The 225,342-nt window shown below is 65.5% G+C and carries 219 protein-coding genes and 2 pseudogenes (1 of these 221 cut by a window edge); 123 read left to right on the top strand and 98 right to left on the bottom strand.

Annotated features, from left to right (window positions below; all coding sequences use genetic code 11):
• Positions 1-123: 123 nt before the first annotated feature.
• Positions 124-1,587, top strand: coding sequence for a sensor histidine kinase (locus AC1DC5_RS06900; RefSeq protein ID WP_441403981.1), 1,464 nt, complete (start codon positions 124-126; stop codon positions 1,585-1,587).
• On the opposite strand, the gene AC1DC5_RS06895 is transcribed toward AC1DC5_RS06900, so the two are convergent.
• Both AC1DC5_RS06895 and AC1DC5_RS06890 read right to left on the bottom strand, forming a co-directional pair.
• The gene (locus AC1DC5_RS06895) at positions 1,508-2,245 is read right to left on the bottom strand and encodes a response regulator transcription factor (RefSeq protein WP_476864655.1); all 738 of its coding nucleotides are present in this window, start codon (positions 2,243-2,245) and stop codon (positions 1,508-1,510) included. The two genes, AC1DC5_RS06900 and AC1DC5_RS06895, sit on opposite strands and share 80 nt — an antisense overlap.
• A gap of 78 nt (positions 2,246-2,323) precedes the next feature.
• A complete protein-coding gene (locus tag AC1DC5_RS06890; protein ID WP_476864654.1) occupies positions 2,324-2,590 on the bottom strand; it encodes a hypothetical protein in 267 nt (88 codons plus the stop codon).
• Positions 2,591-2,839: 249 nt separating this feature from the next.
• Between AC1DC5_RS06890 and AC1DC5_RS06885 the strand changes: the two genes are divergently transcribed.
• Together AC1DC5_RS06885 and AC1DC5_RS06880 are read left to right on the top strand one after the other, a co-directional pair.
• Positions 2,840-3,142 (top strand): DUF4193 domain-containing protein, encoded by a 303-nt coding sequence (locus AC1DC5_RS06885; protein WP_346926970.1) that lies wholly within the window; start codon positions 2,840-2,842, stop codon positions 3,140-3,142.
• Positions 3,143-3,201: 59 nt separating this feature from the next.
• Positions 3,202-3,399 carry a cupredoxin domain-containing protein gene (locus tag AC1DC5_RS06880; protein ID WP_476864653.1) on the top strand — a complete coding sequence of 66 codons (198 nt, stop codon included), beginning with the start codon at positions 3,202-3,204 and terminating at the stop codon, positions 3,397-3,399.
• Positions 3,400-3,421: 22 nt separating this feature from the next.
• Here the strand turns inward: AC1DC5_RS06880 and AC1DC5_RS06875 are convergent, their stop codons facing one another.
• Together AC1DC5_RS06875 and AC1DC5_RS06870 are read right to left on the bottom strand one after the other, a co-directional pair.
• Positions 3,422-3,769 (bottom strand): GNAT family N-acetyltransferase, encoded by a 348-nt coding sequence (locus tag AC1DC5_RS06875; RefSeq protein ID WP_476864652.1) that lies wholly within the window; start codon positions 3,767-3,769, stop codon positions 3,422-3,424.
• Positions 3,770-3,794: 25 nt separating this feature from the next.
• The gene (locus AC1DC5_RS06870) at positions 3,795-4,793 is read right to left on the bottom strand and encodes a pirin family protein (protein WP_476864651.1); all 999 of its coding nucleotides are present in this window, start codon (positions 4,791-4,793) and stop codon (positions 3,795-3,797) included.
• An 85-nt stretch (positions 4,794-4,878) separates the two neighbouring features.
• On the opposite strand from AC1DC5_RS06870, the gene AC1DC5_RS06865 reads away from it, so the two are divergent.
• On the top strand, positions 4,879-5,550 hold the full coding sequence (locus AC1DC5_RS06865) for an alpha/beta hydrolase family protein (RefSeq protein WP_441403975.1): 672 nt from the start codon (positions 4,879-4,881) through the stop codon (positions 5,548-5,550).
• A gap of 30 nt (positions 5,551-5,580) precedes the next feature.
• Here AC1DC5_RS06865 and AC1DC5_RS06860 read toward each other — a convergent pair whose 3' ends face one another.
• Complete coding sequence (locus tag AC1DC5_RS06860) at positions 5,581-6,864, bottom strand: class I SAM-dependent methyltransferase (RefSeq protein ID WP_476864650.1); 1,284 nt, start codon at positions 6,862-6,864, stop codon at positions 5,581-5,583.
• Between the two features lie 165 nt (positions 6,865-7,029).
• Here AC1DC5_RS06860 and AC1DC5_RS06855 point away from each other — a divergent pair, with 165 nt between their 5' ends.
• Both AC1DC5_RS06855 and AC1DC5_RS06850 read left to right on the top strand, forming a co-directional pair.
• Positions 7,030-7,386 carry a hypothetical protein gene (locus AC1DC5_RS06855; protein ID WP_476864649.1) on the top strand — a complete coding sequence of 119 codons (357 nt, stop codon included), beginning with the start codon at positions 7,030-7,032 and terminating at the stop codon, positions 7,384-7,386.
• A 41-nt stretch (positions 7,387-7,427) separates the two neighbouring features.
• Positions 7,428-8,315 (top strand): amidohydrolase family protein, encoded by an 888-nt coding sequence (locus AC1DC5_RS06850; RefSeq protein ID WP_476864988.1) that lies wholly within the window; start codon positions 7,428-7,430, stop codon positions 8,313-8,315.
• Positions 8,316-8,325: 10 nt separating this feature from the next.
• Here the strand turns inward: AC1DC5_RS06850 and ligD (AC1DC5_RS06845) are convergent, their stop codons facing one another.
• Positions 8,326-9,348, bottom strand: a complete 1,023-nt coding sequence (gene ligD, locus AC1DC5_RS06845) for a non-homologous end-joining DNA ligase (protein ID WP_476864648.1) — start codon at positions 9,346-9,348, stop codon at positions 8,326-8,328.
• 90 nt (positions 9,349-9,438) lie between these two features.
• On the opposite strand from ligD (AC1DC5_RS06845), the gene AC1DC5_RS06840 reads away from it, so the two are divergent.
• Positions 9,439-10,761, top strand: coding sequence for a nicotinate phosphoribosyltransferase (locus AC1DC5_RS06840; protein ID WP_476864647.1), 1,323 nt, complete (start codon positions 9,439-9,441; stop codon positions 10,759-10,761).
• Positions 10,762-11,044: 283 nt separating this feature from the next.
• Here the strand turns inward: AC1DC5_RS06840 and AC1DC5_RS06835 are convergent, their stop codons facing one another.
• Both AC1DC5_RS06835 and hrpB read right to left on the bottom strand, forming a co-directional pair.
• Entirely contained in the window at positions 11,045-11,317 is a 273-nt protein-coding gene (locus AC1DC5_RS06835; RefSeq protein WP_476864646.1) for a hypothetical protein, read from the bottom strand.
• 104 nt (positions 11,318-11,421) lie between these two features.
• Entirely contained in the window at positions 11,422-14,076 is a 2,655-nt protein-coding gene (gene hrpB, locus AC1DC5_RS06830; protein ID WP_476864645.1) for an ATP-dependent helicase HrpB, read from the bottom strand.
• A 101-nt stretch (positions 14,077-14,177) separates the two neighbouring features.
• Between hrpB and AC1DC5_RS06825 the strand changes: the two genes are divergently transcribed.
• Positions 14,178-15,692 carry a CYTH and CHAD domain-containing protein gene (locus tag AC1DC5_RS06825; protein ID WP_476864644.1) on the top strand — a complete coding sequence of 505 codons (1,515 nt, stop codon included), beginning with the start codon at positions 14,178-14,180 and terminating at the stop codon, positions 15,690-15,692.
• A gap of 68 nt (positions 15,693-15,760) precedes the next feature.
• On the opposite strand, the gene AC1DC5_RS06820 is transcribed toward AC1DC5_RS06825, so the two are convergent.
• Positions 15,761-16,240 carry a universal stress protein gene (locus tag AC1DC5_RS06820; RefSeq protein ID WP_476864643.1) on the bottom strand — a complete coding sequence of 160 codons (480 nt, stop codon included), beginning with the start codon at positions 16,238-16,240 and terminating at the stop codon, positions 15,761-15,763.
• A gap of 197 nt (positions 16,241-16,437) precedes the next feature.
• On the opposite strand from AC1DC5_RS06820, the gene AC1DC5_RS06815 reads away from it, so the two are divergent.
• Genes AC1DC5_RS06815 through AC1DC5_RS06805 form a run of 3 tightly spaced genes read left to right on the top strand, consistent with a single transcriptional unit; the run spans position 16,438 to position 17,887 of the window.
• A complete protein-coding gene (locus tag AC1DC5_RS06815) occupies positions 16,438-16,824 on the top strand; it encodes a hypothetical protein (protein WP_476864642.1) in 387 nt (128 codons plus the stop codon).
• A gap of 48 nt (positions 16,825-16,872) precedes the next feature.
• Positions 16,873-17,379, top strand: a complete 507-nt coding sequence (locus AC1DC5_RS06810) for a hypothetical protein (protein ID WP_476864641.1) — start codon at positions 16,873-16,875, stop codon at positions 17,377-17,379.
• Positions 17,372-17,887 carry a hypothetical protein gene (locus AC1DC5_RS06805; RefSeq protein ID WP_476864640.1) on the top strand — a complete coding sequence of 172 codons (516 nt, stop codon included), beginning with the start codon at positions 17,372-17,374 and terminating at the stop codon, positions 17,885-17,887. Before AC1DC5_RS06810 ends, AC1DC5_RS06805 begins: the two co-directional genes overlap by 8 nt.
• A gap of 97 nt (positions 17,888-17,984) precedes the next feature.
• Here the strand turns inward: AC1DC5_RS06805 and AC1DC5_RS06800 are convergent, their stop codons facing one another.
• From AC1DC5_RS06800 to AC1DC5_RS06785, 4 genes are all read right to left on the bottom strand, one after another.
• Positions 17,985-19,550 (bottom strand): HNH endonuclease, encoded by a 1,566-nt coding sequence (locus AC1DC5_RS06800; RefSeq protein ID WP_476864639.1) that lies wholly within the window; start codon positions 19,548-19,550, stop codon positions 17,985-17,987.
• 130 nt (positions 19,551-19,680) lie between these two features.
• Complete coding sequence (locus tag AC1DC5_RS06795) at positions 19,681-19,935, bottom strand: hypothetical protein (RefSeq protein ID WP_476864638.1); 255 nt, start codon at positions 19,933-19,935, stop codon at positions 19,681-19,683.
• Between the two features lie 122 nt (positions 19,936-20,057).
• Positions 20,058-21,071 (bottom strand): isopenicillin N synthase family dioxygenase, encoded by a 1,014-nt coding sequence (locus AC1DC5_RS06790; protein WP_476864637.1) that lies wholly within the window; start codon positions 21,069-21,071, stop codon positions 20,058-20,060.
• 117 nt (positions 21,072-21,188) lie between these two features.
• On the bottom strand, positions 21,189-21,899 hold the full coding sequence (locus AC1DC5_RS06785) for a DUF2306 domain-containing protein (protein WP_476864636.1): 711 nt from the start codon (positions 21,897-21,899) through the stop codon (positions 21,189-21,191).
• Between the two features lie 105 nt (positions 21,900-22,004).
• Here AC1DC5_RS06785 and AC1DC5_RS06780 point away from each other — a divergent pair, with 105 nt between their 5' ends.
• Together AC1DC5_RS06780 and AC1DC5_RS06775 are read left to right on the top strand one after the other, a co-directional pair.
• A complete protein-coding gene (locus AC1DC5_RS06780; RefSeq protein ID WP_476864635.1) occupies positions 22,005-22,772 on the top strand; it encodes a TetR/AcrR family transcriptional regulator in 768 nt (255 codons plus the stop codon).
• A 42-nt stretch (positions 22,773-22,814) separates the two neighbouring features.
• Entirely contained in the window at positions 22,815-23,792 is a 978-nt protein-coding gene (locus tag AC1DC5_RS06775; protein WP_476864634.1) for a dienelactone hydrolase family protein, read from the top strand.
• Positions 23,793-23,875: 83 nt separating this feature from the next.
• Here the strand turns inward: AC1DC5_RS06775 and AC1DC5_RS06770 are convergent, their stop codons facing one another.
• Positions 23,876-24,892, bottom strand: coding sequence for a hypothetical protein (locus tag AC1DC5_RS06770; RefSeq protein ID WP_476864633.1), 1,017 nt, complete (start codon positions 24,890-24,892; stop codon positions 23,876-23,878).
• Between the two features lie 61 nt (positions 24,893-24,953).
• Positions 24,954-25,256 (bottom strand): DUF4193 domain-containing protein, encoded by a 303-nt coding sequence (locus AC1DC5_RS06765; RefSeq protein WP_441403955.1) that lies wholly within the window; start codon positions 25,254-25,256, stop codon positions 24,954-24,956.
• A 460-nt stretch (positions 25,257-25,716) separates the two neighbouring features.
• Between AC1DC5_RS06765 and AC1DC5_RS06760 the strand changes: the two genes are divergently transcribed.
• Genes AC1DC5_RS06760 through AC1DC5_RS06750 form a run of 3 tightly spaced genes read left to right on the top strand, consistent with a single transcriptional unit; the run spans position 25,717 to position 27,487 of the window.
• Complete coding sequence (locus AC1DC5_RS06760) at positions 25,717-26,043, top strand: ArsR/SmtB family transcription factor (protein WP_476864632.1); 327 nt, start codon at positions 25,717-25,719, stop codon at positions 26,041-26,043.
• Positions 26,040-26,795 (top strand): cation efflux transmembrane domain-containing protein, encoded by a 756-nt coding sequence (locus tag AC1DC5_RS06755; protein ID WP_476864631.1) that lies wholly within the window; start codon positions 26,040-26,042, stop codon positions 26,793-26,795. The genes AC1DC5_RS06760 and AC1DC5_RS06755 overlap by 4 nt, the downstream gene beginning before the upstream one ends.
• Positions 26,792-27,487, top strand: a complete 696-nt coding sequence (locus AC1DC5_RS06750) for a DsbA family protein (RefSeq protein ID WP_476864630.1) — start codon at positions 26,792-26,794, stop codon at positions 27,485-27,487. Before AC1DC5_RS06755 ends, AC1DC5_RS06750 begins: the two co-directional genes overlap by 4 nt.
• A 6-nt stretch (positions 27,488-27,493) precedes the next feature.
• Here the strand turns inward: AC1DC5_RS06750 and ribA are convergent, their stop codons facing one another.
• The 4 genes from ribA to AC1DC5_RS06730 all read right to left on the bottom strand — a co-directional run bounded on the left by ribA (position 27,494) and on the right by AC1DC5_RS06730 (position 34,142).
• On the bottom strand, positions 27,494-29,407 hold the full coding sequence (gene ribA, locus AC1DC5_RS06745) for a GTP cyclohydrolase II RibA (RefSeq protein WP_476864629.1): 1,914 nt from the start codon (positions 29,405-29,407) through the stop codon (positions 27,494-27,496).
• 185 nt (positions 29,408-29,592) lie between these two features.
• Positions 29,593-31,059, bottom strand: coding sequence for a cardiolipin synthase (gene cls, locus AC1DC5_RS06740; RefSeq protein ID WP_441403950.1), 1,467 nt, complete (start codon positions 31,057-31,059; stop codon positions 29,593-29,595).
• A gap of 31 nt (positions 31,060-31,090) precedes the next feature.
• The gene (locus AC1DC5_RS06735; protein ID WP_441403949.1) at positions 31,091-31,477 is read right to left on the bottom strand and encodes an SHOCT domain-containing protein; all 387 of its coding nucleotides are present in this window, start codon (positions 31,475-31,477) and stop codon (positions 31,091-31,093) included.
• A gap of 136 nt (positions 31,478-31,613) precedes the next feature.
• The gene (locus AC1DC5_RS06730; protein WP_476864628.1) at positions 31,614-34,142 is read right to left on the bottom strand and encodes a helix-turn-helix transcriptional regulator; all 2,529 of its coding nucleotides are present in this window, start codon (positions 34,140-34,142) and stop codon (positions 31,614-31,616) included.
• Positions 34,143-34,390: 248 nt separating this feature from the next.
• Here AC1DC5_RS06730 and AC1DC5_RS06725 point away from each other — a divergent pair, with 248 nt between their 5' ends.
• The 4 genes from AC1DC5_RS06725 (at position 34,391) to AC1DC5_RS06710 (ending at position 37,517) form a co-directional block, all read left to right on the top strand.
• Positions 34,391-34,954, top strand: a complete 564-nt coding sequence (locus tag AC1DC5_RS06725) for a potassium channel family protein (RefSeq protein WP_441403947.1) — start codon at positions 34,391-34,393, stop codon at positions 34,952-34,954.
• 344 nt (positions 34,955-35,298) lie between these two features.
• Entirely contained in the window at positions 35,299-35,727 is a 429-nt protein-coding gene (locus AC1DC5_RS06720; RefSeq protein WP_441403946.1) for a DUF6325 family protein, read from the top strand.
• Between the two features lie 29 nt (positions 35,728-35,756).
• Complete coding sequence (locus AC1DC5_RS06715; protein ID WP_441403945.1) at positions 35,757-35,978, top strand: SHOCT domain-containing protein; 222 nt, start codon at positions 35,757-35,759, stop codon at positions 35,976-35,978.
• A 111-nt stretch (positions 35,979-36,089) separates the two neighbouring features.
• Entirely contained in the window at positions 36,090-37,517 is a 1,428-nt protein-coding gene (locus AC1DC5_RS06710; protein ID WP_476864627.1) for a hypothetical protein, read from the top strand.
• A gap of 90 nt (positions 37,518-37,607) precedes the next feature.
• Here the strand turns inward: AC1DC5_RS06710 and AC1DC5_RS06705 are convergent, their stop codons facing one another.
• The 4 genes from AC1DC5_RS06705 to AC1DC5_RS06690 form a co-directional block, all read right to left on the bottom strand.
• A complete protein-coding gene (locus tag AC1DC5_RS06705; RefSeq protein WP_156367563.1) occupies positions 37,608-37,763 on the bottom strand; it encodes a hypothetical protein in 156 nt (51 codons plus the stop codon).
• Between the two features lies 1 nt (position 37,764).
• Positions 37,765-38,244 (bottom strand): DUF6325 family protein, encoded by a 480-nt coding sequence (locus tag AC1DC5_RS06700; protein ID WP_476864626.1) that lies wholly within the window; start codon positions 38,242-38,244, stop codon positions 37,765-37,767.
• 195 nt (positions 38,245-38,439) lie between these two features.
• A complete protein-coding gene (locus AC1DC5_RS06695) occupies positions 38,440-39,270 on the bottom strand; it encodes a class II glutamine amidotransferase (RefSeq protein ID WP_476864625.1) in 831 nt (276 codons plus the stop codon).
• A gap of 98 nt (positions 39,271-39,368) precedes the next feature.
• A complete protein-coding gene (locus tag AC1DC5_RS06690) occupies positions 39,369-39,746 on the bottom strand; it encodes a PLDc N-terminal domain-containing protein (RefSeq protein ID WP_476864624.1) in 378 nt (125 codons plus the stop codon).
• 508 nt (positions 39,747-40,254) lie between these two features.
• Here AC1DC5_RS06690 and AC1DC5_RS06685 point away from each other — a divergent pair.
• From AC1DC5_RS06685 to AC1DC5_RS06670, 4 genes are all read left to right on the top strand, one after another.
• The gene (locus AC1DC5_RS06685) at positions 40,255-40,569 is read left to right on the top strand and encodes a hypothetical protein (RefSeq protein WP_476864623.1); all 315 of its coding nucleotides are present in this window, start codon (positions 40,255-40,257) and stop codon (positions 40,567-40,569) included.
• Between the two features lie 93 nt (positions 40,570-40,662).
• Complete coding sequence (locus tag AC1DC5_RS06680) at positions 40,663-41,049, top strand: SHOCT domain-containing protein (RefSeq protein WP_476864622.1); 387 nt, start codon at positions 40,663-40,665, stop codon at positions 41,047-41,049.
• An 84-nt stretch (positions 41,050-41,133) separates the two neighbouring features.
• Positions 41,134-42,288 (top strand): AI-2E family transporter, encoded by a 1,155-nt coding sequence (locus AC1DC5_RS06675; RefSeq protein WP_476864621.1) that lies wholly within the window; start codon positions 41,134-41,136, stop codon positions 42,286-42,288.
• Between the two features lie 39 nt (positions 42,289-42,327).
• Positions 42,328-42,993 carry a GAP family protein gene (locus AC1DC5_RS06670; RefSeq protein WP_476864620.1) on the top strand — a complete coding sequence of 222 codons (666 nt, stop codon included), beginning with the start codon at positions 42,328-42,330 and terminating at the stop codon, positions 42,991-42,993.
• 54 nt (positions 42,994-43,047) lie between these two features.
• Here AC1DC5_RS06670 and AC1DC5_RS06665 read toward each other — a convergent pair whose 3' ends face one another.
• From AC1DC5_RS06665 to AC1DC5_RS06645, 5 genes are all read right to left on the bottom strand, one after another.
• The gene (locus tag AC1DC5_RS06665) at positions 43,048-43,434 is read right to left on the bottom strand and encodes an SHOCT domain-containing protein (RefSeq protein WP_476864619.1); all 387 of its coding nucleotides are present in this window, start codon (positions 43,432-43,434) and stop codon (positions 43,048-43,050) included.
• Between the two features lie 172 nt (positions 43,435-43,606).
• On the bottom strand, positions 43,607-45,202 hold the full coding sequence (locus tag AC1DC5_RS06660) for an MFS transporter (protein ID WP_476864618.1): 1,596 nt from the start codon (positions 45,200-45,202) through the stop codon (positions 43,607-43,609).
• A gap of 102 nt (positions 45,203-45,304) precedes the next feature.
• On the bottom strand, positions 45,305-47,026 hold the full coding sequence (locus AC1DC5_RS06655; protein WP_476864617.1) for a SulP family inorganic anion transporter: 1,722 nt from the start codon (positions 47,024-47,026) through the stop codon (positions 45,305-45,307).
• Between the two features lie 29 nt (positions 47,027-47,055).
• Positions 47,056-48,189: a hypothetical protein gene (locus tag AC1DC5_RS06650; RefSeq protein WP_476864616.1), complete on the bottom strand. Its 1,134-nt coding sequence runs from the start codon at positions 48,187-48,189 to the stop codon at positions 47,056-47,058.
• Positions 48,190-48,636: 447 nt separating this feature from the next.
• Entirely contained in the window at positions 48,637-49,587 is a 951-nt protein-coding gene (locus tag AC1DC5_RS06645) for a LysR substrate-binding domain-containing protein (RefSeq protein WP_476864615.1), read from the bottom strand.
• Positions 49,588-49,747: 160 nt separating this feature from the next.
• On the opposite strand from AC1DC5_RS06645, the gene AC1DC5_RS06640 reads away from it, so the two are divergent.
• Both AC1DC5_RS06640 and AC1DC5_RS06635 read left to right on the top strand, forming a co-directional pair.
• Complete coding sequence (locus AC1DC5_RS06640; RefSeq protein WP_476864614.1) at positions 49,748-51,049, top strand: glucarate dehydratase family protein; 1,302 nt, start codon at positions 49,748-49,750, stop codon at positions 51,047-51,049.
• Positions 51,046-52,053, top strand: a complete 1,008-nt coding sequence (locus AC1DC5_RS06635; protein WP_476864613.1) for a 2-hydroxyacid dehydrogenase — start codon at positions 51,046-51,048, stop codon at positions 52,051-52,053. The genes AC1DC5_RS06640 and AC1DC5_RS06635 overlap by 4 nt, the downstream gene beginning before the upstream one ends.
• A gap of 51 nt (positions 52,054-52,104) precedes the next feature.
• Here the strand turns inward: AC1DC5_RS06635 and AC1DC5_RS06630 are convergent, their stop codons facing one another.
• From AC1DC5_RS06630 to AC1DC5_RS06605, 6 genes are read right to left on the bottom strand one after another with little or no spacing between them, the layout of a single operon-like run.
• On the bottom strand, positions 52,105-52,836 hold the full coding sequence (locus AC1DC5_RS06630; protein WP_441403929.1) for a sulfite exporter TauE/SafE family protein: 732 nt from the start codon (positions 52,834-52,836) through the stop codon (positions 52,105-52,107).
• A complete protein-coding gene (locus AC1DC5_RS06625) occupies positions 52,833-53,858 on the bottom strand; it encodes an ABC transporter ATP-binding protein (RefSeq protein ID WP_476864612.1) in 1,026 nt (341 codons plus the stop codon). The genes AC1DC5_RS06630 and AC1DC5_RS06625 overlap by 4 nt, the downstream gene beginning before the upstream one ends.
• Positions 53,851-54,978, bottom strand: a complete 1,128-nt coding sequence (locus AC1DC5_RS06620) for an ABC transporter ATP-binding protein (protein ID WP_476864611.1) — start codon at positions 54,976-54,978, stop codon at positions 53,851-53,853. The genes AC1DC5_RS06625 and AC1DC5_RS06620 overlap by 8 nt, the downstream gene beginning before the upstream one ends.
• Positions 54,975-55,973 carry an ABC transporter permease gene (locus AC1DC5_RS06615; protein WP_441403926.1) on the bottom strand — a complete coding sequence of 333 codons (999 nt, stop codon included), beginning with the start codon at positions 55,971-55,973 and terminating at the stop codon, positions 54,975-54,977. Before AC1DC5_RS06615 ends, AC1DC5_RS06620 begins: the two co-directional genes overlap by 4 nt.
• An 8-nt stretch (positions 55,974-55,981) precedes the next feature.
• A complete protein-coding gene (locus AC1DC5_RS06610) occupies positions 55,982-56,911 on the bottom strand; it encodes an ABC transporter permease (RefSeq protein ID WP_441403925.1) in 930 nt (309 codons plus the stop codon).
• A gap of 28 nt (positions 56,912-56,939) precedes the next feature.
• On the bottom strand, positions 56,940-58,502 hold the full coding sequence (locus AC1DC5_RS06605; RefSeq protein WP_476864610.1) for an ABC transporter substrate-binding protein: 1,563 nt from the start codon (positions 58,500-58,502) through the stop codon (positions 56,940-56,942).
• Positions 58,503-58,800: 298 nt separating this feature from the next.
• On the opposite strand from AC1DC5_RS06605, the gene AC1DC5_RS06600 reads away from it, so the two are divergent.
• From AC1DC5_RS06600 to AC1DC5_RS06590, 3 genes are all read left to right on the top strand, one after another.
• Positions 58,801-59,748: a 2-hydroxyacid dehydrogenase gene (locus AC1DC5_RS06600; protein ID WP_476864609.1), complete on the top strand. Its 948-nt coding sequence runs from the start codon at positions 58,801-58,803 to the stop codon at positions 59,746-59,748.
• Positions 59,749-59,836: 88 nt separating this feature from the next.
• Positions 59,837-60,232, top strand: coding sequence for a universal stress protein (locus AC1DC5_RS06595; RefSeq protein ID WP_441403922.1), 396 nt, complete (start codon positions 59,837-59,839; stop codon positions 60,230-60,232).
• Between the two features lie 75 nt (positions 60,233-60,307).
• Complete coding sequence (locus tag AC1DC5_RS06590) at positions 60,308-61,177, top strand: IclR family transcriptional regulator (protein WP_476864608.1); 870 nt, start codon at positions 60,308-60,310, stop codon at positions 61,175-61,177.
• Here AC1DC5_RS06590 and AC1DC5_RS06585 read toward each other — a convergent pair.
• Genes AC1DC5_RS06585 through AC1DC5_RS06570 form a run of 4 tightly spaced genes read right to left on the bottom strand, consistent with a single transcriptional unit; the run spans position 61,092 to position 64,627 of the window.
• Positions 61,092-61,496 (bottom strand): universal stress protein, encoded by a 405-nt coding sequence (locus AC1DC5_RS06585; RefSeq protein WP_441403920.1) that lies wholly within the window; start codon positions 61,494-61,496, stop codon positions 61,092-61,094. The two genes, AC1DC5_RS06590 and AC1DC5_RS06585, sit on opposite strands and share 86 nt — an antisense overlap.
• Entirely contained in the window at positions 61,493-63,025 is a 1,533-nt protein-coding gene (locus AC1DC5_RS06580; RefSeq protein ID WP_476864607.1) for a tripartite tricarboxylate transporter permease, read from the bottom strand. Before AC1DC5_RS06580 ends, AC1DC5_RS06585 begins: the two co-directional genes overlap by 4 nt.
• A 10-nt stretch (positions 63,026-63,035) precedes the next feature.
• The gene (locus AC1DC5_RS06575; RefSeq protein WP_441403918.1) at positions 63,036-63,620 is read right to left on the bottom strand and encodes a tripartite tricarboxylate transporter TctB family protein; all 585 of its coding nucleotides are present in this window, start codon (positions 63,618-63,620) and stop codon (positions 63,036-63,038) included.
• Positions 63,621-63,625: 5 nt separating this feature from the next.
• Complete coding sequence (locus tag AC1DC5_RS06570) at positions 63,626-64,627, bottom strand: Bug family tripartite tricarboxylate transporter substrate binding protein (RefSeq protein ID WP_476864606.1); 1,002 nt, start codon at positions 64,625-64,627, stop codon at positions 63,626-63,628.
• A 140-nt stretch (positions 64,628-64,767) separates the two neighbouring features.
• Here AC1DC5_RS06570 and AC1DC5_RS06565 point away from each other — a divergent pair, with 140 nt between their 5' ends.
• From AC1DC5_RS06565 to AC1DC5_RS06530, 8 genes are all read left to right on the top strand, one after another.
• The gene (locus AC1DC5_RS06565) at positions 64,768-65,652 is read left to right on the top strand and encodes a LysR family transcriptional regulator (RefSeq protein ID WP_476864605.1); all 885 of its coding nucleotides are present in this window, start codon (positions 64,768-64,770) and stop codon (positions 65,650-65,652) included.
• 131 nt (positions 65,653-65,783) lie between these two features.
• On the top strand, positions 65,784-66,698 hold the full coding sequence (gene kdgD, locus AC1DC5_RS06560; protein ID WP_441403915.1) for a 5-dehydro-4-deoxyglucarate dehydratase: 915 nt from the start codon (positions 65,784-65,786) through the stop codon (positions 66,696-66,698).
• A gap of 9 nt (positions 66,699-66,707) precedes the next feature.
• Positions 66,708-68,327, top strand: coding sequence for an aldehyde dehydrogenase (NADP(+)) (locus tag AC1DC5_RS06555; protein ID WP_476864604.1), 1,620 nt, complete (start codon positions 66,708-66,710; stop codon positions 68,325-68,327).
• Positions 68,324-69,652: an enolase C-terminal domain-like protein gene (locus AC1DC5_RS06550; protein ID WP_476864603.1), complete on the top strand. Its 1,329-nt coding sequence runs from the start codon at positions 68,324-68,326 to the stop codon at positions 69,650-69,652. Before AC1DC5_RS06555 ends, AC1DC5_RS06550 begins: the two co-directional genes overlap by 4 nt.
• Before the next feature lie 132 nt (positions 69,653-69,784).
• Entirely contained in the window at positions 69,785-70,705 is a 921-nt protein-coding gene (locus AC1DC5_RS06545; RefSeq protein WP_476864987.1) for an AEC family transporter, read from the top strand.
• Between the two features lie 97 nt (positions 70,706-70,802).
• A complete protein-coding gene (locus tag AC1DC5_RS06540) occupies positions 70,803-71,930 on the top strand; it encodes an L-talarate/galactarate dehydratase (protein WP_441403912.1) in 1,128 nt (375 codons plus the stop codon).
• A gap of 9 nt (positions 71,931-71,939) precedes the next feature.
• Entirely contained in the window at positions 71,940-72,653 is a 714-nt protein-coding gene (locus tag AC1DC5_RS06535) for a FadR/GntR family transcriptional regulator (protein ID WP_441403911.1), read from the top strand.
• A 12-nt stretch (positions 72,654-72,665) separates the two neighbouring features.
• Positions 72,666-74,018 (top strand): MFS transporter, encoded by a 1,353-nt coding sequence (locus AC1DC5_RS06530; protein WP_476864602.1) that lies wholly within the window; start codon positions 72,666-72,668, stop codon positions 74,016-74,018.
• Here AC1DC5_RS06530 and AC1DC5_RS06525 read toward each other — a convergent pair.
• Complete coding sequence (locus AC1DC5_RS06525) at positions 74,005-74,865, bottom strand: SDR family oxidoreductase (RefSeq protein ID WP_476864601.1); 861 nt, start codon at positions 74,863-74,865, stop codon at positions 74,005-74,007. The genes AC1DC5_RS06530 and AC1DC5_RS06525 overlap by 14 nt on opposite strands.
• A 103-nt stretch (positions 74,866-74,968) precedes the next feature.
• Here AC1DC5_RS06525 and AC1DC5_RS06520 point away from each other — a divergent pair, with 103 nt between their 5' ends.
• Both AC1DC5_RS06520 and AC1DC5_RS06515 read left to right on the top strand, forming a co-directional pair.
• Positions 74,969-75,379 carry a winged helix-turn-helix transcriptional regulator gene (locus AC1DC5_RS06520; protein ID WP_476864600.1) on the top strand — a complete coding sequence of 137 codons (411 nt, stop codon included), beginning with the start codon at positions 74,969-74,971 and terminating at the stop codon, positions 75,377-75,379.
• The gene (locus AC1DC5_RS06515) at positions 75,376-76,290 is read left to right on the top strand and encodes an MBL fold metallo-hydrolase (protein ID WP_476864599.1); all 915 of its coding nucleotides are present in this window, start codon (positions 75,376-75,378) and stop codon (positions 76,288-76,290) included. The genes AC1DC5_RS06520 and AC1DC5_RS06515 overlap by 4 nt, the downstream gene beginning before the upstream one ends.
• On the opposite strand, the gene AC1DC5_RS06510 is transcribed toward AC1DC5_RS06515, so the two are convergent.
• Positions 76,271-77,491, bottom strand: a complete 1,221-nt coding sequence (locus tag AC1DC5_RS06510) for an alanine racemase (RefSeq protein WP_441403906.1) — start codon at positions 77,489-77,491, stop codon at positions 76,271-76,273. The genes AC1DC5_RS06515 and AC1DC5_RS06510 overlap by 20 nt on opposite strands.
• A gap of 230 nt (positions 77,492-77,721) precedes the next feature.
• Here AC1DC5_RS06510 and AC1DC5_RS06505 point away from each other — a divergent pair, with 230 nt between their 5' ends.
• The 5 genes from AC1DC5_RS06505 to AC1DC5_RS06485 all read left to right on the top strand — a co-directional run bounded on the left by AC1DC5_RS06505 (position 77,722) and on the right by AC1DC5_RS06485 (position 80,728).
• Complete coding sequence (locus tag AC1DC5_RS06505; protein ID WP_476864598.1) at positions 77,722-78,363, top strand: hypothetical protein; 642 nt, start codon at positions 77,722-77,724, stop codon at positions 78,361-78,363.
• Entirely contained in the window at positions 78,360-78,839 is a 480-nt protein-coding gene (locus tag AC1DC5_RS06500; RefSeq protein WP_441403904.1) for an NUDIX hydrolase, read from the top strand. Before AC1DC5_RS06505 ends, AC1DC5_RS06500 begins: the two co-directional genes overlap by 4 nt.
• Positions 78,840-78,952: 113 nt before the next feature.
• The gene (locus AC1DC5_RS06495) at positions 78,953-79,279 is read left to right on the top strand and encodes a GYD domain-containing protein (protein WP_441403903.1); all 327 of its coding nucleotides are present in this window, start codon (positions 78,953-78,955) and stop codon (positions 79,277-79,279) included.
• A gap of 29 nt (positions 79,280-79,308) precedes the next feature.
• Positions 79,309-79,833, top strand: a complete 525-nt coding sequence (locus AC1DC5_RS06490; RefSeq protein ID WP_441403902.1) for a hypothetical protein — start codon at positions 79,309-79,311, stop codon at positions 79,831-79,833.
• 25 nt (positions 79,834-79,858) lie between these two features.
• A complete protein-coding gene (locus tag AC1DC5_RS06485; RefSeq protein WP_476864597.1) occupies positions 79,859-80,728 on the top strand; it encodes a dTMP kinase in 870 nt (289 codons plus the stop codon).
• Here the strand turns inward: AC1DC5_RS06485 and AC1DC5_RS06480 are convergent.
• From AC1DC5_RS06480 to AC1DC5_RS06470, 3 genes are all read right to left on the bottom strand, one after another.
• Positions 80,622-81,809 carry a TerC family protein gene (locus AC1DC5_RS06480; protein WP_476864596.1) on the bottom strand — a complete coding sequence of 396 codons (1,188 nt, stop codon included), beginning with the start codon at positions 81,807-81,809 and terminating at the stop codon, positions 80,622-80,624. The two genes, AC1DC5_RS06485 and AC1DC5_RS06480, sit on opposite strands and share 107 nt — an antisense overlap.
• 72 nt (positions 81,810-81,881) lie before the next feature.
• Positions 81,882-82,922, bottom strand: a complete 1,041-nt coding sequence (locus tag AC1DC5_RS06475) for a hemolysin family protein (protein ID WP_476864595.1) — start codon at positions 82,920-82,922, stop codon at positions 81,882-81,884.
• Positions 82,915-84,276 (bottom strand): hemolysin family protein, encoded by a 1,362-nt coding sequence (locus AC1DC5_RS06470; RefSeq protein WP_476864594.1) that lies wholly within the window; start codon positions 84,274-84,276, stop codon positions 82,915-82,917. Before AC1DC5_RS06470 ends, AC1DC5_RS06475 begins: the two co-directional genes overlap by 8 nt.
• Positions 84,277-84,726: 450 nt before the next feature.
• Between AC1DC5_RS06470 and AC1DC5_RS06465 the strand changes: the two genes are divergently transcribed.
• The 4 genes from AC1DC5_RS06465 to AC1DC5_RS06450 all read left to right on the top strand — a co-directional run bounded on the left by AC1DC5_RS06465 (position 84,727) and on the right by AC1DC5_RS06450 (position 89,135).
• Entirely contained in the window at positions 84,727-85,722 is a 996-nt protein-coding gene (locus AC1DC5_RS06465; protein ID WP_441403897.1) for a M20/M25/M40 family metallo-hydrolase, read from the top strand.
• 81 nt (positions 85,723-85,803) lie between these two features.
• Positions 85,804-86,097 carry a hypothetical protein gene (locus AC1DC5_RS06460; RefSeq protein ID WP_476864593.1) on the top strand — a complete coding sequence of 98 codons (294 nt, stop codon included), beginning with the start codon at positions 85,804-85,806 and terminating at the stop codon, positions 86,095-86,097.
• 64 nt (positions 86,098-86,161) lie between these two features.
• Positions 86,162-87,844, top strand: coding sequence for an alkaline phosphatase D family protein (locus tag AC1DC5_RS06455; RefSeq protein ID WP_476864592.1), 1,683 nt, complete (start codon positions 86,162-86,164; stop codon positions 87,842-87,844).
• A 13-nt stretch (positions 87,845-87,857) separates the two neighbouring features.
• Positions 87,858-89,135 carry an LssY C-terminal domain-containing protein gene (locus AC1DC5_RS06450; RefSeq protein WP_476864591.1) on the top strand — a complete coding sequence of 426 codons (1,278 nt, stop codon included), beginning with the start codon at positions 87,858-87,860 and terminating at the stop codon, positions 89,133-89,135.
• Positions 89,136-89,155: 20 nt separating this feature from the next.
• Here the strand turns inward: AC1DC5_RS06450 and AC1DC5_RS06445 are convergent, their stop codons facing one another.
• The 9 genes from AC1DC5_RS06445 to AC1DC5_RS06405 form a co-directional block, all read right to left on the bottom strand.
• The gene (locus AC1DC5_RS06445) at positions 89,156-90,691 is read right to left on the bottom strand and encodes a rhamnulokinase (RefSeq protein ID WP_441403893.1); all 1,536 of its coding nucleotides are present in this window, start codon (positions 90,689-90,691) and stop codon (positions 89,156-89,158) included.
• Positions 90,688-92,724, bottom strand: coding sequence for a bifunctional aldolase/short-chain dehydrogenase (locus AC1DC5_RS06440; RefSeq protein ID WP_476864590.1), 2,037 nt, complete (start codon positions 92,722-92,724; stop codon positions 90,688-90,690). The genes AC1DC5_RS06445 and AC1DC5_RS06440 overlap by 4 nt, the downstream gene beginning before the upstream one ends.
• A gap of 4 nt (positions 92,725-92,728) precedes the next feature.
• Positions 92,729-93,895: an L-rhamnose isomerase gene (gene rhaI / locus AC1DC5_RS06435; RefSeq protein ID WP_441403891.1), complete on the bottom strand. Its 1,167-nt coding sequence runs from the start codon at positions 93,893-93,895 to the stop codon at positions 92,729-92,731.
• 1 nt (position 93,896) lies between these two features.
• Positions 93,897-94,274, bottom strand: a complete 378-nt coding sequence (locus AC1DC5_RS06430) for an L-rhamnose mutarotase (protein ID WP_441403890.1) — start codon at positions 94,272-94,274, stop codon at positions 93,897-93,899.
• Positions 94,271-95,719: an arabinose isomerase gene (locus AC1DC5_RS06425; RefSeq protein ID WP_441403889.1), complete on the bottom strand. Its 1,449-nt coding sequence runs from the start codon at positions 95,717-95,719 to the stop codon at positions 94,271-94,273. Before AC1DC5_RS06425 ends, AC1DC5_RS06430 begins: the two co-directional genes overlap by 4 nt.
• A 152-nt stretch (positions 95,720-95,871) precedes the next feature.
• Complete coding sequence (gene rhaS / locus AC1DC5_RS06420) at positions 95,872-96,933, bottom strand: rhamnose ABC transporter substrate-binding protein (protein ID WP_476864589.1); 1,062 nt, start codon at positions 96,931-96,933, stop codon at positions 95,872-95,874.
• 77 nt (positions 96,934-97,010) lie between these two features.
• Positions 97,011-98,093 carry an ABC transporter permease gene (locus AC1DC5_RS06415; protein WP_476864588.1) on the bottom strand — a complete coding sequence of 361 codons (1,083 nt, stop codon included), beginning with the start codon at positions 98,091-98,093 and terminating at the stop codon, positions 97,011-97,013.
• Positions 98,086-99,132, bottom strand: coding sequence for an ABC transporter permease (locus AC1DC5_RS06410; RefSeq protein ID WP_476864587.1), 1,047 nt, complete (start codon positions 99,130-99,132; stop codon positions 98,086-98,088). The genes AC1DC5_RS06415 and AC1DC5_RS06410 overlap by 8 nt, the downstream gene beginning before the upstream one ends.
• On the bottom strand, positions 99,129-100,673 hold the full coding sequence (locus AC1DC5_RS06405) for a sugar ABC transporter ATP-binding protein (protein ID WP_476864586.1): 1,545 nt from the start codon (positions 100,671-100,673) through the stop codon (positions 99,129-99,131). Before AC1DC5_RS06405 ends, AC1DC5_RS06410 begins: the two co-directional genes overlap by 4 nt.
• Positions 100,674-100,916: 243 nt before the next feature.
• Here AC1DC5_RS06405 and AC1DC5_RS06400 point away from each other — a divergent pair, with 243 nt between their 5' ends.
• Complete coding sequence (locus AC1DC5_RS06400; protein ID WP_476864585.1) at positions 100,917-101,927, top strand: LacI family DNA-binding transcriptional regulator; 1,011 nt, start codon at positions 100,917-100,919, stop codon at positions 101,925-101,927.
• Positions 101,928-101,991: 64 nt separating this feature from the next.
• Here the strand turns inward: AC1DC5_RS06400 and AC1DC5_RS06395 are convergent, their stop codons facing one another.
• From AC1DC5_RS06395 to ggt, 4 genes are all read right to left on the bottom strand, one after another.
• The gene (locus tag AC1DC5_RS06395) at positions 101,992-102,729 is read right to left on the bottom strand and encodes a VOC family protein (protein ID WP_476864584.1); all 738 of its coding nucleotides are present in this window, start codon (positions 102,727-102,729) and stop codon (positions 101,992-101,994) included.
• A 95-nt stretch (positions 102,730-102,824) separates the two neighbouring features.
• Entirely contained in the window at positions 102,825-104,288 is a 1,464-nt protein-coding gene (locus AC1DC5_RS06390; RefSeq protein ID WP_476864583.1) for a protein adenylyltransferase SelO, read from the bottom strand.
• A 34-nt stretch (positions 104,289-104,322) separates the two neighbouring features.
• Entirely contained in the window at positions 104,323-104,625 is a 303-nt protein-coding gene (locus AC1DC5_RS06385) for a hypothetical protein (RefSeq protein ID WP_476864582.1), read from the bottom strand.
• A gap of 102 nt (positions 104,626-104,727) precedes the next feature.
• Entirely contained in the window at positions 104,728-106,569 is a 1,842-nt protein-coding gene (gene ggt / locus AC1DC5_RS06380) for a gamma-glutamyltransferase (RefSeq protein ID WP_476864581.1), read from the bottom strand.
• A 207-nt stretch (positions 106,570-106,776) separates the two neighbouring features.
• Between ggt and AC1DC5_RS06375 the strand changes: the two genes are divergently transcribed.
• Complete coding sequence (locus AC1DC5_RS06375) at positions 106,777-107,124, top strand: carboxymuconolactone decarboxylase (RefSeq protein WP_441403879.1); 348 nt, start codon at positions 106,777-106,779, stop codon at positions 107,122-107,124.
• Positions 107,125-107,214: 90 nt separating this feature from the next.
• Here AC1DC5_RS06375 and AC1DC5_RS06370 read toward each other — a convergent pair whose 3' ends face one another.
• From AC1DC5_RS06370 to AC1DC5_RS06335, 8 genes are all read right to left on the bottom strand, one after another.
• Positions 107,215-107,607, bottom strand: a complete 393-nt coding sequence (locus tag AC1DC5_RS06370) for a hypothetical protein (protein WP_476864580.1) — start codon at positions 107,605-107,607, stop codon at positions 107,215-107,217.
• A 47-nt stretch (positions 107,608-107,654) separates the two neighbouring features.
• Positions 107,655-108,068: a cupredoxin domain-containing protein gene (locus tag AC1DC5_RS06365; RefSeq protein ID WP_476864579.1), complete on the bottom strand. Its 414-nt coding sequence runs from the start codon at positions 108,066-108,068 to the stop codon at positions 107,655-107,657.
• A 407-nt stretch (positions 108,069-108,475) separates the two neighbouring features.
• The gene (locus tag AC1DC5_RS06360; protein ID WP_476864578.1) at positions 108,476-108,856 is read right to left on the bottom strand and encodes a VOC family protein; all 381 of its coding nucleotides are present in this window, start codon (positions 108,854-108,856) and stop codon (positions 108,476-108,478) included.
• A 92-nt stretch (positions 108,857-108,948) separates the two neighbouring features.
• Positions 108,949-110,214 (bottom strand): MFS transporter, encoded by a 1,266-nt coding sequence (locus AC1DC5_RS06355; protein ID WP_441404310.1) that lies wholly within the window; start codon positions 110,212-110,214, stop codon positions 108,949-108,951.
• Positions 110,215-110,320: 106 nt separating this feature from the next.
• Entirely contained in the window at positions 110,321-110,911 is a 591-nt protein-coding gene (locus AC1DC5_RS06350; protein WP_441403875.1) for a ferritin, read from the bottom strand.
• 206 nt (positions 110,912-111,117) lie between these two features.
• Positions 111,118-112,650: a leucyl aminopeptidase gene (locus AC1DC5_RS06345; RefSeq protein ID WP_476864577.1), complete on the bottom strand. Its 1,533-nt coding sequence runs from the start codon at positions 112,648-112,650 to the stop codon at positions 111,118-111,120.
• Between the two features lie 3 nt (positions 112,651-112,653).
• On the bottom strand, positions 112,654-114,351 hold the full coding sequence (locus AC1DC5_RS06340) for an MFS transporter (RefSeq protein WP_476864576.1): 1,698 nt from the start codon (positions 114,349-114,351) through the stop codon (positions 112,654-112,656).
• Between the two features lie 45 nt (positions 114,352-114,396).
• Positions 114,397-116,199, bottom strand: coding sequence for an SLC13 family permease (locus AC1DC5_RS06335; protein ID WP_476864575.1), 1,803 nt, complete (start codon positions 116,197-116,199; stop codon positions 114,397-114,399).
• Positions 116,200-116,387: 188 nt separating this feature from the next.
• Here AC1DC5_RS06335 and AC1DC5_RS06330 point away from each other — a divergent pair, with 188 nt between their 5' ends.
• From AC1DC5_RS06330 to AC1DC5_RS06300, 7 genes are all read left to right on the top strand, one after another.
• On the top strand, positions 116,388-117,557 hold the full coding sequence (locus AC1DC5_RS06330) for a serine hydrolase domain-containing protein (RefSeq protein WP_476864574.1): 1,170 nt from the start codon (positions 116,388-116,390) through the stop codon (positions 117,555-117,557).
• Between the two features lie 36 nt (positions 117,558-117,593).
• Positions 117,594-118,016, top strand: a complete 423-nt coding sequence (locus tag AC1DC5_RS06325) for a nuclear transport factor 2 family protein (protein WP_441403873.1) — start codon at positions 117,594-117,596, stop codon at positions 118,014-118,016.
• A 12-nt stretch (positions 118,017-118,028) separates the two neighbouring features.
• A complete protein-coding gene (locus AC1DC5_RS06320; RefSeq protein ID WP_476864573.1) occupies positions 118,029-119,159 on the top strand; it encodes a serine hydrolase domain-containing protein in 1,131 nt (376 codons plus the stop codon).
• A 158-nt stretch (positions 119,160-119,317) separates the two neighbouring features.
• A complete protein-coding gene (locus AC1DC5_RS06315) occupies positions 119,318-120,202 on the top strand; it encodes a LysR family transcriptional regulator (RefSeq protein WP_441403871.1) in 885 nt (294 codons plus the stop codon).
• Between the two features lie 199 nt (positions 120,203-120,401).
• Entirely contained in the window at positions 120,402-121,499 is a 1,098-nt protein-coding gene (locus AC1DC5_RS06310; RefSeq protein ID WP_476864572.1) for a tartrate dehydrogenase, read from the top strand.
• 145 nt (positions 121,500-121,644) lie between these two features.
• On the top strand, positions 121,645-123,153 hold the full coding sequence (gene dctA, locus AC1DC5_RS06305) for a C4-dicarboxylate transporter DctA (protein ID WP_476864571.1): 1,509 nt from the start codon (positions 121,645-121,647) through the stop codon (positions 123,151-123,153).
• 1 nt (position 123,154) lies between these two features.
• On the top strand, positions 123,155-124,315 hold the full coding sequence (locus AC1DC5_RS06300) for a glycerate kinase (RefSeq protein WP_476864570.1): 1,161 nt from the start codon (positions 123,155-123,157) through the stop codon (positions 124,313-124,315).
• Positions 124,316-124,387: 72 nt separating this feature from the next.
• Here AC1DC5_RS06300 and AC1DC5_RS06295 read toward each other — a convergent pair whose 3' ends face one another.
• Entirely contained in the window at positions 124,388-125,326 is a 939-nt protein-coding gene (locus tag AC1DC5_RS06295; protein WP_476864569.1) for a 5'-3' exonuclease, read from the bottom strand.
• A gap of 99 nt (positions 125,327-125,425) precedes the next feature.
• Positions 125,426-126,292, bottom strand: coding sequence for an MIP/aquaporin family protein (locus AC1DC5_RS06290; protein WP_476864568.1), 867 nt, complete (start codon positions 126,290-126,292; stop codon positions 125,426-125,428).
• 208 nt (positions 126,293-126,500) lie between these two features.
• On the opposite strand from AC1DC5_RS06290, the gene AC1DC5_RS06285 reads away from it, so the two are divergent.
• Both AC1DC5_RS06285 and AC1DC5_RS06280 read left to right on the top strand, forming a co-directional pair.
• A complete protein-coding gene (locus AC1DC5_RS06285) occupies positions 126,501-127,268 on the top strand; it encodes a potassium channel family protein (RefSeq protein ID WP_476864567.1) in 768 nt (255 codons plus the stop codon).
• Between the two features lie 235 nt (positions 127,269-127,503).
• Entirely contained in the window at positions 127,504-128,940 is a 1,437-nt protein-coding gene (locus AC1DC5_RS06280) for a DUF2252 domain-containing protein (RefSeq protein ID WP_476864566.1), read from the top strand.
• 12 nt (positions 128,941-128,952) lie between these two features.
• Here the strand turns inward: AC1DC5_RS06280 and AC1DC5_RS06275 are convergent, their stop codons facing one another.
• Positions 128,953-129,162: a hypothetical protein gene (locus tag AC1DC5_RS06275; protein ID WP_476864565.1), complete on the bottom strand. Its 210-nt coding sequence runs from the start codon at positions 129,160-129,162 to the stop codon at positions 128,953-128,955.
• A 306-nt stretch (positions 129,163-129,468) separates the two neighbouring features.
• Positions 129,469-130,122 carry a TetR/AcrR family transcriptional regulator gene (locus tag AC1DC5_RS06270; RefSeq protein WP_476864564.1) on the bottom strand — a complete coding sequence of 218 codons (654 nt, stop codon included), beginning with the start codon at positions 130,120-130,122 and terminating at the stop codon, positions 129,469-129,471.
• A 113-nt stretch (positions 130,123-130,235) separates the two neighbouring features.
• On the opposite strand from AC1DC5_RS06270, the gene AC1DC5_RS06265 reads away from it, so the two are divergent.
• The 9 genes from AC1DC5_RS06265 to AC1DC5_RS06225 all read left to right on the top strand — a co-directional run bounded on the left by AC1DC5_RS06265 (position 130,236) and on the right by AC1DC5_RS06225 (position 137,517).
• A complete protein-coding gene (locus tag AC1DC5_RS06265) occupies positions 130,236-130,661 on the top strand; it encodes a carboxymuconolactone decarboxylase family protein (RefSeq protein WP_476864563.1) in 426 nt (141 codons plus the stop codon).
• Positions 130,662-130,747: 86 nt separating this feature from the next.
• On the top strand, positions 130,748-131,539 hold the full coding sequence (locus AC1DC5_RS06260; protein WP_476864562.1) for an NAD(P)-binding domain-containing protein: 792 nt from the start codon (positions 130,748-130,750) through the stop codon (positions 131,537-131,539).
• 174 nt (positions 131,540-131,713) lie between these two features.
• Positions 131,714-132,406, top strand: a complete 693-nt coding sequence (locus tag AC1DC5_RS06255) for an alpha/beta hydrolase (RefSeq protein WP_476864561.1) — start codon at positions 131,714-131,716, stop codon at positions 132,404-132,406.
• Between the two features lie 163 nt (positions 132,407-132,569).
• Positions 132,570-133,211: an NADPH-dependent F420 reductase gene (locus tag AC1DC5_RS06250; RefSeq protein WP_441403857.1), complete on the top strand. Its 642-nt coding sequence runs from the start codon at positions 132,570-132,572 to the stop codon at positions 133,209-133,211.
• Positions 133,212-133,468: 257 nt separating this feature from the next.
• A complete protein-coding gene (locus AC1DC5_RS06245; protein WP_476864560.1) occupies positions 133,469-134,635 on the top strand; it encodes a cytochrome P450 in 1,167 nt (388 codons plus the stop codon).
• Entirely contained in the window at positions 134,636-135,880 is a 1,245-nt protein-coding gene (ligD, locus tag AC1DC5_RS06240) for a non-homologous end-joining DNA ligase (RefSeq protein ID WP_476864559.1), read from the top strand.
• A gap of 28 nt (positions 135,881-135,908) precedes the next feature.
• Entirely contained in the window at positions 135,909-136,457 is a 549-nt protein-coding gene (locus AC1DC5_RS06235) for a TOPRIM nucleotidyl transferase/hydrolase domain-containing protein (RefSeq protein WP_476864558.1), read from the top strand.
• 123 nt (positions 136,458-136,580) lie between these two features.
• On the top strand, positions 136,581-136,907 hold the full coding sequence (locus AC1DC5_RS06230) for a DUF1905 domain-containing protein (RefSeq protein ID WP_476864557.1): 327 nt from the start codon (positions 136,581-136,583) through the stop codon (positions 136,905-136,907).
• Positions 136,908-136,989: 82 nt separating this feature from the next.
• On the top strand, positions 136,990-137,517 hold the full coding sequence (locus AC1DC5_RS06225) for a DUF427 domain-containing protein (protein WP_476864556.1): 528 nt from the start codon (positions 136,990-136,992) through the stop codon (positions 137,515-137,517).
• A gap of 94 nt (positions 137,518-137,611) precedes the next feature.
• Here AC1DC5_RS06225 and AC1DC5_RS06220 read toward each other — a convergent pair whose 3' ends face one another.
• On the bottom strand, positions 137,612-138,388 hold the full coding sequence (locus AC1DC5_RS06220; RefSeq protein WP_476864555.1) for a type 1 glutamine amidotransferase domain-containing protein: 777 nt from the start codon (positions 138,386-138,388) through the stop codon (positions 137,612-137,614).
• Between the two features lie 157 nt (positions 138,389-138,545).
• On the opposite strand from AC1DC5_RS06220, the gene AC1DC5_RS06215 reads away from it, so the two are divergent.
• From AC1DC5_RS06215 to AC1DC5_RS06205, 3 genes are all read left to right on the top strand, one after another.
• Entirely contained in the window at positions 138,546-138,944 is a 399-nt protein-coding gene (locus AC1DC5_RS06215; RefSeq protein WP_476864554.1) for a hypothetical protein, read from the top strand.
• A 259-nt stretch (positions 138,945-139,203) separates the two neighbouring features.
• On the top strand, positions 139,204-139,908 hold the full coding sequence (locus AC1DC5_RS06210) for a GAF domain-containing protein (protein ID WP_476864553.1): 705 nt from the start codon (positions 139,204-139,206) through the stop codon (positions 139,906-139,908).
• 9 nt (positions 139,909-139,917) lie between these two features.
• The gene (locus AC1DC5_RS06205) at positions 139,918-140,631 is read left to right on the top strand and encodes an ANTAR domain-containing protein (protein ID WP_476864552.1); all 714 of its coding nucleotides are present in this window, start codon (positions 139,918-139,920) and stop codon (positions 140,629-140,631) included.
• Positions 140,632-140,659: 28 nt separating this feature from the next.
• On the opposite strand, the gene AC1DC5_RS06200 is transcribed toward AC1DC5_RS06205, so the two are convergent.
• Both AC1DC5_RS06200 and AC1DC5_RS06195 read right to left on the bottom strand, forming a co-directional pair.
• The gene (locus AC1DC5_RS06200; RefSeq protein ID WP_476864551.1) at positions 140,660-141,139 is read right to left on the bottom strand and encodes a GNAT family N-acetyltransferase; all 480 of its coding nucleotides are present in this window, start codon (positions 141,137-141,139) and stop codon (positions 140,660-140,662) included.
• 122 nt (positions 141,140-141,261) lie between these two features.
• The gene (locus tag AC1DC5_RS06195) at positions 141,262-141,690 is read right to left on the bottom strand and encodes a DUF7144 family membrane protein (protein WP_476864550.1); all 429 of its coding nucleotides are present in this window, start codon (positions 141,688-141,690) and stop codon (positions 141,262-141,264) included.
• Between the two features lie 346 nt (positions 141,691-142,036).
• On the opposite strand from AC1DC5_RS06195, the gene AC1DC5_RS06190 reads away from it, so the two are divergent.
• A complete protein-coding gene (locus AC1DC5_RS06190) occupies positions 142,037-142,720 on the top strand; it encodes a DedA family protein (protein WP_476864549.1) in 684 nt (227 codons plus the stop codon).
• A gap of 135 nt (positions 142,721-142,855) precedes the next feature.
• On the opposite strand, the gene AC1DC5_RS06185 is transcribed toward AC1DC5_RS06190, so the two are convergent.
• A complete protein-coding gene (locus AC1DC5_RS06185) occupies positions 142,856-143,737 on the bottom strand; it encodes a helix-turn-helix transcriptional regulator (protein ID WP_476864548.1) in 882 nt (293 codons plus the stop codon).
• Between the two features lie 102 nt (positions 143,738-143,839).
• Between AC1DC5_RS06185 and AC1DC5_RS06180 the strand changes: the two genes are divergently transcribed.
• From AC1DC5_RS06180 to AC1DC5_RS06155, 6 genes are all read left to right on the top strand, one after another.
• On the top strand, positions 143,840-145,291 hold the full coding sequence (locus tag AC1DC5_RS06180; protein WP_476864547.1) for an MFS transporter: 1,452 nt from the start codon (positions 143,840-143,842) through the stop codon (positions 145,289-145,291).
• Positions 145,292-145,535: 244 nt separating this feature from the next.
• Complete coding sequence (locus AC1DC5_RS06175; protein WP_476864546.1) at positions 145,536-146,417, top strand: aldo/keto reductase; 882 nt, start codon at positions 145,536-145,538, stop codon at positions 146,415-146,417.
• A gap of 20 nt (positions 146,418-146,437) precedes the next feature.
• A complete protein-coding gene (locus tag AC1DC5_RS06170; RefSeq protein WP_476864545.1) occupies positions 146,438-147,463 on the top strand; it encodes an aldo/keto reductase in 1,026 nt (341 codons plus the stop codon).
• Complete coding sequence (locus AC1DC5_RS06165; RefSeq protein WP_476864544.1) at positions 147,460-147,822, top strand: nuclear transport factor 2 family protein; 363 nt, start codon at positions 147,460-147,462, stop codon at positions 147,820-147,822. Before AC1DC5_RS06170 ends, AC1DC5_RS06165 begins: the two co-directional genes overlap by 4 nt.
• 37 nt (positions 147,823-147,859) lie before the next feature.
• Positions 147,860-148,192 (top strand): carboxymuconolactone decarboxylase family protein, encoded by a 333-nt coding sequence (locus tag AC1DC5_RS06160; RefSeq protein WP_476864543.1) that lies wholly within the window; start codon positions 147,860-147,862, stop codon positions 148,190-148,192.
• An 8-nt stretch (positions 148,193-148,200) separates the two neighbouring features.
• Positions 148,201-148,602, top strand: coding sequence for a (R)-mandelonitrile lyase (locus tag AC1DC5_RS06155; protein ID WP_476864542.1), 402 nt, complete (start codon positions 148,201-148,203; stop codon positions 148,600-148,602).
• 53 nt (positions 148,603-148,655) lie between these two features.
• Here AC1DC5_RS06155 and AC1DC5_RS06150 read toward each other — a convergent pair whose 3' ends face one another.
• Both AC1DC5_RS06150 and AC1DC5_RS06145 read right to left on the bottom strand, forming a co-directional pair.
• A complete protein-coding gene (locus tag AC1DC5_RS06150) occupies positions 148,656-149,120 on the bottom strand; it encodes a phage tail protein (protein WP_476864541.1) in 465 nt (154 codons plus the stop codon).
• Between the two features lie 187 nt (positions 149,121-149,307).
• Positions 149,308-149,916 (bottom strand): lytic transglycosylase domain-containing protein, encoded by a 609-nt coding sequence (locus tag AC1DC5_RS06145; protein ID WP_476864540.1) that lies wholly within the window; start codon positions 149,914-149,916, stop codon positions 149,308-149,310.
• A 468-nt stretch (positions 149,917-150,384) separates the two neighbouring features.
• On the opposite strand from AC1DC5_RS06145, the gene AC1DC5_RS06140 reads away from it, so the two are divergent.
• A complete protein-coding gene (locus AC1DC5_RS06140; RefSeq protein WP_476864539.1) occupies positions 150,385-150,795 on the top strand; it encodes a hypothetical protein in 411 nt (136 codons plus the stop codon).
• Positions 150,796-150,847: 52 nt separating this feature from the next.
• Here the strand turns inward: AC1DC5_RS06140 and AC1DC5_RS06135 are convergent, their stop codons facing one another.
• Both AC1DC5_RS06135 and AC1DC5_RS06130 read right to left on the bottom strand, forming a co-directional pair.
• A complete protein-coding gene (locus AC1DC5_RS06135) occupies positions 150,848-151,153 on the bottom strand; it encodes a hypothetical protein (protein ID WP_476864538.1) in 306 nt (101 codons plus the stop codon).
• A gap of 231 nt (positions 151,154-151,384) precedes the next feature.
• Positions 151,385-151,723, bottom strand: coding sequence for a YnfA family protein (locus AC1DC5_RS06130; RefSeq protein WP_441403821.1), 339 nt, complete (start codon positions 151,721-151,723; stop codon positions 151,385-151,387).
• A gap of 330 nt (positions 151,724-152,053) precedes the next feature.
• On the opposite strand from AC1DC5_RS06130, the gene AC1DC5_RS06125 reads away from it, so the two are divergent.
• The gene (locus AC1DC5_RS06125; protein ID WP_476864537.1) at positions 152,054-152,434 is read left to right on the top strand and encodes a DUF7793 family protein; all 381 of its coding nucleotides are present in this window, start codon (positions 152,054-152,056) and stop codon (positions 152,432-152,434) included.
• A 269-nt stretch (positions 152,435-152,703) separates the two neighbouring features.
• On the opposite strand, the gene AC1DC5_RS06120 is transcribed toward AC1DC5_RS06125, so the two are convergent.
• A complete protein-coding gene (locus AC1DC5_RS06120) occupies positions 152,704-152,955 on the bottom strand; it encodes a DUF1272 domain-containing protein (RefSeq protein WP_441403819.1) in 252 nt (83 codons plus the stop codon).
• Positions 152,956-153,241: 286 nt separating this feature from the next.
• Between AC1DC5_RS06120 and AC1DC5_RS06115 the strand changes: the two genes are divergently transcribed.
• The 8 genes and pseudogenes from AC1DC5_RS06115 (at position 153,242) to AC1DC5_RS06080 (ending at position 160,057) form a co-directional block, all read left to right on the top strand.
• On the top strand, positions 153,242-153,805 hold the full coding sequence (locus tag AC1DC5_RS06115) for a dihydrofolate reductase family protein (RefSeq protein ID WP_476864536.1): 564 nt from the start codon (positions 153,242-153,244) through the stop codon (positions 153,803-153,805).
• 218 nt (positions 153,806-154,023) lie between these two features.
• Entirely contained in the window at positions 154,024-154,716 is a 693-nt protein-coding gene (locus AC1DC5_RS06110) for a histidine phosphatase family protein (protein ID WP_476864535.1), read from the top strand.
• 24 nt (positions 154,717-154,740) lie between these two features.
• Positions 154,741-155,295 carry a DUF3090 domain-containing protein gene (locus AC1DC5_RS06105; protein ID WP_476864534.1) on the top strand — a complete coding sequence of 185 codons (555 nt, stop codon included), beginning with the start codon at positions 154,741-154,743 and terminating at the stop codon, positions 155,293-155,295.
• Positions 155,295-156,058, top strand: a pseudogene (locus AC1DC5_RS06100) (SCO1664 family protein). Before AC1DC5_RS06105 ends, AC1DC5_RS06100 begins: the two are co-directional and overlap by 1 nt.
• Before the next feature lie 158 nt (positions 156,059-156,216).
• On the top strand, positions 156,217-158,028 hold the full coding sequence (locus AC1DC5_RS06095; protein ID WP_441403814.1) for a putative bifunctional diguanylate cyclase/phosphodiesterase: 1,812 nt from the start codon (positions 156,217-156,219) through the stop codon (positions 158,026-158,028).
• A gap of 395 nt (positions 158,029-158,423) precedes the next feature.
• Complete coding sequence (locus AC1DC5_RS06090; protein WP_441403813.1) at positions 158,424-158,642, top strand: three-helix bundle dimerization domain-containing protein; 219 nt, start codon at positions 158,424-158,426, stop codon at positions 158,640-158,642.
• Between the two features lie 335 nt (positions 158,643-158,977).
• Positions 158,978-159,295 carry a hypothetical protein gene (locus tag AC1DC5_RS06085; RefSeq protein WP_441403812.1) on the top strand — a complete coding sequence of 106 codons (318 nt, stop codon included), beginning with the start codon at positions 158,978-158,980 and terminating at the stop codon, positions 159,293-159,295.
• A 99-nt stretch (positions 159,296-159,394) separates the two neighbouring features.
• Complete coding sequence (locus AC1DC5_RS06080; RefSeq protein WP_476864533.1) at positions 159,395-160,057, top strand: Type 1 glutamine amidotransferase-like domain-containing protein; 663 nt, start codon at positions 159,395-159,397, stop codon at positions 160,055-160,057.
• A gap of 96 nt (positions 160,058-160,153) precedes the next feature.
• On the opposite strand, the gene AC1DC5_RS06075 is transcribed toward AC1DC5_RS06080, so the two are convergent.
• Positions 160,154-161,185, bottom strand: a complete 1,032-nt coding sequence (locus AC1DC5_RS06075; protein WP_476864532.1) for an NADPH:quinone reductase — start codon at positions 161,183-161,185, stop codon at positions 160,154-160,156.
• Between the two features lie 63 nt (positions 161,186-161,248).
• On the opposite strand from AC1DC5_RS06075, the gene AC1DC5_RS06070 reads away from it, so the two are divergent.
• The 9 genes from AC1DC5_RS06070 to AC1DC5_RS06030 all read left to right on the top strand — a co-directional run bounded on the left by AC1DC5_RS06070 (position 161,249) and on the right by AC1DC5_RS06030 (position 170,603).
• Positions 161,249-162,064, top strand: a complete 816-nt coding sequence (locus tag AC1DC5_RS06070) for a hypothetical protein (protein WP_476864531.1) — start codon at positions 161,249-161,251, stop codon at positions 162,062-162,064.
• Positions 162,065-162,088: 24 nt separating this feature from the next.
• Positions 162,089-162,475, top strand: coding sequence for a VOC family protein (locus AC1DC5_RS06065; protein WP_441403809.1), 387 nt, complete (start codon positions 162,089-162,091; stop codon positions 162,473-162,475).
• 244 nt (positions 162,476-162,719) lie between these two features.
• Positions 162,720-163,319, top strand: coding sequence for a M20/M25/M40 family metallo-hydrolase (locus AC1DC5_RS06060; protein ID WP_476864986.1), 600 nt, complete (start codon positions 162,720-162,722; stop codon positions 163,317-163,319).
• Positions 163,320-163,624: 305 nt separating this feature from the next.
• On the top strand, positions 163,625-164,890 hold the full coding sequence (locus AC1DC5_RS06055; protein ID WP_476864530.1) for an alkaline phosphatase family protein: 1,266 nt from the start codon (positions 163,625-163,627) through the stop codon (positions 164,888-164,890).
• Positions 164,891-165,316: 426 nt separating this feature from the next.
• Positions 165,317-166,084 (top strand): EAL domain-containing protein, encoded by a 768-nt coding sequence (locus AC1DC5_RS06050; RefSeq protein ID WP_476864529.1) that lies wholly within the window; start codon positions 165,317-165,319, stop codon positions 166,082-166,084.
• A 125-nt stretch (positions 166,085-166,209) separates the two neighbouring features.
• Positions 166,210-166,584 (top strand): DUF7793 family protein, encoded by a 375-nt coding sequence (locus tag AC1DC5_RS06045; RefSeq protein ID WP_441403795.1) that lies wholly within the window; start codon positions 166,210-166,212, stop codon positions 166,582-166,584.
• Entirely contained in the window at positions 166,577-168,169 is a 1,593-nt protein-coding gene (locus tag AC1DC5_RS06040; RefSeq protein ID WP_476864528.1) for a putative bifunctional diguanylate cyclase/phosphodiesterase, read from the top strand. Before AC1DC5_RS06045 ends, AC1DC5_RS06040 begins: the two co-directional genes overlap by 8 nt.
• Positions 168,170-168,178: 9 nt before the next feature.
• A complete protein-coding gene (locus AC1DC5_RS06035; protein WP_476864527.1) occupies positions 168,179-168,985 on the top strand; it encodes a class I SAM-dependent methyltransferase in 807 nt (268 codons plus the stop codon).
• A gap of 661 nt (positions 168,986-169,646) precedes the next feature.
• The gene (locus AC1DC5_RS06030) at positions 169,647-170,603 is read left to right on the top strand and encodes an aminoglycoside phosphotransferase family protein (RefSeq protein ID WP_441403792.1); all 957 of its coding nucleotides are present in this window, start codon (positions 169,647-169,649) and stop codon (positions 170,601-170,603) included.
• Positions 170,604-170,622: 19 nt separating this feature from the next.
• Here AC1DC5_RS06030 and AC1DC5_RS06025 read toward each other — a convergent pair whose 3' ends face one another.
• A complete protein-coding gene (locus tag AC1DC5_RS06025) occupies positions 170,623-171,642 on the bottom strand; it encodes a hypothetical protein (RefSeq protein ID WP_441403791.1) in 1,020 nt (339 codons plus the stop codon).
• Positions 171,643-172,092: 450 nt separating this feature from the next.
• Here AC1DC5_RS06025 and AC1DC5_RS06020 point away from each other — a divergent pair, with 450 nt between their 5' ends.
• From AC1DC5_RS06020 to AC1DC5_RS06005, 4 genes are all read left to right on the top strand, one after another.
• Positions 172,093-172,422 carry a hypothetical protein gene (locus AC1DC5_RS06020; RefSeq protein ID WP_476864526.1) on the top strand — a complete coding sequence of 110 codons (330 nt, stop codon included), beginning with the start codon at positions 172,093-172,095 and terminating at the stop codon, positions 172,420-172,422.
• A gap of 421 nt (positions 172,423-172,843) precedes the next feature.
• Positions 172,844-173,620, top strand: a complete 777-nt coding sequence (locus tag AC1DC5_RS06015; RefSeq protein ID WP_441403789.1) for a hypothetical protein — start codon at positions 172,844-172,846, stop codon at positions 173,618-173,620.
• Positions 173,621-173,644: 24 nt separating this feature from the next.
• Positions 173,645-174,328, top strand: a complete 684-nt coding sequence (locus AC1DC5_RS06010; RefSeq protein ID WP_441403788.1) for a sortase domain-containing protein — start codon at positions 173,645-173,647, stop codon at positions 174,326-174,328.
• A gap of 53 nt (positions 174,329-174,381) precedes the next feature.
• Complete coding sequence (locus AC1DC5_RS06005) at positions 174,382-175,014, top strand: hypothetical protein (protein ID WP_476864525.1); 633 nt, start codon at positions 174,382-174,384, stop codon at positions 175,012-175,014.
• Between the two features lie 74 nt (positions 175,015-175,088).
• Here AC1DC5_RS06005 and AC1DC5_RS06000 read toward each other — a convergent pair whose 3' ends face one another.
• From AC1DC5_RS06000 to AC1DC5_RS05985, 4 genes are read right to left on the bottom strand one after another with little or no spacing between them, the layout of a single operon-like run.
• Complete coding sequence (locus AC1DC5_RS06000) at positions 175,089-177,011, bottom strand: DUF2264 domain-containing protein (RefSeq protein WP_476864524.1); 1,923 nt, start codon at positions 177,009-177,011, stop codon at positions 175,089-175,091.
• Positions 177,012-177,017: 6 nt separating this feature from the next.
• On the bottom strand, positions 177,018-177,749 hold the full coding sequence (locus AC1DC5_RS05995; protein WP_476864523.1) for a ThuA domain-containing protein: 732 nt from the start codon (positions 177,747-177,749) through the stop codon (positions 177,018-177,020).
• The gene (locus AC1DC5_RS05990) at positions 177,746-178,897 is read right to left on the bottom strand and encodes a LacI family DNA-binding transcriptional regulator (RefSeq protein ID WP_476864522.1); all 1,152 of its coding nucleotides are present in this window, start codon (positions 178,895-178,897) and stop codon (positions 177,746-177,748) included. The genes AC1DC5_RS05995 and AC1DC5_RS05990 overlap by 4 nt, the downstream gene beginning before the upstream one ends.
• Positions 178,894-180,930, bottom strand: coding sequence for a heparinase II/III family protein (locus AC1DC5_RS05985; protein WP_476864521.1), 2,037 nt, complete (start codon positions 180,928-180,930; stop codon positions 178,894-178,896). The genes AC1DC5_RS05990 and AC1DC5_RS05985 overlap by 4 nt, the downstream gene beginning before the upstream one ends.
• 163 nt (positions 180,931-181,093) lie before the next feature.
• On the opposite strand from AC1DC5_RS05985, the gene AC1DC5_RS05980 reads away from it, so the two are divergent.
• From AC1DC5_RS05980 to AC1DC5_RS05955, 6 genes are all read left to right on the top strand, one after another.
• Positions 181,094-182,107, top strand: coding sequence for a hydroxyacid dehydrogenase (locus AC1DC5_RS05980; protein ID WP_476864520.1), 1,014 nt, complete (start codon positions 181,094-181,096; stop codon positions 182,105-182,107).
• Positions 182,108-182,163: 56 nt separating this feature from the next.
• Entirely contained in the window at positions 182,164-183,444 is a 1,281-nt protein-coding gene (locus AC1DC5_RS05975; RefSeq protein WP_476864519.1) for an ABC transporter substrate-binding protein, read from the top strand.
• Positions 183,445-183,573: 129 nt separating this feature from the next.
• Positions 183,574-184,500, top strand: a complete 927-nt coding sequence (locus AC1DC5_RS05970; RefSeq protein ID WP_353918977.1) for a carbohydrate ABC transporter permease — start codon at positions 183,574-183,576, stop codon at positions 184,498-184,500.
• Positions 184,500-185,429, top strand: a complete 930-nt coding sequence (locus AC1DC5_RS05965) for a carbohydrate ABC transporter permease (RefSeq protein WP_476864518.1) — start codon at positions 184,500-184,502, stop codon at positions 185,427-185,429. Before AC1DC5_RS05970 ends, AC1DC5_RS05965 begins: the two co-directional genes overlap by 1 nt.
• Entirely contained in the window at positions 185,426-186,124 is a 699-nt protein-coding gene (locus AC1DC5_RS05960) for a hypothetical protein (RefSeq protein WP_441403778.1), read from the top strand. Before AC1DC5_RS05965 ends, AC1DC5_RS05960 begins: the two co-directional genes overlap by 4 nt.
• Before the next feature lie 56 nt (positions 186,125-186,180).
• Positions 186,181-187,932 (top strand): glycoside hydrolase family 35 protein, encoded by a 1,752-nt coding sequence (locus tag AC1DC5_RS05955; RefSeq protein ID WP_476864517.1) that lies wholly within the window; start codon positions 186,181-186,183, stop codon positions 187,930-187,932.
• On the opposite strand, the gene AC1DC5_RS05950 is transcribed toward AC1DC5_RS05955, so the two are convergent.
• From AC1DC5_RS05950 to AC1DC5_RS05940, 3 genes are all read right to left on the bottom strand, one after another.
• Positions 187,877-188,428 (bottom strand): hypothetical protein, encoded by a 552-nt coding sequence (locus AC1DC5_RS05950; protein ID WP_476864516.1) that lies wholly within the window; start codon positions 188,426-188,428, stop codon positions 187,877-187,879. The two genes, AC1DC5_RS05955 and AC1DC5_RS05950, sit on opposite strands and share 56 nt — an antisense overlap.
• A gap of 655 nt (positions 188,429-189,083) precedes the next feature.
• Positions 189,084-191,633, bottom strand: a complete 2,550-nt coding sequence (locus AC1DC5_RS05945; RefSeq protein WP_476864515.1) for an Ig-like domain-containing domain — start codon at positions 191,631-191,633, stop codon at positions 189,084-189,086.
• A 378-nt stretch (positions 191,634-192,011) separates the two neighbouring features.
• Positions 192,012-192,305 carry a glycosyltransferase gene (locus AC1DC5_RS05940; RefSeq protein WP_476864985.1) on the bottom strand — a complete coding sequence of 98 codons (294 nt, stop codon included), beginning with the start codon at positions 192,303-192,305 and terminating at the stop codon, positions 192,012-192,014.
• A 749-nt stretch (positions 192,306-193,054) separates the two neighbouring features.
• On the opposite strand from AC1DC5_RS05940, the pseudogene AC1DC5_RS05935 reads away from it, so the two are divergent.
• The 3 genes and pseudogenes from AC1DC5_RS05935 (at position 193,055) to AC1DC5_RS05925 (ending at position 196,402) form a co-directional block, all read left to right on the top strand.
• Positions 193,055-193,329, top strand: a pseudogene (locus tag AC1DC5_RS05935) (copper chaperone).
• A 325-nt stretch (positions 193,330-193,654) separates the two neighbouring features.
• Positions 193,655-194,887, top strand: a complete 1,233-nt coding sequence (locus AC1DC5_RS05930) for an amidohydrolase (RefSeq protein ID WP_476864514.1) — start codon at positions 193,655-193,657, stop codon at positions 194,885-194,887.
• 3 nt (positions 194,888-194,890) lie between these two features.
• Positions 194,891-196,402, top strand: a complete 1,512-nt coding sequence (locus AC1DC5_RS05925) for an MFS transporter (RefSeq protein WP_476864513.1) — start codon at positions 194,891-194,893, stop codon at positions 196,400-196,402.
• A 255-nt stretch (positions 196,403-196,657) separates the two neighbouring features.
• Here AC1DC5_RS05925 and AC1DC5_RS05920 read toward each other — a convergent pair whose 3' ends face one another.
• The 6 genes from AC1DC5_RS05920 to AC1DC5_RS05895 form a co-directional block, all read right to left on the bottom strand.
• Complete coding sequence (locus AC1DC5_RS05920; RefSeq protein ID WP_476864512.1) at positions 196,658-197,560, bottom strand: metallophosphoesterase family protein; 903 nt, start codon at positions 197,558-197,560, stop codon at positions 196,658-196,660.
• A 3,235-nt stretch (positions 197,561-200,795) separates the two neighbouring features.
• Complete coding sequence (locus tag AC1DC5_RS05915; RefSeq protein WP_476864511.1) at positions 200,796-201,584, bottom strand: TM2 domain-containing protein; 789 nt, start codon at positions 201,582-201,584, stop codon at positions 200,796-200,798.
• Between the two features lie 81 nt (positions 201,585-201,665).
• Positions 201,666-202,265 (bottom strand): SRPBCC family protein, encoded by a 600-nt coding sequence (locus tag AC1DC5_RS05910; RefSeq protein WP_476864984.1) that lies wholly within the window; start codon positions 202,263-202,265, stop codon positions 201,666-201,668.
• Positions 202,266-202,272: 7 nt separating this feature from the next.
• Positions 202,273-202,659: an SHOCT domain-containing protein gene (locus AC1DC5_RS05905; RefSeq protein ID WP_441403772.1), complete on the bottom strand. Its 387-nt coding sequence runs from the start codon at positions 202,657-202,659 to the stop codon at positions 202,273-202,275.
• 94 nt (positions 202,660-202,753) lie between these two features.
• The gene (locus AC1DC5_RS05900; RefSeq protein ID WP_476864510.1) at positions 202,754-203,200 is read right to left on the bottom strand and encodes a hypothetical protein; all 447 of its coding nucleotides are present in this window, start codon (positions 203,198-203,200) and stop codon (positions 202,754-202,756) included.
• Positions 203,201-204,157: 957 nt separating this feature from the next.
• Entirely contained in the window at positions 204,158-204,991 is an 834-nt protein-coding gene (locus tag AC1DC5_RS05895; RefSeq protein WP_476864509.1) for a response regulator, read from the bottom strand.
• Positions 204,992-205,393: 402 nt separating this feature from the next.
• Between AC1DC5_RS05895 and AC1DC5_RS05890 the strand changes: the two genes are divergently transcribed.
• The 7 genes from AC1DC5_RS05890 to AC1DC5_RS05860 all read left to right on the top strand — a co-directional run bounded on the left by AC1DC5_RS05890 (position 205,394) and on the right by AC1DC5_RS05860 (position 212,509).
• Positions 205,394-205,939 carry a hypothetical protein gene (locus tag AC1DC5_RS05890; protein ID WP_476864508.1) on the top strand — a complete coding sequence of 182 codons (546 nt, stop codon included), beginning with the start codon at positions 205,394-205,396 and terminating at the stop codon, positions 205,937-205,939.
• A gap of 5 nt (positions 205,940-205,944) precedes the next feature.
• Positions 205,945-207,084, top strand: coding sequence for a DUF4331 family protein (locus AC1DC5_RS05885; protein ID WP_441407052.1), 1,140 nt, complete (start codon positions 205,945-205,947; stop codon positions 207,082-207,084).
• A 2-nt stretch (positions 207,085-207,086) separates the two neighbouring features.
• On the top strand, positions 207,087-208,427 hold the full coding sequence (locus AC1DC5_RS05880; RefSeq protein ID WP_441407051.1) for a Dyp-type peroxidase: 1,341 nt from the start codon (positions 207,087-207,089) through the stop codon (positions 208,425-208,427).
• A 26-nt stretch (positions 208,428-208,453) separates the two neighbouring features.
• Positions 208,454-209,320, top strand: a complete 867-nt coding sequence (locus AC1DC5_RS05875; protein WP_476864507.1) for an enoyl-CoA hydratase/isomerase family protein — start codon at positions 208,454-208,456, stop codon at positions 209,318-209,320.
• Positions 209,321-209,345: 25 nt separating this feature from the next.
• Entirely contained in the window at positions 209,346-210,425 is a 1,080-nt protein-coding gene (locus AC1DC5_RS05870; RefSeq protein ID WP_441407049.1) for a sulfite oxidase, read from the top strand.
• A 141-nt stretch (positions 210,426-210,566) separates the two neighbouring features.
• The gene (locus tag AC1DC5_RS05865; RefSeq protein ID WP_441407048.1) at positions 210,567-211,238 is read left to right on the top strand and encodes a GAP family protein; all 672 of its coding nucleotides are present in this window, start codon (positions 210,567-210,569) and stop codon (positions 211,236-211,238) included.
• The gene (locus AC1DC5_RS05860; RefSeq protein WP_441407047.1) at positions 211,235-212,509 is read left to right on the top strand and encodes a DUF2254 family protein; all 1,275 of its coding nucleotides are present in this window, start codon (positions 211,235-211,237) and stop codon (positions 212,507-212,509) included. The genes AC1DC5_RS05865 and AC1DC5_RS05860 overlap by 4 nt, the downstream gene beginning before the upstream one ends.
• 670 nt (positions 212,510-213,179) lie before the next feature.
• On the opposite strand, the gene AC1DC5_RS05855 is transcribed toward AC1DC5_RS05860, so the two are convergent.
• Positions 213,180-213,383, bottom strand: a complete 204-nt coding sequence (locus AC1DC5_RS05855) for a hypothetical protein (protein WP_441407046.1) — start codon at positions 213,381-213,383, stop codon at positions 213,180-213,182.
• A 303-nt stretch (positions 213,384-213,686) separates the two neighbouring features.
• Here AC1DC5_RS05855 and AC1DC5_RS05850 point away from each other — a divergent pair, with 303 nt between their 5' ends.
• From AC1DC5_RS05850 to AC1DC5_RS05830, 5 genes are all read left to right on the top strand, one after another.
• Positions 213,687-216,284 (top strand): winged helix-turn-helix domain-containing protein, encoded by a 2,598-nt coding sequence (locus tag AC1DC5_RS05850; RefSeq protein WP_476864983.1) that lies wholly within the window; start codon positions 213,687-213,689, stop codon positions 216,282-216,284.
• Between the two features lie 122 nt (positions 216,285-216,406).
• A complete protein-coding gene (locus tag AC1DC5_RS05845) occupies positions 216,407-217,096 on the top strand; it encodes a hypothetical protein (protein WP_441407045.1) in 690 nt (229 codons plus the stop codon).
• A gap of 153 nt (positions 217,097-217,249) precedes the next feature.
• Entirely contained in the window at positions 217,250-217,435 is a 186-nt protein-coding gene (locus AC1DC5_RS05840; RefSeq protein WP_441407044.1) for a hypothetical protein, read from the top strand.
• Positions 217,432-217,731, top strand: a complete 300-nt coding sequence (locus tag AC1DC5_RS05835; protein WP_441407043.1) for a hypothetical protein — start codon at positions 217,432-217,434, stop codon at positions 217,729-217,731. The genes AC1DC5_RS05840 and AC1DC5_RS05835 overlap by 4 nt, the downstream gene beginning before the upstream one ends.
• A gap of 362 nt (positions 217,732-218,093) precedes the next feature.
• On the top strand, positions 218,094-218,732 hold the full coding sequence (locus AC1DC5_RS05830) for a hypothetical protein (RefSeq protein ID WP_441407042.1): 639 nt from the start codon (positions 218,094-218,096) through the stop codon (positions 218,730-218,732).
• 104 nt (positions 218,733-218,836) lie between these two features.
• On the opposite strand, the gene AC1DC5_RS05825 is transcribed toward AC1DC5_RS05830, so the two are convergent.
• Positions 218,837-219,517, bottom strand: coding sequence for a hypothetical protein (locus tag AC1DC5_RS05825; protein WP_476864506.1), 681 nt, complete (start codon positions 219,515-219,517; stop codon positions 218,837-218,839).
• A gap of 484 nt (positions 219,518-220,001) precedes the next feature.
• The gene (locus tag AC1DC5_RS05820) at positions 220,002-222,491 is read right to left on the bottom strand and encodes an ATP-dependent Clp protease ATP-binding subunit (RefSeq protein ID WP_441407040.1); all 2,490 of its coding nucleotides are present in this window, start codon (positions 222,489-222,491) and stop codon (positions 220,002-220,004) included.
• A gap of 487 nt (positions 222,492-222,978) precedes the next feature.
• On the opposite strand from AC1DC5_RS05820, the gene AC1DC5_RS05815 reads away from it, so the two are divergent.
• The gene (locus AC1DC5_RS05815; protein ID WP_476864505.1) at positions 222,979-223,902 is read left to right on the top strand and encodes an alpha/beta fold hydrolase; all 924 of its coding nucleotides are present in this window, start codon (positions 222,979-222,981) and stop codon (positions 223,900-223,902) included.
• Between the two features lie 421 nt (positions 223,903-224,323).
• Here the strand turns inward: AC1DC5_RS05815 and AC1DC5_RS05810 are convergent, their stop codons facing one another.
• From AC1DC5_RS05810 to AC1DC5_RS05800, 3 genes are all read right to left on the bottom strand, one after another.
• On the bottom strand, positions 224,324-224,518 hold the full coding sequence (locus AC1DC5_RS05810; RefSeq protein WP_441407038.1) for a hypothetical protein: 195 nt from the start codon (positions 224,516-224,518) through the stop codon (positions 224,324-224,326).
• A 258-nt stretch (positions 224,519-224,776) separates the two neighbouring features.
• Entirely contained in the window at positions 224,777-225,046 is a 270-nt protein-coding gene (locus AC1DC5_RS05805; protein ID WP_441407037.1) for a CDGSH iron-sulfur domain-containing protein, read from the bottom strand.
• A gap of 286 nt (positions 225,047-225,332) precedes the next feature.
• Positions 225,333-225,342, bottom strand: partial view of an iron-containing redox enzyme family protein gene (locus tag AC1DC5_RS05800; protein WP_476864504.1) — the 3' end only. Its footprint extends 1,040 nt past the window's final position; the window shows 10 of its 1,050 coding nt (coding positions 1,041-1,050); the start codon falls outside the window, past its right edge; the stop codon is at positions 225,333-225,335.

Here is a 225,342-nt window from a genome sequence, read left to right as displayed (position 1 = left end):
GTCTTGGTCCAACTGTGCCTTAAAGCACCTGAGAGGACGCTGAGAAGGCCTCCGCCGGATCCTGCAACCTAAAAGTGTTCTGTGGCGGTTGTCCGGGGACCGCGGGTGCCGCATTCTTGAAACATGGACAAGCTCACGTCCACTACCCCGTCCGGCCGGTACCGCGGCCGGGCCAGCTGGGGATTGCGCAAGCGATCGACGGCGGCCGCGGTCGCCGTCGTGGCCGTTGCCCTGCTGGTCGGCGGCGTCATCTGGATCGCGCTGCTGCAGAGCACCCTTACGGCCGCGATCGACACGTCTTCCCTTCGGAGGGCACAAAACGTGATCGTTGAGCTGGCTGACCATGAACTGGACGATGCGGCCGAATATATCCGGCTGACGGGCTACGCCGGCCAGTACGTCCAAATCATCGACTCTTCCGGGCAGGTGGCTGCCGCCTCCGATCCCAAGGCCGCCCAAGTGCCCCTGACCGGGCTGCGTCCCCCGCCGGGGCAGACCCAGGCACAGGATGTCTCCAGCCTTCCGAACATCGGCAACAACGATGACTTCCATGTGGTCGCAGCCGGTGTAGTGGTCGCTAAAGCGCCCTATACAGTGGTGGTGGCCTCCTCGGTGCAGGTCCAGTCCGACACTGTGGTCACCGTGGCCTGGTTTTTGCTGGCGGCTACGCCTCTCTTGCTGGCCATCGTTGCCGTATCCGTGTGGCTGCTGGTGGGCCGTTCGCTGAAGCAGGTCGAAAGGATCCGGGGCCAGGTTGCCCGGATCAACGCCGACCACCTCGACGGCCGCGTCGACGTTCCGCGCACCGACGACGAACTCGAGGCACTGGCCCTGACCATGAACATGATGCTGGAGAGGCTGCAGGCATCGGACCGCGAACAGCGCCGCTTCGTCTCTGACGCCAGCCACGAGCTGCGCAGCCCGCTGGCCACCTTGAGTGCCGGCGTCGAGATCGCCGCAGCGGATCCGTCCGGCGCGATGTGGACCGAAATGAAGGACGTTCTTGCCGGCGAGACCGACCGCATGCGCTATCTGGTGGAAGACCTGCTCACCCTCGCCAAGGCGAACGACGGGGGGCTGGCGATAGAGGATGCCGAGGTGGACCTGGATGACGTTGTTGACCAGGAAATCCGGAGGCTGCGCGCGGAGAGCCGGCATCAGGTTTCCGCCGACCTCACCCCGGTCCGGATCCGGGGCGACGCCCGGCGCATCGGCCAGGTCCTGCGGAACGTCCTCGACAACGCCGAGCGGCACGCGCTGTCCCGGATCCGCGTCGTCCTGCGCACCACGGACGCCGGCGCCGTCATCACGGTCGACAACGACGGCGTCCCGGTACCCGAGGCGGAGCGCACCCGGATTTTTGAGCGCTTCGTCCGGCTCGACGAGAGCAGGTCCCGTGAAGGCGGTGGAAGCGGCCTGGGCCTGGCGATCGCTGCCGGGATCATGACCGCCCACCAGGGCACCATCCGGGCAGCCGAAGGCCCCGACGGTGAATGCCGTTTCGAAATTACTTTTTCCGTGCTCGAGCGGGAGGCTCCGGAGGCGGGGGCGGAACTTGCACCGGCTCAGGAAGCTGGTCGGAGCTGAGCTGGTAACCCATCCCCCGCACGGTAGCCAGGCTGCGGACACCGAAGGGGGCGTCGATTTTGCGCCGCAGGTAACCGATGTAGACCTCAACGACGTTGTCCCCGCCCTCGAAGGCCGAATCCCAGACGTTGTCGAGGATCTCCGCCTTCGACACAACCTCGTCGTGCCGGCGCATCAGATAGTGGAGCAGCCCAAACTCCCGGGCAGTCAGCGGGATATCCGATGCGCCGCGCCGGACGCGCCGGGTGACCGGGTCGATCGACAGGGTCCCCAGAGTCAGCACCACGGGCCGCTCCGGCGCCCCGCGTCGGATCAGGGCGCGGATCCGGGCCACGAGCACCAGGAAACTGAAGGGTTTGGTCAGGTAGTCGTCGGCACCCAGGTCAAAGGCGTCCGTCTGGTCGTATTCGCCGTCCTTCGCCGTGAGCATCAGCACCGGGGTCCAGATTCCGCGGCGGCGGAGCTCCTTGAGCACGTCGTAACCGTTCATGAGCGGCAACATCAGGTCCAGCAGGATGGCATCGTAGGCGGATTCGCTGGCGGACGACAGGCCGGTGACGCCGTCGTGGGCCACGTCCACCACGAAGCCTTCATTCACGAGTCCGCGGCGGACGGTGTCGGCGAGGTGCCGTTCATCCTCCACCATCAAAATCCTCATCGCAGGACTCCTCTCCTCAGACACAGTATGCGCCTCCGGCGCCTCGGGGCGCCGGGAGGAGAGCGCGGCGGGAGGGTCCTAAACGTCCCCGGTGCGCCGCGAAACCTGGGCAGGAGGACCGAACAACCAGCCGGAGACGTCGCTGCGTAGGACAAAGTGTGGTCCCCCGGTGGAACTCACGCTGCCGGTGGGAACGTAGTACCCGCGTCCCGCCCCCGGGCCGCCGGCCGCGCGGTCCAGGGCCTCCGTCAGGTGCCTGGGCAGATGCCCCGCGGGGCCGAGGGCCCGCAGGCCGTCCATTTCTTCCGGCGTGAGCCGTCCGAGCACTGCAGCGATATCGGCCATGATGGATCCCTTCCGGCGGACGGTGACTAAGGGTCCAGCTTAGGATCACGCCGTGAACGGCACATTAACTCCGCGCGACGATTATCGAACACGTTCCGGGGCGGGGCCCGGCCGTGGCATTTCCCTCCAACCGCGCCGGTGTCATGAGGGTCACTTCCCACAGTCCCCTTACACCCAGCAAATTAACGGGTGGATGCTGTACCGTTCAATCCCGGGAAACCCAGACCAACGGAATCGAGAATCAACCAGGTGGCAACCGACTATGACGAAGTCCGATCCGACGTTGCGGAATCACGCAACGCCTCGCTAGAGGCCCTTCGCTCCGCGAACGCGCCGGACGCCCGCAGCGTCACCCGTGAGCTTGACGAGGCTGACACGTCCGAAGGCGTGGAACTGCCGGGCGCCGACCTGTCCGGCGAGGAACTGACGGTCACCGTCATTCCGCAGAAGGAAGACGAGTTCACGTGCTACTCGTGCTTCCTGGTCCGGCACCGCTCTCAGCTGGCGCGTGAGAAGGCCGGCCACGCGTACTGCGCCGACTGCATGAGCTAGCAGCCGGCCGGCTGAACATTTACAACTCCTCATCGACGGCCCCGGTACCGGCAGGACCGGTGCCGGGGCCGTCGGCGTCGTGGGACGAACCCGGCAGCGCCCGCCACACCGTGAGCGCCGACGACGGCTCGGCCTTCAACGTGGACGTCAAGGGCAACGGCGGTTCAGCTACTTTTACGGCACCAACCCAGCCCGGAACTTACACCTTCCACTGCATCTACCACCCGCAAATGCACGGCACACTGACGGTGAAATAAGCGTCAGAGTCCTGCTGCAGGCTCAGCGCCGGGCGCGTTGCGCCAACGCGCTGTTGAGAACACCGAGCAATGCCGGCGTGACGGCCTGGACACTGGCCGCGTACTGCGTGTGGCTTTCGAGGTACTTCTTGATGTAAGGGCACACGGGGACAATCTTCAGGCCGGCGGCGGCTGTGTCCTCGAGTGCGTGCTCCGCGAGCCGGCCGGCGAACCCTTGGCCGCCGAACGCCTCGTCAATGACCGTGTGGTAGAAAATCCGGTGGGTGCCGCCGTCGTCGATGTAGGCCGCCTGGCCGATGACCGTGTCGCCGTCAAGAACCTCGTAGCGCAGCCGGTCGGGGTTGTTGCGGATGGTGATGGTGGTTAACACATTTCTCGTTTCTTAGTGGGAGGGATCATTCGCGGGGGCGAAGCCGGGCGTTCGGGAGCGCAGGCGCCGGCAGCGGCGCCGGTTCCCCAGGCGGGAACTCACCGAAGCGCGGCCGCGCGTTGTCCGTCCCGGCGGCTGGCAGCACATCCTCGGCGCCGATTTCCGCCTGCCATTGGGCCCGGTAGTCGACGATTTCCTCATGGCTGCGTCCCACGAAGTTCCACCACATGACGATCTTCTCGCCCAGGGGTTCGCCTCCGATCAGGAGTAGGCGCACGGGCTCGACGCCGGCCGCCAGGGCAACTGACGTGCGCCCCGCCGGCAGATAGGCCAGGTGGTCCCGCGCCACCGGGCGGCCATCGACTTCGAGGGTTCCCGTGTCAACCAGCAGTCCGTGCTCAAAGGTCGGATCCGTGACCAGGTCCAGCGTGGCGCCCGCTTCGAGCAAGGCCTCGGCGCCGAGCAGCGGCGTGTGGGTGGTGACCGGCGAGGAGGCGCCGGCCAGGGATCCCAGGAAAACGCGCAGGGTCCAGCCCGGCCCCGTCAGCGGCTCGGGGCGGTAGTGCTCAAAGGTCGGCTCCATGTGGCGTGCCCGGTCCGGCAGCGCCACCCATAGCTGCGCACCGTGCAGCACGTCGGTCTCCGGAGTGGAAAATTCGGAGTGGCTGATGCCGCGCCCGGCAGTCATCAGGTTGACTTCGCCGGGCCGCACGGCCGCGTGGAAGCCGGCCGAGTCCCGGTGCTCGATCTCCCCGGTAAAGAGCCAGCTGACCGTCTGCAGTCCGGTGTGCGGGTGCCGCGGCACGTGCATGCCTCCGGACTCGCCGATCCGGTCCGGGCCATAGTGGTCCAGGAAACACCAGGCGCCGATGAGGCTCCGCCGGCGCTGCGGCAGGGTCCTTCTGACGTCCATCGCCCGCGGCCCGCCCAGCGGGACCTGGCGGGGAACCAGGATTTCGACGCCGGAGCCGTCGTCCTCCGTTTCGCAAAGGATCTCCTGAGGGGCCACCTCGGTATTGCTCATGGCACCAGCCTAGCTGTATCGCCCGCGGCCGCGGGTGACCGATTCCCGCAGCATCCGCACGCACTGCAAGCGTCATGATGGACTCATGAGCATCCCCGAGTCGCCCGTCACGATCGCCGTCGGCGAATCCACCGTATCGGGCGTCTATGCCCGCCCCGAGAAGCCGTCCGCCACGCTGGTGGTCGCCCACGGTGCCGGAGCCGGGATGGAACACCCGTTCCTGGCCGGATTCACCCGCGCCGTCAACGAACTGGGCGTCGCAACGCTCCGCTTCAACTTCCCCTACCGGGAGGCGGGCCGGAAATTCCCCGACAGACCCCCCGCCGCCATAGCGGCGTGGCGCGCGGCCATGGCGGAGGCCACGGCCCGGTCCGGGGGCGAGCCGCTGTGGGCCGCGGGCAAATCCTTTGGCGGACGCATGGCCTCCATGGCGGTCGTCGAGGGGATGCCCGCGGCAGGACTCATCTACCTCGGCTACCCGCTCCATCCCCCGGGCAAGCCGGAGAAGCTCCGCGACGAACACCTCTACGGGCTGACGCTGCCCATGCTCTTCCTGCAGGGCACACGCGATCCGTTCGCCACGCCCGAGCTGCTGGAGTCCGTGGTGGCCCGGATCGGCCCCACGGCAACGCTGGAGTGGCGCGACGGCGGCGGCCACACTTTCGATGTCGCCGGAACCAAGCGCACCGCGGACGAAGTTGGCGCCTCGCTGGCCGGGTCCGCAGCCGCCTTCATCGCAGCGCACGGTCCCGGCTGAGGCCTCCGCGGAGTCAGTCCCCGCACCGCCTCAGGTCCAGCTGGTCCGGCGCAGCGGCGGTTCGGCCCCGCCGGGCCGCTGCACCAGGATCTGGTTGACACCGGTCATGCCGGACTCGAAGCCCAGGGCGCTGGCGGCCATGTAGAGCCGCCAGACCCGGGCCCGCCCTTCCCCGGCCAGTTCCACTGCTCCGCTCCAGTGTTCCTCGAGGTTCCGCACCCAGGCCCGGAGGGTGAGTGCGTAGTGCCGGCGCAGGGCCTCGACGTCGAGCACTTCCAGCCCGCCGGCCTCGAGCGCACCGACCATCTCCGCGAGGCCGAGCATCTCGCCGTCGGGGAACACATAGCGCGGAATGAACGAGTCCGGATCCGGCGCGGTGGGTCCCGCGTTCCAGGAAATGGCGTGGTTGAGCAGCCGGCCGCCTGGCCGGAGCAGCCCGTACAGCTTGGCAACGTAGGCGGGCATCTGTTCCCGGCCCACATGCTCGGACATGCCGATGGAACTGATCGCATTGAACGGCCCGTCGTCGACGTCGCGGTAGTCCTGGACGCGGATGGACACCCGATCCGTCAGGCCCGCGTCTGCCACCCGCTTTCCCGCCAGGGCCGCCTGTTCACCGGAGAGCGTCACGCCCACAACCTCGACCCCGTAGTTGTTGGCCGCGTGCAGGGCGAAGCTCCCCCAGCCGCATCCGACGTCAAGCACCCGCATGCCCGGCTGAAGGCCCAGCTTCCGGCAGACCAGATCGATTTTGGCGTCCTGCGCCGCTTCCAGCCCGGCCTGTTCGTCCTCCCACACAGCACAGGAGTAGACCATGGACGGGCCAAGCACCAGCGCGTAGAAATCGTTGCCGACGTCGTAGTGGTGGGAGATGGCCGCGGCGTCCCGCTTCCGTGTGTGCCGCCGGCCCGCGCGGACGAGCTTTGCCTCCTCCGGCGGCGGTGCCGGGTTGGGTCCCAGGGCGCCCAGCAGGGCGGCGTTCCTGAGTATTGTGGCGAGTTCACGCGCGGTGGGCCGGCGGAACGGTCCAGGTTCGGCGAACTTTCCGGCGGAACTGAGGGCGGCGAAGCTGGCGAAGACATCGCCCGGAGCATCGATGTCCCCGGCAACGTAGGCGCGGCTGAGGCCCAGCTGGCCGGGCGACCACAACATCCGGCGCAATGCCCGACGCGACCGGAACTCGATCACCGGCGCGTCTGCAGGGCCGGCCTCCGTGCCGTCCCAGGCCCTAATCCGGAGCGGGACGCCATCAGTGCCCAGCACGATGGCGAGCACTTCAGCCAGCTGCGGCGCCGCCCCAGTCTGTTTCGTCATGATCATGGCCTCTCTTCCGGTGCGATAGTCCGGTTCCCAATCTATTTCGACGTCCGGCGGGAAAATAGGGGCCGTATGGCCCTGACGTAGCTCCGTTCCCGGTTCCGGGCGTCCGGGGCCGACGACTCTGGCGCTGCCCCGTACCGCACGCCTATCGTCGTAGCCATGACTGAAACACTTTCGTCTCTCGCGGAGACGTTCAAAAACGTGGGTGTATCCCGGGCCTATGGACCGGCCGTCACAGTGGACGGGGAGGAACTGATTCCGGTGGCCCTGGTGTCCTTTGGGTTTGGCGGAGGTGGAAACTCCGACGCCGGAGGCGCCGTAGTCGTCGGCGGCCAGGACACCGCGGCCGGCGGCGGGGGCGGGGGCTTCGTGCTCCCGCTGGGTGTCTACTGCCGCAACCCCGGCGGGCACGTGACGTTCCGGCCCAACACCATCGCGCTGCTGGCAGGACTGGCACCACTGGTTTGCGCCGTCGGGTACACCGTGCGGGGAATCCTCCGCGCCCAGCGGCGGTAGGATTCTCTGACGACGACGTCGAAGGAGGCCAGGTGGAAACGATGCGGGACACTGACGTGCCGCAGTGGTGGGCAGGGCTTGGGCTTCCAGGGCTGATCGACATCCACACTCATTTCCTTCCGGAACGGATGCTGCAGCGGGTGTGGGCGCACTTCGATGAGTCCGGTCCGCTGATCGGCCGGCCGTGGCCAATCACCTACCGCTCGGACGAGGCCAGCCGGCTGGCCCAGCTGCGCCGGCTGGGGTTGCGGCATTTCACGGCACTGACCTACGCGCACCGCCCGGGCATGGCGGCGGACCTCACCGACTTCGCCCTCGGTCTGGCTGCCGCAGAACCGGACTGCGTCCCGAGCGCGACGTTTTACCCCGAAGAGGGTGTCCTGGACCAGGTGCGGTCGGCTTTGGACCGCGGCGCGCGGGTGTTCAAGATCCACGCGCAGGTCGGCGGATTCGATCTGCGCGAGCCGATCCTCGACCCGGTCTGGGGGCTGCTGGCCGAAACCGGCGTTCCGGTTGTGGTCCATGTCGGCAGCGGCCCCGTGCCGCGGCCCGGCTTCACCGGCCCGGACAAACTCGAGGGCGTGATGCGCCGCCATCCTCAGCTGACCGCCGTCGTCGCCCATCTGGGAGCACCGGAGTACGGCGAGTTCCTGGACCTGGCGGAACGGTACCCGCGCGTCCACCTGGACACCACCATGGTCTTCACGGATTTCTTCGAGGCGGCCGCCCCCTTCCCGCGCGAGCTCCTGGCACGGCTGGCCGGGATGCCGGAACGCATCGTGCTCGGCAGCGACTTCCCGAACATCCCCTACCCCTACGCCCATCAACTGGAGGCTCTGGAGCGCCTGAGGGACAAGGAGCCACGCCTCGACGACGACTGGCTGCGCACGGTCTGCTGGTTCAACGGCCAGCGACTCCTGGACGTTTAGTCCCGGGGAGCTAGTCCTTGTTCTTTGCCCGGCTGGGCTGCACGCGCATCGGTTCGCCTGGCATCTTTGGGAAGTCCGGCGGGAAGGGCATTTCCCCCAGCCCGGCTGCCTGATCCCGCTCCCACCACCCGAGCAGGACGTCGATCGTGCCCGGAGTGGCATGCATGGCGGCCCACGGGTCGCCTGTGTCCCGGAGCCGCTTGGGCACCGAGACGATCGTGAAGTCCTTTGGGGTGACGTGCTCCAGTTCCTCCCAGCCGATCGGGCAGGACACAGTGGCACCGGGCAGGGCGCGCGGGCTGTAGGCCCCGGCTATAGTGCGGTCGCGGTTCGCCTGGTTGAAGTCGACGAAGATCCTGGCACCCCGTTCCTCCTTCCACCAGGCGGTGGTGACTTTCTCCGGCATCCGCCGCTCGAGTTCGCGGGCGGCGGCGATCACGGCATGCCGCACGTCGAGGAACTCGCGGGTGGGTTCGATCGGCGAGTACACATGCAGCCCCCGGTTGCCGGAGGTCTTGATGAAGGACTCCAGCCCGGCCTCGGACAGCACGGACCGCAGTTCCTGCGCCGCCGGGATCGCGTCCTCGAACCCGGTGCCGGGCTGCGGGTCCAGGTCGATCCGGAGCTGGTCGGGGTTGTCCGGGTTGCCGGCCCGCGACGCCCAGGGATGGAAGACCACGGTGTTCATCTGCACCGCCCAGACCGCCGCGGCGACGTCGTCGATCACGAGCTGGGGATGTGAGCGGCCGCTGGGGTAGACCACCGTGACCGAGCGCACAAAGTCCGGGGCGCCCTTGGGCGGGTTCTTCGAGAAGAACTGCTCCCCGTCGACGTCGCCGCCGAACCGCTGGAGCGTCACGGGACGGTCGCCGTTCGCCGCCAGGAAAGCGTCCCCGACGTCGACGAGGTACCGGGCAAGGTCCAGCTTGGTGAGCCCCAGCTGCGGCCACAGGACCCTGCCGGGGCTGGAGATCCTCATTTCCCGGTCTCCGCTGGGGCTGCTGACAGTGACAGTCGCTTCTTCCTTGGCCATGGGGACAAGTTACTCCCAGTCCCGAGGCAAACTGAATAGGCAGGCGGGCGGCATCGCGCCCACCGGTCGCCACGGAGCCTAGGGTTAATCATGGACACCACGCCGCTCTGGGACGGCCCCGTTACGTCCCTCTACACCGACCACTATGAACTGACCATGCTGCAGGCGGCCCTGCATTCCGGGGCTTCCGGGCGGAAAACAGTGTTCGAGGCGTTCGCCCGCGGACTGCCGGAAGGACGGCGTTACGGGATCGTGGCCGGAACCGGCCGGCTGCTGGAAGGCATTGCCTCGTTCCGTTTCGGACCGCCGGAGCTCGAGTTCCTGGACCGGACCGGCGTCGTAAATGGCGAGACGCTGGCCCGCCTCGCGGACTTCCGGTTCTCCGGCGACGTCTGGGGCTATCCGGAGGGTGAGGCGTACTTCCCCTACTCCCCCGTCCTGATCGTGGAGTCCACCTTCGCCGAAGCCTGCATCCTGGAGACCTTTGTGCTGTCCGTCCTCAACCACGACAGTGCCATTGCCTCGGCCGCCTCCCGGATGGTCAGCGCGGCCGGCGGCCGGCCGTGCATTGAAATGGGTTCACGCCGGGCCCAGGAGGAGGCTGCCGCGGCGGCCGCCCGGGCCGCCGTCATTGCTGGCTTCGAAGCAACCTCGAACCTGGAAGCCGGCCGGCGTTTCGGACTCCGGACGGTGGGCACGGCGGCGCATTCCTTCACGCTCCTGCATGACACCGAACGCGATGCGTTCCGGGCGCAGCTGGACTCGCTGGGTCCCGGGACCACGTTGCTGGTGGACACCTACGACGTCGAGGCGGCTGTCCGGACCGCCGTCGGACTCGCCGGGGACAAGCTGGGCGCGGTGCGGCTCGATTCCGGTGACCTGGTGGCGCAGGCCCGGCGGGTCCGTGAGCTGCTGGACAGTCTGGGCAACGTCCACACGAAGATCGTCGTCACGTCCGACCTCGACGAATACTCCGTAGCTGCCCTCCGGGCCGCCCCGGCCGACGCATACGGAATCGGCACGGCGCTGGTCACGGGTTCCGGCGCCCCCACTGCAGGCATGGTCTACAAACTGGTCAGCCGCACTAACGACACCGGCGAGTTCGTCGCGGTAGCCAAGAGCTCCAAGGGCAAGATCAACATCGGCGGCCGGAAGCATGCGGTGCGCAGGCTCGACGGATCGGGCACAGCCACGCATGAAGTCCTGGGCGTTGGCCACCCGCCGGCGGAGGAACCCAACGGCAGGCCGCTGCTGCGGCAGTTCATCCGGGACGGAAAACTCCTGCCGGGCTGGACCGGGCCGGGGGCCGTGGCGAAGGCCCGTCGCCGGCACACTGAGACCATGGCCGAGCTGCCCGCCGTTGTGAACCGGCTGCAGCGGGGCGGCCCCGCCATCCCGACCGTCTATGCGTGAGGGAGCCGCCGCGCCCGCCGAAACCCCGCCGGCATGACTGCGGGACCCGGAGTGTCATTGCGGCGTTCCAGTTCGTCGGTGACGAGCTGCAACAGCCTTCCAGCCGACTCCGACAAGTCCCTACCTTTGTCCGGTGAGGCCAGTTCGACGCACTGCAGCAGCGCGGAGCGGAGCCGCACCAGCTGCGAGGAAGGCACCAGAGGCCAGCGGCGGAAGGAATCGAAAATCAGCTCCGCCCCGTGGCCATGTGCGAGGGAACCGTACCCGACAGCCACCTCGGGCCTCATGCCGCACGCACCCGGCCGGCCTTGCCGGCTCCGAGCAGATGGCTGCCCTGCCAGCCCGAAGCGCGGATCATGGCCACGGCTTCAGGGTCAGCGGCGGTCAGCTTCCGCAGATCCACGACTGTGTCGAGGCCGTACCCGAAGGAGCCGGCCCGGCGGGCGACTGCGATCAGGCTTGTGACGTTGCGAACGGTGAGTTTGCCTTGCGGTGACACGAGTGCAGATTCGGAACTGAGATCGACAGCGACGGTGATGTCGAGTTTGCTGGTCATAATAAATATCCCCTGTGAAGCATGAACGGCCGACTTCCTGACCGCCTCTAGGATACCCAAAACGCCGTGAGCCACGTCACAATCACGTAACAGCGGCCCCTGCCTCAGCCCCTGCTCTTGGTGCGGGCGGTCGCCGGCGCCGTCCAGGGATCCTCCGGCCAGGGATGCCGCGGATACCGGCCCCGCATCTCGGCGCGGACCTGGGAGTAGGGTCCGGACCAGAATGAGGCCAGGTCATCCGTCACGGCCAGGGGCCGCCGGGCGGGCGAGAGCAGGTGGAACAGCACCGGCACCCGGCCGCCCACCAGCCGCGGCGTCCGGTCCCAGCCGAAGCATTCCTGCAGCTTGACGGCCACTACCGGGCGCCCGCCGTCGTCGCCCACCCCGGGGTAGTCGATTTTCACCCAGGAGCCGCTCGGCACTTCAAGCCGTTCCGGCACCAGGTCCCCGAGCCGGGCGGCGTCGGGCCACGGCAGGAGGCGCCACAGAGGCTCGCCCAGGTCGATGCCGCTCGTGGCAGCGCCGCCGGCCAGCGCCTGAAGTTCAGGCTCCAGCCACTCGTCGAGCCGGGCCAGCAGCGCCGGCTCGGACACATCCGGCCATGGATCCCCGAGCTCCCGGCGCACCAGCGCAAGACGGCGGCGCAAGGCGTCCGCCGCCGTCGACCATCCAATGCTCTCCAGCCCCTCCTTCGCCAGGGCCCGGGCTACCGCCGCACGGCCCTCCGCGGCTGAGGGGCGCACCGGAGTGGAGGAAAGTACGATCGCGCCCAGCCGGCGTTCGTTCCGGGCAGTGACCCGGCCCTGGCTGAATTGGGCTTCCATGGTGTCGCCCAGGAGATGCCGCGCGGCGGCCTCGGCCGTGTCCGCCGTCAGCGGCGCGGCGGAACGAATGACGGCGCCGGTACCGGCCGCATCGCGCCCCTGGGCCCGGGTGACTTCGGCGACGGCAAGCCATTCGTACCCGGACAACGAACTTCCGGCAGGCAGCCCGGCCCGCGTCCCGGAGGTGAGCAGGTACCGTTCCGGCCCGTCGCCGGGGACCCTGCGCGCGACGCGGTCCGGGAAAGCGAGGGCGACGACGTAACCGACCGCTTCCGCGGCGCTCACGGCAGTCGCGGGAGGGGGCGCGACGCCGGACCGCTCCTGGCGCGAGATCGCCTCCATCCGCCGGACGTCCTCCGTCCAGCGCCGGGACGCCGGATCCTTGCCCGTGCGCAGGGCGGCCAGGAGGCGCGGAAGGTCGGCGCCGGGGGCTCGCTGGTCCCCGGCGACCAGGGCGACGGCTTCCGCGGCAGCGCGGTTCCCCACGGCGGCGGCTCCGTCCAGAAGTGCCCGGGCCAGCCGGGGATCGGCGGGAACCCTGGCCAGCGCCTTGCCGAGATGCGTGGCGGTACCGTCCGCACCTACCGCGCCGAGTTCCCGCAGCACTTCCACGGCCTCGTCCATCGCGGCCCGCGGCGGGGCGTCAGGCAGCGACAGCCCCCGGCCGCCGGGCGACCCCCAGCAGGCCAGGACCAGGGCGGCGCCGGTGAGGTCCGCGACGACGATCTCCGGGGTCTGGTGGGCCGGTGCGGCACCGTAGGTCTTCTGGTCGTAGCAGCGGACCACCCGGCCTGGCCCCTGGCGGGCAGCCCGCCCGGCGCGCTGCTCTGCGGACGCCCGGGAGCAGGACACGTTCACTAACCCTGACATTCCGCGGCTCGCGTCCCGCCGGGGCTCGCGGGACAGTCCGGAGTCGATGACCAGCCGTACTCCCGGGACGGTCAGGGAGGATTCGGCCAGCGACGTCGCCACGATGATCCGCGGGTTCCCGCCGGGCTCCCGCCCGGAGACGGCGCGGTCCTGCTCTGCGGGGCCAACCTGCCCGTGCAGCTCCAGGATCTCAGCGCGCGACCGGCCGCGGAGGCGGCCAGCGACATAGGACACTTCCCACGCCCCCGGGACGAACACCAGGGCATCCACGTCCCGGCCGGTCGCCAGCGCTTCGGCGTGCGAAGCAGCGGCCGTGTCCGCCACGTGGTCGAGGAAAGCACGCGTCACTCCGCGTTCATCCAGCCGGGGCACTGCCGCGGGCAGCCATTCGACCTCAAGCGGGTACAGCGCGGACGGACAGTCGACGACGGGCGCCGGCCCGCCGCCGTCGTGTCCCGCTGCGTCGCCGATCAGGGCGGCGAAGCGCGGCGCGTCCAGCGTGGCAGACATGGCGACGAGGGTGAGATCGCCGCGCAGCTGGCGGACCTCGTTGAGCATGCCTAGCAGCAGATCGGTCTCGAGGCCGCGTTCGTGCACCTCGTCGAGGATGACGGCGGTGGCTGTTTCCAGCCCCGGATCCGCGAGCAGGCGGTTGAGCAGGATGCCGGGGGTGACAAATTCGATCAGGGTGCCCGGCCCGGCCTGGCGTTCGCCGCGGACCGTGTACCCCACGCGGTCCCCCAGCCGGCTGCCGTCCAGCGCAGCGAGACGCCGGGCCGCCGACCGCGCGGCAACCCGTCGCGGTTGGGTGACGATGATGCGCGGTGCGCCCGTCCGCCCCGGCTGCGGGGCCGCGCCCAGGGCGAGGTTGGCGAGCACCGGCGGAACGAGAGTTGTCTTGCCCGTGCCCGGCGGCGCCTGGACCACGGCGGTTGCGGATGGTGCGCCGGCCCGGAGAGCGTCGGCCAGCTCGCCGAGCGAGTTCGCGAACGCCAGGCCGGCCCCGATGACCGCCAGATCGAAGGGCTGAGGAGCAGGGGGCAACGGAACGGCCGGAGAAGTCACGCTTCCATTGTGCCTACAAAGCCGGGGCCCCGGATCCTTCCGGGGCTGATGCGGGACTTTCGGCTCATGCGGCCCCAGCTCCGGGGGGCCTACGCTTGGCCATGACCGACTCCGAGATGCTCGAAGTGGAGCGAAAATACGACGTCGGCGAGGACGACAAGTTGCCGGTCCTGGAGTCGTTGCCGGGGGTGGACCGGGTGGGCTCGCCCGAGGAAGAGGCGCTCGACGCCTTCTACTTCGATACTGCCGGCCTGGCCCTGGCTACCCGCGGGATCACGTTGCGCCGGCGGACAGGTGGCCACGATGCCGGATGGCACCTGAAACTCCCCGTGGCGGTGGGGGAACGTCAGGAGTTCACGGGGCGGTTGGGCAAAGACCCGGACTCCGTACCCCGGAGGCTGCGGCAACTCGTCCAGGTCCATACGAGGGATCAGGATGTGATTCCGGTTGCGCGGCTGAAGACGCGGCGGACCACCCAGCGCCTCTTTGCGTCCGATGGAACAGCCCTGGCCGACTTCTGCGACGACCGGGTGGATTCCCAGACACTGCTGGACCCGGAGGCCCGCACCGCCTGGCGGGAATGGGAAATAGAACTCATCGACGGCCCCAGGAAGTTGCTCAAAGGCGCCGATACACTGCTCGCTGAAACTGGACACCACCCGTCGGCACTGCCGTCCAAACTCGCCCGAGGCTTGGGCGGACAGTATCCTCCGGGCGACAAACCGGCACCCGGGCCGGAGCCGGAGGGGCCGGCGTCGGCGGTGCTGCTTTCCTACCTGAACCAGCAGGTCTCAGCGCTGAAGAGGCATGACCCCGGGGTCCGGGAGGCTGCGCCGGATTCCGTCCATCAGCTCCGGGTGTCAGCGCGAAGGATCCGTTCCGCACTGGCCACCTTCCGGAAACTTGCCGACCCCGAGGTCACTCGGTCGCTGCGCTCGGAACTTCGATGGCTGGCCGGCGCCGTGGGTGAAGCCCGGGACAACGAGGTGATGCGGGCCCGGCTGCTGGACCTGATCGGCGCCGAACCGCCGGACCTGTTGATGGGTCCGGTAGTGCAGCAGATCGAGGAGCACTTCGAGGCTGCAGCCCACGGCGCCCGCGCAAAAGGCCTTGCTGCACTCAGGAGTGCCCGCTACTTCCGCCTTCTCGATGCGCTGGATGCCTTCCTCAGGGAACCGCCACTGACCGACACTGCCGGGAAGGACGCGCTGCAGACGGTGGGCCGGCTCCTGACGAAGGAGCGCAAACGCCTGAAAAAGGAAGTACATACCCTCGACGCCGGCTCCGCGAGTCCGGCCACGGATGCCGCACTCCATGAGGTCCGAAAGAGCGCCAAGCGACTGCGTTATGCGGCCGAAGCCGCGGTCCCGATTTTCGGGAAGCGGGCAACCACGCTCGCACGGTCCGCGGAAGAGATCCAGGAGAGCCTGGGCGATCACCATGACAGCGTGGTCACCCGGGACCGGCTGCGCGAACTGGCGGCCAATCATCGCGGAAAGGCTGCTTTCACCTACGGCCGGCTGCATGCCCTGGAACAAGTGGCCGGCGAGGAATCCCGCGAGCGATTCTTCCGGACATGGAGTACGTCACCGCCCGAGCCGTTCCACTGGAAATAAGCAGCCCCTGAGCGCCCGAATATCGATCACGACGCCGGACGGCGTCGTACCCGGCCCCGGGCTGGCGGTCACGGGTCCAGGGCGGGAATGACCAGGACTGGTCTGGATTGCAGGCTGGTCAGCTCCGCACTGACCGATCCCTCCAGCATCCGCTCCACGGCAGCGAGCCGGCCGGGGCGGTCTCCGCCGACGATCAGCACTGACGCGTCGGTGCTCTCCGCCAGCCGGCCCAGCGCCGGGGCAACCGCGCCGTTCAGCACCCTGAACGACCAGTCCTCCCCCGGCGGTCCCAGGATGGCCTGGAGTCCTTCGCGGACACGGCCGGAGGGGAAGTCCGTCTCGATGCTGACGGCCGGATCCAGGGACGAACTTGTCCTGGAGTCCACGGGTTCCCATTCTGTGAGATAGCTGGCAGGGTCCACGAACGCACAAATCAGGTGTGCGCCCAGCCGGGCAGCCAAACTGGCGCCGGCGCGGATCACGTGTCCGGACGGTTCCCACGCAACGCCCAGCACCACCGGGCCGGCCGGCCACTCGCCGCCGGCCACGGGCCGGCGATTGTAGCGGGAGGAACCCATCAGAGGAGGCCTGCGCCCCGGGTTGCCAGCACGTCCATGGGGTCAGGATAGCCAGCGACCGGAGTCGGCCGCAGCAGGTTCCCCGAAATTCGCGGGTGGTACTGCTATTTTTGCGGCATCGGCTGCGCCGCAGCAGCCCCGGCAGTTCCATGGAAGATGAGTTCCTGATGGCCTTAGACCAACTTTCCGCACTACTGGCATGCGCCATCCTGGCCGGCCTGGCGATTTTCCAGGCCGCCCTCGCGGCGGGGGCACCGCTGGGGAGGATGGCCTGGGGCGGAGGACACACAGTCCTTCCGAAGAAGCTGAGGGTTGCCAGCGCTGTGTCCATCGCCCTGTACGCTCTTTTCGCCTACACAGCACTGGCCAAGGCCGAGCTGGCGCCACCGCTCATCAACGGCACCGTCACCGGCGTCGCCGCGTGGGTCCTCACGGCATACTTCGGGCTCGGCATCGTCATGAACGGGATCTCCCGCAGCAAACCGGAGCGACTCGTTATGACGCCTACCGTCCTGGTACTTACGGCCCTTTATCTCATCCTCTCGCTCAATTGACGGGGCTATAACTCCGGCCAGGCTGCCCGGTGGTGGTAGTTTTTGCGCATGGATCATGGGGGAAATGTTCCGAAGCGACGCGCGGTCCTTGCCGCGGGTGTCGGCTCTGCGGTGCTGACCGCGTATTCGATAGCCGGCGCCTGCCAGAGCCTTGTGTGGAATCCGCTGGCGGCAGTCCCCGGCGCCACACTTGGCGAAATTTATGCAGCCATGGACGCCGCCGGCGAGACCCTGGGCACGCCGCGCGTGATCGCCTGGAGTGCCGTCGGGGTGGCCTTGGCGCTTGTCGGCCTGATCGGCACAATCCTTAAGCGAGCTCCACGCGCGCGCCACGTTGTCGCCGGTTATCTGGCATTGCTGGTCCTCGCGGCCCCGTCCCACATGTTCGTGGCGTTTACGGGCGGGATGGGAATTGCTGATGCGTTTGCCACGTCGGGCGGCGATCATGCCCCGTGGGGCGGAATGCTGTATCTGGCCAGCGGACTCGCGTTGTTGGCCCTCCTGGCGCTGGCACTCCTGCGATCTGCCGGGTGGCGGGAGAAGCTCCGTGCCTGAAGCTCTGGCGGCCGGTCCCGGGCACCCCGCCCGCCGCCGTCGCCTCCGGTTCCGGGAGGTCCTGCCGGTGTGCGGCATCCTGATGGCTTCCGGGGTGTCGGGCTGCGCATCCAGCACCTCCGGGGACGGGGCGCCGCCTTGTTTCCCGCCGGCATTCTCCGTGGCACCCTCGAGCGCGAAACCGGGCGACCGGGTGACGGTGACGGCGCAGGACGCCGCCTGCAACCCGCGCTATGGCAAGGACGCCCGGATCCAGGTGACCATGACCGACGCCGCCGGCATGGAAGTGCTGACCGCGACCGCCCCGATGAACGACGCCGGCAGCTTCAGCTACGGTTTTGACGTACCGGCCGGGACCGCCGCCGGCGAGGCAGCCATAACAGCGATGCCCTTCAACATCGACTGGTGCGATGACACCGGCAGGAACAACCGGGTTGCCGGTGCGGCAGTCACCCTTGAAAGGGTGTCCTGCGTGCTACCCACGAAGCCGCTGACCATCATCCGGTAGGTTCAGGCGGTCGGGGTGCGTGGAACTGACACCTGCCATCGCCGGGACGCTCGGGAGTGCCGCCTGGACGCAAGCTGGACAGTATCACCAGACGCCTCTACGCGGCCACGGGAAGTCGCAGGGCGGCACGCCTGAGGGTCTTGGCTTGGTGTCGCAGTGTGCGGCGGTGGTTGCTGGTTTCGGCGATGGGACCAACTGCCGGCCCGGCAGACGGCTGAGCAGTTCTGGCGCGGGGTGGACCGGTGCGCCGTGGAATGGCCAGTTTTGTTCCCGGTAGTGGTGGCGCAGTGGACTGATAGGTGTGGCCGGTGGGCGTCTGGATCTCGAGTGTGTGCCGGGGTCCCGGCCGGAGTCGGACCTTCCAGCCGGGGGTTTCTTTGGTGTGGTTGCAGGCTTCGCAGAGCCCGGCGCCGTTGCTGCTGGTTGTTGGTCCGCCTCGGTGCCAGGGGATGATGTGGTCCAGGTGCCGGATCGGAGCGTCGCAGTACGGGATCCTGCAGGTCGCGTCGCGGACTGTGAGGAAGCGTTTGAGTCCCGGCGGGAAGAGCCGCGCGCGGGAGTCCATTGCGGTGAGCTCGCCGGTGCCGGGAGCGGTGTAGAGCCGCCGCAGCCAGACGCTAAGGTCACAGCCGTCGTCGGCGGTATCCGGGACCTTAGCCGTTCCCGCAGCTCGTGCTCGGCCGGCGCCTGTTCCTGCCACGCCGCCGCCTGCTCCGGTTCCGTGCTTTGGGTGCTGGCCTGCGCCGGCCGCCTTTCCTCCACGTTTGAGCAGTTCCCGTGCCCAGCCGGCGGGCACGATCCCGTACCCGGGGAGCCGGGCGGGTTCGCTGTCGCCCTGGAACAGGGTGCGGTCGGTCATCACGAGCTGGACTTCGACGCCAGTGATCCCGCCGGGGGTGCCGGTGGTGCTTTCGACGAGGGTGTCGGCCATGAGCTGGCCGCGGGTCCGTGGGTCTCCGGCGGAACGCAGGGAGTCGGCGCGCTTTGTGAGGGCGGCGTGCATCGCGACGCCGGCGGCGACGGGGAGCAGGGCGGTGAGGTAGCACATGGTGTCAGGGGCCGGGCGGAGGCTGACGTGCCGTTCGGTGGCGGCGTGGCTGGCGCGCTGGGTGACGGTGCGGGGGTCCCGCCGGTAGGCTGCCGCTCTGGCCGCGGCGATGATGGCCCGGTCCCCGGCGCCGTCGAACGTCCCGGTGTCGGCGGCCAGCTCCTCGTCCACCCCGGCACGGTCGGCGGCGGACAGGCAGGCAGTCTCGCGCACCAGAATCGTCGCGCGCCATTCGTTGAGCTTTCCTTTTTCCAGCGCGGCAAGAGTGCGAGGCATCTCCGTAGTAAGGGCCTTGGCCAGGCCGAGCAGCCGGTTGCCCTTGGCAGGTGATTCCCGCCGGGCCTGGGCGATCTGCGCGCCCACCCCGGCCCCGAGCTCGGCCGCGGGCATCCCGGCGTCGGGCTGTTCACGGCGCTGGAGCAGGTCGAAGGCGACGGACAGGCGGGCCTGCGACGCGGCCGCGGCGGACTTCGCGTCCTCGAGTTCCCGGATTTGGTTGATCAGCCCGACACAGTCTCGTGCGGGCCGGACAGCGGCCAGCGCCCGGACCACGTCCGCGACCGTCGCCGTCCCAGCTGCTGCCGAAGCCCTGTCGGGCCCAAGATTGCCGTCCATGGAATCAGGCTATCGGTCACCTGCGACAATTTTCGGCCGTCCGCACGCCGTCAAATTTCCTGCTGGTCGCTGGCCGTTGGGACCATTGGGGCGCCGCTCCATGCGTCTTGAATCACTCACCTCAACGGGACTATGCGGCGGGCCTGGAGCGAAGCCGCCAAGCAAGGATCAGCAGCACCAGGCCAGCCGGGACAAGGCCCAACGACACGTAGAAGAACGTCCGTTCAAGGATTGTTGGAGCCACGATCTGGCTGAACAATTCCGGACCCACGGCAGGATCCACATCCAGGCCAAGGTCTTCGAGGTGCATGTACCGGGCAAAGGACACTGCACGCACGGCAAAAGCGACCGCAATGCCGATGGCAACCAGAACGATTCCCAGCACGAAACTTATCTGGCTGCGGTTGAACAAGCTTTCCCCCAGAGGACATCGACCAGCGCTGACACCCGGAGTCTAGCTGCCCTCGCCGACCGATCCCCCGCGCAGCGTACCCGCGGCCGGGCGACTCAACTGTTCTGCAGGTCCGAGTGGTGTTCCGCGACCACGTTGGGGTGGGCCCGGAGCCGGTAGCGGAGGGCATTGTCTCCATAGGTTTCAAGGATCGGGCTGTTCGTCGGATCGACGGAAAGCCCGCGGGCCTTGGCCTGGAACTCCGGGCTCACGGCAAGCTGCGGCATGGTCGCATCCAGCGCCGGGTTGAAGAAGAACGGAAGGGAAACCCGGTCAGTGCCGCGCAAAGGCGAGATCACCCGGTGCAGCGTCGCTTTGAGGTAGCCGTTCGTTGCCAGTTCAAGCATTTCGCCGATATTGACCACGAAAGTTCCCGGCACCTGGGGGGCATCGATCCATTGACCCTGGTACTCAACCTGGAGTCCGCCCTTCCCTGGCTCCACGAGCAGCAGTGTCAGGACCCCGCCGTCGCGGTGCGAGCCCACGCCCTGTTTGGGCTCCGGGTTGGACTCCCCCGGATACCGCACAATCTTGAGCAGTGGGAAGGCCCGTGCGGCGAAGGCCGCATCAAAGGTGTCTTCCGGCGCGCCCAGGGAGACCGCCAGTGCCCGCAGGAGCGTCAGCGAGATGGTACTCAGCCGTTCGGTCCATTCGGAGACAATCTCCCGCATTTCGGGCAGGGCGTCCGGCCACAGATTGGGTCCTTCCAGACGCCAGTAGTCAGCGACGCCGGAACCCGGCTCCACGGCCGAACGTTCGACGCCGATGTCGATCTGTTCGCGCCAGTCAACTGCGCCGTCCGTGAGCTCACCGCCGACCCTGGTGTAGCCACGGAACTGCGGGCTGTGGACGTTCTCCACCGCGAGCTTTTGCTCTTCGGGCAGCTCAAAGAAGCGTCGGGACACATCGAGCATGGAATCCGTCAGCTCCTGCGGGATCCCGTGACCGGACAGGTAGAGGAACCCCACCTCGTGCATGGCGTCGCGCAGGTCGTTCCGGAACCGCGTGGCTTCCTCCGGGCCGGCATTCAGGCGGGAGAAGTCCAGGACGGGCAATGATTCGAGTGGCAATCTAATAGTCCTTTTCAATGAACTTGGCAAGTCGGGGACCGTAATAGCTTCAATGTTACGGACCTGGCCGCGCCGGACGGCATTCTTATGTCGAATTAAGACATTCCACCCCTGTGTTCACCGCGCGATCCCGGCAACAGTCCGGACGGACCTCCCGGCCGGACGGTGCGTCCGGGCGGAGCGCCGGGCGCGTCGGCGAATGACATACTCGGCCACCGCGAGGTTGATCACCCAGGCTGCCGCCATCAGCAGGGCCCGGGCCACCTCGCCGGGCGTGCCCACGAGGAGCAGCCAGCCGGAGATCACGAGAGCCTGGGTTCCGGCGCCGACGCCGACGGCATAGCCGCGCGTCATCCACTCCCCGTGCCGGACGAAATCCCGACGCCCGATCGCGACGATCCCGAGGATGAGGCTGACGAGCATTGCCGAGCCGAAGAACAGCCGGATGGGGACGTCGGTGGTTCCATCCGGGAGCGCGTAGAACGCCGACATCCACAGACCGGAGAGCGCCGCGAGCAGGCCGGCGGGAATGAGGACACTTCCGGCGACGCGGTGCCAGCTGCTCCGGCCCCGCAGGCCGGGCAGGAACTGGAATGCGCCGAGCAGGCTGTAGATGGTGACGCTGACAATGTGGACCACCACGGGGACAGGCGAGGCAAAGAACCGTGCGTTCTGCGGCGTGATGGCAGCGCCCCCGGTCAACTCCGTCAGCCGCGCCGCCCCGGCAATCACGGGAATGAGGCTCAGGAGAATCAAGGCTGCCGGCACTGGCCACTGCGGCCCGGGACGCCTGACGGACTGGAGGGCGACACTGGGTTTTGTTGTCATGGCCGGGTCCTCAATTCAATGGGTGTACGGCGTACACTGATGGGAATCACGGTAGGTGTACGGGGTACACTTGTCAAGAGCGGACCGCTAGGGAAAGGTTGTCGGATGACTCAGCAGCTGGAGGCCACCCGCCGCACGCCCCTGAACCGGGACCGGGTGCTGCGGGCCGCCGTTGCACTCGCTGATGAAGTGGGCTTTGAGTCGCTCAGCATGCGCAGGCTCGCCGAAGAGCTGGGCGTGGTGCCGATGGCGCTCTACAAGCACGTAGCTAACAAGGAAGAACTTCTTGACGGGATGGTCGCCACCCTCATCGGCGAGATAGATCCCCCGGTGCCCGATGCGGATTGGAAGAGCGCCGTCCGGTTGCGGGTACTCTCGGCGAGGCGGGCGCTGCAGCGGCACCCGTGGGCCCGTCAGGCAGTTGAATCCCGCACCAACAAGACGCCTGCCGTCCTTGACTACATGGAATCATTCACGGGCATGTTCCTGGCCGGCGGCTTCTCGGCTGACCTTACGCACCATGTGATGCATGCCATCGGCGGCCGCATGTGGGGCTTCACCCAGGAACTGTTCGACGACCCGGCGGGAACGACGGCGGCGTCCCCGGCAGAGGTGTCGCCGGAAGCCCAGGCGGCGATGTTCCAGCAGATGGCCGCGCGGTATCCGAACATCGTGGCGATCGCCACCTCGACGCCCCACGACGAGGGTTCGGTCGTCGGGCACGGCTGCGACGACCAGTTTGAGTTCGAATTTGCCCTTGATCTGCTCTTGGACGGCTTTGAGCGGCTGCACGTGCAGGGCTGGTCCTCGATGCGGGCGAAGCGTGACCGCGTCAAGGCCGCGGACCAGCAAGGCGCGCCCTTGCCTGAATAGGGACTTCGGAGGAGGATGTGCGCACACTCCAGGAGGCCCCTCATGAACACGCTTGGCAAGTTCGAGAAGTACCTGATCGAGGAATTCTTCGACGATTACCGCGCCGGTGCCATGAGCCAGCGCACCTTCACGCGCCGGGTGGCCTTTATCACCGGCACCATGGCCTCCGCGTCGGCCGCGATGTTGCTGGTGGGCTGCACACCCGAGGAAGTCCCGCGCAGCACCGATCCCATGCCCACACCTGGCACCTCGTCGTCGGCCGCGGGAAACGGCGCCGCTTCCGCCGGCCCGGTGGCGGGGACCAAGAGCCCACTCTCTGTTCCCGAGGGCGCCCCCGGCATCGCGACGGAAACGGTGAGATTCCCGGCCGTCGGAACAGACATCAGTGCCTACCTCGCCCGGCCGGAATCGGGCACACCCGGCCCGGCAGTCCTGATCTGCCACGAGAACCGCGGGCTGACCCCGCACATCGAGGATGTGGCACGCCGCTTTGCCAAGGCCGGCTACGCGGCCCTGGCGCTGGACCTGCTGAGCAGGGAAGGTGGCACGGCCACGATGGACCGCGACGCCGTCCCCGGAGCACTGACGGCAGCCGGCGCCCAACGCCATGTCGCGGACTTCTCCACTGCTTTCGACTACCTGCAGTCCAAGGACTACGTCGACAGCGGCCGGATCGCCATGACCGGATACTGCTTCGGCGGGGGCATCACCTGGCAGGCCGCGACGGAGCTTTCCGGATTGAAGGCGACCGCGGCGTTTTACGGGCCCTCCCCCGATCTGGAAAAGGTTCCAGCGATCAAACCGGCGGTCTTCGGCGTCTACGCCGAACTGGATCAACGGATCACCGGTGCCCTGCCCGCGCTGCGGGATGCCCTGGCCGCCACGGACGTCCGCCACCGGCTCACGGTCTATCCCGGCGTCGACCATGCGTTCCACAACGACACCGGACCGCGTTATGTCGAGACCCAGGCCACCGCCGCCTGGAACGACACGCTGGCCTGGTTCTCCCGGTACGTCTGAGCATGCTCTGGCGGCACGTCGCCCGTCGACGGGGAGCCGAAGCGGCGGTTCCGGCACGGCACCGGACGCAACGGGCGTACTGGCTAAGGGTGCGCTCCGTTTCCGTACCACTGCAGGACCCGCAGCGCCCTCAGGGTGTTCCAGCGGCTCGGCTGGCCGTCACCGGATTCCAGCTCGAAGTGGATTTGCCCGGGATGCGTGTTTTCCAGCGGCCAGGCGCCGTACGGCTGTCGCTTGGACCGGAGCAGCTCGATTGCCTCGGCCAACCGCGGGTCGGGCGGACCACCTGCTGACCGGAAGTATTCCAGGGCGCGGAGCACGTCGTAGTGCCAGCGGGTGGGAAAGGTGAACTCCAGCCAGGCCGGGTCAATTACTTCACCCGTGCTCTTGCGCCGAAACAGCCCGCGTTCGAGCAGATACTCCTCGCCCCGCCGCCGGGCGGCGATGGATTCCGCGGAGCCGCCGGTTGCCTGCTCGTGCGCCAGCAGCCCCTCCAGCACGTTGATCGTCGTCGCGAGCGATGAAACCACTGCTCCATGCTCTGCCCAGCAGTTCCACCCGCCGTCGTCGAGCTGCTCACTGACAAGCCGGGCAACCACGCCGTCGACATCCTGGCCGAAGTAGGCTCCCAGCCCAACGGTCATGCCGTTGATGCAAGGCTCGACTTCGCCGCTGAAATAGGGCTGCCCGCCCTCCTCCCAACGACAGTTGTCGCGCACCAGCGCCACGGTCCGGCGCATCTGGCCGCTCGCCGGGTCGACGCCAAAGTCACGCAGCTGCAGGAGGCTGTACGTGGTGGCCGTCCAGGGCTGGCTCCCGTCGTCGGGCGCGTCGTGCCCGCCGGCTTCCGCCTGGCCGTCCGGGACGCCGGCCTCCGCTGAAGGTCCGGCGTCTGGATCGCCGCCTCGCCTAGGGAAATACGCGCCGTGCGCCCACTGACCGTCCTCACCGCGCAACGCCAGCAGGCGGGCGCCCCAACCTTCGGTGGCCACCCTCGCTCGCTCGGCGGTAACGACGTCGGCCGGGGCGCCGGCGAGGTCCCGCAGCACCTGCCATCGAACGGAAGGATCAGAATCCAGCAGCCAGTCCAGTACGGTCATGCCGCGATTGTAGTGCCCGCGGCGAACCGGTCACAGACCCAGTCCGGCCTGCGGGAACGAACTAGCCTTCGCAGTCAATACAGTAGGCGTGACCGTTCTTCTCGCGCGCTATCTGCGAGCGGTGCCGGACCAGGAAACAGGAGTAACAGGTAAATTCGTCGTTCGCTTGCGGGATGACCTGGACGGTCAGCTCCTCGGCAACAATTTCCCCGCCCGGGACCATCGCACCGTCCAGCGAATCCGCCTCATCCAACTCACGCACCACACTGCGGGCGTCGGGGGCGTTCGCAGACTGCAGGGCCTCGAGGGACCTCTCCTGCGATTCCTTGACGTCGGAACGAACTTCATCGTAATCGGTTGCCACGGGGGTGATTCTCTCTTCTTCGGATTGCTCGGATAGGTATTCAACAGACAGGACTGCTCCAGTATTCCCTCCCCGCGGTGAACTTCCGGTCAGGACCCTGCTTGGGACCGCCCTCCGGTCCACCGTGACACCCCATTTATTTGTACAATCGATAGAGTTAAGCTTCGATTGGCAGAGTTTCTTGGGGGAAATTATGAACAAAGCGCAAAGGCGCGCGCATGTGGAGCCGCCTTGCCGGGAGTGCGGCTCGAGGGTCATTCCGATCTGGAAGGACGAACGCCCAATTACTTCCAGCCAGCCCGACTGGCGTGTGACTGCCCGGCAATGCAGCCGCCAGGCGTGCGGCTTCAACAATTCTGGCAACCGGCCCGGACCCTGACACGCCGGCGGGCAGCGTCACCGCAAACTCCTCACTCGGCACACAATTGCCTGAATACATCCACGGCTGTACTTTTGGTGCATGGAATCCCTCACGCATGCGCCGGTGCTGGCGCGGTTCGGCTACGCCGTGTCCGACCCGACCCGGGCACGGATTCTGCTCGCCCTTGCCCAGGGCCCGGCCTATCCTTCAGACCTCGCCGGTTCCCTCGAAGTCTCCCGGCAGAGCATGTCCAACCATCTGACCTGCCTGCGGGGCTGCGGCCTGGTGGTTGCGGTTCCGGATGGCCGGCGGAACCGGTACGAGCTGGCCGACGCGCGGCTGGGCCACGCCATCGGCGACCTGCTCGGCGTCGTCCTCGCCGTTGACCCCGCCTGCTGCGCACCCGACGGGACGTGCCTGGCATGACGGCGCTTCGGCTGGAGCCGAAGCCGGCCCGGCACGCCGTCCTGAGCCGGCGCATCCGGCTGTTCGCCGCTGCGACCATCAGCTACAACGTCATTGAAGCCGCCGCCGCCCTCTGGGCCGGCGGAATCGCCGACTCCTCCGCACTCATCGGCTTCGGCCTGGATTCGGTGATCGAGGTGGCGTCCGCCGTTGCCCTGTCGTGGCAGTTCTCCGCCAAGGATCCGGAACACCGCGAACACCTCACCCTCCGGATCATCGCGATCTCCTTCTTCGCCCTCGCCGCCTTTGTCACCGTCGACTCTGTTACCTCACTGGTCGGCGGCGGTGAGGCCAGGCATTCGACGCCGGGCATCATCATTGCGGCGGTCAGCCTCGCCATTATGCCCGTGCTGTCCTGGCTGCAGCGGCGGGCCGGCCGGGAGCTCGGCTCACGGACGGCCGTGGCCGACTCCAAACAGACCCTGCTCTGCACTTACCTCTCCGGGGTGCTGCTGCTCGGCCTCGTGCTGAACAGCACGCTGGGCTGGTGGTGGGCGGACGCCGGCGCGGCGCTGGTCATTGCCGCGATCGCAGTCCGCGAAGGCATCAACGCATGGAAGGGCGATGCCTGCTGTGCCGTGCCCCATCCGTTGGATGCAGCGGAGCCGGACGACGACGGCGACTGCTGCGGCGACTGCGCTCCCCCTGCCGCACCCTCACTTCCGAACGAACCCGACACCCACCGCGACCACGAAAGCAGTCCGCAGAGATGACACAGACCACGCTAGAACCCAACCCGGCCCCGAGTGACCCAGCGAAAAAGGTGCGCCTGGTTCTCTGGATCCTGATGGGGGTAGTCGTCGCGGCCGGCCTTCTCTGGTACGCGGTCTTCTCCTTGAACAAGCCTGCCCCGGCGGCCCCGCAGCCGGCGGCCAATGCTCAGCTGGTCCGCGAGGACAGCCACCGGCTGACCTCACCCGCCGTCGAGAAGGCCCAGTTGGTCGAGTTCCTGGACTTCGAATGCGAATCCTGCCGCGCTGCCCATCCGCTCGTCGAGGAACTGAAGGAGGAGTACGGCGACCGCATCACCTTCGTGAACCGCTACTTCCCCCTCCCCGGCCACCGGAACTCGGGGACTGCCGCTTTGGCCGTTGAAGCGTCCGCGCAGCAGGGCAAGTACCGGGAGATGACAGCGAAGCTGTTCGAAACCCAGACCGAGTGGGGCGGAAAGCAGGATTCTCAGGCACCCGTGTTCCGCGGCTACGCGGAGGAACTGGGACTGGACCTGGCCAGGTATGACGCCGCAGTGGGAGATGAAAAGACCAGGGAACGTATCCGGAAGGATGTCGTGGACGGGACAGCACTGGGGGTCAAGGGCACGCCCACGTTCTTCCTGAACGGTAAGAAGCTGGTGCTGAACACGGAGGCTGAGTTCCGCCAGATGCTCACCGACGCCGCCCGGTAGGCGCTGTTAGAACGCGGGAACCGTGAACCCGACACCGAGCAGGCCGCGGCCCGCCTGTTCCAGGATCGGATCCCTGCTCAGGGTGGGATGGCTGAGCAAAACGTTCACGTCGCGCTGGATCCGCTGAAGGGGATGCGAAAGCCGCTGGGCACTCCCTCCTGATCCCGTCATCACAAGACGGACCGCCTCCGCGGACGCTTCCCCGCTGAGCGCGAGGGACAGCCGATACTGGGCGCGCTCCTCGTCCATCAGCATTGAAGGCCGACGTTTGTGCGAGGCAGAGACAACCCGGACAGCTTCTTCCCAGTGCAGCCTCGCGGTGACCACCAGCCCGTAAGCCTGCGCGAAGCGGGCCTGCGCGAGCGGCGAATCCGCCTGGCGGCCCTCCAACGTGTTCTTTACCTTGCGCACCCGCATCTGCTGCCGGAACAGATCGACGGCGTGTTCGGCAGCACCCAGGGCGGCGGAGGGTGCCACCAGGTTCAGCAGCGCGGCCATGGGTGTATGGACGATGGGATCCCGATGGATATGGCTGCCGGGATTGTCCGCCGCGCCGAGAAGGGCCCAGTCCAGCGTTCGGCGCTCCGGGACAAACAACTTCTCCGCCCGGATGTCATTACTGCCCGTCCCCCTCAGTCCGGCGGTGTGCCATACGTCCAGCACTTCGACGTCGGAAATCGGGACAAGGCACTGCAATCGCGTTTCGTTGTGCTGCGCAGCCAGCAGGGCCCACCCGGAATGCATCACGCCTGAGGCGAAGCTCCACGTACCCGAAATGGCGTAACCGCCCGGGATTATCTCCGCCACCCCCACCGGGGCCCCGGTGGCGGCCGCCAGGGGAATTGGCCCGTCCGCGAAGACTTCATCCTGGACCTCCTGCGGCCACCGTGCCAGCATCCAGACGTGCTCGATCAGGTGCCCAACGGTCCAGGCGGTGGAGGCGCAGCCCCGGGCAAGCCGGCGGACGACCTCCGCGTACGTTTCCACACCCATGCCATATCCGCCGACAGCCTTCGGAGAAAGCAGGTGGAAGGCCCCGGCGTCCCGCAGCTCCGCCATGGTGGATTCGGGAATTCGGCGTATGTGCTCCGCTTCCTCGGCCCGATCCCTCAGCCGGGCCGTGAGCGCGTCAATCCGGCCGAGAATGTCGTCGTGGGTGGGAACGGCGGCGGGCGCCGCGCTGCCCATGGCCGGTGCGCCGAGGGCCAGGGGCAGGCCGGTGCCGGCTTCGGGCCGGGACCCGACGGCGTCCGGGAGGTCGAGGGTGTGGCCGGTATGGTCGCGTTTCGCAGTCAGGTACCGGTGGTTGGCCTGGGACAAGTGCACTCCGGTGGGGAGCTGCTCAGTGACGTCGATGCCGAGGCCCGTGAGCTGGGCCGCCTTGTCCGGATTGTTGCTGAGCAGGCGGACTCGCGTGACGCCGAGGGCGCCAAGCATTTGTGCTGCGGCGGCGTATTCCCGCTCGTCCTCGCCATGGCCCAGGGCAAGGTTCGCCTCGTAGGTGTCCAGGCCGGCGTCCTGGAGGGCATAGGCGTCGAGTTTTGCGTAGAGGCCGATGCCGCGGCCTTCTTGGCGGAGGTAGAGCAGGAACCCTCCGGCGGCGGATATCTGCTCAACGGCCTCCCGCAACTGTGGCCCGCAATCGCAGCGCTCGCTGCCGAACACGTCGCCGGTAAGGCATTCACTGTGGAGGCGGACAAGCGGCGCCTGCCCCTCCGTGTCGTAATGCAACAGCGTTTGCTCCCATTCGCCCAATGCGAGCAATAGGTGTTCCTTGCCGTCGGCCAGGCCGCGGAAGGTCAGCACCTCGGCGGTGGCGGCATAGCCGTCCGGAAAGCGCAGCGGGACAGTCACCTGGCTGCGTACTGTTGCCGGGGCGGCGCCAAGCGCCGGCGCGATGGTCCCGGACCACACGGTCACGACAGGTCCAGCAGGGGCAAGGGCATGTTTCGTCCAATCGCAAAATTACTTGAAGATTCAAGTTCAGGGTAGTGGCGGGATGTGTCCGATGCAAGTGATGTGACGCGGTTAAAGCGGGTGCCGCGCGGCGGGTTGGCGGCATGGCAGGCGGCTTGCATGGCCTCGCCGTCGGGCTTGCCAATGCCCTATTGCAGGGATGCAGTCAGGCGTGCCAGGTTGTCGAACACTTTTTGGGACACTGGCCGGCGGAGCCAGTCCTCGAGTTGCAGCTCCAGGCTGTTGGCCCGGTACTGGTCTTCGACCTCACGAATCGAGTCCACAAAACCGCGCCCATGCACCAGTACGGAGACTTCCATGTTGAGGCTGAAGGACCGGACATCCATGTTGCTGGACCCAATCACCGCCACCTCCTCATCGATGGTGAAGTGCTTCGAGTGCAGTACCTGCGGGGCCCGGTACAAGTAGATCCTGACGCCGGCGCGGAGCAGCGCCTCGTAGTAGGAACGCTGCGCGTGGTACACCAAGCTCTGGTCACCGACCTCGGACACAAAGAGATCGACGCGGAGGCCCCGCGCTGCGGCCGTGACAATAGCCATCAGGATGGATTCGTCCGGCACAAAGTAGGGACTCGTGATGCTGACACGGCGTTCGGCTTTGTGGATGAGCGTGGTGTAAAGCTTCAGGTTGTTGTCGTTGTCAAAGCTGGGACCGCTGGGCAGGACCTGCGCATCTACGAGCACAGAACCCTGGCTGTGGACGATCGAACCGTACTCCAGCGGCAGGATGATGTCCGTTTCGCTGTACCAGTCCGTCGCGAACACCGCATCCAGCTCGCGGACAGCTGGCCCTTCGAGGCGCATCATCAGCTCGTGCCACCTGAGCCCGCGTTTCAGGTTGCTCTTCTTGTTGTAGCTGGCGTCGATCAGGTTCTGGGATCCGGTGAATCCAACGCGGCCATCGACGACGACGATCTTCCGGTGATTGCGCAGGTCCGGCCGCTGCCACTCGCCCCGCCACGGCCGCACGGGCAGCATCGGGTGGTATTCCGCCCCCACGTCCTGAAGGTACTTGATGGTTTCCTTCCGGGCCGGGAACATGAGGCCCGCCAAGTGATCAGAGAGCACCCGCACGTCAACGCCGCGTTCCCGCGCCCGGGCCAGCGCCTGTAAAAACGGTTCCGTGGTCGGATCGAGGGCAAGAATGTAGAACTCAACGTGTACATAGCTGACCGCCTCGTCGATCTCCGCGATCATGGCATCGAAGGTGCCGTTGTAGTCGGGCAGGAGCTCTGCGCTGTTGCCCGAAACCATGGGCAGCGCCCCCAGGTTGCTGTTCAACGTCACTGCCGAATGCAACCACGCCGGCCAGTCATGTCCGTTGCTGATGAGCGGGCTCCCCTTCGTCCGCGCCAGGACCAGTTCATTGACCTCACGTTGCTTGTCGCGGCGGACTTTGGGCAGTTTCGCGTACCCCACAAAGAAAAATGCGATGGCACCGAGTAACGGTATGAAAATAATGGCGAGCACCCAGGCGATTGCCGAGGAAGGGCGTCGATTCACCGACACAAGGACAGCCGCGACGGCCACGAGGAAGATATGGACCGCCAGCAGGAGTGCAGCGACAGCCTCGGGATCCTGGAAGAATCCGCGCACGGTTACCTAAGGCCCTTCGACGCTGCACACGTCAGACCAGCACCCGGCTCTTGATTCTTTCAAACTCGTCTGCGTTGATGGTTCCTGCGTCCAGGAGCGCCTTGGCCCGGGAAATCTCCTCGCTGGGGCTCGCGGCGGCCAGGGTGCGGATGTAGGGATCGGCGTCGTCCTGGTCCCGCCGGGCCCGCTTCACGGAACGCTCGGCCATCCCGTCACCGCGGGCAGCCAGATACACGAGCAGTGTCACGAAGGGCAGGAAGCAGAGGAACAAGATCCAGACGGCCTTCCACCAGCCGCTCAGGCCGTGATCGCGAAAGAGGTCGCCGATGATCGCGAATATCCCAAACAGGTAGGCAACGAAGACACTCGCGGTGAAGAACCACCAGAAGATGTCCCAAAAGTTCTCCCAGAAACTCATCTGGCTGCCCTGCTTTCCACTGTTGCGGCGCCGCTAGCGGACGCGGCTGCGGGTACGACCATTGTTGGCGTCAAACCAGGCCTGGTCCTCATCCGCTGCGGGTGAAATCCTGACGGTCCTCCCCGACCGGTCAAGTTCAGACGATTCCGCGTTCGGCGGCCGTCTTGAGGGCATCGCGCCGACCGGCTGCGCCGAGTTTGCGGTAGATGGACCGCTCATGCGTCTTGACCGTATTGACGGAAATGTACAAGGCATCGGCGATCTCGGCCGCGGTCATCACTGAGCGCATGTAGGCCAGGACTTCACGCTCGCGGTCTGTAAGGGTCCAATAGGAGCGGGTGCGCAGGTGCGGCTGACCTTCAGCGTGGCGTGCCATCCGGGCCGCGATGAACGATTCATGGCTGGTACCCCATACCGCGTGCCGAATCAGCAGGTCCGCCAGTTCGTCCCTCCTCTCGGTGAAGGGGCGCAGGACTGACTGGGGTTCGGCCCGAAAAACCGCGTGTTCTATCCGCTCATGGACTTGGGCCTCATCCCCGGCCTCTTGCGCCAGCAGGGCCTCGGTCAGACTCATACTGGTGTCCAGGTAACGGTTTCGGTGCCGATCAGTCAGCGCCTTAGCGCAGAGCTCGGCGACGCCGGCTTCCCCTCCACGACGCAGGAGTTCTGCCAGGAGCACGTCCACCAAGGGGGCATGCCCGCCCGCCCCCAAAGGGGCGACCATCGTCAACGCGCCATCCAGGTCCCCGTTGGCTTCAGCAATCTTTGCCCTGGCGATGGTGTGGAAATCCGCCCAGGACATTCCATAAAGTCCTTGGTCGTGGACCGCCTCCAAGGCCGCGCTGGATTCGGCAAGATGGGTTTGATCGCCAGTGGCGCAGTCGACCAGGACCTTGTAGACGATGCTGAGGGGGCCGATGGGGAATAACTTGCTGCCAAGGCGCTGGGCCTTTGCGAGATGGGTCCGGGCACCGTTCAACTCGTCTCTCCAGTAGCAGGCGATTCCCCATGCCAGCCAGGCTGCCGCCATTTGATCCTGCGCACCCGGCCCCAACCCGTCAGCCCGCTCAAACGCCTGCGTCGCCAAATCGACCGCCGTCTCAAGGTCGCCGCCTACCGCGAATGCCAGCGCGAGGTCTGCTGTGGAGCCAACTTCCAACCCCCCCCACTGGTTGGCCGCGCCTTCGGCCAGCTGGAGAAGTACTCCCGCTTGGTCCCCGATGCGGTGCATCCTGAACTCGGCTTGGGCCAGAAGGAACAGGCCTGACGAGGTGGCGGGACGCACCTCCACGGCCTCGTCGGCACGCGACCGGCCGTCGGCGGCCGGGGTGTGCACATCAGGCCTTGCGCTGGCAGGAAACGGCTGCAAGAGGGCCCGGCACTTGTCGAACTTCCGTCGGCGCACATCATCCAGGACCGAGGTGCGCGACAGCGCACGCTGGGCGAGTTCGGTGGCAGCACCCCCATCACCGTCAAGGGCCCGGCAGACGGAAAGGACAATGAGGATCTCGGGATCTTCGTTCCACGGGGCCGGCATGTCCCGGCACACTTGCTCGAGGGCGTGGGCGCCGCTGCACAGCAAGAACTGGAGCCAGTGCTCTCCGAGAGAAGCGACAGCCTGCTTTGGCGCATTGCCCTGCAGGGCATGGGTCACGCACTCACACACGTCGCTGTCCTGGAAATAGCGCGCCGCTGTCCGGTGGAGGCGTTCGGCGAGAAGCGGGTCCCTCCGCTCCAATATTCGACGGCACTGGGCTGCGAACAGGGGGTGCCAACGGTATGTGGATTCCCCGGCGTGGAGTTCGTACTCTTCAATAAAGAGCCCATCGCGCAGGCATGCCTCGAGCAACATGCCGCCGTCGGGCAGGCCATGAAGCTCGACGGCGAGCCGGCGGCCAAGCCAGTCGCAGGTGGTGGCGCGAAGGACGAAGTCCGCCAGTGGCGAATCCAGCTGGTCAAGGACTTCCTCCGCGATGTAATCAGAGAGTGGTACGTGCACGGGCACGATATCCGCCATCACGCCGGGCACATTGCCCCCTTGAGAGGGCGTGCTGAGACCGGCGTGGACAGCAACCGGCCATCCGCCAGTCAGTTGCCAGAGCGGCCCGGCGTCGAAGTCCGCCTCGTGTCCGAGCAGGGTGGCGAGATCGGCGATTTCGCCCCGTGTGAACGCGAGTTCGGCGGCACCTATCTCGCCAAGGCCTTCGCCGTACCGTAGCCGCTCCAACTGGATCGAGGGATGCCCCCGCCCGGCAAGGACAAGCCGCAGGGCGGGCGGGGCCGAGGAAGCGAGCACACCGACCACTCCGCTGGCCAGTTCCGGCCCGGCCAGATGGAGGTCGTCAATGACTAGGACAATCGGCTCCGTGAGTTGCTCCAGAGCCGTCAGCAGCAGGTCATAGGAAGCAGCGCGGTCCGGGGCGAGGCCCTGGTCAAGCGCCATCAGGACATCATTGCCGGGCAGGGAAACCTGTCCGGCAGCAGCCTGAACCGCCCCGACCACACCGTGAAAGAGCCGTGCCGGCTGGGTATCGAAACGGTCCAGAGACAGCCAGGCGCACTGGAGATCGCTTTTCCGGACCCAATCGCCCAAGAGGGTCGATTTGCCGTAGCCGGCCGGGGCTGCGACCAGCGTCAGCCGGTGAGCATCAGCTGCCGCCGTCAAAGCGTTTTCAAGACGCGGGCGCTCTAGTGGGCCCAAGCCGCGCAGAGGAGGCCGGAATTTGAATTGGGGACCAGAAGCCCACTCGGAATTTTGCGGCTCTCCCACGTAATTGATGGTAGGCAAGTGCAAGGGCGTGCAATAGGGTCCTATGGTCCTAGTCCTTGCACTCCTGCGCAAAACACTTTGGCCATTAGATACCGTTCCCGCAGCCCCCCGCCCGGGAGTTTCTGCGCGGGGTAACATCAGTCATGGCCACTAGGAAGGGCAGCCGCAAGCCTCCGGTTTTTGTCCGTCAACTGGACCGGACCACGAGGTGGCACGTCTTTTTGGTCGCAGCGCTCCGGCTCGCTGCGTTCCTCGCACTGCTCGTCCTCCTCTACACCACTGTCCCCATCGGTGGTTTCGACGAGGACAATCCTTCGGCGGCATGGATCCGCCTGCTGGCAATTCTGCTCGTATTCTTAAGCGCTTTGGCGCTGCAATTGCGAATGATCATTGCGGCAGAGGTACCCCAGGTCCGTGCGGCCGAAGCCGTCGTCGAGACGGTCCTGATGTTCCTGTTTCTCTTTGCATTCCTTTACACCTCGATGTCCACCACGGACCCTTTGGCGTTTACCGAGCCCCTGAGCAGGATGGACGCCCTCTACTTCACCACCGTCACGTTCGCCACCGTCGGATTTGGGGACATCACCCCCGTGAGCCAGCTCGCGCGGGCAGTCGTCACAGTACAGATGATTGCCGGCCTGGGTGCACTCGTCCTGGTCGCCAAGGTTGCCTTCTTCGCGGCGGGCCGGCGGCTGAGCCATCCCTGAACCGTGGCCTTGGCCGCGCGGCCCACAATGCACGCTCCCCCGTCTGCGCGGTCCTGCACTTTGGCCACGCGCGGACGCTCACCCGAAAGGGGTGATTATGCTTCGCCGGAACCCTCGGCGCGGACAACTTCCGTGGAAAGGCCCGGGGATGGACGTGCAGGCGCCCGCCACTCCCTCCAAAAACGTGCCTGCGGGCAGGCGCGCAGATCAATGCGCCGACCACCTGTAGTTCCTCCGCCGGACAACAGATCACCCCGGGCGGGTGGGGCCGGGCGGATGGGGCCAGAGAACAATAGGGATTGTCACGACTGAAGGACTGCACGACGCGCGGACAGGAGTTCCAGATGAAAATCGGCCCCTTGGAAGTGATCATCTGTGCGTTTCCGAAACCGGCCATCGACGCAAGCGTGGTCAAGGCGTTCAGCGAAACGGTCAAATCGGGAGCTATTGCACTCGCGGATCTGGTCCTGGTCAGCAGAGATCGGGCAGGCGTTGTGCACGTCCGCGACCTGCACGACGGTCTGCCCGCAGCCTGGTCCGGAATGATCCTTGATTCACGGCCCATGACGCTTCTTAGCGACGCCGACATCTCAATCGCGGCGGAGACAATCGGAAACAGCCAGATGGCGCTGGTCGCCGTCGTGGAACACCGCTGGGCGCACCGATTGTCAGAGGAAGTGCGGCGCTCGGGCGGTGTAACGGCCCTGCAGGCCAGGATCCCCGACGAAGAAGCAGTCCTGGCGCTTGAAGCCGACGGTGTGACAACAATTTGACCGGGACCCACCCACAGAAGGAACCTCTCATGCCATTTGCCAGAGCCGGGAGGCCAGGGCTGCTCGGAACCGTTGCCCGGGCGGCCGCGCGCCAAGGCACTCCGGCCAGGGATGCTCCACCACCGGCTGCTCCCACACCGGGAAGCGGAAGAGAACTCGCGGACCAGCTGTCGCGCCTCGCCGAGTTGCGCAGCGCCGGAATGCTCACCGAGGCCGAATTCACCGCGGCGAAATCCCGGCTACTGATGTGACGCCAGCCCTGCGGCGCCAGGCACCCTAAACCGAACCCAGACGTTGGAGGTGGTTACCGTGAAGCGATCGAGCAATCCAGCCGCTGTTCACACACTGAAGGCCGGACTGCCATGACACTCCACGATGGCGCCAACAGCGCCGGCAGCCCGGAGCAGGCAGAAATCCTCAGGCTGCGCGCCGAAGTTGCCCGCCTTCAGCTCGAAAAGGACCGTGCAAGCGAGGCTGCCCTGAAGCCGCCGGGCCGCGGATCGGGGTTAGCCCGCCGGATTATCGCCGTCGTCCTGGTGGTCCTGACCGCCATTCTGGCCTTCGCCACCGTGCCGGCCCTGTACCTGCGCAGCGAAGTGCTCGACACTGACCGCTACGTGGCCACCGTCGCGCCATTGGCCTCGGATCCTGCCATTCAGGCGGAGATCTCCAACAAGGTCACCACCCAGATCACCGAAGCAGTCGACATCGAAGGCATCACCCGCGACGCGATGACCGAACTGAGCAAAGTCGCACCCCGCGTCGCCGCCGTAATCTCCGGGCTGGCACCAGCCATTGCTGAGCAGACCAAGTCGCTGATCCACACTGCCGTGTCCAGATTCGTCGCCAGTCCGCAGTTCCAGGATCTCTGGACCCAGGTCAACCGGGTAGCGCATCAGGGAATCGTTAACTTGGCTACCGGAAACACGGGCGGAACCGTGACGATCGACGAGAGCGGCACAGTCTCAATCTCCACGAAGGAAATCATCGCCCGGGTGAAGACACTCCTTGTCGAGCAAGGCGTGGACATCGCGGCGAGAATTCCGGAAGTCAACGCACAGATCACGCTGCTCCAGTCCCCCGAACTCGTCAGGGCAACGGATGCCATCAGAACCCTGGACCGGACCGCCCCCATCCTGGCGTGGATGACGGTGCTGAGCGCCATCGGAGCCATCGCGGTGGCGCCACGTGGCTGGAGACGGCGTACGACGAGCCGTGTGGGGCTGGGGATAGCGGTAGCCATGGCTCTCCTGGCCCTCGCGCTCACCATCGGGCTGGACATCTTCCTCGGCTCAATCCCGTCTGCCACCGTCTCCCCCGCGGCGGCCCAAAGCCTCGTGGATACCCTCCTGGTGCCGCTCCGGACCGGCGTGCGGTTTGTCTTCGTTGTGGGTTTGCTGATGGCCATCGCCGCCTTCCTGACCGGGCATTCGCGCCCGGCCGAGTCCGTCCGGCAAGGACTGGCACGGGCCGGCGACTACGTAACCGGAAAGGTGGGCGCCGGGCAGCCCAGGCCTTGGCAGCACTGGTTGGCCCGTTACCGCCGGATCCTGGAGGCCGCCGTCATCGGCGTCGCGATTCTCGTCCTCATCCTCTGGCAGTACCCGACGGCGGCCGTCGCCATCTGGACGGCCGTCCTTGCCGGACTGGCGATCCTCGTGATCGAGTTGCTGTGCCGGCCTGCCGTCGCCGCTGAACATGCCGGAGCGCCTGTGCCGGGCAGCCCGCCCGGTGCGCCTGTGGCGGCGGCGCCCCCGGAGGTATCGAATCCGACGCTCCCCCTGCCATAAGCCGGAACAAGGCAAAGGTGCGCATGACCCCGTCAGGTCATGCGCACCTTTGCGTGCCGGATGCCGGTTCGGTGGGTTCAATAGGCGGGGTCAGTCGCGGCGATCGCGGCGGTCGTCGCGGCGGTCACCGCGGTCGTCCCTCCGGTCTTCACGGCGGTCGCCTCGACGGTTGATCCCGTGGGCGACGACAATGGCGCCGCCAACTGCGGCGGCGGTCCTGCGCCTGCGTCGTGCTGCCAGTGGCATGTCAGGCTCCTTCCTTCATTCCTTCAGGCGTTTGGGCTTCGGCTTCGGCGTCGGCCTGGAAGGCGGCGATGACAGCCTGGGTCGGGATCCGGCCGCTGGCCACGAGCTGCCCGCCGGCCTTGCGGACGGCTGAGCCGAACGGGGCAGCCCACTGGTTCTCCCAGACGAGGACCGCGGCGGAGTGGCCGGGCGCGATCGTCTCGGCAAGGTCCATGACGTCCTGCTCCGAGAGCACCATCGCCAGTTCCGCTTCGGCCATGCGCACCTCGCCGAGCTGGCTCTCGTCGAGGTCGGAGATCTCCGCTGTCTCGAGTGTGCCGTCCTCGGTCTTCCTCAGGAACACCATGTCGAGGACCCTGATGAGCTCACGCTTAACCAAGTCGTCCAGGAACGGGGCGATCTGGCCTTCACCGAAGTTGGGCCCGGGGAACTCCACAACGAGCCAGTCCACCGGCCCCAGTTCATCCAATGAATCAGCCATGCTGATGACCTCCGTTTCTGATTGGGTTCAGGACGATCCGACGGACCGCCGCAGTCCCATCCTGTGCTTCCACTGCGGCGTGGCGCCTCATCCGCGCCGAGTGACCTGATGCACCGTCCGGCATTTCATCGCTCCGGCATCGACAGGCATTCCGCGGGGGGCAGCCCTCAGGGGATGTCCTTTGCTGCCGCAGCGTCAGGGAGCCACGGGCGCAAACGGGTACAGCTCCTGGGTGCCCGCGTGCACAACGACGCACGTGGCTTCAGGTACCTCCTGCCATGCCCCGCGGAGGTCCCCCAATGGTTCGGACACCACCAGCCGCGCGTCGTCCGAGAGCTCGTGGAGCATGGGGTTGTCCGGGTACTGGTCACGGAGCGTTGCGATGTCGGCGCTGTGGAAAAGTGACCGGGAGTGGCGCTCGCTGGAGTAGCGGAACGCCCAGGTGGTGTCGCCGTCGGTAGTTGCTACGGTCATCTGGATTGGGTGCTCAATGCCGTGGCGCCGACCGGCGTCTTCGATGAATCCCACCGCCTCAGCGACCGCCGCGCGGGGGTCCCGTTCCAGGCCAAAAGTCAGTGCGAGGTAGAAGAACATTTCCGAGTCGGTTGATCCTTCGATCTCCGGGTAGAGGCTGGGCTCGACGGCCATGGCCAAATCGCGCTTCACTTTTGGAAATTCCGCTAGGACCCCGTTGTGCATCCAGAGCCACTGCCCGTGGCGGAACGGGTGGCAGTTCGTCTGCTGAACGGCTGTGCCGGTCGTGGCACGGATATGTGCGAACACGCGGCCGGACGAGGCATGCCCTGAGAGTTCGCGCAGGTTGCGGTCGTGCCAGGCAGGCTCCGTGCTGTGGAACACACCGGGAACCGGTGCGGCACCGTACCAGCCGACGCCGAATCCGTCACCATTGGTGGTCTCAACTCCCATGCGCGCGTGTTTGCTCTGCATGACCAGGGAGTTGGCGGGCTTGTAGAGGAGGTCATCCAATCGCACGGGCGAACCTGAATACGCTAGCCAACGGCACATGTCGTTTCCTTCAGATCGGGGGCGGATTTCCAGCACATTCCACCACCGGCACGAGGCTGGCGCATCATCTCCCGCGGGTGAATCGTCCGCGGCAGCCCTTACTGGCCAAGCACGCGTTGTTTCAGCGCGGCGAACTCCTGTGCCGTCAGGGCGCCGTCGTCCATCAAGGTCTTGGCCTGGGCGATCTGCTCGGCCGGGTTGGTTCCGGCCGTTCGACGGACATAACCGTCGAAATCCTCTTTCGCCACATCGTTCCGCGCGGCCTGCCGAAGCGACATGGACTGCCCGAAGGCAATCAAATACGCGAGGCCGCCGAGGACCGGGAGGATTAAGAGGACAAGCACCCAGACAGCCTTGCTCCACCCGGGGCGCGTGGAGTCAGAGAAAATGTCTTTGACGATGAGAAACAGCACCACCAGGTACGAAACATAAAGCAGAAACGAAATCATCAGCCAAAAGAATTCCCAGAATGTCATGCCGGTTCCTTTCAGCCGGAGTGGTTCACGGCCGACCCGCATCGTTATCGAGCGAACGTGGACACGCTATAAGTTTCGGGAATGCCACCGGTTTCAGCAGCTCCTTGGCGCGCATGCCCGCATCTTCCCACAAATGGCCGTGCTCCGGACAGCCCCCTGCGACGCGCTCAAGCCGGTCGCCGCGGCCTGCGCTGCGTCCCTCGCATAACGCCGTATCACCCCCGGCGGGTGAGGCGCACCCCTGGATCCGGGCCAACGATGGTCTTATCTGGCGGTGATTGGGCTGCCAGCCGAATGCCCATCCCGGAGGGGGCCTCCCATGTCGATGCCACGACGAGTCCTGGCTTGGTTGTTACCGCTCGGCGCAACCCTCGTGCTGCTGGCAGGCTGCACCACGGCCACGCCGCCGGCGAACACGTCCAGTCCAACCGCCAGCACATCCAGCCCAACAGCCAGCACACCAAGCCCAACCGCCAGCACACCCACCCCGCAGCCAAGCGTCTCGCCCGTGTGCGCAGCCGCCGACGCCTTTGCGGCGGCGCTGACAGGTTTCAAGGACACCCTCAAGCCTGGTGCCACGTTGGAGCAGATCAACTCGGCACTGGATCAGGTGGACAAGACCTACGACGATCTCCTCAGCACGGCAGGGTCCGCGGCCCAGGCACGGGTGGACGCCGTCAGGTCGGCTGAAGAACAGCTCGCTTCCGCCGTCAACGATATTCCCGACGACGCCACGCTCACCTCAGCCATCGACTCCTTGCGGGACGAGGTGGCAACCGTCCAGGCCGCTTTGAGTGACTTCGCCAGCGAGGTTCGGTGCTAGGTTGCACAATGCTCCAGACCGGCAGTTGACCTCAATCCGAACCGAGGCTGCGTTCACGGACAATGCCACATCAATGGAAAGTAGGGAAACCAAATGAGTTTCTGGGAGAACTTCTGGGACATTTTCTGGTGGTTTTTCGTCGTGTATGCCTTCTTCGCCTTCCTGTATGCGTTGTTCATCGTCATTGCCGACCTCTTCCGCGACAAGGATTTGAGCGGCTGGTGGAAGGCCGTCTGGATCGTCCTCCTGGCGTTCCTGCCCTTCCTGACACTGCTGGTCTACATGGTGGCCCGCGGCAAGGGCCTGGCCCAGCGGTCCATGGAACGGTCCCGCCGGGACCAGGAGGAAGCCGATTCCTATATCCGCAGCGTCGCCAGCGCGAGCCCCACCGAGGAAATCGGCAAAGCCAAGGCACTCATGGACGCGGGAACCATCACTCCTGAGGAGTTCCAACGGATCAAAGCCAGGGTCACAAGCTGACCCGGACCCGGGGGCGCCACCCGGCCCTACTCAGCGGGCCGCGGCGTCCCTAGACTGATTCCAAGGCGAACGAAGGAGGGCTCAATGGGTCCGGAACCGACGGAACCATCTCCACGTCCCGTCCTCCCCCGCTCAGCCATCATCCTGCTCACCTTGGCCTGTGCCGCCGTCGTGGCGTTCGGTCTCGCCGCCATGCGGGGAATCGTCACCCCCGTGTTCTTTGCGTTTATACTCACCCTCTGCGTCCATCCCCTGCGTCGCTGGATGCAAGGGCGCGGAGTGCCCCGGGGAATCGCCACCGGATCCACCATCGCGGCCGTCTTTGCGCTGCTGGCGGGCTTCGCCGCGGTATTCATAGCCTCGCTCGCGCAGTTCTCGGCCCTTTTGCCGCAGTACGGGCCGCAGCTCGCCCAGCTGGGCGCCAACCTCACCGCCCTGCTGGAATCCGTGGGCTTCGGGCCCGAGCAGACGCAGGCCGTTCTGCAAGGATTCACTCCCGGCCGCCTTATCAGCTTCCTTGGCGGACTCCTCGGCAACGTCGCGAGCATTGTGGCCAGCCTCGTGGTCATCCTGACGATGCTGATCCTCATGGCTGTGGATGGCTCGCGCATGCCGGCCCTGTTGACGCACCTGACCTACCACCGGCCGGACCTGGTCACCGCCTTCAACGACTTTGCGCGCGGCGTCCGCCGGTACATGGTGGCCACCACCGTCCTCGGGGTAGCCCAAGGCATCTTCAACTGGCTCCTCCTGGTCATCCTGCAGGTCCCGGGCGCCCTGCTGTGGGGGTTACTGTCGTTCATTTGCAGCTTCATTCCGAACATCGGCTACTTCATAGCGATCGTCCCGCCGCTGTTCTTCGGATTCCTCACCGGCGGGTGGCCCACCGTCCTCGCCGTGATTGTCATCTACGGCGGGATCAACACTGTCATCCAGTCCATCATCCAGCCCAAATACGTAGGTAATGCCGTAGCCCTCAGCGAGACGATTACGTTCGCCTCAGTGCTCTTCTGGGCCGTCATCCTCGGTCCTGTCGGAGCCATACTGGCAGTGCCGCTGACCCTTCTTACCCGCACGATCCTCCTCGACTCCGATCCGGCCCTCGCTTGGTGGCGGCCGCTGACAGGAGACAAGAAGGCCCTTGAAGTCATCCTCAAGCAGGAAGATGAGGCGATCCGCGCCCGCCGGGCCCGGCGTGGAGCGGCACATCCGGGCCCCGGCAGCACTCCGAAGGCCTGACATGCCCCCGGTCTATCGCCGTGGCCAGGTGAGTTCCCCATGTTGAGTGTCGTCACGAGCCTGGCGCTGTTCGCGCTCGCGGGGGCGATCAGCACCGTGCCCGTGAGCATCACCATCATGATCCTGCTTTCCCCCGATCCGCGGCGGGGTGCGCTGCCTTTCCTGATCGGCAGCGTCGCGGGTTCCGTGGTGGTCGTCGGCCTTTCGGCCGTCGGGCTGCAGCTCCTTCCGGGCCGGCCATCGCTGCGTCAGGACGATTGGCTGGCGTGGATTGGCCTGCTGGTCGGCGTCTTGCTCATTGGCTACGCCGTCTTCCTTTTCGGGCGCAGGGGCCAGACAGACAACGCCGTCGTCGGGAAACTCAGAACCCGGTTCCATTCCGCCCGCCCGTGGGAATTCGTCGTCCTCGGGCTCGGCCTGAATCTGCGTCCCAAGGCGATTCTCCTTGCCGTCGCGGCCGGGGCGGTGATCAGCGTCCGGGAACCGCCGCCGGTCCAAGGCGCCTTGCTGGTGCTGGCCTACGCCGTCGTCACCCAGTCAGCTGTAGTTGTGCCTATCGCCGTATGGCTGCGCTCCCCTGAGCGGGCCGAAGTGCCGCTGACGGCCATCTACGCCTGGATGGAGCGGAACGGGCGCATGCTTGCGGCGATCGCAACCCTGGCTATCGGGGTGTTCATCGTCGGCTACACGCTCCTGCAGCTTTGAACACGCCCGAAACGCCCCTGCGATCACAGTCGCCGGGGCGCTCCTGGCCGCGTGTCAGACCAGCACGCTGCTCTTGATTTTCTCGAACTCGTCGGGGCTGATGGTGCCGGAGTCCAGGAGAGCCTTGGCCTTGGCAATCTCCTCGGTTGGGCTCGCGGTAGCGACTTGTCGGATGTACGCGTCCGAGGCCTCCTGGTCTTTCCGGGCGCGTTCCCCGGTCCTCTCCACCATGCCCTTGCCGCGGGCAATCAGGTACACCAGCACGCCCAAGAAGGGTATGAACGCAAGAAATACGATCCAGACGGCTTTCAACCAACCGTTCAAGTGCCGGTCTCGAAATATGTCGCCGATGATGACGAATAGCGCGTAGAGGAAAGCAATGAGTGCGTACACATAAAGAAACCACCAGAAGATATTCCAAAAGTTTTCCCAGAAACTCATGTGGCTGCCCTGCTTTCAGTTGGTGCGTCGTGGGAATGGAACTTGCTGCAGGTCCGGGTTATCGCCTGGCTGCCTGACCAGTGGCAGATACGAACATTTTCGGTCCCGGGTCCGTGTGCTTTCCTCATCCGCTGCGGGTGAAATCCCGGACGGGAAATGACCGCTGCACCGTTCAACCCAGGATTGCGCCCTCGCCGGTGCCAGAGGATTTGGGATCGGGAAGCCTCATCATGCGGAAGGACGTGACCAGCCCGACGGCGCCCGCCAGTATCGGGACGAATAGTGCGATCTGGAGGGCCAGGGGCCGTGCGTCCGTGTTGATGCGGATAATTTCGTTCTGGATGTCCTCCGGCTGGCCGGAGAGCTGTTCCTGAAGTTGCGCGTCGCTCATCACCTGGGCGTCTTCTTCCAGTACCGTCGCGACCTGCTGCTGTTGGTCGGGTGCGAGGACCGTGCTGGAATTGGACATGCCGATGAAGATGGTCGAGAGCGATGCCAGCATGATCCCGCCGGCGAACGCGAGCCCGAAGGACAGGCCGAACGATCCTGCGGCCGAATTCACGCTGGCGGCCTCGCTGACCCGCTCGTCCGAAATCGGGGACAAGGTGTAGTTGTTGAGCTGGGATACCAGCAGCCCCAGGCCAAATCCTGAAATGATCAGCGGGATCAGGAGCCACCAGCCGGAGTCCGCGCGCGGCACGATCGGGACGAGCACCACCAATCCCACGATCAGGAACAGGAAACCCCACCGGATGAGGCTGGCCGGGCGGCGCCTGCCGGACCTTTTCCCGGCGATCATGGCGACCACAAACATGGTGAGCGAGAGCGGGGCGATCGACAACCCCGACTGCATCGCGTTGTATCCGAGCACCATCTGGAGGTAGATGGGCAGCACAATCATCGTGCCGCCCAAAGTGATCTGCTGAAGCATCTGTCCTGTGGCACCAAAGCGGAATGTTTTCGACTGGAACAGATCCGGGTCCAGCAATGTCGGCTTGTCACGACGCTTGCGCTGAACGAGCCAGTAGACCAGGCCACCCAGTCCGACGGCACCCACGGCCAGGAGTGCGCCCACCGCCTCGCCACCTTCCTGCCAGACCAGGATGCCGAGCACGACGCCGCCCATCCCCACGATGGACAGGAAGGATCCGAAGATATCAAGTTCCCGGGGTCCGGCGTACGGCACGTCTTTGACGAGCCTAATGCCGGACAGGACGACCGCGATGATGAGGGCCTCGAGCAGGAAGGCGACACGCCAGGACAGGAATGTGGTGAGGAAGCCGCCGAGTAAAGGCCCGACCGCGGCGGCGATCGCGGCAGAGGCGCCAACCAGGGCGTAGACCCGGTGCTGGGCATCCCCTTCGAAATTTCCGTGGATGAGGGACTGCATGGCGGGGAGGAGCAGCGAGGCACCCAGGCCGCCGATCAGGGCCCAGCAGATGATGATCGGGAGAAGACTCTGGGCCAGGGTCATGGAGATGGCCCCGATGGCGTAGCAGCACAGCCCGATCACGTAGGCGCGTTTGCGTCCGATCAGGTCGCCGATTTTGCCGCCGATCAGGATGAACGCGGCGGAGACCAGCGCCTCCAGGGCGATGGTCGACTGGAGTCCGCTGACGGTCGCGCCGATGTCTTTCACCACGGCGGAGATGGAGACGTTCATGATCGAGGTGTCGACGACGAGCACAAACATTGCCATCGCAAGCAGCAGTGCGAGCCTGCCGTTGAATGGCTCCGCCTGGGTGCCGCCGCCCTTGGGCGGGTTCATCGGTTATCGCCTCCGGGGTCAGTAGGGGCGTGCTAGCCCAAAGCTAGCCGTCCGTCGGGGCCGGGCAAATCATTCCCCGCGGGTGAGCTTGCGGCCGGGCCGCTAGCCCGGTTCATCGCCATGGCCCTTCCCGGCGGCGGCTTGTTCGGCCTGAACGGCGCGGAAGATGTTTCCGTGGATCTTGTGTTCCCCGATGCGCTCGATCACCCCATCCCGGGCCAGGATGGTCCGGACCGCGGGCTTCAGCCGGGCGAGGCGCAGGTTGACCCCTGCCTCCCGGGCGAGGTCAGCGACATCCACCATCTTCGCCGCCCCCTGGGAGTCGACGAAGTTGATTCCGGCGCAGTCCAGCACAATGCCGGTCAGGTCCGGTGTTGAGTGAATTGCCTCGCGCAGCCGGTCTTCCAGCGCGTCGGCGGTGGCGAAGAAGAGTCCGCCGTCGAACCTGATGACGGCGATGCCCGGAATGACCTCGTCGCCGGGGTGCTCATCGACTTCGCGGAAGACCTGTGTGCCGCGTTCCCTTCCCAGGGCCGGCATCTCCGGGTGGGTGGCCACACCGACGAGCCAGATCAGCGAGAGCCCGATTCCGATGATGACGCCCGCGAGGACACCGAAGATGAGGGTGCCAACGATGGCCGCGACGGCAATCCAGAAATCAAATTTTTGCACGCGGGCCAGCCGCCGCATCTCCGGCACGTTCATCATTCCCATAACAACCGCTTCGATGATCAGCGCCGCAAGCACCGGCTTGGGCAGATTGGAAAACAGCGGGGCCAGGAACAGCAGTGTCAGCAGGACAGTGGCGCCGGAAGTGAGGGAGGCCAGGCCGGTCTTCGCCCCGGAGTGGTCGTTGAGCGAGCTCGCTGACAGGCTGGTCGAGACCGGCATCCCCTGGAACAGGCCCGAACCCATGTTGGCGAACGACTGGGCAACAGACTCCTGGTTGATGTCAATCTGGTAGCGGTGCTTGGCGGCGAACGCCCGCGCATCGCCCGCTGTCTGGGAGAAGCCGATCAGGACCAGCGCCACCGCCGCGACCGCAACGGTCCCCACGTTGTCCCACATCAGCTGGCCGTCCGGGATTTCGGGCGAAGGCAGCCCGCTGGGCACGTTCCCCACCAAGGCCACGCCCTTGGCACCAAGATCGAACACGGCCGCCGCCAGCAGCCCGCCCACCACCAGGACCAGGGCGCCCGGAACGCCGGGCGCGACGGCCTTCAGCCCGAAGACAACCGCCAGCGCGATGACGCCCACCAGCACCGTGGTCGGCTGGGCCTCGCCCAGGGTCCCAAACCATGACCGCAGTTCCTGGAGAGGGTTGGAGCCGGTGACCTCGGTCCCGGTCAGTTTCGGGAGCTCCCCGATGACGACGTCGATCGCCGCGCCGAAGAGGAACCCCGTGACCACGGCCCGCGAGAGGAACTGGGCGATCCAGCCCATCTTCAGGACGGCGAGCAGCAGGAACAGGATCCCGGAGGCGAGGGTGATCCCCGCAACGAACGAGGCGACGTCCTGCTCGCTGGTGATACCGGCCGCGAGCACGGCGCTCGCCGCCACTGCCGCCAGGCCGGAACTGGGCCCCATCGAGATCTGCCGGCAGGAGCCGAGGACTCCGTACACGATCGCGCCGGCCGCCGCGGCATACAGGCCGTTCTGCAGCGGAATCCCGGCGATGCCGGCGTAGCCCAGGTTCTTCGGAACGATCAGGGCCGCGACAGTCACCCCGGCGATCAGGTCGCCTCGCAGCCAGGCGCGGTCGTAGGAGCGTATCTGGTCCGCGATGGGCACCATGGCCAGGTGGCTTCGTTGCGGTTTCTTCATGCCTCGTCCTAATAGTCGTGTCCGCCGCGTCAGGACTCGGTGGCCGACCTGTCCAGTCCTGGTGCGCGGGACCCGCTTGCGGTGTCGGTACGCTCGAATTGCGCGTGGCCCGGCGGGTCCGCGGCGAGCTGGTCGGCGTCGACGGCGGCAAGGTTGCGGATCAGGACGATCAGCCAGGCGAAGACCAGCGAGGCGGCAATGAGCTCCACCGCGGTGAGGTTGTAATAGGCGAACGGGAAGTACATCAGGACGGCGAAGGCGATGACCGCCAGGAACACCAGTCCCAGCACGTTGAAAGTTGTCGGGATCGAAGGGACCAGCGTGCGCATGCGGACGATCAGGGTCCCGAACACCACCACCATGCCGGACGCTGCCGCCGTGTGCAGCCAGAACTGCTCATCGACCGGGAACAGCCCCACACAGGCGAGGAGAACTCCGATGAGGATGATGCCCCATTCCAACTGGCGCACCCGGCGTCGCGCGGACGCGGTGCCCGCCGTCGCGTCGAGCGTCCTGGTCGAGTATCCGGCCAGGGTTGTCACTACGACGCCGGCGACGATCAGCGTGAGGTTGAACGCCACCCCGGAGACGTCGGAACTCATGCCCAGGGCGCTGAGGTTCTCCTGCCACCATTGCGGGTCTCCCGCGGTGAGCATGCTCGTCAGCACCCCGGTGACGAGGAAGACGGCGAGGAGCGCGGCGAGCCGGTAGGCGTTCATAGTGACTGCCGAGAGGTACGCGATGTATGCACTGACCGCTCCGGTGACCCCGACGAGGATCGCTGCTGCCAGCGGGTACAGGACTGCGCCCACGAAGGCCCGCTGGAAGATCGAGAACAGCGCCAGCCAGCCGAGCAGGAAGATGCAGGCATGCGCCAGTGCAAGTGCGGCGACGTCGATGATGTCGCGTGTCCGGCCGCCGCCGATGGCGTGCGGCGCTTCGGGCCCCCGGCCTTGCCGGGATCCGATCACCACCGCTGCAGCACCGAGGACCGCTGTCCCGAGCGCAGCGATGTCCCCCACGGAACCCCGTCCGGACAACGCAACAGGCTCGCGCCCCACCAGCAGGAACGCGATCGCTCCGAGGACGAGCAAGCCTGCACTGCCGATGACGAGCGCCCGCGATTCGGAGGTGACTGCAGCGCGTTTCTTCAGGGCCAACATCGCTCACTCGCTTCCCCGGGGCCGTCACGGCCATGGACTGCCGCCGGCACCGGCAACCTGCCTGCCAGCCACCCAGCGGCACAACAGCCGAGCATTTTCTCCGGTTCCGGCGTAACCCCACGCTATGACTTCCCTGTCCCTGTGCCGTCACCCGGAAAGGATGAACCCTCTGGATTAAACCGTCAGATATCTCTCCCCGTTCGTGCCTGAAAGGTGTTGAATAGTAGAAGGCTCGCGCCCCTGCCGAACGCTGCGAGGCGGTGGGCCGAACACGTTCACTTACCGGGCTTCTGGCCCGGTGTTAGACGGGGCCGGCGACGCTTGAGAGCCCTCTGAGACCGGGGTTCTCTCCCCCAGTCGTCGTCGGCCCCTTGGCCTTCCAGTTTCAGGCCACGGCCGGGCCAGGTATGGGACGTCGCCGAGGCGGCCAGGCCTACGTGGAGGCGTTCAGACCCGCTGGGCACTCACATGTGCGGCCGGGGCGTCCAGTCCTGTGGAGTCAATGAGTTCCAGCATCCGCCTTACTGCAGGATTCGCTGTTTGTTCGTTCCAGGCGAGTTCCAGGTCGACCCGGTTGAGCTCCCGTATCCCGTGGCTTCCACTGATCTCGTGAAACTCCACACCGGGGGGCGACGACGCCATAGCTGAGGCGGGGACGAGGGTCACACCCAGGCCCGCTTGAACGAACGCGAGAAGGGCCGGAATCTGGCTTGCATACTGCGTGATGTTGGCGTGGGCGCCCGCGCTGGCAAACAGCCGCAGCACCAGGTCATGAAAGTACCGGGCCTCCTTCGTCGAGTACATCAGCAGCGGCAGCCGGTCCAGCATGACCAGGGGCAGCGGCGCGTTCATGTCCGGCAGGCTCCCCAGAATCGAACTGCCCGACGGGATCGCGACAACCAGCCGGTCTGTCATGATGGGCCGGGAAACGATCCCTGGCCGGGCGACCACGGGACGGAGCAGCCCGACGTCGACGTTTCCCTTGACCAGCCCGTCCATCTGATCGGTCGATACGAGTTCCCTCAAAACGAACGAGACTCCGGGCATGATCTCCGCGGCTCGCTTGAGCAGTTGGGGCAGGGCGCTCTGGCCGGAGATGGCGGTGTACGCGACCGTTATGGAGCCGGCGTCGCCGGAGGAGACGCGCCGGACATCCAGATCAGTTTTGATGCACAGGTCAAGGATTTGCCTCGCCCTGGGCAGCAGCATCACGCCGGCAGGGGTCAGTTCAACCTTTCTGCTGGTGCGGCCGAAGAGTTGAGTGCCCAACTGCTTCTCCAGCATCTGGATCTGCCGGCTCAAGGGAGGCTGTGTCATGTTCAGTCGGACTGCGGCCGCACCGAAGTGCAGCTCTTCGGCGACGGCCACAAACGCTTCAAGCTGGGGCAAGGAAAACATCAATACCTTTCGTGGATTATTGAGTGCATTTTATGGCTTGGACTTGTATCGGTTGGAACTATTATGTTCGTTCCAGCAGCGGAAGCGGAAGCCACTAGTGGCGGTGACATCGCACGGCACCGGATCGGTCCGCTGACCTACGCCAAAGGAGCACACCGCAGTGAACCCCGTGAATGAGCAGGCAGAACACTTGGACCAGGTCACCATCACGAGCGCCACCATCACGCCCGTGGCCTTCAAGGACCCGCCGTTGCTGAACACCGTGGGGGTACACGAGCCCTACGCCCTCCGGGCCATCGTGGAGGTCCACACGGACTCCGGCATCAGCGGGATCGGCGAGACCTATGGCGACGCCGGCCATCTGGCACGCCTTGGAGCCGCGGCTGCCGCCCTGCCCGGCACGGACGTGTTCAATATCAACGAACTTCGAAGCCGCATCGCCGCGGCACTGCAGCACGACAGTGTGCAGGGCGGGCACGGCATGAGTGGCATGGTGACCGGGTCCAGCACTACCGACCGCGTCCTGTCAGCCTTCGACGTGGCTGCCCTTGACATCCAGGGCAAGCTTTTGGGCCGCCCCATCAGCGATCTTCTCGGCGGCGCTGTCCGCGACGCCGTGCAGTTCAGCGGATACCTGTTCTACAAGTGGGCCGGACACCCCGGCCAGGACGACGACCGCTGGGGTCCCGCGGTAGACCCCGCAGGAATCGTGCGGCAGGCCCGCAAGATGGTGGACGAGTACGGGTTCTCGGCCTTGAAGCTTAAAGGCGGCGTCTTCCCGCCCGAAGAAGAAGTGGCCGCCGTCAAGGCGCTGCGCGCCGAGTTCCCCGGAATGCCGCTCAGGATTGATCCCAACGGGGCCTGGACCGTGGAGACGTCCATCCGGGTGGGCAAAGAACTGAATGGCATCCTGGAGTACCTGGAAGATCCCACCCCGGGCATCGATGGGATGGCCGCGGTCCGTCGCGAAGTCGGGATGCCGCTGGCGACCAACATGTGTGTGGTGAGTTTCGCTGACGTGGCCCCCGCCGTCGCTGCGGGCGCGGTGGATGTCATCCTCTCGGACCACCATTTCTGGGGAGGCCTCCGGCGGTCACAGTCCCTGGCCGGCATCACCGGGACCTTCGGCCTGGGCCTGTCCATGCACTCGAACTCCCACCTCGGCATCAGCCTCGCCGCGATGGTCCACCTGGCCGCGGCAACGCCCAATCTGGACTATGCCTGCGACACCCACTGGCCGTGGAAGGACCCGGAAGAGGACGTCATCGCTACCGGGACCTTCGCCTTCAGCAACGGGGCCGTCCAGGTCCCCACGGGACCCGGCTTGGGAATCGAGCTGGACCGTGACGCGTTGGAGCGCCTCCACCGGCAGTATCTGGAATGCGGGCTCACCAGCAGGGACGACACCGGATACATGAAGCGTCTGCACCCGTCCTACGAGCTGCAGAGTCCACGGTGGTGAGCGCACCCGAGTCTTCACGCAAGAGCCTGAGAATCGTGGTCACCGATCCCATCATCAGCCGTTTCGAGGAGCAGCTGCGTCACGACGGCGCGGCGCACCACTGGGACATGGCGGCGGTGTGGCCGGCCGACCGCCAGCTGCAGGCACTGGCGAGTGCCGACGTCGTGGTCTGTTCGTCGTTGAGTCCGGATCAGGCGGCCGCCGCCGGCCGCGTGAAACTCGTGCACGTCACCGGCGCCGGCTACGACAAGATCCCGTTGCGGGACCTCGCACGGGAAGCCGTGGTGGCCAACACGTTCCACCACGCGCGGCCCATTGCCGAACACGTCCTGATGGTCACCTTGATGCTGTCCCGCAACGTCCTGGCCGCTGACCGTGCGGTCCGCGAAGGCAGCTGGCGGACCATCGCCACCGACCCCGCCGTGCCGTTCCATCCGACCCTGGGGGGCATGACCATGGGCCTGGTGGGCATGGGCTCCATCGGCTCCGAGGTGGCGCGGATCGCCGGCCTGCTGGGCATGGACGTGCGGGCTGTCCGCAAGAATCCTGAGGCGCGCGTCGCGGATGGGGTCGCCCTGAGTTGGGTGGGAGGCATCCACCAGCTCCAGGAGCTGCTGGCGGCCTCCGACGTCGTGGTGGTCACCGTGCCACTGGACGCTTCGACGAAGGGAATGATCGGGGCACCGGAACTCGCGGCGATGAAGTCATCTGCCCTCCTTATCAACGTTGCGCGGGGAGCAGTCGTCAATCAACAGGCGCTGTTCGATGCCCTGCAGTCACGGAGCATCGCCGGCGCAGGAATCGACGTGTGGTGGGGCACCCCCGCCGACGGTGTGGTGCCCCCGGCGAAACTCCCGTTTGCCGCCTTGGACAACACAGTCCTTACCCCGCACCACTCCGGTCATGCGCGGGTCACGTTCGAACGCCGGGCGGCGGACATCGCTGCCAACATCGGACGGCTGGCGGACGGCCGGCAGCTGCTGAATGCCGTGCCACGGACGTAAGTACCGGCCGGCCCGTCCGCCCTGTAGACGTCGGGGGCAGACGGGCGACGGTCAGCGCTGCAAGGCAGCCAGGGCCAGCTGGCAGATCAACAGGAGGCTGCCCAGCGCAGAGGCGCCCAGTGCCAGCATCTTCAGCCTTGCGGAGTCCAGGAAGCGGTTGACGAAGCGCGAAGCAACGTAGCCGCCGACCACGGCCGGCACCATCCACAGCGCGAACGTGAGAATCTCGGCTGTCACGGCGCCGGCCACTCCCAGTGAGGCCAGGGAGATTGCTGAACCCACCATAAAGAACGCGCTCATCGTCCCCCGCAAGCGGGGTCCCTGATGGCCCTGCCAAACCAAGGCCATGGGCGGTCCCCCGATGGACGTTGCCGTGCCCATGACGCCCGAGGCTGCGCCGGCTGCAACAAGGTTCCGTCGGGCCGGCCCGGGTGACCACCCCCTGACGGCCAGCACCAGGCCGCTGAGCACCACGACGACCACCGCCCATGCCAGTCCTTCCTTGGACAGCGTGGCCACGAGCCAGGCCCCCAGGAGACTTCCGGGGATCCTGCCCACCAGGGCCCACCCGGCACCCCGGAGATCCAGGTGGTGGCGCTCGCGGATCGTCACGAGGATCGTCACGAGCAGGGCCAGCAGAATGAGTGTGGCGGGCAACAGTGCAGGATCCACCATGGCCACCACCGGCGCCGCAAGCATGCCCATGCCAAAGCCCGTCGACGCCTGCAGGCAGGCGGCCAGGAAGATCACCGCGGCGATGACCGCATACTCCGTGCCTGTCACCCGGCGATGGCTGCCGCGCCTGTGAGGCCTCTGAGGGATTCCAGCGGAAAGTGGCATTCAGCGACGTGCAGCGCGCCGCCGGGGGCAGTCGTAAGCTGCGGCTCCGGTGCCACTTCGGCGCAGACGTCCTGGGCTTTCCAGCACCGGGTCCGGAAACGGCAGCCCGACGGCGGGTCCAGCGGGGACGGCAGCTCACCCTTGAGCACGATGCGGTCCCGCTTCGCCCCCGTGACATCGAGTTTCGGTGACGCCGACATCAACGCCGCCGTATACGGGTGCTGCGGATGGTCGAAGACTTCTTCGGTGTTACCTGTCTCGATGATTCTTCCCAGGTACATGACGGCGACGCGGTCGGCCACGTGCCGCACGACGGACAGGTCATGGGAAATGAAGATGTACGAGACTCCGAGTTCCTTCTGGAGGTCATTGAGCAGGTTGAGGACCTGCGCCTGGACGGAAAGATCCAGCGCGGAGACCGGCTCATCCAGGATGATGACGTCCGGGTTGAGGGCCAGCGCGCGGGCGATGCCGATCCGTTGCCGCTGGCCGCCGGAAAACTCCTGCGGGGATTTGCGGGCGTCCGATGGCCGCAGGCCCACAAGGTGCAGCAGCTCGCGTACGCGGGCTTCACGCTCCCGCGACGACGGGTAGAGGGTCCGGTGGGTGGCCCAAGGCTCCGAAATGATGTCCCCGGCACTCATCCGCGCGTTCAAGGAGGCAAACGGGTCTTGGAAGACCATCTGGACCCGCCGCCGCCAGCTCAACAGCTCCTTCCCGCGGAGTCCAAACGGGTTCGTTCCTTCGAACGTCACAGTCCCCTCATCCGGGGTTTCCAGCATCATGAGGGTTCGTGCCAGGGTGGATTTTCCGCAGCCAGACTCCCCCACCAGGCCCAGTGTCTCCCCGCGGCCGACCGTGAGGCTGATGCCGTCGAGGGCCTTGAGGCGGGTGTTGCCGCTGGCACTCTTGGCGACGTGGAACGTTTTGCACAAGCCATCGATCTTCAGAAGCGGCTCAGACATTGTTGATCTCCTTGCTGAAGTGGCATGCTGCAACCCGGCCCGGCCTCGGCCGCTGGGTCCCGGCGTCGTCGGCGGCTGCATCGGTGTCAGTGTCGTTGTCGGCGTTCGGGCCGACGGCGGGGCCGTCCAGCGGGCCGGCGGTGTCGCCATGCACCGGCAGCAGCCGGGGACGCTCGGACCGGCAGACGTCCTGCACAAGGGGACACCGCGACTGGTAGACGCAGCCGGACGGTATGTCATGCAGTTCAGGGGGGCTTCCGGGGATGGAGCTCAAGTGGGCGCCGCGTTCGACGTGTACCGGCACTGATTCGAGCAGCCCCTTGGTGTAAGGGTGCCGCGGGTCGCTGAAGACCTCGGACACCGGCCCGCTCTCCACCACGTTGCCCGCATACATCACGGCCACAGTGTCCGCTTCCTCCGCAACAACGGCCAGGTCGTGGGTGATCAGCACGACGGCCATCTGACCCTCCTCCCGGAGCTTGCGCAAGAGCTGCATGATCTGGGCCTGGACGGTGACGTCCAAGGCCGTGGTGGGCTCGTCCGCAATCAGCAGCCGCGGATTGAGGGCTACGGCCATAGCGATCAGGATGCGCTGCCGCATGCCGCCGGAGAACTGGTGCGGGTAGGAGTTGACCCGGGACTCGGGTTCGGGAATTCCCACCCGCTTCATCAGCTCGATCGCCTGGACTTTGGCCTCTTTGGCGCTGAGTCCCTGATGGATCCTGAAAGCCTCGCCGAGCTGTGTTCCCACGGTGTAGACAGGGTTGAGGGCGGTCAGCGCGTCCTGGAACACGATCCCCAGTTCGGGGCCGGCGAACTTGAGCCGTTCCTTCGGCGTCAGGGCCGCCAGGTCTGTGCCGTTGAGGACGATCTCTCCACCTGCCAGGTCACAGACCGGGTCCATGATTCCTGCCAGGGCCTTTGCCGTCATGGACTTTCCGCAGCCGGATTCTCCCAGCAGGGCGAGGGTTTCGCCGGCCCGGGCCTCGAATCCGACGCCGTTGACGGCCCGGACGGTTCCGCGGTGCGTCCGGATATCCACCGCGAGGTCCCGGACATTGAGGACAACATCGTGCGCCCGGGACTGTCCGGCGGGCACGGTTTGGGTAGCGGTCTTCACGGCGTTGCCTCCTTGACGGGAATGCGGACAATCAGGCGCTTGCGGGGAAGGGCCAGGCGCCAGCGCTGGGCCGGGTCGGTCGCGATCCGCAGCCACGCTGCCAGGATGTTGGCGGCGATGGTGGTGATCACAATCGCGACGCCGGGAAAGATCGAAAGCCACCATGCGGTCTGCAGGTACTGCCTGCCCTGGGACACCATGAGGCCCCAGCTGACGTCCGGCGGCTGGATCCCGATGCCGAGGAAGCTCAGGGACGATTCGGCCAGCATCACGTAGCAGAATTCGAGTGTGGCCAGCGTGAGGAGCGTCGGCAGCACGACCGGGATGACGTGGCGTCCGATGATTGCGTTCGGCCTGGCCCCAAACGTCCGCGCGGCGTCGACAAACGTCCTGCTCTGCAGTTCGGCCGATTCGGCCCGTGCCGTGCGCAGGTAGATGGGAATGCGGGTCAGTGCCAGGATCAGCACGATGTTTCCGGCGCTGGGGCTGAACACGTAAAGCACAACGACGGCCAGCAGCAGCGACGGGAAGCTCATGATGACGTCGGCTATCCGCATCGAGATGTTTTCACGCCTGCCGCGGTGATAACCGGCCCAGACGCCCCACAGGGAGCCGATCACCAGCGCCACGGCCACCGCGGGCAGTGCTACGGAGAGTGTGGTGCGGCTGGCCACGACGAGCCGCGCCAGCATGCTTCGGCCCAGCGAATCGCTGCCCAGGAAATACTCCCAGCCGTGGGCCAGGGAAAAAGGTGCCTTGTTGGCGAAGAGGAGGTTCTGCTTGGTCGCCAGGTCACCCATCAGCGCAGGGCCGATGAGGGCGGTCAGGCCAACGACGACCAGGACCAGCGCTGACACTGTGGCAAACCGGTCCTTCAACAGCAGCCGGAACAGGCTGAGGCTTCTGTCCTGCTTTCCGTCCTGTTTTCCGTCCTGCGGTGAATCCGCCGCCGGTAGCTGATCAGATGCCGCGGGCTCAGTCAATGAACTGTTCATGGCTACTCCTAGGCCTTTGCCGTCACTGGACGGACGCGTGCATCCAGCAGCGCGTAGCCCATGTCAATCAGGATGTTCAACGCAAAGATCGCCACAGCGGTCAGCAGCACTGCCGCCTGCAGCACCGCGAAGTCGCGTTGCAGGATGGAATCGATCATGAGCTTCCCGATGCCGGGCCAACCGAAGATGGTTTCGACCACCACCGCTCCGTTGACCAGGCCGACGGCCAGGTCGCCCGCCACCGTTAATGCCGGTGCCGCCGCGTTGCGCAGCGCGTGATGCGTGACCACCCTCAGCTCGCCGGCACCACGGCTGCGTGCCAGCTTGATGTACGGCTCCGACAGTGCCGAGACCATGGATCCCCGGACAATCTGGACCAGCACACCGAATGGCCTGAGCAGCAGCGTCGCGATTGGCAGGACCCAGGCGCCGGCCCCCGACACGCCGGATGTCGGGAGCCAGCCCAGGGTGATGGCGAAGATCCAGATACCCACGATGGCGAGCCAGAAGTCGGGTATCGAGGCGGCAGCCATGGAGACAAAACTTGAGATGCGGTCGGCCAGGCCGTTCGGCTTCAGGGCTGCCCAGCAACCCACCACCAGCGCCAGCAGAACAGCCAGCACCATGGTGGTGGCCGCCAGCTGCAGGGTGGCCGGGAATGCACGCAGCGCCATGGCGGCAGCGTCCTGGCCGGTCCTCAGGGACTGGCCGAAGTCCAGCTGGAGCACACCGCCGAAGTAGTCCGCCATCTGCACCAACAGGGGCTGGTCAAGGCCGTTGCGCGCCGTGAAGTCGTCCCTCATCTGCTGTGTTGCATTGAGCGGCAGATACAGGGCGGCCGGGTTGCCGGTCATTCTGGCGAGTGCGAAGACACCGACGATAACCACCACCAGCGGCAGCGCACTGGAGACTATCCTCTTTCTCAAGTAGATCAGCATGGCTGTCCTTCTTTCCTGGCGTGCCGGGCTACTTTGCCGGGGTCATTTCCGCGACCCGGAGCTCATCGCCGCTGGAAGAGTTGGGCGTGTAGTTCACGGACTTGGCCTTGCCGATGATGCCGGTCTGGTGCGAGATGTGGGCGAACTGCACCACCTTGTCGTTCTGGTAGCCAAAGATCTGTTCGAAGTCCTTGTTGCGCTCGTCGCCCGACGCCGCGTCCGCCTTCTTGATCATGGCGTCGAACTCGGGAGTGCCGAAGTAGCTTTGCGCGCCGTTGGAGAGCATGTACTGGTCAACGGTGAAGGCTGCGTCCCCTGCCTGGTTGCCGTGCTGCACCATGACTGCGGGCGCGCCTTCGTCGTTGGCGAACGGGCGGGTCTGGTAGGTCAGCTGCTGGCTGGTTTCAAGCATTTTCAGCTTCACGTTCAGGCCTGCCTGGCTCAGCTGCTCCTGCAGGACCTGGGCCAGTTCGGTGATCTTCGGGAACTGCGCGTTGCGCACGATGAGGGAGACCTGCGCGCCGGTGTCGACGCCGGCAGCCTTGGCCTCCGCTACCAGGGACTTGGCCTTGTCGAGGTCGAAGGGCCAGGCCTTGAGTGCAGAATCGTGCCCAACGATGCCTTCCGGAACCAACTGGGCCGCGACCTTGTGCTTGCCCTGGTAGAGGGAGTTCACGATTCCCTCCTTGTCGATGGCAAAGTTCACGGCCTGACGGACACGGATATCGTTCAGCGGCGCTTTGGTGCCGTCGAGCCGGAGGGCGACCGTTTCATTGTTCGGGTAGTCGACTGCCAGGTCCCCGATACTGTCATCGGGGCCCAAGCCCATCGCCAGGTCGGCTTCGCCGCTGGTGATCATCGCGGCGCGCACCGAGCTCTCGGAACGCCACTGGTATTCGGCTTTGGCGTAGGCGGGCTTCTTGCCCCAGTAGCCGTCCCAACTGCTCAGCGTGATCTTCTGGCCGGCGTCCCACTTCTCGATCTTGTAGGGGCCGGTACCAATGGGTTCCCGGACCTTCGCGGTGGTGCTCGTGGTGGTCGGGATGACTTCCAGGAACGAAAGGCGCAGGGGCAGAATCGGGTCAGGTTCGGCGGTGGTCACCGTCAGCGTCGTTGCGTCGACTGCCTGGACCTTCAGGTCGGCATCACCAAAAACGTAGCCTTCGACGTTGCAGCCGAGCTTCGAGTTGACGGCCCGGTCGATCGTGAAGGCCGCCGCTTCCGCGTTGAAGGGGGTACCGTCCTGGAATTTCACGCCTTCGCGGAGCTTGATCGTCCACTCCGTATCGGAGGTCGCTTTCCATTCCGTGGCCAGCAGAGGTTCCAGTTCGCCCGTTGTGGGATTCCGCTCGATGAGCGGCTCGGTGACATTCGAGCGCACCACGACGCCTGTGGAGGTGAGGTTGGATTCGCAGGCTTCCAAGGTGGGCGGCTCCTGGGCCAGGACCACCCGGAGGTTTCCGCCGGCCGCAGAAGAGCCGGAGTCAGAGTTGGCAACAGAGCAACCACTCAGCAGCAGCAAAGCGCCGGTGGCGACGGCCGGCCATTTCAGGGCCGCCGTCCGGGACTGGGGCATTGAAGAAGACATCATTGGATTCCTCGGGGTTCGGGGCGGATGGGCCTCAGGACATTCGATACGCGTCTACGTATGGAGCTCGGGTCTGTGGCTGAACTCAAAGTAATGGGCCGACCGGAAGGGAACAAGGGATGTGAACCCGGCCGGATCCACCCGCAACCGGGAAATGCCCAACCCTGACGGTGTGAGCGGCGCCACCGGCGGGTGTGATCCGCGTCATTCCGGCCCAAAAGACGGATCAATGCTTCGAGGGCATTGATCGATACAACTTCGAAGTTGGACGCGTATTGATAGGGAAACCTATGGTGCAGGTATGAACAACGTAGCCGTCCTCCAGGTAGGACCCCTGATGCCCTCTGTACAGGACGCGGTCGTCGTCGATTACGGCGCAGTCCGGCTCCCGGACGACCCGGCGGAGCAGACAGCCTTTCTCCGGCGCCGCGGTGGTGACTTCGACGTCGCGGTTACCTCTGGAAAAGTCGGCGTTGGCACGGAACTTATGCGGGCGCTGCCCGCACTGCGGGCTGTTGTGAACTTCGGCGTGGGGTATGACGCCACCGACGTCAACCAGGCGCGGGAACGCGGCATCGCCGTGAGCAACACTCCGGAGGTTCTCAACGACTGCGTAGCCGACACTGCCCTGGCTTTGTACCTGGACGTGCTGCGGCGCACCAGCGCCGCAGACCGTTACGTGCGCCGGGGGCAGTGGCCGGCAGCCGGAAACTTCCCGCTGGCCACAAAGGCCAGCGGAAAACGGGTCGGCATCCTCGGACTGGGCCGGATCGGCACGGTCATCGCCCGCCGGCTGGAGGGCTTTGACTGCACGATCAGCTATCACAACAGGCGGCCGGTGCCGGGGAGCCCCTATGAATACCGCGCCTCACCGGCAGATCTGGCACTCCATTCGGATGTCCTGATCATTGCGGCTGCCGGCGGTCCCGAGTCGGTCAAGCTTGTGGGACCGGAGGTCATCGAAGCACTCGGGCCGTCCGGCTATCTCATCAACGTCGCCCGGGGGTCCGTAGTGGACCAGGACGCTCTGGTAGCTGCCCTTCTGACCGGACGGTTGGCGGGCGCGGGCCTGGACGTCTTCACGGACGAACCCAAGGTACCGCAGGACTTGTTGGGCCTGGACAACGTTGTTCTCCTCCCCCACTTGGGCAGCGGAACGCACGAGACCCGCGCCGCAATGGCCGAGCTGACGCTGGCGAACCTGCTGCAGTTTGCCGAGTCCGGCACGCTGGTGACACCTGTATGCTGAGCGCCCCGCAGCACGCGGCACCCTTAGAAGCAGCCGCCATTGACCTATTCGCGAGCACGACATCCGAACTTTGGAAGGGGACCGAACAATGAGCATTGCGGTCGGCTATGTTTCGACGAAAGAGGGCCAAGCGGCGCTGGAGGAGGCAATCGCGGAGGCGGCACGCCGGCAGACCACCCTGGAGATCCTGTGGCCGGCGGCTGCCCATGAGAGCGAGACGTACCCCGCTGAGGTGTCCGCAGCCCTGGCCCTCGCCTCAGGCGAGGGTGTCTCAGCGCGCGTGCGGACCACGGGAAGTGAGGACGACCCTGCCGACGTCCTGATCGACGCCTCTTTCGAGGACGAGGTCGACCTGGTGGTCATCGGCGTCCGACGTCGTTCACCCTTGGGAAAATTGTTCCTGGGGAGCACGGCACAGAGGGTCATCCTCGAAGCCGGCTGTCCCGTGACGGCCGTCAAACCCGAGGTCGGGGCCCGCTCCTGATCCGCGCCGCCGGTTGACAGACTGCGGTGTGCACTGCCCGCTGCCGTGGCAGCGGGCAGTGCATACTAGGACGAATTGGACACTTCGACATCGGAGGCGTTGCGCGTGGACCCGGACCTTGTCATTCCACTTGCCCAGGGCGGCGGGGTCCGGGAAGTGAAGTCAGCGGCCCGCACGCTGGATGTGCTGGAGGCCCTGGCTTCCCGCGGCAACGCACCGGTCACAATCCGGGAACTCTGTGAGGCACTGAACGCCCCGCGCAGCAGCATGTACGCCCTGTTGCGAACCCTTACGGACATGGGGTGGGTTCGTACTGACGCCACCCGGTCGCAGTACAGCATCGGCATCCGTGCCCTGTTGGCAGGGACTACATATCTGGACACCGATCCCCTCCTGCGGGTCGTCCAACCCCATGTCGAGGAACTCAGCAGACGGATCGGAGAAACGGTCCATTACGGCCGACTGGACGGGGCAGACATCGTCTACCTCGCCACACACGAATCCACGACCCACGACAGGAAATACAGCCGCGTCGGCCGACGCCTGCCTGCGTACGCGACGTCCCTGGGCAAAGCCGTGCTGATGCACTGCCGGCCCGAGGACCTGGGCGGCCACGTGCCTGCCGTGTTGACTCCCCTGACTCCGACGACGATCGTCAGCCTGCAGGCGCTCCACGCCGAACTTGAGGCCAGCCGAAGGCGGGGCTTTTCCATTGACAATGAAGAAAACACGCCGGGCCTGCGGTGCTTCGGCATCGGCATCGAGACGGGCCGGCCCGTCACTGATGCGATGAGCATTTCAGTTCCCCTGAGGCAAAGCCTCCGCCCGGCTGCCCCCGACGCCCGCCTGCCCGTGCCTGTTAGAAGTGTGCTCCGTCCGGCTTCACAGCGAGCACGGGCCTGTCCGCCTGCATCAGGATGCGCTGCGCGTGGCTTCCGAGAATGAACTTGCCCACCTGCGAGCGGTGGCGCAGGCCGATCACGATCAGGGAGGCGTTGACTTCGCGGGCAAAATCGAGGAATTCGTCCGCCAAATCATTGTGGTAGGGAGGTTGCTTGATGGTGGCTGTGACGCCGGCGTTCGCGGCACGGCGGGCGGCCGCTTCGAGAGTGTCTTGCGGCGCCACCGACTTGTCCACCAAGGCACCTTCACGAGCGGAGTTGACGATCACCAGGTCCTCGTTCCGGAGCTGCGCCTCCGCTATGCCCGCGGTCAGGGCAGCCTCCCCCGCCGGCGTGGGGACGAAACCGACAATGATGCTCATACCTTCTCCTTGATGTTTTCAGGTGCGGGCACTCCGGAGATGGAGTGCTTGCGCTTGGCCAGGATCGTGCGGATGCCCGGAAGGACGGCCACCAGAACGAAAGCGATGAGAAGCGTTGCCGAGATCGGGCGGCTGAAGAACCCTGTCGGGTCCCCGCCGAAGACCAGCAGCGAACGGCGCAGGGAGCTTTCGAGCAGGGAGCCGAGGACGAAGGCCAGGACCAGTGGTCCCGGTTCGAACCCGAATTTCTTCATCAGGTAGCCGACGATGCCGAAGACCACGACCAGGGTGACGTCGAACATGCTGTTATTGATGGTGTACGCACCGAGCAGGGTGATCAGGGCGGTGACGGGTGCCAGGATCGCAGCGCGGACGCGGAGGATCTTCACGAAGAGCCCGACGAGCGGCAGGCTCATGATCAGCAGCAGGATGTTGCCGATGTACATGGAGTTCACCACGCCCCAGAACAGGTCCGGGTGCTCTTCGACGAGCTGTGGGCCCGGTGTCACGCCCTGGATCAGGAGTGCACCGAACATGAGCGCCATGGTGGCGTTTGCCGGAATCCCGAGCGTGAGCAGCGGGATGAACGACGACGTCGCCGCAGCGTTGTTGGCCGTTTCCGGCCCGGCGACGCCCTCGGGCGCACCCTTGCCGAACCGCTCCGGCTGCTTGGCCCGCTTCTTCTCCATGGCGTAGGAAGCCATCGAGGCGATCGTCGCCCCGCCGCCGGGGAGGATTCCGAGGAAGAAGCCAAGGACCGAGCCCCGGCCGATCGAACCGGAGGCCTGTTTCAGGTCCGTGCGGGAGGGCCAGACGTTGGTCACCTTGGACGGCGCCTTAGCGGCGCGGTGGCGTTCCTCGAGGTTGTACAGGATTTCGCCGAGGCCGAAGACGCCCATGGCGATCGGCACGAAGTCGATCCCGTCGGCCAGCTCGAGGCTGCCGAAGGTGAAGCGGCTCTCGCCGGTGAAAATGTCGCGGCCCACCGTGGCGAGCAACAGGCCGAGCGCCGCGGCGATCAAAGCCTTGGTCTTGGACCCGCTGCTGATGGTTGCCACGAGGAGGATCCCGAGCAGCGCCAGGGCCGAGTATTCGGCCGGGCCGAAGTCGAGTGCGAAGCTGGCCACGACCGGCGCAAGGAAGGTGAGGCCGATGATGGAAGCGGTTCCGCCGATGAACGATCCGATGGAGGCCAGGCCGAGCGCGGTGCCGGCCTTGCCTTGTTTGGCCATTTGGTAGCCGTCAAAGACGGTGACCACCGACGATGCCTCGCCGGGCAGTTTCAGCAGCACGGACGTGATGGTGCCGCCGTACTGTGCCCCGTAGAAGATGCCGGCCAGCATAATGATGGCGGTGACGGGTTCCACGTTGTAGGTAAGTGGGAGCAGGATGGCGATGGTTGCCGCGGGCCCCAGTCCGGGCAGCACACCGATCAACATGCCGATGACGACGCCGATCAGGCAGTACAGGAGGTTGGTCGGCTCCAGGACAACGGCAAATCCGTTGATCACGGGATTCAGAAAATCCACGGGGGTTCTCCTAGAAGAGGTGGGGAATGGAGGTGTTGAGCGCCAGCACGAAGATGCCGTAGAACGCCGCCACCACGAGGGTGCTGACCAGCAGCGTCGAGCGCCAGGTTTCACCGCCGAGGAACCGCATCCAGATGACGCACAGGACGAGGGCGGGCAGCTCGAAGCCGATGACCGGCATCAGCGCGACCATGGCGGCGAGGGTGACGAGACCGGTCACGGGGGCCATGGACAGGCGGGTGAATTTCTCCGCATCCCGGTTGTGGCGCCCGACGACGAGCTGGAAGAGTCCGAGGACCACCATGACGCAGCTGATCATGAAGGGCCACAGCCCGGGCTGCGGTGCTGCCGGAGTGCCCAGACCCATCACCACCGACAGCACGAGCGCGCCGATGCCGACGCCAAGGACCACCAGCGAGGAAGCCGCGTTGGCGAGGGGGCCGGCGGCAGGCGGTTTCTCGTCTTCCCATTGGGCGGCGAGTTGCTCGGGCGTGAAATCCTCCGAAGGGTCAACGGAGAGTACGGGGGCGTCCCCGCCGGAGGAAGCAGCTGATTGGCTGCCCCCTCCGGCGGACACTGGGTGGGTTGATGTCACTGGAATCACTTGGTTCCGTTGAGGCTGATGCTGTACTTCTCCACCAGGGACTTGTACTTCGCGGCGTAGTCCTTCCACTGCGTAACGACTTCCTCGCCGGAGATCTCCTTCGGGGTCAGGAGATTCTGCTCATTGAACGACTTGTAGGCATCGGACTTGAACGTCTCCTGCAACGCGGCGAGCAGCTTGTCCTTGACGTTCTGCGGAGTGCCCTTCGGTGCAGCGACCGCACGGTACTGGGCCACGGGAACGTCGTAGCCCGATTCCTTGGCGGTGGGCGTGTCCGGCAGGAAGGAGTTGCGCTCCTCGGAGAAGACCAGCAGCGGGGTCACTTTGCCGGCCTTGATCTGCGGCATCGCTTCCCCGAGCTGCACCGTTGCCAGTTCGACCTGGTTTCCCAGGACGGCCGTCAGGGCCGGCTTACCACTGTCGAAGGGCACGTCCGTTCCCTGCACGTTTGCCTGCTTGAACAGCACCTTCTGGGCCAGCTGGCTGCCGGTCCCCACGCCGGTGGTGCCGAAAGTGATGTTTCGGCCCGCCCCTGTCACATCCTTGATGAACTTGAACCCGGATTGCCCGCTGGCCACCAGCACGTAGTCGTCCTGCGACAACCCGGCGATGACGTCGAAGTCGTCAATGTTTACGGCCTCGTCCGCTGTGACGGCCAGCGGGGTGATGGTGATCAAGGAGGCGTTGAGCAAGACCAGGTTCTGGCCATCGGCCGGCTTGCCCGCCACTTCCTTGCTGGCCAGCGCACCGTTGGCGCCGGGCTTGTTCACCACGGGCATCGGCGCCCCGAGGGTCTTGGTGGCGCCTTCCGCGATCGCCCGGGCAATGAGGTCGGTGCTGCCACCCGGCGCCTGGCCAACGGTGAAGTTGACGGGCCCATTGGGGTATTTGGTGGAGTCGGTACTGCCGCCTGCGACGTTGCCGCAGGCAGTCATTGCCAGCAGCGCGACGGCGGATGCCGCACCGAGGACGGTACGGCGCGAAGGGAAGTGCATCATTGGAACTCCTCGTTGGTGGTCGGGGCCGGGCCCCGGAAAGCATGTGAACCGCATCACTCAGGTTCGCTGAATCGAGTGTAGGGAGCGCTATGATGCATGTCTAAGCCCAAATATGCATCGAGTGATACCCGGAAGGCATTATGTTTACCTTTGACCAGCTGGCCGGATTCATCGCAGTGGCTGAGGAGCTTCACTTCGGCCGCGCGGCGGAACGCCTGAACATGACCCAGCCGCCACTGAGCCGGCAGATCCAGAAGCTGGAGCGGAGCGTCGGTGCCGAACTCCTCGAACGCGACAACCGGAAGGTTCAGCTGACCCACGCCGGCGTGGCCTTCCTCGACGAGGCCAGGCGCCTGCTGGCGCTCGCCGAACGTGCCCCTTTGACCGCGCGGCGCATCGCCTCGGGCCGCTCGGGGCTGCTGCGCATCGGGTTCACCGCCGCCAGCGGCCTCAGCATCCTGGGCCCCCTGCTGGAGGAAATCTCCACCAGACTGCCCGACGTCGACATCGACCTCCAGGAACTGGTGTCCGGCGAGCAGGTCCAGGCACTGCAGACCGGGGAACTGGATCTGGGATTGGCCAGACCACCCTTCGACGGCGAAATCTTCGATTCCCACCTGTTGTACCGCGAGTCCCTTGTGCTCGCCGTCCCGTCCGGCCACCGGCTGGCGGGTCTGGGCCGGGAGATCGACAACGACGAACTCAAAGACGAGCCGCTCATCATGCACTCACCGCAGCAGGCCCGGTACTTCTACGACCTCGTGGTCCGTACTTTTCCCATCCAGCACGGCAACGTCGTCCATACCGTCAGCCAGATCCTCACCATGGTTGCGCTGGTTGCGGCCAAGCGCGGAGTCGCCTTCGTGCCGCACTCCGCCACGGCCTTGGGGATCCAGGCTGTTGAGTTCCTGCCGCTGAGCGGCAGCCAGGGGGATCCCGTGGAACTTCATGCGATCTGGAACCGCAAGGTGACGAACCCCGCTCTGGGTCGCCTGCTCACGGAACTTGAGTATCAAATGGACTAATCGCACAAGCGATGCACGCAGGGTATCAATACATACAAAAATGAACTTAGACAGGCATGGAAGCCGCGCCTACGCTGAAGGGGAACCACACCCACTTGCGCCGATCACGGCGCCCATCCGGAGGACACATCGTGGCAAAATACACACCCCAGGAACTGGCCAACGCCCTCAAGGAGGGCCTGCTCTCCTTCCCCGTCACGTCGTTCGATGCGCAGTTGCAGTTCGACGAGGAGAACTACCGCAAGCACCTGGCCTGGCAGGCCAGTTTCCCCGTTGCGGGACTGTTCGCAGCGGGCGGTACCGGCGAGGGCTTCTCCCTGACGCCGGCCGAATCCGAGCGCGTGGTCCGCGCCGCCGTCGACGAGGTCGGCGCGCTTGTTCCCGTGCTGGCCTCGGCGGGCGGCTCCACCGCCCAGGCCATCGAGAACGCGCAGGCCGCCGAAGCCGCGGGCGCGGACGGCCTCCTGCTCCTCCCGCCCTACCTGACGGAGGCAGACCAGGGTGGACTGATCGAGCACGTCAGCGCCATCTGCAGCGCCACCTCGCTGGGCGTCATCATCTACAACCGTGCCAACGCGATCTACAAGGACACCACGGTCGCCACCCTGGCCGACCGCCACGAAAACCTCATCGGTTTCAAGGACGGCGTGGGCGACCTGGAACACGACGCCCGCGTCTACGCCAAGCTCGGCGACCGCCTGTTCTACCTCGGCGGTCTCCCCACGGCGGAAACGTTCGCCCTCCCGCTCCTGCAGCTGGGCATGAGCACCTACTCCAGCGCGATGTACAACTTCGTCCCGCAGTTCGCCCTGGACTTCTACCAGGACGTCCGCAACAACGACCGGGTTGCGGTGAACAAGAAGCTCAACGACTTCGTTATCCCGTACCTAGACATCCGGGACCGGGTCAAGGGCTACTCCGTCTCCATCGTCAAGGGCGGGCTCGACGCGATCGGCCGCTCCGCCGGCGGCGTCCGGCCCCCGCTGCAGAACCTGGCCCCGCAGGATCTTGCGGACCTCACTGCCCTCATCGCAAAAGTTTCCTAGGAGGAACCCGTGACCCTTACCGGACACTCCCTGATCGCCGGCCGCCCCGTCCCCGGCGACGGCAAAACCACCTTCGGCCTCAACCCCGCGAGCAACGAGCGCCTCGAGCCGGAGTACACGCTGCTTACGGAGGAACAACTCGCGACGGCGACCTCGGCCGCCGCGGCCGCCTTTGAATCCTTCAGCACGCTCGATCCCGAGACGCATGCCGGGTTCCTGGATGCCATCGCCAGCAACATCGAGGCAATCGGCGACGAGCTGATCATTCGGGCAGGCCAGGAGACCGGCCTGCCCGCGGCCCGGCTACAGGGCGAGCGTGCGCGCACCACCGGCCAGTTGCGGCTTTTCGCGAACGTCGTGCGGCACGGCGATTTCCGCGGCGTCCGGATCGACCCGGCGCTGCCGGACCGCGCTCCCCTGCCCCGTGCCGACATCCGCCAGCGCCAGATCCCGCTGGGACCCGTCGCTGTCTTCGGCGCCAGCAACTTCCCGCTCGCCTTCTCGACGGCGGGCGGAGACACCGCCTCCGCGCTTGCCGCCGGCTGTCCCGTGGTCTTCAAGGCGCACAACGCCCACCCGGGCACAGGGGAACTCGTCGGGCAGGCAATCGCCAAGGCAGTGACGGACTTCGGCCTCCACCCCGGCGTGTTCTCGCTGGTCTACGGCCCCGGCAGCAGCATTGGCCAGGCCCTCGTGGCGGATCCGGCGATCAAAGCAGTGGGATTCACGGGCTCGCAGTCCGCCGGCATCGCCCTGATGCGCACCGCGGCCGCACGGCCGGAACCGATTCCGGTGTATGCGGAAATGTCCTCGCTCAACCCGGTGTTCGTCTTCCCCGGTGCCCTCGCCGGCAACGCCGAAGACATCAGCGCACTGGCACAGCAGTATGTTGCCGCCGTCACCGGCAGCTCCGGCCAGTTGTGCACCTCCCCCGGACTCCTCTTCGCCCCCGCTGGCGAGGCCGGAGACAAACTGGCTGCCGCCGTCGGTCGCGCAGTATCCGCCTGCGCCGGCCAGACCATGCTGACCGCAGGCATCGCCGGCTCCTGGAACGACGGCGCCGACGCACTCGGCTCTGCCGACAACGTGACCGTCGTCGGACGGGGTTCCGCCGGTGGCACCGAAAACGCGCCGGCACCGACGATTTTCGGCACCGGAATCGCCGACTTCATCAGCAACCACGTGCTGCATGCGGAAATCTTCGGTGCAGCGAGCCTCGTCATCCGGTATTCCACCGCCGAGGAGCTGATCGACGCGACCCGCAACATGGAGGGCCAGCTCACCGCCTCCCTGCAGCTGACCGAAGCGGACTACCCAACGGCGGCGCGGCTTCTTCCGGCACTGGAACAGAAGGTCGGCCGCATCATCGTCAACGGCTGGCCCACCGGCGTCGAGGTCGGGCATGCCATGGTCCACGGCGGCCCCTTCCCCGCCACGTCGGACACCCGCACCACCTCCGTCGGCACCCTGGCCATCAACCGCTTCCTGCGGCCCGTCGCGTACCAGAACCTGCCGCAGGAACTGCTCCCTGCGGCCCTTCAGGACGGCAATCCGTGGCGGCTGAACCGCAGGATCGACGGCGTCGTTGAAGATGCCGCGGCAACAGAGAAAGCAGAGGTCAACGCGTGACCACGCAGCCCACCATTGCCCATGTTGAAGTGGTCCCGGTCGCCGGGCACGACAGCATGCTGATGAACCTCAGCGGCGCGCACGGCCCGTTCTTTACCCGCAACATCGTGATCGTGACGGACTCGGACGGCCGCACAGGACTCGGTGAAGTACCCGGCGGGGAAAAGATCCGCAGCACCATCGAGGAAGCCGGCAAGCTGATCAACGGGCAGCCGGTGGCGCGGTACCGCTCCCTGCTGCGCGGGATTTCGGCAGAGTTCGCGGACCGCGACGCCGGCGGCCGGGGCCTCCAGACCTTCGACCTGCGCACCACCGTCCACGCCGTCACCGCCGTCGAATCGGCACTCCTGGACCTGCACGGCCAGTTCCTCGGCGCCCCCGTCGCGGAACTCCTGGGCGACGGGCAGCAGCGGAGTTCGGTGCCGATGCTCGGATACCTCTTCTTCGTTGGCGACCACGAGCGGACGGACCTTCCGTACCTCGTGGAGGCAGCGCCGTCGGACCGGTGGGAAGCGCTGCGCCGCCAGGAGGCCATGACCCCCGACGCCGTTGTGGCCCTGGCCGAAGCCGCGCAGGAGCGCTATGGCTTCAGCGACTTCAAGCTCAAGGGCGGCGTGCTCTCCGGCGACGCCGAAGTTGATGTCGTCACGGCTTTGGCCAAGCGCTTCCCGGAGGCCCGGATCACCCTCGACCCCAACGGCGGCTGGCTCCTGGAGGAGGCCATCCGGCTGGGCAAGCGGATGCAGGGTGTTGTGGCGTACGCCGAGGACCCCTGCGGCGCCGAGGGTCGGTTCTCCGGCCGCGAGGTGATGGCGGAGTTCCGCCGGGCCACCGGGCTCAGGACGGCGACCAACATGATTGCGACGGACTGGCGGGAAATGTCCCACGCGATCCGGAGCAACGCCGTCGACATTCCGCTGGCGGACCCGCATTTCTGGACCATGCACGGCTCCGTCCGCGTGGCGCAGATGTGCCACGAATTCGGCCTGACCTGGGGCTCGCACTCGAACAACCACTTCGATATTTCCCTCGCCATGTTCACCCACACCGGAGCGGCCGCTCCGGGTGAGATCACGGCACTGGACACGCACTGGATCTGGCAGGACGGCCAGGGACTGACCAAGCAACCGCTGCAGATCCGGGACGGCGCCATCGACGTGCCGGTTGCCGCCGGCCTTGGCATCGAGCTGGACCGCGACGCCCTCGCCAAGGCACACCAGCTGTACCTCGAACACGGGCTCGATGCCCGCGACGACAGCATCGGCATGCAGTACTACGTCGACGGCTGGGCCTTCGACCCGAAGCGGCCCTGCCTCGTCCGCTAGGCAGCGTCCGGTAGGCAGCATCCTTTCCCCATCCTTCCGCACGGCCCGCCCTCCCTCAATCATGGGGAGAGGGCCGTGCGGAATCCCACCCTGGCCGGGTCCCGGCCCGCAGCTACCTTTGAAGGGCCTATTTTGGGCGGCGTTGTCTCCGGAATCCTGATCGTCTCCGCCGTCATCGCCGTCGGCTATTTCGCCGCCCGGCTGCGGGTCCTGGGACCCGAGGTCCAGGGCGCCCTCACCCGCACAGCCTTCTACGTCACCAACCCGGCGCTGCTGTTCACCGTGGTTGCCGGCAGCGACATCCGCGCCGCGCTCGGTACGGACGCCCCACTGGCGCTGCTTTCCGCAGCGGCCGTGGGGCTTCTCTATTGCCTGCTCAGCTTCCTGTTCTTCCGGCGGCCCGTCGCTGAAACCGCCGTCGGCGCCATGGCCAGCAGCTACGCAAACGCCAACAACATCGGCATCCCCGTGTCGCTCTACGCCGTGGGGACGGCCCAGCACGTGGCCCCGGTGCTGCTGGTGCAGATCCTGGTCTTGGCCCCGTTCTACCTCACCGTCCTGGGACTGGCCGGAGGCGCCAGGATCTCGTGGAAAAAGCTGCTGATCCAGCCCATCGCGAATCCGATGATCATCGCCTCCGGACTGGGCGCCGCCGTGGCCCTGACCGGGTGGAGCCCTCCGGAGCTCCTGCAGAAACCCATCGACATGCTGGCCGGCGGGGCTGTTCCCATGGTCCTGCTCGCCTTTGGCCTCTCACTGGCCGGCAGGGCGCCGCTGCAAAAGGGGGACGACCGGACTGAGACGCTGGTCGCCACCGCCCTGAAGATTGCCGGAATGCCGCTCATCGTCTGGGCGCTGGGCCGCTTCGTGTTCGGGCTGGAGGGCCAGCACCTGCTCGCCAGCGTCATCATGGCGGCCCTGCCGACCGCCCAGAATGTGTTCCTCTTCGCCTCCCCCTACGGCCGCGGCGTCACGATGGCCCGCGACGTGATCCTCTGCACCACCGTCCTCAGTGTCGGCGCGCTGCTGGTTGTCGCGTGGCTGCTGGGCTGACTGCCCGTCAAGAGCCACTTGTTATACAAGCTTACAACTTGTACTATAAGTATCTGTCGGGCGTCGCAGCCCGGCAATCACTTTCCAGGGAGAATCCATGACCAGCGTTGATCTGATCCGCCACGTAAAGCTGTCCACCGCGAGGCTGCCGCTCGCCGTTCCCATCAGCGACGCGAAGGTGTTCACCGGGCGCCAGAAGCCCATGACCGAGGTGGTCTTCCTCTTCGCCGAAATCACCACCGAGCAGGGCCACAGCGGCATCGGCTTCAGCTACTCCAAGCGCGCCGGCGGCCCGGCCCAGTACGCCCATGCCCGGGAAGTCGCCGAAGGCATCATCGGCGAGGACCCGAACGACATCGGCAAGCTTTACACCAAACTGCTCTGGGCGGGCGCCTCCGTGGGCCGCTCCGGAGTCGCCACCCAGGCACTCGCCGCCATCGACATCGCCCTCTACGACCTCAAGTCCAAGCGCGCCGGACTGCCGCTGGCCAAATTCCTCGGCTCCTACCGGGACTCCGTGCAGACCTACAACACCTCCGGCGGTTTCCTGAACGCCTCCCTCGACGAGGTCAAGGCACGCGCCAGCGTCCTCCTGGACGAGGGAATCGGCGGCATCAAGATCAAGGTGGGCCTGCCGGACACGGCCGAGGACCTCCGCCGGGTTGCCGGCATCCGTGAACACATCGGCTGGGACGTCCCGCTTATGGTGGACGCCAACCAGCAGTGGGACCGCGCCACCGCCTTGCGGATGGGCCGCCAGCTGGAGGAATTCAACCTCGTCTGGATCGAAGAGCCCCTCGACGCCTACGACTTTGAAGGCCACGCGCACCTCGCCCAGATCCTCGACACCCCCATCGCCACGGGAGAAATGCTGGCGTCCGTCGCCGAACACAAGGGCCTCATCACTGCCAACGGCTGCGACATCATCCAGCCCGACGCGCCGCGCGTCGGCGGCATCACGCAGTTCCTCCGGCTCGCAGCCCTCGCGGACGAGCGCGGCCTCGGCCTGGCGCCGCACTTTGCCATGGAAATCCACCTCCACCTCGCCGCGGCCTACCCGCGCGAACCATGGGTGGAGCACTTCGACTGGCTGGACCCGCTCTTCAACGAACGCCTCGAAACCAAGAAAGGCCGCATGCTGGTCCCGGACCGCCCCGGCCTGGGCATTACGCTCAGCGACCAGGCGCGGGCCTGGACGACGGAGTCGGTGGCATTCGGCAAGTAACCTAGACCCATGAGCCGGAACCTGACCGCGGACCTCGCCGCCGATCTTCGCATGCGTATTGTTGACGGCGTCATCCAGCCGGGCGACAAACTCCCCAGCGAAAACACCCTGATCGGCGAATTCGGAGTCAGCCGGACAGTGGTCCGTTCCGCGCTCACCCGTCTGCAGGCGGAAGGACTCGTCGAAACTGAACGGGGGCGGGGCAGCTTCGCGCTGACTCCTCCCCCGTCGGACGCGCAGCCGGCCCCCGGGAGCCGGCCGGTGGCCAGTATGGAAGACCGCGAAAAGCTGCTTGAGTTCCGCATCGGCGTCGAATCCGAGGCTGCTGCCCTGGCGGCCCGGAACCACTCGGAACGCCAACTGCAGGCGGTCCGGACGGCGCTGGAAGAGTTCACCGCCAGCGGCGCCCACCCGGCGCACGCCATGAAATCGGACTACGAATTCCACCGGGCCATCGCCGCGGCCACCGGCAACCCGTTCTATTCCGACTGCCTGGCCTCGCTGGGACAGACGATGATCGCGATGCCCCGGACCCGCCTCATGACCGGCGGGGAGCACTATGTGCGGGAGCATTTCGAGCAGGTGGTGCTGGAACACGGGTCCATCTACGCCGCCATCGCGGAAGGCGACGGACCGTCGTCGTCGGCCGCCATGCGGAACCACCTGGCAAACTCCCGACGCCGGCTCCGCGCGCCCGCGTCCGGCCGCCGGGACGAAAACTAAGGACCCCTCCGCATGCAGTCTGTCGACACCGCCGTCACGGACGTGGCAACCGCCACGAAGAAGTTCTTTAAGCGCGTGCTGCCCATTCTGCTGGTCATGCTCGTCTGCAACCAGCTCAACCGGTCCAACATCGGCTACGCCCAGGCACAGCTGGAAGCCGACGTGGGCATCGGTGCCGCGGCCTACGGCCTCGGTGCCGGACTATTCTTCATCGCCTATGCCATCTTCGAGCTGCCCAGCAACGTCATGATGGAAAAGTACGGTGCAAAGATCTGGCTGTCCCGGATCATGGTCAGCTGGGGCATCGTCGCGTTCCTGATGGCATTCGTGCAGGACGAGGCGATGTTCTACGCACTCCGGTTCCTTCTGGGCGCCGCCGAGGCGGGCTTCTTCCCCGCCGTCATCTTCTACTTCGCCCGCTGGGTCCCGGCCGGCCAGCGCGGCAAGGCTACGGCAATCTTCATCGCCGGGTCCTCCGTCGCCGCGGCCATCTCGGGGCCGATCGCCGGGCTGCTGCTCAGTCTCCACAACGTCCTGGGCCTGCGTGGCTGGCAGTGGCTGTTCGGGTTTGAGGGTTTGCTCTCCGTGGTGGTCGGGGCCGTTGTGTTCTTCCTGCTCGACGCTAAGGTCCAGGACGCCAAGTGGCTCAGTGACGGTGAAAAGTCCGCCCTGGGCGCTGCCATCGCGGAAGAGGACGCCCGGCACGCCGGCGTGGAGCAAGGACGGCTGAACCGCTGGAAGATGCTCCTGAATCCGCAAATCCTGCTGCTGTGCGGCATCTACTTCGCCATCCAGCTCTCCGTCTACGCCAACACCTTCTGGCTCCCCAGCATCATCAGGCGGATCCCGGGAACCACTGACCTCAGTGTGGGATTCCTGTCCGCCGTTCCATGGGTCTGCGCCATAGTCGCCATGTACTTTGCCGCCCGGTGGCAGGACAAAGCGCAATCCAGGCGGCCGCTGCTGGCCGTTGCCCTGCTGGTCGCCGCGGCCGGAACGCTCGCTGCCGCCATCGCCACCCCGGCCCTCGCGCTGGTCTTCCTGTCCGTCGCAGCGATGGGCTTCAAAAGTGCGACTCCCCTGTTTTGGACCATCCCCCAGTCGGGCCTGCATCCGCTGGTCCTCGCGCCGGCCATCGCCATCATCAACTCGCTGGGAAACCTGGGCGGGTTCGTGGCCCCCTTCGGTTTCGGCATCATCAAGGAACAGACAGGAAGCGTGGTGCCCGGGCTCTTCGCCCTCGCGGCGGCGTCCACCCTTGCCGCCGGACTCGTCTGTTTCGTGAAGGAACGCCGGACCGAAAGGGGCCCGGGGGCCCAGCGCGGGGCCGGGCAAGTTCCTCAGGAAGCCGTCACCGTCCCGTAGCGGCCCGCACGGCCTCCCGCAGGGACGTTGTGGGCCGGCCGATGAGCCGGCTCAGGTCACCGCTGGTCACCAGCAGCTCGCCGCGGGCGATGCCACGGTCGCTGTCCGCGAGGATGGCCGCATATGCCTCCGGCAGCCCCACCTCCACCAGCACCTCGGTGTATTGCTCCACGGGCAGATCCTGGTATGTCACCGGCTGCCCGGCGGCGGAGCTGACTTCCTCAGCCAGCTCGCGCAGGGTGAACGGCACGTCGCCGCCCAGCTCGTACACCGTTCCGGCCTGGCCTTCCAGGAGCAGCACCGACGCGGCGGCGCGGGCGTAGTCGGCGCGGGTGGCGGCACTGACGCGTCCCTCACCGGCGCTCCCGAGCACGGCTCCGTGCTCGACGTAGCTGCCCAGCTGATCGGTGTAGTTCTCCAGGTACCAGCCGTTGCGGAGAAGTGTGAACGGCACGCCGGACTCCTCCAGAGCCAACTCGGTGGCCTCATGCTCAGCCGCCAGCTGCAGGCCAGTACTGCCGGCATTGGCGATGCTGGTGTAGGCGATGAGCCCAACGCCGGCATCCTTGGCGGCTGCGATGGCGTTCCGGTGCTGCTCCAGCCGCCGGCCGACCTCGCTGCCGGAGATCAGGAGCACCTTTTCGGCGCCGGCAAAGGCCTGGCGCAGCGAATCCGGGTCACTGTAGTCGACCTTCTTGACCTGGACGCCCCGGTCGGCGAGGTCCGCGATTTTGGCAGTATCCCGGCCTGCGGCAACGATGTGCCCCGCAGGAACGTTCTGATCGAGGAGGGCTTCAACAACAAGGCGTCCGAGCTGTCCGGTGGCGCCGGTGATAACAATGGTCATGATGGTCCTTTACACCAGGGGGAATGGCTGACATCCATAGCAACGGCACCGCATCGGCAAAGCTTCCCGGAAGAGAGTACGCACCTTAAAGTAAGGTACTGGTATGGAAGTAAGTACAGCGCCGGGCCCATCCGCCGTCGAGGGCGCAGACGGGATCTTTCCCGCCGGTTGTCCCAGCCGGACGGTCCTCGACCATGTCTCCAGCAAATGGGGCGTGCTGATCCTGGTCGCGCTGTGGAACGGCCCTCAGCGCTGGAGCGAACTGCGGCGCCGGGCTGAGGGCATCAGCGAGAAGATGCTCGCCCAAACGCTCAAGACGCTGGAGGGGGACGGCTTCCTCCGCCGCGATGCCCAGCCGGTCATTCCGCCCAGGGTCGTCTACAGCCTCACGGACCGCGGCCGCGGGCTTGTTGGCGTCCTGCTCCCGCTGGTGACCTGGATCGCCGATCACGCGGGCGAAATCGTCGATGGCCAAGGTGCCGCGGGCGCCGTGAACGGAGAACCAGCGCCGTGACCGGCCTCGATCTCGACGTGCGCTGGTACGCGGGGACGCGGTCCCGCGGGAGCAGTGCGGCGCCGCCGATCCAGGTGCACATGGCCGCGCCCCACACGGTGCTGCTCCGGCAGAGCTTCGCGAGCAATTTCGAGGCGCCTTTCCTCTACCTGCTGTTCGGCGAGGATCGCGCCTTCCTCCTTGATTCAGGCGCGACGCCGGAAGCCACCGAATTTCCGCTCCGGGCCACAGTCGACACGCTCATTGAGGACTGGCTGCGCGGCCACCCCAAGGACAGTTACGAACTCGTCGTCGCCCACTCGCACGCCCACGGGGACCATGTCGCCGCGGACGGACAGTTCACCGGCAGGCCCCACACGCGGGTCGTGGGACACTCAGCCGGCGAGGTCGCGGCGTTCTTCGGAATCGACAACTGGCCCCACGGCACGGCCCGAATGGACCTTGGCGGACGGGTGCTCGAGGTGATCGCGACGCCGGGGCACCATCCTTCCGCCGTCGCCGTCTACGACGAGGCCACAGGAATGCTGCTCACCGGCGACACGGTCTACCCTGGCCGGCTCTACGTGCAGGACTTTCCGGCGTTCCAGGATTCGCTGCGCAGGCTCTGCGATTTCAGCGCTTCGCACCCGGTCAGTGTGGTGCTCGGCGCCCACATCGAAATGCCGGCCCGGCCGTTCAGGGATTTTCCGCTCGGCTCGACCTGGCACCCCGGGGAAGCGCCGCTCCCCCTGACGGCCGGGGACCTGGAGTCGGTTCGGGATGCGGCCGCCCGGGTCGCCGGCCGCCCCGGGGCGCACCGGTTCGCCAACTTCATCATCTGGAACGGGCCTTGCCGGCAGGAGTCCGCGGTCCAGGCCGTCAGGCTCGTTCTGTTTAGAGCAATTGGCCTGTTCAGGGCCTTTGACCGGTAGCGCTCCCCGAGGCCAGGGACGAACGGTGGAAGTCCGTGTTCCACACATCAATGGGTCGCCCGCTGCCGTCGGTGACGACGTATTCGGGCCAGCGGTCGAAGGCCGAGCAGGGGTGGGAGATCCCGAAGTCGACCATATCCGTGACGTCCAGCCCGCTCGCCCCGGTGAGGACTGCGTGATGGTCGTAAAGATTGCGCACGACGGCGGCCGCCCCGGCCTTGGGGGCGCCGTCCGCGGTGCGGGCTGACAGGAAGAGCGGCAGTCCGGCGTCGTAGGGCAGGTCCCGCTTACCGGCACCGACCACGGCCATTCCCTCCTCCGGGACGGAGAGGACAACGGTCCGGACCGACAGTGCGGGAACGAGGCCCGGTACCGGACTGACGGCCGCGTAGGTGCCGTGATCGTGGGTGACGTAGCAGCCGGACCGGAGGATCCTCCGGGTCCCGGGGACCAGGCGGTCATCGGGAAGGTGTTCCACCATGCGGTCCGGGAACGCGGACCCGCCCATGGAGTAGATCGGGGCGGGAATCTCAAAGTATCGTGCGGCTGCCACGAACACGTCCCGCACCAGCCGGCAGTGCCGGTCGACGGCTTCAATCGTGGACTCCGCCCTGGTGTTGGGCACCACTCCCTCGTACCCGGCAACGCCGGCGAGCCGGAGGCCGGGCGTCCCGTGGACCAGCTCGGCCAGGCGAAGGGCGTCGCCCAGGCTCCGGGCTCCGGTGCGGCCGCCCGGTGTTCCGACGTCGACCAGTACCTCAAGGCTGACGGCAGCTCCAGCGAACACCCGGGCCGCCGCGTCAATGCCGGGAGCCGAATCGACGAAGCAGCGGATTTCCCGTCCGGAATCTTGTTCCAGCCATGAGCGGAGGCGCATCAGGCCGTGCCGATCGACCACTTCATTGGCGATGAGGACGTGCCGGTGTCCCCAGTCCAGTGCCAAACCGGCCTGGTCCACGGTGGCCACGGTGACGCCGACGGCGCCGGACGCCACCTGGCGCGCGATGATCGGTGCGGACATCGTTGTCTTGACGTGCGGGGCAAGGTCCACGCCCCGCTGCCGGCACCAGGACGCCATCACCCGGATGTTGTTGTCGAGGGCATCGATATCGAGCCTCAGCTGCGGGTATGCCGGGGCGGTGAGGCTCCCTGCCGCCGCGTCCCTATCAGGTCCGTTCTGGTGCTGGATCGGGCTGCTCACGAGGCTCCTTTTGTGGTGACGGGACTGGTCCGCCGGCCGAAGGATGCGGCAGCGGGAGTCCGATGCGGGCGTTGCGTTGATTGTGTCATGCGCCTTTCCGCGTCGAACCGGCGGGCACACCGCAGGGCGTCCGGATTCCGCCGCCCGGTGGATGGTTGCCCGGGTGGATAATGGCACCGTCGGATAGTGGCACTGGAACCAACGGCCGGCAGGGACGGGAGGGAGACCGGATGCAGTCTGCTCCGCGGATGACGGTGGAGGTGCCGGTGCTCGCCATCGGCTCCGGCCCCTCCGACTACCAGGAACTGGGTGGCCGCGTCGACGGGCTGCGCAGGCAACAGGGCCTCCACTTAACCCTGCTGCACGTCGGCGTCCTGGCAGACTTCGCCCAGGACGTCGCGGACTGGACCAAGGGCATCACGACTGCCGCGGAGGCGGCCAGCGCGACGGTTGCCTGGCTGGAGGGACTGCCGGCGCTGGGAGGTTTCACCGCGAGCTCCGGGAGGCTGGTCCTGCTCGGCGGCGGGCGCGTAAGCGGCCTGGAAGTGGATGTGCCGCAACATGTGCGTGACTACCAGGTCTCCCTGGTGACGGCGCTGCACGAGCTGTTGGACGAGCTGCTGGTGGACAATGTGGACGACTTCATCCTCGGCTCGCGGGCCCTCGGATTCCGGTATCCGCGCTGGACACCGCATATTGCCGTGGGCCGGCCCAAGACACGGGAGCGCGGACCGTGGGAGATTGAGCCGCTGGCTCTCCAGTTCGGGGAGTCTCGGATCAGGAACCGACAGTTCCTCCCGGCCGCCGGTGCCGGAGCCGGCGACGGAGGGGACCATGCCCCCGGGCCGCCCGGAGGCGGTGGCACGCAATGACGGTCAGGAGCGCAGGTATCCTGCTCTACCGCCGGGGCGCCGGAGCGGACGTGGAGGTGTGGATAGCCCATATGGGCGGGCCATTCTGGGCGCGCAAGGATGCCCGCGCCTGGTCGATTCCCAAAGGCGAATACCTCGACGACGAGGACCCCCTGGCCGCGGCGCGGCGCGAGTTCGCCGAAGAAATGGGAACCCCCGCACCGTCCGTCGAGTACCTCCAGCTGGGCGCCTTCCGGCAACCCTCGGGAAAGGTCATCACGGTCTTCACTGCAGAGGCCGGCTTCTATGCTCCCGAGCAGATCGTGAGCAACACCTTTGCCTTGGAGTGGCCGAAGGGATCCGGCGTGGTCCGGAACTACCCCGAGGTGGACGGCGCCAAGTGGGCCGGAGAGCCCGAGGCCCGCACCAAGCTGGTCAAGGGCCAACTGCCGATCCTCGACGCCCTTAAGGACTACTTGGCCGGCGCCGCTCAGTGACCGGCGCTGTTCCCGCCCGGCTCCCGGGTGGGCCCGCCGGGCATTGCTGGCCCGGCGGCTGACTGCCATCCTTGGGTAATCCGCACTCCCGGACGCGAACGAAGGGAAAGACGATGCCGCTCTACCTGTCGAAGTTCAGCTACACCCCTGAGACCTGGGCCAGGATGATCAGCAACCCGGAGGACCGCGGGAAGGCCGCCCAGGCCTACATCGAATCAGTGGGAGGAAAACTCCACGGCTTCTGGTACGCCTTCGGCAGCCACGACGGCTACAACCTCTGGGAGGCCCCCAACAACGTCTCCATGGCCGCGGTGGCGCTGGCAATCTGCGGTGGCGGTGCCCTGAGCTCAATGGAGACAACGGTGCTGTTGACCGTCGACGAAACGCTCGAAGCCCTGCGTATGGCCGGGGACGTCGGGTACCGGGCTCCCGGCGCCTGACGGCCCCGCCCAGCACAAGGAGGCCTTCGATGGATACGACCGAACCGACCGGGCGCCCGGAGCCGACCGCCAGCCAGCGCGCGGCAAGCCTCAAGGAGCGCGTCTACATCAGCTTCACCAGCCTGGCCGTGGTGCTGGCGCTGCGGAGCCACGCAGACGAGACGACACCCGCCGCGGCAGCCGCCACGCTGACGATCGTCGTCGTCGGTTCCCTGCTGGGCATCTTCGTCGCCGACCTGCTGAGCCACCTGACGGTCCATGCGCAGCTTCCCAGCGGCCCGGAGATGCAGCACATGGTCGCCGTCTGCACGGGGTCACTCACCGTCCTGGTGACTCCGCTCCTGCTCCTCACTGCGGCCGGCCTCGGCCTTTGGTCCACGGCCGTGGCCCTTCAATGGGCCATCGTGGTCCTCGTTGTCACGCTCTTCGTCATCGGCTACCTGGCGATCCGCCGGCTCGAGCTGCCGTTCCACCACAAAGCCGTGATTGTGTGCGCCGAAGTAGTGTTGAGCCTTTTGGTCATCGGTCTCGAGCTGCTGGCCCACAACCTCTGACGGGATCAACCGGCGTGTTCATTCGTTGGGTCAGGTAGCCCCCACCACGCAACACCTGAAGGAGCCTGCTTTTTTGCTGATCGTACTCACGGGAATTGACGGCTCGGGAAAGACGACGGCGGCCGAGGCCACCGTCGCGGCCGCCCGCCAGGCGGGGACCGAAGCCCGGCTCTTCCGCAACTACGCCGGCCGCCGCAGGATGTCCCTGCTCGGCGCCAGGCTCGGCGTGCAACTGCCACCACGGGCCGCGGATGTCATTGAAAGTGCAGTGCGCACCTTCAATGTCCTGAATTCCCACCGCCGGGCCCGGAAATTCCACACCCTGGTGGTCATGGACCGGCATCTCCACTGCCAGCTTGCGCTCCGCGGGATGCACGGACTTCCGCGGGGACGCTTCATTCCCTGGCTCATCCGGACGCTCCCTGCGCCGGACCTGGTCATCTACCTGGACATTGAACCCCGCGAGGCACACGCAAGAATCCTCGCACGGGCCACCGACGCGGAACGGCTTGAGGACCTGGTGTCGCTGCGCGACGCCTATCGATCCCTGCCAGAATTTTCCGGGTTCACCCACATCCCTGCGGGCGGGTCGACCGGCGAGGTCCTCTCCCTGGTGCAAGCCGCCATCTCGGGCGCCGGCAGACAGCGGAAGGAATGCGGCACGGCCGGCCCCGTGCCAGCCGTGCCCGCGTCCTCCGGATCGGCGCCGGGCTGGTCCGCGCCTGCCGATCCCGCATCCTGCGGGCCCGCATCCTGCGGGCCCGCATCCTCCGGCGCCGGGCCGGTGCCTAGCGGGCCAGATACTCCTCGTGCTGGCGGTGCGCTTCCGCGACCAGCTCCCGGATCTTGTCGATGTCCTTGGCCTTGTCCCGGTACTTCAGGTCCATGGTCATGATCTGGGCTTCCTCCGCGGTCAGCATCCGGTAGATGCGCTCGCGTTCAGCCGCGTCAGCGGTGTATTCGAGGTCGAGGTAGTTGACGGCGTGCCGCCGCGCATTGTTGATCGACGTCTGTGCCTTGCCGGCCTTGCTCAACAGCGAGGCCACGACGGTGATCACAAGCACTCCGATGATGACGGTGAGGGACAGCCCGGTGCTGATCTCGACGACGGGAACCGGCTCGCCGTCGTTAATGAATGGCAGGTTGTTCTCGTGCAGGGCGTGGAGCACCAGCTTGACGCCGATGAAGGCAAGGATGGCCGCCAGGCCGTACGCAAGGTAGATGAGGCGGTCCAGGAGCCCGTCGATCAGGAAGTAGAGCTGACGCAGGCCCATCAGGGAGAACGCCGTGGCGGTGAAGACGATATACACGTTCTGGGTCAGCCCGAAAATGGCCGGGATGGAGTCGAGGGCGAAGAGAATGTCGGTCCCGCCGATCGCCACCATCACCAGCAGCATCGGCGTGAGCGCCCGCTTGCCGTCCTGGATGGTGAAGAGCTTGTCCCCGTCGTAGCGATCCGTGGTGTGGAAGAGCTTCCTGGCAATCCTGATGATGAAGTTGTCGGCATGTTCGTCGCCGTGGGCATTCGGCCGGAGCAGGTTGCCCGCGGTGATCAGCAGGATCAGGCCGAAGATGTAGAACACCCACGCGAAGGAATTGATCAGCGCGGCTCCGAGGAAGATGAACCCGGTGCGGGCGATCAGCGAGAAGACGATGCCGAAGAGCAGCACCTTCTGCTGGTCCTCGCGGGGCACGCGGAAGCTCGCAATGATAATCAGGAAGACAAACAGGTTGTCGACGGAGAGAGCTTTCTCCGTGATGTAGCCCGCGAAATATTCCGACCCCATCGCGGTGCCACCGAAGATCCACACCAGGATGCCGAAGACCACGGCCAGGCCCACGTAGAGGCTGGACCACGCGGCAGCCTCCTTCAGCGTGGGCACATGTGCTTTGCGGATGTGGAAGAAGTAGTCGAAGGCCAGCAGGGCCAGGATGACGACGATGGTGGCTGCCCAGATGAGGGGTGAAACTGTCATGTCTGCTCAACTTCCGTAAAGGGACTGGCCCGTGGGCCCAGCGCTGTCCGGTGTTCAGATGGTCTTAGGTATCTAGGCACTGGTGGCATCCTGGACCTCACCCACGAGTTCCTCGATGATGTCCTCGAGGAACAGCACACCTGTGGTCACGCCGTGGGCATCGAAGACCCGGGCAACATGCGCCCCGGTGCGGCGCATCACGGCCAGGGCGTCTTCGAGTTCGCTGCCGCTGAATGCGGAGGCGAGCTTGCGGATCCGCTTGGCGGGAACCGCCTCGTTGAACGCCGCCGGCGTCGTTAGGTCCATAACGTCTTTCAGGTGCAGGTAGCCCGTGGGGGCGCCGTCGTCGTTGGTGAGGATGTACCGGGAGTAGCCATGTTCGGCGACTGCCCGCTGGATGTCGGCCGGGGTGGCAGCTGACGGCAGCAGGACCATGGAGCGAATCGGCACCGCCACATCGGCCACCGTCTTGGCGGTGAATTCGAAAGCCGCGGTCAGGGTACCGCTGGTGTCCGTCAGCATCCCGTCGCGGGTGGATTGCTCCACAATGTTTGCGACCTCGTCGAGGGTGTAGGCGCTCGTGGCCTCGTCCTTCGGCTCGACCTTGAAGAGGCGAAGGATCGAGTTGGCAATGCCGTTCAGCGTCCAGATGACGGGGTTGAAGACACGGGCCACCACCACCAGCGGCGGGGCCAGGATGAGCGCCGCCCGGGTCGGGACGGAGAAGGAGATGTTCTTCGGCACCATTTCGCCAAAGACCACGTGCAGGAACGTCACGAGGAGCAAGGCCACGATAAATGCAACGACACTGATCGTCTCGGCGGACAGCGAGGTCAGTCCCAAGGGGATTTCCAGCAGGTGGTGGATCGCCGGTTCCGAGACGTTGAGGATGACCAGGGAACAGACCGTGATGCCCAGTTGGCTGGTGGCCAGCATGAGGGTGGCGTGTTCCATCGCCCAGAGGGTGGTCTTGGCGGCCTTGCTGCCGGCCTCGGCTTTGGGTTCGATTTGCGAACGCCGGGCCGAGATGACGGCGAATTCGGCGCCGACGAAGAACGCATTCACTGCCAGCAGGACAACGAGCCAGAGGATTCCTGGCAGATATTCACTCATGGGTCAGCTCCTGCGTGAGGTTGTCGATGATCCGGTCATGCGCGCTCCGGGGCGGCTCCGTGGACTCGTCCGGCGTAAAGCGAAGACGCTCGACGTGCGTGCCCGCCACACGTTCCACCCGCAGCGTTCCGCCGTCGATGGCTACTGCATCACCGAGTTCGGGGATCCGGTCCAGCCGGTCGGTAACGAAACCGGCCATGGTGTCGTACTCCTCGCCGTCCGGGACGGCGATGCCTGTCCGGTCCAGGAGTTCGTCCGGCCGGAGGGCTGCATCGAACGTCACGGACCGGCCGGTCCGCACGACGCCGGTCCTGGCCCGGTCGTGCTCGTCTTCCAACTCCCCCACGATTTCCTCGACAAGATCCTCGAGCGTGACGATGCCGGCCGTGCCGCCATGCTCGTCCGAGACAATTGCCACCTGCAGGCCCTGCCTGCGGAGCAGCCCCAGGAGGGTGTCGACCCCCATGGACTCGGGCACCCGCAGCGGCTCGATCATAAGATCGGCTGCCTGCACGCCCGCCCGGTCGTTGAGGGCCACCGCAAAGGCCTGCTTGACGTGCAGCACACCAAGCACGTCGTCCCGGTCCCGCCCGATCACCGGGAACCGCGAGTAACCGGTGGCGGTTGCCAGGCTGACGATATGTTCCGCGGTCTCGTCGGCTCCGATCGTCGCCATCCGCACCCGCGGCGTCATTACATCCGCTGCGCTGTGGTCGGAGAACCGCAGGGTCCGGTGCAGCAGGGCGGCGTGGTCGAGGTCGAGGACGCCTTCCAGCGCCGAGCGGCGCACCAGGGAACTCAATTCCTCGGCGCTGCGCGCTCCGGAGAGTTCTTCCTTGGGTTCAATGCCGAATGACCTGATGATGGAATTGGCAGTGTTGTTGAACAGGACAATCACAGGCTTGAAGACCGTCGTGAACAGCGTCTGGAACGGGACGACGACTTTGGCGGTGGCCAGCGGAAGCGCGAGGGCGAAGTTCTTTGGAACCAGTTCGCCGATCACCATGGAGAAGACCGTGGCGATGAAGATACCCGCGACGGCGCCCACTCCGGGGACGAACGCTTCGGGGAGCCCTGCTGCCGTCAAGGGCCCGCTGAGCATCTTGCTGATGGCCGGCTCGAAGGTGTAGCCGGTGAGCAGCGTGGTCAACGTGATGCCGAGCTGCGCGCCGGAAAGGTGCGTCGACGTGATCTTGAGCGCCTTGATGGTGGGGGCGAGCCGTTTCTCCCCGCGCGCCTGGCGCGTTTCAAGATCGTTGCGGTCCAGGTTGACGAGGGCAAACTCGGAGGCAACGAACAAACCGGTGCCAACCGTAAGGAGGAGGCCGACGCCGATCAGAATCCATTCATACATTCGGGCGCCCCTCTCCTGCGTTGGCCGGGAATCCGGTCAGGAAGTCGAGGGGCGAGGGCATATGTGAAGGAGGGTCATCCATAGTGCACGCCAGTCTATCCGGACTGGCGGTGGCCCGGGGGGGTCCGTCCGCCGCAGGCGAACCTTTCGTCTGGTCTCCCTTGGCACCCGATTCGCACAGCACTTTCACAGCTAACCGCTATTGAAGATACAGCGGGATCCACGAGAATGAATGCAACTGATAGTGCGATCCGTGGACTCAATGACGGCCGCGGACCTGCTCAGCATCAGTCGCGAGCGTCCTGACCTTTCGGCCTGAAACCGACCAACGACGGGTTTCCCAGCATGTTGACTCTGCGCAGGCATGTACTTCCTTCGATCCTGGCCGTGTTGCTGCTGTCTGCGACGGCCTGCACTTCCGAGAACGCGGCCGGCTCCCCGCCTGACGTAGTGACCACCGGCCCGGGGACCTCCGCGGCCCCTCGATCCACGAGCCCCAGCGCCCAGGCTCCGCGGCTGGAGCCTGTGGGCGGGGTGGACGCGCGGTCGGTACTGGAAGATTTCAAGGGCCGGGGCATGATGGGTCACCTTGAGGCGCTGCAGCGGATTGCCGATGACAACGGCGGGAACCGCGCGGCGGGCACGTCCGGCTATGAGGCATCCGGCCGGTATGTCGAGGAGCAGCTGCGCGCCGCCGGATACTCCCCGGTCCGGCAGACGTTCACGTACCGCGGTGACCGCAAGAAGCAGGTGGAGACTTTCAACATCCTGGCCGAGACCGGCGGCAGTGCCGATCACACCGTGGTGGTGGGCGCGCATCTGGACTCCGTGCCAGAGGGGCCGGGAATCAACGACAACGGCAGCGGCGTCGCGGCCATCCTCGAGACGGCAAAGTGGATGAAGGAGAAAGGGATCACTCCGGTGAACCGGGTGGTGTTCGCGTTCTGGGGCGCCGAGGAGAATGACCTCGACGGATCCCGGCATTACGTTAACGAGTTGAGCAAGGCCGGGAAGGAGCAGACTGCGGCCTACCTGAACGTGGATATGGCCGCCTCGCCGAACGGTGTACGGTCCTTCCACGACGGCGACGGGTCCGATTCCGGACCTGCCGGGCCCAAAGGCTCCGACGGGATTGAGGCCGTCTACGAGCGCTACTTCAAGGAGAACTCGCTTCCGGCGGAAACAACGCCCTTTGTCGACGGCGACTCCGATTACGACCCGTTCCTCAGGGCAGGCATTCCCGGTGGCGGGCTGTTCACCGGCGAGGTGAAGAAAAAGACCCAAGCCCAGGTGCAGGCCTACGGCGGGGAGGCCGGCAAGGTCCTCGATTCGTGCTACCACAAGGCCTGCGACACCACAAGGAACATCAAAGCGGACCTATTCAAGGAAATGTCCGGCGCCATGGCCTACGCCACCGCCACCTACGCCCTGGCGGCCCCGGGCTGACCGCTGGACCCGCGGACCTGAAGTTCGCTGGAGACCAGATGCAGCCGCTGCGGCACGTCCGGACTGCCGAGACGTTCCAGAATGAATTTGCCGGCCTGGACGCCGGAGCCTGCCGATTTCATCCGGTCCCTGCAGGTGCTCGACGCGCCGGTGGCCCAGGGCAAGCAGGTGCGCCGTCGCGGCTCGCGGGCGCCGGCTTCGTCGTCGTTGACGACGACGTCGACCCCCGGCAGGGCGGGACCGCGGGTTCCTGCGAGGACGACGGGAACGGCGGCCGCCGCGGTTTCGATCCCGGCGGACTCCGTGGTGGTTCCGGCCGAAACGATCCATTACGGGGCAAGCCTCACCCCGGGCACTGTCGCTGAGCCGGTCTAAGCTGCAGCGGATCATTTCCGCAAGGCCATGGCCGGACCCGGGGCCGAGCAGGTACAACTGAGTCATGACGACCACTCCCCTGCTGCTCGGCCCCATGATGCGGTACGTGGATGAGACCTCGGCGAGTGTCTGGGTGGAGACCCGGTCTGCTGCCCGGGTCTCCATCCGTGCCGGCGGCAGGCAGTGGGAGGCCGGCACTTTCGCAGTTCACGGCCACCACTACGCGCTGGTGGAGCTGGACGGGCTGGAGCCTGGAACGGTGACGCCGTACCTCCTCGACATCAACGGAACCCACGCCTGGCCAGAACCCGGGCAGGGGTTTCCGCCGTCCATGGTCGCGACGCTGGCAACCGGCAAGCCGCTCCGGATGGCCTACGGCTCCTGCCGGACCAGCGTCCCGCACGATAAGTCCGGAAACCGGACCCACGGCGTCGACTCACTGCGCGCCTACGCACTGGAAATGGCCTCCGGCGGCGACCTGCCGTGGCCGGATCTGGTGGCCTTCCTCGGCGACCAGGTGTACGCCGACCTGACCAGCGACCAGATGCAGGAATTCATCCGTGCCCGGCGCGACATCGAGGCGCCTCCCGGCGAGGAGCTCAAGGACTACGAGGAATACGCCCACCTCTACTATCTGGCCTGGTCCGACCCCGCCAACCGGTGGCTGCTGTCCACCCTGCCCAGCGCCATGATCTTCGATGACCACGACATCCGCGATGACTGGAACACCTCGCTCAGCTGGAAGAAGGAGATGGAAGCCACCTCCTGGTGGCATGAACGGATTGTCGCGGGGCTCGCCTCGTACTGGGTGTACCAGCACCTGGGGAATCTTTCACCGCAAGAGCGCGACGAGGATGCCATCTGGCAGCAGATCGCCGCGCACGAGGGCCCGGACGAGATCGATGTCAGCGCAGCCCTGGACAGTTTCGCGGACCGGGCAGATCAGGACCCGGGATCGTACCGGTGGAGCTACTGCCGGGACTTCGGAGACACTCGGCTGATCGTGGTGGATTCCCGGGCGGCCCGGGACCTGACACCAGACCACCGCGCCCTCGTCGACAAGGCGGAAATGGCTTGGCTCGACGGCCGGATGCGCGGCGGATTCCGCCACCTGCTGGTGGCAACGTCGTTGCCTTTCCTGCTGCCGATGGGCCTGCATTACGTCGAGTCCTGGAACGAGGCAATTTCCCAAGGTGCATGGGGAACCCGTGCCGCCCGGGCCGGCGAAACGCTGCGCCAGGCGGTGGACCTGGAACACTGGGGGGCCTTCCAGAACAGTTTCCGGGAGGTCGCGGCCATGGTGACAGAGGTCGCCGACGGCCAGCGAGGCCCCGCCCCGGAAACCATCGCCTTCCTCTCCGGGGACGTCCACTACTCCTATGTTTCGGAGGTGGAGCGGACCTCCGGCAGCCGGATCGTGCAGGCCGTTTGCTCCCCCATCCGCAATCCGCTGCCGCGGCTGATGAGGTCCTTCGCAGCCGTTATGTCGTACGGCCTGGCCACGCCGGTCGGCGCCCTGGTGGCCCGCTCTGCCAAGGTCCCGGACCCTCCGTTCCGCTGGTCCGGCGTGAAGGGGCCATGGTTCGACAACAACCTGGCCTGCCTGGAGGTGGCTCCCGAGGGGCTGAAACTGTGGTGGCAGAGCGGCGTCGTGAACGGCGGAGACCAGCTGCATCCCGGGCTGAAACGCGTCGCCTCTGTCACCTTGGCGCCGCGGGGCACCGGGGCCGACGGCGGACACCTGTGAAAGATCCACACCCGTGAAAGAGCAGGGCAGCGGCCTACTGCCGGGCAACGCCGATACCGTGCTGGACCGGGCACTGTTTGTGTTCAGTGGTTTGGCCGCCGTCTGGCTCGCCACCTTGCTACTGGAAGAGAGCCTGCGGCCGGGCATGGCCTGGTTCGCGGTAGTGTTCTGGGCCGCCCTGGCGTACTTGGTGCTGCCACGTGTTCACCGGATCCTGACCAGGATTTATCTCCCGGATTACTTCATTGGCCGGGCCCGGACCAGCGACGGCCTGCTGGGTGACCCGGTCAACATCGCCTTGCTCGGCAGCGAGGATCAGGTCCACGCCGCCATGCGCCGGGCGGGCTGGACCCAGGCCGACGACGTCGATCTGGCGAGCAGCCGGCGGATCATCGTGTCTACCCTGACCCGGCGAAGCTACGAGGAGGCGCCGGTCAGTCCGCTGTTCATCTTTGGCCGCCAGCAGGACTTTGCCTATCAGCAGGAGGTCGACGGGAGCCCGGGCAAACGCCATCACGTCCGCTTCTGGCAATGCCCGCCCGGGTGGGTGCTGCCGGGCGGCGTCCGGGTCGACTGGCTTGCCGCCGGCACGTACGACCGTGCCGTAGGGTTGTCGCTGTTCACTCTGCAGATCACGCACAAGATCGGGGAGAACACCGACGACGAAAGAGACCACGTCCTGGCCGCCCTGAAGAAGGCCGCACCCGGGGCCGAGGTCACGGTCATCCGGGATTTTTCCACCGGATACCATGCACGTAATGGAGGCGGTGACACGATTTCCACCGACGGGGACCTGCCGGTGGTCGACCTCGCGTCCGTGGCCGCGCCGGCAGGGCCTCCCCGCGGGCCGGAGCGCAGCCGCGCCAGGCGGCCAGCCCCTACCTTGTTCGGCGGGGTTCTCGTCTTTTTTCGCGGAGTCGCCGCGCTAGTCCTCGCGGCCTCGCTGCTGGCCGGTGTCAATCCCGCCATCGAAGCAGGACAGGCCGGCCCGTCGACGGCCGGTGCAACCGCACTAGCGGTGTTCGGCATCGGAGAGATCCTCCTGGCCTGGGGCGTTTTGCGAGGCGGAAACCTCGCCAGGGTCGCGGCCATGCTTCTCAGCGCCGCCGCCATCATTGCCCAGGCCGCCAGCGTCCTCAACGGCGGCCCGGCAGTCGACTTCGGGACCAACCTTCTGGGCCTCTCGCTGGACATCCTCCTCATCATCGCCCTCTCCAGTCAGCATTCCCGCGCCTACGCCAGGAATTCCAGACAGGGCAGGGTCCCGCGCAGTCGAGTCACCGCCGCGTGAACGCCAGGTCAAACCACAGGTCACACCCGGGGACTCGGGTCTGTCGACCGTAGCGGCCCGTTTGTCGCCGCGGCCGGCTCGTATCGCTGCAGCGCCGTGCCTCCGGCCACGATCTTCCTCAGTTCGGCGAGCCCGCCTGACAGTTCGCCGGCGGCGCGGGCCTGAACCAGCACGTTCCCGAGGGCGGTCGCCTCAACCGGCCCGGCGATCACGGGCTTGCCGGTGGCGTTGGCGGTCAGCTGGGATAGGAGCCGGTTTTGCGAGCCGCCGCCCACCACGTGCACGACGTCGACGGCCCGGCCGGCGAGGCGTTCGGCGTCGCTGATGGTCCGGGCGTAGCCGTCGGCGAGGCTGTCCAGGATGCAGCGGACGATCGCCGCGGGCTCGTCCGGCAGGATGGCGCCCGACGAGCCCGCCGCGGCGCGGATCCTTGCGGGCATGTTGCCGGGCGCGGTGAAGGCCGGGTCATCGGCGTCGATCAGGGGTCCGCCGTCCGGCAGCGCCGCGGCTCCGTCGAGCAGTTCGGCAAGGGAAAACGTGGGGCCGTTCGCGGCCCAGGTGCGCTGGCATTCGCTGAGCAGCCAGAGCCCGCCGACGTTGCGCAGGTAGCGGATGGTGCCGTCGACGCCGCGTTCGTTGGTGAAGTTCGCCAGGCGGCTGGCCTCCGTGAGGACGGGATGCTGGAGCTCCACCCCCACCAGGGACCAGGTGCCGGACGAGATGTAGGCAAAGTCCTCGGTCTCCGCGGGGACCGCGGCGACGGCCGACGCGGTGTCGTGCGAGCCGACGGCGACCACACTGGTCCCTGCCGCAAGACCGGTCTGCCCGGCAATGGCAGGGAGCAGCGTGCCGACGGTTTCCCCGGGCTGGACCAGCGGCGGGAACAGATCCAGGGGCAGCCCCAGTGCGGTCAGGAATTCCGTGGCCCACTCCCCTGCCACGGCGTCGAACAGACCCGTGGTAGACGCGTTCGTTGCCTCGGTGCGGCGCCGGCCGGTCAGGAGGAAGGCGATCAGGTCCGGAATGAGCAGTGTCTGGACGCCGTCTAGGTCCGCTTCGCTCGCGAGCTGGTAGATGGTGTTGAATTCCAGGAACTGCAGCCCGGTTGTCGCGTACAGGCGTTGCGGGTCGAGACGCCCGTGGACTCCCGCCACCGCACCGCGGCTCCGGCCGTCCCGGTAGCTGAAGGGCTGCGCCACGAGCTCGCCGGCGGCGTTCACCCGTCCGTAGTCCACGGCCCAGGTGTCGATTCCGATGCTGGCGATCGTTTCCCCGTGCGCCGCCGCGCTGGCGGCCGCGGCCCCCAGCCCGGTGAGCACTTCGGCGAACAGCGCGGTGAAGTCCCAGCGCAGGCCGCCGTCAGAGTCCTGCACTCCGTTGGGGAACCGGTGGACAGTTTCCAGGCTCACCTCCGGGGTCCCGGCGTCACGGGAGATCCTGCCCAGAATCACCCGTCCGGAGGAGGCACCGATATCGACGGCGGCGAACACGCTGCCTCCAGCCACCGTCCCGGCCCCGGCCGGGACGGTGGCTGGAGGTGGTTCCTGCCCCGTCATCGAAGGAAGGCGGTGGCGACGCCGGCGTCCACCGGAATGTGCAGTCCGGTGGTGTGCGACAGTTCGCTGCCGGTGAGGACGGCGACGGCGTTGGCGACGTTTTCCGGGAGGACCTCCCGTTTGAGCAGGGTGCGCTGGGCGTAGTACTTCCCCAAGTCCTGCTCTTCGACGCCGTAAACGGCGGCGCGTTTGGCGCCCCAGCCGCCGGCGAAGATCCCGGAGCCGCGGACGACGCCGTCGGGGTTGATGCCGTTGACCCGGATGCCGTACTCGCCCAGTTCCGCCGCGAGCAGCCGGACCTGGTGGGCCTGGTCGGCCTTCGTGGCGGAGTAGGCGATGTTGTTCGGACCGGCGAACACGGAGTTCTTGGAGGAAATGTAGACGATGTCTCCGCCCATGCCCTGGTCGATCAGGACCTTCGCCGCGGCCTTGGACACCAGGAACGAGCCCTTGGCCATGACGTTGTGCTGAAGGTCCCAGTCCTGCTCCGTGGTTTCCAGCAGGGGTTTGGAGATGGAGAGCCCGGCGTTGTTGACCACCAGGTCCAGGCCGCCGAAGGCAAGGACGGCGGCGCTCACCGCGGCCACGACCTGGGCCTCGTCCGTGACATCGGCCTGGATCCCGACGGCGACGTCGGAACCGCCAAGCTCGGCCGCGACGGCTTGCGCGTTCTCAAGGTTCAGGTCCGCGATGACGACGCAGGCGCCTTCGGCCGCTAGGCGCGTGGCGATGGCCTTGCCGATGCCCGACGCTGCCCCGGTCACCAGGGCGATGCGGGTGGCATGGGTCTTGGGTTTGGGCATCCGGGCGAGCTTGGCTTCCTCCAGGGCCCAGTATTCGATCCGGAATTTCTCGTATTCCTCGATCGGGGCGTAGCTGGAGATGGCTTCGGCTCCGCGCATGACGTTGATCGCGTTGAGGTAGTACTCGCCGGCGACCCGGGCGGTCTGCTTGTCCTTGCCGTAGGAGAACATGCCCACCCCCGGGATCAGGACTATGGCGGGGTCCGCGCCGCGCAGGGCAGGTGAGTCTGCGTCGGCGTGCCGGTCGTAGTACGCCTGGTAGTCCTCGCGGTAGGCGGCATGGAGTTCCTTGAGCCGGGCGATGGAATCCTCGACGGACGCGTCCCCCGGCAGGTCCAGGACCAGGGGCTTGACCTTGGTGCGCAGGAAGTGGTCCGGGCAGGAGGTGCCCAGCCCGCCCAGGCGCGGATGTTCGGCGCCCTCGAGGAAGTCCAGCACCGAGGCGTCATCGCTGAAATGCCCGACAGCAGGCTTGTCGCTGGACGCCAGCCCGCGGATCACCGGCACCAGCGCAGCGGCCTTCGCCCGGCGTTCCGCCTCCGGCAGGGCGCTGTAGCCGGGCAGTTTCGGTCCGAAAGGTTCGGGCCGGCCGTGTTCGGCGATGTACTTTTCGGCCTGTTCGATGATCCACAGGGAGTTCGTTTCGGCTTCTTCGCTGGTGGCGCCCCAGGCGGTGGTGCCGTGGCCGCCCAGGATGGTGCCGACGGCCTGCGGGTTGGCGTCCTTAATTGCGGCGATGTCCAGGCCCAGCTGGAAACCGGGGCGGCGCCATGGAACCCAGGCCACCTTTTCGCCGAAGATCTGCTTGGTGAGGGCTTCGCCGTCGGCCGCCGTGGCGATTGCGATGCCCGCGTCCGGGTGGAGGTGGTCCACGTGGGCTGCGTCCACCAGCCCGTGCATCGCGGTGTCGATGGAGGGGGCTGCGCCGCCCTTGCCGAACAGGCAGTAATCGAACGCGGCCACCATCTCGTCTTCGTGCTCGACGCCGGGGTACACGTCTTTCAGGGCCTGCAGCCGGTCCAGTCGCAGCACGGCCAGGCCATCGGCCTTCAGTGTGCCGAGGTCCCCGCCGGAACCTTTGACCCACAGGAGCTGGACGTCTTCCCCGGTCACCGGGTCCTTGCCGGTGCCCTTGGCGGAGGTGTTTCCACCGGCGAAATTGGTGTTCCGCTTGTCGGCGCCGAGGCGGTTGGAGCGGGCAATCAGCTGGTCAACAGTTGGATTGGTCATGGTCTTAGGCTCCCCATCCGGCCTGGTGGCCGCCTTGGCGCCCGGCATTGATTTTCTCCTGGTATCCGCTGGCGGCGAAGGCCGCCATTGGATCGGCCGGCAGGCCCCGTGCTTCGCGCCATTGCGCCAGGCCGGGTCGGACATCGGTGTAGAAGGCGTCCATCAGCACCGCGTTGGCGGCGAGGACATCCCCCGCGTTCTGGGCCGCGTCAAGGGCGGCGGTGTCGACCAGGAGGGCCCGGGCCGTCATCTCCTGGACATTGAGCACGGAGCGGATCTGGCCGGGGATCTTGCCCTCGATGTTGTGGCACTGGTCCAGCATGAACGCCACCCCGGCGGCCGGTTCTAGACCGCCGCCGCGGACCACTTCCGTCATGATCCGGAACAGCTGGAACGGGTCCGCGGCTCCCACAATCAGGTCATCATCAGCATAGAAGCGTGAGTTGAAGTCGAAGGACCCGAGCTTCCCGAGGCGCAGGAGCTGCGCGACGATGAACTCGATGTTGGTCCCCGGCGCGTGGTGTCCGGTGTCGAGGCAGACCTTGGCCTTCTCGCCCAGTGCGGCGCAGTGCACGTAAGAGGTGCCCCAGTCCGGAACGTCGGTGTGGTAGAAAGCCGGTTCGAAGAATTTGTACTCCAGCACCATCCGCTGGTCGTCGCCGAGCCGGTCGTAGACCTTGCGCAGGGATTCGGCCAGCCAGTCCTGGCGGGAGCGCATATTGCCCTGCCCCGGGTAGTTGGTCCCGTCGGCCAGCCAGATTTTCAGGTCCTGCGAGCCGGTCATGTTCATGACTTCAAGGCACTCGTACATGTGGTCCACGGCCTTTTGGCGCACGGCCGGATCGCTGTGCGTGAGGCTGCCGAACTTGTAGTCGTCGTCCTGGAAGGTGTTGCTGTTGATCGTCCCGAGCCTGACGCCGAGACCGTCCGCGTATTTCGCGAGTGCCGCGTAGTCGTCTACCTTGTCCCACGGAATGTGCAGGGCCACCGAAGGGGCCAGCCCCGTCAGGGCGTTGACCTGGGCGGCGTCGGCAAGCTTTTCCTCGATGGTGCGGGGCGTTCCCGGGGTGGCGAACACTTTGAACCGGGTGCCGGAGTTGCCGAAGGCCCAGGAGGGCAATTCGATGCTTTGGTGTTCGAGCGTGGTCAGAACGGCGGTGGGGATAGACACGTCAGTCTCCTAGGGACTTGGACTGGGTGAGGGCGGACGTGGCGGCAGCCAGCTGGTCCTCGAGGTTGAATACTTCGGTCAATTGGAGGAATCCCGCATCCGGGGTTCCGTGCAGGTCTTCGAAGAAGCCGGACATTTCGGCCTGCCAGCGGGCGTTGACGTCCGTGGCTGCCATCCGGGCCTGGGCCCCCTCGAGGTTCTCGGTTTCGAAGTAGCCGATCAGCAGCCCGTCGGGGCGGAGGAAAAGGGAATAGTTGTTCCAGCCTGAAGCTTTCAGGGCCTGGAGCATGTCCGGCCACACGGCGGCGTGGCGGCGGGTGTATTCGGGGATAAGTCCGGGTTTCACCTGGAGCTGGAAGCAGACTCGTTGCATGCTCATGAGAGCACCACGTGCCGGTGTTCGATGCCGAGCAGCGAGGCGGCCGCCTTGATGTCCGCCGCGCGGTGTCCGACGCAGAGCGCCCAGTGGTGGCCGATGCCGGTCTGGCTCCAGTGGTCCACCCAGAGTCCCGGGTCACCGCCGAAATCCACCCGCGAGGTGGTGTTGCCGATCGCCAGGAGCGGGCCTGGCACCACTTCGCCCTCGGAGGTCACAAAGACGTAGCTGCCGTCCGGGTCCTGGCCGAGACCGAACGTGGTGACCGGGCCGGAACGGACGTCGAATTCCACCGAGACGCCCCAGCCGCGTTTGCCGTGGAAGACGCCGAGCCCGCGCAGCAGGGGTTCCTGCGCCGACACGGCCAGGTGGGCGGGGCCGTCGTGGCCCATTTCCACCACGTTGTCGAAGAAGTTCAGGGCCTGGATTTCGGTGAACGAACCGCCGGCACCGATCGCCTGCGCGGCGAGCATGGCGATGGAGGTCCGCAGTTCGAACTCGCCCGCCATCGGGATTCCCCGGGCCGTGAGGATGGAGGACCCCAGGATCATCCCTGCGCCGAGCCGTTCGTGCTGTTCGCCGGCGAGGCCGCGGTGGTAGTAGGCCACGGAGTCGAGATCGAAGTCCTCCACGAGCCGGTCGAGGCCGACGGAAACCTTGGCGCCCCAGGCGAAGTCGTCGTCGTTGACGGAGTCGTCGAGGACAAACAGGACCCGGGCCAGGTCGAGGCGCTCAGCGACCTCAGAGGAGGACACCTCGTTCACGCGCTCCCGGAGGTCGTCGAATTCCAGGACTTCCACGTGGGAGCCGAAGGTCGTGGAGACGCTGGTGAGGTCGGTGGCGACGTCGAGCATGCCCGGGTACAGGTGGCCCATGAGCCCGTGCCGGGCGTTGCGAAGCCTGGCGCGGACGCCGGCCGCGTGCACCCACCCGGTGATGCGGTCCCAGGCGGATTCCTGCTTGAGGTGTCCGGAGACGGAGCGGAACTCGATTCCGGCCCGGCGGAAGACGTTGGCGACCTCGGGGACCGGGCACTGCCCGCAGTAGGCGAGCCATTTGCCGGTGTCGAAGTTGGCGTGGTCCATGGCCTCGGTGGGCTGCAGGTCGATCACGAGGACCGGGGTCTTGGCGCGCTGGGCGATCGGCAGCACCATCGACGAGGTCAGGTAGGTGGTCAGGAAGATGACGATGAGGTCGCAGTCGGCGACCCGCAGCTTTTCGCCGGCCGCGGCGGCTTCCTGGGCGTCGGAGATGAAGCCGGTGTCAACGACGTCGGCGTCGAGCTCCTCGAAGCGGGCCGTGACGTAGCGGACGGATTCCTGCAGCTGCGGCAGCAGCTCCGGGAACTGGGGCCAGTAGGCGCCGAGGCCGCCGGAGACCAATCCGATGCGAGTGGGCCGGCGGCGGTGCGGTTTCAGCAGCCGGTCAGCCGGTTGTTTCTGGTTCATTGTGGGGCCTTCCGGCATGGAAAAGGAACTCGTGGGGCTCAGTGCGGTGGTGGCGCCGGGCAGGCTGTTGCCAGCCTGCCCGGCGGCCCAGCGCGGGTGACTCAGTGCGTTCGACTCAGTGCGGGCAGCTCAGGAGCAGCGGCCCGGACTGCTCAGAAGTTGTACTTGTCGATGTTCTCGGCATTGAAGACCGTCGGCGGCCCAACAATCACGAGGCCGCCCTTTTCGACCTTCCGTTCGCCCAGCTCGCCGGCGGTGAAGGTGTCCCCTTCGGCGCCGGTGATCTTGCCGTCCGCAAGCGCCTTGCCCGCGAAGGCCGCAACGTAGCCCAGCTGGGCCGGATCCCAGAGGGCAAATTCCTTCACGGTTCCGTCCTTGACGAAGGGGCGCATTTCATTGGGCAGGCCCAATCCGGTGAGTGCGACTTTGCCCTTGTACTCGGAGGTTGAGAGGTACCGGGCGGTGGCCGCGATGCCGACGGTGGTCGGCGAGATGATGCCCTTCAGGTTCGGATGGGCCTGCATGAGGCCCTGGGCTTCCTGGAAGGACTTGGTGTCGTTGTCGTCGCCGTAGACCTTGGCCACGAGTTTGATGTCCTTGTAGGCGGGATTGGAAGCCAGTTCCTCCTCCATGAACTTGATCCATTCGTTCTGGTTGGTGGCGTTGGCCGTGGCCGAGAGGATGGCGATTTCGCCGCTGCCGCCGATCTGCTGGGAAATCAGCTTGGTCTGGATCAGCGCCACCTCCTTGGCCACGACCTGGCTGATGAAGATGTCGCGGCAATCCGGGTTGGCGTCCGAGTCGAACGCTACGATTTTGGCGCCGGCGGTGCGGGCCTCGCCGAGGGCCGTGCAGACGGCGTCGGGGTCGTTCGCGGCGATCGCGATGACCTTGGTTCCGGCCTGCGTCTCGGCATTGATGAAGGACACCTGGCTGGAGGCGGACGCCTCGAGCGGTCCGACCACCTGGGAGGAGGCGAAGCCGGCTTCCGTGGCGCCCTTCTTGCCGCCGCCCAGGACAACGTCGGTGTAGGGGTTGTTGAGCTGCTTGGGGATGAAGGTGATCTTCAGGTCCCCGCCCGCGGCGGGGCTGGTGCCTCCGGCAGATCCCGAGCCGCTGTTGCAGGCGGTCAGGGCTAGCGCGGCGGCGGCAGCGATGGCCACCATGCCCGCCAAACGGCCGGTCTGGCCTGTGCTCTTGCGGTTCAACATCATTGTTCTTCCTTTTCCTTCGTGCGGTCGGAACAGCCGGTCCGGTCTGGACGCGGCAGCTTTGGTGCGGTGGGCAGGTTTCAGGTGGTGCTGCCGGTGAAACTTCGGCGGACGCGCCTGGTGTGGCGCCATTGTTTGATCGCGGAACCGACGCTTGGCGCCACCACGGAGACGATCAGCAGCAGCCCCGTCACGGTGATGAGGACGACGTCGGATACGCGGGCCAGGCGGAGGGCGTAGTTGAGGGATCCGATCAGCAGGACACCGGCAATGACGCCGGGGATGGTTCCCTTCCCGCCGAAGATCGAGACGCCGCCGAGGAGGACTGCGGCGATGACGGCCAGTTCCAGGCCGGACGCGTTGTCGCTGCGGGCGCTGGTGTAGCGCAGCGTCCAGTAGATTCCGGCCAGGGCCGAGACGGCACCGGATGCGACGTAGAGCCAGAACTTGCTGCGGGCCACCTTGATGCCCACAAAGCTGGCGGCCTCTTTGCTGTAGCCGATGGCGAACAGCCCGCGGCCGAAGGGCGTGAAGTGCAGGAGGACCCCGAAGAAGACAATGATGACCACGACGCCGATCATGACGGTGGGGATGCCCGTGCCGCCAAGCTTGGAGGTGAAGAAGGCCGTCAGCGCTTTCGGGAAGTTGGCCACTGCGTTGTCGCCGATGATGACGAGGGCCAGGCCGCGGAAGAGGGCCAGGGTACCGATCGTGACTGCCAGGGAGGGCAGTCCGAGGACCGCGATCAGGAAGCCGTTGAACATGCCGGCCGCGATGCCGGCCAGCAGGCTGATCGTCAGCACCAGCCAGATGTCCATACCGCCTGCCCAGAGCACGCCCATCAGGGCGCTGGTCAGCCCCGCAATGCTCGCGACGGACAGGTCGATCTCGCCGGTGATAATGATCAGGGTCATCGGCATGGCGATCAGCAACACCGGAATCACGTCCAGCAGCAGGAATCCGGTGGTGACCGGTGAGGCGAAACGCGGGATGGTGATGGCGGCGTAGATGAGGAACGCAATCAGGGCGTAGACGGTGATGGCGTCCCGGCCGGCGAGGATCCGCGCCGCTCCGGTTTTGCCCTTGGGCTCGGAGGCCAGCGGCTTGGTGTTGTCAGCCACGGTGGCCGGTGCCGTGCCGGGTTTCGACGTGGTTTCAGACATTGCGCGCCTCGCTTATCCGCAGTTTCTTGGCTGTGCGCAGGCTTGCCACGCGGTCGATGATGATGGCCGTGAGAATCAGCACGCCGACGATTGCCTGCTGCCAGAACTTGTCGACCCGCAGGGCGGTCAGGGAACTTGTGATCGTGGTCAGGAGCAGGGCGCCGAGCGCCGCTCCGGTGACCGATCCGCTGCCGCCGAAGATGGCCACTCCCCCGACGACGGCGGCGGCCACCACGGTCAGTTCCATGCCGGTGCCGGTGGTGGCGCCGACGGAGTTGAAGCGGCTGGCGTAGAGCACGCCGGCCAGTCCGGCCAGGGCTCCGTTCGCCAGAAAGGCGAGGAAAACCCGCTTTGACACCTTGATGCCGAAGGCGGTGGCCGCATCCGGATCTGAACCGATGGCGTACAGGTCCCGGCCCGGACGGGTGCCGGCCATGTAGACCGCCACCGCGGCGACCACCAGGATGGCCACCAGCGTGATGATGGGGAACCCCAGCACGGTGTCCACGGAGAGCGCACCGAAGGCGTCCGGCCGGTCACCGGCAAAATACTGCTTGCCGCCGGCCCACGCGTTGTTCAGGCCGCGGAACACGTAGAGCGTGCCGAGCGTAATGACGAGGGCCGGCACCTTGGCCGCTGTCACCAGGAGGCCGTTGATCGCCCCGAGCAGTGCGCCGAAGGCCATGCCGATCACGAACACCGCGAAAATCGGAATATCGGGCATCGCGGCGAAGATGGAGCCGGTGCCGAAGGCGACCAGCCCCAGCATGGAGCCGACGGACAGGTCGATGTTCCGGGTGATGATCAGCAGGGTCTGCCCGGCGGCCAGGATCATCACGATGGTGGCGTTCAGCAGGAGGTCCTTTACGCCCTGGGGCGTGAGGAACAGTGGGTTGATCAGGTAGGTGACGAGCACCAGCAGCGCCAGTGCGATGATGACGGGCAGTTCCCGCAGCCGCAGCACGGAGGCTACTACGCCCCGGGCACTGCCGGCGGGCGCCGTCGTCGCCGGTTTCTTGTGGTCCAGAGCTGAGCTCACGGGGTTCCTCCTGCGGACGACGTAGCGGCGTGCATAACTGACTCGGGGTTCGCGCCGGCGCGGTCGAGTTCGGCGGTGATGCGCCCCTCGCGCATCACCAGGACCCGGTCCGCCATCCCGAGGACTTCGGGCAGTTCGGAGGAGATCATGAGGATGGCGATCCCCCGCCCCGCAAGGTCGGAGATGAGCCGGTGGACCTCGCTTTTGGTGCCGACGTCGATCCCCCGGGTGGGTTCGTCGATGATCAGGAGCCGCGGGTCGGTGGCGAGCCACTTGGCCAGCACCACCTTCTGCTGGTTTCCGCCGGATAGGGTGGAGACCGCGTGTTCCTGCGACCCGGCTTTGACCTGGAGCCGCTTGCTCCACTCCTGGGCCGCACGGCGCTCCGCGGCGCCGTTGATCAGCCCCGCCGTCGCCAGCTTGTTGCGCAGCGTGAGTGTGACGTTGCGGGCCACGGAGAGGTTCATGACCAGTCCCTGCTTGCGGCGGTCCTCGGGGACGAACCCCATGCCCGCGGTGATGGCCGCCTGCGGATCGCGTGGTTTAAGTCTGCTTCCCTTGAAGCTGATCTCACCGGTGTCGTAGGGGTCGATGCCGAAGACGGCGCGTGCCACTTCCGTGCGGCCGGCGCCCACGAGGCCTGCCAGTGCCACGATCTCGCCGGCGCGGACTTCGAAGCTGATGTCGCGGAAGACCCCTGCCCGACTGAGTCCTTCGACTTTCAGGACGGTATCCCCGATTTCCGCAACCGTCTTGGGGAACAGCGCCTCGATGTCACGGCCCACCATCTCGCGGACGATCTCCGCGACGGTGACGTCGGCGGTCCGGTGGGTGGCAATGTACCGGCCGTCCCGCATGACGGTGATCCGGTTACACAGAGCGAAGACCTCGTCGAAGCGGTGCGAGATGAAGAGGATGCCGGTTCCCTTGTCCCGGAGGCTGCGGGCGACGGCGAAGAGACGCTCGACTTCAACACCGCTCAGGGCGGCAGTCGGCTCATCCATGACGAGCACTTTGGCGTCGAGCGAGATGGCCTTGGCGATTTCAATGATCTGCTGGTCCGCGATGGAGAGGCCCTCGGCAATCCGCGTCGGATCGATGGGGACGCCGAGCCGCTCGAAGAGCTTGGCCGCCTCCCTGACCATGGTTGCCTTGCTGATCAGGCCGAACCGGCCCTTGGGCTGGCGGCCGACGAAGATGTTCTCTGCGACGCTGAGGTCCGGAAAGAGGGTGGGCTCCTGGTAGATGACGGAGATTCCGGCGGCCTTGCTGTCGCCGACGTTGCGGAACTGGACGCTCTCGCCGCTGATTCTGAAGTCCCCCGAATCCGGGTGGTGCAGGCCGGCGAGGATCTTGACCAGGGTGGACTTGCCGGCGCCGTTTTCGCCGACCAGTGCGTGAATTTCGCCCGCCCGGATTTCAACGGTGCCGTCGGCCAGGGCGACCACCGGGCCGAAGGTTTTGGCCGCGTGGGAAAGGGAAAGTACTGGCCCCGTTCCGTCCTCCGTGGGACCGGACCGGGAACTGTCTGTCTGCTGCATCTAATAACCGCACCTTTGGGGCTGAGTGAATTTCATAATGAATCGTTTCAGAGCTGCTGTGATTTGAATCATAGGAGCACGGCGGGCCGCCCGTCAAGAGATGTCAGATTCTCACAGGAGGACTTTTTGATTCGTTTCATTGAAAGGGTTCAAAACGGGCCCCGGACGGGTATCCTGAGGGCACCAACAGGTACGTCACGCTCGCCCTCCCCAGCAGCGACGTCCGCATTCAGGAGCTCAGGAATGAATTCAGCCAGCGTCAAGGACGTCGCGGCACTGGCCGGCGTCTCCGTCGGGACGGTCTCCAATGTGCTCAACCGCCCGGAAAAGGTGTCCACGGAAGTCACAACCCGGGTGCAGGCAGCAATCGACAAGCTTGGCTTCGTGCGCAACGACGCCGCCCGCCAGCTCCGCGCCGGCATGAGCCACAGCGTCGGCCTGGTGGTGCTGGACGCTGCAAACCCCTTCTTCACGGAACTGGCCAGAGGAGCGGAGGACCGGGCCGCCGCCGAGCATTTCACCGTGCTGGTGGGGAACAGCAGTGAGGACGCGGGGCGAGAGGCGGCCTATCTTGACCTCTTTGAACAGCAGCGCGTCCGCGGCGTGCTGATCTCCCCCGTGGGCAACGTGATCCCCCGGCTCGAACAGCTGCGCCGGCGGGGCATCCCCACCGTTCTGGTGGACCGGCAGGCGGACAACGCAAGTTTCTCCTCCGTCGCCGTGGACGACCTGGCCGGCGGAGAGATGGCCGTCGAGCATCTGCTGTCCATGGGCCGGCGTCGGATCGCTTTCGTGGGCGGCCCGGAGAGTATCCGCCAGGTGGCCGACCGGCTGTCCGGGGCCCGGAAGGCCATGCAGACGGCACCCGATGCCAGCCTGGAAGTAGTAGAAACGGAGTCGCTGACAGTGCTGTCCGGCCGTGCCGCCGGTGAAGCCATCCGTCGGCGGCCCGCTGGAGAACGGCCCGATGCGATCTTCGCGGCCAACGATCTGCTCGCCGTGGGTGTCCTGCAGGGCCTGATGCTGATGGGCGGTGTGCAGGTGCCGCAGGAGATTGCGCTGATCGGCTACGACGATATCGAGTTTGCCGCGGCCGCTGTGGTCCCGCTGTCATCGATCCGTCAGCCCAGTGCCCTGATTGGTTCGACGGCCCTGGAGCTGCTGCTCCGGGAGGCCGGCCCGGAACCAGGTTTCGTCCCACGCCAGGTCGTTTTTCCGCCCGAACTGGTGGTCCGGGCGTCCACGCTGAGCTGACGTTGCGGGGCTGACCCTAAGGCCCGTACCGCCTGGAGGCTCGTCTACGGCCGGAGCCTCTGCGTCAGCGCGGGGCCAGGACGCAGAACTCGTTGTCTTCTGGGTCCGCGAGGCAGACCCATGGCACATCGCCCTGGCCGACGTCGGCATCAGTGGCACCCAGTGCGCGCAGCCGGGCCACCTCTGCCGCCTGGTAGTCGCCAGGGTAGGGCATCAGGTCGAGGTGGACGCGGCCCCACACGGACTTCGCAGCCGGCGTGCGAATGAACTCGAGATAGGGCCCCAGGCCCTTGGCCGACCGCAGCCTCGAATGGTCGTCGGTCACCTCGTGCAGGGTCCAGTCCATCGCCTCGCCCCAGAACCGGGCCATGGCCCGCGGATCCGCACAGTGGACCACTACCGCGGCGATCGGTCCGGTGTCCCGGTAGATTGAGCGGGGCTCCAGCACGCGGAACAGGTTCCCCTCCGGGTCGGCCAGTACCGTCCATGGTGTATCCCTCTGGCCCGTCCCTGCGGGTGTCGCACCGAGCTTTAGCAGGTGCGCGACCAGCTCCGCCTGATGGGCTGCAGAGGTGGTGGCGAGGTCGAGGTGCGCGCGGTACCTCACAGTCTCTGGGTCCGGGACAGTGACGACATCGACGCAGACGGCGACGGGGTCCGGCCACACGAAGCCCACGGGTTCAACATTGGTCACACCGGGTCCCTCGCTGGAGACACCCCAGCCGAGCGCCTCCGCCCAAAACCGGCCGAGCGTGGAGTCATCCCGAGCCTTGAAATTCACCTGAACAAGTCGCAGCGCCATACCGCCCGACCCTATACCCTTCCGACAGTGCGGCAGGCCTGCACCTCGTCCGGCGCCTCGGCATGCATGGGATGAAGCCTGACGCCGGCAGGCTTCTAGGTTCCGCAGAACGTCCGGTAAGGGCCTAAATCCTTCGGCGCGGCAGCGGCGTAGCGCTCCAGCCCCGGCCGCTCGTCGTAGGGGTTGGTCACGGCCTCGAGGAGACGCGTGAACGGATCCAGGTCGCCCGCCGTAGCGGCATCGAGGGCCTCTTCGACGAGGTGGTTCCGCGGGATGTAGGCGGGGTTGACCCGGTCCATGGCGTCGGCGTCGGGACCCAGGGCGCTCCAGCGCACGGCCCAAGCGTCGAAAGCGGCCGGGTCGGTAAACAGGCTCCGCACGCGGGCGGAGCGGCCGCGGGCCGCCTCGGCCAGGCTCCGGAAGAACGTTGTGTGGTCCGCTTGGCCCGCCTGCAGAAGGCTGAGCAGCTCGTCCACGAGGGACGAGGCGACGCCGTCGTCGACGTCGCCGGGCAGGCCGACTTTGGCCTGCAGCCCGGCCGACCAGGCCGCGCTGTACTGCCGGCGGAACGCCGCGAGCGAGTCCTGCGCCAGGGCGACCGCCTGCTCCTGCTCCTCGTGGAAGAGGGGCAGGAGCGCCTCGGCAAGGCGGGTGAGGTTCCATTCCGCCACCAGCGGCTGGTTGCGGTAGGCGTATCGCCCGGTCTCGTCTATCGAGCTGTAGACCGCGGCCGGGTCGAAGGCGTCCAGGAAGGCGCAGGGTCCATAGTCGATGGTTTCGCCGGAAATCGTCATGTTGTCGGTGTTCATGACCCCGTGGACGAAACCCACCAGCATCCACCGGGCCACCAGCGAGGCCTGGGCACCTATCACCGATTGGAGCAGCGCGACGTAAGGGTTGCCGGCCTCCGTTGCCCCGGGGAAGTGACGGTCGATGGCATGATCGGCAAGGCGGCGCAGGAGGCCGGCGTCGCCCGTGGCGCGGGCGTACTGGAAGCTGCCGACGCGCAAATGGCTGCTGGCGACGCGTGTAAGCACCGCTCCGGGCAGCATGGTCTCGCGGAGCACGGGACGCCCGGTTGCCACGACGGCAAGGGACCGGGTGGTGGGGATGCCCATGGCGTGCATCGCTTCGCTCACGATGAACTCGCGGAGCATCGGTCCGACGGCGGCGAGGCCGTCACCGCCGCGGGCGAAGGGCGTTCGCCCCGAGCCTTTGAGGTGGATATCGCGGAGATGGCCTTCCTCGTCGGTGATCTCACCGAGGAGAAGCGCCCGCCCGTCACCGAGGCGGGGGGCCAACCAGCCGAACTGGTGCCCGGCATAGGCCTGGGCCACGGGGGTGGCACCGCCGGGGACAAGGTTCCCCGTCAGCAGAAGCAAGCCGTCCGCACCCTGCAGGTAAGCGGGGTCAAGGCCCAGCTCGGCGGCCAGCGGCTCATTGAGCACCAGGAGCCGCGGTTCCGGAACCTGCTCCGCCTGCCAGGGAATGGCCATTTCGGCGAGGTCCCGGGCAAATAGTCCGTGCAGAGTGACGGTGGAGGGAGCCGCGGCAGTCATACCATCAGACTATCCCCCGGCGCCTTAGCCGGGGTCAGGGTGCGGGCACCTCCTCGACGGCGACCGTCTCGATGATTCTGGTTGACGGCTCGCCGACCAGCGCCGGCGCCGTCACCCCGGTTTTCCAGGTGTCGTTCTGCAGCCGGCCCAGGAAGTCCACGGCGGCCGCCTGCGTGTCGAAATCCATCTCCAGCATCACGTAGTCCTCCTGGTCCAGGGGGCGCGAAATCCGGTACGACCGCACCCCAGAGGCGGCGCGGTTCAGTGGGTCGCTGTCGAAGGCCCTCCTCCACATGTCGAAGTCCCGGACCTGGTGTTCGATCTGCAGGGTAATCATGTGGCCACTCCTGTCGACAGTGCTGGAAGCCCAACTGTAGGCCTGAAAGGGCCCTCTAGGTAAGGAGACGGGCCGGAGTGATTTGCAGGCGCCGCACCGGGCTCACCGCGACGGGTGAACTACCATTGCCGAGCCGCCTCCGCGCCGCACAGGTTCAGCCGCGGCGATCATGCGCCCGCCGGGCAAGAACTCGATTGCCGTCGCCGCGCCGATCTCTGCCGCCGAGGTAAACGCGTCACCCGACGGAGTGAGCTCATGACCGTACCGCGCAAGCTTCTTCCCATAGGCCGCGATGAACTCCGGCTCGGCCGTTACCTTCGCGGTGTTCCGTTGGGACGCACGCGGTGCGGCGATGGCGTCAGGAATGCTCATCCCCAGGTCCACCCGGTTCACGATCGTCTGCAGGACGGTGGTGATGATCGTCGAACCGCCGGGTGAGCCGAGCGCGACATACGGATCGCCGTCCTTCAGGATGATGGTGGGCGACATCGAAGACCGGGGGCGCTTCCCCGGCTCGATCCGGTTCGGGTCGGCCGGGTCGTACACGGTGGAGAAGTCGGTCAGTTCGTTGTTGAGCAGGAACCCGCGGCCGGGCACCACAATGCCGGATCCGCCGGTCTGCTCGATCGTGAGCGTGTATTCCACCACGTTCCCCCACCGGTCCGCCACCGTCAGGTTGGTGGTCGAAATATTCTCGGTGTCCTTCTCATCGGCGAGCGCGGCCGGCTTTGCCGGGCACGCGCCGTCGTACGTGGACACATCTCCCGGAGCCACCGGCTTCGTGGCCGCCTTCGCGGGATCGATCGCACACGCGCGTTCCTTCCCGAACAGCGGATCCGTGAGTTCACCGGTGGGGACATCGACGAACGCCGGGTCGCCCACGTACTTGGCGCGGTCCGCGAAGGCGAGGGCGCTCGCCTCCAGATAGTGGTGCAGGGCGCCCGGCGTGGACATCTCGGACAGGTTGACCGTGTCCAGTATGTTCAGCGACTCGCCGACGGTGGTGCCGCCGCTGCTCGACGGTGCCATCCCGTACACGTCCAGTCCGCGGTACTCAACATGCGTGGGTGCCTGGTCCAGGGCGCTGTAGGCGGCGAGGTCCTTCGTCGTCATATGGCCGGGCGGAACAGGCAGCGTCGTGGTGGTTGACTTGGGCGGAGCCTGGACTGCGGCCACGATCTCCTCCGCGAGCGGGCCGCGGTAGAAGCCCCGTGTGCCCTTCTCTGCGAGCAGCCGGTAGGTTTCGGCAAGATCGGAGTTCCGGAAGACACTGCCGACGGCTGGCGCGTCGCCGCCCGGGAGGAACAGGCTGCTCGTCGACGTGAAAGCCTCGAAGCGAAGCTTGTTGTCGAGGGTCTGCTGACGGAAGGTTTCGTCCACCACGAAGCCGCGGGTCGCGACGTCAATGGCGGGTTCGAGGGCCTCCCGGAGGTCCAGGGTCCCCCATCGGTCGAGGGCGCTGGCCCACGTGGCCGGCGTGCCCGGGACGCCCACCGAGACTCCGCTCGTGACGAGCTCGGGCGTGAAGGGGTAGGGCTTGCCGGTGCCGGGGTCAATGAAGGCGTCCTTCGGCATGGCCTTGGGGGCGGTTTCCCGGCCGTCGATGGTGCCGACCTTGCCGTTCCTTGCGTTGTAGAAGACAAAGTAGCCACCTCCGCCGATCCCGGCGCTGTAAGGCTCTGTCACTCCCAGCGTCGCGGCGGCGGCGACGGCGGCGTCCGCCGCGTTGCCTCCGTCCCGGAGGATCCTGATCGCCGCTGCCGACGCCTCCGGGTCCACAGTGCTCACCGCGCCGCCGTAGCCGGTGGCGATTGGGTTCTTGTCAATCTTCTGCGAATCTGCGACGGCGGGACTGGCGACGGCCGGGCTGGCGACGGCGCCGCCCGTCATGCTCATGGCAAGAACTGCCGTGAGGGCAGCCAGTTGGCGTTTCATGGATGGCATGGTCGCTCCCGAGTCAGGGTGGTGCGGGTTGTTGGCGGTGGGGCAACACTACTCCGCCCTGTTGGGCCACTCAATGGATGATCGGCATCATCCGCTCCGGATGATGCCGCCTGGCGCCCGGGCGCGCTACGTTGCAACCGGTGGCGGCGATGATCGTTCCTCGCGCCACTTTGCCCACACCCGCCGCGACCAGATGGAGACATAATCATGGCCGAAGAAGAAACCCCCGTCCTCGACGCCCTCGCCGAGATCACCGCCGTATCACTCGACCGCTGCAACCTCGAGGACCGCGAGATCATGTTGGCCCGGATCGCGGCGCTCGTGGCAGTCGACGCCCCGCCCGCCTCCTACCTGCTCAACGCCGGCACCGCGAGCGACGTCGGCATCACCCTGGAGGACGTCCAGGGCATCCTCATCGCGGTGGCTCCCGTCGTCGGCACACCCAGGGTCGTGGCGGCGGCCGGCAACCTCACACAGGCACTGGGCTTCGCAGTAGCAGTGATCGAGGCAGAACTCGACGCCGAACTTGAGGCCGAGTCCGAGACCACGGGCTGACCCGCCCTGGCGACCACGGACACCGGCAGGCGTGGGCCATCCCTTGCCGGTCTTTCAGGGTGTCCGAGAGGTCAGGGCGGACGCCGGGTCTTACGTCCGTTGCCGGGCCCTTCCGGCCCTGACGAAGCCGATGCCGGCGAGGATGGCGCCGGCGGCCTCGGCGACTGCGCTAAGAGACTTCTCGAAGAACCAGACCGGTTCGTACATGGCTGGGAACGGGCCAAATGCCGGGATGTTCACATAACGGTAAACAACAACGGCAGCAAAAGCGCTCAGGGAAACGATCAGCGCGGCGCCGTAAGCGGTCCGGCTTCCACGCAGAAGCACGTAGAGGGCTGCCAGGACCGCTGCGGCTGCCTCGATCAGGAACAGGTTCCCCTGGCCAATTCCGGCAGGATTCCCGGCCTGATAGCCGGGGGCGAGATGGATATGGACGCCGGCATCAATGAAAAGGGCGAGGGCGGTGCATACCCGCAGGGCCATATCGCTTCTTTGCACACCCGCGACAGCGCCCGAATGGCTTCGGACGCTCACTTGACCGTCAGCGTCCCGTGCATGTTCGGGTGGTAAGTGCAATGGAATGCATAGGTCCCGGGCTGGGAGGGGGCCGTAAAGGTGGCCGTGCCCCCGCCTTTGACCTCCACGTCAAACGCCTGGCCCTGGTCCGCGGTCACGGTATGTTCCGCAGTGTCCTGGTTAGTCACCGTCACCGTAGCGCCGGGGGACACCGTGAGCGGATTCCCAAAGGCAAAATCCTTGATGGTGATGGCTGCCGCTGCGGAACCTGGCATCCCCTGGTCCGTCGAGGGCGTTGTGGAGGATGATTCCATCGGCATACTTGCGGAAGCGGTGGCGGAGGCGGAGGCGGTGCCTGCCGACGTCGACGTCGGGGCAGGCGACCCGGCGGAGGCGCAACCAGCCAGCCCGGTCAAGAGCGCTGCCAAAAAGAGCGAAGTCCTTACTTTCCCAGTATTCATAGCGCGCCGTCCTAGGTCACGGGGGATAACGTTGGATGAAATTCCCCTGAGCACTATTTTGCTCCCGGCCGCTACGAAATGACACCCGGAAACCCTAAAGGGCCTTGGCCCGGAGCGAACATTATCCTTCTGCCGCCGGCCGTCGTGGCCCTCTGGCGACCGGGAACTTCGGCGCCCGGCTCTCCCTGCACTGGCAGCGGACCTGGCCGCATTGATCGTCAATGCCGACCGGTCTGTTGAGTTGGCTGATGACGTACATCATCCTTCCGGTGAACACCAGGCTGTTGGGACCATGGCTTCGCGGGAAGCGCTGACGCGGGCAGGAGCGCAACCCGGGGTCAGCTGACCGCGGGTCCGGGCTGGTACCAGGGCTGCTAGCGCTGGAAGATATTGAGGATGTTGCCCTCGGTGTCAAGGAACCAGGCGGCTTTGCCCACCGGGGTGGTCGCTATCCCGTTCTCAGTCTTCAGGCCCGGGAAGTCGTACTCCTCGAACACAACGCCGCGGCCGCGCAGGTCCGCCACCTCGGCGTCGATGTCGTCGGTTCCCCAGCCCAACTGGGTGTTTTTTGCGGTGCCCGCATTGTCGGTCGCGTAGAGCAGGAAGGAAGTTCCCTTTCCGCAGCGGTAGATGAGATTCTCCTCATCCATGGAGTCGTCGGCGGGCTCCAGGCCCAGGACGTCACGGTAGAAAGCCTTCGCCCGGGCGATGTCCTTGGCGGGGAGGACTGCGGTGATTTCGAGATCCTTCAACATGACTGTTTCTCCCTATGGATCAGCATTGATCAGGTTCCTGGATGCCACCCAGCTTCCATCCACACTAAATCGTAGGCTCGGGGCCGGGAGAGTCAAGACTGCGCGGAATCCGCCGCCGTCGAGGCGCTGGCCAGGTCCGCCCGGGGGTGCTGCCGCCGGCTCGCCAGCAGGAAGGGCACCGCGATCAGCTCGATGATGCCGCCAATCGCCACTGAGGCGGGGTACCCGTACACGTCGGCCGCCCGGCCGAGCACCGGCTGTACCACCACTCCGCCGCTTGATCCCATGAGCGAGTCGAAGCTGAGCACTGTTGCCCGCTGCTTCGAGGGGATCATGTCGTTCAGGTAAGCCTGCCGCACTGGTGTGCCCGCCGAGGCGACCAGTGCCCAGAGCGCCAGCAGCGCCAGCGCCACCCAAAATTCCCGTGTGAACCCCAGCACCACGAGCAGCAGTGCGCTCACCGCGCTGCTCAGGATCAACACGGTGGTGCGCTTGCGGACGAGGCTCCGCAGGCGGGGTGCCAGCCAGCCGCCAAGCACCTGGGCGCCGGCCACCAGGGCCGCCGCCAGGCCCGCCACGGAGTAGGCCCGGGGGTCGCCATAGAGTTCCAGCAAGTAGGGCTGGAGGGCGTAGAAGACATAGATCCCGACGCCGGAACTGAACGGCGCCGCCAGCATCACATACCGCACTGGCGGGTGCTTCAATCCGTTCTCGATCGAGGCATTGAGTACGGCACGGGTTGCCTGAAGGGGATGAGTTGAGCGCTCGGGGGTGAATCCGACGTCGCGCATCAGCCAGAAGGCGACGGCGAACATGACCAGCAGCACCCCAACCCGCAGCAGGAACGGCACGCCGAGGTTGGTGGCCTGCGCGATCACACCGCCGGCCACCGAGCCGGCGAGCATCGCCACACCGGAGACCATCAGACCCCGGCCGAGCACCGTCTCCAGCCCGCCCTCGTACCCCGAAAAGCGCAATGCGTCGACCAGCCACGCCTCCACCGCCCCCGAGAAGAACGTGAATCCCAGCCCCAGCAAGACCGACACCACCGCCCACGCCCAGAAGGGCGCGGAGAGCTGCCACAGCAGGTAGTAGAGGTAGGTCGCTGCGGCCAGTGTTGCGGTGCCGAGCAGGAACGAAACGCGGCGGCCCCACCCGTCGGCAACCACTCCGGTGGGCACCTCGAACAGGACCATACCGGCCGTGAAGAAGGCATTCGCGGCAAAAGCCTCAAGATTGCTGAGCCCGGCGTCGAGCAGGAACAGCGTGTTGATCCCCCAGATGAACGAGGCCGCAAGGGTATTGCCCAGCGTCAATGTCAGGTAGATGCGCTGGATCTTTCGGGCGGCGGCGTTCATCACTTCGCCGTCCCCGCCGGGGCGAGGAGGGAGCACCAGCCCATTCTCGTCTCCACCGCCCGCCCGCGCCAGAGCAGGAAGTCCTCACGCGGGAGCAGCGGCGGCCCTAGAGCGAACCGCCGGCCACCTCCGGCGTGCCGGTGTCCTCCGGAGGGCCGCCATGGGCGCCTCCGTGACCGTGGTGACCCCCGCGCCCCGCTCCCCCAGCCCGGCCGGCGTCGCCCACGCGCTCCCGGGCCAGGAAGGTCTCGACGTCGAACAGGTTGTCCGCCCGGCGGGCGACGTTGAGCAGCGTCGACATTGATGCCACCTCCTCGACCTGCTCCTTGAGGAACCAGAGCATGAACTGTTCTCCCAGGGGGTCGTTCTCCGCCCGGGCCGCGGCGAACAGTTCCTTGATGCGGTCCGTGACCTCAACCTCCTGGGCGAGGGCAAGGACCAGGGGTTCCTCCGCCGAAGAGAAGTCGTTCCGGACCGGATCGATGCCGGGGATGGTGATCTTAATGCCGCGGTCCAGGCTGTACCGGACCATCATCATGGCGTGGTTCCGTTCCTCCAGCGACTGGCGGTAGAAGTGCTTGGCGAGCTGGGGAAGGTCCTGCCCGTCGAACCAGGCGGCGATGGCGATGTACTGCTGCGACGCTGCGAACTCATTGCCGACCTGGCGGGTCAGCAGCTCGTTGAAGTTTGGGCTCATGGTGCTCTCCTCGAGTCGGTGTTCAAGGGTGCGGACCTGGGGCGCCAAGGTTATGCCGGGCCGGGGGCTGCCGGAGGCCCTGTAACGAGACTCCTCCGCTTCGGATCTCCGCGTCAAGAACGTGCTTTCACCCGAGACCTTCGCGCCGTGCCAGGCCGGCAATGGCATCGAAGGCCAGGGGCGGGCCGGCCCGGCGGCCGGGCCGCCTATCCGGCGGGGGCAGACACCTGTACCGGGGTAAACCCTCGGGCGAGTTCGATGAGGATGCGGGTACCGAACCCGGTGGCGCCCTTGGAGCGCCACACGTCATCGGTGTCCGACTGCATGGTGCCGGCGATGTCCAGGTGTGCCCACGGGGTGTCCCCGACAAAGTCGGCGAGGAACAGCGCAGCGGTGGTGGCCCCCGCGTACTTTCCGCCCAGATTGGAGATGTCCGCGATGTCCGAATCCAGCTGCTTGCGGTACTGGGGCTCCAGGGGCAGTTGCCAGATCTGTTCATCGGTGTGCGCCGCCGCCTCCCGGACCCTGTCCACCAGCGGCTGGTTGTTGCCGAAGAGGGCGGCGGTCAGTTGCCCCAAAGCCATGAGGGAGGCGCCCGTTAGCGTGGCGATGTCGACGATCGCGTCCGCGCCCTCCTCCACGGCCAACGTCAGGGCGTCGCACATGACCAGCCGGCCCTCGGCGTCGGTGTTCTTGACCTCGATGGTGGTTCCGTTGCGGGCGGTGAGGACGTCGCCGAGTTTGTACGCCGAGCCCGCCGGCATGTTGTCGGTGCACATCAGGAAGCCCGTGACCTTGGCGGTGGCCCTAAGCTCGCGCAACGCGGTGAAGGACGAGAGCACGGAGGCGGCACCGCCCATGTCCATCTTCATGAGCAGGTGCATCGGGTCGCTGGGCTTCAGGCTCACCCCACCGGAGTCGTACATGATGCCCTTGCCCACCATGCCCAGGTGCCCGCCGGGTTCGCCGTCGGGTGTGAACGTGAGCTTGAGCATGCGCGGTTCCTGGGCGCTGCCGGCGTTGACGCCGAGGAGCCCGCCGCAGCCAAGGTCAATCAGCTGCTGCTTGTCGAACTCCTCCACTGCGAACCCGAAACGGGCACCCAAATCCGTCGCGATCTCACCGAGGCCGGCGGCCGTGAGGTGGCTGGGCGGGGCATTGCAAAGGTCGCGGGCGATGTTGACGGCCCGCGCGGTGACCCGTCCCGTGGCCAGACCGGCCGTGGCCGCCTCCACATCGATGCCGGGGGTGCGCAGCTGCAGGAGCCCCAGCGGAACGTCCTTTGTTTTGCCCTTGAGCACATCGAAGCGGTAGCGGCCCAGCAGCGCGCCCTCCGCCAGCACCTGGCCGAGGGTCCCGGCGTCGACCCCGGCGACGGACGGCAGCTCGAATCCGATGCGTGCATGCCGTGCGGTGGCCCGCATCAGGACGGCGACGGCGTTGCGCAGTCTGCCGGCATCCAGGTCCTTGGCGGTGCCGGCGCCCACCGCCACCAGGAGGGTGGAGCCTGCGGCCGGTAGAAGCAGCGTGGTGCCGGCATCGGCGGTGAATCCGGCACGCACCAGCGCCTCGCGGTCCAGTCCGAGGACCTCGGGAACCTCGCCGTCGGTGGTCACCAGGATGCCCACTGCGTCGAGCTCACCGAACCCGCTAACCCATTCAATAGTGGCTTCGTCCCTTTCCGCCGACGGGATGGCAGTGAACCCCTTGGGGATGAGTTTGTACGAATCGTGGTTCATTGCTCAGGCCCTTTCCTGGGTGGTGGTGTCCGGGGAGTCCGGGGAGGCCAGATCCAGTGCGTCGGGATCATCCGGTTCGAGTTGCTCGGGCAGGTCCCCCTTCATCCGGCCGGGCATCCCTCCGGCGGGCACGATCGCCAGCAGGGCAAGCCCTGCCAGTCCCAGCAGCGAGTACTGCAGGGCGCGCAGGCGTGCCTCGGCGTTGACCTCGACGGCGGCGGCGAGTTCCGTGGGGCTGCCTGCCCGGTCTCCGATGGTGGCCTCGAGTTGTTCGTTCGTCATGAAGTTGGCATCGCTGATGTTCACTTTGGAGATCAGCTCATCGGAGACCTCCGGGTGGGCGGCGGCACCGCTGGCGATGAGCGAGGCGAGCATGCCGACGGCAAAGGCACTGGCCACGGCGATGCCAACGCTGCCGGAAAGGTTGTGCACCAGTCCACGCCAGGCACCGACGTCGCCGGCCAGGTTCTTGGGCACAGCGCTGAGCAGCGTGTTGAAGACCAGTGCCACGATCGCGCCCTGGCCAAGGCCCAGCAGGATCAGGCCGAGGACCACAACGGCCTGTCCCCAGTCGTTGCGGATGGTGAAGGCAATGAGGGTAAGCGCGCCCGCTACGACGACGAAGCCCACCTGCGCAATTGTCCGCGGCGGGAACTTGGAGTACAGGAAGGCTACGAACGTGCTGGCCAGGAAGATGGACAGGGTGTACGGAATGATCGAGAAGGACGTTTCGATGCCGGAGAGGCCCTGGACCATCTGCATGTAGAGCGGAATCAGGAAGTTCGCCGCGGTGCCCACGAACAGCATGAGGCCCATGCACGCGGTCACCGCCAACTCGGAACTGGAGGCGAGTACCCGCAGGTCGAAGATGCGCGACAGTTTGGCGTTCTGGCGCTGGCGGATCCACCGGAAGAACAGCTGCCCGGCGATCAGGCCCAGCAGAATCAGGAACGGCGCCGGGGAGAGGCCCACGATGTTGAAGGGCGCCTGGTCGGTGGCGAGCCACACGCCCCAGGTGGACAGCCCGCTGAAGCCGAAGCTGAGCAGGATGATGGCTACCGCGGCGGTGATGGCGCCGGTCCAGTCGATCTTGAGGTTGGGTTGGGCTGGAACGTTTTTGAGCCTGAAACTCAGCAGCAGGTTGATGGCGCCGAGGACCACCATCAGTCCGAACGAGTAGCGCCATCCGATGGTGGTGGCGAACCAGCCGGCGATCAGCAGGGCCAGGACGCCGGCGGCCGGGATGGCGGCCGCGAGCAGGCCGATGGCCTTGGCCTGCTGCTCGTCCTTGTAGTTGGTGGCAATGAAGACGGTCAGTGCGGGGGCGATCAGGGCGATCACGGCACCGGAGGAGGCCTGGGCGATGAACAGCATGGCGGGGCTCAGGCTGAGCGCCACGCAGGCCATCGCCGCGGCATGAATACCGACGGCGATTTGGAAAACTTTGCGGGTGCCGAAGCGCGCCCCAACCTTGGCGCCGAGGAGAATGAACGCCGCCATCGAGAAGGTTCCGGCGGTAATGGCAGTACCCACCGAGGTGGCCGGTGTGTCGAGATCGCTGGTGATTCCCTGCATCGAAACGGTCAAGGCGTTCACTGCAAACGATGCCTGGATTTGGGTCAGTACTACCACGATGAGCGGCAGCCACGAGGCCGTCTGGGCGGCAGTGGATGCCGGTGCTGCCGGGAGAGTATTGGACATTCCGTGCTCCTTAGTGGGGTTCAACCGTCAGGAACTGCCTCGGGATCAACTGCCATGTACGGGCCAGAACACCGGCACCAACAGAATCGCGACGGCTGCGTACAGTGCCATGACCGCCAGGCCAAACTTCCAATAGTCTCCGAACCGGTAGCCGGCAGGCTGCATGATCATCATGTTGGCCGGTGTGGATACGGGGGTCAAGAGTGCAGCCGACGATGCGACCGCGACGGACATCAGCACGGTGATGGGGTTGAGTGAAGCCTCAGCTGCAACCGACAGCGATATCGGAATGATAATCAACGCCGTGGCGGTGTTGCTGATCAGCTGGCCAAGGACCGCCGTGACCAAGAAAATGCCCGCGAGAAGCAGCAGGGGGCCGGAACCGCCGACGGCCGCGACCATGGCGTCCGCGATGATACCGGCTGTCCCTGTCCGGGTGATGGCTGCGGACAGCGGGATCATTGCCCCCACGAGGATCAGGGTCTGCCATGCCATCGAACGGTGCGCCTGCGCCGGCGTGACCACCTTGAGGACCACCATGGCCATGGCTGCCAGCAGGGCGGCAACCGGGGCGGGGACAATGCCCGTGGCCAGCAGGACGACCATCGCTGCCAGCACAATCAGGGCGGGCACGGCGCCCGGGCCCAACGGGACGGTCTGGCGTCGGATGGCATCAGGGGAATCGACAAGCAGCACGTTGTGGTCCACCGTGTGCTTGTCCAACGCGGACCAGGCTCCCTGCAGCAGGAGCATGTCGCCCGCATTGACGGTGGAGCGTCCCAGGGACAGGGGCTCCCCCGGGCGTTCATGGGCCAGCACCACCAGCGCGCCGCTGGCCGTGACCATTCCCGGGTACACCACCGTGCCGACGAGGTTTGACCGGGGCGCGACGACGACTTCCGCGACGCCGTAGGAACTGCTGATCAGCCCGCAGGTGGCATCGTCGTCCTGCTCGAGCCCGTGCTTCGCGGCGAAGCCGTCGATAAGCCGCTGGTCACCGCGCACGATGATTTGGTCCCCGGCCGACAGCTTGGCGGCGGTGACAGGCCTGCCGTCGGAGCGCTGCACGCTGATCAGGTGCAGCCCCGCAGGATGTTCGCCGAGGGGTTCCACGGTGGGGAGGCCGATGATGGCTGAGCCTGCCGGTATCCGCAGCCGGGTCAGCTGATCGTCTCCGAGGTAGTGATGCATCAGCGTTTCGCCATGGGAACTCAAGTCTTTGGGCAGCGCATCGGGGGTGCGCTCCGGCAGGAGTTTCGGGCCGAGCCAGACGGCCAGCCCCATCGTGCCAATGAGCAGGGGAAGGCCCACCAGGCCGAACTCGAAGAACCCGATTCCCCGGCCGGTTGAGTCCAAGGCGGCGTTGAGGATCAGAATGTTGACCGGCGAACCGGTGAGCACCAGCAAGGATCCGGCATGGGCAGCGAAGGCCATCGGCATCAGCAGCTGGGCAGGCCGGCGGCCCAGCCGGACGGCGAGGACCACAACCATCGGGAGCAGCGCGGCGACCGCCCCGTTGACGCTGATAAACGCCGTCAACAAGGCCGTGATGCCCATCATCAGCAGGACGAGCCGGACCCGGCTCGTCCCGGCGAACCGGATCAGCAGGCCCCCAAGCCAGGTGGTGATGCCGGCTGCGTCAATGGCCTCAGCCACCACGAAGAGGGCAGCAATCAGCACCACGGTTCCGCTGCCGAAGCCGGAGAACGCCTCGTCCAGGCTGATCACGCCGGTACCAAACAGGGCCAGGGCCACACCGAGGGCCACAATTTCGACCGGCAGCCGGTTCCACACGAACGCCGCAACAGAGACGACAAGGACAAGAACGGTAATGGCGACGTCCGTCATGAGGGACACGCTAAACCAGAACGGCCTCTGCGAGATATAGCCGGCCGCCGGCGGGTAGTTTGTCCCCTCGACCCGTGCGGCCGCCGCTCCTAGAATGAAGGGGCTGGGACTACGGCGCCGGACGGACTCTGGCCGGGGACGGCGCGGCTGCGGCCCGCTCCTTGTCCGCACCGACACACGGCGGTGTCATGCGATCCACAATCCGTCTCCTGGCTGGCGCAGCCGCGGCCCTTATGCTGACTCTCAGCGCGTGCACCGGAGAAATCCCGGCCCCGCCCCCTTCCTTTGGTGCAACGCCCGCACCCACCGATTCGCTCGACTTCACGATGCGCTCCTTCATGAATCAGGGCGCGCTCGCCGTCGTTGCCGAGGTGAGATGGCCGGGTGGCACGTGGTCCAGGGCCTACGGCGTCCGGGATCTGGAAACCGGGCAGCCCGCGACGACGGACGACCGGGTCTCGGTGGCCAGCGTTACCAAGTCCATGACCGCCGTCGCCGTTCTGAAACTTGTCGACGACGGCCTCATCGGGCTCGACGACCCGGTCAACGGCCTGTTGGACAGTTTCGCGACGGTACTCCGGCCACCCGGCTCCATCACCGTCCGGCAATTGCTCGCCCACACCTCGGGCATGCCATCGTTTCAGGAGGCGAACGAGAAGAGCATCGACGACGTAGCCCGGGCTTTCAGCGAAAACATGAGCACACAACGAGGGCTGGAGCTCACAGCGGCACTGCCCTGGGATGCGAAAGACGTGGGTTCGTTCCGCTACTCCGACTCGAACTACCTCGCGCTGGGGCAGCTGCTGGAGAAGCTCCGGGGGAAGCCCTTTGCGCAGGTGCTCCGCGACGACGTGATCAACCGGCTTGGCCTAGAGGACACGTCCATCGACCAGGCCGTGCGCGGGGAACCCGACATGATCCATGGCTACATCACTTTGCGCGGTGAACGCCTCGACGTCACGCAGCCGCCGGCCGACCTCGGCTCACCGGCGTTCGGCGCCATCTCCACCATGCACGACGTCAACGACTTCTTCGAAGCGCTCTTCCGGGGCGACCTGGTGTCGGACACCGCGGTCAAGGAAATGACCACGACCGGCAGCTTCCCCTACTACGGCCTGGGGCTCTGGAAATGGCACCAGGGCTGCACGGAAGATCACCGGTACGGCGGGCAGGGCGCCTTTCCGTCCTACCGCACAACCGCAATCAGCAGCACCGACGGGCAGCAGCAAGCCACCATGATGCTGGTCCCTCCTCCGATTCCCACATCCCTCGAGGACCCTGCGTCGGAGAACAAACTCAGGTTGTGGGACGGCCAAATGGCCTCCGCACTCCAGGAAACCCTGGACCGGCTCTGCTGATCTGGCAATGAGTACATCGACGAAGGGAGTAAAGAGATGAGTCATGTGGTGGACCGGCTTGTGTCCGCGATGAACGCCCATGATCTTGAAGCCGCAGCAGCGCTCTTCCATGAGGAATACCGCAGCGAACAACCCGCCCATCCCGGCAGGGCCTTCACGGGGAGGGCGCAAATGCACGCGAACTGGGCGGCGATGTTCGCCGGGATTCCCGACTTCCATGCGGAGACGGTCAGCACCATCGACGCGGGGAACACCACCTGGAGCGAATGGTCGTGGACCGGTCACCGCACCGATGGGAAGCCGTTCCACAACCGGGGAGTGACAATCTTCGAGATAGCTGACGGCCTGATTGTGGCCGGCAGGCTCTACATGGAAGATGTCGAACGAAATGGGGGCGGCATCGAGGACGCGGTGGAGGCCCGGTCGGGCCGCCGGCCCCGCCGTCCCGGAGAGAAGTGATGAGGACGACCCATGGTGGCTGACGGCACCACCCCGGGACCGCCGGGCGAACGTGCCGCTGCGGGCAGGCCACCCCGCGGCCTGGCGTCGGCCGTCACCACGATGATGGGCCGGGGCGGGGTCCCGGGCCTCTCCTTGGCCGTAACCGACCGCGGCGGCGTGCTTCTCGCCGCCGGTTACGGTTGCGCCGACCTGGCAACGAACACGACGGCGACCGCATCGACGTCGTACTTGTGGTTTTCGATGTCCAAGATCGTGACCGCGACGGCGGCGCTCCGGCTCGTTGACGAGGGCCGCCTCGACTTGGACGCCCCGGCCGGCAACTACGTCGATTATCTCCGGGCGCCAGGGGCAACGACGCCGAGCGTGGGACAGCTGCTCAACCACACCGCCGGTTTCGGCAACCCGCTGCCGATTCGCTGGGTCCACGCGGCCGACGCGGATCCGCCGGACCCCGGGGCCCTGCTCCGCCGCCTGATGGGCGGGCGCCGCGCCCACCGCTACCCGGCGGGGCAGGAAGCCAGGTACTCCAACGTCGGCTACCTTGCCGCCGGACAGGTGATTGCAGCCGCCTCGGGGATGCCCTTCGAGGACTACGTCAACACCTCAGTCCTGCGGGCTGCGGGCATGGAACACACCGGGTTCCGCTATCAGGCCGGCGCGGCCAAAGCGACCGGGTACATCAGGGCGCCCAGGATCGCGGACCCCCTGCTGCGCGGCCTGCTGCCCCGAGGGATCGCAGGAGAGCGCCGCGGGCCATACCTTTCGCTGAACCCTTTCTACGTGGACGGCCCCGCCTACGGCGGTCTGGTGGGCGACGTCCTGGATGCCGCCAGATTCCTTCGCATGCACCTTCGCGACGGCGAGATCGACGGCGTCCGGGTCCTCTCCCCCGAGTCGGCGCGCCGCATGCGCATCATTGACCAAGCGGGCAAGCCGTTCGACCACGGAACCGGCTGGTTTCGTCGGCCCACCCAGCACCCCGGGCAGTGGGTGGAGCATTTCGGCGCCGGCGCCGGCTTCTGGAACGTCATGCGCCTCTACCCGGAGCGGGGTCTCGGCGTCGTTGTTATGAGCAACAGCACGCGCATACTCGACTTCGAACCCCTCTTCGCTCTCCTGGCAGCCGCGTCCTGGCCGTAGCCGCCGTGGCCGCCTGGCCGGCGGTCCGGCCGGAAGCGCCGGCATCCCGCCCTGATAGGAATAAGCTATAAGCGCTCCAACGCAGCAGCTTCTGTTCCCGCAGGAATGGAACTTCGACCGCGCCGGAAGCACATGGACCGGACCGGCAAGGAGCAGGCATGGACACGCGAAAGCTGAAGTATTTCCTGGCCGTCGTTGATCACGACGGATTCAACCGCGCAGCAGAACATCTGCTAATTGCCCAGCCTTCCCTCTCCCAGACCATCGCGGGCCTGGAGAAGGATCTCGGCGTGCCGCTCTTCCACCGCATCGGCCGCCGTGCGGTGCTCAGCGAAGCCGGCAAGGAACTCATCGGACCGGCTCGACTGGTCATGCGCGACCTCGACGCGGCGCAGTCCGCGGTCCAGGCACTGAAGGGGGTGCGCAGCGGACGGCTGGACATCATCACCATGCCCTCCCCCGGAATCGAACCGCTGACATCGATGATCGCAGCCTTCACCAAACTGCATCCCTCGGTGCGCCTCAACGTCAGCGCCGCGTTCACTCCGGAGGAAGCCATCGAATCCGTGCGCACCGGCAGCACAGAGATTGGCGTTGCCGGATCACCCAACCCCATCCGGGTCCCGGGCGTCCAGGTCTTGGAACTGGAGCGCCAGCCGCTGATCCTCATCGTCAACCCCCACGCGGATGCGTTCGGCACAGCGACGGCCATCCAGCGCGAGGATCTGGGCGGGCACCGGCTGATCGCCAGCCAGCGCGGCTCCCTGATGCGTTGGCTGGTCGACGATGCCTTGGCCCGCGGCGTCAGCACCGAAATCGTCGTGGAGGTCGCGCACCGGACCTCGATCCTGCCGCTGGTTCTGGCCGGCGTCGGGCATGCGGTGATGCCGTCCTCCTGGGCGCCGTTGGCGCACAAATCCGGACTGCGGACCCTGCTCATCGAACCGGTCTCCAATCTGCATGTCGCCATCCTGAGCCGGAAGGAAGACCTGACGCCGGCAGCCCGCGCCTTCCTCGACGTCGCAGCCCTGCACGCCACGTAACCGAGTGTCGATTGCTCCCGTAACGCCCTTTTGAGTGTCCCAACGGGCACCGTCTCAGCAGTCGATGGAACGGGATCAATAGGCTGGGCCTATTTGCCGTATCGAATCTTGGTCTTGGACGGCACATGGCGCCGGATCGTCTACTTGAAGAGGACAAGCAGTGTGACGCTGCTAACACACTCAACGAGGAGGTAGGCACATGAGCGCCACCCAGAAATTCAGCATCGCATCCATCCCCGCAGACGGAGTCGGCAAGGAAGTAGTCTCGGCAGGCCGCCGCGTCTTGGACGCCCTCGCGGAAAACTCCGGCGGCAAGTTCGCCTTCGAATGGACCGAGTTCCCCTGGGGCTGCGGCTACTTCGAAAAGACCGGCCAGATGATGGACCCGGCAGGACTTGAGAAACTCAAGGACTTCGACGCCATCTACTTCGGCGCCGTCGGCTGGGAAAACGTCCCGGACCACATCAGCCTCTGGGGGCTGCGCCTGAACATCACGCAGAACTTCGACCAGTGGGCCAACATCCGCCCCGTGAAGTTCCTTCCCGGCATCCAGTCACCGCTGCGCAAGGCCGACCACACCGAACTCGATTGGATAGTTGTCCGGGAAAACAGCGAGGGCGAATACGCAGGTCTCGGCGGACGCAACCTCAGCGGCCGCGGCCCGGGCAACGAGGTCGCCCTGCAGACCGCGCTGTTCACGGAAAAGGGCTGCGAGCGCATCATGCGCTTCGCCTTCGATCTGGCCCGGACGCGCACGGTGAAGAAGGTCTCCTCGGTCACCAAGTCCAACGCGCAGCAGTACGGCATGGTGCTCTGGGACGAAACCTTCCAGCGCGTGGCCTTGGACTACCCGGACGTGGCCACCGAGAGCGTCCTGGTTGATGCGATGAGCGCCAAGTTCATCCTGCACCCCGAGGACCTCTCGGTAGTGGTCGCCTCGAACCTCAATGCCGACATCCTCTCGGACCTCGGCTCGGCCCTGGCCGGAAGCCTCGGCCTGGCCGCCAGCGCGAACCTGAACCCGGAGCGACGCTTCCCGTCCATGTTCGAACCGGTCCACGGCTCCGCCCCGGACATTGCCGGCAAGGGCATCAGCAACCCCATCGGCGCGATCGCCAGCGCCGCCCTGATGCTGGACCACTTCGGCCTGCACACCGAGGCCCGCCTCGTCGAAGCGGCCATCGAGGAGACCACAGCCGCCGGATACCTGACCCGCGACGTCGGCGGGGAAGCGAACACCGACGACGTCACCGAAGCCATCATCGCGGCGCTGGCCCGCAGCCTGGCCGCCGTCTAGCGCTAACACTCGACCGGCCGGCCGAGCCGGCGGTCAGTACAAAGCCCGGAGTGGACGGCGGTGCACCAAACCGCCGCCGTTCACTCCGTCACGCTCTCCTTCATCAAGCACCACTCCAGCGACATTCCACAACGAGGTAGGAATCATGGAACACATCACCACCGCCGGCCCGGCCAGCCCGGCCCAGCCGGGGCCAGCTAAGAAGCAGTCAGGCGGGAACGCAGCCCCCAAGACGCGCTGGTACCGGCAGCTGTACTTCTGGGTACTGACCGCCATAGTCTGCGGCATCCTGGTCGGCTGGCTCGCACCGGCCGTCGGCATTGCCATGGAACCCATCGGCACCACCTTCGTCAATTCGATGAAGATGCTCATCGGCCCGATCGTGTTCCTGACCATCGTCGGCGGCATTGCCAGCGTCGCGGACCTGAAGAAGGTCGGCATGACCGGCCTGAAAGCCTTGACCTACTTCCAGGTCGGCACCATCTTTGCCATGGTCTTCGGCCTGGTCGCGATCAACCTGTTCCGGCTGGGCGACGGAGTGAACGCCGACGCGGACTCGATCCAGACGTCCGCATCAGCCGCCAAGCTCATCGATGCCGGGCAGAACCAGGAATGGTGGCAGTTCCTCACCCACATCATCCCCAACAGCATCGCGGGACCCTTCGTTGAAGGAGACATCCTCCAGATCATCTTCATCGCGGTGGTCTTCGGCATCGCCCTGAACGCCATGGGCAAGGTCGGAGCCCCCGTCCTGGACGGCGTGCAGCGCCTGACCGGGGTCATGTTCAAGATCCTTGGCTTCATCATGAAGGCCGCCCCGATCGGCGCCTTCGGTGCGATGGCCTACGCAGTGGGCAAATTCGGCGTCTCCTCACTGACCAGCATGGGCGGACTGATTGCCCTCTTCTACGTCACCTCCATCCTTTTCGTCGTCATTGTTCTCGGCTCGGTTATGGCCTTCCTGAAGCTGAACATCTTCACGATGATTCGCCACCTCAAAGAGGAGTACATGCTCATCCTGGGCACCTCCACCGCAGAACCGGCCCTCCCTGGTCTCATGCGCAAGCTGGAGCACGCCGGCGTGAAGAAGGAAACCGTGGGACTCGTCGTCCCCACCGGCTACAGCTTCAACCTCGACGGCGCAGCTATCTACCTCTCCTTGGCCGCCCTCTATATCGCCCAGGCCACCAACACAGACCTGACCATCGGCCAGCAGCTCGGCCTGCTCGCCGTCATGCTGCTGACCTCCAAAGGCGCGGCGGGCGTCGCCGGCGGCGGCTTCATCGCCCTGACGGCCACCCTGACCACCCTTGGTACCATCCCGGCCGCGGGCATCATGCTCATCTTCGGAATCGACAAGTTCATGTCCGAGTGCCGGGCCCTGGTCAATTTCACCGGCAACGCTGTCGCCACGTTGTTCATCGCCTGGTGGGACCGCACCCTGGACGCGGACCGCGCCCGCCGCGTCTTCGCCGGCGAAACCGTTGAGCCCATGCCGGGCGCGGAGCAGACGCAGCCCGACGGCGCCACGGACCTCGACGATGAATTGAGCAAAATCAGCCGCAACGGGCCCGAGGAGGCCGGCCCCCGGCACGCGGGACCCGCTGATTCCCCCGCGAAGGACCGCACCCCTGCCTACTCGGAGACCGTCTGACATGCACAACGCCACCGCCCCGAGAACCGTCCGCGCCCTCATCGCACCCGACAAGTTCAAAGGCAGCCTCACCGCCGGCGAAGTAGCGGATGCCCTGGCCGCCGGGCTCCGCTCGGCAGCCGGCTCCACCGGCACGGCCGGAGCGGTCCACTGCGAACTGCTCCCTTTGGCGGACGGAGGCGACGGCAGTGTTGACGCCGCCGTCGCCTCCGGCTTCAGCAGGCGCAGCCACACCGTCGCCGGACCCACCGGCCAGCACGTCCCGGCCAGCATCGCATTCGACGGCGTCACCGCCGTCGTCGAGGTCGCCAACACCTGCGGTCTCGCGCTCCTGCCGGACGGTCAGCTGGCGCCGCTGGACGCCTCAAGCCGAGGTTTCGGCGAAGCAATCCTGTTCGCACTCAGCCTGAACCCGGCCCGGATAGTGCTGGCCCTGGGCGGCAGCGCCAGTACGGACGGCGGCATGGGGATGCTCGCCGCCCTCGGCTACGGGTTCCGCGCCGCCGACGGCCGGCACCTGTACGGCAGCGGCAGGGAACTTGCCCAAATCTGCACCGTCCACGGGTCCCCGCTTCCTGAACTGGCCGGCACTGACCTCATCGTCGCGAGCGATGTCCACAACCCGTTGCTCGGCCCCCAGGGCGCACCCGCGGTCTTTGGACCCCAAAAGGGCGCCGGACCCGGCGACATCGCAGCCCTGGACCAAGGCCTGGGACATTTCGTTGCCAAGATGACGGAGGCAGGGTTTCCCAACGCGGCGGCTCTCGCCGGACACCCAGGAGCCGGAAGCGCCGGAGGCATCGGCTACGCCTGCCTGCTGCTGGGCGCGCAGCAGGTCTCCGGCGCCGACTACTTCCTGGACCTGTTGGACTTCAACACCCGCAAGGACAACTGCGACGTCGTCATCACCGGCGAGGGCAGGATCGACGAACAGACGCTGGCCGGGAAGCTGCCCGCCGCCGTCGCACGCCGGTCCGGTCAACGCCCGATCATCGCCGTTGCGGGCCGCTCCCTGCTCCCCCCGGATCGGTGGTCCGATCTGGACCTGACGCGGGTCTACACCCTGGCCGATTACACCGACCAGGATTCCGCCAAGGACCCTGGGCTTTCCGCCGCCCTACTTCGCCGGATCGGACGCGACATCGGAACCAGCCTCCTGTAGCTTCACCGGAGGCAGAAGCGCCCGTCCGGGGGGGTAACACGGGCGGGCGCCTCAACAGTGGCGCCGGCGCGCTCATTGCAGCCGGTCGAGAGCCTCGAGGAGCCGTCCGACCGAGCCGCCAAGGTTCCACTCGGTCGCGAGCCGCTCCAGTTCGGCCCGCGCGTCGCCCGCGACAGGCCGCAGCTGCGCGCCCGCCTCCTCGAGCGTGGGCAGTTCGAGGTCGCGGACGACATTCACGACGGCGGGCGCCACCGCAAGGTAGTCGGCGGCCGCCGCGAGCTTCGACCGCACGGACGCGGACAGCCCGCTTCCGGGATCGGCCGCCGCCGCGAGCAGCCCGTCGAGGGTGCCGTACTCGCCAAGCAACGACGCGGCGGTCTTTTCGCCGACGCCGGCGACGCCCGGCAGCCCGTCGGAAGAGTCGCCGCGGAGGGTCGCGAAGTCGGCGTACTGCCCGGGCAGCACTCGGTACTTGCCCACGACCACCACGTCCGTGAGGACCTCGAGGTTTCTCATGCCGCGCGCGGTGTAGATCACCCGCACCTGCCTGGCGTCGTCGACGATCTGGAACAGGTCACGGTCCCCCGTCACGACGTCGACTGGAAGCCCGGCGTGGCTTGCGTAGGTGCCGACGACGTCGTCGGCCTCATGCTCGGCAGCCCCCACGACAGCGATGCCGGCGAGCCGAAGCACTCGCCGGATCAGCGGAATCTGCGCCTCAAGCGCGTCCGGCACCACCTCCACATCCGGGGCACCCGCGACGACCTCCGCTACGCGGTGCGACTTGTAGCTCGGAATCAGGTCCACCCGCCACTGCGGACGCCAGTCGTCGTCCCAGCACGCCACGAGGTGTGTCGCCTCGTAGTCGGTGGTGAGTCGGGCGATCATGTCGAGCAGCCCGCGGACGGCGTTCACGGGCGTGCCGTCGGCTCGGCGGATCGTGTCGGGAACGCCGTAGAAGGCACGGAAGTACAGCGCCGCGGTGTCGAGCAACATCAGACGTGGGGCCATGACTGATCCTGACACGGCTGTGCCTGTTCGCGCAGGACCGTCCGTTCCGTGTTGTCATCAACGGTCAAGGCGTGACGAACGCACCCGTCCAGCCGGCCGCTATGCGTCCTCTTCCTGGGCGGCCTCGGCAAACAGGGCTCCCTGCGCAGCTTCGGAACCCGACTTCCCGCCCCCTGCGCCGCGCAGAATGAAGGCGATTCCGACGGCGACCGCTGCCCCGGCCAGTGGCCCGGCAACATACACCCAGTAGTGGCTGAAATTTCCGCCGACAAGATCGGGCCCGAAAGTCCGTGCCGGATTCATCGATGTGCCGGAGATGGGACTCCCCCACAGCCCTGCCAGGGCGATGTAGCCGCCCACCGCGAACGCCCCGAGCAGTCCGATGTTCTGGGCCCCGGACGCGGTTCCGAGGATGACGCTTACCAGCGCCAGCGTCAGCAGCGCCTCCATCCAGAACGCGGCGACCGCAGGGTAGTCCGCGGCCGGGTAGTTCGAACCGAAGGTGGCGGAGACGCCGATGACGGCCTGCAGCAGCAGACAGGCGAGCGTCGCGCCGAGGAGCTGAACCGCGATGTAACCCGGCACCCGGCGCCACGGGAAGTCACCGCGGAGCGCGAAAGCGAGGCTGACCGCAGGGTTCAAATGGGCACCCGAGACCTTGCCCATGAACAGGATGATCCCCATCACCATTAGGCCGGGAGCCACCACGGCCGCCGTGCGGCTGATGACGCCGGGGAAGGCCTGGCTCATCATTCCGCCCCCGGCAGCCACAATGACGAGCAGAAAGGTGCCATACAGCTCCGAGAACAGGCGACGCCATTCCTGGCGTGGATCACCGAAATCTTGGATTCTTAGCAGGAGATTCTGCTCGACAGTTCCCAACTCGCTGGCGAGGTTTCGCTCATGCACGTTGGCATCACGCGCACCCTTGCTTACGTTTCCGTTGTTGCCCTGATCTTCCGCCATGGCCCTTCGCCTCCGCCGGTGCTGGCTTCGTGACCTGCCGTGCCCGGTGTGCGGACCGGCACCGCAGAACCCCAATGTACCGCCGCCAAGGTCCGGCTGTCATCGCAGTTCTCGTTGCATTCGGGGGAAGGCAGCACTGCCGTCCGCGAAAGGATCTGGCCGGCCAATTCCTGAGGACTTCCGGGGAACATAGTCCTACGATTCAGCCATGAAGCAAGAGACGTGGACAAAGTATTCCGAGTGGCCCCTCGTCGGCGCGGCCTTCCTATTTCTGGCGGCGTCTTCCATCCTGATCATTGCGGAACCGCCGGCCCCCTACGCGGACGCGCTGGTCATCGTCATCTGGTCAACATGGGCTGCCTTCGGCGTCGACTACATCGTGAAATTGCTCTTGGCGCCACAGCCGGTTCGATGGTTCATCCGCCATCCTTTGGATCTGCTGATGGTGGTACTCCCGGTGATGCGGCCATTGCGGCTCCTGAGGCCTTTCACCTTGCGTCAAGTCATGGACCGGGCCCCGGGAACGGCAATCAGAACGCGCCTCATGGCCTACGTCATTGCATCCGCCCTCATTCTCATCTACACCGTTGCCCTGAGCGTCCTCAGTTTCGAAAAGAGCGCCCAGAACGCGAATATCACCACGATGGGTGACTCCTTGTGGTGGGCCATGGTCACGATCACAACGATCGGTTACGGGGATTTTTATCCCGTTACCGTGCCGGGCCGCTGGGCTGCCGCCGCGCTGATGATCGGCGGGTTTGTCGTCTTGAGTATGGTTACCGCGACCGTGTCTTCCTGGCTGGTGGAGAGTGTCGCCGCCGCAACCAATGCGCGGACGAAAGTGGATGAATCCGCAAGGAACGAGGAGCTGGCCCGGCTCACGGCGCAGGTCGAGAGGCTCCATGACCGAACCCTGGGCCCGGTGGAAACCGGCAGTGGCCATACGGAAGTCAAGCCACGAAAGGAACCAGATTAGGGGGACAATGTTGCCGGTCGCCCGGCTGGCGCGTCAGCCACGAGCGGTGCGCCTGCAGCGCGTTGACGATTCAGCGCCGCAGGGCCACAATCGCATTGTGACGGCGGTCGGGTTACCGACTACGCAGCCATATTGATAAGCCCAAAACCAAGGCGCGTTTCCGCGCTCAGCCGGCACCGACGCCAGGCACGTGTTGCCAGTGGCGGTTCCTGACGTAAGTGGGAGGTCACCGATCATGGCCGGGACCAAAGTCAAGCACCCGAGCGTCGAAAAACGACGTGCCAAGGGTAAGGGATGCCGGGAGCAGACGCCCGTTTCCAGCCACGATGGCTGGACTCCCGCGCCGGACCGCCCGGATCCGGTGGCGCTCCTCGAGGAACAGAACAAGACCCGGGAACAGGACCTGGTGCCGGTGCGCCACGGCCGGATGCTGGTGTCACCGTTCACGTTTTACCGTGGTGCGGCCAAGATCATGGCCGCCGATCTGAAGGACACGCCCCGGGCCGGCCTGCGCGTCCAGCTATGCGGGGACGCCCACCTTTCCAACTTCGGCGTCTTCGCTTCGCCCGAGCGAAATCTGTTGTTCGACCTGAACGACTTCGATGAGACGCTCCCGGGACCGTTCGAGTATGACGTCAAGCGGATGGCCGCGAGTTTCACGATCGCGGCGCGGAACAATGCCTTCACCAAGGAAGAAACGCTGGAGGCCACTCTCTCTGGGGTTCGGGCGTACCGCGAAGCGATGGCCCAGTTCGCGCAAATGCGCACCCTTGACATTTGGTACGCGCGCCTTTCTGAGGAGCAACTGTTGGAAGCCATCAACCTGGCCGTGGCAAGCCAGAAGGGGAAGGCCCTCAAGAAGGCTGCCCAGGGCATGGAAAAGGAGGCGCGGCAGAACGTGGCAAAGGCACACACCAGGGACAGCCTGCAGGCATTGTCGAAGCTCGCCGAGCGCGTCGACGGGAAGTACCGCATTGTCAGTCAACCACCCATCGTCGTTCCCGTCCGGGAACTGGCAGATACGTACGGTATGTCCGGCGATGAGGTTGAGACCGCGGTTCGTGAACAGCTCCGTTCCTACCGGGCCACGCTTCCAGAGGACCGGCGACACCTGCTCGAGCAATTCGAAGTCATCGACGTTGCCCGCAAGGTGGTGGGCGTCGGCAGCGTCGGCACGCGGGCATTCATTGCGTTGCTCCAGGGACGCGATCAAGAGGATCCCTTGTTCCTCCAAGTGAAGGAGGCCACGAAATCGGTGCTTGAAGACCACTTGCCCAAGAGCAAGTTCAAGCAGCCGGGTGAGCGCGTGGTGCAGGGGCAGCGGATGATGCAGGCCGCGAGCGACATCTTCCTGGGGTGGACCAAGGGTGTGCAGGACAACCGGTACCTGTATTGGCGCCAACTGCGTGACATGAAGGGCTCAGCCGTTGTGGAAGGGATGAAGCCGCTCGGCATGAACTTCTATGCCGGCGCATGCGGCTGGACTCTGGCCCGCGCCCACGCCCGCTCCGGCGATCCGGTCGCGATCGCGTCCTACCTCGGCAAGAGCGACAAGTTCGACCGATCCATCACCGACTTCTCCGGGCGCTACGCCGACCAGAACGAAAAGGACTACGAGGCCTTCGCCGAGGCGGTTCGTACGGGCCGCCTGGAGGCAACCGACACCATTTAGGCCTCCACGAGGTCAGGGGCTGGGCGGGAGCGGCGGGGCGTGGTCATCCCTTTTGGCCACCTTTTCCGGGCACTGTGCGGCAATTGCGCGCCGCCCCCTGCCCAGGACGACGACGGCGGCCAGACCGGAGGCTGCGAGGATTGCCACGCCCCAAGCCGTCAGCATTGCGTCAGGGCGGGCGACCGACTGGCCGGCCAGTGCCTGCACCGTGAGCAGTGCCACGCAGCTGGGCAACCTCCTTGCCGGGTTCGCCCCGATGGTCGCTGCGATGCTCCTGACCACCGGACCAATGGGCTGGTTGCCGGTGGCGAATTTTGGGGGCCGCTGCCGCCGGCATCGCGGCCATTGCGGTGATCCGGATGCCCGAGACCGCGAAGATTCCGACGGAGTCGCTCGGTGGCCCGCGGGCGGTTGCCGTGACTAGCCGCCCCAATCCGGATGAACTCCTCCAGCCTGCCCACACACTGGCTGACTAGGGGAAAGCGGCTGACGGTACCGTTCGCAGGCAGCGGCCCGGAGCCGAGCCGCTCACTCCGGGCCGCCGCTCCGCTGGGCTGCAAAGCCGGGCAGCAGGGTGGTGACGAGCCTCTTGCCAAAACCGTCGTCCATGGGCGCGCCGCTCAGGAAGAACCGGTAGTAGATGGGGCCCAGCAGGAGATCGGTGACCATTTCCGGGTCGAGGTCGGCCCGGAGTTCGCCCCTGGCTACGCCGTGGGAAACCAGGGCGCCCACGTCAGCCAGCCGGTGGCTGACCACCCGCTCCCGGTAGACCCTCGCCAGCTCGGGATCGGCGGCTACCTCCGACACCAGGCCCTTCATGATCCGGCCCATCACGGTGGAGCTCATGAGCTCCACCGTCCGGTCCACAAGCTTCATCAGCTCAGTGCCCGCATCCTCAGCGTAGGGCCGCGTGCTGACGTCGCCGACCATATCCAGCAGGACAGCCAGGGCCAGATCATTCCTGGACCGGTACCGGCGATAGATCGTTGTCTTGGCTACTCCCGCCCGCGCGGCAACACCTTCCACCGTCAGGCTGCCGAAACCGGCCTCCCCCAGCAGCTCGCGCGTGGCATCGAGGATCAACCGCTCGGACCGGGCGCGGCGCCCAGCATGCCCGGACTCTGCAGGCTGCGCCGCTGCCACGTCCGCCGGTGACCCGCCGGCCCCCTTAGAGAAATTCATTTCCCAAACCTACCTTCCGTCGGCGTCTCTTTCGGTGCCAATATAGTTACGCAACGTAGCGTTTCGCAAATATCAGCGCGATGCGTGACGGACTAGCCCAAAGGAAGACCGAGATGACCACCGATCGCTACCAGCGCGGACTCGACCGCATGATGGAGCTCGTCTCCACCGAACACGCCAACACTTTCGACCACGCCAAACTCGTGGAGTCCTACCAAAGCCTGGACGCGGACCTGTCCGACTACATCGTCTCTTTCGCTTTTGGGGACATCTACTCCCGGGACAGCCTCACCCAGCAGGAACAGACGATGGTGACCATCTCCACGCTGGTCGCCCTGGGCACCGAGCCACAGCTGAAGCTGCACATCAACACCGGCTTCAACGTGGGCCTGACAAAAGAGAAGATCGTCGGCGCCCTGATCCACTGCATCCCCTACATCGGATTTCCGCGCGTGCTCAACGCCCTGACCCTCGTCAAGACCGTCATGGCCGAACGGGGCCTCATCCCGGAGTCATCCCCGGCGTCATCCACGGACTGAGACAGGTCCTGCACCCGCCGGCAGCACGCCTGCCCCGCTGGGGAATTCCCGGCCACACCCTCCCCGCTCACAGCTAAGGAAAGCTCATGCATTTAGTAATCGGACTCGGACCCATCGGCGGAAACATCGGCGCACGCCTCGCCGAGCTGGGTCAAGGGGTCTACGGCTACGACTCCAACCAGGACCGAATCCGCGAGTGGTCAGAGGAGAACAAGTCGGCCGCCGGCAGCGATCTGGCAGCTGTTGACTGGCCGTCAATCGACAGCGTGCACATTGCCGTGAGATTGGCGGACCAGGTCTCCTCAGTGCTCGAGGCCCTCCAGGCCCATACCGACAAGCCGCTGACAGTCTTCGTCCACACGACCCTCGCCCCGAAGGATGCCCGCAGGATCCTCTCCTCGGCCCCCGGCGCCTGGCGGGCGTTCGAGGCCCCAGTCTCGGGCGGCCCACACGGTGCACGCCATGGCTCGATGACCGTCTTCCTCGCCGGACCGGCCGGCACGCCGGCAGAAGACAAGCTGCTCACCGACATTGCCGGCAGCGTATTCCGGATGGCGTCCTACGGCCAGCCCGCGCTTGTGAAGCTTTTCAACAATGCTCTGGCCACCTACAACCTGGCAGCCACCGCCCGGATGCTCAATCTGGCGGCGGATCACGGAGTGCCGGCCGGCGACCTCCTGGAAGTTGTCGGCGTGTCCACCGGCCAGAGCTGGATGAGCGACAACCTGTCCGATGTCCAGTACGACCTGCTCCTCAAGGACGTGGGACTGCTCAGGGGCGAACTCGGCTCACTGCCCACCGCCGAGCTCGACGGCGACGTCGAACACGCGATCCTTCGCGCACGCTCCCTTCTGAGCCCTGGTTCCCCAAACCAATAACCGCTAAACGGACGCGGCGGCGACAGCGAAATCCAAGGAAGTACCATCCACCGGCGCCAGCGTGCTCCTTTCCCGGACGCAAGCTGCTGAACATTGTCGCGGGAATACCCCACCTCCCCTGATTGTTGAAGATTCAACAAAGCATGTTGTGCCTACTACCAATCAGGAGCATCCATGAGCATTCCCGAAGCACCCGGCGTCGCGGGCAATCCACCCGTCAGCCCGCCACCCGCAGTGGCTACGGCTGGGTCCTCCGACCCGGCGGCGCCACTCGTGGTCCTGCTGCACGGCCGCGGCTCCAGCGAACGCGGAATCATCGCCCTCGCCGACCACCTCCCGGCCGGCCCGGCCTACGCCGCAGTTCGGGCGCCGATAGCGGAGGGCGGAGGCTATGCCTGGTTCGCCAACCGCGGCATCGGCCGCCCGGTTGCGGAATCGCTGGCCGCCTCCATGGCCTGGTTCCGCACCTGGCTCGACACCGCCGCCCCCGCGGGCCGGCCCGTAATACTGGTCGGATTCAGCGGGGGTGCAGCATTCGCCGGCGGGCTGATACTTGACGATCCGCAGCGATACTCCGGAGCGGCCATTTTGTATGGCACCCTGCCGTTCGACGCCGGGGTCCCCGTCACGCCGGACCGGCTGTCCGGCCTTCCGGTCTTCGTCGCCCAGGGCGACCAGGACACAGTGATCCCCCCGGAACTGCTGGCCCGCACCTGGCAATACCTGCAGACGGAATCCGCCGCCCGCACGCACACCCGCCGCGATCCCGGAGGGCACCGCATTACGGAACAGACGCTGGGCGAACTCGGGGACTGGATCCACGGAACCTCGCCCTTCCCTGAAGCCGCCGGGACCCTCCACCCCTGAGCCCCTGGGCCAACGCCAACAGCTTCCGGAAGCCCTTCCGTCAAAATACTTGACGCTTCAACTTTTCAGGAGTACGTTAGTTGTAGCTTCAACTAACGCTCCCTCAGTAGAACAGAATCTGATGAAAACCCTCCTGGCCCGCATTTTCGGAAAGAAGACCCCCATGACGAACCTCACCATCATCGGCAACGGCAACATGGCCCGCGGCATCGCAACCCGTGCCCTCGCCGGCGGCCAGACCGTCGAGATCCTCGGACAGGACGCCGCCAAGGCGCAGGAACTGGCCGCCGAGCTCGGCGCCGGCGTCACCTTCGGCACCACGGTTGACGCTCCTCAGGGCGACATCGTGGTCCTGGCCGTCCCGTTCGACGCCGCGAAGTCCATTGTCAGGGCCTATGGCGATGCTTTGGCCGGCAAGACCGTCGTGGACATCACCAACCCGGTGAACTTCGAGACGTTCGATTCCTTGGTTGTTGAGCCCGGGAACTCCGCCGCCGAGGAAATTGCGCAGCTTGCCCCCGCCGGAGCCCACGTGGTCAAGGCCTTCAACACGACCTTCGCCGGCACCCTGGTGGCCGGCCAGTCAGGCGGACAGCCGCTGGACGTCTTCATCGCCGGTGACAATGCAGCAGCCAACGCTGCTGTCAGCACCTTCGTCGGCGCAGGCGGAATGCGCCCCCTGGTGGTCGGTCCGCTCAAGCGCGCTCGCGAGCTGGAAGGCTTCCAGTTCGTCCTCATGACCATGCAGGCCAACCCGGAGTTCGCCGACTTCAACTGGGACACAGGACTCCAGGTCACCAAGTAGCAGTATCCGGCTGCTGGCAGCAGCCGGAACCAAGAGCACGACGGCGGGAAGTTTCCCGCCGTCGTGCTCTTTCGTTTGCCGCTGGCGAGCCCCTCCCTCCGTGCGGGATGCCGCCAATGGAGGGCAAAGCCGCCGCACTTCCCTACTGACAGGCGAAGCAGACGTCGGATAAAATCGGGGTCCCACGGTCCATCAACCGGACGCCCCGACGGTACGGCCAGACAGACAGATCGCCGGGCTGAGCAGAGAGGCCAGCCATGGACTTCGTCCCCGCCACCGGGCAACCGCTGGATCCGTTTCCCCAGTACGAGCGGATGAGGGAATCCACACCAGTCTTTCTCGACGAGCAATCGGGAAGTTGGCATGTTTTCCGGTACGACGACGTGCAGCGGGTGCTGTCCGAGCACGCCAGGTTTTCCTCGCGAATGGGCGGCGACGAGTCGTCCGAGGCAGGTCACTTGTTCGCGTCGAGCCTGATCACGACAGACCCGCCGCGGCACCGGCAGCTACGCTCGCTGGTCACCCAGGCCTTCACGCCGAAAGCTGTGGACGCACTTGCTCCCCGCATCTCGGAGCTCACGGCCGCGCTTCTTGAGGAGATCACTTCCCGCGGAACCGCGGACCTGATCGGGGCGCTGGCGTACCCGCTGCCGGTCATCGTGATCTCGGAACTGATGGGGATTCCCGCGGAGGACCGTGACCGCTTCAAGCGGTGGTCCGATGTGATCGTGAGCCAGACGCGGACCGGCGCGGCGACTGAGGACCACCAGGCCGCGAACCAGGAGATGACCGGGTACTTCCTGGACCTCATCGAACAGCGGCGGAGACGGCCAGGCGATGATTTGATCAGCAGCTTGCTTGCCGCCGAGATTGACGGGCAGAAGCTGAACGTGGGTGAACTGCTGGGCTTCTGCGCCCTGCTGCTCGTCGCGGGCAATGAGACAACCACCAACCTGATCGGCAACGCGGTTCTTTGCTTCACCGAAGTGCCCGGCACCATTGATCGGTTGTTGCAGGAGCCGGCGTTGCTTCCCCAGGCCATAGAAGAAGTGCTCCGCTTTCGCTCCCCCGTCCAGTCCATGTACCGGGTGACCGTTGCTGACACCATCCTGGGCGACGTCCAGATCCCGGCCGGCGCCCCGGTGGTGGCCTGGATCGGCTCCGCGAACCGAGACGAGCGGCAGTTCGAGCGGCCCGCCCAGTTCGACGTCGACCGCGGCCAGATCCGGCATCTGGCGTTCGGCCACGGCATCCACTTCTGCCTTGGTGCCCCGCTGGCACGGCTCGAGGCACGGATCGCGCTGGAGGCCACCCTGACCCGGCTGCCCGGACTGGCCCTCGCCCCGGGTGCCCGGCTGGAACGGATGGACAGCACCATCGTCTACGGTGTGAAGTCGCTTCCGGTCAGCTGGAACGCGGCCTGAATGAACCCGTCGAAGACGCCGGCCGAGATCCTTAATATTGCCGGCGCCGAGGTGAGCATCTCGAGCCCGGACAAGGTGGTGTTCCCCGAGCCCGGGCTGACGAAGCTCGATGTGGTCCGCTACTACCTCACCGTCGCCGATGGTGCGCTGCGCGGCGCCGGCGGACGGCCCATGGTGCTCAAGCGCTTCCCGAAAGGGATCGGCGCCGAGCCGTTCTTCCAGAAGCGTGTCCCGGAAAACCATCCCGGCTTCGTCGACACGGCGACGCTGCACTATGCGTCGGGGACTTCAGCCGAGGAGGCCGTCATCCGGGATGCTGCGGGCTTGGCATGGGTCGTGAATCTGGGATGCCTGGACCTCAACCCGCACCCCGTGCGCGCCGAAGACCTCGAGCACCCGGACGAGCTCCGGGTCGACCTCGACCCGATGCCGGGGGTCGACTGGAAGCAAATCGTCGACGTCGCCTATGTCGCACGGGAGGTGCTCAACGACGTCGGACTGGTGGGGTGGCCCAAGACGAGCGGCTCACGGGGACTCCACATCCTGGTGCGCATCGCGCCCCGGTGGTCGTACCGCGATGTGCGGCTCGCCGCCGAGACCCTCGCCAGGGAGGTCGAAAACCGGGCTCCGGGCCTCGCCACCGCGCGGTGGTGGAAGGAGGAACGCGGGGAGAGTGTGTTCGTCGACTTCAACCAGAACGCCAAAGACCGCACCGTGGCATCGGCGTATTCGATCCGGCCCCTGCCCGACGCCCGGGTCTCGACTCCGCTCACCTGGGCCGAGGTCACCTCCACCCGGCCGGAACAATTCACCGTACTCACGGTTCCCGGGCGGTTCGCCGACGTCGGCGACCCCCACTCCGGCATTGACGACGCGGCCGGTTCCCTCGATGGCCTGCTCGGTTTGGCTGCCGAGCTCGGCCCCGCCGAGAAGCCGCCGCGCGGCGGCGACGGCGCGGGCCGCCGGCAGTCGGTGATGCCGCTGGTCGAGGTGGCACGCACCAAGACCAAGCCCGAGGCGATTGCGGCGCTCGACGAATGGAAGACCACGCATGCGGGCCTCGTCCCTGCCCTGCATCCGGCCGACATACTCGTCGACGGAATGCGCGGATCGAGTTCCCTCTGGTACCGGGTGCGGGTGAACCTGCAGCACGTCCCCGAAGATCAGCGTCCGGCCCAGGAGCAACTCATCGCTGACTACAACCCCTGGGCGGGCAAGGAGTGGCCGGGGCACACTGGATCCTGACACCACCGCGTCCGACATACTGGTTTACATGCAGGCGACTACTGTACTGGTCGAAGGCGAGAGTGACCGGCTGGCGATCGAGACGCTGGCTATTCGCCGTGGCCTTGACCTGACAGCCCTGCGGGTGTCGGTCGTGCCGATGGGAGGCGCGACCAGCATCGTCCGGTTCCTCGACCGCTACGGCCCGAACGGCGCAGGCCACCGGTTGCTCGGCCTGTGCGACGAGGGGGAATCCCGTGGCATCGCCCGCGCGCTGGGCCGTGCAGGTATCGGGCCCGGTCCGCTGGCTGAGCTGGGGTTCCATGTCTGCCGTGCCGACCTGGAGGACGAACTCATCCGCTGCCTGGGGATCGATGCCGTGCTCAACGTCATCGCGGCTCAAGGCGAACTCGCGTCGTTCCGGCTCCTGCAACGCCAGCCGTCACTGCGGGAGCGGCCCGCAACGGAGCAGTTGCAACGGTTCTTCGGAGGACGCAGCGGCAACAAGGTCCGGTACGCCCCGCTGCTGGTCGACGCATTGCCGGCCGGACATGCGCCGGCACCCCTCGCCCGGCTCGTTGCCTCAATGGTCATGTGAACGCCCGGATCGGCTCCGGGAAAATGGCCTGACGCTCCATCCTTGACCTACCCGAGGCCAGCGGCCGGCGCCCGCCGTCAGGGGCGTTGATAACGCGGCCTTCGACCACTACCGTTACGTGACGTGGACGTCACTTTCAGCGCAGATGTGTTCGAATGGCGTGGCCCCGCGCCGTTCTACTGGGTGTCGCCGCCGGCCGACGTCTGTGACTACCTGCGGGCGGAGGCAGCGGCCGTCACCTACGGGTGGGGAGCTATCCCGGTGTGCGTGCGGATCGGCGGCACCGTATGGGAGACCTCGCTGCTGCCGCGCAACGGTGGGTACGTGCTGCCGCTGAAAAAAGCGGTCCGAACACAGGAACATTTCGGCGGCGGCGACACGGTGACGGTCGCCATGAGCGTGGCTCCCCGCGGGGGCCGGGCCGCCAACGGCACCGGCCCAACAGTGTGAGGCGGCGGCCGAAAGCACGAAACTGGCACTTCCTCCCCCGCGTTCGCGGTGCCCGTCCAGCGGATGATGGCACCATGGGGACATGACTCCTTCTCCAGGCGTATCCAGCTTCTTCCGGCGTCCCCAGCCCATCAAGCCCAAGGCAGGTCAGGAATCGGTGTGGGACTACCCGCGGCCGCCGAGGGTCGAGCCGCGATCCGAACGGGTCATCGTGCGGCTGGGCGGGCAGGTAACTGCCGACACCACCGAGGCAGTGCGTGTCCTGGAAACGAGTCATCCGCCTGTCTACTACTTGCCGTTGAGCGCATTCCCTGCCGGTGCACTGGTCCCGGTCGACGGCACCAGCTTCTGCGAGTTCAAGGGAGAAGCGCATTACTTCGACGTCGTTGCCGGCGGAGTTGTGGTTCCCCGTGCCGGGTGGACCTACCCGAATCCGACGCCGGGGTTCGAGTCGCTCAGTTCCCGGGTGGCCCTCTACCCGCGCCATATGGACTCCTGCGAGGTCGACGGCGAGCTGGTGACCTTCCAGGACGGTGACTTCTACGGCGGTTGGATCACCAGGCAGATCGTTGGTCCGTTCAAGGGCGGCCCGGGCACGGCCGGGTGGTGAGCACACCGCCCTTGCGCCGCTAAGACTTGCGCGTCCTCCGGCTGGCGGCCGCCCCGTCATSGGGGCGGCCGCCAGGTTCAGTGCGCTGCTGGTGTTAGTGCTCCGCTTCTGCGGCCGCCTTCTTGGCGTTTTTCTCTGCGTCCTTCTCGGCCCGCAGAGCCTCCGTCTCGTGCTGTTCCTCGGCTTTTTCCTGGCGGATGACCGCGGCGAAGAGCTTCTCCATCTCCTTGGCCACGCCGGCGGCTGAGGCCGGGTTCTGGCCGGTCACCAGCCGGTCGTCGACCACGACCTTTTCCTCGAAGACACCAGCGGAGACGTGGGTGGCGCCCTGTTCCTCAAGCCGGTCTGCCAAAAAGAACGGGATGACCTTGTCCTTCCCCGCGGCAACCTCCTCGTCGTTCGTGAAGGCGGCGACCTTCCGGCCCTCGACGAGGCGAAGCCCGTTCTCCAGTTCCACGTTCAGCAGGCCGGCCGGGCCGTGGCAGACCGCGCCCACCAGGCCGCCGGCGTTGTAGACGCTGGCCACGAGATGCTGCAGGCCTTCGCTGTCCGGGAAGTCCCACATGGTGCCGTGCCCGCCCACGAGATAGACGGCGTCGTACTGGTCGGGATCAACGACGTCGACGCGGGCAGTGTTGTAGAGACCGGCGCGCGTCGTCTCGTCCTCGGTAAAGGCGACCTGTAGGGGATCTTCCGAGTCCACCTCGTCGCGCGGCGGCTGGCCGCCCTGGATGGACGCGAAGTCGACGAAATGCCCGGAATCCTTGAAGACCTTCCAGGGATGGGCAGCCTCGGCCACGTTGTAGCCGGTCTTCTCCCCCGTATCGCCGATCTCGGAAACGCTGGTCAGTACCATGAGGATTTTCTTCATGAATTGCTCCTTTCGTCCGACTTCCACACTACGCCCAGCCCAATTCCCGACTGGATGGATACCGCGAGCCTGTCCAGACGGTCGCCTCTGGGGTTAAAATATTGTTGATGCCCTGGACCCCGGCTTCCCCACCGACTCAGCGTCCAGGAGCACCAAAATGTCTACAAACCCACTGCCCGTCACCCCGGATCCATGGTCCGGAATCACCTACGCCCCGGAACAGGCGGCTGGCCCGATCGTGCGCCATGTCGGCCGGGACATGCCATCGAAGTGGCCTGCTGTTGACCTCAGCGATCCGCACTGGCTGCCTTCTTCCCCGCGTGGTCCGTCTATCGTGACGCAGGCCTGGGAAATATTTGACCACATCCTCAATGACCCCGATCCGCGACTTGCAGAGAACAGGCAACGGCTGCGCGCCTGGGTGGACACTTATCCCAGGTCTCCCGACCGGGCACTGCTTGAGCACTTGATCGAAACGCGCAGTCAGACCAATTCCCTACGCCAGCCGGACCACGCCGCCGCACCCGTCGTTGTGCACCGCGCCGTGGCGCACTGAGGATGCGGCCGTACGCCGGGCAAGGTGCAACGCGCAGCACTGGGGCTAGCTGCCCCTCCGCGGACGCACACCGAGCAGTTCGGCTCGAAATTCGGTCCAACCTGCGCGCCGGGCACGACGGGGGCTATTCTTAGCGGTGAGAAGCAGTTTTCCGGTGTACCCAATGCTGCCGGACCGGGATGATTCGGGGATCAGAGGCTCGCCATGGACGTTGCACCTGCCGCCCAGGCCCCTGTCCGATTTCTGCAAGGCATAACCCATGGTTGAGCCAGGTGAATCGGCGACTGCCCGGCCTTTCGACGGGGACCTGTGCGGACCCTACCTGAGGCAACTGCGAGTAACAGGCGCTGCCGTTTCCATGTTTGGCGGGACCGCCGCGGAGACCTTAGTGTGCGCGAGCGATCCACTGGCCGCCCGCATTGATGAACTCCAGTTCGATCTGGGGGAAGGACCTCGGTGGGAGGCTCTCAGTACACGGCTGCCCGTTTTGGTCCCGGATCTGCACGATACCGGCCCGCATTCCTGGCCGGTTTTCAGCAAAGCCGTTCAGGACATGGACATTGCTGCGCTGTTCGTTTTCCCACTAACCATCGGTGCCCTGGACCTGGGCGTCGTGGAACTCCACTCTACGAAGCCGGGCAACCTGAGCCATACCGACCATGCAGCAGCCGTGGTGCTTGCGGGCCAGACTGCCTGGCAGCTTCTTCGGCGGGTCCTCTCGGTGAACTCGCCGGATACTGACCCGGCCGTGGAGACTGCCCTGATGTCGAGGCGGGAAATCCATCAGGCAACAGGGATGGTATTGGCACAGTCCGGAGTTGGCGCCGCGGATGCCTTGCTTCTACTGCGCGCGCACGCCTTCGCCAATGCGCTGACCTTGCGGGAAACGGCTGATGAAGTTTTACTCGGACGTCTGAGTTTTGCGCCCCGAAATGACCCGCACGTTGACGGCGGGCTGGAGTAAAATGAGTACATGGTGACGACAAGCCGCGCCGAGCGCGTCAGCGCCGCCTTCGTGAGGATCACGGACACTCTGGTTGCTGACTACGATGTGCTGGATCTCCTCCATGCCCTCGTTGAGGTGTCCGTAGATCTGCTCGACGCCACTGCGGCCGGTTTGGTCCTTGCCGATCCACATGGCGAACTGCAGGTCCTGGCCTCCACCAGCGAACGAAGCCAGCTTGTTGAGATACTCCAACTCCAGGCCGGGGCCGGGCCCTGCGTTGAGTGTTACCAAACCGGGACGCCCGTTGCTGTGGAGGATATCCGCTCCATGAACGGGAAATGGCCCGAATTCCAGACGGCCGCGCTCTCCCAAGGTTTCCGGTCCGTGCACGCCGTCCCGATGCGGGTTCACGGCAAGACCATTGGCGCCATGGGCCTCTTCGGCGAGCAGCCCGGCGCAATGACACGGGAGGACTCCGCCATCGGCCAGGCCCTGGCCGACGTCGCAACGATCAGCATCCTGCAGGAACGCACTCTTCGTGAATCGGCTCTGGTCAACGAACAATTGCAGCGCGCATTGAACAGCAGGGTTCTCATCGAACAGGCCAAGGGCGTCATCGCCCACACGGCCGGAGTGGACATGGAAGAGGCCTTCCGACGGTTACGCGAATATGCCCGGGCGAACCATCAGACGCTGCACGACACGGCAACGCACGTCATCAACCGCACACTCAGCCTGTAGCCCGACGGCGCGCGCGAATGGCCCGCAGTCAAAGCTCTCGGTAGTAGTACAACATAGGGTCCGTCTGATTGGGTTCGGTGTTGGTGAAGCCACGTACTTCATAGAACCGGCGTGCGTCAGTGTCCTCGCCGTCGACGTTGATTTCCATGAGCTCGCCGCCCCGGTCTCGAACCACGTCGCACGCTGCATCCAAAAGTGCACTGCCCAGGCGGCGGCCGCGCAGACCCGGACGGACGTAGAGCTCGTCGAGGATCGCGACCGGACCTGGGTACCAGACATTGGGCCGGAAACTAAGAACGGCAAGACCGCTCGCCGGCTCGCCGATGAGCAGCACGACCACGTCGTCCCCCGCCAAGAGAAGTCCCAGCCGCGCCCGAAGATCGTGAAGATCCGGCGTCGGAGTCGAAAACTCGCTGTTGAAAGCGTGGAGCAACCGGGCAACCACGGCGGCGTCGGCCGTCGTCGCCCGCCGCGGCTTCTGGACGCTGGCCGAATCGTCGGGGGTCATGGCTTCATCATGAGTAGCAGGCGAGGCGAAGTCCACCCTGACCCGCTCACAATAGATGGACCCCCGTCGGCCGGCTTCCCGCTGACTCCGAGTTCGAGAGGGAACCCGTTTGCGTTTCCGGTTTAGGAGTTCGGCGGGGTTTCTCCGGTCCGGAGCTCGTCGCCGTGGGCGATGACTGCGTAGATGATCAGCACATCGATGGCGATGACGATCAGGGACCACCATGGCTGCGCCGGAATGAGCATCAGTTGAACGACCGCGCTGACGCCCGCAACGACGACGGCAACGACTCTAGCCCACGTTGCACCGGAGAAGAGCGCGACCGCGGTGAGGATTAAGAGCGCCCCAAGAGCCACATTCCACCAGCCCCACCCCTTGGCATCGAAGAGGAACAAAGCGTTCGAGGTGGACAAATAGTAGGTGTCGGGCCCTGTGAGCGCGACGAGGCCCTGGAGGCCGCTGAAAACGCCGTTGATGATTAGAATGACTCCGGCGAAACGGACCCAACCGGTCCAGCCAGTCGAAGCGACAGGATGATGGGCAGTACTCATTTGCCGACCGCTTTCCGTTGAATGCTTCTGCCGTCGGCCTCATGGTCGGCGCAGTCGTGTCATGTAGCTAGTACCGATTCCGATTATGTTTCTCGCAATCCGGGACGGTCAATCAAGATCCGAAGGACCGTCGCAGTTCCATCCTGTGCCCCCGATGAAGGGCAGCACCTCATCCGTGCCGGGTGACCTCACGCACGGGACAGCGTGCTCTTGACGCGGTCCGGGCCACAAGAGTAGACCGGGGCCATCCCGGTGTCGTCGCTGGGGCGCGACCGCAGAACAAGCGCGGGCGGCGCGGGGACCGTCATTTTGAACCTCGGCGGAGCAGCGAAGTGAGGTGTAAGCGATGACCGGACTAGCTGCCCTCCGTGTCGTGGCACTCGGCTGGGCTGGCTTCGTCGCCGCGGAAGCAGGTATTGCGGGCGAATGGGCCTACTACTTCGGCGTCTTCGTGATTGTGCTGGCCCAGTGCGCCGGTGTGCCGCTTCCCGCCGTGGCCGTACTGCTCGGGGCCTACGCCTCGGCACGCCACGGAGATCTGAACCTTCCTGCGGTTATCGCCGTCGGCAGCCTGGGCGCCATGCTGGGGAGCACCATTGGCTACGTACTTGGGCGGGTGGGAGGCCGTCCGTTGATGATGCGACTTGCACAGCGCTTCCACGCAGACGAGAACCGCATCGTCCAGCTGGAGTCGTTCTTCGACCGGCACGGCGGCACAGCCCTGTTCTTTGGCCGCTGGGTCATAGTCGTGCGGCTCTGGGGCGCCATTGCCGCGGGGGCTGCAAAGATGCCGTGGCCCAAATTCCTGCTGTGGACCGTCCCGGGGTGCATTGCCTGGGTCGCGAGCCTCAGCGTTCTGGCCTACCTGGCCGGAGCCGTAGCCCATGCGATCGGTGACGCTCTCGACATCGGCGGCTGGGTGCTGGTCCCCATCGTGGTGCTTGGGCTGGTGTTCGTCTGGCGCCGACGCAGGCGCCGGAAGCTTAAGTCAGCGGAAGGGGCAGGGGACGGCGTGCCCGACGCCGGCTGAAGGGCTTCATTGTCCCGCCAGGATCAGCGGCGGCCCCGCACTAAACGCTAGTCTTCCCGTTGCAGCGCCACGGCCCCGGCGTAGCGGCCGATACTTCCGGTGGCACCGACCATCAGAACAGTGTCGGGAGGGGGTTCATTTCTTCTCCTTGACGGCGGCCGTTGTTGTTTCACCCTGAGTGGCCGCCCAACTGGCCAGGACTTTCAGCGCGTCCTCGGAGGGTGTGCCGGGATCTGCGGTGTACACATTGATGCGCAGTCCCGGGTCTGCGGGGAGTTCCAGCGCTTCAAAGCTCAAGTCCAGGTCGCCGACGATCGGATGGTGGAGCCGTTTGCGGCCGGCGCGGTGGTATTTCACGTCGTGCCGGGCCCACCGGGCGCGGAACTCCTCGCTTCGGGTTGAGAGCTCACCGATCAGGTCGGTGAGGTCCTTGTCGTACGGGTTCTTCCCGGCCGTGGACCGCAGGACGGCGACGATGTCATCGGCCGCGCGTTCCCAATCGGCGAAGAACTCCCGCGCCTTCGGGTTCAGGAAAGTGAACCTTGCGCTGTTCGGCGGGGTGGTCTGTTCGGCCATCAAGTCCAGATAAAGGGCACGGCCCAGTTCGTTGGCAGCGAGGACATCCCCGCGGTCGTTGCGGACCCAGGCCGGCGCCGTCGTGATCGCCTCGATGACGCGTTGCACACTCGGCCGCACCGTCTGCGGACTGCGCTTGCGCCGCACCTGTGGGGAGGCTGTGGCCGCACGGGCCAGGTCAAAAAGGTGGGCCGTTTCGGCGTCGTCAAGTTTCAGGGCCCGCCCGAGGGCCTCGAGGACGCTGTCGGAGGCGCCGGAGAGGTTCCCGCGCTCCAACCGGATGTAGTAATCGATGCTCATTCCGGCGAGCATGGCGACTTCCTCGCGTCGCAGCCCCGCAACGCGCCGGTTGCCTCCATAGACCGGCAGGCCGGCTTCATCCGGGGTGATCCTTGCGCGGCGGGAGGTCAGGAACTTCCGCACGTCGTCGCTGTGTGTCATGGCGTCCACGCTACCCGCGGTTGCTGGGACGAGGGAGGCACTGCCGTTACCCGGAACGGCCGTGACTCCCGGCCCGTGCGGAATCCGGGTTGCATTGAAAGCATGAAACCTGAACCCGCAACCGCGCCGCACCCGGCAGCGATCCTGGCGATCATCCTCGCCAGCTACTTCATGATCCTGCTGGACAACTCGGTCATCTTCACCGCCCTGCCGAGCCTGCAGGCTGACCTGCGGCTGAGCACCGGTGAGCTGTCCTGGGTACAGGATGCGTACACGCTGGTCTTCGGCGGCCTGCTGCTGCTCGGCGCCCGGGCAGGAGACCTGCTCGGACGCCGTCGGGTCTTCGTCGTCGGGCTGGTGGTGTTCTCGATCGCGTCGCTGCTGATCGGGCTGGCACCGACTGGCTGGTGGGCGATAGCAGGCCGCGCCGTCCAGGGTATCGGGGCGGCTATCGTCGCACCCGCCTCGCTTTCCCTGCTCACAGCGAGCTTCCCGGAAGGCCGTGGGCGAAACCGGGCGGTGGCTTTGTACGGCGCCACCGCAGGGATCGGCGCCAGCCTGGGACTGGTCATCGGCGGGGCGCTGGCCCACTGGATCTCCTGGCGGGCCGGGTTCTTCGTCAACGTGCCCATCGGCGCCGCGATGATCGCACTCGCACCCCGGTTCCTCCCGGAAACAGGCCGGGCCAGCGGCCGCTTCGACGTATTCGGCGCGCTCAGCGCCACTCTGGGTGTCGGCGCCCTGGTGTTCGGGATCATCAACACCGTCGAGGTTGGGTGGACTTCCCCGGTGACGGTCACGGCCGTCGCCGCAGGCGTCGCGCTCCTGGCTGTGTTCGTGCTGATTGAGCGGCGCGTTGCCCAGCCGATCATGCCCTTGCGGCTATTCGCGAGCCGCCGCCGCACCGGCGCCTATATTGCGCGCTTCCTTTATCTGGGCGCGATGATCGCGTTCTTCTTCTTCACCACCCAGTTCCTGCAGGAAGTACTCGGCTTCGACCCCCTGCAGGCCGGCATGGGATTCCTGCCCATGACCGCAGTCAACTTCGCTGTTGCAATGAGTCTCCCCAAGCTCCTGGGGAAATTGCCGGATTCCGTTCTGCTCGTGGCCGGCATCCTGGTCACCCTCGCCGGGATGTTCTGGCTCAGCCGTGTCAGTGTCGACTCCGGCTATCTGGCCGGTGTGGCTCTGCCGATGGTCCTCATTGGCGCGGGCCAGGGCCTCGCGTTCGCGCCACTGACCTCGTTCGGCATCGCCGGCGCCCCTGCGGACGACGCCGGAGCGGCGTCTGGCCTGGTCAACACCTTCCACCAGGTCGGTACCTGCCTCGGGCTTGGCATTGCGGTCGCGGCGGCAGCGGCCGTCCCGACGGCGGGTTCCGCAGTCGCGCACCTGGCCGCGCAGGTGAGCGCCGCGCTCACCACGGGCAGCATCCTCCTGCTCCTGGCTCTGGCAGTCGCTGCGGCGCTCATCCTGCCCGCAGACTTGGCCGGGCGCCGGACCCGGACGGCACCCGCGGCGCGGCCCGCGGAACTGGCCGAGATCGCCAGCTGAACCACCAGCCCCGAAGGGGGCTCTGTCAGTACCCTGATCAGCCGTGACTCCCAGGAAGTGCGAGACCGGTGTTGACTGAAAACTGCCCGGCAAATTAATAACGAGTCTCAACATGCGAGCAACACTGAAATGGTGGCGCCGGCGACGTGCGCGTCGAAACCGTCCCGGCCGGATACGGCGCCATGGCCCGCCGCGAAGCGCTCAAAGTACTCTTCCGCCCGTAAGCAAAGGAACAGGACAAACCATGAACATCACACTCAACAACGGGGTCATCATGCCCGCTATCGGGCTTGGCGTCTTCCAAAGCGCCCCGGAACAGACAACCGCCGCCGTCGAGGCCGCGCTGGCCACCGGCTACCGGCACATCGACACCGCAGCCGCCTACGGCAACGAGCGGGAAGTCGGACAGGGTATCCGCACCTCCGGCCTTGAACGTGCGGAGGTGTTCATCGAGACCAAGGTCTGGGTCAGTGACTACGGCTACGACCAGACACTGCATGCCTGGGATAAGGCGACCGGTAAACTCGGCGTCGACTATCTGGACCTGCTTATCCTGCACCAGCCCGCACCCGACCGCCTCGAGAAAACCATCGCCGCCTATAAGGCGCTGGAAGTGCTGCTTGCTGACGGACGGGTGCGGGCGATCGGCGTCAGCAACTTCATGCCACACCACCTGAAGCAGCTGCTCGACGCGACCAACGTCGTCCCGGCCGTGAACCAGATCGAACTGCACCCTTACTTCACCCAGCCGGACGTACAGGCCGCCGATGCCGAGCATGGGATCCTTACCCAGGCCTGGTCACCGATCGGCGGGATCACCTTCTACCCAGGGTGGGGCGAGGAGCGGCTCAACGTCATGGAAGACCCCACAATTGCCACCATCGCACAGGCCCACGGCAAGAGTCCGGCGCAGGTCATGATCCGTTGGCACCTGCAGCACGGCCGCTCAGCCATCCCGAAATCCACGAACCCGGCACGCATCGCCGAAAACTTCGACGTGTTCAACTTCGAGCTCAGTGCCGGCGAACTCGCCGCCATCGACGCCCTCGACACCGGCATACGCAACGGCCCGGACCCGGACCAGGCCCGCGAAGACCGCTTCGCCATGGTCATCCCCGAAGCCTAAGACAGAGACAAGGAACCATCATGGAATACCGTCCCCTCGGCCGCACCGGTGTGCAGGTCAGTCCCTTGTGCCTGGGCGCGATGATGTTCGGCCCCTGGGGCAACACGGACACCGCCGATTCCATCCGCATCATCCACCACGCACTCGACGCGGGCATCAACTTCATCGACACCGCCGACGTCTACTCCGGCGGGGCATCCGAAGAAATCGTCGGGCAGGCACTGGAGGGCCGGCGTGATGACGTGTTCCTCGCTACGAAGTTCTTTATGCCCATGGGCGAAGACCCCACCCAGCGCGGAGGATCCCGCCGCTGGATCATCCGCGAAGTCGAAAACTCCCTCCGCCGCCTGAACACGGACTACATAGACCTCTACCAGGTCCACCGGCCCAGCCCCGATACCGACGTCGAGGAAACGCTCGGTGCCCTCACCGACCTCGTCCGCCAAGGCAAGGTCCGCTACATAGGCTCCTCGTCGTACTCGGGGGCCCAGATCGTGGAGGCCCAGTGGGCCGCCCGGGAACGCAACCTGGAGCGGTTCGTCACCGAGCAGCCGCCCTACTCGATCCTGGTCCGCGGCATCGAGGAAGACATCCTCCCGACGGTGCAACGCCACGGCATGGGAACGCTCACCTACAGCCCGCTCAGCGGCGGGTGGCTCTCCGGACGCTGGCGCAAAGACTCGGCGTCCACACCAACCTCGTCAGCCCGCCCGAGCGCCCGGTTCGATATGACAAGCCCGGCCAATCAGCGAAAACTCGACATCGTCGAAGACCTCGCCCAGCTCGCCGAACAAGCCGGGCTGACGCTCATCGAGCTGGCCATCGCATTCGTCATCAACCACCCGGGCGTCACAGCCGCGATCGTGGGACCGCGCACCATGGAACAACTCGAGTCGTACCTGCCGGCCGCGGACATCAGACTGGGTACCGACGTGCTGGACCGCATCGACCGGCTCGTCGCCCCCGGCGTGACCGTCAACCCCGACGACAACAGTTACGGCGCGCACGAGCTCACAGCCCACGCACGACGGCGGTCGCAGCCGTGAGCGCTGCCGTGTTGGAGGAGCTCCACAACGCGTTGTTCGAGGCGATGGTTGCCGGGGGCGTGCCCGCGCTGGACGCCATCCTCGCCGACGGCTTCACCCTGACGCACCTGACCGGGTACGTGCAGTCGAAGTCGGAATGGCTTGATGCAGTTCAAACCGGCGAGATGCAGTACCACCGGATGGAAACAGTCGAGGCCATCCTCAGCACGGACGGGACCGTGCCGGCACTGACCGCCAGAACCCTTACCGACGCCACGATCTGGGGATCCAGGGCCACCTGGCGCCTGACGTTGCGCTCATGGTTCGAACCCCGCGGAGACGGATGGGTCATAGCCCGCACCGTTGCATCCACCTGGTAAGTCCCACTTCGAAGTCCATATCAAAAGAAGGATCATCATGACTGACCAGCCCAAACAGCTCGGAGGCGGCCGAAAGATGTTCGGCGACTTCGCACCGAAACTCGCCGAGCTCACCGACGACGTGCTCTTCGAGGACGTCTGGAACCGGCCCGAACTCCCGGCAAGGGACCGCAGCCTCATTACCGTGGCCGTACTCACCGCAGGCGGGAACACCGACCAGCTGGGCTTCCACCTCGGCCGTGCCCTCGAAAACGGTGTAACCCAGGACGAGCTCATCGAAGCCATCACCCATGTCACGCTCTACGCCGGCTGGCCCAAGGGCATGTCGGCAATGGGCGTGGCCAAGCAGCTCTTCACAGACAACAAGTAAGGAAGACCATGAACATCGAACCTTCAGCCCCGACCACCAAGAACCCGGCGGCCCAATTCGCCGGCGACGTGTGGCTTGACCCGATTGCGTTGCCCCACGAGTCCGCCCAAACAATGGTCGTTGCGACGGTCCGCTTCGCGCCGGGAGCACGCACCGCCTGGCACTCCCACGAGCACGGCCAGTACCTGCGCGTCACACAAGGTGTAGGCCGATTCGGCACCCGCGACGGAGAGATCATCGAAGTCCACCCCGGCCAGACGCTTTACACTCCACCCGGTGAGGAACATTGGCACGCCGCCGCCCCAGGCTGCTTCATGGAGCACATTGCCATGCTCCAAAACGGCAAAGACCCGTCAAAGACCACCACCTGGGGTGAGCACATCACAGACGAGGAGTACAACGGCCGCTAAAGCCGGATCATATGCGGCCGTGACAGTCCGGGCAGGGGCGGAGCGTCAGCCGTTCAGTACTCGCCTTTGATCACGAAGTAGGAGCCGCGGATAACGCCTGCGAGCTTTGATTTCTGGCGGGCGAACTTGAATCGCGAAGCCAGTTCCTCTGGAATCTCCATGCCTTCGGCAAGTTTGAATCCGACGGCGCGTTTCCCGCCCTCTTCGATGCTGTACATAACGTTGATCGAAAGCCCTGACTCGTAGAACACGTAATCCATCTGTAAACCGTCGACTTCGAACGCGGTCGCTTCGAGCGGGCGGGAGCCGATGACAATGTCACGCTCCTCCCTTAGGATGCGGTTCACCCGGTCGACGACCTCCGGAACCTCGCTTGCAGGGCCAACAGTGAAGATGTGGTCGTACTTGTTGCGGTAGTAGCGCCCCTCGTTGGCGCGTAACCCAGCGAGCGACTCGGCGACAGGAGATGATTCCAGTCCGACAGTAGAAACGTTCTCGAAGTCAACTACGTACGGCATGCGTTCTCCTCAGCAGATGTGTTGGACCAACGATAACGCGTCGGCATGCTTTCACCGACGTCGAAGTTACGCACACGGACGAGACGTAACTCAACACCAACGATGGGAGAAACGAGGCGCAAGGGACGCGGAGCCGGGTAGCGGATGCCCCATCCATGCGGCGCTCATGGGCCTTCAGCCTGAGGACTCATTCGGCGGTGCCGGTCTTCACAGCGTAGGCGGTGGCTTGGGCCCGCACCTGGCTCAGGTAGGCATCGGACTGGTTGTAGGAGTAGATGGCGGAGGTCCATCCTTGCGCGGTTGAGAGGTCACGGCCGTGGGCGCACAGATAGGTCGCCGCACTAAGGGCGGCGTCGTCGATATTGAACGGGTCCGCGGTGCCGTCCCCGTTCCCGTCCCGGCCTGCAAGCTGCCAGGTGGTGGGAATGAACTGCATGGGCCCGACGGCGTGGTCCCAGTGGGCGTCGCCATCCAGAACCCCCGCATCCGTGTCTGCGATGGCGGCGAATCCGTTGCCATCGAGACTCGGGCCCACAATGGGGCCACTCGCCTGCCCCGCGGTGTCGAAGCTGCCGCCGCCGTAAGTTCCGTGCGCTGACTCGACAGAGCCGACAGCCGCCACGGTGTTCCAGCCAATCCCGCACATCGGAGCGGAATCGTTGGCCGTGGCTGCCGCAGCAACATAGGCCCGGAGCGCGCGGGCAGGGATTCCGGTCTGCGCGGCGGCCCGGATGAGCCACTGGGCATCCGGGCTCGGGGTTACGTTCACGGCGGTGGTGATGCCGGTGGACAACATTTCAAGTTCCGCCCCCGCTCGCGGGGGTGCAGAGAGGGCCCCGCGGGCGTCTGCGCCGGGCTGCCTGGTTACCCAGAACGAGAATGCGGTGATGACGCACACCGCGAACAGGCTGACAGCTATAAGGCGTTTTAGACGGAGCACTGACTAATCAAACCATCCACGCTCCCGGTCCGGGTGCCGAACCGGTCGACGCTGGATCAAGATGGCCGGATGACCCAGGCACCTATGAAGAAGTACCCCACTCCCCCGAGAACCTCCGCAATCCTGCCCGGTCCGGCCGGGATACGACCCGATCCGAAGCCTCGGGTGTGCGCATTGTGCACGGATCACCTTCCGCGGATGAGGTCCGGGTCCCCGGCACAGCCGGACAATGGTCGTACCTGCCCGTGGCAGGATCCCCTACCGCAAACCAACTTCGAAAAAGAGCCTCCGATGTCGAGACCTCGCCCAATCCTTGCAGGATCGATGGCACTCGCGGCAGCCGCTGCCCTGATGGGCTGCAGCCCTTCCAGCCCCGGCACGAGCGTCAGCAGCGCCAGAGCGCAGGAGAACGTTTCGCAGGTGTGTGGGGCTGCCAGTGCCTACGCCGCAGCCCTGACGAATTTCAAGCAGACACTCAAGCCCGGCGCCACAGTGCAGCAGGTCCAGACGGCGCGAGACCAGGTCGCCAAGACCTATGACGATCTTGTCAAGGCGAGTCAGGACGTCGCAAAAGACGCGGTGGACGCCGTTCAAGCGGCCGAAAACAAGTTCGATCGCGCCGTCAAGGACGTTCCTGACGATGCCACGCTGACTCAGGCGGTCAACTCCCTGCGGGACGAAGCAGCCAACGTCCAAGCGGCGGTCAGCGACCTGCGAACGGCGGCCAACTGCTAGGTTTCGGAAGTTGGTCCGTCATGGCTGGTGAGGCACGGGCGGCCGGGTGCTGCTAGCCGGACTGCGTTGCGTAGTGCTTCAGGAACAATGCCAGGGATTCGGCCACGGCGCTGATCTCACTGGGGTCCACGCTTTCGTTCGGTGCGTGAATGAGGGCGAGGGGTCCCTCGACCCCTAGCAGGATGATCTCCGCATCCGGGTAGGTGTCGGCGAACACGTTGCACAGCGGGATCGATCCGCCTTGTCCCAGGGTTGTCATTGGCCGTCCGAACGCCTCGGCCATCGCCGCGCTCATGGCTTCAAAGGCCCGGCCGCCGACGGCCGCCTGGAAGGGTGATCCGATGGCTTCCAGGTCCACCGCGACGTGGACTCCCCAGGGCGCATCGAGGCGCTGCTCAACGACCTTGTTCCGAGCTCATAAGAAAGATCCTCGTCTGCGCCGCCGCGAGCGAAGCCCGGTTCGGGCAGCTGTTCGAGGACGCGCGCTAGCATCGGCTCAGACAGAGCACGCGCTCCCTGGCATAAAGCGCAACGGTTGGCCGTGCCGGCCCATTCCAGTACGGCACGGCGGGGCGGCAGCTCCTCGAATTCAGCCGGCGTTCCGCGGCGCGAACATGATGATGGCGACTCCCGCAAGGCAAACGACGGAACCAGCGACATCCCACCGATCGGGGCGGAAACCGTCAAAAACCATGCCCCAGGCAAGAGACCCGGCCACAAACACTCCACCGTAAGCCGCGAGGATGCGGCCAAAATGCGCGTCAGGCTGAAGCGTGGCAACAAATCCATAAATACCCAGTGCGATGACCCCCAACCCTGCCCACCACCACGACTTGCCCTCCCGCACGGCCTGCCAGACCAGCCAGGCCCCACCAATCTCGGCAGCAGCGGCAAGTATAAAAAGTAGTACGGATTTTGCGATCGTCATGGATCCATCATCGCCTGCAGGTCCCTGCCTCAGCCGACCAGCAGCTTTATGTGGCGAGACTACCCGGCACGTGGAAGCGACGTAGTCAGTGTTGTCCGGGAACATCCCCGCGGAGTCGAACTGCAACCCACAAGCCACAGCACCCGCATATGTAGCAAGGTTCCGACCCTTGAGCGTGGCGCCAATGGTACCGTGCACAATCCCATGCGGACTGGTTCGGCCGAACATCGCCGACACGTCGGCAACTAATGGCCCGGATAGATCAATCAAGTCGCTGACCGCGGCGCGGGGCGACACGACTGCAGAAGTCCAGGGACTAGGATCTACGAAATGATTCAAGGCCGAATTGCTGCCGCCGGCGGGAAGAATTCTCTCTGCGTGGTCGCAGGGATAGTGGTAAGCGTCTGGCGGCCTGGTTCCTTTGTGGATGTCGACGACGCCCGGGACGCCATGCTTGCTGTGGAGCGCATCAGCGGTGGGACTCCGATGCCGATGCTCTCGCACATGACCGACGTTGAGTTCAGCGCAGCGGCTCGATATGCCTTCGCGCAAAGTACGGGTGTCCTGGCTATCGCCGTCCTTGGGTCCAGCGCTGTTGACCGGGTCATGGCCGCCGGCACCAGCCGTCAAACCACCTACCCACACCGATTTTTCCTGTCCGAGGAGGCCGCCAAAGCCTGGTTGACCGGGATGGCCAGAAGCGGCGAGTAGGCAGTCGGGCCACAGTGTTTCATCCGCGTCTTAGCGGGACAGCCAGCGAGGGGCGCCAGCCACCTAACGCATGACGGCGGCCCTCACCGTTCGGCGAGGGCCGCCGTCGTGGTTGAGTGCGGGTGGGGGTGGAAGCGTTAGCGGACGAGCGATCTGCGGAGGCCCCTCAGGAAGACCACAACCTTAATCAAGTTGTTCCTCACGAACAAGACCCTTTGAAACAGGGTATGAACGATTGCGCCAGCTTCCTCTTTCGAATTAGAAGGCCCCTAATACCCGACGACCTTTTTGAGGCAATCCGGAGATACAACCCTTTTAGTGCCGGCTGGGTTGTTGGCCAGGGCGGCAACAGGCCGGATGGGGCGACGCTGAAGATCTCCCCCGCAGTTTGGACAAGACCGATGCGGGAAGCGTTCGACGCAGGCCGGACACCAGGTGCACTCAAACGTGCAAATGTAGGCCTCGTCAGAGGGAGAAATATCGCGGTCGCAGCATTCGCAATTTGGGCGGATCTCAAGCATCCAGCAACTCTACCTCTGGGAAACCGCCTTGGATGAGGGCTCGGCTTTGAGCCCACGCAGCATCTTGAGGAATATCAACCACTGGTTTGCAGACGACCGTATTCGGCGTGGGGTCCGTTCGGGGGATCCTCCACCGGGAAGCTCGGTTGAAAAGCGGACCGAAGCTATGGCATCCAGATCCGGGGCAGTTAAGGTGGCTCCATGAGGGACAGGAAGCTGCCGATCGTATGCGGGACGACAGCGTTCAATGACGCCCTCCACCACCACGAGACGGAAGGCTGGCGCCGTGCGGAAACTGATCTACGGCATGAATCTGACCCTGGACGGCTACATCGCCGCGGCCGGCGACGACATCGGCTGGGGCGGGCCGAGCTCCGAATTGTTCCAGTGGTGGCTCGACCAGGAACGGGCTAGCAGCCTGTCGCTGTATGGCCGCAAGCTCTGGGAGACCATGAGCTCCTACTGGCCCACCGGCGACCAGCAGCCCAACGCCACCCCGGCGGAGATCGAGTTCGCGCGGAACTGGCGGGACACACCAAAGATTGTGTTCTCCTCGACGATCGACAAGGTCGACTGGAACACCCGTCTGGTCACCGGCGACGCGATCACCGAGATCACCCGGCTCAAGGCCGAGGACGGCGGCCCGATGAGCATCGGCGGCGCAACGCTCGCCGCGGCTGCCATGCGGGCCGGGCTGATCGACGAATACGCCCTGGCCACCCATCCGGTCCTGGTGGGCGGCGGCACCCCGTTCTTCACCTCGCTGGACAACTGGGTGAACCTGAACCTGGTGGAGACGCGGACGTTTCCCGACGGCGTTACCCTGACCAGGTACGAGACGAGGCACTGAGGACAATTCCTCCGCGCGGTCGGCCTTCCTCCTGAGCCGTTCGACGGCGGACGACAGACTCGTAGCTCTAGTTATAGGGGAACGTCCGCCCCCGCCGGATTGCCAGTTTCAGAAGTCGTCTACACCAAGGGTTCCGCCAGTACTTTCTCGGCCTGTTCGGTGCGTGGCCCTGTACGGTTCATACTGCCATCGACCCACCGGGTGGCTAGGCTGTGTGGATGGCGACAGTTATTCTCGTGCGGCACGGCCGCACCACAGCCAATGCCACTGGTCTCCTGGCCGGTCGGGCCGTCGGCGTCAGCCTGGACGAGGTCGGGCGCGACCAGGCGGCTGTGACCGGAGACCGGATCGCTGCCGTGCCCGTAGTCGGGGTGGTGTCGAGCCCTCTTGAGCGTTGTCAGCAGACCGCCCAGCTCATCCTCGATCGCCAGGCTGGCACGCCGTACGCGCCGGTCGATCCGGCTCTTACCGAATGCGATTACGGCCAATGGCAGGGCCGCACGCTCAGTGATCTCGCGACCGAGGATTTGTGGCCCGCTGTGCAGTCGCAACCGTCCGCCGTCGTCTTTCCCGGCGGTGAATCGATGGCAGCAATGCAGGCTCGGTCGGTCGCAGCGATTCGACGCCACGATGCAGCCTTCGAAGCCGAACACGGGCCAGGGGCAGTGTGGGTGGCGGTGAGCCACGGTGACATCATCAAGTCAATCCTGGCCGACGCGTTCGGCATGCACCTTGACCTGTTCCAGCGCATTAACGTGGGCCCCGCCTCCGTATCGATCGTGCGCTACGGCGCTAGCCGGCCGAGCGTTTACGCGACCAACACCGACGCGGGTGATCTGTCGTGGCTGTCGAACGGCCTCCACTCTGGCGATGCGCCGGTGGGCGGCGGTGCAGGGCAAAAGCTGCCATGAACCTCATGCGCCTAGAATATTGACATGCCTACACGTGTACACGAGTTTGCCTGGCCCGATCGGGTCGTCGTTGGCACCATTGGCCTTCCGGGGGCGCGTACGTTTTACCTGCAGGTGCGAGCAGGGACGCAGATCGTGAGTATCGCACTGGAAAAGCAGCAGTCCGCTCTGCTCGCCGAGAAGGTCGACGAAATTCTCGACCAACTCGGCACCGTCGAGGGCAACCCCTTCAGCGTTCCCACGAGTACTCCCATTGAACTAGTCGACAATGACCCGCTCGAGGCCGTCCAGGAGCAGTTCCGCACCGGCGCCATGACCCTGGGGTGGGACCCAACCACAGCCCAGGTCGTCATCGAGGCACACCCCATCACCGATGTCGATGCCGATGACAACGACGAATCGCTTGATGAGCACGGCGCTAACGAGCCCGAAATGCTGCTGGTGCGAATGCCGGTCGGCACCGCACGCGCATTCGCCAAGCGCACCCGTGAGATCGTGGGCGCAGGGCGTCCCACGTGCCCGGTCTGCGGTAACCCCATGGACGCCGACGGGCACATCTGCACCTTTCCCGAGGTCTGATGCCCGTGCCGGACCTCGTGACCGCCGAGCTGACGCTCACCGGCCGCATCACGACGGCGTCAAACGCTACATTTCTGGGCAGCATCGGCGACGTGGTGATCGTCTATAAACCGATAGCAGGCGAAAGCCCGCTGTGGGATTACTCCCGCGGCACCCTGGCTCACCGGGAGGTGGCCGCCTACCTGGTTTCGCAGGCCTTTGGCTGGGACGTTGTGCCGCGCACCTGGCTGCGCGGTGGTCCGTTGGGCGAAGGAATGGTGCAGCTCTGGCAAGAGCAAGACCCCGCCCAAAGCGCCGTGGACCTGGTCGCGACGGACCAGGTGCCGGAGACTGGGTGGAAACACGTTCTGGAGGGAAGAGATGAGGACGGATGGTCGCCCTCATTCACGAAGACTCGCCAGCGCTGAGACGAATGGCAGTGTTCGACATGGTCGTCAACAACGCCGACCGCAAAGGCGACCACATTCTTGCCATGACCGACGGACACCGGCACGGCGTAGACCACGGGCTCACTTTTCACCGTGACCACAAGCTGCGCACGGTGCTGTGGGGATGGCTGGGAGACGCTCTGACCGCCGAGGAACGCGACGGCATTGATCGTGTCAGTGAAGGACTGCACGGTGGGCTGGGCCGAGACTTGGCGGACCTGCTCAGCGCCGAAGAAATCGCATCGCTCGCCGCGCGCTGCGCCCGGTTGCGTCTGGCAGGGCGTTTTCCGGCTCCGAGCGGCGGGATGCCGGCGGTGCCCTGGCCGCTGTTCTAAGGGAATTGCGGCAAGGGCTTCGCAGGCTGCACGTACTCGCCCTGCCGGTGACGACGGGAACCACTTTTCCTTATCAGGAAAGTGCCTAATCGAGAGTTGACTTGCAATTTTTGTCCATTGTTCAGGTCTTGTTTGTCTGGATCACGTATCAAGGGTCGGTGAGCATTGATCCCGGTATTCCCGGTCGGGCGCCGCGCCCGTCATCCCGCACCCTAGCCGAGCTCGGTTCCATTGCAGTGGTTTTTTCCGGGGATTCGCCGTCCATTGAGATCGAGGCTCTTTTCCGTGCGGACCGGGGACTCCGCGCCGTCGTGATCGACGTGCACGGCACCCTCTGCCTGTTGACGCGTGATCAGGTCGATGACCGCATGACCGGTCGGCTGGGTTACGGGCGGGCTCTGAATACTCGGGTCAAGGCCGCCGCCCTGCTGCCGAAGAACCGTTTCATAGTCGAACCCTCCATGGATCTCCGGACCGCTGCGGCCGTCATCCTGGGCAGGCCTGAGGAAACGCGCTATGAAGATCTGTTGGTCCCGTCGGCGAGAGGACCTCGGATCGTGCCCGTCTCGGAAGTTTTCGAGGGCCTGTCAGAGGCTTTCGAGCAGGACGCGCTCCATGACCCGCTCACCGGGCTGGCGAACCGCCGGCTCCTGGACGAACACGGCCCCGCACTGGTCGGTGCCGCGGGATCGTCGTCGGTGGCTGTCCTTTATATTGATCTCGATGACTTCAAGATCATCAACGACACGTTTGGTCACCGTATCGGCGACGCGGTGCTCTCCGCCTTTGCGGCCAGACTCCAAACGTGCACGAGGCCCGCAGATCTTACCGCCAGGATTGGCGGCGATGAATTCGCCGTGCTGCTGGTCGACGTCGATGAATCCACTGCCCGCGCAATCGCCGCACGCTTCCTGGAAACGCTCGAAAATCCTTTCACCCATGATGGGCACGAGCTCCATCTCTCGGCGACGCTCGGCCTGGCCATGGCCGCGGACGTCGACGGCGAGAACCCAGCTGCGCGGCTGGAGTACCTGCTCCGCCACGCAGACACGGCCATGCTTCAAGCCAAACACGATGGCAAACGCCGCCTGGGCCGGATCGACCCCTGCCGTCCTCCCACCCGGTTCGCCCGCCAGGCGCTGATCCGCCGTCGCCTGCCCCACGCCCTCGCAACCTCAGGGCTAACGCTCGTCTATCAACCACTGATGGATATTGCTACCGGCGCTTGTGGGGGCGCTGAGGCCTTGCTGCGATGGGAAGACCCCGACCTGGGCCGCGTGGGTCCCGACGAATTCATCCATGTGGCCGAGCACACCGGCGAAATCCACGCGATCGGCCGCTGGGTAATCGATCAGGCCTGCGCCCAGGCCCGCCGGTGGTCGGACGCCGGCACCCCCAGGGCAATCTCGGTGAACATCTCCCCCGTCCAGCTAAGCTCCGGGACCCTGGTCCCGGATCTTCTCGCGGCTCTGCGGCGTTACGGGCTGCCGGCTTCCCTGTTAAACATTGAAATCACCGAGACCGCCGCCGTCGCGGACCTCCGATCGGCTGCTGCGCAGCTGCGCGAATTGACCGACGTCGGGATCGGTGTCGCCCTCGATGACTACGGAACGGCATATTCGTCCCTCGCCATGCTCCGCGACCTTCCGCTCACCTGCCTCAAGCTCGACAAATCCTTCATCGACACCATCGACTCCGACCCCGTCTCTGCCATCCTTGTCTCCGGCGTCATCGCCCCGGCCAAGGCCCTGGGCCTCACCACCACCGCCGAGGGCGTGGAACGACAAACCCAACTGGCCATCCTGCAGGAGCTCGGCTGCGACACCGCCCAGGGCTACCTCATCTCACGCCCGCTCCCGGCGGACCAACTCGACGCCGTCCTGCGGGCTATGCAAGCGAATGCTGCATGTAAGCCCACCTCCGAGCAGCCAGTTCCCATCCGCGCTGCATTCGCCAACAGCAGGGTTTAGCGCCTTCCTCGGACCGGAGAGGATCACGGCTGCCCGAACAGCCGTTCAGCCCGCGCACCCTCAGACCACGACCTCTCCAGCCACAACGGCGGGCGGACGCTTGGCGCCTACTGGGGTCGCCCATGGAATTTCTGCCTGGCACCGAGGCACGGGTACCCGGAGCGACTCTGGGAGACCGCGGTAGAGCCGGCCACCTCGCTGCACGTGGGGGCGCCGCCGACAATTCCACCGTGATATTCACCGAGCGATCAAACTTCCGTACCGAGATCCCGGGTGCGAGTGCCCCGTTCCGGCAGCGCACGTCGACGACTGGCCGGCGCGGGCCCGGCCAAGGCGACCTCGGACGGCAGCTGGTTTCGTTGACCGCAGCCCAGTCCGCGGCTGACACTGGACAGATGAGCGATGGAGAAAGCGAATCAACCATCCGCAAGGTTGTCGAGCGCCTGGCCGCAAGGTTTCCCGGTGCTCCCAACACTCGTATCGAGGGCGTCGTTCGGGAAGAATTTCAATCGCTGGCTTCAGGGCGGATCAGGATCTACATTCCGACCCTGGTCGAGAACGCCGCCAGGGACCGGCTTCATCGAGAGTTCGCCAGCGCGCCCAGCATTGATTGACCGTCCCCCGGAGCTCGTCCGGAACTGTCCCGGACGTTCTCCTGCGGAGCATCCAGCCTGACTTCGGCAAGAAGAACCGCGGGCCCCTCTCTACCGATCACCGCTCCAGGGCTGTCGCAGAGGTGGCTGGCGAACTCGTCAGAAGAGCCCGGTAAACACCCGGTTGGCGGCGGCAGCGCCCCGGAACGCAAGGTTCAAACTAGGCGCCGGTTATCCCGGATACCCACCCAGAGAGTTCGACAGATCCTCCCTGTAGCTGGCACCAAAAAGTCTCGTCCCGCAGCCCGGCTGGCCGAAACCACCCAAATGTCACGCACGTCTGAAAGGATTCGCCCATGACAACTCACCGCATCGAAGACTTCATCAGCTCACTCATCACGCCCGGACTCTCCGAAAAGATCCGTGGCCAGCTCGCCGCCGCAGAAATTGTCGTCGCCGGGGAGGCCAAAGCGTCCGAATTCCACAGCGTGCAGTCCTGGCCGTCCGGCGCCTCCCGGTACCACCTGGTGTATAACGATGCCTCGGCTGTTCTCTTCCGCGACGGCATCCTGTTCGGCGTCGCAAAGTTCGACCGGAAGCTGCTCTCGAAGAAGAACCCCGCCAAGAGGTTCCGTCTCCCACTGCCCGCCGGCGTTGCCGAAGACGGCCTATAGGCACGCAGTGTGCTTACCGGATCTGTCGGTGAGTTCCAGCCCGTTCCCGCCTCGTCAGGCACATCCACCATCCACGCGCGAACTTTTGGGGGCACATTTTTGAAGCTATTGCTTACATCAGGCGGCGTGACGAACCCGAGCATCCACTCGGCGCTCGTGCAGCTTCTCGGCAAGCCGATCGCCGAATGCCACGCCCTGGTCGTCCCAACCGCCCAGTGGGGTCACCCTATGTGCGGACCGGCATCGGTGCGGGGCCTCCTGGCCGCCGACCACGACTCCCGTCACTTGGCCGGCCTGGGCTGGGCGTCGCTCGGCGTTCTCGAGCTCACCGCGCTGCCCACCATCGGCACGGACCGCTGGGTCCCCTGGCTTCGGGAGGCCGACGTGCTCTTGGTCGACGGCGGCGACGCGACGTACCTGTCCCATTGGATGCGGGAGTCCGGGCTGGCCGAGCTGCTGCCGTCACTTCCCGACACAGTGTGGGTGGGGGTGAGTGCCGGAAGCATGGTGATGACGCCCCGGATCGGGGAATACTTCGTCGAGTGGCCGTCCGCTCCGGACGATCGCACCCTGGGGGTAGTGGACTTTTCGATCTTCCCGCACTTGGGCGCTTTCCCGGGGAACTCCCTGGCCCACGCAGAGCGGTGGGCCGCCGACATAGGCGTCCCTGCCTACGCCATCGACGAACAGACAGCCATCAAGGTCGTGGACGGCTCCGTCGAGGTGGTCTCGGAAGGACAATGGAGGAAGTTCGGGTCATAGCCGCCCGGCATTCGTGACGAAGCGTTGTTGAAAGTGGCCTCGACCGCCGCGGTTGAACGGCGTGACTGCCCCCGCGAGGCTCCCGAGCGTTATCGGCTAGCTCGCTGACACATCGATCAGCACCTTGCCGATGACGCTCTCTTCCACCGCCGCGTGGGCCGCAGACGTGGCAGCCAGGGCAAAGCGATGCAGCGGCAGACCTGCGGCTTCCCCGACCGGAAGGGCACCGTCGGCGATGGCCGCATTGATGTCCTCGGCGGCGTCATGCACCGCAGCCATGCCAACGGTGTAGAGCAGCACGAACTGGTAGCGGACGTTGAGGCTGAAGTGCCTTCGCACGTCCAGGGTCACCTGATCGCCGCCGTTGTTGGCGTAGACCGCGATGGAGCCGCGGTTGCGGATTACTGCCAGGTCGAGTTCCGCGTTCTGCGCGGGCGCCACCTCCACGATCTGGTCGACGCCTTCGGGTGCGATCCGACGGATCTCCGCGGCCGCGTGGCTTTCCCGGTAATTGATGACGTGATCGGCGCCGGCGGCCGTGGCCAGCGCAGCCTTCGCCGGTCCGCTCACGGTCGTGATCACGACGGCGCCGGCCCACTTGGCGAGCTGAATCGCCGCATGGCCCACGGCGCCGGCCCCTCCGGAAACAAGAACTACCTTGCCGTCCAAGGCTCCCGGGCGCAGCCGCCGCGGGCCGTCCTCGGCGATGGTCAGGGCCCTATGGGCGGTGATCGCGGGAACGCCCAGGCTTGCGCCGAGGTCGAACCCGGCATTCTCCGGCAATGGGAAGACCCGCTCGGCAGGCAGGACGGTGTACTCCTGGGCTGTCCCGCCGTCGGCGCGCTGGTAGGCCGCCAAGGCCACCCAGACCCTGTCACCGACGTGGAGATGCCCGACGCCGGGTCCGACGGCGTCCACGGTTCCGGCGCCGTCTTGGTTCGGCACGACCTCCGCGAAGGGCAAGGGCTCGCCCGGTCTGGCACCGCGGCGTGACTTCCAATCGGTGGGGTTTACCGCGGAGACCATGATCCGCACGCGGACCTCCCCGCGCCCAGGGTCGCGGCTCTCGCGGTCGACGAGTTCGAGAACAGACGGATCCCCCGTGGCACGGTACACGATTGCTTTCATACTCAGACCTAACGCCGGCCCGGACCGAAAATTCCCGCCGCGTCGCGATAAACTGGACCGATCATGATCGGTGCCCCGCTCCGTCTTCTGGTCTGGTTGGCCGTCCTAGCGACCCTCCTCTCGGCCTGCGTGCCGACGATCAGACTCGATGAGGCCGCCACGGATCCACCAATCCATTCCTCCTCGGCCCCGCCGGCTGCACGCGATGACGTCCCCGCTCCTCACGGGTCCCTGTCCCCCACCCCCACGCCCGTTCCCACGCAGCCTCCGGTGCCCCAGGCGTTCGCCCTCAACCTCTTCCAGGAGGGGGACTTCGTGCCGCAGTACACCTTTGAGTGGTGTGTGGCGGCGAGCATCCAGATAATGCACAACCTCATCGACGACACCGGGGCCGGCACGTGGACCGACCGCGTCCAGCAGGGGGAACTCTGGGAAATGGCCCGGGCACGGTCGTTCAACTCGTTCAACGGTGCAAACCCCCTGGGTTGGGCGGAAGTGCTGACCGCCGTCGGGATGGGGCCGTACGCCGTCGTGAGCGTCGCCGACTATGAGCAGGCGCTGCAGACCGCGGCGCGCGCCATGGCCGACACGGGCCGGCCGGTCGGGCTGGTCATGTGGCACGGCCGCCACGTATGGGTGATGAGCGGCTTCGAGTCACTCGGCGACCCCGGCCAGTTCCCGGAGTCCCCCGTCACCGGCATCCGTGTCCAGGATCCGCTCTACCCGTACGACGACGACAAGTGGGGACCGTCCCCCGCGCCCAACGCCCTGCTCACCCCCGAACAGCTGGCGACGCAGTTCGTCGTCCGCGAGCCGCGACGCTGGAGCAGCGATATGCCGGCCGGCTACATGCTGGTGCTGCCGATCGCCTACGCCTGATCAGCCCCACCCGAGGAGGTCACCATGACGGTCACTTTCAACCACACCATCGTCTACGCAACGGACAAGCGCCATTCGGCGGAGTTCCTCGCCAACGTGCTCGGACTGCCGACACCCCAGGCCATGTGGTCTTTCATGACCGTGCCCCTCGACCACGGAGTGGCCCTCGATTTCGCCACGGCAGGCCGGCCCATCTCACCGCAGCACTACGCATTCCTGGTCAGCGAGGAGGACTTTGACGGAATCTTCGCAAGGATTCAGGCCCAGGGCATCCCCTACTGGGCAGACCCGGGACGGTCTCGCCCGCAGCAGATCAACCACAACGACGGCGGACGCGGCGTCTATTTCGCGGATCCTGACGGACATTTTCTCGAAGCGATCACGCGTCCGTACGGATCGGGGGCTGCATGAAAGGAGGCACCGTGGACGCGACCGAAGCGCTGCAGCACTACGAGTCAATCCGCACGGATCAGGAGGACTTCTACAAGGACCTCCACCAAAACCCCGAGCTCTCACACCAGGAACACCGCACCGCCGCCAACGTGGTGCGCAGCATGAGTTCCTACGGCTTCCAACGGAGAACGGGATCGGGGGAACAGGAGTCGCTGTGGTGCTGCACAACGGCAGCGGGCCAACGGTCTTGCTTCGCGCGGACATGGACGCGCTGCCCCTGCAGGAACGGACCGGCGCAGACTACGCAAGCACGGTCATAGCGCAGGACCAGGGTGGGGACCATGTGCCCGTCATGCACGCCTGCGGACACGACATCCACGTCGCATGCCTGCTGGGTGCCTCCAGACTGCTTGCCGACCATCAGGACCAGTGGCGCGGCACGCTCCTGGCCCTATTCCAGCCGGCCGAGGAGGCCAGCGACGGGGCCCGCGGGATGCTCGCCGATGCTCTCCTGGACCGTATCCCGGCGCCCGACGTCGCCCTCCCCCAGCACGTGCTGCCCGACGTGGCGGGCCACGTCTCCACCCTGTCCGGCCCGGTCCAGCAGGACGACCCGATTCGAAGCCCAGGGTGGGCAAATTGCGCACACCCTCCTTATCCCTTGCAGGGACAACCGAATACGTCAGAAATGGCTGAGACATACGCCATCCGACGGGCGCCACCCGCGTCCGGTGTCAAACGCCGCTGGCTCTCCTTCCAGCCAGTTGCTGCCATGGATACATCCGGGAAGTTTTGCGACGATCAGCGGAAGCGTTTCTGCTTGCCATTCGGACTTATCAGTGAGGTTGTGCGGCACAGGTGAAATCCCCCCAGTCAACAGCACGCATAGGCAAGGACCTCACTTGGTCGCGCCCTTCACCGGATGACCGTTCCAGTTCCTTGGAACGATGACTTGGGCTTTGTCTTTTCGATCTCCCGCTGGCCCAGCACAGTCACAATGTCAGCCAGATCCGCCGTACTCCGGCCCAGCCTGGTGAGGTCGTAACCTGCATAAATAAGCAAACCAGAATTGCCGCGCGAGTCCTTTCGCTGAGCTTGGTCGGACGCGGATTCGCTGCCTCGCGGAGTATCCTGAACGTCTCCTCATGGGAAAGACAGGTTTGCGCCATGATCACCACCACCAGGCCCATCATCTTCGTGGTTTCGGCGCAGTCGAGGAGTTCTCGCTTCTCACGTTTAGTCCAGCGATTCTCAGGGCAATCCGGAGGGACACCGCGAAAGCCGGAACCGATGAGCCGGAATGTCGGAGCGTTCCCGGGCCTGACCCGCGCGGCACGACCCGCGGCGCTGCTTCTGGCTGGTGTCCTCGCCATGGCCGCCACAGGGTGTGAGCCCTCGCCGCCGGCGGGCGCAGCATCGGCGGGCGGAGCATCGGCGGGCCAGAGCAAGACAACGTCCCAGTCCCCACAGGCGTCGGGAAAGCCCGGTCACGTCTTCGTGATCAACCTGGAGAACAAGAATTACGACGAGGTCTGGGGCGCCGGCTCGACGGCCCCGTATTTGTCGAAGACCTTGCGCGCACAGGGCGTGCTGCTCTCCCGGTATTACGGGACAGACCACAACTCCCTCCCCAACTATCTGGCGCAGATTTCCGGACAAGGCTCGAACACAATGACACGCCTCGATTGCCCGGTATATGCCAGGTTCAAACAAACCGGAACATCCGAGCCGGGCCAGGTGATGGGAACTGGCTGCGTGTACCCGGCCTCGGTTCCCACCCTTGCAGGCCAACTCAGTTCCGCCAGCAAGACCTGGAAAGGCTACATGGAAGACATGGGCGCTCCCTGCCAGCATCCCGAACCCGGCTCCAAAGACGATCACCACAGAGCCAAGGCCGGCGACCAGTACGCCACGCGCCACAACCCGTTCGTGTATTTTGAGGAAGTCACATCGTCCCCGGACTGCCAGAACAACGTTGTGGACTACACCCATTTAGCTGATGACCTGAGGTCCGTGGACACGACACCGAACCTTTCCTACATCACACCCAACCTGTGCAACGACGGCCACGACACCCCCTGCGTCGACGGGAGCCCGGGCGGTCTCGAAAGTGCCGACAGTTGGCTGCAGCAGCAAGTCCCGGCCATCCTGGCCTCCCCGGCCTTCAAACAAGACGGGGTGCTGGTGATCACCTTCGACGAAACCGAAGCCAGAATCTCCGCTCCGTCGGGGGTCCCCGGAGGCACTGCGGGCGGCCGGATCGGAGCGCTGGTGATCTCGCCGTTTACCAAGGGGGCAACGACGTCGGACAAGATGTACAACCACTACAGCCTGCTCGCCAGCATCGAGGACATCTTTTCGTTACCCCGACTTGGATACGCAGGGGCTCCCGGCCTGAACACCTTCGGACCTGATGTCTTCAACGCGGGGTAACTGCCGGCGACGCCGAAACCCTCCCAGCACTTCCGTTCCCCATCCGGGGCCCTTCGACTTACAAACCTTCTCCCCTGGCGGGCCTGAGCTAGTCGTTTCGGAGAAGATACCCACTGATGAATACCACCTTGAAAGCCGGCCACGTACAGGCCGTTGGATTCCCACGATCGTCGCAACACCGGTGACGATCGTGTGTCAAACGGCCACGTACAGGCCGTTGGATTCCCACGATCGTCGCAACACCGGTGACGATCGTGTGTCAAAAAACCGTGCCAAGGTAACCGCGCCCTTCCTCAACGGCCCTGTAACGCCCCTGGCAGCTGAAATGACAAGAGGTGTGGGCCCGGAGTTTTCAACCCGGATTGGCCGAGATGTCGGCGGCAACCGTCGTACCATACTGTGGACGCAACCGGAGAGAGGACCCCCATGGCATGCGACGGCTGCACGACATCTTCAAAACTCGACTTCGATTTCAGCATGGCCTTCCAACCCATCTATGACGCCGTTGCCGATCGCGTATGGGGCTACGAGGCGCTGGTCCGAGGCTTGTCGGGCGAGAGTGCTTTTGAGGTCCTGTCAAAGGTCTCACCGGAACAGAAGTACCGCTTCGACCAGGACTGCCGCGTCAAGGCAATAGAGCTGGCAGCGCGCCTCTTTCCTGCAAGCGAGAATTTAAAGCTGTCGATCAACTTCATGCCGAACGCGGTCTACGAACCGGCCGCATGCCTCCGTGCAACACTGCTTGCAGCCGCGCGCTGCAGCTTTCCGACGTCGTCCATCATGTTCGAGTTCACGGAGAATGAGGAGGTCTCGGACACCGCTCACCTCACGAACATCATCACCGAATATCGCAGGCATGGCTTCACCACTGCTATAGACGACTTCGGTGCCGGTCATGCGGGGCTGGGGCTCCTCGTCGACTTTCAGCCGGATCTGATCAAGATCGACATGAAGCTCATCCGCGGAATCGACACCAGCCCGGCCCGTCAGGCCGTCGTTGCCGGAATCCTCGGCATCGCCAAGGAGCTCGACATCACGGTGCTCGCAGAAGGCATCGAGACTGAGGCTGAGTTCCTGGTTTTGAAGGCAAGCGGCATCCGCCTGTTCCAAGGATATTGGTTTGCTAAGCCAGCATTCGAGGAGCTTCCGAAGGTACATTCCGGTCCTGTCCTGGACATCACCGCGGTCGCTTAGCATTCAGCGAATTCCTCCGAAGGGGAACGTGAGCCCGCGTGGGTCCCCGGCAGCCTTTGGGAATCCGGGCGGTATCTTTGAAGAGTCGTCGAACGGTTCGGCGCGGGCTCTGGGAGGACGAATACGTGGCACCGCTAATCGCGGACGGCGGCAAGTCAAGCATTGAATTGCGCGAGGACGGTTTTGTGCATCTGAGCTGGCAGCCGGGCGCCCACATCCAGGTTGAGGACGCCCACGCGGCGATGGCGAAAGTAAATGAGGTCTGCCAGCAGCAGCAGCGTCCCATGCTCGTTGACATGGCGGCAGTCGCTTCCGTCAGCAGGGAGGCCAGGGGCGTATGGTCCATCCCCTGCAGCGCTTCGCGAATTGCCCTGCTGGGCAAGTCTCCTGTCGACCGGGTGCTTGCGAACTTTTTTCTTGGGGTGCACATTCCGCCATGCCCGACACGCTTCTTTACCTCCCGCAGCGAGGCCCTGGACTGGCTGAACGCTGATGGATGAATCCCCGGATTCCTCCCCTGAAGTGACTACGGGAGGGCCCTCCCTCGTCGAATCAGGCAGCCGCGCCGGGGACCCGCGCCTGCAACAGCTGGTTGACGGCATCGTCCGGCTGGCAGCCGGCGAACTGGATGCGCGGATTGAGCCCTCAGAGCGCAGGGATGAGATTGATGCGGTCATCACTGGCGTGAACCTGCTGGGGGAAGAGCTCGGGCATATTTACAGGGATCTCGAGGAAAGAGTCGCGGCCCGAACCGCGATGCTGCGGCGAACGCAGGTCGAGCTGGAGCAGATGGCCAAGACGGACGCCCTGACGGGCCTCGCGAACAGGACACTGCTGAAGGAGCGGATCCGGGAAGCGCTCCACGCTTGCACACCCGGGCCGACCGCTCCGGCCGTGGTGTTCCTGGATCTTGATTCGTTCAAGGTCATCAACGACACCTTGGGTCACAGCGCCGGCGATGCGGCACTGGTGGAAGTGGCCAGCCGTCTGCGTTCGGCCGTCAGGGAAACCGATACGGTGGCACGTCTGGGCGGTGATGAGTTCGCCATCCTCATCAGCGAGGCAACACACGAAGAGATCCTTCAAATTGCAAACCGCGCTTCAGAGTCCCTGCGGGACAGCGTGCGTATCGGGACAGAAACGGTGTGGGCCATGGCCAGCATGGGAGTGTGTATCGGTGCGCCCGGATATCCGGCCGAAGCACTGATGCGCGACGCCGACATTGCCATGTATCAAGCCAAGGCGCGGGGCCGCAACAACGTTCAGCTCTTCCACCCGGACATGCTCGAGGCCGTTCGTGAACGGTCGCGCACAACCGCTGAACTGGGTTACGCAGTAGCCCGTGGAGAGCTGGCACTGTTGTATCAGCCGGTGGTCGACATGGCTTCCGGCGAGGTCGTGGGCATGGAAGCGCTGCTGCGCTGGAACCATCCGGTCCGAGGGACCATTACGCCTGATAGCTTCATCGGGATCGCAGAGGAAACGGGTCTCATTTATGAGCTGGGCCGGTGGGTGCTGCATGAAGGCATCGGGCAACTCAGCCACTGGAGACAGGCCGCCCCCGACCTTACGGACTTTTGCCTGCACATCAATCTTTCTGCAACTGAACTGCTGCGGAGCGGGCTGCTGGAGGATGTCAGAAACACCTTGGCCGCCCACAAGATCGAACCGCAGCGCTTGGTGCTGGAGATCACCGAGACCGTCCTGATGACCATGGGCACCGGGGAGCAACAGGTCCTGATGAAGTTGCGTCAGCTCGGCGTCGGGCTGCAAATCGATGACTTCGGTACGGGTTATTCATCCATCAGCTACCTCGGATCGCTTCCCGCAGAGACAGTCAAGGTCGACCAGTCCTTGATCAGGAACATGGGCCCGGATGCCCAGCAGCAGAGATTCGTGTCCGCCGTACTGCAGTTGATTTCCGCTGCAGGGCTGAACGCCATCGTGGAGGGAATCGAAACCGCCGACCAAGCCGAACAGCTACGCGCCATGGGCTGCCTCTACGGGCAGGGCTACTACTTCGCCCGCCCGCTGCCGGCCGTGGAAGCAATGGCCTATCTGCGCAGCTCTGCGCCGCGTCGGTAAGGTTGGGATATGTCGACTCTTTGGGACCGGATGCAGCTTGTTCCCTCAGTGGTGCGCCTTGCTTCACGGGCGCCAAAGGACCCTGACGCAGCTTGGGAACGTTACTGGCGCGGAGTCCGCTCCACCGGACGCACCGGAGACGTGCTGTGGGACTCCGGTTCCCCGGCTGAGCGCGCACAGTACGCTGAGCAGCTCCTAGCCCACTTCGATCCCACTCTCCCGGTCGTGGATGTTGGCTGCGGCAATGGGACCCACACCCGTTGGCTTGCCGGGCTATTTCCGAGCCTGCTCGGCGTGGATGTGTCAGCCGGTGCAGTCGAGCGGGCCCGACAGGAGAGTGAAGACGTCCCCAACGCTGAATTTGCAGTTCTGGACGCTGCCGCCGCTGACGCTGGGGAGCTCCTCCTGGAGCGGCTGGGGCCGGCCAACGTCTTTGTCCGGGGAGTGTTCCACGTCCTGAAACCGAACAGACGGACAGCGTTGGCGGCGAACCTGCACACCGTCGTCGGGAACAGAGGCAGCCTCTTTCTGGCCGAGACCAACTTCCGCGGCAACAGCCTCGGATACTTGGCAGAACTCGGAGCCACCCGCGCAAACATGCCCAGCCAACTGCAGCGCGCCCTGGAAAACCTTCCACGGCCCGGGCATTTCGGGCCGCAAGAACGCGCCCGCGAATTCCCGGCCCCGAACTGGCGGTTGATCGTCGACGGCCCGGTAGAAATCGAAGTGGTCCCCATGAACCGTGCCGGTAACCCTCAACAGGTTCCCGGGTACTTTGCCATCCTGGCAGGCGGGGCCGCGCACCCGGCAGGCTGAGGCTACCCAGAGGAGCGGGGCATGAATCAAACACTCGCCCCTACTGCGCGGGGTTCGATATTTTTGCTCATCGCAGCTGTTCTGGGGGGCCGATCAAGCCTTCGCGCATGGGACCGAAGGCCTCGACGGCGATGAATGCAAACAGCTATGACCAGGGGACGCCTATGTAGTCACAAGCTGAAGCCGGATGAAACCAGGGTCCAGAGGGGAACAACCGCTGCGGCGATACCGAGCACGGCCATGAGGCATCGAAGAACGACTATTTTCCGCTCAGGACGAATCGTGGCACTCGCTGCTAGCAATGCAGCGAATAGCCCAATAATGACAACTGTTCCCCAAACTGCCGGACTCAAGCGGGCATCCGGAGCGCAGCTAGCCGGCGCAGGGTAGATTGCCGGGCAAATTGTCGGCAATTGCTGGGCGGTCCAAGTGAGCCACAGGGATGCACCGGACACGAATGCCGCGCCCACGGTTCTGTGCCAGACGGGACGGGACTCAGCGACGGCCGTAGGTGACATGAATTCACCGTACCCGCCTTGCGTGGGAGCTGGCAGGCTCGATGTCCGCCAAATCCGATGCGGCGAGGGAGAGCGGTTTGAAGCCTGGCCTGTTTGGGAAACCTCCACTGGGACAGTCGCGCAAAGCAGCTAACGTAACCAGCATGGCTATGCACGACGATGAGTTGCACATTGACGAGCAACTCGCTCGTCGGCTGATCATCGACCAGTTTCCGGAATGGCGCCTTGAGCGTTTCCGTCGCATGACAACAGACGGCACGGTGAACGCCATCTTTCGAATCGGCGCCGACCTTACGGCACGATTCCCGCTGCGCTCCGCCAATCCAACGGATATGAGGGCGGAGCTCGCCCGGGAAGCCGCGGCAATGCGCGAGTTGTCCGAATATTGTCCGGTCGCCACACCGTCGCCCGTGGCCTTGGGCGATCCCGGTTTCGGCTATCCCTTGCCGTGGACCCTTCAGACCTGGATCCACGGGACTGTAGCAACACCCCACCACTTAGCGCACTCCGAAATGTTTGCCCATGACCTCGTGGACCTCATACGCTCGCTCCGCGCCGCCGACACGAAGGGACGCCACTTCGCCGGCTCCGGGCGTGGTGGAGACCTTCATGATTCCGACGCATGGATGGAAGTCTGCTTCCGGGAAAGTGACGGACTACTTCCGGTCAATCGGCTCCGCGCACTCTGGGCGGAATTCCGGAGCTTGCCCAAGGTTGCCTCCGATGCGATGACGCACGGTGATTTGATTCCCGGCAATCTCCTTGTCGAGGACGACCGATTGGTTGGCGTGCTGGATGGCGGGGGTTTCGCTCCAGCTGACCCGTCACTCGATCTTGTCGCCGCATGGCACATGCTCGATGACGAGAGGAGGTCAGTCCTCCGCAGTGAGCTGGCATGCGGTGACGTTGAGTGGTGGCGCGGAGCCGCGTGGGCATTCCAGCAGGCGATGGGCCTGGTGTGGTACTACCGGGAGACGAACCCAGGAATGAGCACGCTCGGGCAGACCACCCTGACGCGCATCCTCAATGACCCAGCACTTTCGGCGCCTATTTCAGCTCGCCCAGGTGCCCGTCAGTCGGTCGCTCACGGGGACGACTGACCGTCTTGGGCTCCAAGGTCTAGTGGCGTCGATATTGAGCGGCGAACACATTCTCCATGAGGGCGCCGAACATCTCGGTTATGTAGACGGCGACACTGGCATGCTGCGCAATCAGATCAGCACCGTCGCCGAGTGCCGCACGGGCTGGGTCCAGCGCTGGTGTGGCTGGGTCAGCGGCGGCGGCACGCAATAACTCCAGCCGCTGCAGACCGGAGGTATAGCCGAGTTCGAATAGCGTCCAGTGGAAAAGGTGCATCAGGGCGGTATCACTGTCGAAGCCGTCGTGATCGGGCATCGATGCTTCTTCCTCCGCGGTGAGGTCAAATTCGCGGTGAAGTGCCAGGCCGAAGTCCGTGAAGAGTAGTCTGCCCTCTCGAACGAGGATGTTTCCCGGGTGCACGTCAAAGTGCTGGAATCCCTGGCTGTTCATCCATGCTGTGGCTTCAAGAAGTTGGTCGACCACATCGGGGAAGACGGTCGCCCCGGTGCCCTCAGCTACACTCCTGCGCACCCAGGCGCCCAGCGTCTCGGGTACGTACTCAAGGAAGAACACCATGCTTTTGGATGCGGACTTCATCGCGGCAAGTTTGCTCTGCATTTGAGGCCAATGCGGACCCCACTGGCTGGGAGAATCATCGCCGTCGAACTCGCTCAGGTCCGCCTCACACTTCAGGTCCAACACACGCCAGTTGAGCAGCAGCGGGAAGAAATCCACGGTTCCTGCCTTAACCCACGTGGAGGTTGCTTGATGTGCTGCCAACTCTCGCCCGACCGCGTGGGTAGGGCTTCCTATGCCGTAGTGGGAGACAAAGGGAAGCTGAAGCCGGCTTGTGGTGGCGGTCGGATCAGCTTCTTCGACGCCCGTCAGTGGGAGCTGCTTCAGGAACGCAGTCCGATCACCGATCCGGACCTTCTTGGTTGTTCCCCCGATACCAACGCCTACCGGCTCAGCAGCATCGAGAAGCATCTGCACGCCGGCATCATCGAGCCCGGCAAGCAAAGTGGAAATGCTATGGGCTTCCTCTAAACGCGCCGTCATCACTACACCCTACGGCCCGGTGCTTGCCGCGCAATCCCCCGGGTCAATCCTTCGGGCCGTGTCAGAGCAACAGCGAGGAACCCGGATAGCGCCGCCCGTAAGCCGGTTCCTGAGCGGGCAGCCTCGGGCCCGTAAGGGGAAGCTCGACCGTGCACAGCTGCCAGCTCGCTTCCGAACGAGACCGGCTAGAACGTTACCCGTCGACGGGTTTCTAGGGGCTGCAGGTGATAGGTCGTATCATCACAACCAGGACAGGATCGACCAACATCCCCGGCCCCGTTTGGGTGACTTGTTAGGAGCTCACATGCCAGGAGACCGTACAACTGGCAACCGGGCTTCGTGGCCGGCAGGGGCTCTGTTCTTCTGAGCGGATCTGGCTGCAGCCTGAACTTCGCTGAGGTTTACCCCTTTGGTTTATGGGTTCAGATGAGCGTCAGGTTTAAGGGCCCGTTGACACTTGAGCAGCAGCGGGTCATCGGTCGCCAGGTCGGCGCCTATCTGCGGAATTCTCCGGCCGAGGGCCCTCAGCTAGCTGTAGATCAACATAGCTCCGGGCGTTCGACGGCGGAAATTGTCACGCATGAGGGGCACAACAACTTCTGGACCATGTCATTTTGGGTTGATCACGACGTCGCCGCAGGAGTGTTGTCGGTGGTGTTCACCTGGCCGGATCAGGATATCGACAGGACGTTCTCAGTCACGGGCGACGACGTCGCTTCCGCCCTGGGTGATGCGACAGAGCTCTGGAAGACATCGTCGGTGGAGTACACCACCTTCTGAGCAAGGGGATTACGCCGCTAGGACTGCTGCGATGAGCCAGACAAGTCCCCGGTGTCCCTGCTCATTCGATGGAACTAGTGCAATCGAATACATGTGATCACCAGCCCCATCTTCCGCCCAGGTTTTGTCTTCCGACAAAGTCGCATCTGTTAGGTCGTAGATGCTGACCGAGTAGCGGGCCCAGGCTCCTCAAGAGAGTACACGCGGAAAGCGCCCTGGTGTTGCTGCCAACGGCTGTCCCGTTCGTCGGACTTTCCGACGTGCATGCAGGTGATCTTACGCATGCCGGACGGCGGCGCCCTGCCAAATATGTGTGCCCGGTCACGCATAAACCCATCCTTGTCCGGTCCTGTTCCGAAGTACCAGTGGCCCCGTTCCGGGGCGCCAGCATCCCACGCTCGTGTATGAGGAGATCTATTCAATGAAGAAGACACTTCGCGTTCTGGCTGTCCCCACCCTGGCTTTGGCCGCCCTGGCTGTTTCCGGCTCCCCTGCCATGGCCCATGACGGATCAAACCACTATCAGTCGACCCTGGGCCAGCTCAACGGCAGTGCCGGCTCCGGCACCGTCACCGTTGACGTCACCGGCAACCAGGCCCACGTTGTCCTGAAAGTCGCCGGCATGCCTGCGACCTTCATGGACGCACCTTACCCGCACGTCCAGCACATCCACGGCGGAGCCCAGGGCATCTGCCCGGCCCCATCTGCCGACAAGGACGGCGACCAGGTCATCTCGACCACCGAAGGCGGACCCTCCTACGGCGAAATCGTCACCACGCTGTCCACCAGCGGCGACACAAGCCCGGCGGCCGGCCTGGATCTGAAGGTCGGCGGCCAGGGGGCCGCGTACACCGTGGACCGGACGTTTGAACTGAACGCCGAAACGAAAGCAGCCCTGGAAGCCGGCACCGCAGTGGTCGTCGTCCACGGCCTTGATCCCGCGACCCTCAGCGCGGCAGGTCAGGCCGCCAAGAGCGACCTTGCCCCGACTCTCCCGCTGGCCGCGACCTCCCCCGCCCTTTGCGGGACCCTGAAGGTCGGGCAGATGAACATGCCGGTCGGCGGCGCCGACACCGGAGTCACGGAGGAAACCGGCACCGACACGGGCGCCCTCGCTGCCGGCGGCGGCCTCGCCCTGATCGCCCTCGCCGGCGGGGCCTACGTTGTCCGTCGTCGCACCGCCGGTGCAGCGGCCTAAGCACCCGCTGATCCGATCACTACCGTGAGAATCAAGAATCCAGGCCACCACGGCGGCGTCCTGGCCGCCGTGGTGGCCGGGATTCTGCTCTTGCTGCCCCTGGCCGGCTGCGCCAACGCTCCGAATGGGCCTGCTCCAACTGCTTCGGTCCCAGCTACGGGAGCATCGAGCGCCCCCGCGGCTCCGTCCCCGGCCACGGCCGCGCCACCATCCGGTCCCCCGGTGGCTCCGGCCACCGCGCAGCTTCCGGTGATGGCCGCGTCGGCGCCGGTCAGCTTGAGCATTCCCTCGATCGGGCTCCGGACGGACCTGCTCCATCAAGGGCTGCGCGAGAACGGTTCCCTGGATGTACCTCCCACCGCCGCCGGCGCGCCTGCCAGCTGGTACAACGGCTCCCCCGCCCCCGGGGAACGCGGGCCGGCGGTGATGCTTGGCCACGTGAACGCGCTCGGCGGCGCTAAGGGTGTCTTCGCGGACCTGCGCAAACTCACCCCGGGCTCCGAAATCAACGTTTCCCGAACCGACGGCAGCATCGCCGTGTTCACCGTTGACCGCGGCGCCGTCTACAGCAAGAACGAGTTCCCCACCCTCGAGGTCTACGGCAACACCGACGGCGCCGAACTCCGGCTCATCACGTGCGACGGCTACGACCCCGCCACCGGCCTGTTCGACGATAACTACGTCATCTACGCAAAACTCAAAGTTTGAACCACAGAATCCCGCTCCTCCTGGAAGCGGCAACTCGCGTGAACGGACTGGACATGACACACCGAAAGCAAGCCCTGGCTGCGCTGGCTGCCACGGCTCTACTCCTCTCCGGCTGCGCGGCAGCCTCCGGATCCGTGGGGCCGGGCAACTCCGCCGCCGTTTCCCCGCCGTCTTCAGCTGCCAACGAATCAGGGCACGCCGGCGGGCACGCTCACGGGTCCTCTTCATCCCCTGGCGCGCCCCAAGCCCAAGGTCCCAGCGACGCTGCCCTGATGGTGTGCGGCGACCAGCCGATGGACAGGCTCACCTCCATCCTGGATCTCGATTCAAAACCGCACACGGTCAATGACTGGGCCGACAGCACCTTCACCTGCACGTACCATCTCCAAGAGGGTTCCTTGGAAATCTCCGTCAGGGAGGCAAAGGATCAGGCGTCGGCACTGACGTACTTTGACGCAATGCAGGCCCTGGCAAAGGACGCCCAACCCATCAAAGGCCTCGCCAACCTCGGGTTCCCGGCCTACGAAACCGCCGCCGGGTCAGCCGTATTCCAGAAGGGCAGCTTCGTCCTTGAGGTGGATGCCACCGACCTGCCGGCCACCTTGGGACCGGAGAGCATCAGCCGCAGAGCCCTGGCCTACCAGCTTTCCACCACCATCCTGGCCTGCTGGATCGAACATCACTGACACACCCGTTCCGGCACACCAGCACGGGGCCGAGGTTAAAGTCTTTCGGTATCGAACCGATGCCTGCCGTGCCGTCAGCACTCCAACTGCAGGGCCGCCCATATCGAGGCAATATCCACGGCTGTCCCGTCGGCAAATTCAAACCTTCCTGACGTCAGGAAACTGGTGCCGTTCAGGTCCGCGCGCGCGTCCTCCCCGCCAAGTCCGACGAGGGCGGCGTAATCACCGTCCGCTGCAGCTCCGGAGGTGCCGATCCAGGGGATCGTCAGGTGCTCCCCCATCGGGTGCGGGGCTTTCCTGTCCCAGGTGCCGGCGTCGCCAAGGGTCCCGCCCCAAGGGAGGGCGCGGACTTCGCTGACGAGCCCCGACGCCGCATCCACTGGCCAGCCACCTATCCGCAGTACCGCGGGCCTGCCCGGGGAGGTGCCCCGGACCCGGACCAGCCTCAGTTCCACGGCACCGCGCGTCAGCGAGACCACGGTGACTTCCGGTCCCGGCGTCGGGGTCCCCTTGGCACCGCTGCCGTGGTCCGGGCCGCCATCGGGGTCTGGCTCGATCCAGTTGACGGTGGCCCGGGAGGCGCCCACCTGCACGCCCCCGAGGTCTTCCTGGCCCAAGGACTCAAAACCGGTGCGGTGCGTCAGCCGGCCCAGGGCGTTGACCATCACGACGGCGTTGTCCAGGGATTCCGGCTCAACGTCCGGGAATGTGTGCGTGGAGTATCCCAGCCGGGCGTAAAGCGGGGAATCGGCGATCGCGGCTCCGGCCTTGGCGTGGTCGGTGCCGTGGTTGCGGATCCGGACGACGCCGTCGGCCGCTGTTCCGTCCACCTGCCAGCCTGGGGCCGCGATAAGCCGTTGGGTGTCACCGGCTTCCACCGGCAACGGTTCCTCGACGGCGGTCCACACCCGGTGGTCTGCCGGCAGGGCCAGTCCCAGGAAGCCCTTGGCGGCCCAGTAGGGAGATCCCGCACCGGAGTAGGACTGTTTCATGCCGGCAAACTCGCCGTGCCAGCCGATGGAGAGCAGTCCGTCGTCGGTGACCGCTCCCTGCCGGACGAAATAGGCCAGCATGCCCGACGCCGCGCGCCGTCCCAGCCCCGGGGCCAACCGGGTGTGGCCCGAGAGTTCACCCGCCCAGAATGGCGCCGCGGCGGCGAAACGGTAGATCAGGCTGCGGCCCTGGATCAGCGGAGCCCCGTTCCCCCCGACAAGGTAGGCGGCGTCGTCAAGGAAGTCGGCGAGACGTTCGCCGTCGAGGGCTTTGCGGGCCTTGACCCGCGGATCCGTCGGGGCCATCAGCGCCCAGAGCTGCGGGTAGACCTGGAAGGCCCAGCCCACGTAGTGGTCGTAGGCGCGCTCGGGGCCGTCGGCGAACCAGCCGCGGCCGCGGTAGAGCGAATCGTGGATGGCCAGGCCGGCATCGATGTCCTCGTCCGAGGAACGCCCGCCGATACTCGCAAGGAAGGTCTCCACCACAATCTGGAACCAGACCCAGTTGATGGGCGGGTACTCCTCGCCGATCACGGTTTCGAACCACGCAATTAGCTGCTCTTGGACCCGCTGCGGGAGTTTGTCCCACAGCACGTCCCGGGTTAGCGCCAGCCCGACGGCGAGGGAAGCCGCTTCCACCTTTGCTTGGTCCAATTCGCCCGGCGTGGGCCAGCGGTCCGGGTTCGCCGGGTTGGTGCCGGCGTCGAGGCCCTGCGCGTACCACTCGGCGATCCAGCCCGTGCCCTGCGGGTCGCCGGCGATCCGGAAGGACGCCAGCAGGAAGGTCCTGGCAAAGGCCTCCAGCGAGTCGCTGCGCGGGCCGTACGCGCTGTTGGCGCCGGGCAGGTGGATGTTGGCGTGGTCCGCGGTGCCGTAGCGGTGGGCCGAGCGGAGCAGGTGGTCGGCGTAGCCGCTCCAGTGTTCCCGCGTCAGGCCGGTGTGCGGCGAGAGTCCGCGGTCCAGGGCCGGCAGGATCAAAGCAGAGGGAGTCGTTGTGGAAGACATTGTGTCCTAAGGGGTCAAGAGGCTTTCTGCTGCGAGCCAAGTGATGGCGCGCAGCAGAATTTCGCGGTGTTCGGGCGATTGGAAGGAGGCGGGGTCGTGGCCCAGCGCGTCGTAGAACGTCCGTCCCGGACGCCGGTCCTGGGACCACATGACGGGGTGCTCACGATCCCCGTGGGTGTGGGTCGCGTGGACGGTGATGGTGGGTGCTGTTTGCAGGTAGCTGTAACGCTCGTCCAGCAGCTCAAAGTCCACGATGCCTTCCATCAGGGCACCGCTCCCGGGAACGACGTGGATTGTCGCGGGTCCGTAGTCGGGATGCATGGATGTTCCGCGGACCCAGCGGCCGCCCAGAGCTTCCGCCCATGCAGGGGAATCGAGGAAGCTGGTGGAGCTGGCGTGGCTCGCGAGCAGCGGCCGGCCGTCCGCCAGCCAGCGCCGCAGCCCGGCGGCGGCCTCAGGGGTCCCGGGCGATGGGCGGTCATCGCGCGGAAGACCAATGTTCACCACCAAAAGGTCCGGCAGGCCCGCGTCGGCTGGTCCGTCCGGCGCCAGTCCCAGTGCTGCCATGCCTGCCAATGCGGCATCGACATCCTCGGCCAGCTCGACGCTGAACCCCGCCTCCTCCAGGAGGCCCGTCAGGGCCGCGGACGTCCCGGCGAACGGGTGCCAGGGGTCAGCGTACCGGCCCACGCCGCTCAGGAGCAGTGCCCGCGGAGCCGCCGGCTGGCCCGCCGTCACACGGATCCCTGGAGCACGCCCGACGCCGGGACCCGCGGCGCACCGATGGATGACTCCCGCAGGATCAGCTCCGGGTTCAGTTCGATCCGGTGCACCGGCCGCATGCGTCCCTCCGCGAGGCGCGCAGCCATGAGTTGGACGGCCACCTTGCCTACGTACTGCTTGGGCGGGCGGACGGCCGAGATGGCAGGCTCGGCAAGGTAGGCCACTTCGTCGTCGTATCCCACGATCGCCATGTCGCCCGGAACCTGGAGTCCCTTGTCCACGCAATGCTGCACAAAAGCCACCGCCTGGGTGTCCGAATGGACCAGCATGGCCGTGGTCCCCGTCTTTTTGCAGAGCTCCAGGACGTGGTCGAAGTGTGCGGCCCGGTCGCCGTTGGCCAGCTTGGCCGAGTCCTCCTGGACGGAGGCCTCCACCGGGATCCCAAGGGCGGCCATGGCCTGCCGCCAGCCGCGCACCACGTGCGGGCTTGTGGGGCTGGCGGAATCGGTCAGGCAGCCGATCTGCCGGTGGCCCTCCTGCCAGAGATGCCGGACCGCCATGCCGGCGCCGAACGCGTGGTCCGTGGCAACCCATTCGAGGCGGTGCGCCGGGTTTTCCACGGGCGAGCGCCGTTCGGCCAGCACCACCGGTATGGGCAGCGCGTTGAGCCAGCGGAGCAGCTCCTGCCCGTTTTCGCCGGTCATGTCCGGGGCGACGATCAGTCCGTCGATGTTCTGGGTGTCGAGCAGGGCCTGGACCTGCCGCCGGTTGTCGGCGGCGTCATATGCCGAGCCGCGGACCAGGATCCGCATGTTCTGCACCTCGGCCTCAGCCCTGGCGCCGCTGATGACCTGCGGCCAGTAATAGTCCAGGGACGGCACAACCATGCCGATGGAATAGCTGTGCTGCGGCGTCCGGCCCGCCGTCGCCGACCGGTCCAGCGGGCTGGGCAGCGTGGCGCCCCCATGGACCCGCGACACCAGGCCCTCATCGGCCAACAGGTTGACGTCCCGCCGGATGGTCAGCTCGCTGACACCAAGCTTCACGGCAATGCCGCGGACCGTGATGGCTCCATGGGCACGCAGTTCCTCCATCAGCCGCTCGCGGCGCTGGAGCGAGAACAGGGATCTCCCGGAACCTTCGGATGGTTGGTCGGGGCTCATGGTGTTGCCTCCAATTTCAGGGTAAAGGTGCCGGCTGGGCGGTGTTCTTCGGGCAGGCGGAAGCGCAGGCGGGTCAGCCTTGCGCCCCACACCTCGAACAGCAGGGGGTCATCCAGCAGCCATTCATCCACCAATACGACGGCGGCACCCGGCTCCCAGCGCAGGCGGACTCCCCTGCCGTTCCCGGCTGTGGGGATGCCGTCCGGCAGGACGATTGCTGAGCCGCCTTCACCGAGGTGGACGGTGCCGGCCGCGATGTATGTGATGTCGACGTCGGGCGTTGCCCTGTCCGGCACCTCCGGAAGATTCCAGCGGTCGGCGACGGCCACCCGCCGGGCTTTCCGGTCGAGCGAAGACGTCCGGATCCACTGCTCCGGCCGCAGTCCGTACGCTGCTCCGAGGGCCAGCTTGAGTGTTGGGTTGTCAGGTGTGGGCGTCTGCAGGACGTCCGCCGCGAAGTCCTCCCCGGTGCCCTGCTCCAGGCCGAACGGTGCGGGAACGCTGTGCCAGGCGCTTTGCATGGCACGGATCTCATACCGGTCCGGGCTGAAGGTCTTCGCCGTGTAGGTGGGCTGGCCGGCGTCGACCAGCAGCGGAACGCCGTCGACGGCAACCACCAGGGAGCCGACATCGCGGTGGTTGTGGTGCTCCCCGTTATGCCCGCCCTTCGCGGCGAGCAGCAGGCCCCGGTCCGTGCCGGCCGCTTCCCGGGCGACCATGATCTGCACCGACGGAAGGTAGGTGAACGGCACCAGCGGCGCGGGCCCGCCTTCCTCGGCTTCGCGCGTTTCCGTACCGCGTTCTTCGGTCCCGCGCAGGAGCGCGTGCAGCACCCGGCCCAGTCCCGCCGTCGCCTCAGGCTGACCGGAGACGAAAGACGCTGCGTGTCCTGCGGCGTCACGGTCATCCAGGCGCAGCGCCCATCGGTGCAGCATGTCCCACGGCAGACCGCGGGCCGCCCGGGCGGGACCGTCGGCAACGTTGAGGAACCAGTTTCCGCCCACATGCATCCGGTGCGGAAAAGCAACGAGCTGGCGGACTACGGGGAGATCGGCGCCGAGCGCACCGGCGGTTGCTTCCTCCAGCAGGGCGAGGCCCTCCAGCGCCCTGCCGGCCCCGTTCCACCAGTAGGCGAAGCCCTCATCAATGGCACCGTCCGCGGGCAGGGAAGCAAGGAAACGGTCCAGGCCCTCGATGCAGCGGGCAACGGTGGCTGCCTGGAGTCGGGGATCGTCCACCAGGAACAGCGCTGCCGCAATCAGGTTCGTATGGATCCACGGGTTCCAGTTGTGGACGTCCCCGTCCAGCCCGAGCCAGTGCCAGTCCATCCGTTCGAGGAAGGGAACGATGACGCGTTCCTGGGTTTCCTGCCGGATCCTCCGGCGCAGGCCGGGCGTCCGGGCATCCAGAGAGCCGCCCAGCACGAAATCCGTCCACGCCAGCTGGGCAGCGACTTCGCCGGCTCCGAGGTCCAGGTAGGGCCGGGACCTGTCCGGCACCACCTCGCCGCTGCGGCTGAAGACGTCGTCGTGCGCGGCCCAGCTCCAGGAGCTCTGTTCGCAGAGCAGGAACACGCCGTCGACGACCTCGTCCAGCCAGTCGACGGCGTCCGCGCCGCCGATGGAGGCGCTGCGGTGGCCCGCCCCACCGCCGCCCTCGGCACCTATTCCCCCGTCCCGTCCGGCGAGCAGGGCCATCGCTACCGCACGCGACAGGCGCTGCTGCCGCGCCCCCACCAGCCCTTCGTAGGCGGTGCGGTTGCCGTCCCGGAAGTAGCGGGCGTAGTGCGAAACCAGGGGCTGCGGCCAGGCTTCCCCACGCTCCGTCCGCGCCTCCGCGGCCAGGCCGGCGGAGGCAGCCTCGCTGACGCCAAGCCAGGCGGCATCGCCAATCGGACGGATGCGGAGCCCGGACAGCCCGCCTGCCAGCAGGTCTACGAGGCCGGAAGGAGATGCGTTCATTCCCCAGGCCGAGGCGAGCGGGCGGGCGCCCGGGGCCGGGGCCGACGTGCCGTCGGCAGGTAGTGCATTCATTGAAGACTCTTCTCGACTGTTCGAGTTGGATCGTTTTAGATCGATGCTGAACGAGGTGAATGATCTGTCTTGTTTATGAGTATCTACTGATTGTTAGATGTGATGCAAGACATGAAATCGCCCGCGAGGGCAACACCAAGAAACCGGAAAGGAGGATCCCCTGATGTCACCCAAACCCAAGGCGCTGCTGGTCATGAATAGCGGAACCTTTGCAGATCAATTTGATTCCACACGCCTGCAGCGGCTCGCCGGACTCGTTGACCTGGGTGGACAGTCGTGGACGGATTCGCTGGATTCCCCCGACCTCGACGCGCAGCTGGCAGACGTGGAAATCCTGCTCACCAGCTGGGGAGTTCCGCTGCTCACTTCCGAACGGCTCGAGCGGATGCCCAAACTGCGTGCGGTCTTCCACTGCGCCGGCACGGTCCGCAGCTTCGCCAGCGACGAGCTGTGGGAACGCGGCATCCTGGTCACCAACGGCGCGGACGCAAACGCCATCCCCGTGGCCGAGTTCACCTTCGCCTCCATCGTCCTTGCGGGCAAAAAGGCCCACGTCCTGGCTAACGATGCCCGCACGCACCGGGAAGACTGGAGCTACTCCACGCAGCGTGGCGAACTCGGCAACATCGGGCGGGTCATCGGCGTGATCGGTTTCTCCCGGATCGGCACCAGGGTGGTCCAGCTCGTCCAGCAACTTCAGGACGTCACCGTCCTCGTGAGCGATCCGCACGCAGACCCGCTCGCCGTCGAGGCAGCCGGCGGACGGCTCGTTCCGCTGGCGGAACTCCTTCCGGCCTCGGACATCGTGACGGTCCACGCACCCGCGCTGCCCGAAACCCGGCACTTGATCGGGGCTCCTGAGCTTCGGGCCATGAAGGACCACTCAACCCTCATCAATACGGCCCGCGGATCGCTGGTGGACACCCGGGCGCTTGAGGTTGAGTGCGCCACCGGCCGGATCCACGCCCTCCTCGATGTCACGGAACCCGAGCCGCTGCCGCGGGACTCCGTGCTCTATGACCTCCCCAACGTGGTCATTACCCCGCACATCGCCGGCTCCCTGGGAACGGAGACCCGGAGGATGTCCGACGCGGCGCTGGATGACCTTGAACGGTACCTGAGCGGTCAGGAACTCCTCGCCCAGGTGGTCCACGAAGACCTTTCACTCAGCGCCTGACCCCCATGAAAACGCCGCGCATGCGGCAGACTTAACACTCACCTAAGGAGAACGCAATGAAGCGCACAACCCTCGCCGCAATTGCCCTGGCCGTAACGGCAGGGCTTGGCATGACCGGTTGCGCAGGAGCCGCCGGACCGGCGGAGCCGCAGGCCCAAAACGGTAAGACCCGCCTGACAGTATCGGTGTGGAACTACCAAGGCACCCCGGAGTTCAAGGCCCTGTTCGATGCCTACGAAGCTGCCAACCCGAATGTTGACATCGAACCGGTGGACATCCTGGCCGATGACTACCCGCAGAAGGTCACCACCATGCTGGCCGGCGGCGACACCACCGACGTCCTCACCATGAAGAATGTGATCGACTACTCCCGCTACGCCAGCAACGGCCAGCTGCAGGAGATCAACAGCGTGGTGGACAAGGTGGGCAAGGACAACCTGGCCGGCATTGACGCGTTCGACATGGCCGGCAAGTACTTCGCCGCCCCGTACCGCCAGGACTTCTGGCTCCTGTACTACAACAAGGACCTCTTCAAGGCCGCCGGCATCGAAGAACCCAAGGACCTGACCTGGGAGAAGTACACCGAGATCGCCAAGAAGCTCACCACAGAAGCTGACGGCAAGAAGGTCTACGGCACCTACCACCACGTCTGGCGCTCAGTGGTCCAGGCCATCGCAGCTGCACAGAACGGGGCCGACCAGAACAGCGGTGACTACGGCTTCTTCGAGGACCAGTACAACACCGCGCTGGACCTGCAGAAGTCCGGCGCCACCTTGGGCTTCGGCACGGCCAAGAGCCAGAAGACCAGTTACCGCACCATGTTCGAGACCGGCCAGGCAGCCATGATGCCGATGGGCACCTGGTACACCGCCGGCATCCTGCAGGCCAAAAAGGATGGCAAGACCACCGTCAACTGGGGCCTGGCTCCGATGCCGCAGAAGGAATCCAACGGCAAGGTCACCACGTTCGGCTCCCCCACGGCTTTCGCCGTGAACAAGAACGCAACCCACTCCGATGAAGCCAAGAAGTTCATCGAATGGGCAGCCGGAGAAGAAGGCGCAAAGGCCATCTCCAAGATCGGTGTTGTCCCGGCACTGCAGAACGAGTCCGTCACGGCTGAGTACTTCAAGCTGGAAGGCCTGCCCACCGACGAGCTCTCCAAGAAGGCCTTCACGCCGGACGAGACCGCTCTGGAAATGCCCGTCAGCGACAAGTCTGCTGCCACGGACAAGATCCTCAACCAGGAGCACGACCTCATCATGGTCGGCGAGCGCTCCGTCACCGAGGGGATCGCCGAGATGGGCAAGCGCGTCACGAGCGAAGTCCTCGGCAAGTAGGGGTGCCAGCCAAGTAAGAGCGGCACTCTCCCGGTCCGGTGCTGCGTCCCCTGGACGCGGCACCGGAACCGGACCTGAACTCTCCTGATCCTGAAATGGAGGAACGCCCCCGCCCCGGGAGCGGTCATCATGACTACAGAAACAATCACCCAGGCGCCTGCCCCCGTGCACAGCCGCGGCAACAGGAAGCAAGCCAGGCGCAATACGCTGATCGGCTGGACGTTCATCCTTCCGAACTTCCTCGGCTTCCTGGCCTTCACGCTCATTCCAGTCGTGGCCGCTTTCGCGCTCTCCTTCATGGAATGGACCTCATTCAGCGCCCCCAAATGGGTTGGCCTGGCCAACTTTGAGCGCATGCTCGCCAGCGACTCCTTCTGGATCGCCCTGCGGAACACCGTTGTCTACGCGCTCGGCCACGTCCCACTCACCATGGCCCTCGCCCTCATCCTGGCGATGCTACTGAACCGCAAGCTCAAGGGCATCGGCTTTTTCCGGGTAGCCATTTTCTTCCCTTACATCACTTCCCTGGTGGCGGTCGCCGTCGTCTGGAACATGCTCTTCAGCCCTGACAGCGGCCCCATCAACCAGTTCCTGGGTGCCATCGGCATCGCCAACCCACCGGGCTGGACCTCCAGTTCTGATTGGGCCATGCCGGCCGTCATCATCACCAGTGTGTGGCGCGACATGGGCTACTACATGGTCCTGTACCTGGCCGGCCTGCAGGCCATCCCCACGGAATTGTACGAAGCCGCTGAAGTTGATGGCGCGAGTGCCTGGCAGCGCTTCTGGAATGTCACCATCCCGTCCCTGCGACCCACCACCTTCTTTGTAGTCGTGATGCTGACAGTATCCAGCTTCAAGGTGTTCGACCTGATCGTGGTCATGACCAACGGTGGCCCCGGCCGCTCCACCACGGTGCTGTCCCAGCTGATCTACCAGGAGGGCATCGGCGAGGGGAAGTTCGGCTACTCCTCGGCCATTTCGCTGGTCCTGTTCATGATCGTGCTGACGGTCACCGTCCTGCAGTTCAAGATCCAACAGCGGAGGGAACGCTGATGACCAACGTGGCCGAAGACCTCAAAGCAGAGGCACCCTTCTTGGGATCCAGCGCGCCAACCGCAGAAGACCGCCGTCGTACTGACCGCAAACGTTCCCCGCGCGAGCAGAAGAAGCGGACCGCGAACATCGTGATCTACGGCGTTCTGGTAGTGCTGGTGGTGGCGCTCCTGGTGCCCTTCATCTGGATGCTGTCCTCCTCGCTAAAAGTGAACAACCAGGTCCTCACGGTCCCCATCCAGTGGATCCCGAGCGAGTTCGTGTGGAGCAACTACACGGACATCTGGACCCGCATCCCGATGATGGGCTACCTGCAGAACTCCCTCTACCTTGCTGTGATCATCACCTGCCTGCAGGTCCTCACCGGGTCCCTCGCAGCCTACGGCTTTTCGAAGGTCCGGTTCCCGGGCAGGGACGTGCTGTTCCTGGCCTACATCGGCACCATTGCGGTTCCGTGGCAGGCGTACATGGTGCCGCAGTACATCATGATGCAGCAACTAGGGCTCACCAACAGCTTCAACGCCCTCATCCTGCTCCAGGCCTTCGGCGCGTTCGGTGTGTTCCTGATGCGCCAGTACTACATGACCATCCCGGACGAACTCTGCGAGGCCGCCCGCATCGACGGCCTCAGCGAATACGGCATTTGGGCCCGGGTGATCCTGCCCCTGTCCAAGCCCGCCCTTGCCAGTCTGGCGCTGCTGACCTTCGTCAACACGTGGAACGATTACATGGGCCCGTTCATCTACCTCACGTCCAACCGTCTCTGGACCGTTCAGCTGGGCCTTCGTTCCTTCGTGGGACAGTTCGACGCCGAATACGCCATGATCATGACCGGTTCCGTCATATCGGTGATCCCGATCCTGATCATCTTTTTGGTGGGCCAGCGCTACTTCATCCAGGGCATCGCGACGAGCGGCATGAAAGGGTGACCTCCTTGGCAGGGCAGAAACCGCGCCGCTGGGCCGGGCCGGGGTTCGAAACCTTCGGGAGCATCTTCGGGTTCGTCTACACGTTCCTCGCCGGGAACGTGATGCTGGCCCTGGCCAACGCCCCGCTGGCGTTATGCCTCTCCCTCGTGGCTGATCCCATCGGCGCGTGGCCGTTCTTCCTGGCGCTCTCGGTGACGGTGCCGCCGTCGCTCGCCGGCCTGTTCGCTGCCTTTAAGGCACTGGACGACGACGGCGGCGCGGTCAAGCCGTTTGCTTCCTTCCTCCGGGGTTATGTGCGCAGCTTCCGGCGCACGGCGCCGCTGGGGCTGGCAGCGGTCGCGCTGCTGCTCTTCCTCGGCGTTGACCTCGTCGCCGTCCAGTCGATGCCGGCGGCAGCGGCGCTTGTCCCGGTCATCGTGGTGGCCGCGGCTGCCACGGTGACCGTGGCCGTACTGGTCACTGCCGGCGTCGTACTTCTCCCCGGCGCCCGGCTCAAGAGCCTGGCGAAGGCATCGCTCTACCTGTGCGTCCAGCGCTGGTACCTGAGTCTCGCCATGCTGCTGCTGCTCGGCATCATTGCCTCGGCCGCGCTGCTCCAGCCGGTGCTGGGTATGGCTCTGGCGCCTGCGCCGCTCCTGTTTGTGGTCTGGAGCAACGCCGCCTTCGCGTTCCATGCCGTCCTGCGCCAGGACTGACAGCAGTCCCTGCCCAGGCCGCCCCCAAGTCCACCCTGCGAATTCCCAAGGAACCCATGGATACCTTTGCCATCGGCGATCACGACTACCTGCTGAACGACGAGCCTTTCCGGATCCTCTCCGGCGCCATCCACTATTTCCGGGTACATCCGGACCTGTGGGAGGACCGAATCATGAAGGCGCGGCTGATGGGACTAAACACCATCGAGACCTACGTGCCGTGGAACGAGCACTCCCCCACGCCGGGGACATTCAGCGCTGAGGGGCGGCTGGACCTGGGCCGCTTCCTGGACCTGGTGGACGCTGCGGGAATGCGGGCTATCGTCCGGCCGGGACCGTATATCTGCGCAGAATGGGATAACGGGGGGCTGCCGGCGTGGCTGTTCAGCGACCCCACCGTGGGCGTCCGCAGCAGCGAGCCGGGCTACCTCGCCGCCGTCGGCTCCTACTTCGGTTCCCTGCTGCCCATCGTGGTGGAGCGGCAGGTCACGCGCGGCGGGCCCGTCATCCTGCTGCAGATCGAAAACGAATACGGCGCGTATGGCAAGGACAAGGCATACCTGCAGTACTTGGTGGACCTGGTAAATCGGCACGGCGTGGACATCCCGCTGTTCACCTGCGACCAGCCCATCGGCACCATGATCGAGGACGGGTCCCTGCCCGAACTTCACAAAACCGGCACGTTTGGTTCACGTTCCCTTGAGCGCCTGGCCTTCCTGCGCGAGCGGCAACCGGCGGGCCCGCTGATGTGCGCCGAGTTCTGGAACGGCTGGTTCGACAACTGGGGCACCCACCACCACACCACCGACGCCGCCGCTTCCGCCGCCGAACTCGATGCGCTTCTGACTGCTGGGGCTTCGGTGAATATCTATATGTTCCACGGGGGCACGAACTTTGGCTTCACCAACGGCGCCAACGACAAAGGCATCTACGAACCCACCATCACGTCCTACGACTACGACGCGCCCCTGAGCGAGGACGGCCATCCCACGGAAAAGTACTTCGCCTTCCGGGACGTCATCGCCAAACACTTCCCCGTACCCGATGACCGGCCCGCACTCCGACCCCGGCGGGGAACCTCCAGCCTGACCCTTGAGACCTCCATACCGTTGCTGGAAGCCGTGGAAATGCTGGGGCACTCGGCCACGGTCCCCGGTACAGTGCCTTCCTTTGACAGCACCGGGCACTACCGCGGGTTCTGCATTTATGAGAAAACCATCGACCACGGCGGCGTGCTGACCGTCGCTGAAGTCCGGGACCGGGCGCAATTCTTCCTCAACGACGCCGCCGTAGGCGTACTCAGCCGTGAACTTGGAGAACGCGCTGTTACCATCCCGGGACCCGGCCGGCTTCGGATACTCGTGGAAGACCAGGGACGCGTCAACTATGGCCAGCGCATCGGGGAAGCCAAAGGGCTGGTCGGACCCGTCAGCCTGAACGGCAACGAACTCCTGCACTGGCAAATCACACCGCTGGATTTCGGGAACCTGGAGCTCCTCGCGGGACTTGCCAAACCACTATCACCGGAGGCAGGGGTCCCAGGGCCTTCGGTCTCTTTCGGAGGCTTCGAAGCCGACGGTCCTGAGGACAGGTACCTGCGGCTGGATGGCTGGACCAAGGGCAACGCCTTCATCAACGGGTTCAACCTTGGACGGTACTGGAGCCGCGGACCCCAGTACACGCTCTTCGTGCCCGGACCGCTGATCCGGAAAGGATACAACGAACTGGCAGTGTTGGAACTTCATGGCAGCATCAGTCCCGTGGCGCGATTTGTTGCCGCGCCCGACCTCGGCGCGGATGGAAAATAGATGAGCCAGTCCGGCCAAGGCAGGAGAGCACACCGGCCGTGAAAGGCAGCGCTTGCCGAGCCGGGGTCATGCTGCCATCGAACAGGCTCATCACCGCGATGACGGCCCCGATGGCTGTCCCCCAAACTGCCGCGGACTGCATTTTCCAGAAACTTTGCGAGACCGGCGTGCGGGTTGGGGTCCTCTTCGGAACCAGGCTGGAGAATCGCGTCCGAACAGGAATACGGGGCGCAAACGGCAACAGGAACGCTTCGCGACGGATGGCAGAGAGAACGGCGTCGGCGTGCACGCTGCCGTAAAGAGCTTCGGAAGCGTGCACGTTCGGCAGCTCGCGGCCCGCAAATTTGGCCTCGGCCACCACGACGATGAGGTATGTGGACGGACCCTGCACCGCTGGGTATGCGAACTGCCCGTTGGCCTTCCCCCTGGCGCCGGTAAACGCCGCGGTCACCCCACCGGACGGTACGCGGTACGCCGTCGTCAGCCACTCCCCCACAACCGAATTGGTCTACCCGGGACGCCACACACCCGGAACATCAGATCAGAGCCGAGAGTGTGGACACTTTCCACACGAAAGAAGACTGTAATGCCCCTGAACAGGGAAAACACGTGCCCGAGATCGGACTCGAAACGGGTTCCGGCCCTTGAATATCCGCCACTGCCCCGCAAACATCGCCAATCCGGCCCAGTCCTGCCGATATACGACCCGATCCGAAGCCCAGGGTGTGCACATTGTGCACACCCTCCTTCTTGCCCACTTCGCCACCCCCAACCACGCTGCTCAAACGGCCGTCCAGGCGGGGCAGTTGTGTCGTGCGCGCGATTTCGCTCCGATATGAAGAGTCGGACTCCGGAGCAGGACCGGCCCCCCGAACAAGCACCGCACAAGGGTGCGGCTCTCATGCTGGAAGTCGACGAACAGCATGGCGGCGGGTTCCTCCTTCCGAATATCTCATGGAGCGGCGAACAGCACCCTGCATGACCAACCAACAGGCCGACCCTTCACGAGGTGAGCCCGCAACAGCAACAGCGCAACGGAACAGACTGCAACGTCCGCTTTTCCCTAGCAAAGGGGTGCTCGACTGGCGGGCGGGCGGCAACTGATAGCGGACCTTGTGTCTGGGAGAGAACATGTGGGGTGTCGAGAGGTGTTAGGGCGTGCCGGCGGCCCTGTGGAGGAACGCGGCCATCGCATCCCGGTTCACGGGCTGCAGCGCCCGATAGGTGCGGGTCCCATTGGATTCGGTCCAGCCGGAACTGATGCCCTGCGCAGCCAGCCAGGACATCTCCTTGTAGAACAGCTGGTCCGTGCTCACATCCGCGAACGGCGACACCGCCGGCGGCGTGTACGTGGGAGATCCGGCGAACCGGTACAGGAACGCGGCCATCGCATCCCGGTTCACGGGCTGCAGCGCCCGATAGGTGCGGGTCCCATTGGATTCGGTCCAGCCGGAACTGATGCCCCGCGCAGCGAGCCAGGACATCTCCTTGTAGAACAGCTGGTCCGTGCTCACATCCGCGAACGGCGACACCGCCGGCGGCGTGTACGTGGGAGATCCGGCGAACCGGTACAGGAACGCGGCCATCGCATCCCGGTTCACGGGCTGCAGCGCCCGATAGGAGCGGGTCCCATTGGATTCGGTCCAGCCGGAACTGATGCCCCGCGCAGCGAGCCAGGACATCTCCTTGTAGAACAGCTGGTCCGTGCTCACATCCGCGAACGGCGACACCGCCGGCGGCGTATACGGCGCCGGGGTGATCTTGAAGGTGGTGGCCCATTCGGTGGTCGCACCAGCCTGCAGGACGTAGCCGTCGGTGGCGCGCGCGGTGACCGTGACGGTCCCGGTGCCCGGGTACGAGCCGGCGGCCTTGACCGTCCCGCCGACCAGGTATTCCACGCCCTCAGCTGTGGGGATCGTGTAGGTGTCGTCCTTCGTGCCGTCCATATCCGCGAACACCACAGCACCTGGAGTGACGCCCGCGGAAGCAGTGGTGAAGGTCCAGGTCCGGTCCGACGCCAACGGGTTACCGGCAGCATCCTTCACACCAGTGGAGCCGCCCTTGATCGTCGCCGTGTACGTCGTACCCGCCGCCAGATCCGCCGTCGGGTTCAACGACGCAGCGTTGTTGGCGCTGTTGTACGACACAGCGGCCGGCACCGCCGTCGACGCGGTCGTCAACGTGAATGTGCCCGACGTAACGGTCGACGCATCCATCGCCTCCGAAAAGGTCCCCGTCACATTCGCCGAAACCGCCACACCCGTTGCGCCAGCCGACGGCGACGTGGCCGTCACCGTCGGGGCCGTGGTATCGCCCCCACCACCGCCGGGGCCAGGCTCATAAAAGTTCCAGTACCGGTTTGTGGCGTTCACATCGGCGAGCAGCAACACACCGCTGTTGGCCGTGCCCCACGCCGTACTGTTGAGGTTCTGTTTCGTCGACGTCACGTTGTGCACATACTGGTCGGCGTCCACGATACGAGCCGTCTTCGTGGTCGTGAAGTTGATGTTGTCCAGCGGCGTGGACTTCTCGTAGATCGCACCCCCCGAGCTGGTGCAGACACCGGCATTCGTCGTGCCGCTCGGCTTCGGATAGGTGGCGAAGGTGCGCAGCCTCTGCGTACCCTCATCAATGAGGACGAGGACTCGGTTCGGGCACTCCGACACGGTCGCGATCGTGTTCACGGACCACGTCGAACCATTGAATGACAGCAGCTGGATCAGCGGCTCAGAGGCCGACGTAAACGACGTCTTAATAGCGGCGAAGACCCGGCCACCGGAGGAGTCCAGCCACTTCAAGTTCATGTGGTCATCACCGCTGCGCTGCCCCTGCACCGCCGCTTCCGGAGTGCTCCAGGAGGTGTTGGACGCTCCATCGACGTGGTAGCTCCAATACATGCCATCGGTGGCGTCACCGACCTGCCGGCTCCACAGCACACCCATCTTCCCGTCGAACGCGATCAAAGCCGAGGTGTCATCCACAGACACGTTGCTCAATGACGCAGGATGCTGGAACGGCGTCCCCCACGTCACGCCGGCCGCGTTGGTGACGTTCATAAAGATCTTGTTTCCCTGCTGCCACGTGGCCCATACCCGGCCAGTCGAGTCCTTGTCGATGGTAAGGGTCTCAACGCGCTGATTGTTGATCTGTTCTGAACTCAGCAGCGTGTACGTCTTGGAACTCGGGTTGTAGCTGTAGCGCCGCATGGTCGTCGGGAAGTTCGGCTCAGCCGGCAGACCGTCGTTGACGAACCGATAGCTCGCCACGTACAGCGTCGCGCCGTCCCACAGCACGTCATGATGAGTGTTCGCCCGCGTGTCCGTCGCCACGCCCGTATCAACCCACGACCCCGTTGCACCGTTGTAACGGAAGATATGAAAAACCGAGCTGGCAGCGTCCCACAAGTTCCCCCACCAGGCCCCGTCATTGAACCACAACGCACTCGTTGCCCGCTTTGAACCTGTCGGCGTCCCCGTCCCCGAATGCGACAGACCCTCGTCTCCCACGTCACCTGGAGCCGCCGACGCCGCAACCGGTACCACCAGACAACCCAGCGCAAGCAGGAGCGCTACCAGCAGTGCTGACAGCAGTGCTTGGAGCAGATTCCGCGACCCGCGTAGACGAGGACCAGCCGAGAGGGCACCTCCGCGCCTTACGCCAAGCCAGGACCGTCCAACCGCATGCGCATTATGGTTGCTCATGTCTTCATCCTTCCGACATCCAATCTGGGAAACCTTGATGGTGCCGATCCACCGCGCCCCTTGCCAGTCCAGCAGGTGATGGCTTTCCGTAGCCGGGACCACCTCAGGTCGTGAGCGGGCTGCGGCCCGCGCAAGTCGCTGGCGGGCGTGAACGCCGAGATCGGATCCTGCACGGCCCAGTCCTCGGGGGTTGCTCCTACTGCTCTAGTCGCGCCCCCCGGTGTTCGGGTACGCGGCGCCAGAGCCACTGGCTCACGCACGCCGTAACCCGGGGCACATATTTTGGAACTAATGCGGAGTTCGGGCTCTTCGCAGCCCACAGGTTTCAAGCATTGGGGGCCGAGCAACTGATTAAAGCCGCCCACCCGGCGGAGGACTTCACGCCGAAAGCACATGTTTGCGCCAATTACTTTCCTGACTTCGGACGCCGCCTTGGGCAGACCGCTGCGGCTGTAGCCCGATCCGGCCGAGCTCGCCACCGAAATGGGCCGGGCGGACATATGCCCACTCCGGTTCAACGCGCCCGCCCACGGCCGTCACATCGTGGTCCAGAAGAAATTCCATCCGCCGTTCGAGCCATGCCGGTGCAGCTTGGGCGCCGTCGTCCAGGAGCACTAAGACATCGGAACTTGCGTCGCCCGCCCCGGTGTTACGCGCTGCGGAAAGTCCCACTGTGCCCCCAATCTTTCCCTGCGTCACGCCATCCACCTAGGACGTCGCCCATACGGCACCTCATTATGGTCGGAACAACACTGACCTCTCGGGGGACCAGCCTTTGGGCTCGAACTGAATGAATCTTACTGACGCCCTCGGTGACGAGAAGCGTCAGCTCGGAGAAACAAATTGAAAGCTGGGTGAGATTAGACAAATGCATCCTTACTTCATGACATTACGGAAGATTAGACGCTGTCGCGCTTATCGAAGCGCGGTACTAGGGCTTGTCTGCCATAGTCTGATACATGGCCCCAGCTCTCTAAGCCATTCCCCGTGCCGTAGAGACTATGGTCGACCCCCAATTGGTGTCACGAGTAGGCCATACTTGCTTTCCCGGCTGGGTCCACTCGGTAAGTACCGGGTTATTGGATCCTTCGTCCCTATGCGTGGTTCTGGCCAGCTGAGTCGACGGTCGGGCTGTTGTCGGTGTATTAGCGATGGTGCGACATCGGGTCTCGTTGAATGGCAGCAACTAAACACCCATTCCCGATCTGCCATGTCTACTTTGGTTAGGCTGTTAGCGCGACCTCGGCATTCTCGCCCGTTCCATAAACGTTAGTGACGGGGTTACAGCGTTGCGGATCGCTTTCGAGTTTCGCAACTGCCTTGAATCGGATCGAACTTTGGTCGCAATTTCCGCGTTCTTTGGAACGTCTCTAAACCGGCGGCTGCCCATCAACTGTCATCTGCCAGGAATCGTCAGCCTGATGAAATGCCGTATTCCCATGGACTTCATCCTGCACCGCATGCGCTGCGGATACCGCGGTGCGCTGCGCGTGGGAGTTGAGCACGGGGCGTCGTGCGTCGCTGCTGTTGGGCGCTGATGGTGGCGTCGTTTGCGCCCGGTGGGATGAGCATCGGCTGGATGGCGGGTTGGGGTTTCATCGCCGGCGAGAAGACGCTCCCGTGGAAGCGAATTACCAACCGCTCAGTTGCGGTGGCCCTGACTGTTATCGCGCAAGAGACCCTTCTATGGTGGTAAGTCAAGCTATGAGTGTCTGAAGTTGGCGGAAGATCTGCCTGGCGATGAAGCACTTTAGTCAGCGGCGGATTTCCCGTGGGCTCCTGCCTTCTGCAGCGCGTCGCTCGATGTAGGCACGGGTGTCGGGTCTGTGAGGCTTCTGGTCCGGTCGATGACGTCCAGTGGCCGGGCCTCGCAGACGGCAAATCGCTCCATCTCGAGCAGGCGCGTCAGCCTTGTGGGCCAGACTCGCGGACTCCCGGGCGTTTCTTACCGGGTTTATGCTGGGTTTGCCGGTTGCGCCCGGATCCCTGAGGCGCCTGGAACCTACGAGAGCGTGATACGCATGAACAGTTCAGACACTGTCGTGGCGGGCCTTGATTCGGAGCTCGGCTGGGTCCGGGAAATGTACACCCACCTGCACCGGCATCCCGAACTAAGCCTCAAGGAACATCAGACCTCCCAGCTGGTCCAAGAGAAACTCACCGCTTTCGGCTACAAAGTCACACGCATCGGCGGTACCGGTGTCGTCGGCGTCCTAACGAACGGGACTGGCCAGACAGTCCTGGCACGGGCCGACATGGATGCCCTGCCCGTCACCGAGGCCACCGGCCTGCCCTACTCCTCGGAGGTGGACGGGGTCATGCACGCGTGCGGGCACGACGTCCACGTAACTACTTTGCTCGGCGCCGCCAAACTCATGGCGGACAACCGCGGGGCCTGGTCCGGGACCTACATCGCTCTGTTCCAGCCGGCGGAGGAGGTCGGCGCGGGGTCCAAGGCAATGGTCGACGACGGACTGATCACCAAAGTGCCCCGGCCCGACGTCGCCCTGGCCCAACACGTGATGCCCTTTGCTGCCGGGACCCTGGCCACCACGGCCGGGCCGGTCCTCTCCGCCGGAGATTCGCTCAAGATCACCGTGCACGGCATGGGCGCGCACGGCTCCATGCCCCACATGTCAGTGGACCCGGTGGTGCTGGCCTCTTCGATCGTTCTGCGGCTGCAGACAGTCGTCTCACGGGAGACCAAGCCGGGCGACTTCGCTGTGGTCACCGTCGGGGCCCTCAACGCCGGCACGACATCGAACATCATCCCTGACCGTGCCACGCTCCGGCTGAACATCCGCACCTACGACAACCAGGTCCGGTCCGCGGTGCTCGGCTCGATCGAGCGGATCGTGAAGGGCGAGTGCGTCGCCGCCGGATCACCGCAGGAACCCGAGTTCGAGTATTACGACCAGTTCCCGCTGACCAGCAACGATAAAGCCGTGACAGATCAGGTCACCGAAGCCTTCACCGCGCACTTCGGGGCCGACGCCGTAAGCCGTGCCACGCCGCAAACCGCGTCGGAAGACTTCAGCCGCATTCCGGACGCCTTCGGCGTGCCCTACACTTTCTGGCTCCTGGGCGGGGTGGACCCGGACACCTACCGGGCCGCCGTCGCCAAGGGGACCGTTTCACGGGACATTCCGGCGAACCACTCGCCCCTATTCGCCCCCGTGATCGAGCCGACGCTGTCCATGGGCATCCAGACACATGTCGTCGCCGCAATGACCTACCTCACCAAGGATGCCTAGATCATGGGCACTGTCCAGTTCTCAGCCAAAACCGAAACCCAATGGAAGCCCAACGATGCGTGGCTGATCGGCATTGTCCTCGCCGTCATCAACTTCTGGCTGTTCGCGCAGACCCTGCTCAACGTCATCCCCGGCATTCAAGGATCTCTCGGGATCGAACGGACACTGGGGAACCTCGCGGTCTCCATCACCTCGCTGTTCTCCGGGATCTTCATCGTCGTCGCTGGCGGACTTGCCGACCGTTTGGGCCGCGTGAAAATCATGAAAGTCGGGATCTACCTGAGCATCCTCGGATCGCTCCTGATCGCCCTGACCCCGGAGAACGCCGGCGGCCTGACGGCGGCTGCCCTGCTCGGCGGCCGCGTCGTGCAGGGGCTTTCCGCGGCCTGCATCATGCCCTCCACCATGGCCCTCGTGAAGACCTACTATGAGGGGAAGGAACGCCAGCGGGCCCTCTCATTCTGGTCGATCGGCTCGTGGGGCGGCTCGGGCTTCTGCGCCCTCTTCGGCGGCCTCATGGCGACGTCGGCCCTCGGCTGGAGGTCCATCTTCTGGATCTCGATCGTGCTATCGGTCGTCGCCCTGTTCCTGCTGCGGGGCACTCCTGAGTCCAAAGCGGCGGCGCGGGCAGGCGGAAGTTTCGACTGGGGCGGCCTGATCACCCTCGTCATCGCCCTCCTGGCACTAAACGTCTATATCTCCCAGGGTCCGCTGATCGGCTGGCTCAGCTGGGCCGGCATCGGACTCATCGCCGTCACGGTGGTCGCGGCCCTGGTGTTCTTCGGGATCGAGACGAGCCGGCACGACCCGGTCCTGAACGTGAAGCTGTTCCGCAACTCGACCTTCGCCGGCGCCACGATGTCGAATTTCCTGCTCAACGGCGCGGCCGGGACGCTGATCGTCTCCCTTGGCCTGGTCCAGGTCGCCGCCGGCATGTCCTCGCTGCAGTCCGGCCTGCTGACCCTCGGCTACCTGATTGCGATCCTTTCCACCATCCGGGTCGGGGAGAAACTGCTCCAGCGCTTCGGACCGAAGAGGCCGATGATCTGGGGCAGCGCGATCGCCGGCGTCGGAATCCTGTTGACATCGATGACTTTCACCCTGATCGGGCAATACATCGTCCTCACCGTCATCGGCTTCACCCTGTTCGGCGTCGGTCTCGGCTTCTATGCGACACCGTCCACCGATGCCGCGCTGTCCAACGTGCCGGACGATGAGGCCGGGGCCGCCGCCGGCATCTACAAGATGGCCTCGTCGCTGGGCAATGCGATGGGCGTGGCCATCTCGGCGGCCCTGTACGTTGCCGCGCAGTCCATGGACCCCGATACCATCCGGTCTTGGGGCCTCTTCGTCGGCAACCAGGAAAACGTGGCCCTGCGCTTCGGCGGTGCCGTGGGAATTTTGTTCAACCTATTTATGGTGGTGATCGCCATCATCGCCATCATGATCACGGTGCCGGACGATCGGGCCGTCAAGCGGGCCGACTACCCGGCGACACCATCGATCGGAAGCTAGAGAGCCACCGACTTTCGCGGACCGGACCGCCCCTCGAAAGTCGGTAGAACCCGCGTCGGGGATTTGGCCCGTTCCGAGCCTTCGTAGCCTGGGCAGGAACGCATCGGTGACCCGGCCCCGGTATCGGCGCCCGGGAAAAGCAGACGGGACCGGCACTGCCTGCCTGCACAGTGGTAACTACGCCTCTGAGGACGGTGGCCGCCCGGTCGCTTAATATGGTGCCCTTGGTCTGAGAGGGCTTGGCGGTGGCCATTCCTACGGTGCGGAACGCGTGCCTGCGTCCGTGCCCGACCCCGACGTGGGAACGAAGTTCCAGTCGAAAGACCCGTTGTCTCGGAGTGTCATCCGAAGGAACCCGTGGGTGTCGCTGAACCGCTTCACGATGTACGACGGACTGCTGGTGAAGGGGCGCAGATCGATACCGCCCGTGGAAACCTGGAACGCGGTCATCCCGTCACTGACGCACTCGTCGGCGTTGTTCACCGGACACGAGCGTTCGTAGTTGTGTTGTGACCCTGACAGGGTCAGACGGACCCGGTGCTTCCACATCACGTCGATCCACGGCTTGTGGTCAGAGGCCCGGTCATGTTCCCTCGTGTTCGACGTGAAGTACGGTTCGTGGTGCACGACTGCCAGGTGCTTACCCGCCGCTTTAGCAGCAGCGAGGTCGTTGTCCAGCCACGTCGTCAACGCCCGAGCCTGCGAGGGGTCGTACCGCCAGTGCGCGGACGACAGGAACGCGAAGTGCCAGTTCCCGAAGTCCTTCGAGTACGGTTCCCCGTCCCTGATGAACCCACGCTGCTGGTTGATCGCAGCCTTCGCCGTAGATCCCGGGCATTGGCCATTCATGAAGTTGCCGAGGTCTTCGTTGCGGCCGGGTTTCCAGTCGTGGTTGGGTGCGGACACCCAGTACAACTTGGGCTTCGTGCCACCCCACAGCGGCGTCCAGTAATTCACGTAGTCAGCGCAGGACGCGGTGTCGTATTGGAAGTCCCCGAGCCCTAGGAACGCGTCAATCTCGTTGTTCTGCACGAGCCGGGTGATCGCCGCACCGTTCCGACCGGACGGGCTATCAGGCGCGTAGTTCCTGACGCCGTTCATGTCACCGACAGCAGCGATCCGAACATCAGTGATCCGACCGCCGATGGAGAGGGACACGGCCCAAAGGCAAGTGACGCCTAAGAGGAACGCGGAAACCCCAGCGATAACACGGTTGCGGCGCATGGGGGCCTCCCTTCGTTGGGGGTGCGGTGTGTACCACTTCGGGCATATCGGGGGGTCCGCCCTGTATGTCCGTTTTTCGAGTGTAGAACAACCCCGGACGCTGTTTACCTCGCCATGCCTCCGGCCCGGTAACCGAATCACTTGGTAAGGACCACGGCGATGACGTCATCAAGGCAGCGATTGCGGCTGGCCGGCCTCCGGAATCCACTTGAATGCGGAGTGTTCGCTTTGTACGGCCGCCGTTCTTCCGCCATACGGCACCGAAATCAACAAAAGAATGGCTTTTGTTCTCTACATGGACCTGGGTTTGCGGCTGGTCCAAAGTTTTCGCTCCGACCCCTGTTCATGCAGGACTACTGGGGCAAGGCAGCAAGTCATGTTGTACGCGGCCCTAGCCACCATGAACTGGTGAACGCGAAAACCCAACTGAAGGACGAACAAGGATGAACACCCAGCAGAGGCCGCACAAGGCGGTACGCGGTCCGCCGCAGTCGGCCACTCCCCCAGCCGTCCCTCGTCATTCCGGTAGGGCCGGAAGGGTTCCCTGATCCCTTACCGCAGCCACCCAAAGATATCGGAGGATGTCCTCGATTGCATGTCGGGTGTTCAACCGTCCGAGGCACTGAAGTTGGCTGATTTCGGCGAGCTGTTCTGCTCATTTGGACGAAATCTGCTGTGGGCCGCCATCCTCGGCTTTGCCGATGTGCCGGGTCTCATGGTCGCTTCGGTTTGGCTAGGTCACCGGCGGCTGCAGCGCAAGAAACAGCAGGGAACAACAACGACGGGACAACGAGGACTGGGCCAAGCGCCGTCAGGGAGGTGTGTCGCCAAATACGACAGCTTCCCTCTCCGTGCACACCCGGGGACCTCTAACCGTTCCGCACAGAAATTCCTCAGGCGATCCACACGGAGGACACAGTCGGCGAGCCCACCATTGTTCCAACGGGAGTAGCTGCGAACGCGACGGCGACCGCGACTTACCGGAGCGTCGGTGGCGAGCGGCAAGACCTTTAGCCGAAAGAGGACCGGCACTTATGCCGACTATAGATGTGAGGCTCAATGATCACTTTGCGCAAGCACCTACTCCCTCCAGTCCTCCAGACAGGTTGCTGTCGACGGAAGCCTGTACCACTGAAATCGCGGCCTCCACGTCCGGCGGCATGACCAGTAGATCCGCCGGTTCAAGCCCCGAACAGTGAGGTGCCCCCGATGTCACCAAAACGCGAACCACGCTTCTGGAACCGTGAACACGCTCCCTTAATCATGCTCGGCGTCGGATGAAATGTTCCATCCCTGACAATTCATGAAGTACCTGCAAGAGAGGAACAATGGAAATGAATACTTCGAATCAGTGTCCCGTTGCTGGCTGCGGTGAGACAGGCGTGAAGTTGTCGCCTGATCACGACCCGTTTGAACTAATTACCTTTGACCGGCTAGCGGCTCGAACGATGGAACTTGCCTGTTCGCTTCATAGTGAAATCCTGTGGGAGCGATATAGGAAGGAAGTAAGTGCAGCCATGATGAGTGCCTCCCGACGTCGAACTGCTGCTGCGCCTGCTGATTCCGTGGCAACGGTTTCCTGGCGTCTGAACTCCCACAATGACCCCACATCAAAAGCAATCGCGTCCCTACTGGCACTGGGAGAGAGCGATGAATACTCGTTACCACTGGAGCAGTGAAACTGAGACACACGGCCGGCGGAGAAGTGTGGGGACAACCAAATTCCAAGGGTCCCGGCGTAGACCAAGCTGGACACATCGCCAGCCTTTAGTCGCCGGGATACTGCTTTTGCCGATGCCGACCGCACGGGCGGAGGGTTTGAGACCATCTCCTTGCTTGATCGAGGCCAGAAAACGGATACCTGCTGGAGACGTCGAACTCAAATACATATCGAATCACCTTGAAATAGGTGTTGCTTAGATCGACAGAATCCCCGGGGCTAAACAGCACATCCAAGTCCATGACCGGGCCCCCATCGGATACGCCCTCGTATCCTCGTACGACCAAGACCTTACCGCCCGGAAGAATGCCCCTGGTTGCTCTTGGAGTGTCGTCGGAGCAGACGTTCACGGACCAGGGACTCGCCGCTGCCGACCGGGCACACCTCGGGCTCAAGGAAGCGCTAGCCGCTTGACCGTCAACAAGACGTATCAAGTCATGCGCTTACCTGGCAACGTCGCCATGAACAGTCATGACATCAAGAAATGCAAACCAGCAAAGGCAGCACCGCTCCCCCAGCCAGCGTCCAGTCATGCAGCTGGCGGCACCCCGGGCCATGAACGAGTAAACAGCGCCACCGCTGCCCGAACCACGAGAAAAAGCCACCGGCCACAGCAACGGCACACCAACAAAAATAGGCCCCGGAGGGGCCCATAAGTGAACAGTTTGTGCACACTCAGAGGCCCTCAGGCCCCCTGAACAGAGAAAACACGTGCCCGAGGTGGGACTCGAACCGGGTTCCGACCCTTGAATATCCGCCACTCCCCCGCAAACCTTGCCAATCCGGCCCAGTCCGGCCGATATACGACCCGATCCGAAGCCCAGGGTGTGCACAATGTGCACACCCTCTTTTCTGCCACGTCGGCGATCCCAACCGGGCTGTCAATACGGCCGCCCGGACGGGATGCGATTTCGCTCCAACATGCCTAGTGTGGTTCCGGAACCGGACCAGCCCCCAATGAGCACCGCAATACGGGGCGGCCCCATGCTGGAAATCGACGAACAGCATGGCGGCGGGTCCCTCCTCTCCGATCGTCTCATGGGGACACGGACAGCGACCTCCACGACCAACCGACGGGTCGGCCTCCAGGAAGTGAGCACACACCACGAACGACGTAGCGGAGCCCTCCGCCACGCCTGGCGACCCCAACTCACATTGCGGAACCCCGCCCCACATGCCGTCGGCATGGTCAACGTCCTTTCACGAGCACTCGCTCGTTATGTCAAATAGTCAACAAAACCGAGGGCAGTTCCAGTACCCGATGCAGGAGCCGCTGAAGGGGGTTGTCACGTTCCAGCGCCTCTTCGCACCCCCTTGGGTGATATTCCCGGGCGGCCCGTGGCGTTGTTGGACCAACTGCCGGCCGTCGCCGCGGAAGCCGCGCGGGTGAGCCGTGCAAGGCAAGTCGTCTGCCCCCGTGTCAAGATCAACGCGGCACAGGCCGTGCCGCTACCCAGGGAGCCGGTACTCCTCGGCCGTGAGGTGCCAAATGGTGCCGGTAGTGCTGACTATCAGCGTGTAGGTTCCCGGCTGCAGGGCGATGCCGGTCGCCCCGGCTCCGGCCTTGATCCGGGCAAGAATGGTGATGGCCGGTCCTTTCGCAGGCTGGAGGTAGGCCACGGCCGGGCCGGTGAAGGTGTACTCGATGTGAAGTTTGCCGGTGACGGTCACGACCGGCCCCGGGGGCTTGGTGCCGGAGGCCTCCGCGACGGTGACCCACTCTTTGACCGGTGGCGGCGGGGCCGGGTTCAGCAGCTCGTTCACCGCGGTGACGGTAGCGGTGATTGTCCCGGCGACAGGTTCCCCGGTGATGTAGGTCACCGCAGCCACGAGGGCGGCGGCCACGGCGGTCGATGCCAGCCGCAGGCCGCGGCGCTGGGAATTGGTCCCGGCCAATGGCCTGGATGCACCGTCGGCGGCGTATTCTTTGGTGATCCGGAACAGGTCAATGATCCACCAAATGCCGGCACCGCCAAGTGTCAGCAGCTTCAGGGTGCCGGTGGCGGGCCGGCGGAGGTAGAACCGGTCCGCGCCGGTGAAGCCAAGGAACAACGCCAGCAGCCACGCGGTGTGGAGGGAACGAAGCGGCGGGACGTCGCCTTCGAAGAACAGCCCGTTCTGCCCGGGCAGGGGCACATTCTGATTTCCGGGCAGCTCGAATGGGATGTCCACGGTCTTTCGGGCCGGCCTGCGCAGGGCTGACGGGTGTCCCTGCTCGGGGTTCAGGGTGGGGTCCATGCTTCCCTACGGTTTTCGCACACAGAGCCGGGCGTTCGACGTCGGGCTGCTTTGCGACGTCATGATGCATATGAAGCAGTCCTACATCGACCCGGAGGATTTTGACCGGTCCGGTTGCGGACGCAGAGGTTGAGGCAGACGCTGGTCGTGGGGTAAGAACGTACTCGACCAAGGCTGAGTGTCGCGGGCACTCGGCGGGTCTGAGCGTACGCCCGATACGTCCCGTGTTCGGCCGGATGAAGCGTGGATCCTGGTTTCGTGTCTGCTGAGGAGTTCGGCGCGTTTCTTGACGGCGTTGACGTACTCAGCGAAAGCCGGCTCAATATCGGGCAGGGTCTTCCAAAGCGGGCCCAGGAGTGGGCCGGCAAAATCCTGTCTGACGTGCAAAAGCGTTTTTTCACCGTGGGACGTGAGCGTGAACGTGCACACGCCCTTGAGCAGGCCCAGGGCCAGGCGTCCGGTCCAGGTCATCGCTTCGCCCGGTATTTGCCGGACGCGTAGACGGTATGTACGGTTCCCGCCGGGCCGGCTCCGGACTCGAATCGTGGCCCCGTTGCGCAGTCCGCCGGAGATGTGGGTAATGCCGGAGTCCCAGACGGTATAGTTGCCGCCGTCGGTGATGATCTCCCATACCGTGGATTTCCGGGCACTGATCAGTGTCTTGGCCTCACAGGATCTCATGGCGCGCTCAGACCAGTACTTTGCCCTTGATCCTGTCAAACTCATCAGCACTGATAGTTCCAGAGTCCAGAAGAGCCCTGGCTTTGGCGATCTCCTCGCTTGGACTCGCTGCAGCGACCCCGCGGATGTACGCATCCGAGGCCTCCCGATGCTTTAGCGCCCGTTCCATGGACCTCTCAGTCATGCCTTTACCGCGGGCAATCAAGTACACCAGCAGGCTCAGAAAGGGCACGAATGCCAGGAAGATAACCCAGATGGCCTTCCACCAGCCGCTGAGCTTGTCGTCACGGAACAGGTCCCCAACGACGGCGAACAACGCCCAGAGCAAGGCGAAGAACGCATACACACAAAAAAACCACCAGAAAATGTTCCAAAAGTTTTCCCAGAAACTCATGTTGACTTCCCTGCTTTCAATTGGAGCGGCATTCGGCGCCAAGGCAGCCGGGCGCGTGAAATGGGCCTACCGCAGGTGAACAAAATCGCGGAACCTAGCACTTGGCCACGGTCCGCAAATCGCTGACCGCGGCCTGGACGTTGGCTGCTTCATCCCGCAGTGAGCCGACCGCCTGGGCCAGAGTGGCATCATCAGGAACATCCTTGACGGCCCGATCGAAGTTCTTTTCAGCCGCTTGAACGGCGTCCACTTCGTCTCTCGAGACGTCCTGACTGGCCTTGATCAGATCGTCGTAGGTCTTCGCGACCTGGTCTCGCGCCGAACGGATCTGCTCCACCGTTGCACCGGGCTTCAGGGTCTGCTTGAAGTTTGTCAGGGCCGCGGCATAGGCACTGGCAGCAGCGCACGCCTGCGAAACATTCTCTTGCGCCCGAGCGCTACTGACACTCGCCCCGGGACTGGACGGGCTGCAGCCCGTGAGCAACGCGACGGATGCCGCGATTGCGATCGATCCTGCAAGGATCGGGTGCGGTCTCGACATTGGAGGCTCCGATCCGAAATGGGTTGCCGCAGGAGGCTCTGCCACCGGCGAGTACGACCATTCTCGGGCCGCACCAGGGGCCCGGACCTCATCCGGTGATGATGATTCCCGACGCGAATACCAGAGATCCGATGGCGGGCCGCCACCCTGAAACACCACCCCCGGAGACTCCAGCGTCCGGCACCCGGTACACCGCGGCTTCCGAAGACAACGCCCTGTCAGGCGACCGCCAGGCCAGGTTCCTTAGTCAATTTACGGAATTTTTCACCACGAACCGGCTCTGGTTCGAGCCAACAGAACGGACCCCGGATTACACGGGACAGATGTGCGCTAACCGGCACCCGAGCTGCGGTGACACGGCAGAACACAGCAGCAGCTAAAAACGTCTGACACCGATCATGCCGACCGGTAATCTGGTAGTGGTCCGGCAGCCGGCCACCGTGTTCTGTAGACAAGATAGCGTCTATGAACAGCAAACTTGATGTCCCGTCGCCGTGGACCTGGGTCCGGCACCATCACCATCACCCCTGATGGGGGAACTTAATCTCCGCAACGTCCACCGACTTCTTCCGGTCGTACGCCGCGCGGCATCACTCGCTCAGGACTTCAGTATCACCGTTGACCTGAGGGAACTGGTCGGAGCCGATCCGCGGGCCGTGCAACTACTAGTGATTACCTGTCCGCTGGATCTCCGGTTCCTCGGGCCGGACACTCATGACATCGTTCAGTCCAAACCCGGCAAACACCCGCTTCAAGGCACCCGGCGCACCGCTCACTGGCAAGGGGCGGCATGACCGTCCACTCCGAATACTGTGCAGGCAGGCCCAGAACGCCGCGCCAGCGGGCGCCTGCAATCCGGGTCAGGGTAAACCCGCCGACGCTTCTGAGTGCCGGACCCGGCAACGCCGTTGGCGGGGTCCGAGTTTCCGGCAGCGGGAGGGTTGCCGGCCGGGCGGCCTAGATCGCGGTCAGTGCGTCGGCGAGCCGACGCGCATCCCTTGCCCGCTCCTCATCTGTTGGCGGCGCTGTCCCGGCCTCGCTGACGCAGTTCAGCAGTGCTGCCGTGACCTCCGCGATAAGGTCCGGGAAGGGGCTTGACCTGTATGAATGGTTGTCCGAGGGATTCAGCGCATTGATGATGAATACGGCGGCCTGCGACCGGCGCGTCATGCCGAGTTTCCTCAATACGGCCGAGGTCATGGTCTTCACGGTCTTCTCTGCTACAAACAGCTCCCGGCTGATCTGGCGGTTGGTCAGCCCTTTCGTCAACCCGACGGCGACATTCATTTCCTGCCTCGTCAAGGTCAGCAGTAGCTCACCCTCGGGGTTGCGGCCCCGGAGCCGGGGGGCAGTAAGCGCGGGCAGGAATCGGCCGCTGTATGCCGTGTGCCCTGCCAGGGCGCGGCGGATGAGCCTGAGCAGTTCGCTGTTGTCGTCCTGCTTGGACAGGCAGCCCCACGCACCGGCCAGAATGGAGTCGATCAGCACCCCTTCGTCGCTCTCCCCGGTCATCATCACGCACCGGATGCCCGGGTCCGCCGCCGCAATATCCCGGCACACCCCGGCCCCGGAACCATCGTTGAGATCATCATCAACAATGACCAACTCGGGGCGAAGGGCACGGATCTGGCGCCGTGCTTTGCGCGCGGACGCGGACTCCCCGGCGATGCTCAGGCCCTCGGACTCCAAAAGCTGGCGCAGGCCCCGCCGCACTACCTCGTGGTCGTCCAGCAGATACACGCCCCGGCCCGTCAAGGGTCGATGCGGGTGGAATTCCACATCAGGGGTCATTTTCCAACACGTTCCTTCGTCTTGAGACCGAAAAACGTTGCTGGATGATCCCCCCGGTCACCCGCCAGCGCGCATTACGCGCACACTGGCCATCCTGTGCTCCCTAGGCTAAGCCCCGTATAGCCTCCTGCCAACAGGTAGTACCGGACGCGATACCACAGGTGGCCCTTGTGACGTGGGTGTCACCGGCTGTGGAGGACCGTCCATAGGCAATCGTCAGGGTGCTCACGGAAGGCCAGTCCCACTCACCGCCGGCTCTAGTTGCCGGCCGGGGAACCCGCGGCCCCAGGCCGGGTCACAGACGTGACTGCCTAAGAGCGACGTGTCGAGTCATCCCCTTTGGGTGACGTGGCAGCTGCTAGGTCCTGACAGGCTTACCGAACATCAGGGAAGGATCACCGCATGACGACAGCGGCAACATCGACCGGTCCGGGCGTCAGCGTGGGCCCGACGAGTGAGTTCAGCCTGTTCTTCCGGGTAAAGCCCGGCAAGAGCGAATCGTTGCGGGTCGCGCTGGACGACCTGCAGAAGACCCCCGGCTACCGGCCAGGGGACTACGGAATGGCGATCACGACCATCCACGAGGCGCGGTTCGTGCTCTTCGATAACGACACCCGGCTCGCGTTCATCACTAGTTTCGACGGCACTTGGGACGCCTATATGGAGGATTTCTTCAACTCTGGACCGACGCTCGCGCTCTTCGATATTATTTTCCGGCATGCGGAGGGCTACGACGGTCTGCCCGACCTGGCCGCCGAGAAGGCATTTATTCTCGGCGCGCAGCGGAGTGCTGCTGCGTACGCGCGTAACTATCCGGGAACCGTGAAGGAGATCCGCAAGGCGCAACGGGTGACCGCGGCCTTCCAGCGCGTGCTCGACCACCCCGACGCCGCAGCAGCTCTGCAGCACCCCGCCCTGAAGCCCCTGCTCGACGAAGCCGGGGACTGACGCCCATGTCTGATCACATCTCGGGCCCCCGGGCGCTGGCCAACGCGATCGCCGACATCACGGATGTCTTCGCGTTTCCTAGCCCGGACCGGGCGAATCATCTGGTCCTCGTGATGAATACCCTGCCGTTCGCGAAGGTCTCCAACGCGTTCTCGGAGGGCCTCATCTACCGGTTCCGGCTGCGACCGCTCACGGCAAATGCGCCCGGCGATCGGGCGCCGTTCTCTGCCGGCCCCGAACATGGCGCCGAAGAGTTCGTGTTCGACTGCGTGTTCTCCCCGCCGACCAGCGCGGACGCGCACCCGTTCGAACAGGAGGGGACCTGCACCACGCCCTCCGGCGAGTCCGTCGCGTTCCGCGTCAATGACGAGGAGGGCGGGTCCGGACACGGCATGCGTGTCTTCGCAGGGGCGCGCTGGGATCCGTTCATCCTCGATGCTCCCGCGGCCCTGAAGACGGTCGCTACCGGCCAACTTGCCTTCGCTGAGCTCGGGGCGATCTACATGGACGGCAAGAACGTCCTCGGGCTGGTCGTCGAGATCGACACTGCACTGCTGGGGGGCGCCACGCTCGTCGGCGTCATCGCCGAAACGCTAACGCGGGGTACGTTCAACGTGCGTATCGAACGCGTCGGGCGCCCCGAGGTCAAGAACCTGATGCTCGGGCCCAAGCAGTTCGATCCGGTCAATCAAGACCTCGAGATCCGCGACCTGTACAACATGGAGGACGCGTTCCACATCCAGCACGGCTACGAAGGTGCCTACCGGGCACGGCTCAACGCCAACCTCGCCTTCTGGGACGGTCTCGACGGGAGGACCGACTGGCCGATCAACGGCAACGGCCATCCGCTGACCGAACTCGTCCTCGCCGACTACCTGGTCCTCGACCTCACCAAGCCCTACCAGGAGAAGGGCTCATTCCTCGAGATCGAACTCGCCGCCCGCCAGGGGCGGGCCCACGAGACCTGTGGCGGGCGGGCGATTAATGACGACGTCATGGATAAATTCTTCACGACGCTGATCAACGCCGGCAACGGTCCCGTTATCAGCGATGGAGTCGATCGGTCCTCCAGGCCGGCCTCGCGCAGCTTTCCCTACCTCTCCCCTCCCAACCCCAACCCGCCCGAGAAGCCGGAACACCACTGACCATGCCCGGCAACGACAGGGTCGCCCTCGAGCTCGACGACATTCAGAGCGGTGCACTGCACGAGCGGCCTTCGCCTTATGTCGGAGCGTACCTGCTGCTGCGCATCGATGACCGCGCCGCAGGGCGCGAACTCGTCCGGCGGCTGCAGGCGGTCGTCGACACGGGCAGGCCATCGCCCGACCCCGCACACGACGCATGGATGACCGTCGCGTTCACCTATCACGGGCTCGAAGCGCTCGGGGTACCGCAGAGCTCACTTGAGAGCTTCGCACCAGAGTTCCGCGAAGGGATGGCTGCGCGCGCAGCGCATCTCGGCGACGTCGGCGAGAGCGGCCCGGAGCATTGGGAGAAGCCCCTCGGCACGGCTGATGTCCACGTCGCCATCGCGGTGCTCTCACCCGATCTGGCCCGCCTCCAGGCCGTCGTCGTGAAGGCTCGCCGCGCCCATCAGGAGCTGGACGGCATCACGGTCCTCTGGCGTCAGGACTGTTACCAGCTCCCGACCGGGCGTACCTCGTTCGGCTTCAAGGACGGTATCGGCCAGCCGGCGGTCGAGGGCAGCGGCAGGCCGCCATCGAATCCGCACGAGCGGCCGCTCAAGGCCGGTGAGATCATCCTCGGCTATCCGGACGAGACGGGCGAGTTGCCGCCGATGCCGACCCCGGACATCCTGGGCCGGAACGGGACCTATGTCGTCTTCCGGAAGTTGCACACAAAAGTGGCCGCCTACCGGCAATACCTCCGCGCGAAGGCCACGGACCGGCAGGAGGAGGCACTGCTTGGCGCGAAAATGGTCGGGCGCTGGCAGGGAGGCGCCCCACTCGCGCTCTCCCCGGACCGGGACGACCCGGAGCTCGGCAGCGACCCCCAACGGAACAACGACTTCCTCTACGGCGACGATCCCCGCGGCTTCAAGTGCCCCGTCGGCGCCCACGCACGACGCGCGAACCCACGCGACGCACTCGACAACGATGGCAGCGTCAACGTCCGCCTGCACCGAATGATCCGGCGCGGCACGAGCTACGGACCGGCGCTTCCCGAAGGAGTGCTGGAAGACGACGGCGCCGACCGCGGCATCATCTTCGTGTTCGTCGGCGCCCACATCAAGCGCCAGTTCGAGTTCGTCAAGACCCAATGGCTCAACGACGGGATCTTCATCGGCGCCCCCAATGAAGCGGACCCCCTCGTCGGCTCGGGCGATGGCACGACCAGCTTCACTATCCCCCAGAGGCCGATCCGGCGCCGGCTGCAGCAACTTCCACCCTTCGTGATCACGCGCGGGGGCGAGTACTGCTTCGCCCCGAGCCTGGCGGCAATGCGCTGGCTGGCGGAGCTGCCATGACCCGCCTCGATGAAGGAGAGCACAACATGACTACCACCGCCGGGGGCACCGACCGCTGGAAGAAACTCGATTTCGCCCGGCCCTCCGCCGATGTCGCGGAACCGGAGTCCTCCGTCCTCCTCGACTACCGCAAGGACGACCAGATTGCCGTGATCACGCTGAACCGGCCGCACGCCGACAACGCCATCACGACCGAGATGGGCGCCCGGCTGACCGAAATTGTCGAAACGATCGCCGTCCGCACCGCAGTCCGGGTCGTCGTCCTCACGGGCGCCGGAGAGCGGGCCTTCTCCGTCGGCAGCGACCTGCGGCAGCGCAATCAAATGACCAAAGAGGACTGGCTGCGCCAGCGCCAGGCCTTCGATCGCACCCTGTACACCGTGAGGCAACTGCGCAAGCCGCTCTTCGCCGCCGTGAACGGGATCGCCTACGGAGGCGGATGCGAGCTCGCCCAGAGCTGCGACTTCATCATCGCCTCCACGAATGCCACCTTCGGGCAGCCCGAAGCGATGATCGGACTCTCCGCCGGCGGCGGCTCCCCGGTGTTCCTGCCGCGTCTCCTCGGATCCGGAAGGGCCATGCAAATGCTCATGACAGGGGACCCGATCACGGCGGCCGAAGCGCACCGCCTCGGCATGGTCAACGAGGTCCATGGCTGGCACGAGTTGGCGGACGCGGCGCAGCGGATTGCGGAAACGATCGCGAGCAACTCCCCGACGGCGGTACAGGCCGTCAAACGGGCCGTCCAACTCGGGGAGGGCCAGCCCGTGGAGCAGGCAATCGCCATCATGATGGAAGCGCACTGGCGCTCGGCGCTCCATCCCGACCGCATCGAAGGCATCGGCGCCTTCAACGAAGACCGCGAACCGGTCTTCCGCGACGCTGACTACTGATCAGGACCCACGAGGAGGATTAGCCATGGAAGTAACCGACGATCTCCATGCCGCGCGTGCCGCGCTGCAGATGATCAACCCGGCCCCGTACAACGCCGAAGCGCCCCCCGCGGCCCTCGCCAGCGAAATCACCCCCACCGAGCTCCACTACGTCCGCAGCAACTTCGCACTGCCCGCCCACGACGGAACGCTCGAGATCGGCGGCGCGGTGGACCACCCCATGACACTGACGCTCGATGAGCTACGGGCCATGCCGGCGCACGAACGGGCGGTCACGCTCGAATGCGCCGGGAACGGGCGACTGGAAATGCGTCCGCTGCCCACCGGTGAGCCCTGGGGTGACTACGCCGTATCGACCGCGCGCTGGAAGGGCGCCTTCCTGCACGAAGTACTGGCACAGGCGCATCCGGCCACCAACGGCGTCGACGTGCGCTTCGAGGGCGCCGACCACGGCGCCTACCACCTCACCCCGGTGCTCGCCGACACCAACAAGGACAACCTAAGTTTCGCCCGCGCACTCCCCCTGGCTCACGCCGCCGATCCGGCCGCAGAGATACTCATCGCGTACGAGATGAACGGCGATCCCCTGGGCCAGGACCACGGGTCGCCCTTCCGACTCATCGTCCCTCACTGGTACGCCGTGGCCTCCGTGAAGTGGCTCAAACGAATCGACATCCTGACCGAGGCATTCGTCGGGGAGTTTCAGACCGGACATTACATGTACGAATGGGCAGACCGGCCACCGGAGCCCGTCGACATCATGCACGTACGGGCCCGCATCACCGCTCCGGCCGCCGGATCCACCATCGCCGCCGGCACGCATACAGTACGAGGCAAAGCCTGGTCCGGTACCGGCCCGGTGACAGGCGTCGATGTCAGTCTCACCGGCGAAGGCGAGTGGTACGCGGCCACCCTCAAGCCCCCGTCAGGCCCATACCATTGGCAGGAATGGTCCTTCGACTGGGAAGCCAACGACATCGGACGCCACACCCTGCGCGTCAGGGCCAAAGACGCGGCTGGAAACGTTCAGCCCGACGTCCCGCCCTGGAACCGGCTCGGCTACGGCAACAACGCCATCGAGGTCATCTACATCGACGTCATCTGACCCCGAGGCACCGCTTTCACCGTGCGTGGCTGGCGAAGTCATCAGGCGGGGCAGCTACAGTTGCCACGCCGAACCTGGCCGCGGCTCGGCCTCTTATCGAGCTGTCACCGAGTGCCTCCGCCCGCGCGAAGGGAAGCCTGCATGGGACCCGTAATCGGGGAAATTCTCCCGTTAGCGCTCGGCATTGCGATCAGCCCCGTCCCGATAATCGCCGCGATCCTCATGCTCCTGTCCCCACAAGCGAAGGGGGTGAGCGTAGGCTTCCTCGCCGGCTGGGTCGTCGGCATCATCGTCACCGTCGTCATCTTCACCCTGCTCAGCGGCCTCGTTCCCGACGAGAACCCGGACGCTTCCAAGCCGATCGCGGGGACCATCAGGATTCTCCTGGGCACCGGACTTCTCGTCCTCGCAGCCACGCAATGGCGGAGGCGTCCGGTACCCGGCGAGAAGGCTGCACTTCCCAATTGGATGGCGGCCATCGATACCGTGACCACCGGGCGCGCCACCTTTCTCGGCTTCCTTCTCGCAGCGGCCAACCCTAAGAATCTTCTGATGGCCATCGGAGCCGGGGTCGCCATCGGCGCCGGCGGACTCACCCGCGCCGAAGAAGCCCTGGCAATCGCCGTTTTCTTGCTCATCGCGGCCAGTACTGTAGCAATCCCGGTGATCGCGTACGTCGTCGCGTCCAGACGGATGACTCCGCCGCTCGAGTCGCTGCGTGACTGGCTCGTGACGAATAACGCGACAGTCATGACGGTCCTTCTGCTCGTGCTCGGCATGGTGGTCATTGGTAACGGGATCGGCAGCCTATGAAGCGAATGCAAATTTTCACCCGACAGCGCCGTGGCGAGATGAGCGGCCGATACGGCGCGGGGAACCCGTTCTCGTCTCGCGGAACCCCCCGGCGGTTGCTCCGTGCACGGCGCCGACTGCGTGCCGGCCTTGCCCAACTGTTCTGCGCGCTGGCCGGACTGGCCCTGGGCCTTGCGCTCCCCCGTGTCTCCGGTGGACCAACAGTGGAGGGAAACCGACTCTCCGAGCTACTTTTCACCCTCGGTATCGGGGTGATCGGCGTGGTCAGCATTGTCTTCGCGCTGCTCTTCGGCGTGGTGCAATGGTCCGCCAGCAGCTTCTCGCCACGGTTGAACCTTTTCCACGGCGACCCTCTCGTGTGGCGCACCTTCGCATTGGCCGTCGGCGTCTTCATCTTCGCCATGACTGCCGGTGTGGTCAGCATCAACTTGGCCGAGGTGACCGCGCTCGTACCGGTCACAGCGATCCTCGCCACTCTTGTCACCTTTGCGCTGATCCGGGCCCTGCAGATTCGAGCATTTCTGTCCCTCAAGCTGGAATCCGTGCTGGAGGCCGTAACCTCACGCGGCCGCGCCGTCATCGCCGCTGTATACCCGATGCGGGCCGACCCGAAAAGCGCGACAGAACCGTCCTCGCAGCTGCCGGAGCTGCGGCGCACCGTTACTTGGGACGGCGTGCCCGGTGTCGTTCAGCAGCTTGAGCTACGGCGGCTCATTCATGAGGCCAGGCGAGCAGATGCGTTGGTGGTGTTCTGCGTCGGTGTGGGAGACACCGTGCACGATGACTCGCCGCTGGCCGACATCCACGGAGGTGAGCTGAGCGACCACGTCGTGCGGGCGGCCGTGGTGCGCAGCGCCGAACGGACCTTCGACCAGGACCCGACGCTGGCCTTCCGGTTGCTCGCCGACATCGCGCTTCGGGCCATGTCCCCCTCCGTCAACGATCCGGCGTCCGCCGTGGACGCAATTGACGCCACCGAGGGGCTGCTGCGGGCGCTGGCGAAGAGGGAACTGGCAGTCGCGGACATGATTGATGCGGCCGGTGATACACGGGTCCGACTGGTGCTGCCCAGCTGGGAGGACTACCTGCGCATCGCTGTCGAGGATCTTTTGCAGTTCGCGACACCGTTCACCATGGTGCTCGATCGCCTGCGGCGGTTGCTGGCCAATGTGCTCGAGATCTGGCCTGCCTCTCAGGCTCCCCTCCTCCAGCTCCAGCTCCAAGTGAACGCCGCCCTGCTCGCAGCACAGCCGCAGGCGCCCCGAGAATGACTGGTCCCGCAGCAGATACACGGTGATGAGGACGTCGACCAGCAACCGACCGAACTTTCCGCAACTCTATGCGCTAATCACGATCACTAGTGGCAGTTCGTCGTCCCGGTGACGACAGGCAGCAGGACGCTCTGCCGTAGATGCGGCGTAGACATGAGCGGCAGAAGTCGAAGAAACACCGACGGGCACAGCAGATGCGACCCGCGCACCTTGTAAATGAAAAGTAAGTAGTTCAGCCATTCATCGCGCACTGTTAGTCCGCTGTCCTGACAGCTACTTCCTCGTCTTTGAAAATGTCCCGACCCGATACATGCCGCCAGATGACGTGGTCGAGCCGACTCGGCTCCGTTGGATAAAGCTCGGCCACTTTCTTGATCAGCGCAGGAAGGGTTGGGCAGTCAGCAGCTGAAGTGACATCGCTCCCACGCGGAACGGGCTGGAAGCTCAGCCCTCAGGGTAAGTTGGCGCATCGGTCATCCTGTACGCAGGTGGACGCAGTCTCTAGCTGCGCTTCATACCTTTCTAACCCCTTGAATATTGTTCTTCCGGGTGTAACCCGTTATGAATAACCTGAGTGGGCCGAACTGTTCTTGCTGGATCGGCGGAGGATCAGGAGTCCGAAGATGCGTGGGATGACGTCGCCGCCGGCCTTCAGAGTCCATCGCCAGGCCTACTCACGGCCGCCCAGCGAGAGGGTGATGACCCCGAGAATGTGGTGGATGTTCAAGTGCCACGATGATGCGCCGCGCAGCCCCAAGGCAGCCAAGCCGACGCCGAAACGCGTGGCGACGACGCCCTGTGCTGCTGTGACGGCGGGGTTGGCGACGAAAGCGGTGCCGGTGAGGCCCACTACTCCCACGAACGCAGAGGACAACGGCGTGGTCCTGATGGATGTCCATCGGGCGACGCTTTTCGAGAACAGTCCGTGGAACAACAGATCCTCTGGCGGCCTTCCCCTTCGTCTTCAGTACCTTGGCGACCGTCCGCGGCCACCACTGGAGATTGGGTACAGGATTGCTGCATCTTCCCGATGTGTTGTGCGCCTTGTAACGGGGTTCGTATGGCACGTCCGTTGATCTCAACGAAGCTGTTCATCCCAAAAGTGCGTCGAAATGTTGTGACGCGCCCGCGGCTCTTGGATCGTCTGAGTCGGGGAGCTGAGACGCGATTGACGCTGGTGTCTGCTCCGGCCGGGTTCGGCAAGACAACACTCATTGCCGAGTGGCTCGGCGGAATGGAAGAGGACCACCGCCGTATTGCGTGGGTTTCCCTCGACGCTGCCGACAGCGACCCTGCGTCCTTTTGGACCTATGTTGTGTCCGCCTTGCAAACAGCGGTGCCTGGTGTCGGACCGTCTGCCTTGGAGCTCATTGCTCCTTCAGGCGGCTCGACCGAGTCCGTGCTAACCATGATGCTGAACGATCTGGCCCTGGCGCCGGATGATGTCTGGTTGGTGCTCGATGACTACCACCTCGTTGACAGCCACGAGGTCGCCAACGGGATGGTCTTCCTGCTTGACCACCTTCCGTCCCACGTCCACGTTATGATCAGCACCCGCGCTGACCCCGAGCTGCCTTTGCCCCGTTGGCGGGTGCGCGGCGAACTTGTTGAACTCCGTGCAGCGGAGCTGCGTTTTACGTCGGAGGAGGCTACCGCATACCTCAATGCGGTGGCAGGATTGGACCTTTCCGCCGTCGACGTCGAGGCGTTGGAACAGCGTACAGAGGGGTGGGTAGCAGCGCTGCAGCTGGCAGCGCTCTCGCTCCAGGGCCGCGACGACGCTGCTGGTTTTATTGCCGGGTTCGCGGGGAATGACCGGTATATCGTCGATTACCTGGTCGAGGAGGTACTTCAGCATCAACCCGATCCGGTTCGCAATTTCCTATTGCTCACGTCCGTTCTCGACCGTTTCAGCGGACCCCTCTGTGATGCGGTGACTGACCGCGGTGACGGGACGGAGATGCTCACGTCGCTGGAGCGGGCCAACCTTTTCATCGTCCCGCTGGATGACCGTCGGGAGTGGTACCGCTACCACCACCTCTTCGCGGACGTGCTGCGGGCGCGTCTGCTCAACGAGCAGCCAGGACTGGTGCCGTTGCTTCATCAGCGCGCCAGCGCGTGGTATGAGCGCATGGACCTGATGGACGAAGCGGTCAGGCATGCCTTGGAGGCCGAGGACTTTAGCCGCGCGGCCCGCCTGGTGGAGCTAGCCGTGCCGACAATCCGGCGCAACCGGCAGGAGGCGATTCTGTTCGGCTGGCTGAAGGCACTGCCGGCCGACGCCGTTAGGAGCAGCCCAGTGCTTAGCGTCTTCTACGGATTCATGCTTATGGTCTCCGGCGACCTTCACGGGGTGGAGCCGCGCTTTGAGGATGCGGAACGTGCACTGGCTGCGGTCCCCTCCGGGGCAGCTCAGCCCTGGGCCGTCACTGAGGAGCTCCGGACGCTGCCGGCGACCATCGCCGTCTACCGTGCCTCCCTTGCGCAGGCACGGGGCGATGCGGCAGGTACGTCCGAGCACGCCCGGCACGCCCTTGCCCTGGCCGGGCCCGGCGACCATCTGGCACGCGGCGCTGCTGCGGGCTTTCTAGGGCTCGCCGCGTGGGCGAACGGGGAGTTGTCGGCTGCGCTGGATACGTTCACTCAGGCCGTGGCCAGCCTGCACGCAGCCGGCAACCTCATTGACGCGCTCAGCAGCACCGTCGTGCTCGCGGACATGTGGCTCGTGGCCGGCCGGCCCGGCAAGGCGCGGCGGCTCTACCAGGATGCGCTGCAACTTGCCGACGCCGAGGGTGAGCCTGTCGCCCGGGCATCCGCCGAGCTGCATGTGGGGCTGGGCGAACTTGACCTGGAAGCCGGAGATATCGCTGCCGCAACACGGCACCTCACGACCGCTGGTGAGTTCTTCGAACGAGCGCCAATGACCGAGAGCCGCTACCGGTGGTTCGTAGCGAGGGCGCTGATTGCCCGTGCCGAGGGAAGCTTGGACCACGCCACCGACCTGCTTGACCAGGCTGAGCAGATCTACCGGCCAGGATTCTTTCCCGAGGTGCAGCCGATTGGAGCGATGAGGGCCCGGATCTGGATCGTCCAAGGCAAGACATCGGAAGCCGCCGAGTGGGCAGAGACACGAGGGGTGTCTGTAACGGATGAAGTCAGCTACCTAAGCGAGTTCGACCACCTCACGCTCGTGCGGCTGCTCTTGGCGCAGAACCGGGATCTTCCCGACCGCGATGCGTCCGGGCAAGCCGATCGCCTGTTGGGACGGCTGCTCGAGGCCGCAGAGACAAGCGGACGCGCCGGGAGCGTGGTGGAGATCCGCATGCTGCAGGGTCTTTCCCAGGCCATTCAGGGACACCGGGCGCAGGCCCTCGGGATGCTTAGCAGGGCTTTCGCGGAGGCGCCCGAACCTGCCGGGTATGCCGGGCTCTTCATAGGCGAAGGTGCGCCGATGATGGAGCTCCTGCGTGATGCCGCCGGCCACGGAATCGCCGAAGACCACCCCCAGCGGCTACTCGACCTGACTGCGAAGCCCAAAGCGCAAGCCCCCGTTCCGGGGTATAGGCCGACCTCGTCGGCAGAGGAGAAGTTAAGCGGGCGCGAGCTGCAGGTGCTCCGGCTTCTCGACAGCGAGCTGAGCGGCCCGGAGATCGCCCAGGCGCTGTTCATCTCACCCAACACGCTCCGCACCCACACCAGACACATCTTCACGAAGCTCGCCGTCACCACCCGCCGGGCCGCGGTCCGCCAGGGGCGCGACCGGGGCCTCACATAACCGCAAAGCCAAATCTCACCCTGTCACTCACATCATGGGGTGATGCCTGCTCACCCAGCCCGTTCCTAGGTTTGAATCATCCCGCAACTCCCTGACGCGGAACCCAGACCCAGGAGACGAAGATGACCATCACCACCACCAACCTCACCCGGGCGGCCGGCCTGTCCGCCGTCACGGCAGGCCTACTGTTCATCGGCGTCCAAATCAACCACCCCCACCTGGATGCGGAGTTCGCCACCACCACCGAGTACACGGTCCGCCAAAGCCTGAAGGTGCTCATGGCCGGATTGTCGCTGGCCGGCATCACCGGGATGTACCTGCGCCAAGTGAAGGAAGCGGGAGTGTTGGGCCTGATCGGGTACCTCGTGTTCGGCGCCGGTTACCTCATCATGACGAGCGTTGAAGTGATCGGGGCTGTTGTGTTTTCGACTCTTGCCCGCACAGCACCCGGATACGTCAACGACGTCTTTGCCGTGTTTACGGGTGGGCACGCCAGCGGTGACATCGGACTGATGCAAGTCCTTAACCTCGTGTCAGCGGCCACGTTCCTGGGCGGCGGACTCCTGTTCGGGATCGGGCTCTTCCGCGCCAAGGTCCTCGCTCGCTGGGCCGCCGTGCTGCTCGCGGCAGGCTCGGTGGCGACTCTTGCCATCCCCTTGCTGCCGCAGGTCAACGAGCGGCTCTTCGCCATACCCATCGGGGTGGCAATGGTGGGCCTGGGATACTCGTTGTGGCGGGACCAGCGCGCCAAGGCGAGTCGAGCCCTGCCCCAGAACGTAAGTTTCCCGCTCAACCCGGCCGGCGCCAAGTGACCATCTACAAGGCAGTGCGGCCCGCCGCGTCGGTGCGATCGAGCGGGTGGGTGCCGTTCGCACTGGTCGCCCTCGTCCTGATCCCAACCGCAGCGGGCGCTTTACGGCATATCGGGCTGGCCGGCGGACCCGTTCTCATCCCTGAACACCCGTATGACGGCATCGCCCGTGCTGCACATAGTGGGCGCGATCGGGAACGCCGTCTTCGGCGTCAGCCAACTGATCACCGACCTCATGCTGGGGGCTGGATGGGTCCTGAATCTCATTACCGCGGAGGTCATCATCCGCAGCGGCGGCAACCGAACAGCCAGGACAACGGGTAGGGCCCGGCTCTCATGACTCACTCCCACGCACCCCACGGCTACCGGCTTCGGGTCCAGGGGCACCTCGACGACCACTGGTCAGCCTGGTTCGGATACCTCACCCTGATCCGCGAAAACGATGGCACGACAAGCCTCAGCGGCCCCGTCCCCGACCAAGCTACCCTGCACGGGCTGCTGACAAAGATCCGTGACCTCGGCATCCTCCTGATTTCCGTGGAGCCCATCGAGGCAACAGACCAAATCGGCTGCGTCGGCGACGGCATTGCCGGGGAGGGCGAAACCATTGCCCAGCCCGGGCGTCAGAGATCATGAAGCACCGCCGCCACGGGAACTGCGCGGTCGGTAAGTGATGCGGAGGGTCCGAGGACTTTTCTGACATCCAGCACCCCCTGCAGGTCCTGTATTTCCATGGTTCACCTGAGACGTTCGGCGTACCTGCCACGAACGATGATGACTAGCGCCCTGTTTGTTCGTGCCCGCGCCCATCACCAAGGGTGTGGCCTGATCTAACGGATCACCGAGAATCCGATCACCACATTTATCACCCCGGTGGGTGATGCCCGGTCACCACCCACGCCCGTACCTTCCAACTATCGCTGGCACCCATACCGGCTCATGACGAATGTTGAAGCACTCGTTATTTCCCGCATTACCCAAACAGACAAGAGACTCAAATGTCCTCCAAAATTCAGATATCCGCACCTGCCGTACTGATTAGGACCTTCGCCGTCGCGGGATTTCTCTCAGGAGCCATACTGGTGGTGAACGCGGCTAAACGGGCTGGAATCATCCCAACGTCGCCCTTCACGCAGCTGGCCGCACCGGTCGCCCAACTAGCCGCTATCGGATTGGTGATTGGTATTTACCTGCTGATTTCGCGCACAACCGGGGCGCTGGCCGCCTCAGGCTCCCTGCTCACCGTCATTTCGCTGGCTGGCCTCGTCGGGGTTGAATTTGTTCTCAACCTTGTCTTTCCCTACGTTGACCCGGGTGTCATCGTGGCGTTGCGTGCGGGCCCGCTCGGCATCGCCCTGACAGCGGTCTCGGTGCTGTTCCTGATCGGCACCGTGGTCTTCATGATGGCGCTCTGGCGTACCTCAGGTGTGCCGAAGGGCGCGGTCCTGCTCTACACCGCGAGTGCCATTCCCATCTCCTTGCGTACTATCTTTCCGGAGACTGTGCTGCAGCTGGGTCTGATCGGCCTGGCCTTGGCTATCATCTGGCTGACCACCTGGATGCTCCGGAACACCCCTCACGAAACCGCCGACCGGACCGCAGCCCGGGGCCCGGCAACAGGCGTGATTTCGGGCTAGTTCAGCCACGACGCCGGAACGGCCCGGTGACGGTCGCCATGAGCGTGGCTCCCCGCGGGGGACGGGGCGCCAACGACGCAGGCCCAACAGTGTGAGGCGTTGTTTCAGACGTCGTGTGGACAAATTTCAGTGCCGGCTAGTTCGGGCCTGCCCTGTCCGTATGAGGGGTTGTCGTCGCTTCCGGCCCAGATGACACCGCCTCCTGGGCAGGGCATCACATCGAACGCCATGCCGTTATGGTGCGCCCGCAGGTGGCGCCCGTCATCTTCGACCACTTCCCAGCCCGCTGCTGGCAGCGCTGCACGATAGTGCTGCAACACATCGACATCTCCTGAGAGCTCGAACCAGCGTGTACAGCCGCCGACACCACTCAATCCGCCACCGCTGAAGTGGCCGACGTGGCTGATGGAATCGAACGCCTGCTGTGATTCACGATCTGCGCTGGCCATGGGCTCATTCCTTCCTTCGGTTACGCATTGCGGAGTCGAATTGAACTGCGCCTCAAGCCGCTGCCCCAGTGCCGAGGGGGTGACAGCGAACATCCCGATCAGCATGAGGACAGGTATGGCCGCGGCCGTTAGCCGCATCCATCTCGTTGTCGAGAGCACGAAGCCGATTATGACAATGACCGCGACCAGTCCGAGTGCCAATCCGGAGGGTCCGGCCGTCAACCCCCAAGTGAGCCCCTCGAACGCAGTGCCGGTGACATCGCCGTATATTCTCATGAATTCGTAGTGCACCAGCACAGCGAGCGTCGCCAGTCCTGCCCCAATGACGAGCAGCACCGCGGCAGAGACGGCTCGGCCGGTCACGGGCATGGCTCATGGTAGGTTTCGTCTGACAAAATGTCCACGGATTCCTATCGCAGTTTGAAAGCGCTGCCTGGATATCGACGAAGATGTCCCGGTGATTTCAGCTGGGGGGGTGGCTGGAGTCAGTAGGACGTTTCGCAATCAGTGGGACAGGGCCGGCGACATGGCTTGACCGCAAAAACAACCGTTTCTGACCCTCCGGTGGCAAGCCTCAGGGAACGTGTGATTCGCATCGGTAAACGGCGCGCTTATTGCAGACGTAAATGGCCGTCTACGCGAAGACCGCGATTCATGCCAGGACAGCGAGGTGCCCGAATGGCGGTGCTATCAGGCTGTTGACCGGACGCGACTGGCCAACTGATGTTTCCTATCGCACCATACGAGCGTCGACAATCTTTAGAGCACCGGGGTCAGCCTGCTCCGTTCCATCGAAATCGAATCCGTTGCGACGGTAGGTTTAGCCTGCGGCGGGCAGTGCGTCCGGGATGCTGGGCCTGGCGTTGCCGGCGAAGGTGAACTTGGCGTCGTCGCCTTCGCCGTCCACATCCACCACAACAATGTCGCCAGCGTGGATTTCGCCGAAGAGGATCTTCTCGGAGAGCTGGTCCTCGATCTCGCGCTGGATGGTCCGGCGCAGCGGCCGGGCACCCATGGCGGGATCGTAACCGCGGGTTGCCAGCAGGATCTTGGCCGCGGGCGTGAGCTCGATGCCCATGTCCTTGTCCGCCAGGCGTCGCTCCAGGCGGCTGATCATCAGGTTTACGATCTCGATGATTTCGTCTTGGGTCAGCTGCGGGAAGACGATGACGTCGTCAACACGGTTCAGGAACTCGGGGCGGAAGTGCTGCTTGAGCTCCTCCGTGACACGGGCCCGCATCCGGTTGTAGCCGGTCTGCGTGTCCGTACCGGACTGGAAGCCGGTGGCAACGCTCTTGGAGATATCCCGGGTGCCGAGGTTGGTGGTCATGATGATCACGGTGTTCTTGAAGTCCACCACGCGGCCATGGCTATCGGTCAGGCGTCCGTCTTCCATGATCTGCAGCAGCGAGTTGAAGAGGTCGGCGTGCGCCTTCTCCACTTCATCGAACAGGACCACGGAGAACGGACGACGGCGGACCTTTTCGGTCAGCTGTCCGCCCTCGTCGTAGCCCACGTAGCCCGGAGGGGCACCGAAGAGACGCGACACCGTGTGCTTCTCCGAGTACTCGGACATGTCCAGGGTGATCAGGGCGTCTTCCTCGCCGAACAGGAATTCGGCCAGGGCCTTGGCGAGCTCGGTCTTGCCGACGCCGGTGGGGCCGGCGAAGATGAACGAACCGCCCGGACGCTTCGGGTCCTTCAGGCCTGCACGCGTGCGGCGGATCGCCCGAGACACCGACTTGATCGCTTCCTCCTGGCCGACGACGCGCTTGTGCAGTTCGTCTTCCATCTTCAGCAGACGCGAGGATTCCTCCTCGGTGAGCTTGAAGACCGGGATGCCGGTGGCATTCGCCAACACCTCGGCGATCAGGTCCTCATCCACCTCGGAGATGTCGTCCATGCCGCCGGTCTTCCACTGGCGTTCCTTCTCGGCACGCTCGGCAATGAGCTTCTGCGTCTTATCGCGCAGGGAGGCGGCGCCTTCGTAGTCCTGGGCGTCAATCGCGGACTCTTTCTCCATCTTGAGTTCGGCGATGCGCCCGTCCATGACCTTGAGTTCCGGCGGTGCTGTCATCCGGCGGATGCGCAGCCGTGCGCCGGCCTCATCGATCAGGTCAATCGCCTTGTCCGGCAGGAAGCGGTCCGAGACGTAGCGTTCGGACAGGTTCGCGGCGGCGACCAGCGCGCCGTCGGTGATGGTGACTCGGTGGTGCGCCTCGTACCGGTCACGGAGGCCCTTGAGGATCTCGATCGCGTCGGCCACGGAGGGCTCCTTGACCTGGATCGGCTGGAAACGGCGTTCCAGCGCAGCATCCTTCTCGATGTGCTTGCGGTACTCGTCCAGCGTGGTGGCGCCGATGGTCTGGAGCTCGCCGCGGGCCAGCATGGGCTTCAGGATCGACGACGCATCGATGGCACCTTCGGCGGCACCGGCACCCACCAGGGTGTGGATTTCATCAATGAACAGGATGATGTCGCCGCGGGTGCGGATCTCCTTGAGGACCTTCTTCAGGCGCTCCTCGAAGTCACCGCGGTAGCGGGAACCGGCCACCACGGAGCCCAGGTCCAGCGTGTACAGCTGCTTGTCTTTGAGAGTTTCCGGGACATCCCCACGGACGATCGCCTGGGCCAGGCCTTCGACGACGGCGGTTTTGCCGACGCCGGGCTCACCGATCAGGACAGGGTTGTTCTTAGTGCGGCGGGAAAGGACCTGCATGACGCGTTCCATCTCGGACGCACGCCCGATCACGGGGTCGAGCTTGTTCTCGCGCGCAGCCTGGGTCAGGTTGCGCCCGAACTGATCCAGAACCACGGAACCGGAGGGAATCGCTTCAACGTGATCCTGGCCTGGGCCCACGGTCTCCTTGCCCTGGTGGCCGGAGATGAGCTGGATGACCTGCTGGCGCACCCGGCTCGGATCCGCACCGAGCTTGACCAGCACCTGGGCGGCAACGCCTTCACCCTCACGGATGAGGCCGAGCAGGATGTGCTCCGTGCCGATGTAGTTGTGACCCAGCTGCAGGGCCTCGCGCAGCGAGAGTTCCAGGACCTTCTTGGCGCGCGGGGTGAAGGGGATGTGTCCGGACGGGGACTCCTGGCCCGGGCCGATGATCTCCTGCACCTGCTCGCGGACGCCGTCGAGCGAAATACTCAAGGACTCAAGGGCTTTGGCAGCCACACCTTCACCCTCATGGATCAGACCCAACAGGATGTGTTCGGTACCAATGTAACCGTGATTCAGCATGCGTGCCTCTTCCTGGGCAAGCACAACTACGCGACGCGCACGGTCCGTAAATCGCTCAAACATTTCGCCACACTCCTGGCTGCCCCCATACCTTGATGCTACGTCGCCGCAGGCACGCTTGGGGCGTTCGCCGGAGGCAAGATATTAGTGAGCCGGATACAGCTGACCTCCCCCGGGTAAGCGGCCGTGTTCTATGGCATGTACTCCCAGATTCCCGTGATACTCAAAGGCCGACGGCGGTGTCATCGCGAAGACCTCCTCGATTCTCCGGCTCGTCGGTGACGCCAAGGCGGTTCCCTAGTCACGGCTAAGGACGGAGTCGCCAGCACCACCAAGGCCGCCGCGCTGGGCTACGCGGCCAGGGTATCCGCGTCAACTAGATCCACCCGGGCTACATCGACACACCGCTGTTGAAGGGACTCCCCCCTCTCGTGCCCCGGCCGGTTGGTGGACAGGGTCCGAGGTGTGTTTTCTAGCTCGCCCAGCCCGAGTAGGGATTCTGGTCCTGATCCGGCAGTTTTCTCGCCAACCATTGGAGTACTGTTCCACCATGACGACATCTGGGCGGGAATCCGGTACTCCACAGCCCAACGTCAGGGTGACGGCGAACCGTGTGAGGTCGGAAGGCGATGACCTGTACTTCGAAGTGCGAGGTCACGGGCCGGCGGTTATGTTGATCCCTGGAGCCTGTGGGGACGCGGACCTGTATGCCGCCGTCGCGGACCTCCTTTCAGATGAATTCAAGGTCATCACCTACGACCGCCGTGCGAACGCCCGCAGTACTTCCAACAGTCCCCAGAATTTCGAGATCAGCCAACAAAGCCGGGATGCGGTAGCAGTCATCCATGCCGCCGGCGAGCAGGCGGCATTCATCTTCGGAAGCAGCAGCGGGGCTGTAATTGCCCTTGATGCGGCGAGGACCCAAGCCCATGCCGTGCTGGCCGCCATCGCTCACGAGCCGCCGTGTGCGAGGTTATCCCCGAACGATGCCAAGTGGCAGCGTTTCTTCGCCAACGTGTACCGAATGGCCTACTACCTCGGCCCTTCGCTGGCAGGCCTTCGTTTCGTCTTCGGCATTCAGGTTCCCGTGAGGAAACTTGTCAAAGGACATGCCCAAGCGGTGGAGTATGCTCGCGGCCAGAGAGAGTCCCGGCAACACGAGCCTCGCATCAGCTCGCTCGACGCGAACAATGTCCTGATGAAGCTCGAACTCCTACCGGTGACGAACTATCTCCCGGATGTTCAACTGATTCATCGCAACGGGGTGACGATCATCATGGCCGTGGGCAAGTGGACCCAGGATCGGAAGACCTGGCTGGGTGAGGTGTCTCGCATCCTGGCAGAGCGGCTGGGCTGTGAGCTGATGACATTCCCCGGCCATCATGGCTCGTACACCGACATGCCCCACGAATGGGCGGCAACCCTGCGCAGGGTCTTGCGCAAAGCCGGCGGAACAGAGCAAACCGCCAGCTGACGAGATGACAGCCTGCTCAGACGCATCCGTGCCTTTGGACCGCCGCGTTGGAAGCCAGTCGTGCTGCCGTCACCGGGACCGGCGTGTAGGTGGTGCCGTCGCGGATCATGGTCCAGAGGACATTATGGCGCCGTCTGGCCGGGTGTCTTCCCCTGAGCCAAGACCCACCGCTCCCGGTCTCAGAACTTAGTCGCGGCAGGCCCCTGTTAGCCATGGACGACCTCGGAGTTCCGGAAGCGGACCCAAAGAATGTCGGCACGCTTTCGAAGTGCCCACCTTCGCTGACCATGGACCACCAGCCTCGCCCGGCAGTACTGGGAAACCACCGTGCTCGGCGTGGGTCCGACAACAGCCATCGCGTGCGCTCCGGGGGCATCTCCACGATTCGCTGCAGTAACCCGGCGGGCCTCTGGAAAGGCCGCTACTGGTCACTCCCGACGTCGTCCTGCTTAGCGGTGGCCTGGTGGCGGGCCTCCTCAAGGTGGTGCTCCAGTTTCTCCTCGGCGTCCCGCCGGCGCTGGCCGACCGTTCGCATCTGGTTCGTGATCGGTGAACCGGCGTGGCTCTCCGCATGATGACCATGCTCCCGCGGAGCCTCAGCCTTGTTCACACTCATACTGGAATTTTCCCACCGTGCATCTTCGAGATAAAGCATGTCGGCCGGTCAGTGTTTTGCCGCACCGGACATGGCAGTGGCGACTGCTGTGCGTCCAGCCCCGGCCACTCGACCCTGCGCCCAACAGACAGCCAACCAGAACCTACTGAATTGGCGGCGGCTCTCCTATCTCCCAACTTGGAGAACCAGGAAGTCTCTGCGCTTGACCCCTCAGTTTCGCGTGGACACTTCCCTATTTCCGCCGCCAGCTCCCTCCGGTCAAGGGCTGGGCTTTTCCGGGGACCCCTTCGGGTTGCTTCGGTCCTGCGCGTCGGGGGTCTCGGTGCGGAAGTTGATCAGTTTGTGCGTGCCGTCGCAGTAGGGCTTGATGGCGGAGGCACCGCATCTGCAGAGGGCGACGGTTTCGCGCTGACGTTCCACGGGTTCCCCGGTGGGCCTAAGGACGGCGAAGTTACCGCGGACCAGAATCGGGCCGTCGGGGCACAGGACAAGCGAGGCACCGGCGGGGTCAATGGGGTTCTCGTTCATGGGTACTTCCGGTCTCGGCGTGCGGAGGGCTGAACGGACCTTGCTGCATGCCGCAGCCGCAAGGCGTCGTCGGATGAGGAGCGGTTCTGATACGGGATCCCGCAAAAGGCACTCCGCCGCTGAACCGGAGTGCCCGGGCGAACCGACGCAGATGGCGCGCTCGGGAACAGGATGTCGGCCAGGAGTGACACCAGGGACGGCTCCGCGGCGAAGCGTGCGGGTCGGCGTAGCCGCGGCAGAACGTACTCATCCCACCGTCCCCGGAAAAGGAGCGGAAGCCGGTCCGTCATACCGCG

Source organism: Arthrobacter sp. 10L424 (assembly GCF_056395325.1).
Note: the sequence above shows the minus strand (reverse complement) of the source record. Positions and strands in the feature narration are given on the sequence as shown.

Coding starts and splice junctions, on each gene's coding strand:
- AC1DC5_RS06050 (WP_476864529.1), top strand. CDS start 165,317: ATGGCATGCGACGGCTGCACGACATCTTCAAAACTCGACTTCGATTTC.
- AC1DC5_RS06015 (WP_441403789.1), top strand. CDS start 172,844: ATGAAGAAGACACTTCGCGTTCTGGCTGTCCCCACCCTGGCTTTGGCC.
- AC1DC5_RS06760 (WP_476864632.1), top strand. CDS start 25,717: ATGGAATCCCTCACGCATGCGCCGGTGCTGGCGCGGTTCGGCTACGCC.
- AC1DC5_RS05885 (WP_441407052.1), top strand. CDS start 205,945: ATGTCTGATCACATCTCGGGCCCCCGGGCGCTGGCCAACGCGATCGCC.
- AC1DC5_RS05875 (WP_476864507.1), top strand. CDS start 208,454: ATGACTACCACCGCCGGGGGCACCGACCGCTGGAAGAAACTCGATTTC.
- AC1DC5_RS06195 (WP_476864550.1), bottom strand. CDS start 141,690: ATGAGTACTGCCCATCATCCTGTCGCTTCGACTGGCTGGACCGGTTGG.
- AC1DC5_RS06840 (WP_476864647.1), top strand. CDS start 9,439: ATGGACACCACGCCGCTCTGGGACGGCCCCGTTACGTCCCTCTACACC.
- AC1DC5_RS06180 (WP_476864547.1), top strand. CDS start 143,840: ATGAAACCTGAACCCGCAACCGCGCCGCACCCGGCAGCGATCCTGGCG.
- AC1DC5_RS06810 (WP_476864641.1), top strand. CDS start 16,873: ATGGATCATGGGGGAAATGTTCCGAAGCGACGCGCGGTCCTTGCCGCG.
- AC1DC5_RS06660 (WP_476864618.1), bottom strand. CDS start 45,202: ATGAACCCGCCCAAGGGCGGCGGCACCCAGGCGGAGCCATTCAACGGC.
- AC1DC5_RS06470 (WP_476864594.1), bottom strand. CDS start 84,276: ATGTATGAATGGATTCTGATCGGCGTCGGCCTCCTCCTTACGGTTGGC.
- AC1DC5_RS06215 (WP_476864554.1), top strand. CDS start 138,546: ATGTCTACAAACCCACTGCCCGTCACCCCGGATCCATGGTCCGGAATC.
- AC1DC5_RS06430 (WP_441403890.1), bottom strand. CDS start 94,274: ATGAGCATGCAACGAGTCTGCTTCCAGCTCCAGGTGAAACCCGGACTT.
- AC1DC5_RS06055 (WP_476864530.1), top strand. CDS start 163,625: ATGATCACCACCACCAGGCCCATCATCTTCGTGGTTTCGGCGCAGTCG.
- AC1DC5_RS06170 (WP_476864545.1), top strand. CDS start 146,438: ATGGAATACCGTCCCCTCGGCCGCACCGGTGTGCAGGTCAGTCCCTTG.
- AC1DC5_RS06700 (WP_476864626.1), bottom strand. CDS start 38,244: ATGGCTGATTCATTGGATGAACTGGGGCCGGTGGACTGGCTCGTTGTG.
- AC1DC5_RS06615 (WP_441403926.1), bottom strand. CDS start 55,973: ATGAACAGTTCATTGACTGAGCCCGCGGCATCTGATCAGCTACCGGCG.
- AC1DC5_RS06280 (WP_476864566.1), top strand. CDS start 127,504: ATGGCCGGGACCAAAGTCAAGCACCCGAGCGTCGAAAAACGACGTGCC.
- AC1DC5_RS05905 (WP_441403772.1), bottom strand. CDS start 202,659: ATGAGTTTCTGGGAAAACTTTTGGAACATTTTCTGGTGGTTTTTTTGT.
- AC1DC5_RS06320 (WP_476864573.1), top strand. CDS start 118,029: ATGGTGGCTGACGGCACCACCCCGGGACCGCCGGGCGAACGTGCCGCT.
- AC1DC5_RS06035 (WP_476864527.1), top strand. CDS start 168,179: ATGTCGACTCTTTGGGACCGGATGCAGCTTGTTCCCTCAGTGGTGCGC.
- AC1DC5_RS06890 (WP_476864654.1), bottom strand. CDS start 2,590: ATGGCCGATATCGCTGCAGTGCTCGGACGGCTCACGCCGGAAGAAATG.
- AC1DC5_RS06200 (WP_476864551.1), bottom strand. CDS start 141,139: ATGACCCCCGACGATTCGGCCAGCGTCCAGAAGCCGCGGCGGGCGACG.
- AC1DC5_RS06210 (WP_476864553.1), top strand. CDS start 139,204: ATGGTTGAGCCAGGTGAATCGGCGACTGCCCGGCCTTTCGACGGGGAC.
- AC1DC5_RS06090 (WP_441403813.1), top strand. CDS start 158,424: ATGAGCGATGGAGAAAGCGAATCAACCATCCGCAAGGTTGTCGAGCGC.
- AC1DC5_RS06350 (WP_441403875.1), bottom strand. CDS start 110,911: ATGAGCCCAAACTTCAACGAGCTGCTGACCCGCCAGGTCGGCAATGAG.
- AC1DC5_RS05980 (WP_476864520.1), top strand. CDS start 181,094: ATGTCACCCAAACCCAAGGCGCTGCTGGTCATGAATAGCGGAACCTTT.
- AC1DC5_RS06525 (WP_476864601.1), bottom strand. CDS start 74,865: ATGACCATTGTTATCACCGGCGCCACCGGACAGCTCGGACGCCTTGTT.
- AC1DC5_RS06255 (WP_476864561.1), top strand. CDS start 131,714: ATGAGCATTCCCGAAGCACCCGGCGTCGCGGGCAATCCACCCGTCAGC.
- AC1DC5_RS06480 (WP_476864596.1), bottom strand. CDS start 81,809: ATGACAGTTTCACCCCTCATCTGGGCAGCCACCATCGTCGTCATCCTG.
- AC1DC5_RS05975 (WP_476864519.1), top strand. CDS start 182,164: ATGAAGCGCACAACCCTCGCCGCAATTGCCCTGGCCGTAACGGCAGGG.
- AC1DC5_RS06260 (WP_476864562.1), top strand. CDS start 130,748: ATGCATTTAGTAATCGGACTCGGACCCATCGGCGGAAACATCGGCGCA.
- AC1DC5_RS06040 (WP_476864528.1), top strand. CDS start 166,577: ATGGATGAATCCCCGGATTCCTCCCCTGAAGTGACTACGGGAGGGCCC.
- AC1DC5_RS06220 (WP_476864555.1), bottom strand. CDS start 138,388: ATGAAGAAAATCCTCATGGTACTGACCAGCGTTTCCGAGATCGGCGAT.
- AC1DC5_RS06900 (WP_441403981.1), top strand. CDS start 124: ATGGACAAGCTCACGTCCACTACCCCGTCCGGCCGGTACCGCGGCCGG.
- AC1DC5_RS06065 (WP_441403809.1), top strand. CDS start 162,089: ATGACGGTCACTTTCAACCACACCATCGTCTACGCAACGGACAAGCGC.
- AC1DC5_RS06110 (WP_476864535.1), top strand. CDS start 154,024: ATGGCGACAGTTATTCTCGTGCGGCACGGCCGCACCACAGCCAATGCC.
- AC1DC5_RS05870 (WP_441407049.1), top strand. CDS start 209,346: ATGGAAGTAACCGACGATCTCCATGCCGCGCGTGCCGCGCTGCAGATG.
- AC1DC5_RS06690 (WP_476864624.1), bottom strand. CDS start 39,746: ATGACATTCTGGGAATTCTTTTGGCTGATGATTTCGTTTCTGCTTTAT.
- AC1DC5_RS06705 (WP_156367563.1), bottom strand. CDS start 37,763: ATGCCACTGGCAGCACGACGCAGGCGCAGGACCGCCGCCGCAGTTGGC.
- ligD (WP_476864559.1), top strand. CDS start 134,636: ATGAACCCGTCGAAGACGCCGGCCGAGATCCTTAATATTGCCGGCGCC.
- AC1DC5_RS05860 (WP_441407047.1), top strand. CDS start 211,235: ATGAAGCGAATGCAAATTTTCACCCGACAGCGCCGTGGCGAGATGAGC.
- AC1DC5_RS06325 (WP_441403873.1), top strand. CDS start 117,594: ATGAGTCATGTGGTGGACCGGCTTGTGTCCGCGATGAACGCCCATGAT.
- AC1DC5_RS05835 (WP_441407043.1), top strand. CDS start 217,432: ATGACTCACTCCCACGCACCCCACGGCTACCGGCTTCGGGTCCAGGGG.
- AC1DC5_RS05880 (WP_441407051.1), top strand. CDS start 207,087: ATGCCCGGCAACGACAGGGTCGCCCTCGAGCTCGACGACATTCAGAGC.
- AC1DC5_RS06150 (WP_476864541.1), bottom strand. CDS start 149,120: ATGCCGTACGTAGTTGACTTCGAGAACGTTTCTACTGTCGGACTGGAA.
- AC1DC5_RS06160 (WP_476864543.1), top strand. CDS start 147,860: ATGACTGACCAGCCCAAACAGCTCGGAGGCGGCCGAAAGATGTTCGGC.
- AC1DC5_RS06000 (WP_476864524.1), bottom strand. CDS start 177,011: ATGTCTTCCACAACGACTCCCTCTGCTTTGATCCTGCCGGCCCTGGAC.
- AC1DC5_RS06565 (WP_476864605.1), top strand. CDS start 64,768: ATGTTTACCTTTGACCAGCTGGCCGGATTCATCGCAGTGGCTGAGGAG.
- AC1DC5_RS06775 (WP_476864634.1), top strand. CDS start 22,815: ATGAACACGCTTGGCAAGTTCGAGAAGTACCTGATCGAGGAATTCTTC.
- AC1DC5_RS05895 (WP_476864509.1), bottom strand. CDS start 204,991: ATGACCCCTGATGTGGAATTCCACCCGCATCGACCCTTGACGGGCCGG.
- AC1DC5_RS06310 (WP_476864572.1), top strand. CDS start 120,402: ATGAGCGCCACCCAGAAATTCAGCATCGCATCCATCCCCGCAGACGGA.
- AC1DC5_RS05955 (WP_476864517.1), top strand. CDS start 186,181: ATGGATACCTTTGCCATCGGCGATCACGACTACCTGCTGAACGACGAG.
- AC1DC5_RS06385 (WP_476864582.1), bottom strand. CDS start 104,625: ATGATTACCCTGCAGATCGAACACCAGGTCCGGGACTTCGACATGTGG.
- AC1DC5_RS05915 (WP_476864511.1), bottom strand. CDS start 201,584: ATGGACCCCACCCTGAACCCCGAGCAGGGACACCCGTCAGCCCTGCGC.
- AC1DC5_RS06695 (WP_476864625.1), bottom strand. CDS start 39,270: ATGTGCCGTTGGCTAGCGTATTCAGGTTCGCCCGTGCGATTGGATGAC.
- AC1DC5_RS06390 (WP_476864583.1), bottom strand. CDS start 104,288: ATGACTGCCGCGGCTCCCTCCACCGTCACTCTGCACGGACTATTTGCC.
- AC1DC5_RS06815 (WP_476864642.1), top strand. CDS start 16,438: ATGGCCTTAGACCAACTTTCCGCACTACTGGCATGCGCCATCCTGGCC.
- AC1DC5_RS05910 (WP_476864984.1), bottom strand. CDS start 202,265: ATGAGATCCTGTGAGGCCAAGACACTGATCAGTGCCCGGAAATCCACG.
- AC1DC5_RS06495 (WP_441403903.1), top strand. CDS start 78,953: ATGCCGCTCTACCTGTCGAAGTTCAGCTACACCCCTGAGACCTGGGCC.
- AC1DC5_RS06855 (WP_476864649.1), top strand. CDS start 7,030: ATGACTGAAACACTTTCGTCTCTCGCGGAGACGTTCAAAAACGTGGGT.
- AC1DC5_RS06025 (WP_441403791.1), bottom strand. CDS start 171,642: ATGACGGCGCGTTTAGAGGAAGCCCATAGCATTTCCACTTTGCTTGCC.
- AC1DC5_RS06735 (WP_441403949.1), bottom strand. CDS start 31,477: ATGAGTTTCTGGGAGAACTTTTGGGACATCTTCTGGTGGTTCTTCACC.
- AC1DC5_RS06125 (WP_476864537.1), top strand. CDS start 152,054: ATGATTCAAGGCCGAATTGCTGCCGCCGGCGGGAAGAATTCTCTCTGC.
- AC1DC5_RS05810 (WP_441407038.1), bottom strand. CDS start 224,518: ATGAGTGTGAACAAGGCTGAGGCTCCGCGGGAGCATGGTCATCATGCG.
- AC1DC5_RS05820 (WP_441407040.1), bottom strand. CDS start 222,491: ATGTTTGAGCGATTTACGGACCGTGCGCGTCGCGTAGTTGTGCTTGCC.
- AC1DC5_RS06315 (WP_441403871.1), top strand. CDS start 119,318: ATGGACACGCGAAAGCTGAAGTATTTCCTGGCCGTCGTTGATCACGAC.
- AC1DC5_RS06710 (WP_476864627.1), top strand. CDS start 36,090: ATGACACTCCACGATGGCGCCAACAGCGCCGGCAGCCCGGAGCAGGCA.
- AC1DC5_RS06850 (WP_476864988.1), top strand. CDS start 7,428: ATGCGGGACACTGACGTGCCGCAGTGGTGGGCAGGGCTTGGGCTTCCA.
- AC1DC5_RS06190 (WP_476864549.1), top strand. CDS start 142,037: ATGACCGGACTAGCTGCCCTCCGTGTCGTGGCACTCGGCTGGGCTGGC.
- AC1DC5_RS06030 (WP_441403792.1), top strand. CDS start 169,647: ATGGCTATGCACGACGATGAGTTGCACATTGACGAGCAACTCGCTCGT.
- AC1DC5_RS06650 (WP_476864616.1), bottom strand. CDS start 48,189: ATGTTGGCCCTGAAGAAACGCGCTGCAGTCACCTCCGAATCGCGGGCG.
- AC1DC5_RS06505 (WP_476864598.1), top strand. CDS start 77,722: ATGCAGTCTGCTCCGCGGATGACGGTGGAGGTGCCGGTGCTCGCCATC.
- AC1DC5_RS06655 (WP_476864617.1), bottom strand. CDS start 47,026: ATGAAGAAACCGCAACGAAGCCACCTGGCCATGGTGCCCATCGCGGAC.
- AC1DC5_RS05900 (WP_476864510.1), bottom strand. CDS start 203,200: ATGTCGAGACCGCACCCGATCCTTGCAGGATCGATCGCAATCGCGGCA.
- AC1DC5_RS06665 (WP_476864619.1), bottom strand. CDS start 43,434: ATGAGTTTCTGGGAAAACTTTTGGAATATCTTCTGGTGGTTTCTTTAT.
- AC1DC5_RS06475 (WP_476864595.1), bottom strand. CDS start 82,922: ATGAGTGAATATCTGCCAGGAATCCTCTGGCTCGTTGTCCTGCTGGCA.
- AC1DC5_RS06250 (WP_441403857.1), top strand. CDS start 132,570: ATGACGAACCTCACCATCATCGGCAACGGCAACATGGCCCGCGGCATC.
- dctA (WP_476864571.1), top strand. CDS start 121,645: ATGGAACACATCACCACCGCCGGCCCGGCCAGCCCGGCCCAGCCGGGG.
- AC1DC5_RS06895 (WP_476864655.1), bottom strand. CDS start 2,245: ATGAGGATTTTGATGGTGGAGGATGAACGGCACCTCGCCGACACCGTC.
- AC1DC5_RS06520 (WP_476864600.1), top strand. CDS start 74,969: ATGGAAGTAAGTACAGCGCCGGGCCCATCCGCCGTCGAGGGCGCAGAC.
- AC1DC5_RS06375 (WP_441403879.1), top strand. CDS start 106,777: ATGGCCGAAGAAGAAACCCCCGTCCTCGACGCCCTCGCCGAGATCACC.
- AC1DC5_RS06270 (WP_476864564.1), bottom strand. CDS start 130,122: ATGAATTTCTCTAAGGGGGCCGGCGGGTCACCGGCGGACGTGGCAGCG.
- AC1DC5_RS06145 (WP_476864540.1), bottom strand. CDS start 149,916: ATGTTGTCCACCGGCATCACCACCGCCGTGAACGTAACCCCGAGCCCG.
- AC1DC5_RS06750 (WP_476864630.1), top strand. CDS start 26,792: ATGACACAGACCACGCTAGAACCCAACCCGGCCCCGAGTGACCCAGCG.
- AC1DC5_RS06785 (WP_476864636.1), bottom strand. CDS start 21,899: ATGACAACAAAACCCAGTGTCGCCCTCCAGTCCGTCAGGCGTCCCGGG.
- ligD (WP_476864648.1), bottom strand. CDS start 9,348: ATGGCCAAGGAAGAAGCGACTGTCACTGTCAGCAGCCCCAGCGGAGAC.
- AC1DC5_RS06140 (WP_476864539.1), top strand. CDS start 150,385: ATGGCACTCGCGGCAGCCGCTGCCCTGATGGGCTGCAGCCCTTCCAGC.
- AC1DC5_RS06445 (WP_441403893.1), bottom strand. CDS start 90,691: ATGACGGGGCAGGAACCACCTCCAGCCACCGTCCCGGCCGGGGCCGGG.
- AC1DC5_RS05890 (WP_476864508.1), top strand. CDS start 205,394: ATGACGACAGCGGCAACATCGACCGGTCCGGGCGTCAGCGTGGGCCCG.
- AC1DC5_RS06825 (WP_476864644.1), top strand. CDS start 14,178: ATGACCGACTCCGAGATGCTCGAAGTGGAGCGAAAATACGACGTCGGC.
- AC1DC5_RS06205 (WP_476864552.1), top strand. CDS start 139,918: ATGGTGACGACAAGCCGCGCCGAGCGCGTCAGCGCCGCCTTCGTGAGG.
- AC1DC5_RS06610 (WP_441403925.1), bottom strand. CDS start 56,911: ATGCTGATCTACTTGAGAAAGAGGATAGTCTCCAGTGCGCTGCCGCTG.
- AC1DC5_RS06460 (WP_476864593.1), top strand. CDS start 85,804: ATGAATTTGCCGGCCTGGACGCCGGAGCCTGCCGATTTCATCCGGTCC.
- AC1DC5_RS06755 (WP_476864631.1), top strand. CDS start 26,040: ATGACGGCGCTTCGGCTGGAGCCGAAGCCGGCCCGGCACGCCGTCCTG.
- AC1DC5_RS06715 (WP_441403945.1), top strand. CDS start 35,757: ATGCCATTTGCCAGAGCCGGGAGGCCAGGGCTGCTCGGAACCGTTGCC.
- AC1DC5_RS06425 (WP_441403889.1), bottom strand. CDS start 95,719: ATGAACCAGAAACAACCGGCTGACCGGCTGCTGAAACCGCACCGCCGC.
- AC1DC5_RS06595 (WP_441403922.1), top strand. CDS start 59,837: ATGAGCATTGCGGTCGGCTATGTTTCGACGAAAGAGGGCCAAGCGGCG.
- AC1DC5_RS06290 (WP_476864568.1), bottom strand. CDS start 126,292: ATGGCGGAAGATCAGGGCAACAACGGAAACGTAAGCAAGGGTGCGCGT.
- AC1DC5_RS06235 (WP_476864558.1), top strand. CDS start 135,909: ATGCAGGCGACTACTGTACTGGTCGAAGGCGAGAGTGACCGGCTGGCG.
- AC1DC5_RS06870 (WP_476864651.1), bottom strand. CDS start 4,793: ATGAGCAATACCGAGGTGGCCCCTCAGGAGATCCTTTGCGAAACGGAG.
- AC1DC5_RS06540 (WP_441403912.1), top strand. CDS start 70,803: ATGACCAGCGTTGATCTGATCCGCCACGTAAAGCTGTCCACCGCGAGG.
- AC1DC5_RS06865 (WP_441403975.1), top strand. CDS start 4,879: ATGAGCATCCCCGAGTCGCCCGTCACGATCGCCGTCGGCGAATCCACC.
- AC1DC5_RS06005 (WP_476864525.1), top strand. CDS start 174,382: ATGACACACCGAAAGCAAGCCCTGGCTGCGCTGGCTGCCACGGCTCTA.
- AC1DC5_RS05965 (WP_476864518.1), top strand. CDS start 184,500: ATGACCAACGTGGCCGAAGACCTCAAAGCAGAGGCACCCTTCTTGGGA.
- AC1DC5_RS06295 (WP_476864569.1), bottom strand. CDS start 125,326: ATGGCCCCACGTCTGATGTTGCTCGACACCGCGGCGCTGTACTTCCGT.
- AC1DC5_RS06490 (WP_441403902.1), top strand. CDS start 79,309: ATGGATACGACCGAACCGACCGGGCGCCCGGAGCCGACCGCCAGCCAG.
- AC1DC5_RS06335 (WP_476864575.1), bottom strand. CDS start 116,199: ATGACGGACGTCGCCATTACCGTTCTTGTCCTTGTCGTCTCTGTTGCG.
- AC1DC5_RS06120 (WP_441403819.1), bottom strand. CDS start 152,955: ATGCTTGAGATCCGCCCAAATTGCGAATGCTGCGACCGCGATATTTCT.
- AC1DC5_RS06345 (WP_476864577.1), bottom strand. CDS start 112,650: ATGAACCACGATTCGTACAAACTCATCCCCAAGGGGTTCACTGCCATC.
- AC1DC5_RS06285 (WP_476864567.1), top strand. CDS start 126,501: ATGAAGCAAGAGACGTGGACAAAGTATTCCGAGTGGCCCCTCGTCGGC.
- AC1DC5_RS06340 (WP_476864576.1), bottom strand. CDS start 114,351: ATGTCCAATACTCTCCCGGCAGCACCGGCATCCACTGCCGCCCAGACG.
- AC1DC5_RS05925 (WP_476864513.1), top strand. CDS start 194,891: ATGGGCACTGTCCAGTTCTCAGCCAAAACCGAAACCCAATGGAAGCCC.
- AC1DC5_RS05865 (WP_441407048.1), top strand. CDS start 210,567: ATGGGACCCGTAATCGGGGAAATTCTCCCGTTAGCGCTCGGCATTGCG.
- AC1DC5_RS06130 (WP_441403821.1), bottom strand. CDS start 151,723: ATGACGATCGCAAAATCCGTACTACTTTTTATACTTGCCGCTGCTGCC.
- AC1DC5_RS06440 (WP_476864590.1), bottom strand. CDS start 92,724: ATGACCAATCCAACTGTTGACCAGCTGATTGCCCGCTCCAACCGCCTC.
- AC1DC5_RS06370 (WP_476864580.1), bottom strand. CDS start 107,607: ATGGCCCTGCGGGTATGCACCGCCCTCGCCCTTTTCATTGATGCCGGC.
- ggt (WP_476864581.1), bottom strand. CDS start 106,569: ATGCCATCCATGAAACGCCAACTGGCTGCCCTCACGGCAGTTCTTGCC.
- AC1DC5_RS06355 (WP_441404310.1), bottom strand. CDS start 110,214: ATGAACGCCGCCGCCCGAAAGATCCAGCGCATCTACCTGACATTGACG.
- rhaS (WP_476864589.1), bottom strand. CDS start 96,933: ATGATGTTGAACCGCAAGAGCACAGGCCAGACCGGCCGTTTGGCGGGC.
- AC1DC5_RS06645 (WP_476864615.1), bottom strand. CDS start 49,587: ATGTTTTCCTTGCCCCAGCTTGAAGCGTTTGTGGCCGTCGCCGAAGAG.
- AC1DC5_RS05805 (WP_441407037.1), bottom strand. CDS start 225,046: ATGAACGAGAACCCCATTGACCCCGCCGGTGCCTCGCTTGTCCTGTGC.
- AC1DC5_RS06670 (WP_476864620.1), top strand. CDS start 42,328: ATGTTGAGTGTCGTCACGAGCCTGGCGCTGTTCGCGCTCGCGGGGGCG.
- AC1DC5_RS06075 (WP_476864532.1), bottom strand. CDS start 161,185: ATGAAAGCAATCGTGTACCGTGCCACGGGGGATCCGTCTGTTCTCGAA.
- AC1DC5_RS06780 (WP_476864635.1), top strand. CDS start 22,005: ATGACTCAGCAGCTGGAGGCCACCCGCCGCACGCCCCTGAACCGGGAC.
- AC1DC5_RS05840 (WP_441407044.1), top strand. CDS start 217,250: ATGACGGCATCGCCCGTGCTGCACATAGTGGGCGCGATCGGGAACGCC.
- AC1DC5_RS06245 (WP_476864560.1), top strand. CDS start 133,469: ATGGACTTCGTCCCCGCCACCGGGCAACCGCTGGATCCGTTTCCCCAG.
- AC1DC5_RS06225 (WP_476864556.1), top strand. CDS start 136,990: ATGACTCCTTCTCCAGGCGTATCCAGCTTCTTCCGGCGTCCCCAGCCC.
- AC1DC5_RS05970 (WP_353918977.1), top strand. CDS start 183,574: ATGACTACAGAAACAATCACCCAGGCGCCTGCCCCCGTGCACAGCCGC.
- AC1DC5_RS05990 (WP_476864522.1), bottom strand. CDS start 178,897: ATGAGCCCCGACCAACCATCCGAAGGTTCCGGGAGATCCCTGTTCTCG.
- AC1DC5_RS06625 (WP_476864612.1), bottom strand. CDS start 53,858: ATGTCTGAGCCGCTTCTGAAGATCGATGGCTTGTGCAAAACGTTCCAC.
- AC1DC5_RS05945 (WP_476864515.1), bottom strand. CDS start 191,633: ATGAGCAACCATAATGCGCATGCGGTTGGACGGTCCTGGCTTGGCGTA.
- AC1DC5_RS06175 (WP_476864546.1), top strand. CDS start 145,536: ATGAACATCACACTCAACAACGGGGTCATCATGCCCGCTATCGGGCTT.
- AC1DC5_RS06085 (WP_441403812.1), top strand. CDS start 158,978: ATGACAACTCACCGCATCGAAGACTTCATCAGCTCACTCATCACGCCC.
- AC1DC5_RS06770 (WP_476864633.1), bottom strand. CDS start 24,892: ATGACCGTACTGGACTGGCTGCTGGATTCTGATCCTTCCGTTCGATGG.
- AC1DC5_RS05830 (WP_441407042.1), top strand. CDS start 218,094: ATGTCCTCCAAAATTCAGATATCCGCACCTGCCGTACTGATTAGGACC.
- AC1DC5_RS06605 (WP_476864610.1), bottom strand. CDS start 58,502: ATGATGTCTTCTTCAATGCCCCAGTCCCGGACGGCGGCCCTGAAATGG.
- AC1DC5_RS06395 (WP_476864584.1), bottom strand. CDS start 102,729: ATGGCGCTGCGACTTGTTCAGGTGAATTTCAAGGCTCGGGATGACTCC.
- AC1DC5_RS06405 (WP_476864586.1), bottom strand. CDS start 100,673: ATGCAGCAGACAGACAGTTCCCGGTCCGGTCCCACGGAGGACGGAACG.
- AC1DC5_RS06800 (WP_476864639.1), bottom strand. CDS start 19,550: ATGGACGGCAATCTTGGGCCCGACAGGGCTTCGGCAGCAGCTGGGACG.
- AC1DC5_RS06835 (WP_476864646.1), bottom strand. CDS start 11,317: ATGACCAGCAAACTCGACATCACCGTCGCTGTCGATCTCAGTTCCGAA.
- AC1DC5_RS06330 (WP_476864574.1), top strand. CDS start 116,388: ATGCGATCCACAATCCGTCTCCTGGCTGGCGCAGCCGCGGCCCTTATG.
- AC1DC5_RS06500 (WP_441403904.1), top strand. CDS start 78,360: ATGACGGTCAGGAGCGCAGGTATCCTGCTCTACCGCCGGGGCGCCGGA.
- AC1DC5_RS05930 (WP_476864514.1), top strand. CDS start 193,655: ATGAACAGTTCAGACACTGTCGTGGCGGGCCTTGATTCGGAGCTCGGC.
- AC1DC5_RS06585 (WP_441403920.1), bottom strand. CDS start 61,496: ATGAGCATCATTGTCGGTTTCGTCCCCACGCCGGCGGGGGAGGCTGCC.
- AC1DC5_RS06860 (WP_476864650.1), bottom strand. CDS start 6,864: ATGACGAAACAGACTGGGGCGGCGCCGCAGCTGGCTGAAGTGCTCGCC.
- AC1DC5_RS06535 (WP_441403911.1), top strand. CDS start 71,940: ATGAGCCGGAACCTGACCGCGGACCTCGCCGCCGATCTTCGCATGCGT.
- AC1DC5_RS06570 (WP_476864606.1), bottom strand. CDS start 64,627: ATGATGCACTTCCCTTCGCGCCGTACCGTCCTCGGTGCGGCATCCGCC.
- AC1DC5_RS06415 (WP_476864588.1), bottom strand. CDS start 98,093: ATGTCTGAAACCACGTCGAAACCCGGCACGGCACCGGCCACCGTGGCT.
- AC1DC5_RS06300 (WP_476864570.1), top strand. CDS start 123,155: ATGCACAACGCCACCGCCCCGAGAACCGTCCGCGCCCTCATCGCACCC.
- AC1DC5_RS06600 (WP_476864609.1), top strand. CDS start 58,801: ATGAACAACGTAGCCGTCCTCCAGGTAGGACCCCTGATGCCCTCTGTA.
- AC1DC5_RS06070 (WP_476864531.1), top strand. CDS start 161,249: ATGATCGGTGCCCCGCTCCGTCTTCTGGTCTGGTTGGCCGTCCTAGCG.
- AC1DC5_RS06455 (WP_476864592.1), top strand. CDS start 86,162: ATGACGACCACTCCCCTGCTGCTCGGCCCCATGATGCGGTACGTGGAT.
- AC1DC5_RS06675 (WP_476864621.1), top strand. CDS start 41,134: ATGGGTCCGGAACCGACGGAACCATCTCCACGTCCCGTCCTCCCCCGC.
- AC1DC5_RS06360 (WP_476864578.1), bottom strand. CDS start 108,856: ATGTTGAAGGATCTCGAAATCACCGCAGTCCTCCCCGCCAAGGACATC.
- AC1DC5_RS05985 (WP_476864521.1), bottom strand. CDS start 180,930: ATGAATGCACTACCTGCCGACGGCACGTCGGCCCCGGCCCCGGGCGCC.
- AC1DC5_RS06105 (WP_476864534.1), top strand. CDS start 154,741: ATGCCTACACGTGTACACGAGTTTGCCTGGCCCGATCGGGTCGTCGTT.
- AC1DC5_RS06530 (WP_476864602.1), top strand. CDS start 72,666: ATGCAGTCTGTCGACACCGCCGTCACGGACGTGGCAACCGCCACGAAG.
- AC1DC5_RS05815 (WP_476864505.1), top strand. CDS start 222,979: ATGACGACATCTGGGCGGGAATCCGGTACTCCACAGCCCAACGTCAGG.
- AC1DC5_RS05845 (WP_441407045.1), top strand. CDS start 216,407: ATGACCATCACCACCACCAACCTCACCCGGGCGGCCGGCCTGTCCGCC.
- AC1DC5_RS06725 (WP_441403947.1), top strand. CDS start 34,391: ATGGCCACTAGGAAGGGCAGCCGCAAGCCTCCGGTTTTTGTCCGTCAA.
- AC1DC5_RS06185 (WP_476864548.1), bottom strand. CDS start 143,737: ATGACACACAGCGACGACGTGCGGAAGTTCCTGACCTCCCGCCGCGCA.
- AC1DC5_RS06680 (WP_476864622.1), top strand. CDS start 40,663: ATGAGTTTCTGGGAGAACTTCTGGGACATTTTCTGGTGGTTTTTCGTC.
- AC1DC5_RS06720 (WP_441403946.1), top strand. CDS start 35,299: ATGAAAATCGGCCCCTTGGAAGTGATCATCTGTGCGTTTCCGAAACCG.
- AC1DC5_RS06265 (WP_476864563.1), top strand. CDS start 130,236: ATGACCACCGATCGCTACCAGCGCGGACTCGACCGCATGATGGAGCTC.
- AC1DC5_RS06060 (WP_476864986.1), top strand. CDS start 162,720: ATGGACGCGCTGCCCCTGCAGGAACGGACCGGCGCAGACTACGCAAGC.
- AC1DC5_RS06400 (WP_476864585.1), top strand. CDS start 100,917: ATGAATTCAGCCAGCGTCAAGGACGTCGCGGCACTGGCCGGCGTCTCC.
- AC1DC5_RS06155 (WP_476864542.1), top strand. CDS start 148,201: ATGAACATCGAACCTTCAGCCCCGACCACCAAGAACCCGGCGGCCCAA.